The organism is Nonomuraea sp. NPDC050643, assembly GCF_040654715.1.
Classification (GTDB): Bacteria; Actinomycetota; Actinomycetes; order Streptosporangiales; family Streptosporangiaceae; genus Nonomuraea.
Window position 1 is genome coordinate 1 of record NZ_JBFAIM010000001.1, and the last position, 228,591, is coordinate 228,591.

Here is a 228,591-nt window from a genome sequence, read left to right on the forward strand (position 1 = left end):
TTTTTGGGGGGGCGGCCGCCCCCTGGGCTCCGCCGGTCCTTGGGCCCCGGGTCAGGGTGGGGGGGGGCCCCTCCCCCGCGCCCGCGCCCCCCGCCTGTTTCTCCCCTGGTGGAGGTTCTACTTGTAGAGCTCGCCCCGCGGGCCGACGATCTTGCCGGACCAGACGTTCTTGGCCGCGTTGTAGACCGCCGCCGTCTCACCGTCGAAGTACGGGGACGTGATGTAGTCGATGCGGTCGTTGCCGTCCTGGTCGGCGAAGGTGCTCGTCACGCCGTTCACGTAGCCGAGGCGCTTGCCGTTGTTGTAGTTCAGGAGCCACGGGCCGCCGTCGTAGCCGGGGGTCACGGCGCACTTGAGGCCGATGTGCTCCTCGATCTTGAGCCACGGGGCGCCGACCGCCTTGGCGGTGGTCTTGCCGTAGCAGTGCTTCGGGGTCACGCCGCTGTACGGCTTGTCGCCGTCGGGGTGCGGGGCCGCCGGGTAGCCGAAGGCGCGGACCGTCTTGCCGGTGGCCTGGTTCCAGGCGAAGCCCTGGCCGCCGACGTTGTCACCGAGGCGACCGGCGTCCTTGGACAGCAGGATGTAGTGGCGGCCGCCCCACGAGCGCTTCGGGCCGGTGAAGCCCGCGTACTCGCGCGGGGTCACGCGCTTGACGCCGTTCGAGGTGATGCCGTTGTAGACGGTGACGAACGCGTAGTCGCGGTCGTAGTCCTCGTAGGTGTCGAAGTCGTAGTGGGTGAAGGCCTGCTTGCCCACGTAGATGCCCCAGGGGGCCTTGCCCTGGTAGTAGCCGGGGACGAAGACCCAGTTGTCCATGGTGGGGGAGTTGCTGTCCGTGTCGTACACGCAGTGGCCGGCCGTGGAGACCAGGTTGCGGTAGTTCGACTGGACGGCGGTGCCCGAGCACCAGCGGAACTTGCCGGAGCCGTCGACGAAGAAGACCTTGCCGACGGTCTTCGGGAGGTTGACGTTCTGGGCCCTGCCGGTGGACTTCGACTCGCCGGTGGGCGCCGTGGTGCCGGGGCGGCCGTCGGGGCTGTAGCCGCCCTTGGAGACGACCTTCCGGACTTCTTTCGCGTCCCACGTGTACTGGGTCGCGGAGCGCAGGGCGGCGCCGTTCGAGGCGAGCCAGAACGAGGCGACGGACACGGCCTGGGAGGTGTTGCGGGCCATCGGGTCGTTGGCGACGTCGCCGTCGGCCTGCGCCGTGCCGGCCAGGCCGGTGGCGAGCAGACCGGTGGCCAGGACGGCACCGCCGGCGGGAAGGAGGATTCGCTTCAAGGTAACTCCAGGTTGCGCTGACATGAGGCGCCTCGTGCACCCCCGAAACTCAGCAAACGGACAGCCCGGAACCTATAGCGTTGACCATGATCGTGTGAAATTTCGGTAGATCATGTCAGCGGTCCAAAGACGCGCCGTGATCGTACCGTGACAGAGAATCGGCTGATCACCCGCAGTGATCACCTGGTTGCTATGACTTACGTCACACTTGTGAGGGTCGAGAGCGCGGCGGCGCTTCTGTAGACCTCTCCGGTGGTGGTGTCGAAGTACGGGGACGAGACCGCGTCGTACTGGCCCTTGGCGTCGCGGTTCCAGGTCAGGCTGTTGACGCCGTTGAGGCTGCCGAGCCGGCGCGACTCGTTCCAGTTGAGCACCCACGGGCCGCCGCTGGCGCCCGGGCTGAAGTTGCAGGGCTGGAGCTCGACGCCCTTCTGCAGGTCGAGGCTGGGGGCGACGGTGTAGCGGGTGGGGTTGCCCATGCACTTCAGCAGCTTCTTGCCGTTGAACGGGGTCGAGCCGTCGGGCTGCGCCCCCGCCGGATAGCCGTACGCGGCCACCGCGTACGTCCCCGGCTTCTTGTTCAGCTCGATCCCGAGCCCGCCCACGTTGTCCTGGAGCCGGCCGATGTCCTGCATGACGTAGCCGCCGTCCTTGGCGACCCACGTGAACCCGCGGTGCACCGTGACGAACGCGTAGTCGTAGTCGTAGTCGGCCTTGCCCGACCAGTCTTCGTGCAGGCTGATCGAGGCGCCCACGTAGATGCCCTCAGGCGTCTCGCCGTTGGGGCCGTGGTTGGGGACGAAGATCCAGTAGTCGGCGGGCTTGGCCTGGCGCGAGTCGTACGCGCAGTGCCCGGCCGTGGCGACCACGCTGCGGTTCTTGGCCGCGACCGAGCTGGCGGAGCACCAGTACTCCTTGTCGCCGAACCGGAAGAAGACCTTGCCCATGGTGCTGGCCCCGGAGCCCTTGCGCGGCAGCGCGGGGGCCACGCTCTGTGCGGCGGTCGCGCGGTTGATCGTGGCGACGGGCGCACCGGCGGCCGCGGTGGCCGGCGTGTTGGAGCCGGCGGCGGCGCCGGGGGTGGCCGGGCTGTAGCTGTCGGCCTTCTTGAGGCGGTCGGGCTTCCAGTAGTCGGCGACCCGCTTGACGTCCGCGAGCGTCTTGGCCAGAGGGACGGGATACACCTTGCTGACCGGCGCGGCGTGGGCGATCCCCGTGAAGGCAGGCAGCATCAGCAGCGCGCTGCTCACGGCAGCGGCTACGAGGTGCCTGACGCGGGGGATCATGAAATGCCTTTCTTGGGGTCGTAAGGGTGGATTTTTCCAGATGTGCAGACGGTATTGCAGCTCAGATAGAGATTCGTTACCTAGTCAAGAGTGCACCGTGAACTATAAGGACATCGTCAGTCATGCACTGACGATACGTGTAAATGATCATTAGTCGGCCATGTTTCCCCAGGTAGGAGCTGGTTTCGTTGATCGCGCATGATGGATGAATTCGCTCATTCGGGTGGTCATTCGGGGCTGCTCGAGTGGCGTACGCCACGCCCGTCCCATCTCATTCCGCGATCAGGGGAAGGCCCCGGATCCCCTCGGATCCGGGGCCTGAGGGTGCCGGCCTATCAGCCCTTGTTGCCGGTCCAGCGGTTCGCCGCGGCCTTGTAGACCTTGTAGGTGTCGCCGTTGAAGTACGGCGAGGAGATGTGGTCGTAGCGGTCGTTGCCGTCGGTGTCCCACGCGACGCTGTTGACGCCGACCAGGTAGCCGGTGCGCGACGCGCTCTTGTAGTTGTAGAGCAACGGCCCGCCGCTCGCGCCCGCGGTGAAGGAGCACTTGAAGCCGATGTGCTCCTGCAGGTTGTACTTCCCGGCCTCGGGCATCGGCTTGGTCTTGCCGTAGCAGAACTTCATCGTCCGGCCCGTGTACGGCTTGTCGCCGTCGGGGTGCTCGCCCGCCGGGTAGCCGAACGAGAACACGTTCAGCTTCGTGCTCCGGTTCCAGGTGAAGCCCTGGCCGCCGACGTTGTCGCCGAGCCGGCCGACGTTCTTGACGGTCCAGCGCCACCTGCCCTGGACCTTCTCCCAGGTGACCTTGATGCCGTTGTAGACGTTGACGAACGCGTAGTCGAAGTCGTAGTCCTCCTTCACCACGAAGTCGTCGTGCGCGTTGAAGGTCTTGGCGGCGTAGATGCCGTACGGGGCCTTGCCGGTCCAGGCCTTGTCGCCGTCCCAGTACGACGGGATGAAGATCCAGTTGTCGTAGAAGGTGTTCTTCTTCGTGTCGTAGACGCAGTGGGCGGAGGTCGCCACGAGGTTGCGGTACTTGCTCTGCACGGAACTGGCCGAGCAGTAACGCCAGTTCTTCGGGTTGCGCGGGTCGGCCTTCGGCAGCGTGAAGAACACGCGGCCGACCGTGTTCGGCAGATTGACGTGCTTGCTCTTCTTGGCCTTGGTCTTCTCCGCGCCGATCGGCGGAACGGACCCGGCCGGCCCGTCGGGGGTGTCGTTGCTGCCCTTGACGCCTTTGGAGGACAGGTCGAGGCCATCGTCGTAGTCGGTGGCCTGCTGGATGCGGTCCGGCGTCCAGAACTGGATCGCCTGCTCCGCGGGGATCGCCGCGTTCCTGGAGACGACGTCGGGGGGTGCGGTCGCGCTCGCCGCGGTGCTGCCGGCCATTCCGGCGGCCAGTCCGATGGCCACGAGGCCGGCCAGCGGGATCGCGATGCGTCTTGCTCGGGAATGCATGGGGCTCCTTCCGGCTTTCGGCGGCCCAGAGCGGGGTACTGCGCCCCGGTGGGCCAGGAAAACGTTCGGAACGTTATTGAATGGCGCGATCCGGCGGCCAGGAAACGACGTAAAAAGGCATGGCTCGGTTCCGTTCCGTTATAGAAATAGCCTTTTCGCATGTATTCGTGATTGGCATCCGCGCAGGTGGGAGCCGTGTTCTATTTTCTCGGGCAACACCGGTAACGTGAATTATCAAACGCCACTCCTTATCAACCGAACGTTGTTCTGGTTAGATGGGTTCATGGATCCTCGCACCCCCTGTCTCATTGGCATCGCGCAACGCACCGTTCGCGAGCAGCCGGGCCCGGAACCGCTCGATCTCTGGGAGGAGGTGGCGCGCGCCGCCGCGGCCGACGCGCGTCTTCCCGTCGGGCGGCTCGGCTCCGTCCAGATCGTCTACACCGACTCCTGGCAGTACGACTCGCCCGTGCGCCGCCTCGCCGAGCGCCTCGGCGCCACGCCGCGCCACCGGGCGTACTCCAAGGTCGGGGGTACGGCCCCGCAACTCCTCATCGGCGCCGCGGCGGCGGCGATCGCGGCCGGTGAGGTGGAGTCGGCCCTGGTGGTGGGGGCCGAGGCGCTGGCCACGCGGAGGGCGTACCGGGTGGCGGGGGAGCGCGTGCCGTGGAGCCACCCCGCCGTGCCCAAGCCGCCGTACGGGTGGGAGCGTGAGCCGCATCCCGCCGCGCTGGCCCATGGGCTGTTCCTGCCGGTGCACACCTATCCGATCATGGAGACCGCCAGGCGGGCGGCGCTGGGGACCTCGATCGAGGACGAGATGTCGGAGCGGGGCCGGATGATGGCGCCGATGACCGAGGTGGCGGCGGCCAACCCGCACGCGTGGCGCAGGACCGCCAGGACCGCGGACGAGTTGGTGAACGGCGACCGGTTCGTGGGCTGGCCGTACGGCCGCAACACGGTGGCCGTGCTGGAGGTGGACCAGGCGGCGGCCGTCGTCCTGGCCTCCTCGCGGCTGGCCGATCTGCTGGGGGTGCCGAAGGATCGGCGGGTGTACCTGCGGGGGTGGGCGTACGCGGAGGACACCTGGGAGGTGGCGGCGCGGCCCCGGCTCGGCTCCTCGCAGGCCGTCGCGTCGGCCGCCGAGGCCGCCTTCGAACGGGCCGGGCTGGGGCTGGGCGACATGCACGCGCTGGACGTGTACAGCTGTTTCGCGATCGCGTTGCGGCAGGCGTGCGACGCCATCGGGCTCGACCCCCTGGACCGGCGCGGGCTCACGGTCACCGGCGGGCTGCCCTACGCGGGCGGGCCGGCCAGCGACTATGTGCTGCACTCGACGGCGACCATGGCGGGGCTGCTGCGGGCCCAGTCGGGGCACGGGCTGGTGACCGGGGTGGGGATGCACCTGACCAAGCACACGTACGCGGTGTGGTCGAGCGAGCCCGGGGGGCGGCTGGGGGGCGCGGCGCCGGTGTTCGTGGCCGAGGAGGTGCCGGTGGCCGAGGGCTATGAGGGGATGGCGGTGGTGGCGGGGTACACGGTCGCGCATGGGCGGGACGGGGCGGCGGAGCGGGGGATCGCGGTGGTGGAGGTGCCCGGGGGGCGGGCTTACGCGGTGGTGGCGGAGGCGGAGCTGCTGGCCGAGGCCGAGGCGCGGGAACTGGTGGGGCGGAAGGTACGGGTGACGTCGGATGGGAAGGTCAATGTGGCTTCTTGGTGAGGTAAAGATGGGCTCATTTCTGTGACGGTGTGACTACTATCTGGTGTTGACATTTTTATGTCGGCAGCGGACGCTGGAGTCATGCGGAGGACAACGGTGCGCATCGACGAGACGCTCCTCAACGAGGCGAAGGCGTACGCGGCCAAGAACGGGCGCAGTCTCAACTCGGTCATGGAGGATGCTTTGCGACAACTCATCAACCGTTCCATAGAGGTGGCCGAGCGGCCCCGCGTGGAGCTGATCACTTCTGCCGCCGAGCCCGGGTTCCAGCCACGGGTCCAGGAGCGTTTCGACGCCGGCGAGAAGCTGGAGCACATCGCCTCCGACCTCTTCGACGAGGAGCTACGCGATGCTGCTTGCTGACGTCAACGTTCTCGTCAACGCCTTCCGCCACGAGTCCACCAGCCACGAGCGCTGCCACGCCGCCATCGACGAGATGGTGAACGGCGACTCCGGCTACGCGGTGAGCGACTTCGTGGTCAACGGCTTCATCCGCATGGTCACCAACCCGCGCATCTACAAAGACCCCGACACCCTCGAACGCGCGCTGGCCTTTGCCGACAGCTATCGCAACCAGCCCCACGCGACGGTGGTGACCGCTGAGACGAGGCACTGGGAGATCTTCACCCGCCTGAGCCGCCAAGCCGGCGCGACGGCCAAGCTCGTCCCCGACGCCTACCTCGCCGCACTCGCCATCGAGCACGGTTGTGAATTTGTGACCTGCGACAAGGATTTCTCCAGGTTCCAGGGCTTGCGCTGGCGGTCGCCGCTCAACTGAACTGAGGGCAAGGGCGCAAGCCGGCACTACTCGGCTAGGAACGTCGTGGCTGACCAGTTCGACGTCATCGAGGCAGGCGAGCGCGGCCGTCGCCGGTGGATCGGGCTGGTGGTGGTTCTGGCGCTCCTGCTGATCCCCGTTGTCGGCCTGCTCACCAGCCGGGACCCCGAGCCCGAGTCATCGCCCGCGATGCCGGGCCCCGAGCCCATCCGGTCCCTGACCACGCTCAGCAGCGCGCCCAACCTGCTCAACCCGCCCGCCACCGTCAAGGGCGGTGACGAGGTCATCCGGGTCGTGTTCCCGCACGGGGTGCGGGCCGAGGTGCGTTATCCGGCCGAGCTGGATCTCGACGACATGGGCGTGCGCCCGTTCCAGGGGGCCTACGTCGATGGGAGCTATCGGCAGTTCGTGGCCCCGTACGGTGGGGAGATCGAGATCACCCGGGGTGGCAAGCCGATCAGAAACTACGCCGCCAACGTCAGCCTCTGGCCGCGCCAGGCGGGCAGCGGGTCCCAGGGGCAGGTGCTGCTGTTCACGTTCGAGGAGTGGCGGCTGGCGATGTACGACCGGGGCGTGGGGTTGACCTTCGAACAGCGGCGGGATCTGGCCGAGAACCTCAAGGGCCGGGTGACCAAGGACGGCTACCTGGTGCTGTCGGCCGGCGGGAGCACGCGGCTCACCAAGCCGGGCGACGTCGCGGATGGGGAGGCGGTCGGGCCGCAGCTCTGGTTCGGTGGTGGGGCGAGGGAGATGGTGGCGCTCGTGCCCACCCTCGACTGCAAGAAGTACACCGGGACGCCCCGCGTGGTCCAAGGGCGAGGGCGGCCCGTCGACTCGGTGTGCCGGGGGGACGTGCTGGTCGCCGTCACCGGGCCGGAGCCGTTCAGGAGACAGGCGATCAAAGGCATCCGGGTGACGCTGAAGTGATCGAGCCGGTCCTGGCCGGGCGGACGACGCTGGCGTGGTCGGGCCGGTCCTGGCCGGGCGGACGACGCTGGCGTGGTTGGGCTGATCCTGGCTGGGTGGGCGGCGCTGGAGTGCTCGGGCTGGTTCCGGTCGGGTGGGTGGCACCGGAGTAGTCGAGGTGGTCCTGGTTGGGAGAGCGGTGCCCGAGCGGTCGTTGCGGTTTCTGGTCGGGCGGTGGTGCTGGAGTGGTTGGAGTGGTTTCGGTCGGGTGTCGTGGTGGAGTCGTCGGGGCGGTGGCGGTCGGGGTGGGTGCGTTGAAGGGTTGGGTGGGCGGGGGTGAGGGGGTGGGCTGAAGTAAGGTGCGGCCATGTTCGCCGTAACCGCCACACAGACCGATCCCGACAACCCCCTCGCCGGGCTGACGCTCGGCGAGCATCCGGAGCCGAAGGTGCCGGACGGATGGACGACCGTCTCCGTGCGGGCGGCCGCGCTCAACCACCACGACCTGTGGACGCTCAAGGGCGTCGGCATCAGGCAGGACCGGCTGCCGATCGTGCTCGGCTGCGACGCCGCCGGGGTGGATGAGGACGGCAACGAGGTCATCGTGCACTCCGTGATCGGCACGGGCGCCGACGAGACGCTCGACCCCAAGCGCACGCTGCTGTCGGAGCTGTACGACGGCACGTTCGCCGAACGCGTGGCCGTGCCGCGCCGCAACCTCGTTCCCAAGCCCGCCACTCTGAGCTTCGAGCACGCGGCCTGCCTGCCGACGGCGTGGCTGACCGCGTACCGCATGCTGTTCGAAAAGGCCGGGCTGCAGCCGGGGGCGACCGTGCTGGTGCAGGGGGCGGGCGGTGGCGTCGCCACCGCGCTGATCGCGCTCGGGCGGGCCGGTGGTTACCGGGTCTGGGCCACCAGCCGCTCCGAGGCCAAGCGGGACCGCGCCCGGCAGCTCGGCGCCGACCAGGTCTTCGAGTCGGGCGCGCGGCTGCCCGAGCGGGTGGACGCGGTCATGGAGACCGTGGGACAGGCCACCTGGGACCACTCGCTCAAGTCGCTCAAGCCCGGCGGGCGCATCGTCGTCAGCGGCGCCACCAGCGGCGCGGTTCCGCCGGCGGATCTGAACCGGGTCTTCTTCCTGCAGTTGTCCGTGGTCGGCTCGACGATGGGGACGCGCGAGCAGCTCCAGCGGCTGGCCGTCTTCCTGGAGCAGACCGGGGTACGGCCCGAGATCGACCGGGCGCTGCCCCTGACGGACGCACGCGACGGCTTCGCCGCCATGGCCGAGGGGGAGATCTTCGGAAAGATCGTCTTTACCCGCTGAATAAGTGCGGGGTTATTTCTGAGCCTTCCGGGTGATACAAGAGGAGTGGGGTTGTATCACCCGGGAGGTCATCATGGACGTTGAGCCCTTCGGCCCAGGTTCGATGCACTGGGACACCGCCGGCGAATACCGCAACCTGCTCGTGGCCGGCAGCGCGCTGGTCCTGCAGACGATGCACCCGGCGGTGGGCGCGGCCGTCGCGGAGCACTCCACGTACAAGGCCGACCCCTGGGGGCGGCTCAACCGCACGCTCGCGTCCGTGCAGAAGTGGGTGTACGGCGGCGAGGAGGGTCTGGCCGAGGGCGAGCGGCTCAGGCGGCTGCACCAGTCGATCAGCGGGATCGACGAGCAGGGCAGGTCCTACCACGCGCTGAACGGTGAGGCGTGGGCGTGGGTGCACCTGTCGTTGTTCGAGCGCTTCATCGCGCTCAACCGCTATTTCGGCACCCCGTTCACCCGCCCACAGGAGCGGCGGCTCTACGCCGAGTCACGGCAACTCGGCGCGATCCTGCGAGTGCCGGAGCGGGAGATGCCGGACGATCTGGAGGCGTTCTGGCGGTATTTCGACCACATGGTGGCCGACCGGCTCGAGGCGCATCCGACCGCGCTCGACGTGCTGACGGTCATGCGCGGCACCCCGGCCCCACCCGGGTTGCCGGGGCCGCTGCGCCGCTTGTGGACGCCGGTGGGGGTCGGGTCGGGGGAGTTCAACCACTTCGTCACGGTCGGCACCCTGCCGTCCGCCGTCCGGAGAAAGCTGGGCCTGCGCTGGACGGCGCGGGACGAGCGGCGGCTGCGGCACCTCGGGCATGCGGTGGCGATGCTGATGCCGCGCCTGCCCGAGCGCCTGCGATACATGCCGATCGCCTACCACGCCCGCAAGGCCGCGCGCAGCGCCCGCCGCCTGGAGCGGCAACTCCGCTCCGCATAGCCCTCCACGGGCCGTCCGACGCCGTCAACGCCCGGCCCTCATCCCGGCGGGTCGCCGAAGCCGGTGTCCGGCCGTGGCTCGGTGGCGGTCCGCCGGAGTTGGTGTCCGGCCGTGGCTCGGGCGGACGGTCGGAGCTGGTGTCCGGTCGTAGCTTGGGCGGCTCGCCGGAGTTGGTGTCCGGCCGTGACTAAGGTGGCTCGCCGGAGACAGGGGCGGGCCGTGACCTCGGCAGGCCGGGGGAGTCGGGGTTCGGCCAGGGAGGCGGGTCAGCGTTCGAGGATGTCGCGGATGCGGTCGCCGGCCTCGTCGAGCGCTGTACGCAGTTCGGTCAGCTTCTCCGGTGTCAGCCGCGCCTCCGAGGCCTCCTGGCGGGCCTGGGCGACGAAGTCGGCCAGGAGTTCGCCGAGTTCGGCGTCGAGCTCGGGCCGGTTGGGCGGCGAGGCTCCGAGCGTGGCCCAGACCTCCGACCAGATCCGGCGCCACTCCTTGCTGAACCGCTCGCCCTCGTCCTGCCAGTGGTAGGCGTGCTCCATCCACTGCCGCTTCTGCTGTTCCCTGAGCCGCTTGAGGTCTTCCTTCTGCTGCTGCCGGAACCGCTTGGAGTCGTCGCCGGTCTCCGTACGGACGTCCTTGGCCATCCGCGTCAGCTCGTCGCGCAGCGACTTGACCGTGTCGCGTACGTCCTCCTTGACCTCCCGCGCGATGTCGCGCACCGAGGCGGAGATCTCCTGCTCCAGGTCGGCGAGCTCGTCGAGGCGGGCGTTCAGCTCGTCGCGGCCCTTGTCGGTGATCGAGAAGACCTTCTTGCCCTCGACCACCTCGTGCGTCACCAGGCCCTCCTCCTCCAGGCGGGCCAGGCGCGGATAGATCGTGCCGGGGGAGGGCGAGTAGACGCCGAGGAAGCGGTCCTGGAGCAGCCGGATGACCTCGTAGCCGTGGCGCGGGCTCTCGTCCAGCAGCTTGAGCAGGTACAGCCGGAGCCGGCCATGACCGAAGACAGGACTCATTCCTTCTCTCCCTTGAGCAGCGTGACCTCACCGGAGACCGTGATGGCCGACAGCGAGGCCATGCCGCCCCCCAGCCGCCCCGACAGTGACTTCATGCCGGGGCCGCTCGCGTTGGACAGTTTCTCGAAACCGCTGACCAGCCTGCCGGAGGTGGACCTGAGACTCACGTCCGTCTCCACGTTCTCGGGCAGCCTGACCAGGATGGAGCCGGACACGCTGTTGAACGTCACGTGCCCCGTCGGCCGCAGCGTGAGATCCGCGGTGATGCGGCCGGAGATGGTGTTGGCCCGCAGCCTGCGCGGGGTGCCGCCGGCCACGGTCAGGTCGCCCGAGACGCTCTTGAACGACAGGTCGCCGTCGAGCGCCCGGCTCTCGACCGGGGCGGAGACGGTCGAGGCGCTCACGTCGCCGCTGACGCCGTCGAGCACGATCTCCCCGGACACGCTTCTGACCTGTGTCTCCTTCTCGAACCCGGCCACGACGGCGGGTGCGGAGACCACGCCGGCGTTGACGCTGCAGCCCTTGGGCACGGTGATCGTCAGCACCGTGCTGCGCCGGTCGCGCCGCAGCCAGCCGAGCAGGCCGTCCCAGGTGAGGTCCTTGTAGGAGACGCTGAGCTCGCCGGCGTCCTCGTCGTACGTCACGATCAGCGGCGAGGCGGACTCGATCTCGGCGACCTCCAGCGTGGGTGGTCCGTCGCTGGCCAGCACGTCGAGGCGACCCGAGACGATGCGTACGTCAAGCGATCGCACTTCCTCGAACGTGAGTTGCCGAGGCTCCTCGATCGTCCACTGTTGCATGCTTCCCCGCCCTCCTGGCGACACGTCCCTATGACAAACACGATATGTCGCGATAACCCAAAACTCAAGATGTATCGCGTTATGTCAGGGTAGCGGCGGGGGTTCTAGTCGTCCTCGTCGTCCAGGCGCGCCAGCCAGGTGGCCAGCCGCTCGACCGGGGTCTCGAACTCGGGGTTGAGATCGACGAACTCACGCAGCCGCTCGCCCAGCCACAGCAGGCTGACCTCTTCCTCGCCCCGCCGTTGGACAAGCTCCTCGATCCCCCGATCGGTGAAGTACATCGCTCTCCGTTCCTCCCTGAGGCCCCTCGGCCTCGCCTGACTTTAGCCTGGTTGAGACAGCAATGAGCCCCCGGCCGCACGGCCGGGGGCTCACTCGCGATCGGCTCAGCCGAAGATCTGGTGCAGGATCTCCTCGAGCTCGGTGTCGTGCGAGTTGTGCGACCCCGTCGCCGGGGAACTGTTGGGCGTGCGCGACACGCGCCGCACCGACCGGCCACCCAGCGTCTGCGGGTCTTCGGCCAGCTTGAGCGTCAAGTAGGGCCACGGCCCCATGTTGACCGGCTCGTCCTGGGCCCAGATCAGCTCCGCCTGCCCGTCGAAACGGGCCAGCTCGGCCGCCAGCTCCTCACCCGGGAACGGGTAGAGCCGCTCGAGCCGCACGATGGCGACGTCGACCCGGCCGTTCTTGTCGCGGTGCGCGGCCAGGTCGTAGTAGAGCCTGCCCGAGGTGAGCACGACCTTGGTGACCTTGCCCGCCTCGGCGCCCGTGTCGCCCAGTACCGGCTGGAAGGCTCCCGAGATGAAGTCGGCCGACTTGGACGTGGCCGCCTTGTGCCGCAGCAGCGACTTGGGCGTGAAGACCACCAGCGGCTTGTGCCGCTCCGACTCCACCTGCCAGCGCAGCAGGTGGAAGTAGTTGGCCGGGGTGGTGGGCTGCGCGACCGTCATGTTGTCGAGCGCGCAGACCTGTAGGAACCGCTCGATCCGGGCCGAGGAGTGGTCGGGGCCCTGGCCCTCGTAGCCGTGCGGCAGCAGCATCACGACGGAGGACTTCTGGCCCCACTTCTGCTCGCCCGACGAGATGAACTCGTCGATGATCGTCTGGGCGCCGTTGACGAAGTCGCCGAACTGCGCCTCCCACGCGACCAGGGCGTCGGGCCGGACCACGCTGTAGCCGTATTCGAAGCCGAGCGCCGCGAACTCGCTGAGCAGCGAGTCGTAGACGTAGAACTTCGTGGTGCCCTGGTTGAAGGTCTTCAGCGGCGTGTGGTCGGCGCCGGTCATCCGGTCCACCAGGACGGCGTGGCGCTGGGTGAAGGTGCCGCGCCGGGAGTCCTGGCCGACCAGACGGACCGGGTGGCCGTCCATCAGCAGGGACCCGAACGCCAGCGTCTCGCCCATCGCCCAGTCGATCGCGTCCTGCTCGACCATCTGACCGCGGCGCTGCAGCACCGGCGCCAGGCGCGGGTGCGGCGTGAAGCCCTCGGGCAGGTTGAGCTGGGTGTCCACGATGCGCTTGAGCGTCTCGTGGCTGATCGCGGTCGGCGTGTCGTCGTGCGACCACTTGACGACCTCGGTGTGCGGCACCCGCATCGCGCCCGCCTCGAGCGGCTTCTTGGAGGCCTCGCGGGTCTCCGTGAACGCCTGCTCCAGTTTGGCCTGGTAGTCGCGCAGCGCCTGCTCGGCCTCTTCGACCGTGATGTCGCCGCGGCCGATCAGCGCCTCGGTGTAGAGCTTGCGGGTCGAGCGCTTGGCGTCGATGAGGTCGTACATCAGTGGCTGGGTGAAGGCCGGGTTGTCGCCCTCGTTGTGCCCGCGGCGGCGGTAGCAGATGAGGTCGATGACGACGTCCTTGCGGAACGCCTGGCGGTATTCGTAGGCCAGCTCGCCCACGCGCACCACGGCCTCGGGGTCGTCGCCGTTGACGTGGAAGATCGGCGCCTGGATCATCCGCGCCACGTCGGTCGCGTAGACCGACGAGCGGGACGAGGCGGGCGAGGTCGTGAAGCCGACCTGGTTGTTGACCACCACGTGCACGGTGCCGCCGGTGCGGTAGCCGCGCAACTGCGACAGGTTGAGCGTCTCGGCCACGACGCCCTGGCCGGCGAAGGCCGCGTCGCCGTGGATGAGGACGGGCAGGACCGTGAAGCCCTCCTCGCCGCGCTCCAGGAGGTCCTGCTTGGCGCGGACGACGCCCTCCAGCACCGGGTTGACCGCCTCCAGGTGGGAGGGGTTGGCGACCACGGAGGCGCTGATCGTCTTGCCGCTCGGCGCGGTGAACGTGCCCGACGCGCCAAGGTGGTATTTCACGTCGCCCGAGCCGTGCGCCGTGCGCGGGTCGATGTTGCCCTCGAACTCGCCGAAGATCTGGGCGTAGGACTTGCCCACGATGTTGGCCAGCACGTTGAGGCGGCCGCGGTGGGCCATGCCGATGACGACCTCGTCGAGGTCCTCGTCGGCGGCGTCGCTGATCACCGAGTCGAGCAGCGGGATCAGGGACTCGCCGCCCTCCAGCGAGAAGCGCTTCTGGCCGACGAACTTCGTCTGCAGGAACGTCTCGAACGCCTCGGCGGTGTTGAGCCGCGACAGGATGTTGAGCTGCTCGTCGCGCTCGGGCGACTTGTGCGGCTTCTCCACCCGTGCCTGGATCCAGGCCCGCTCTTCGGGGTTCTGGATGTGCATGTACTCGATGCCGACGGTGCGGCAGTAGGAGTCACGCAGCACGCCCAGGATCTCGCGCAGCTTCATCAGCGGCCGGCCGCCGAAACCGCCGGTGGCGAACTCGCGCTCCAGGTCCCACAGCGTCAGGCCGTGCGACTGGATGTCGAGGTCGGGGTGCTTGCGCTGCTTGTATTCGAGCGGATCGGTCTCGGCCATCAGGTGGCCGCGCACGCGGTAGGCGTGGATCAGCTCGATGACGCGCGCGGACTTGGCCACGTCGTCGTCGTGCGACGCCGAGATGTCCTGGACCCAGCGGACCGGCTCGTACGGGATCCGCAGCGCCTCGAAGATCTCGTCGTAGAAGCCGTCCTCGCCGAGCAGCAGCCGGTGGATCTGGCGCAGGAAGTCGCCCGACTGGGCACCCTGAATGATCCGGTGGTCGTAGGTGCTGGTCAGCGTCATGACCTTGGAGACGGCCAGGCGCGAGAGCGTGTCGGGGGAGGCCCCCTGGTATTCGGCCGGGTATTCCATCGCGCCGACACCGATGATCGTGCCCTGACCGGGCATGAGACGCGGCACCGAGTGGACGGTGCCGATCGTGCCGGGGTTGGTCAGCGAGATCGTGGTGGCGGAGAAGTCGTCGACGCCGAGCTTGCCCGCCCGCGCCTTGCGTACGACTTCCTCGTAGGCGATCCAGAACTGCCGGAAGTCCATCTCTTCCGCGCCCTTGATGGAGGGCACGAGGAGCTGGCGCTCGCCGTTGCTCTTCTGGACGTCGATGGCCAGGCCCAAGCCCACGTGCTCGGGCTTGACCAGGGTCGGCTTTCCGTCGACCTCGGTGTAGGAGTAGTTCATCTCCGGCATCGCCCGCAGCGCCTTGACGATCGCGAAACCGATCAGGTGCGTGAAGGAGATCTTGCCGCCCCGACCCCGCTTGAGGTGATTGTTGATCACGATGCGGTTGTCGATGAGCAGTTTGGCCGGGATGGCCCGGACGCTCGTCGCCGTCGGGACCGTCAGTGACAGGTCCATGTTGGCGGCCGTGCGTGCCGCGGCACCGCGCAGCTTGACCTCTTCGGCGCCCTTGGGCACCGGAGTGGCCGGTTGCTTCGGCTTCTCGGCGGCTGGAGGCGCCTTGGGGGGCGCCTGTGGAGGAGCGGGGGCGGTCGCAGTGCCGTTCGCCGCCTCCCTGACCGGGGTTCGGCCCGGCCCATAATCAGGGTTGTAGTCAGCGAAGAAGTTCCACCAGGCCTTGTCGACAGACTCGGGATCTTGGAGGTACTTCTGGTACAGCTCGTCGACAAGCCACTCGTTCTGACCAAAGCTTGCCAGCGGGTTTGTCCGCGACGACTCAGACGACACGGCGGAAATCGCCCTCTTCCGCAGATCGGCGTTGATGTTAGAGAACCTGTCCAAGGCTACTCGCCCGGACCGGCAGCGCGCGCCGAAGGGCTCGCCCTGCCTCGAACGATCCTCTCAGGACCGCGCAAAGAGGTCACGCCCCCCTAGTCAATCCGGGTGGTGCGGCAATTATTACTCTTTGGTATCAACAGCTAGGGGAGAGGTTTATTTCCCGCTGGACACCAGCCGGCTGGCGATCCGCACCTCTGGGGACAACTCGGACAGAAGGTCCGCCAGCTCCTCGCCCGCCTGCTTGAGCTCCTCCATCGACATCGGCTCCAGCCGCTCCAGGAGGAAGAACGCGTTGGTCGTCTCCTCGGTGAGGCGGGTGCGGGCCACCTGGCGCCAGTTCCACCTACGGCAGGTGACGCCGAGGTCGTCGCGCCAGATCACCTCGCCGGGCTCCGGCTGACCGAGCGCCTCCTCCGACGCCTCGTCGCCGGTGGCCCTGACCAGCCGCGCGACGCCCGCGTAATGGTCGAGGTCCTCGCCGCCGATGGGCAGCAGGTGCTTGACGCTGATCGAGTTGTACGCGTCGACCGCCCGGTTGATCTCCGGCAACGGCAGCCTGCGGGTGAGCGCGTCGACCGAGGGCCTGGTGCGCTGCGGCTTGGCCCCGAACGCGCGGTAGGCCTCCTTCCAGGCGTCGATCCTGTCCGCCTGGATCTCCCGCTCCGAGGCCTCGGCCAGCCAGGCGCGTGATCGGTCGTCGGTGGGCCCGTTGCGCAGGCCGTACGCGGTCATGATCAGCACCGCGAAGTCGGGTCGCAGCGCGAAGACGGAGTCGTCCACCCAGATGTCGTCAAGCATCCCCACAGTTTAGGAGCGGACAGACCGCAAAATTCACTTTGCAAAATTGTCTTTGCGGTCTACCGTGGGGCGTATGGAGGAGCGATACAAGATCAGCGACCCGCGCGTGCTGAAGGCGGTCGCCCACCCGCTGCGGGTGCGCCTGCTCGGCCTGCTGCGCAGCGACGGCCCGGCCACCGCCAGCGAGCTGGGCCGCCGGCTGGGTGAGAGCTCCGGCTCGACCAGCTATCACCTGCGCGAGCTGTTCAAGTACGGCTTCGTCGAGGAGGACCCGGAGCAGCGCGACGGCCGCGAGCGCCGCTGGCGGTCCCGCCGCCGCTACACCTCGTGGGACTCCGGCGAGCTGTCGGTCACCGCCGAGGGGCGCGAGGCCGTCAGGATCATGCACATGCGGCAGGCCGAGATGGTCGGGCGGGTGCTGGAGGAGTTCGACCTCGACGACTGGTCCCGTGAGTGGGTGGAGGTCTCCGGCATGAGCGACGACCTGCTCGTGCTGCCGCCGGCCGCCCTGAAGGAGTACGAGGAGCGGGCCGCCGAGCTCCTGCGCGACCTCACCGCCCGTTACGCCGGCCATCCCGACGCCAGGAAGGTGCACCTCTGGTTCGGCGCCGTCCCGCGTTCGCCCCGGCAGGAGGAGGACCGATGACCGCCCGCTCCGCGTTACGCCGCTATCTGCTCGTCAGCTTCCTGACCTGGCTGCCCCTCGGGCTCATGATGGCCTCCATGGTGCTGCTGATGACCGGGCGAGGTCTCAGCCTGGCCCAGGTCGGCCTGTCGGTGACCGTGTTCTCCATCGTCACCGTGGGCCTGGAGCTGCCCACCGGCGGGCTGGCCGACGTCGTGGGGCGGCGCGTGGTGCTGGCCGCCTCCGCCGCGTTCCTCACCGCGGGGCTCGCGCTGATGGCCGTGTCCACGACGTTCTGGATGTTCCTGCTGAGCGGCGTGCTCAAGGGCGTGGCCAGGGCGCTGTCCAGCGGCCCCGCCACCTCCTGGTACGTCGACACCCTGCACCGCGTCGAGGGCCACGACGCGGACCTCAAGCCGGGGCTGGCCCGCGGCGGCGCCATGGAGTCGGTGTCCCTGTGCCTGGGCGTGCTCGCGGGCGGCGGGTTGCCGCTGGTGGTGCCGTCCGGCCTGATGTTCCCGCTGGCGGCCCCCGTGCTGCTCGGCGCGGCGACGGCGGCGATCCTGCTCGTCGTGGTGCTGCTGGCGCTGCCCGAGCCGCCCCACCCGCGCCGGTCCCTGGCGAGCGTGCTGCGCGAGGTGCCCGCCACTGTCGCCGGTGGTGTGCGGCTGGCGGCCGGCACGTCCGTGCTGCGCCGCCTGATGCTCGCCGCCGCGAGCTCCGGCGTGGTGCTGATGTCCATCGAGCTGCTCACCCCCGGCCGGCTGGCCGAGCTGGCGGGCACGGCCGAGCAGGGCAGCCTGGCCTACGCCGTGGTCGCGGCGCTCGGGTTCGCCGGCAGCGCGGCGGGCAGCGCGCTCGCGCCCCGGGCGGCGCGGCTGGCGGGCGGCTCGGCCAGGGGCGCGATCGCCGGGACGGCGCTGACCGCCCTCTCCGTCGGCGTGCTGGCCGCGACGGCGGGGCTGAGCGGCCCGGCAGGGCTGCTGAGCGCCGCGCTGGCCTATGTCGCCCTGTTCGTCGGCGGCGCGGTGACGGGCCTGCTGTGCCTGGAGATGACGCACAAGGCGGTCACCGCCGCCGAGCGCACCACCGTCTCCTCGACGAGCTCGCTCTCCCTGCAGTCCGGCGGGATCCTGGCCAACCTGACGCTCGCCACGCTGGCCGCACAGACGGGCGTGGCCGCCGCCTGGACGGTCGCGGCCGCGGTGATGTTGTCGTCGGCGCTGCTGTTCGTGCGGATGCCTACAGGCGCCAGTCGAGCTCAGGGCCTACCGGCACGATCCGGCTCGGGTTGATGTTGGTCTGGGTGAGGTAGTAATGACGCTTGATCTGGTCGAAGTCGGTGGTCTCGCGGAAGGCCGGGACGGCGTGGAGCCGCCGGGCGTACGCCCACAGCGCCGGATAGTCCGTCAGCCGCCGGACCGAGCACTTGAAGTGCGCGTAGTACACGGCGTCGAACCTGGCCAGGGTCGTGTAGAGGCGCACATCGCTGTCCGTGAGCGTGTCGAAGAGATACTCCGACCGGGCCAGGCGCACCTCGAGGGCGTCGAGGGTGGTGAAGACGCGGGCCACGGCCTCCTCGTACGCCTGCTGGTCACGGGAGAAGCCCGCCTCGTAGACCGCGTTGTTGAGGCCGTGATAGAGGCGGTCGTTCATGATGTCGATGTCGGGACGCAGGCGTTCCGGATAGAGGTCGGGGGAGGTCCCCCATGACGTCTCCAGGTCGAGGGTGATCTGGGGGAAGTCGTTGGTGACGATCCGCCCGTCCCTGGTGTCCCAGACGCACGGGACGGTGTAGCGGCCCGCGTACTCCGGGTCGGTCGCGTGATAGAGCTCCGACAGATACTCCGGGTCGCCTCCGGGGACGCGCCAGCCCTTCTCGTCGCGGATGGGATCGACGATCGTGACGTCCAGCAGGTCCTCCAGGCCGAGCAGGGCCCGGACGATCAGTACGCGCTGGGCCCAGGGGCAGGCATAGGAGGCGTAGAGCCGGTAGCGGCCCGGTTCGGGCGGGCCGAGCCGCTCCGTGAAGCGGTTCGGCTGCCGGACGAAGCGGCCATCGCCGGAGATCTCACGGCTCAGCTTCATGACCCCCAGTAGAACATGATTCTGACTCGGATCTATATTCAAGGGCGTGGCGAAATTCGCAGTGACCCCGGCCAACGTGGCACAACGTGAGGCGTGGACCGGCGGGACGATCCCCGACGTCGAGCGGGTACGCCCCGGGCTCTGGTCGATTCCGGTGCCGATCCCCATCAACCCCCTCCGATACGTGCTGGTCTACGTCCTGGAGCTGCCCGACGGCGTGGCGATCATCGACGCCGGGTGGAACACCGACGAGGCGTACGACGCGCTCGTCGCCGGCCTGGGCGTGGCCGGGTACGCGATCACCCACGTCAAGGGCGTGCTCGTCACCCACATCCACCCCGACCACTACGGGCTGGCCGGTCGCATCCGGGAGATGTCGGGCGCCTGGATCGCGCTGCACCCCGCCGACGCGCGCCTGGTCCGCGAGCGCTACGACGACGACGCCATCGACTCCCTGGTCGAGCGGGAGCGCGCGCTGCTGCGGCGCTGCGGCGTCCCGCCCCTGACGCTGGACGAGCTGGCCGGGGCCTCGATGATGATCAGGCACATGGTCTCGATGGCCAAGCCCGACCTGCTGGTCGAGGACGGTGACCGCCTCGGCCTGCCCGGCTGGGACCTGCGGGCGATCTGGACCCCCGGCCACTCGCCCGGCCACCTGTGCTTCGTCTCGCCGTCGCGCAGGGTGCTGTTCTCCGGCGACCACGTGCTGGCCAGGATCACGCCCATCGTGGCCGTGCATCCCCAGTCGGGGCCGAACCCGCTGGCCGACTACCTCGACTCGCTGGCCGCCGTGCGCAAGCTGGAGGTGGACGAGGTGCTGCCCGCGCACGAATACCGGTTCCTGGAGCTGGCCGAGCGGGTGGACACCGTGATGGCCCACCACGACGAGCGGCTGGCGGAGATCGAGCGGGTCGTCGGCGAGCTCGACGGGGTCGACTGCTGGACCGTGGCCACCCGGCTGACCTGGTCGCGGCCGTGGGAGACGATCCAGCCGTTCATGCGCCGCTCGGCCAACAACGAGACGCTCGCCCATCTGGCCTGGCTGGAGGCGAAGGGCCGGGTACGCCGCGTCGTGGGGGAGCCCGACCTCTGGTATCCCGCCTGACGGCCGTCAGGCCAGGCGTACGGCGCCGCGGGCGGTCGCCAGGGGCAGGTCGAGCAGGGTGCGGATGCCCGGCTCGGCGGCGCACACGGAGGGGATGGCGTTGACCGCGTGCGCCGCCGCGGCGGCCAGCCCGTGGGAGACCTCGTCGACCCGCACCGTCATCTGCGGCACCCCTTCGATGTGGATGCTGAACCCGGGGTCGGGCCAGCGGCGGACCCGGGTGGCGTCGGCCTTGTAGACCACCTCGACCGTCATGAACGGCCGCTCGCGCACCAGCCCGGAGAACACCCACCGGGACGCGCACACCGTCCCCTTGCGCACCCGCCCCGCCACGATCTCGTACTCCTCGGTGGACAGCTCGTACTCGTCCTGTTCCTCGATCTCGTCGAGCCGCACGCCGAGCGCGTCGGCGACGAGCTGCACGCTCTCGGCGAAGATCGAGCGCTGGAACGTCCGGTACGGCCGCACCGAGGCGATGTAGTCCTTCTCCGGCCGCGTGAACCCCACCAGGTCCACCACCACCCGCCGCGACGGATGCCCGCGGAAGTCGGAGGACTCGCGCACGTAGACGTGATCGACCCGGTTCGACAGCCCGGTGAGCGCCAGTGGCAGGAAGTCGCTCATGAAGCCCGGGTTGACGCCGGTGCCGTGCAGCGTGGTGCCGCCGCGGGCGCAGGCGGTCTCGATGCGCTCGACGACGGCGGCGCCGTGGGTCTTGGGGTAGACGAAGCCGGTGGTCGTGATGACGTTCTTGCCCGAGGCGAGCAGGGCGCAGATGGTCTCGAGGTCGGCGGCGTGGTCGGGGCCGAAGTAGGAGGAGGGCAGCGGCATGTGCAGCACGCAGTCGGCCTCCATGGCCAGCACGCGGTCGCGGTCGGTGGTGCAGGCCACACCCGCGGGGGGCAGGCCGACCAGCTCGCCCGCGTCCCAGCCGACCTTGGCGCGGTCGTGGACGAGCACACCCGCGAGCTCCAGCCACGGCCTGCTGAGCACCCCGCGGAGGGCGAAGCGGCCGACGGCCCCGGTGGCCCACTGGATCACACGAATGCGCATGCCCGCCCCTGGTGAGAGGGCGGCCGGGTGGTGGGGCGCCGCCCGTTGAGGAGCCCCGAACTCTAGCAGAGAACGAACCGTCTGATCACTATCCGCGACGATCAGTCACGGTTGCCCCGGGCCGGGTTATCGTACTCGTACTAGAATGTTGTTCTCCTGCGTGGGAGGTTCGATGCTTCGGTTCGATGACAGGGTCGCGATCATCACGGGGGCGGGGCACGGCCTCGGCAGGTCGCACGCGCTCCTGCTGGCCGAGCGGGGCGCCAAGGTCGTCGTCAACGACCTCGGGGGCGCGCTCGACGGCACGGGCGCCTCGACGGGGCCCGCCGCCGAGGTGGTCGACATCATCACGAAGAACGGCGGCCAGGCCATCGCCAACGCCGACAACGTCGCCACGCCCGAGGGCGCCAGGGCCATCGTGCGGGCCGCCGCCGACGCGTTCGGCAGGGTCGACATCGTCGTCAACAACGCGGGCATCCTGCGCGACAAGTCGTTCGGGAAGATGACGGTCGAGGACTTCGACGGGGTGCTGGCCGTCCACGTACGCGGCTCCTACCTGGTCAGCCAGGCCGCCTATCCGCTGATGAAGGAGGCCGGCCACGGGCGGATCGTCAACACCTCCAGCCCGGCGGGCCTGTTCGGCAACTTCGGCCAGGCCAACTACTCCACCGCCAAGATGGGCCTGGTCGGCCTGACCAAGACGCTCGGCATCGAGGGCGCGCGCAACGGCATCAAGGCCAACGCGATCGCGCCCATCGCCTGGACCCGGATGACGGAGGCGCTGCTGCCGGCCGAGTTCGAGGCCAAGTTCACGCCGGAGCGGGTGAGCGCGCTGGTGGCCTACCTCGCGCACGACTCGTGCGAGGCCAGTGGTGAGGTCTTCACCGTCGGCGGCGGCCGGGTGGCGCGGGTGTTCGTGGCCGAGGGGCCGGGCTGGAAGACCGACGACCTCACGCCGGAGGGGATCGCCGACAACTGGGGATCGGTGATGGCCGAGCAGCCCTACGTCCTGACGGCGTCCGACTCGATGAAGGCGATGCTCTAGCACCCGCCTCTTCCCGCTCTTCCCGCCGCCGGGGCTCACGGCCTCGGCGGCGGGAGCTTTGCGTCCAGCGGGCGCCTCTTCGCGGCCGGGGTCGGTGACGCTGCCGGCGCCGGCAGCGTCACCTCCGACCCCGGAGCAGCCTTCTGAGGGCGTTTTTGGTAACGAAAGTGCAGAAATTTAAGTACAAACCGGTCTTTGTTCGATCTTCGGCGGAAGTTGGGGGAGTTTGGTCGATAATCACTCTTGATTTGCCGCATCGGTGATCTTATTGTCTCGGCATGACCCCCCTGCCGGGCTCGGCCGGAGACGTGCTGACGCTGATCAGCGCGGGCTCGGCGACCACCCGTTCCGATCTGGCGAGGCTCACGGGCCTGGCCAGGTCAACGATCTCGCAGCGCGTGGACGCGCTCATCGAGCGCGGCCTGGTCGAGGAGACCGAGAGCGGCGAGTCCACCGGTGGCCGCCCGCCGCGCCAGCTCCGCCTGCACACCGAGGAGCACGCGTTCGCGGGGGTCGATCTCGGCGCCACCCACTGCCGGGTCGCGCTCATGGACATCTCCGGCAACGTGCTGGACGAGTGCGAGGACCCGCTGCTGATCGGCGAGGGACCAGAGAAGGTGCTCGCGCACGTCGACCAGCGGCTCGACAAACTGCTCGGCCAGGTGGGCCGCCCCCGGGCGGCGCTGCGCGCGGTGGGGATCGGGGTGCCGGGGCCGGTGGAGTTCGCCACCGGACGGCCGAACAACCCGCCGATCATGCCCGGCTGGAACGACTACCCCATCCCCGAATACTTCGGCGGCGTCGAGGTCCTGGTGGACAACGACGTCAACGTCATGGCGCTGGGCGAGCACCGCAACGCCTTCCCCGGCGCGGGTCACCTGCTGTTCGTCAAGGTCGGCACCGGCATCGGCTGCGGGATCATGGCCGAGGGCAAGCTGCACAGGGGCGCCCAGGGCTCGGCCGGCGACATCGGGCACATCCGGGTCAGCGGCCACGAGGACGCGGGCTGCCGGTGCGGCAACAGCGCCTGCCTCGAGGCCGTGGCCGGCGGCGCCGCGATCGCGCGGCGGCTGACCGAGCTGGGCCTGCCCGCCGAGTCGGGCGCCGACGTCGTGGCGCTCGTACAGTCGGGCAACACCCAGGCGCTGCGGCTGGTCAGGGAGGCGGGCCGGCTCATCGGCGAGGTGCTGGCCAGCCTGGTCAACTTCTTCAACCCCGAGGTCATCGTCATCGGCGGCGCGCTGTCGCGGGTGCACGAGCATCTGCTGGCCGGGATCAGGGAGACGGTCTACCGCCGCTCGCTGCCGCTGGCCACCCACCACCTGTCGATCACGCCGAGCCGTACCGGCATCAACGCCGCCGCGCTCGGCGCCGGAATCCTGGCCATCGAGCACTATCTGTCACCCGACAACATCAACCGCATCGTCAACGCCTGAGAGAACGCCTGGAAGGGACGTCCCGATGCTGGTCATGAAGGGCATCGTCAAGCAGTTCCCCGGCGTGCGCGCGCTGGACGGCGTCGATCTGGACGTACGGGCCGGCGAGGTGCACTGCCTGCTCGGCCAGAACGGCGCCGGCAAGTCGACCCTGATCAAGGTGCTGGCCGGAGTGCACCAGCCGGACGAGGGCACGATCGTCTTCAACGAGGCGGAAGTGCGCCCGAGCAGCCCCATCGACGCCATCAAGCTCGGCTTCGCCACCATCTACCAAGAGCTGGACCTGGTCGACGGGCTCAGCGTGGCCGAGAACATCTTCCTCGGCCACGAGCACACCCGCTTCGGCTTCGTCAACAGGCCCGCCGCCAGGCGCGCCGCCCGCGAGGTGCTCGAACGCCTCGGCCACCCGGAGATCCGCCCGTCGGTCGAGGTCGGGCGGCTGTCGCCGGCCGCCAAGCAGGTGGTCTCGATGGCCCGCGCGCTCTCCCACGACGCCCGCCTGATCATCATGGACGAGCCGTCGGCCGCCCTCGCCCACGACGAGGTCGCCAACCTCTTCCGCATCATCCGCGAGCTCACCGCCCAGGGCGTGGCCGTGGTCTACATCTCGCACCGGCTGGAGGAGATCCGCGAGATCGGCGACCGGGTCACCGTGCTGAAGGACGGCCGCACGGTCGCCGTCGGCCTGCCCGCGCGCGACACCCCCACGACCCAGATCGTCTCCCTCATGACGGGCCGGAACGTCGAATACGTCTTCCCGCCCAGAGGCGGGCGCGACCTCGGCGAACAGGTGCTCCAAGTGGAGAACCTGACCGCGCCGGGGGTGTTCGGGAACGTCTCGTTCTCCGTGCGGGCGGGCGAGATCGTGGGCCTGGCCGGGCTCGTCGGCTCGGGCCGCTCGGAGATCCTCGAAGCCGTGTACGGCGCCCGCCCCGCCTCCGGCCGCGTCCTGCTCGACGGCAAGCCGGTACGCCGTGGCGTCGTCGGTACCGTCAGGAACGGCATGGGCCTGGCCCCCGAGGAACGCAAGGCCCAGGCTCTGCTCCTCGACCAGAGCGTCACCGCCAACATCACGCTGGGCACCCTGTCCGGGTTCGCCAAGTACGGCTGGCTCGACCGCAAACGCGAACGGAGCGAGGCCAGGCGCCTGTCGGAGATGCTGGACATCCGCCCGCCCGACACCGAACGCCCGATCAGAACCCTTTCCGGCGGCAACCAGCAGAAGGCCGTACTCGCCCGCTGGCTGCTCGGCGGCCTCAAGCTGCTCCTGCTCGACGAGCCGACCCGGGGCGTGGACGTGGGCGCGAGGGCCGAGCTGTACGCGGTCATCCACGACCTGGCGCAGAAGGGCATCGGGGTGCTGCTGGTCTCCAGCGAGGTGCCGGAGGTGCTGGGCCTGGCCGACCGGGTGCTGGTGCTGCGCGAGGGGTCGGTCATCCATGAGGGCGACGCCGCCGAGCTGGACGAGCACCGCGTACTGGACATGATCATGAATGGGAGGGCGGCGTGATGAGCGAGCCCACAACGGACCGTGCCGCGGGGAAGACGACGGCGCCCGCGCTGTCGTCCATCCGCGGCGTGAGCGAGATGCGACATCTCGGCCTGCTGGGGGCCCTGGCGCTGCTCATCGTCGTCGGGCTGGTCACCCGGCCGGAGAACTTCGCCACCACCTCCAACCTGGTCAGCATCCTGTCCCTGGCCGCCACGATCGGCGTGATCACGGTCGGGGCCACGTTCGTGATCATCGGCGGCGGCATCGACCTGTCGGTGGGCGCGGTCATGGCGCTGGCCTCGGTCTGGGCGACGACGCTGGCCACGCAGTCGTACGGGCCGGTGGTGATGGTGATCTGCGCGGTCCTCGTCGGCACCGGGGCGGGGCTGGTCAACGGGTTACTCATCTCCTACGGGCGGCTGGTGCCGTTCATCGCCACGCTGGCCATGCTCGTCGCCGCCCGCGGCCTCGCGCAGCGCATGTCCGACCGCAAGACGCAGCTCATCCAGAGCGAGAACTCGGTCCTGGTGGAGCTGTCGACCACCCGGTTGCTCGGCATCCCGCTGCTGGTCTACATCTTCGCCCTGGTCGTGATCCTCGGGTGGATCGTGCTCAACCGCACGACGTTCGGGCGGCGCACGTACGCGGTCGGCGGCAACCCCGAGGCGGCCCGGCTGGCCGGCATCGACGTGCGCAGGCACACGATGCTCCTCTACGCCCTGTCGGGGCTGTGCTGCGGCATCGCGGCCGTCATCATCATGGCCCGCACCACGACGGGCTCGTCCACGCACGGAGACCTGTACGAGCTCGACGCCATCGCCGCCGTGATCATCGGCGGCACGCTGCTGACCGGGGGCCGGGGCACGATCGTGGGCTCGATCCTGGGTCTGCTGATCTTCACGCTCATCACGAACCTGTTCATCCTCAACGGGCTCAACACCAGCGACCAGCTGATCGCCAAGGGCCTGATCATTGTCGTCGCCGTCCTTCTCCAGCGGCGGAACCTGAAGGAGAGAGCACCATGAGTGACAACGTCGCGCGCCGGGGATTCCTTGTCGGCGGAGCCGTACTTTTAGCGGCGGGCTGCACCAGCAACGAGCCGGCGGCAGCGCCGTCGACCGCGGCGGCCGCGCCCGCCCCGGCGGCCAGTGGCAATGACCAGCCGGGCACGAAGGTCACGATCGGCTTCTCGGCGCCGGCCGCCGACCACGGCTGGATCGCGGCCATCGCCAAGAACGCGGAAAGCGCCGCGAAACAGTATTCCGACATCGATTTCAAGCCCGTCGAACCCACGAACGACATCAACCAGCAGATCTCCGCGGTCGAGTCGCTCATCGCGGCCAAGGTGAGCGCGCTGGTGATCCTGCCCAACGACGGCCAGCAGCTCAACCAGGTCGCGCTGCAGGCCACCGAGGCGGGGATCCCGGTCATCAACCTCGACCGGATCTTCCCCGACAAGCTGGCGTACCGGACCTGGATCGGCGGCGACAACTACGGCATGGGAGTGGCCGCCGGGCACTACATCGGCAAGCAGCTCAAGGACAAGGGCGTGGCCAACCCGGTGATCGTCGAGATCCAGGGCATCGCCACGCTGCCGCTGACGCAGGACCGCAGCAAGGGTTTCGCCGACGCGCTGAAGAAGTACGGGTTCAGCGTCACGGCCAAGCAGGACGCCAAGTTCACGGTCGAGACCGGGAACCAGGTCGCCACGTCGCTGCTCCAGGCGCACAAGAAGATCGACGCGCTCTGGAACCACGACGACGACCAGGGTGTCGGCGTGCTGGCCGCGATCAAGGAGGCCAACCGGAACGAGTTCATCATGGTCGGCGGGGCCGGCTCGCTGAACGCGATGAAGGAGATCCAGTCCGGTTCCTCGGTGCTCAAGGCCACGGTCACCTACAGTCCGACGATGGCCTCCTCAGCGATCAAGCTCGCGCGTCTGATAGCACAGGGGAAGGGCATGAGTGATCTGGTGGAAAACCAGGTTCCCCAGTCGATCACGCTCGCGTCCGAGACCATTACCGCGGAGAACGTCGAGAAGTACCTGGCGCTCGGCTTCGAATCCTGATCCTGATCGGGGGTTGCATGTCAGACAGAACCACCATCGGCGTGGGCATGGTCGGCTACGCCTTCATGGGCCGTGTCCACTCCCAAGCCTGGCGGAGTGTGGGGGCCTTCTTCGATCTGCCGGTGACACCGCGGATGGCGGTGCTCTCCGGCAGGTCGAAGGAGCGCACCGAAGCCGCCGCCGCGCAGCTCGGCTGGGCCGACATCGAGACGGACTGGAGAGAGCTGGTCAAACGCGACGACGTGCAGATCGTCGACATCTGCACCCCCGGTGACTCCCACGCCGAGATCGCCATCGCCGCGCTGCGGGCCGGCAAGCATGTGCTCTGCGAGAAGCCGCTGGCCAACACCGTCGCCGAGGCCGAGGCCATGGTGGCGGCGGCGGCCGCGGCGCCGGGCAAGAGCATGGTGGCCTTCAACTACCGGCGGGTGCCCGCGGTCGCGCTCGCCCGCCGGTACGTCGAGGAGGGACGGCTCGGCGAGATCCGGCACGTACGCGCCCAGTACCTGCAGGACTGGATCGTCGACCCCGAGTTCCCGCTGGTCTGGCGGCTGCAGAAGGACAAGGCCGGGGCGGGCGCGCTGGGCGACATCGGCTCGCACATCGTGGACGCCTCCGAGTTCATCACCGGGCAGCACGTGGTGGGCGTCTCCGCGCTGACGGAGACGTTCATCAAGGAACGCCCGCTGGCGTCCGCGTCGGCCGGCCTGGGCGCGACCGGCTCGGCCGAGAAGGGCACGGTCACCGTCGACGACGCGGCCCTGTTCATCGGCCGCATGTCGGGCGGCGCGGTGGCCTCGTTCGAGGCCACCCGCTTCGCCAACGGGCGCAAGAACGCGATGCGCATCGAGATCAACGGCTCGCTCGGCAGCCTGGCCTTCGACTTCGAGGCCATGAACGAGCTGTGGTTCAGCGCGAACGGCGGCGGCTTCGAGCGGATCCTGGTCACCGAGCCCGACCACCCGTACGTCGGCGCCTGGTGGCCGCCCGGCCACGGCCTCGGCTACGAGCACACTTTCACCCACGAGATCAAGGACTTCCTGGAAGCGGTCGCCACCGGAGCCGACCCCACACCGTCGTTCGCCGACGGGCTGCGGGTGCAGCGGGTGCTGGAGGCGGTCGAGCGCAGCGCGGCTGACGACAGCCGCTACACGAACGTGGAGGACTGATGCGACCAGTCACGCTGTTCACGGGACAGTGGGCGGACCTGCCTTTCGAGGAGGTGTGCCGGCTGGCGGCCGAATGGGGCTACGACGGCCTGGAGATCGCCTGCTCGGGTGATCACTTCGACGTGGCCCAGGCCGTGTCCGACTCCTCGTACGTGGAGCAGAAGCGCGCCCAGCTCGACAAGCACGGCCTGAAGGTGTGGACCATCTCCAACCACCTCGTCGGCCAGGCGGTCTGCGACCACCCCATCGACGAGCGCCACAAGGCCATCCTCCCCGCGCGCATCTGGGGCTCGGGCGACCCCGAGTCGGTACGCCAGGCCGCCGCCGAGGACATGAAGAACACCGCCCGCGCCGCCGCCCTCCTGGGCGTCGACACCGTGGTGGGCTTCACGGGCTCGTCGATCTGGCACACGGTGGCCATGTTCCCGCCGGTGCCGGCGTCGATGGTGGAGGCCGGCTACCAGGACTTCGCGGACCGGTGGAACCCGATCCTCGACGTCTTCGACGAGGTCGGCGTCCGCTTCGCCCACGAGATCCACCCGAGCGAGATCGCCTACGACTACCACACCACCGTCCGCACCCTTGAGGCCATCGGCCACCGTCCCGCGTTCGGCCTGAACTGGGACCCGTCCCACATGGTCTGGCAGGACCTCGACCCGGTGGCGTTCATCCTGGACTTCAAGGACCGGATCTACCACGTGGACTGCAAGGACACGCGGGTCCGCGTCGGCGACGGCCGCAAGGGCCGCCTGTCGTCGCACCTGCCGTGGGCGGACATGCGCAGGGGCTGGGACTTCGTCTCGACCGGCCGGGGCGACGTGCCCTGGGAGGACTGCTTCCGCGCCCTGAACTCGATCGGGTACGAGGGCCCGATCTCGATCGAGTGGGAGGACGCGGGCATGGACCGGCTGGACGGGGCGAAGGAGGCGCTGGGCTACATCCGCAAGCTCAACTCCATCACCCCACCCACGACGGCCTTCGACGCCGCCTTCTCCACCACCTGACAGGAGCCTGCACGGCGGATCAGCGCTCCGCGCACGAAGTTCCAGACAGCGCCTCCCAGGGGGCTCCGCCCCCCTCGCCCCCCGAAGGGCGAGGTCCTCGTGACGGGGGGCGCTGCGCGCCCACGAGCCTCGGGCTGCGCTTTGTGGGGGCACGCCCCCACACCCCCGGCGAGGGGCTTCCGCCCCTCGCGCTCCCCGTTGTGGGCTGGTGTCCAGAGAGCGCCTGGAGAGGCTGTCATGGTCGTGGGCTGTCCTTATGTCGACACCGTGACCGTGAAAGGACACGGATTATCCTTTCGCCGAGGAAGACCGCATAACGACTGACGTCGCTTTTCTCATGTCCTGCCGTCCGGATTTCGAGGAGCCCCCGGGCGTCCTGTGACGGTTGCGATCAGTTCTCGGAGGCGTCCCGGTCGTGAGCTCGGGTGGCCAGGATGACCAGGGTGAACGTGGCCAGGGCCGTGAGGGTGCGCAGGGTGTGGAAGGTCTCCCAGCGTTGCAGGATGTCCTCGTACCCGGTCGTGGGTGGGGTGGTGGCCCAGCGTCTGATGTGGGCGTGCAGGGGGATGTTGCCGAAGACCGTGATCAGGAGGGTGGTCAGGGCCGATGAGGCCGCCGTGGCCGCCAGGCGGCGGGTCGTTCCCCGGGAGGCGAGGGTCAGGGCGATCGTGGTCAGGATGGCCAGGGCCATCGCCGTCTGCATGACCGGCTCGTTGACCCGCATCATCGCCGTGTGGAACGTCAGGCGCACGTCGAGAGGGACGACGCCGAAGGTCGGTACGACGTTCGCCGCGCCGTACCCGAACGCGCCCGCGAGCAGGCCGGTGACGAGCGTCGTGAAGGCCGGGAGTGTGCTCCGAATGACTGCCATGGCCTGAGATGGTCTCTCCCGGCGGCCGGTGCGGTCGTCATGCCGGGGGAGACAGTTCGGCCTACGCCCTCGGGATCAGGACGTCGGTGAGCTCGGGGGAGGGGCGTAGGGGCGTAGGGGCGCCGGTGGCCCGGCGCCCCTACGCGGCCCTGGTTCGCTCGCGGGTGTCCGGCGGGGCAGGGAGAGGTTGAGCGCCGCGCAGGCGTGCTCTCCGGTTCGGGCAGGGACCCCTGACGGTTCGGTCAGTCCATGATGACGATCTGGCGGAGGACCTCGCCGCCGCGCAGCGCCGCCACGGCGTCGTTGAGGTCGCCCAGGCGGATCCGGGAGCTGATCATGGACTCGAGGTCCAGCTTGCCGGCCTTGTGGAGCTTGGCGAAGTAGGGGAAGTCGTGGCGTACGTCCGCTTCGCCGTACAGGCTGGAGAGCAGGTTCTTGCCCTCGAACAGCAGGCTGAAGGCGGAGATCGAGACCATGTCGTCCATGGCGCCCGCCCCGACCACGATGACGTCGCCGCCCGCCCGGGTGACCTGCCAGGCGCTCTGGATCGTGGCGGCCTTGCCGACCACCTCGAAGCCGTAGTCGAAGCCGGCGCCGCCGGTGAGCTCGTTGAGCGCCTCGGGGACCTGCTCGGGCGTCACCGCGTGGGTGGCACCGACCTGCTTGGCCAGCTCGTGCTTGGACGCCAGCGGGTCGACCGCGAGGATCATTCGGGCGCCGGAGACGCGGGCGCCCTGGATGACCGACAGGCCCACGCCGCCGCAGCCGATCACCGCGACCGTGGAGCCGGGGCGTACTTTGGCGGTGTTGATCGCCGCGCCGACGCCGGTCGTGATGCCGCAGCCGATCAGGGCCGCCGCCTCCCATGAGACGTCGTCGTCGATCTTGATCGCACCCTGCCAGGGCACGATGATCTCCTCCGCCCAGGTGCCGCACCCCGCCATCCCGAAGACCGTCGCCCCGTCGCCGCCCATCCGGAAGTTGCCCTTGGTGAAGGACTCGATGACGTACTTCATGCACAGGTACGGCTGGCCGCCCACGCACAGCTCGCACTCCTGGCAGGCCGGGCGCCAGTTGATCACCACGTGGTCGCCCGGCTTGAGTGAGGTGACGTGCTCGCCCACCTCGACCACCTCGCCCGCGCCTTCGTGGCCGACGACGAGCGGCACGGGTTGCGGCAGCACGCCGGACATGGCCGACAGGTCCGAGTGGCACACACCCGTCGCCTTGATCCGCACGCGTACGTCCCCCGGGCCGACGGGAGCCAGGGTGATGTCGTCGCGGATGTCGAGCTTGTCGTTGCCTACTGCGTGCAGGATCGCGGCGCGCATGGGGTTCCTCCTCGTGCCTGGGGGCTATTCCTCGAGGGAAAGGGCGGCTTTGGGGCAGGACCTGACCGCGTGGCGGACGCGGTCCTGTACCTCGGGGGGTGGTTCGGGAAGCAGAATGTGGAGCTGGTCGTCGTCGTCCAGTTCGAACACCTCGGGCGCGAGCCCCATGCACACGGCGTTGGCTTCGCAGACCAGCTCGTCCAGCTTGACCTTCATGTGAGCCTCCTGTGATCCCATGAGACCACTTTGGTGCGCTCGACAACGTACGCAACCCGCTTGAGGCCGGTTTTCTCAACGTATGGGCTGAGCAACTCGTCCGGTACGCCCGGGGTCATCCTGCGGGCGATCATCAGACCGATGGCCATGACCCGTTCGCGTTCGTCCACCCGCTGGGCCTTGCCGTAGACCAGGACGCCACGAAGCTCGCCGTAGTCGTCGCCGGCCTCGATCAGGCAGCTCACGCGGGGGTCGCGGTCGAGGTTGCGGGTCTTCTGCGCCTTGCCGTAGGTCCAGAAGGCGATGCGCCCCTTGTCGAGCCCGTAGAACATCGTGACCAGGTGCGGCGTACCGTCGGGGTTGATGGTCGCCAGCTGCAGCTTGCGTGAGCCCTCCAGGAACGCCGTGACCTCGTCGTCCGACATCGCTATGCGAGCGCGCTGATTCACGCTGCCAAGTAGAACAGGTTCCAGAACGGCCCTGCAAGAGCCCGCTGGAATGTTATTCGGTTCGGCTAGGGTGCTGCCCTATGACGATGCCGTCACAGCTGCTCTACGCGGCTAAGCACGCCAAGGGATTCATGCCGCCCGACGAGGGCCTGGCCCTGTTCGAGACGGCCTGCCGGTACGGCAAGCTCGGCCCGATCTGCGAGATCGGCACCTACTGCGGCAAGTCCGCCATCTACCTCGGCGCCGCCGCCAGGCAGGCGGGGTCCGTGGTCGTCACCGTGGACCATCACCGCGGTTCCGAGGAGATCCAGCCGGGGTGGGCCCACCACGACCCGACGCTGGTGGACCCCCGGTTCGGCAAGATGGACTCGCTGCCGACGTTCCGGGCCACCATCGCGGCGGCGGGGCTGGAGGAGGAGGTGATCGCGATCGTCGGGAGGTCGGAGCGGGTGGCCGGGCTCTGGAACAGGCCGCTGGGCATGCTGTTCATCGACGGCGGTCACTCCGAGGAGCCGGTCACCCGCGACTACGAGGGCTGGGCGCCGCACGTCATGACGGGCGGGGCGCTGGTCTTCCACGACGTCTACCCGGATCCGGCCGACGGGGGGCAGGCGCCGTACCGGGTCTATCAGCGGGCGCTGGAGTCGGGCGCCTTCGAGGAGGCGGCCGTTCAGGGCTCGCTGCGCGTGCTGGAGCGCGTGGGACCGGGCATTTAGCGAGGGCCCGGCATTTAAAGGGCGCCGAGCTTTGGAGGGGGCCTGGTACCTAGAGGAGGCCGGGCGCCTAGAACCGGTCGCGGCGGGTCCAGGAGCGGCGGGTCTGCGACTGCCAGCGCTGGAAGTCCTCGTGCGTGTGCGCCTCGTGCCCGAGCGCGATGAGCGCCTGGTCCGTCCACGAGGCCGCCTCCTCCGGCTCGGCCCCCGCCAGGATCGGCACGGCCTGCGCCACCTGGTCCGGCAGCGCCCCCGACCGCAGCCGGGCCGCCACGGCGAACGCGCACCCCTGCGCCAGGTGCGCCCGGAACCCGTCGGCCCCGGCGTGCTCGGTCAGCCACCACAACTCGTCGGCCTCGGCCCCGCCCGTGTACGTCGCCGCGAACCCGACCCCGCTCCACAGGTCGGCCCGCCGCCCGGCCGGATATCCACAGATGCGGGCGGCGACGTCGTCGGGCGAGGCGCAGTCGTGATACCAGAGCAGCCGGCCCAGCCCTTGGTCGAACACCGCGCAGTGGGCCCTGGTGAGCAGATCGGGCATCGTCCGCTCACCCACCATGCGATCGGCCCTGGACAGGCTCCATTGGAATCCGAAGCCGTCCACCGCGAGCCACCGCAGCAGCGGGTGCGCCCGCCGCGCGCCCCAGACCGGGCGCAGGCGCAGCAGCGCGTACCCGCGACCGGCCCCGAGGTAGGCGGCGTGGCGGTGATGCTGGGCGGGGCCGGCCAGTAGCTCATGAAGGCGCCGGCCCCGAGTCAGTGTGAGCAGGTCGAGTACGGTGCAGGCGGCCGCCGCTCCCTCGTAGCCGAAGGGGCGCTGCTCGTCCGGAAGCTCCTCGATCTTCTCTGTCTCTTGTGACATCACCGCGTTGTAACCGAAGACGTAGGACTTCTCGGCGTTCGCGAACGCCGTCCGAGAAGCTCCGCCCCTGAGCCGGAATCTCCGCCGGCCCAGATCGGACTCCAGCGGATCCTTGGCCAGGAACCGCCGCAGCCCTCTGGCCGGGGACAGTGTCGGCTCGGTCCTGACCTGGTCCAAGAACGAAGTTGTGCCCGTGTCGCCCACGCTTCCCCCGAAGACGCCTCGTACGTCACTCAGAAGCTAGTAAGCGCCATGCGCCGGTCATCGGCGGCGCACCGGATTTCCCGGCAAAGAACCCGCAAAAGCCCTTGTGCCGGGATCAGGGACCCTCGTCGGGCACGCGCACGCCCGCGCATCCGCACGCGTCAGGGTCGAACACGGCGGTCCCGTCGATGTCCCTGAACAGCCCGGACCCTGGTGAGAGCCCGAGCAGCGCGTCGGCCGCCAGGATCGTGGCCGCGGCGGTGTAGCCGGAGCGCTCGTGGGGGAAGTGCTTGCGGTTGGCGTACTGCCAGCCGGTCCAGTAGGAGCCGTCGTCGTGCCGCAGGTGCTGCATGTCGGCGAACAACGTGACCGCCCGCTCCCGATCGCCGAGCGCGTCCAGGGCAAGGACCAGCTCGCACGTCTCGGCCCCGGTCACCCACGGCTGGTCGGACACGCAGCGGATGCCGAGCCCCGGCACCACGAACGTGGCCCAATCGCGTTCGAGCAGCTCGAACGCCTGCCGGCCGCGTACGGCGCCGCCGAGCACGGGGTAGTACCAGTCCATGGAGTAGCGGCTCTTGTCCGCGAACGCCTCGGGGTGGGAGGTCAGCACGTGCGCCAGCCGGTCGGCGGCCAGCTCCCAGTGCGGCTGGGGGTCACGCAGGTGCTCGGCCAGCTTCACGCCGCAGCGCAGCCCCTGGTGGATGGAGGAGCAGCCGGTGAGCAACGCGTACGTCGAAGCCCGGCCCCGCGCGTCACGCTCCCAGACGATCTCGCCGCGCTCGGTCTGCAGCCCCGCCACGTAGTCGAGCGCGGCCTTGACCATCGGCCAGCTCTCCTCGGTGAAGCGCTGGTCGCCGGTGACGAGGTGGTGGTGCCAGATGCCGGCCGCGACGTAGGCGGCGTGGTTGGTCTCGCCGCCGAGCTCCGTGGGCACGTCGCCGACCAGCTTCATCGGCCAGGAGCCGTCGGCGCGCTGGTGGCGGGCCAGCCAGGCGTAGCCGCGGCGTACCGGCTCCTCCAGGCCCGCCACGGACATCGCCATCAGGCACTCGATGTGGTTCCACGCGTCGATGTGGCCCTCGGGCCAGGGCACACCTCCGTCGTCCTGCTGGATCGCCGCGATGCTCTCGGCCGTCCGCACGACCTCCTCACGGGAGATCATGGCTTCTTGACGTACAGGACCACGCTCTTGCCGATCAGCGGGTTGAGCACGGCCTCGGCGATCCTGGTCGCGGCGGGGCGCTTCATGATGTCCCAGACCAGCAGCTCGTGGTACGCCTTCGCGAGCGGGTGCTCGTCGTTGTTGACGCCCACCGCGCACTTGATCCACCAGTAGGGCGCGTGCAGGCCGTGAGCATGGTGGTGCGGGCCGATCTCGAACCCGACGGACTTCAGCTTGGCCGACAGCTCGGCGAGCGTGTAGATGCGGACGTGCCCGCCGGGGGCCGTGTGGTAGTCCTCGTCGAGCGCCCAGCAGATGCGCTCGGGCAGGAAGCTGGGCACGGTCACCGCCGCCGTGCCGCCGGGCCTGAGCACGCGGAAGATCTCGCGCATGGCCGCCATGTCGTCGGGGATGTGCTCCAGGACCTCGGCCGCGATGACCCGGTCGAAGGCGCCGTCCTCGAACGGCATGTCCAGCGCCGTGCCCTGGACGGTGTCACCGGCGGCGTCCGGCGGCACCTCGCCCGCCTTGTCCATCGCCGCGAACATGGCCGCGACGCTGTCCAGCTCCGCCTGGTCCATGTCGAACGCGGTCACGTCGCCACCCCTGCGCAGCACCTCGAAGGCGTGCCGGCCGCCGCCGCACCCCAGGTCGAGGACGCGCACCCCGGGGCCCACGGGAAGCCGGGCGAAGTCCACGGTCAGCACTTGTCAGCCTCTCCTCATGTGATTCTCGATGGCCTCGTGGTACGCCTCGACGGTCTTCTTGGCCACGACGTGCCAGGTGTAGCGCTCCATGACGCGGTCGTATCCGGCCTTGCCCACCCGCTCGCGCTCCTCGGGTGAGTCGTGCAGGCGGAGCAGCGCGGCGGCCAGCTCCTCGGCGTCGCCCGGCGGGACCTGGACGGCGGCGTCGCCCACGACCTCGGGCAGCGCGCCCGTACGGCTGGCGATCAGAGGCGTGCCGCAGGCCATGTGCTCGACGGCGGGCAGCGAGAAGCCTTCGTAGAGGGAGGGCACGACCGAGATCTCGGAGGTGGCGATCAGCTCGCCGAGCTCGTCGTCGGAGATGCCGTGCACGAAACGTACGCGCTCCTGGAGGGACAGTTCCTGGACGAGCTGCTCGGTCGGGCCGCCCGGGGTGGGGCGGCTGACGACGGTGAGGTGCACGTCGCGCTCGGTGGCCAGCTTGGCCACGGCGCGCAGCAGCGTCGCGACACCCTTCATGGGCGAGTCGGCGCTGGCCACGGCCACGATCGAGCCCCGACGCCGCGGCTTGTCCGGACGCGGGTGGAAGTAGCGGGTGTCCACGCCGAGCGGGATCAGGCGCATGTTGGCCTGGGGGACGTTGAAGTCGCGGTGGATGTCGGCCAGCGACGACTCGCTGACGGTCAGGATCGGGCTCAGCTTGGGCGCGACGCGGGACTGCATCTTCACGAACCCGTACCAGCGGCGCATGCTCAGCCTCTTGCCGCCCTTGGCGGCCTCCAGCTCGATGCGGCGGTCCACGCTGATGGGGTGGTGGATGGTGCCGACCACGGGGAACAGCTTCTGGATGCCGAGCAGCCCGTAGCCCAGGGTCTGGTTGTCCTGGACGACGTCGAAGTCGCCGACCCGCTTCTTGAGCTCGCGGTGGGCCCGCAGCGTGAAGGTCAGCGGCTCGGGGAAACCAGCGGTCCACATGGTGCCGACCTCGAGCCAGTCGATCCAGTCGCGGTATTCGTGCAGCTTGGGCGTTCTGAACGGGTCCTCGTCGCGGTAGAGGTCGAGGCTGGGCACCTCGCGCAGGATGACGCCCTCGTCGAGCTCGGGATAGGGCTGGCCGGAGAACACCTCGACGTGGTGCCCGAGTGCGATCAGTTCACGGCTCAAGTGGCGGAGATAGACACCCTGGCCACCACAGGTGGGCTTGCTGCGGTACGACAGCAGCGCGATCCGCAGCGGTTGCTCACGCCCGGACACCCGCAGCGTTGGCTCCTGCACGGACACCCCTTTCTCCGCCGGTAGGGCCCTGAGTCGGGCGTGTACCGTGAAAGATGACCTTAGTCCGAGAAGGCTACCATTCGGTAGGTCGGCTGGAATTGTTCACATCTGCGGCTAAAGGCCGTGCGAACTGCGACGTTGCTGTAACCGAGCGTGGTTCGGTGGAACGTGTTCTATCTGGCTTGATGCCCTATCGAGGCGCTTAGCTGTACATTCCCGTCTCAAAGGGATGGGGTAGTCGATCCTTGGAGGACCCCTTGGCCAGGCGCGCTCTGATCACCGGCATCACCGGCCAGGACGGTTCCTATTTGGCGGAGCACCTGCTCGAGCAGGGGTACGAGGTGTGGGGGCTGGCCCGCGGCCAGGCGAACCCGCGCGTGTCCCGGATGCGCAAGCTGCTCACCGAGGTGCAGGTGGTGCGCGGCGACCTGCTGGACCAGGGGTCGCTGATCTCGGCCGTCGAGCGGGTGCGGCCGGATGAGGTCTACAACCTGGGGGCGATCTCGTTCGTGCCCATGTCCTGGGAGCAGGCCGAGCTCACGGCCGAGGTGACCGGGATGGGGGTGTTGCGGATGCTTGAGGCGATTCGGGTGTGCTCGGGCGTGTCGCGGGGTGGGGGCTCGGGGGCGTCCGGCGGACAGATCCGCTTTTATCAGGCTTCGTCCTCCGAGATGTTCGGCCAGGTCAGCGAGACGCCGCAGACGGAGCGCACCGCGTTCCACCCGCGCTCGCCGTACGGGGTGGCCAAGGCGTACGGGCACTTTCTCACGCAGAACTACCGGGAGTCGTACGGGATGTTCGCGGTGTCCGGAATCCTGTTCAACCACGAGTCGCCGCGCAGAGGCGCCGAGTTCGTCACCAGGAAGGTGTCGCTCGGGGTGGCCCGGATCAAGCTGGGGCTGGCCACGGAGCTGCGGCTGGGCAACCTGGAGGCGCGGCGCGACTGGGGCTTCGCGGGCGACTACGTCAAGGCCATGCACCTGATGCTGCAGGCGGCCAACCCCGAGGACTACGTGATCGGGACCGGGCGCATGAAGTCGGTCAGGGAGCTGGTGGAGGCGGCGTTCACGGCGGCGGGGCTGGACTGGGAGCGGTACGTCGTGACCGACCAGGCACTGCACCGGCCGGCGGAGGTCGACCTGCTGTGCGCCGACCCGAAGAAGGCGCGGACGCAGCTCGCGTGGGAGCCGAAGGTGCCGTTCGACGAGCTGGTGGCGATGATGGTCGAAAGCGACCTGCGCCTCCTGTCGGCCGGCGGCGACGCCGACCAGGACAGCTCCTGGCCGTAACCGCTCGCTGCGCGTCTTCTTGCAGGCGCTGTTACGCGCCGCCGTGGTCCGCCAGACGCCGTAGTGGGCTCGCGCCTGTCCAGGGAAACGGCCTCTGACCGTTCAGTGGCGCGCCGCCGTTACGGTGCGTGAAGTTGACCTTGTTCCGTGGCTTTGCCGTGCCCCATTGACAAGTCAGATTTTTATGTAAAAGATTGTTTTTGCAATGAGAGATGTCCTGTACCTGGAAGAGATCGAGCAGGCCGAGGCGCTGCTCAAGCCGCAGCGCGTGGAGGTGCTGCGGCAGTTGGCCGAGCCGCGGACGTGCTCCGAGGTCGCCGAGCGGCTCGGGCAGACGCCGCAGCGGGTCTACTACCACGTCAAGCGGCTGGTGGACGCGGGGCTGGTGGACCTGGTGTCCGAGCGCAAGGTGCGCGGGATCCATGAGGGCATCTACCAGGCGGGGGCGCGGTCGTACTGGCTGTCGCCGCGGCTGGTGGGGCGGATCGGGCTGCGCAGGGCCCGTGACGAGCTCAGCCTCGGTTACCTGCTCGACCTCATGGAGGACGTTCAGGCCGACATCGCGGCGCTCGACAGGGCGGCGCCCGAGTTGCCCTCCATCGGGTTGTCCGGGGAGATCCGCGTCCGTCCTGAGCAACGCCAGGAGTTCCTGAACGAGCTTCAGGGCATGCTTCAGGGCCTTTTCACGCGGTATGGCGGGGCTGACGGGGACGCCTTCAAGCTGGCCGTCGCCTGCTACCCCCACGTCGTCCCGCCCACCGCCCCCGAAACCGACCCCCACGTTGATCCCGGAGCCGTCCCCCCAACCGGCCCCCATGCCGATTCCTGAGCCGGCCTTTCATCCGATTCCTGAGCCGATCTTCGAGCCGATCTTCGAGCCGAGCTTCGAGTTGCCGATGAGTCCAGAGGAGAACGAGACGATGACTGAGCCCATGATCCTTCGAGCCCGTGTGGCGGCGCCCGTGGCGGAGGTGCGTCACGCGCTGACCGATCCGGCCGCCATGCGCGTCTGGCTGGCCGAGCATGCCGAGGTGGAGGCGCCGGACCGGTTCGGGTTCTGGGGGCGTACGACGCCGGAGGGGGACGCCCCGCACCAGCGGCTGTTGCACGCGGACGAGCGTACGGTGCGGTTCGCGTGGCTGCTCGACGGCGAGGAGACCACCGCCGAACTGGCCCTGGAGGAGGACGAGGACGGCACGACCATCGTGACCCTGTCGCAGTCCCACTTCGACTTCCAGGACCTGATCACGGGGAAGAGCATCCGGGGGGTGCTGCAGACGTACTGGTGCCAGGCGCTGACGAACCTGGCCGAGCACTTCGAGGGGCGGGAGCTGACGCCGCAGGTCGACTACACCACGGCGGAGATGCGGGTCGAGGTCGTGATCGGCGCGCCGCCGTCGGAGGTCTTCGAGTCGCTGACCTCTTCGGAGGCGGTGGCACGGTGGTGGGGGTATCCGGTGGAGGTGGAGCCGTACGTGGGGGGCCGCTGGGCCATGGGCAGCCTCGCCGACGACCCGAACCCGGCCAAGGTCCTGGAACTGGACCCCGCCCGGCGCTTCTCCCTGGACTGGGGCGACTCGGGGGTCGGGGTGTGGGAGCTGGAAGGGTCGGAGGGCAAGACGCGGCTGACGGTGATGCAGAGCGGCTTCGACGAGACCCGGCCCCCGTACGCGGCGTGGGGCGGCTTCCTGGCCGGAGTCGCAGAACTCCGCCGCTACCTCGAACTCCCCAACTGGCGCCCAGTCCTCCTCCCATAGCCACCTCACCTGGCAGGGCCCTCACCACGACGCTCTGGCCCTCACCACGACGCTCTGGCAGTCACCACGACGCTCTGGCCGCGGCCCTCAGGCGTACCCCGGCCTCACCTCACCCATGACCACTGCACTTGCCTGAGTCATGCCTGTGGACAACTGCCACCGATCCACAGAACCCCGTTCGGCGCGCCCTCGCCCCACCTCGCCGCGACACCCTTGGCCGCATGCCTCACCCTCACCCCACCCGAGCCCTTCCCACCACCCAGGCGGCCGGCAGTAAGGCGGTCAAAGACGTGCCGCCGGCCACCACCGCACCACCGGTTTCCTTGGCCGAACGCACCAGACGAGTCACCCAATCAGTCCCCCAGGTCGTCGCCTGCGGCCAAACGGCGGCCCACACCTGGGGGCTGAAGATCCTTGGCACTTCAGAGCCCGACTGGCCGATAGAGCTCACCGCCCCCGCCCACCTGACCCTCCCGGGTTGCGTCACCTACACGGCCCCGCTCCCCAGAGAGGACATCACCCATCACAAGGGCGTCCGCCTGACCACGGTGGAACGTACAGCCCTCGACTGCGCCCGCAGGTTGCCACGCATGGAGGCGGTGGCCATCCTCGACCAGTTCGCCCGCCGTGGCCTCGACCTCGAGGCCCTGTGGCGCCGCCCGCTCAACTCCTGGCACCTGCGCGACACCCTCAGCCTCGCCGACAGAGGCGCCGCCTCCCCAAGGGAAAGCTGGCTCCGGGTCATCCTCGTGGAGGGCGGCCTACCCAGACCCACCACCCAGATCCGGGTCGAGCTGGACGAGGATCGCCACGCCTACCTCGATCTGGGCTGGGAGGAGTTCAAGGTCGCAGTCGAGTACGACGGCCAGGAGCACCACACCTCAGCCGCCGACCAACGACACGACGCGGACCGCCGCGACGAGCTCCGAAGGCGCGGCTGGCGAGTGATCGCCGTCCGACGAGACGTCATCCCCGCCCAGGTCGCCGACCTTCTCGAACACGTCGCCAACGCCTTGATCGAGCGCGGCTGGCAACCAGGCCCGGAACGCACAAAACGCATCCTCACCCGCATCCGCGCCGCCCGCCGCAAAACCCGCCACCGCTTACCCACCCACCGCAGCGTTCCCTGAGGCCCTGGCACCCGAGCCCATCGAGCGCCAAGCCCACCGCGCACCCGACACCACACAGCCATTGGGCACCTCGCTTACCGCAAACCCGGCACAGCACGTGCAGCCCGGCCGCCGCAACGATGTGTCGTCCGGCCAGCCGCAACCCACACACAGCACCACCCGACCCCGACCCCGACTCGTACACGGGCCTCGAACTCAGACCCGCACCCGAACCCGAACCCGAACCAAGGCCCACAACCAGAGCCGCATCCAGACCCGAACCTAAGCCCAAACCCAGGCCCGAACCCGAACCCGAACCAAGGGCCGAACCCGAACCAAGGGCCGAACGCGGACCCAGACCCGAACCTGGGCTCAGCCGATGGTGACCGGCAGTTCCTTGATTCCGTTGATGAAGTTCGAGCGCAGTCTCCGGGCCGGTCCCGTCTGGTGGAGGCGGGGGTGGCGGCGGGCCAGTTGCTCGAAGAGGATGCGGAGCTCCAGTTTGGCCAGGTGGTTCCCGAGGCAGAAGTGAGCGCCGCCGCCCCCGAAGCCGATGTGCGGGTTCGGGTCGCGGCCGATGTCGAAGGTCCCGCCGTCCGGGAAGACCGTGGCGTCGCGGTTGGCCGAGGCGTAGAAGACCACGACCTTGTCGTCGGCCTTGATCGGCTGTCCACCCAGCACCTGGTCGGTCGTCGAGGTACGGCGGAAGAGGTTGACCGGGGAGACCCAGCGGACGATCTCGTCGGCGGCCGTCTTCGCCATGGTCGGGTCGGCCACGAGGCGGTCCCACTGGTCCGGGTGCTCGAAGAGGGCGAGCATGCCGCCGGAGGCCGCGTTGCGCGTGGTCTCGTTGCCGGCCACCACCAGAAGGAGGACGAACAGGTCGAACTCGTTCTCGTCGAGGGTCTCGCCGTGCTCGTTCGGCTGCAGGAGCTTGGTGACGATGTCGTTCTTCGGGCTGGCCTTGCGCTGGGCGGCGAGCTGGTTGGCGTAGGCGTAGACCTCCATGGCGGCTCCGGAACCCTCTTCGGGGTTGGCGGAGTAGTCGGGGTCCTGGGCGCCGATCATGCGGTTCGACCAGTTGAACAGCTTGTCGCGGTCCGACACGGGCGCGCCGAGCAGCTCGCAGATGACGTAGAGGGGGAGGGGCGCGGCGACTTCGGTGACGAAGTCGATCTCGCCGGTCAGCTTGTCGAGGAGATCGTCGCAGATGTCGCGGATGTGCTGTTCGAGGGCGCCGATCGTGCGCGGCGTGAAGCCCCGGTTGACCAGCGCCCGCCGCCTCGTGTGCTCCGGCGGGTCCTGGTTGAGCATCATGAGGCGCTGGAGCGCGATCTGATCCTCGGCCAGATCGTCGAAGAGGGCGAGCTTCTTGTGGGAGGAGAACAGGTCGGAGTGCCGCGATACGTGAACGACGTCCTCGTACCGGGTGACGGCCCAGAAGCCGGGCTCGCCCTCGTGCCAGTGGACGGGGCTGTTCGCGCGCAACCAGGCGAGCTGTTCGTGGGGTGGTCCAGCGGTCGCGTATAGGTCCCTGTCGACAAGGTCGATGTGCACGCGGGTCACCTCTTGATCAAGCGCTTGGTTATGCAGTACTGAAACGTGTTCTATTACGTCCCTGTACGGTCGTCAAGGACGGCGATGGATCGTTCCTGATCGTTGCCGGTTAAATGTAAGGGGGTCATAAGCGCGAGGCGAGCTGTATCCGGTGGTAGACGGCAGAAATCGGCCGGCTGTGTTCACGGGTGGCTTGGTTGGAGGCACTCAGGGTGACGGGTGCGCGCCGGGGCGGTCGAGTACGCACAGAGGGCCGGCTAAGGGTCTGGGATCAGCTACGGGTCTGGAGGTTCGCTACGGGTCGGGGGGTCGGGTGTCGGCGGAGTCGGTCGGGATGAGGGTTGCGGGTCGGCTGGAGGCGGGGTCGGCCGGTTAAGAACCAGGGGTTGGTTACAGGCCGGGTTGGCCGAGGTGAGGGCTGCGGGTCGGTTGAGGGCCGGGTTGCTCGGGGTTGGGGCTGCGGGTTGATTGTGCGCCGGGTTGGTCGAGGTTGGGGCTGCGGGCCGGAGGTTGGTTGCGGGTCGGAGGTTGGAGTTGCGGGCCGGAGGTTGTTGTGGGCCGGGTCGGATGGTTGTGGGCCAGGGGTTGGTGTGGGCCAGGTTGGTTGGTTGAGGGCCGAGGGTTTGGTTGCGGGCCAGGCTGGTTGGTTGGTTGGGGGCCGAGGGTTGGCTGTGGTGGGAGTGGTCAGGTGAGGGTCCGGGGCTTGGGTGCGGGCCGGGTGGCTAGGTGAAGGCCGGGAGTCGGGTTGGCGGGGTGGTTGCGCGCGGGGCGCGCGGCACATGGTCGGGTGGGGTGACTGCATGTTCGGGTGGGTATGGCACAAGTCCCCATCGCAGCGCTTCGGCGCTCGTGCCAGTGCCAGTGCCAGTGCCAGTGCCAGCGCTCGTGCCAGTGCCAGTGCCAGCGCTCGTGCCAGTGCCAGTGCCAGCGCTCGTGCCCGTGCCAGTGCCAGCGCTCGTGCCAGTGCCAGTGCCAGCGCTCGTGCCCGTGCCAGTGCCAGCGCTCGTGCCCGTGCCAGCGCCAGCGCTCGTGCCCGTGCCAGCGCCAGCGCTCGTGCCCGTGCCCGTGCCAGTGTCAGTGCTCGTGCCCGTCTCTGTCCCATGGACGGCGCCCATTCCAGGCGGTCTCGTCCCGTCCTGAGCCCCGTTCGCCCCGTTGGTCCGTTGCCGTTCGTACCCGTTCGTTGTCGCGGGTGTCGGTGGTCATTCCGGGTTTGCCGGTGGGGTTTGTGGGCTCGGATGTGCCGCGTTCGACGGCTTTCACCAGCCCAACGTTTACGTCCGATGTATGTGCGGGAGAAATTTCGATCATGTGGTAAAGCCGTCGGACCGGTTAACTCGGTTCACAGACAATCAACTTCTCGAAGAGGTGTATTTCGAGGTCGCAGATCGGAGGTATCCCTGCTCGCGGCCTTGACACACTCCGCCCGCGCGCACGAGCATCGGGAGATAAGACATCCGATGTATAGATGAAGGATGCGGTGTGAAGCTGCTGCGAGTAGGACCTGTCGGCCAGGAACGACCGGTGGTGCTGGATGATGCCGGAAACCTGCGCGACATCGGGGAGCCCGAGATTGACGGTGCTTTCCTCGCCTCTGGGGGAGTGGCGCGTGTCCGCGACGCGCTCGGGCGAGGCGACTTGCCCGTCGTCGAGGCCGAAGGGCTGCGGGTCGGGGCGCCGATCGTGCGTCCGGGGAAGATCGTCTGCATCGGCCTGAACTACAGCGACCACGCCGCCGAGTCCGGCGCCGAGGTGCCGGCCGAGCCCGTCGTCTTCATGAAGGCCGCCAACACCATGGTCGGCCCGTACGACGAGGTGCTGGTGCCCCGAGGCAGTGTGAAGACGGACTGGGAAGTGGAGCTGGCCGTCGTCATCGGCCAGGAGGCCCGCTATCTGGGCAGCCGGGAGGAGGCGCTCGGGGTGATCGCCGGGTACGCCATCTCCAACGACGTCTCCGAGCGGGAGTTCCAGCTTGAGCGCGGCGGGCAGTGGGACAAGGGCAAGTCCTGTGAGACGTTCAACCCGATCGGCCCGTGGCTCGTGACGGCCGACGAGGTGGGCGATCCGCAGAACCTGTCTCTGAGGCTCTGGGTCAACGGGGAGCTGCGCCAGGACGGTGACACCAAGAACATGATCTTCGATGTGGCGGAGATCGTCCGGTATCTGAGCCAGTTCATGGTGCTCGAACCCGGCGACGTGATCAACACCGGCACCCCGGCCGGAGTCGCGATGGGCATGCCGGGCCAGCCGTACCTGCGTGCGGGTGACGTGGTGGAGCTCGAGATCGAGGGGCTGGGGCGGCAGAAGCAGACAGTGGGGCAGGCATGACGGGAACGGGAGCGCCGGCGTACCGGATCATCGGGATGGAGACGCGCGACGTGCGGTTTCCGACCTCGCGCGAGCTCGACGGCTCCGACGCGATGAACCCCGACCCCGACTACTCCGCCGCGTACGTCGTGCTCAAGACCGACGACGGCCACGAGGGGCACGGGTTCGCGTTCACGATCGGGCGCGGGAACGACATCCAGACCACGGCCATCAGCGCGCTGGAGTCGTACGTGGTCGGCAAGGACGTCGAAGACCTCGGCGCCCTCTACCGGGACATGGTCAACGACTCGCAGTTGCGGTGGCTGGGGCCGGAGAAGGGCGTCATGCACATGGCGATCTCCGCCGTGGTCAACGCCCTGTGGGATCTCAAGGCCAAGCGGGCGGGCCTGCCGTTGTGGCGGTTGCTGTCGGAGATGTCGCCCGAGGAGATCGTCGACCTCATCGACTTCCGCTATCTGAGTGACGCCCTGACGAAGGACGAGGCGCTCGAGATCCTGAAGGCCGCAGAAGAGGGCAAGGCGGAGCGGATCGCGTATCTGATCGAGAACGGCTACCCCGCCTACACGACCTCTCCGGGCTGGCTCGGCTACGACGACGAAAAGTTGCGGCGGCTCTGCAAGGAGGCGCTCGACCAGGGGTTCGGGCAGATCAAGCTCAAGGTCGGCGCCGATCTCGAGGACGACAAGCGCCGGTTCAGGGTGGCCCGCGAGGTGTGCGGGGCCGACTTCCCGATCGCGATCGACGCCAACCAGCGCTGGGACGTCGGCTCGGGCATCGAGTGGATCAACGCGCTGCGCGAGTTCAACCCGCACTGGGTCGAGGAGCCGACCAGCCCGGACGACGTGCTGGGCCACGCCGCCATCGCCCGGGGGATTCATCCCATTCCGGTGGCCACGGGCGAGCACGTACAGAACCGGATCGTGTTCAAGCAGCTTCTGCAGGCCGAGGCCATCTCCTACGTGCAGATCGACTCGGCGCGCGTCGGCGGGGTCAACGAGAACCTGGCGATCCTGCTGCTCGCGGCCAAGTTCGGTCTCCCGGTCTGCCCGCACGCGGGCGGCGTCGGGCTGTGCGAGCTGGTGCAGCACCTGTCGATGTTCGACTACGTGGCGGTCACCGGCTCGATGGACAACCGCGTGATCGAGTACGTGGACCACCTCCACGAGCACTTCGTCGACCCGGTCGTCATCAGCAACGGCCGTTACGTCGCCCCGTCCGTGCCGGGGTTCAGCGCGGAGATGCACGCGGAGTCGATCGCCGCCCACACCTTCCCCGGCGGCGAGGCATGGAAGGACGAGGCATGAGCCTGAAAGCGGTCGTGACCGGCGGAGGTTCCGGTATCGGGCTGGCGGCGGCCACCGCGCTGGCCGCGCGGGGCATGACGGTCGCCTGCCTCGACCTCAACCCGCCCGGCGAGCCCTTCGTCGGGATCAAGGCCGACGTCACCGACGACGCCGGGGTGCGGGCCGCGGTGGCCGAGGCCGCCGAGCGGCTGGGCGGCATCGATGTGCTGGTCAACAACGCGGGCATCGGGGCGCAGGGCACCATCGAGGACAACCCGGACAGTGAGTGGCACAAGGTGTTCGACGTCAACGTGCTCGGCATGGTCCGGGTGGCGCGGGCGGCGCTGCCGTACCTGAGGAGGTCCGAGCACGCGGCGATCGTCAACACCTGCTCGATCGCCGCCACCGCCGGGCTGCCGCAGCGGGCGCTCTACAGCGCCACCAAGGGTGCGGTGCTGTCGCTGACGCTCGCCATGGCCGCCGATCACATTCGCGAGGGCATCCGGGTCAACTGCGTCAACCCGGGCACCGCGGACACCCCGTGGGTGGCGCGGCTGCTCGACTCGGCCGGCGACCCCGAGGCCGAGCGGGCGGCGCTCAACGCCAGGCAGCCGATGGGCCGCCTGGTCAGCGCGGAGGAGGTCGCCGCGGCGATCGCCTACCTCGCCTCCCCGGAGGCCGGTGCGACCACCGGGACCGCGCTCGCGGTCGACGGAGGGATGCAGGGGCTCCGGCTCCGGCCAACCAACTAAGGAAGGTTACCCCCCCATGATGTTCGGACGGGCGGTCGCGGGAGCGGCCCTCTTAGCGGTCGTCACCGCGTGTGGCTCAGGAACGACCGGCTCAGGAACGACGGCGGAGGGAGGAGGCGGCGGCGGAAAGGTCGGCATCGACCACCCCCGGGCCGACTCCGACTTCTGGAACTCCTACATCAAGTACGTCCCTCAGATGGCCGGCGAGCTCAAGGTGGACCTCATGCCCGCCACGAACTCGCAGAACGACGTGGCCAAGCTGGTCAACAACGTGCAGGCGCTGATCGGCCAGGGCGCCAAGGTGGTCGTCATGGCCCCGCAGGACACCGGCGCCATCGCCAACACGTTGCAGCAGCTCGAGAACAAGAAGATCCCCGTCGTGACCGTCGACACCCGTCCGGACAAGGGCAAGGTCTACATGGTCGTACGCGCGGACAACCGCGCGTACGGCACCAAGGCGTGCGAGTTCCTCGGTGAGAAACTCGGTGGCAAGGGCAAGGTCGTGCAGCTCCAGGGCGCGCTCAGCTCGATCAACGGCCGTGACAGGTCGGAGGCGTTCCTGGAGTGCATGCAGAGCAAGTTCCCCGGCATCACGGTGTTCAGCGAGCCGACCGAGTGGGAGGGCAGCAAGGCGGCCTCCATGCTGCAGACCCGCCTGGAGCAGAACCCGGACATCAAGGGCATCTATCTGCACGCCGGAGGCGTCCACCTGGCCCCGACGCTGCAGGTGCTCAAGCAGAAGGGCCTGCTGGTCCCGCCGGAGGACCCCAAGCACGTCTTCGTGATCTCGAACGACGGCATCCCGCAGGAGTTCGAGTCGATCCGCAAGGGCGACATCGACGCCACGGTGTCGCAGCCCGCCGACCTGTACGCCAAGTACGCCCTCTACTACGCCAAGGCCGCGGCCGAGGGCAAGTCGTTCAAGGCGGGCCCCACAGACCACGGCAGCACGATCATCCAGCTCCCGAACGGCCTGGAGGACCAGCTCCCCGCGCCGCTCGTGACCAAGGAGAACGTGGATGACAAGAGTCTCTGGGGCAACCAGGTCAAGTAATGAACATTCACGTTGAAGCCCGAAACGTGGTGAAACGCTTCGGCCCGACCACCGCGCTCAACGGCGCGGAGATCGCGATAGCCGAGGGCGAGACCCACGCCCTGGTCGGCAGGAACGGCGCGGGGAAGTCCACCCTCGTGTCGATCCTCACCGGGCTCCAGCGGCCGGACGAGGGCGAGGTGCGGTTCTCGGGACAGGCCGCGCCCGCACTCGCCGACCGCGACGCCTGGCGGCAGCGCGTCGCCTGCGTCTACCAGAAGTCCACGATCATCCCGGCGCTGACGGTGGCCGAGAACCTGTTCCTCAACCGCCAGTCGGCCGGGGGCACGATCAACTGGCGGGCGCTGCGGGGCCGGGCACGTGAGGTGCTGGACACGTACGAGGTGGACGTGGACGCGCGGGCACTGGCCGGAGACCTGAGCGTCGAGCAGCGGCAGCTCGTGGAGATCGCCAGAGCACTGTCGTTCGGCGCCAGGTTCATCATCCTCGACGAGCCCACCGCCCGGCTCGACGGCCCGGCCATCGAGCGGCTGTTCGCCCGTATGCGCTCGCTGCGCGAGCAGGGTGTCACCATGATGTACATCTCCCACCACCTCGACGAGGTCTACGAGATCTGCCAGAGCGTCACGGTCTTCCGCGACGCCCGCCACATCGCCACCAGGGCGGTCGCCGACCTCCCGCACGACGAGCTGGTCGCCGCGATGACGGGGGAGGCCACGCAGGCGTACGAGTCCCGCTCCCGCACCCCCGGTGACGCGGTCGTGCTGGCAGGCGAGGGCCTCACGCTGACCGGCCGCTACGCGAATGTCGATATTTCCGTTAAATCGGGCGAAGTCGTCGGCCTGGCGGGCTCCGCCAGCAGCGGCAAGGTCGGCCTGGCCGAGACCCTCGTCGGCCTGCGCAGGGCCGACACGGGCACGGTCACGGTCAACGGCGCCAGGGTCAGGCCCGGCGACGTGCCCGCCGCCCTGCGGGCCGGGCTCGGCTTCGTCCCCGAGGACCGCCACCACGAGGGCTTCGTGCCGATGCTCTCGGTCGGGGAGAACGCCACGTTCCCGATCGCCCGCAAGCTGGGCCGGTACGGCCTGGTCTTCCCGGCCAGGCGCCGGGCCAAGGCCCAGGAAATGATCGCAAATCTGGACATCAAGACGGAAGGGCCTGATCAGCCGGTCGGTGACCTGTCCGGAGGCAACGCGCAGAAGGTGGTGTTCGCCAGGGCGCTCGTGGACGACCCGACCGTCCTGGTCGTCATCAACCCGACGGCGGGCATCGACGTCAAGGCCAAGCAGGCCCTGCTCGGCGCCGTGGAGGACGCGGTCGGGCGGGGAGCGGGGGCCGTGGTGGTCTCCGACGAGCTCGACGACCTGCGGATCTGCGACCGGGTGCTGGTGATGTTCCACGGCAGGGTCGTGAAGGACATGCCACGTGGGTGGACCGACCACGAGCTCGTGGCCGTGATGGAAGGCATGGAAGATTGACCACTTTGACGGCGTCCGCCCCCCGGATGCGGCTGGCCAGGTTCCGTGATCTGACGCTGGTGCCGGTGATCGTGATCCTGCTGGTCGTGGGCGCGTTCCTGGACCCGACCTTCCTGACGCCGGGCAACCTGACGAACGTGCTGCAGCAGCAGGCGGCGATCTCGCTCCTCGTGCTGGCCGAGGCGATGATCCTGATCGCCGGCAAGTTCGACCTGTCGCTGGAGTCCACGGTCGGCACCGCGCCCGCGATCGCGGTGATGCTGGTGGTCCCGGTGGCGGCGGGCGGGTTCGGCATCGGGCTGCCCGGAGCGCTGGTGATCCCGTTCGCCCTGCTCATCGGGGCGGCCATCGGCGCGTTCAACGGCTTCCTGATCATCAGGTTCCAGCTCTCGGCGTTCATCGTCACGCTGGCCATGCTGATCATCGTGCACGGCTTCCTCCAGGGGCCGACCGAGGGCAAGACCCTCTTCCAGCTCCCCGACTCGATCCTCTACCTGGGCAGCGCCATGTGGCTCGGCCTCCCGGCGGCCATCTGGATCGCCGGCGTGCTGTTCGCGGTCGGCATCTTCGGCCTCGGCTACCTCAGGATCGGCCGCGCCCTCTACGCGATCGGCGGCAACACCGACGCCGCCCGCGCCGCCGGCATCCGGGTGGACCGGGTGCTCTACGGCGTGTTCATCCTGGGTGGGACGCTCGCGGCGCTGGCCGGTATCCTCGAAACCGGGCGTCTCGGGGCAATCGGCAACAACCAGGGCGTCGGCTGGATCTTCATGGTGTTCGCGGCGGCCGTCATCGGCGGCGTCAGCATGGACGGCGGGAAAGGCACGATCCTGGGCGCACTCACCGGAGTCCTGGTCATCGGCCTGGTGCAGAACATCCTCACGCTCATCGGCGTCTCGGGCTTCTGGCAGCCGGTCATCTACGGCGCGATCATCCTCATCGCCCTCATGATCAGCCGAATAGCCGGCGGAAAGGCTCAAGATTGATGGAACGCATCGAACTACCCCGTCGCGGATTCGGCGGCGCGCCGATCGGCAACCTGTTCGAGGAGGTCCCGGAGGAGCAGGCGCGCGCCACGATCGACGCCGCCTGGGACCAAGGGGTCCGCCTGTACGACACCGCGCCCCACTACGGCCTCGGCCTGTCGGAACGCCGCCTGGGCGCCGCCCTCGCCGGCCGCTCCGGCTACGTGCTGTCCACGAAGGTCGGCCGCCTGCTGGTGCCCGCCTCCTCGGGTGGCCGCCGGGACGGCGAGGGCTTCGACGTGCCCGCCGACCTCGAGCGGGTGTGGGACTTCTCCCGCGACGGCGTACGCAGGTCGCTGGCGGAGTCGCTGGCCAGGCTCGGGCTGCCGGCCATCGACATCGCGCTCATCCACGACCCCGACGACCATGTGGAGCAGGCGATCGAGCAGGCGTACCCGGCGCTGGCCGAGGCGCGGGCCGAAGGCTCCGTACGCGCGATCGGCGTCGGGATGAACCAGTGGCAGGCGCCGCTGCGCTTCGTCCAGGAGACCGACATCGACGTCGTCATGCTCGCGGGCCGCTACACCCTGCTCGACCAGTCGGGCCTGCCGCTCCTGGAGGAGTGCGTCAAGCGCGGGGTGCGGGTGCTGGCGGCCGGGGTCTTCAACAGCGGCCTGCTGGCCACGGGCGAACCCGCGGGGACCTACAACTACCAGCCCGCGCCGGAGCCGATGGTGGAGCGGGCGCGGCGGATCGCGGCGGTGTGCGAGCGGCACGGCGTCACGCTGCCGCAGGCCGCCATGGCCTTCCCGCTGCGCCACCCGGCGATCGCCACGGTCGTGCTGGGCGCCCGCGCGCCCCAGGAGGTCGTCGCCAACGCCGCCCTGTGGTCGCGGCCGGTGCCCGACGCGCTGTGGGCGGAACTGGAGGCGGAGGAGCTGCTGCAGGCCCTGGGGTAGGCGGCTGTCTCAGGCCCCGGGGTAGGTGTAGTTCGCCAGCCACAGCCCCGGGATCACCTCGACCTCGCCGGCGGCCACGAACCCGAGCCGCTCGTAGAGCCTGCGCGCGGGCGCGTTGTCCCGCCCGGTGGACACCACCACCCGCCGCCCGGCGGCCCTGGCCATGACCTCCTTGACCAGGGCCCGCCCGATGCCCTGCCGCAGCGCCGACGGATGCACGACCAGCCGGTTGAGATCCACCTCACCGGCCGTCTCCTCCCATGCCACGGCCCCCACCAGCCGGTCGTCCTCGTCCGTCGCGCCGAGCCACAGGAGCGGCTGTGCCCGCAGCTCTTCGAGGCTCTCGTGCAGCGGCGGGATCCGGTCGTCGTCGATGATCTCGGCCTCGACCGTGTAGGAGGCGTGTTGCAGGGCGAGCAGCTCGGCGCCGAGGGGGTCGGTGTCGGGGGAGATTCCGGTGATCAGCACGGCACGAGTATCCCTCAGCCGATCTCCCCGGTGCACCGCATGGCCGGTCACGCCGGGATGAACAGCCAGGACTTGGACGGCCCCGGCTCGTACGGCGAGTCCAGCCGTTTGGCCACCACCCCCGGCAGCCCCTGCTCCCTGGCCGCCTGGCGCACCGGCTCCGCCTCCCCGGGCCACGAGGGCGCCGTCTGCCAGTGGGCGCCGCCCAGCTCCAGCGCCTCCAGCGCCGCCCGCCGCACCGTGTACGGCTCCCCGGTCAGCGAGCGCCCGTCGTCGTACAGCAGGTCGTAGAAGAGGAGGATCTCCGCGCCGCCCAGGGTGGCCAGCTCGCCGTCCAGCACCGCCGTACGGCTGCCGAACGACTCGGCCAGCCCCCGCAGCCACGGATGCTCCCTGGCGGCCTCCGTACGGCCTCCGTCGATGGGCACCACCAGGCGCCGGCCGCCCCACGCGAACTCGAAGGCGTAGGCCGGGACGTCCTTCGGCGGCCGGGCGCGCTCGGTCGGCAGCATGGGCTCCAGCGCCGGGAACGGGTCGCGGACCGCGCCGCCCATGCGGTGGATCATCCAGTTCTTGCCCCGCGTCCGGAAGAGCACGAACCGGCCCGTGGCCCGCTCGCCGCGCAGGACGAACTTGACCTCGCGATCCGACCACTTCTCCGTCTCGTACGTGCCGGAGTCCCAGATGGTCATGGTGCCGCCGCCGTACTCGCCCCGCGGGATCTCGCCGTGGAAGGTGAGGTATTCCATCGGATGGTCCTCGGTGTGCACGGCCAGGTGGTTGGTGCCGGGGTCGGCCGGCAGGCCCTTGGGGACGGCCCAGGAGACCAGGACGCCGTCGCGTTCGAGGCGCAGGTCCCAGTGCAGCGACCGCGCGTGGTGCTCCTGGATGACGAACGCGTCGCCGCCGGGGGAGGAGGAGGGGGCGTCGGGGACGGGCTCAGGGGTACGTTCTGGGTCGCGTTTGCTCCGATATCGCTCTAGTTTGTCGGACACAGAACCCGTACTACCCGTTCGTGCTCTCCCGGATCACCAGCTTGTACGGCACATAGATCTCCCTGGCCCCGGCCTGCGACCCCTTCGCCATGCGGTCCACCAGCAGGTCCACGGCCTGGCTCGCGATCGCCTGCTTGTCGGGGGAGACCGTGGTGAGGGTCGGCGTGCTGTATCTGCCGTCCTCGATGTCGTCGAAGCCCGCCAGCGCCACGTCGCCGGGCACCGTGTGGCCCCGCTCCAGCAGGGTCCGCAGGGCGCCCAGGGCCAGCGGGTCGTTGAAGCAGAAGACCGCGTCGGGGCGCTGCCCGGCGTCCAGCAGCGTGGCCATCGCCCGCGCCCCGTCGGCCCGGTGGTAGGCCTCCACGTAGACCACCAGCCGGTCGTCCGCGGGCAGCCCGGCCTCCTCCAGGGCCCGGTGGTAGCCCGCCAGGCGCAGCCGGGACGTCTCCGCCGCGACGTCGTCCTGCGCCCCGATCGCCGCGATGCGGCGGCGGCCGAGCGAGGCCAGGTGCAGCGTCGCCTCCCTGGCGGCGGCCACGTTGTCCACCACGATGTGGTCGGCGGGCCCCTCGGACACCCGCTCGCCCAGCAGCACCATCGGCGTGTCGTCCATGCGGGCCGCCAGGTCCTCGGCGGTGAGCGCGAGCGGGCTGAAGATCAGGCCGTCGATCAGGTGGGCGCGGAAACCCTCGGCGACGAGCTGCTCGCGCTCGCGCGAGGCTCCGGTCTGGTCGATCAGCACGGTCAGCCCCCGCTCCTCCGCGCACGCCACCACGAAATGGGCCAGCTCGGCGAAGTAGGGGATGTCCAGCTCGGGCACCGCCAGCGCGATGATCCCGGTCCGGCCCTGCCGCAGGTTCCTGGCCGACAGGTTGGGCCGGTAGTTGAGCTCCTGGATGGCCGCCTGGACCCGGGTGCGCGTGGCCGGGGTGACGTGGACGTAGCCGTTGACGACGTTGGAGACGGTCTTCACCGAGACGCCGGCCAGACGGGCCACGTCCTTCAGGCCGACGCGAGGTTTGTCCATGGAGACAAAGTGTATTAGCTGCTTTACAACGTTGAATACAACGATGTATAGATGATCAGGGCCAACAAAGGAGGACTGTCCATGGGATCCGCCAAGCTCACGCTCGATCCGGCGTTCGAGGTGGGGCCGGTCGAACGGCGGCTGTTCGGATCGTTCGTCGAGCACATGGGGCGCTGCGTCTACACGGGCGTGTTCGAGCCCGGCCACCCCGAGGCGGACGGCGACGGGCTGCGCCGCGACGTCGTCGAGCTGACGCGGGAGATGGGCGTCAGCGCCGTGCGCTACCCGGGCGGCAACTTCGTCTCCAACTACGACTGGGAGGACGGCGTCGGCCCGGTCGCCGAGCGGCCCACCCGGCTCGACCTCGCCTGGCGGCAGATCGAGACGAACGCGTTCGGGCTCGCCGAGTTCATGACCTGGCTGCGCGAGGTGGACGCCGAGCCCGTGATGGCGGTCAACCTGGGCACCCGCGGCGTACGCGAGGCGCGTGACCTGCTCGAATACACCAACTACCCGGGCGGCACACGCTGGTCCGACCTGCGGATCAAGCACGGGATGCGCGAGCCGTACGGGATCAAGGTCTGGTGCCTGGGCAACGAGATGGACGGCCCCTGGCAGATCGGCGGGAAGACCGCGGAGGAGTACGGCAGGCTGGCGTTCGAGACCGCCAAGGCCATGCGCCGCGTCGACCCCGGCATCGAGCTCGTGGCCTGCGGCAGCTCCAACCCGCGGATGCCCACGTTCGGCTCCTGGGAGGCGACGGTCCTCGAGCACTGCTACGACCAGGTCGACTACATCTCCACGCACGCCTACTACGACGCCGTGGCCGGCGACCGGGCGAGCTACCTGGCCTCGGCCGTGGAGATGGAGCGGCAGATCCACGACGTGATCTCCACCGCCGACCACGTGGCCGCCAAGCTCGGCAGCCGCAAGCGGCTCAAGGTCTCCTTCGACGAGTGGAACGTCTGGTCACAGAGCCTGTTCCACGGCGAGGCCAGCCTCGACTGGGCGCACGCGCCGCGCATCATCGAGGAGGAGTACGACGTGGCCGGCGCGGCCGTCGTCGGCAGCCTGCTCATCACCCTGCTCAACCACGCCGACCGGGTCGGCATCGCCTGCCAGGCGCAGCTCGCCAACGTGATCGCCCCGATCCGCACCGAGGCCGGCGGCCCCGCCTGGCGCCAGACGATCTTCCACCCGTTCGCCCTCACCGCCGCCCACGCCCGCGGCCGGGTGCTGCGCGTCCAGGCCACGGCCCCGGCCATGGCGACCGAGCGGTTCGGCGAGGTGCCCGTCCTGGCCGCCGCCGCGACGCTCGACGACGAGCGGCGGTTGTCGGTCTTCGCGGTGAACCGCGGCGACGAGCCGCTGCCCCTGGAGATCGACCTGCGCGGTCTGCCGAAGGCGGCGGACATCTCCCACGTCACGGTCGCCGACGCCGACCCCACCGCCCGCAACACCGAGCGGGAGCCCCGGCGGGTCGAGCCGCGCGCCCTCGACGGGGCCGTGATCGAGGGCGACCGGCTCAAGGCCGTGCTCCCGCCGATCTCGTTCAACCTGCTCAAGGCCGCGCTGGGGTAGTCGTCCGACGTGTGTGTCAGAGGTCGCCGCGCCCTCTCGGGATCGTGGCGCGGCGGGGTCGGGGAGGCGCCGGATGAGGTTCCGCTCGTCCGGCGTCCTCCTCAGCGGGCGGGGCGGCGCCCGCCCCTGGTGATCAGTCCAGCTCCAGCGCCTTGCGCAGCCACGACTCCACGCCCGCCACGTGCACGGTCGCCCAGGAGCGGGCCACGTCGGCCTGCCGGGCGGCGATGGCGTCGTAGATCGCGGTGTGCTGCTCGCGCGTCTTCTCCATCGCCCCCTCCTGCGTGAGCCCCCGCCAGATGCGGGCCCGGGTGGTCGGCCCCGACAGGCTCTCGATGAACGAGCACAGCACACTGTTGCCCGAACCCTGTGCGATCCGCTGGTGGAACTGCAGGTCGTTGGCCACCAGCTCCTCCACCGTGGGCCGCTCGGGCAGCGAGTCGAGGATCACCCGCAGCTCCGCGATGTCCGCGTCGCTCATCAGCTCGGTGGCCATGGCGGTGGCGGCCGGTTCGAGGATGCGCCGGACCTCGAAGAACTGCAGCACCGTGTCGTCACGGTGCAGGTCGAGCACGAACGACATGGTGTCCAGCAGCAGGCGGGGCTCCAGGCTGGTGACATACGTGCCGTCGCCCTGGCGGACGTCGAGCACGTTGATCAGCGACAGCGCACGGACGGCCTCGCGCAGCGAGTTGCGGGACAGGCCCAGGCGTTCGGCCAGGTCAGCCTCCTTCGGCAGCCGGTCTCCTGGGGCCAGCTCGCCGGAGACGATCATCTGCTTGATCTTGTCAATGGCCGCGTCAGTGACCGCCACGCTTCTCTCCCTAGACATCGGATGTCTAGGAGTCTATGGCCTGGAAGCGGACGGGATCGACACCTGCGAGGCGATGAACCAGACCTCTGGCCTCCAGGGCGCGCAGGTGGGCCGCCGCCTCGCCCGCCGCCATGCCTCTCAGCACGGGGGACAGCTCGTCCCACGGCCTGTTCCACGTCATCATCGCGGCGACCTCCCAAATGGTCAGCGGTTGCGGCCGCTGGACCAGGAGGGCGCGCAGCCGTACGAGTTTCTCCTCGTGATGGTGGCGGATCTGGGCCGCGCGTGCGGCAACATCGGGAAATATCCATTCATGGGCGGGCAAGGCGTCCAGTGGTCCCAGCTCCTCGACGCGCTCCAGCGACTCCAGGAACTCGCCCAGCGGATCGACGTCGACCCGGTCATAGGGGTAGATGCCGACGTGCGGGGTGATGTCGGGCAGCACGTGGTCGCCGGTGAACAGCCGGTCGGCGTCCTCCAGGTGCAGGCAGATGTGGCCGGGCGTGTGGCCGGGGGTGTGCACGGCGCGCAGCTTGCGCCCCGGCAGGTCCACCAGGTCGCCGTCGCGCAGCCTGCGGTCGGGCAGGGCGGGTGGGGCGGGACGGGCGCCCAGGACCTGCCTGACCTCGCCCGGGTCGGCGCCCGCCCGCCTGAGCATGTCGGTCTGGAACTCGTCGTGCTCGCTGGCCGCGTATTCGGTCATCAGCTTGACCAGCGCCGCGTCGTTCTCGTGCATGGCGATCCAGGCGCCGGACGCCTCGCGCACCTGCCCGGCGAGCCCGGCGTGGTCGGGATGGAAATGGGTGACGACCACACCGCTCACCGCGCTCACGTCGAGCCCCAGCGCCGCCAGCCCGCCGCTGAGCGCCTCCCAGGCGTCCGGATGGTTCCAGCCGGCGTCGACCAGCACGGGGCCCCTGGGCGACTCGACGGCGTAGACGAGCGTGTATCCCAGGGGGTTGCCCGGGATCGGCACAGGCACGCTCCACACCCCGCCGCCGAGGTCCTGTGGACGCTGCTCCGCGTACGGCCTGCGCCTGCTCTTCATGTGCCCCCCGATCGAGTGACTGCCCGGCGTGTAGGAGCGGCACGGGCAGGAACCGAATACGTGCTCAACCGATGCGTTCCAGAATCGTGGCCGTGGACAGCGCCCCACCGGCGCACATCGTGACGAGCGCGGTCGCCGAGTCGGAGCGCTCCAGCTCGTGCAGCGCCGTGGTGATCAGCCGCGCGCCCGTGGCGCCCACCGGGTGGCCGAGCGCGATCGCGCCACCGTTGACGTTGACCCGGTCGAAGTCGGGCCCGTGCACGCTCGCCCACGACAGCACGACCGACGCGAACGCCTCGTTCACCTCGAACCTGTCGAGGTCGCCGATCGTCATGCCGGCCGCCGCCAGCACCTTGGCCGTCGCCTCCACGGGCCCGTCGAGGTGGTAGTACGGCTCCGCCCCGACCAGCGCCTGCGCCAGGATCCGCGCCCGGGGCCGCAACCCGTGCCGCCGCGCCGCCGCCTCGCTCATCACCAGCACGGCCGCCGCGCCGTCGGAGATCTGCGACGAGGTGCCGGCCGTGTGCAGCCCGCCCTCCACCACCGGCTTCAGCCCGGCCAGGCCCTCGGCGGTGGTCTCGCGCAACCCCTGGTCCCTGTGCACGTCACCGATGGGCACGATCTCCCGTTCGAACCGCTCGTCGGCCCACGCCTTGGCCGCCAGCCGCTGGGACCGCGCCCCGAACCAGTCGAGCCGCTCCCGCGTCAGCCCGCGCCGCCGCGCGATCCGCTCGGCGGCGGTGAACTGGTCGGGCAGGTCGATGCTCCAGTCGTCCGGCTTCGGCCTGGCGGGCAGCACGTTGCTGCCCAGCGGCGCCCGGCTCATGACCTCGACCCCGCACCCGACGCCGGCCTCGATCACCCCCGCCGCGATCATCGCCGCCGCCAGGTGCACCGCCTGCTGCGACGACCCGCACTGGGCGTCGACGGTGGTGACCCCGGTCTGGTACGGCAGCCCGGCGTACAGCCACGAGTGGCGCCCGACGTGCCCGCCCTGCTCGCCCGCCTGGGTCACGCACCCGGCGAACACCTGATCCACCACCGCCGGATCGAGCTCCGCCCGATCGACGAGGCCGTTCAAGGCCGCCGCCAGAACCTGTTGCGGTTTCAGGGCGGACAGCCAGCCCGCCCGCTTGCCGATCGGGGTGCGTACGGCCTCGACGATCACCGGTGTGCCCATGGTCGCCTCCAGAACGATGCTCTGGCGCGACTGTAACGCGTTCTACTTTGTCGCGGAACCCTCCAGCGTCGACGGCAGCCCGAACGTCTCGAACAGACTCGGCTCGAAGAACATGCCGACATGGCTGATCCGGTCGCCGCCGAACGTCAGCACCATGAGCGCGAACTGGTGGTAGACCCCGTCCTCGCGGAAGTAGACGGCGAAGGCCGGCTGCCCGTTCGCCGCCGTGGGCACCAGCTTGAGATCGCCGGCGGCCTGGGCCGGGCACTGCGTCCTGGTGAGCTCGGCGATCGTCTCCGGCCCCTGGTACCAGCCCACGAACGGCGGCATCTCCCAGACCGCGTCCTTGGTGAACAGGTCGACCAGAGCGTCGACGTCGTAGTTCTCGAACGCCGCCACGTAGCGGTCGAGCTGGGCCCGCTGCTCGGACGACAGCGGCTCGACCGGGTCGTCGAGGCTCGGCGACACCTCGTCGAGCTGGGCGCGGGCCCGCTGGAGGGCGCTGTTGACGGCCGCCGTGGAGGTGCCGACCGCCTCGGCCACCTCGGAGGCCTTCCACTTGAGCACGTCGCGCAGGATCAGCACCGCCCGCTGCCGGGGCGGCAGGTGCTGCAGCGCGGCGATGAGCGCGAGCCTGATGCTCTCGCGCGAGGCCACGATCGAGGCCGGATCGTCGGCCCCCACGCCCGCCAGGGCGTCGGGGACCGGCTCCAGCCACGGTACCTCGTTGTTCTGCACCAGAGGAGCGCTCGCCTCGATGCTGGGCGCGCCCAGCCCGGTCGGCAGCGGGCGCTTGTTACGGCTGTCGAGCGCGGTCAGGCACGTGGTGGTGGCGATGCGGTAGAGCCACGTACGCAGTGAGGAGCGCCCTTCGAAGCCGTCGTAGGCCCGCCACGCGCGGAGGTATGTCTCCTGGACGAGGTCCTCGGCGTCGTGCACGGAGCCCATCATGCGATAGCAGTGCGCGAGCAGCTCGCGTCGCATCGGATCAGCCAGCCGGAGGAAGTCCTCATTTGTCGGCTTGTCGGTCATACCCCTTGTATAGACGCCGCCACCGACAGATCGATGAGTTTTTGACCTCCCGCAGGTCAATTAAGGCGATCCCGTTGACGAACGGGCCCTGTCCGGTGCCGCGGGGGCGTCCCGGACAGGGCCCGGCGCGGGCCCAACACGGCCTCAGTGCGGGACGGTGAGGACGATCTTGCCGGTGGTGCGGTTCGTCTCGCCCAGCTCGTGCGCCTTGACGGCCTCGGCGAGCGGCAGCGCGGCGGCGATCTCCACCCGCAGCCGGCCCGCCTCCGCGAGGGCCGCCAGCGCCCGCATCGCGGCGTGGTCCGGCTCGACCAGCATGGTCTCCGAGCGCAGGCCCAGCTCCGCCGCACAGGCGTGCAGGTCCGGGTCGACCAGGCTCAGGGCGAGCGAGACGATCGTCCCGCCGGGGCGCAGGGTGCGCAGCGAGCGCCGGCCGTAGTCGCCGCCGATGCTCTCGAGCACCACGTCCACGTCGCGTACGGTCTCGGCGAAATCCACGCTGCGATAGTCGACCAGCTCGTCGGCGCCCAGGCCGCGCAGGAAGTCGTGCTTGGCGGCGCCGGCCGTGCCGATCACGTACGCGCCGCGCGCCTTGGCGATCTGCACCGCCAGGTGGCCCACCCCGCCGGCGGCGGCGTGGACGAGCACGCGCTGCCCCGCCTTCAGCCCGGCCACGTCCACGAGGGCCTGCCAGGCGGTCAGCCCGGCGAGCGGGATCGCGGCCGCCCGCACGTGGTCCAGGGCGGCCGGCTTGCGGACGAAGTGCCGGGACGGCGCGGTCACGTACTCGGCGAAGGCCCCGTGCCCCTGCGGGTACTTCAGCATGCCGAACACCTCGTCGCCCGGCCGGTAGAGCGCCTGGCCGACGCCCGCGTCCTCGACCACGCCCGAGACGTCGTATCCCAGGACGAACGGCGGCGTCATCCGCTCGAGCCCGCCGCTCGCGCGGGTCTTCCAGTCCGTCGGGTTGAGCCCGGCCGCCTCGACCCGCACGAGCACCTCGGTCGGACCGGGGACCGGCCTGTCCACCTCGACCATCCGCAACACCTCAGGACCGCCCAGCGTGTCCTGGCTGATCGCCTTCATCTTCATACGCCTCAGCCTGCTGGCCGGGCACCCGTCGCCGCGAGTGGCCCGAAGGCCAACATGCGTAAAGATTGGGCCGCGGCGGCCGGCGCCGCACGTTTCGGGTCGGCGCCTAGATGTCGGCGAGCAGCCGCGCGGCGGCCGTCTCGATGCGCCGCTGGATCTGGTCGTAGGTGCGCCGCCCCCGCAGCATCTCCAGCAGCTCCTGAACCCACACGCTGGCCAGCGACCCCGCGAGGTCCAGTTGCTCCTCGCTGGCCTGCTCCAGCGTCAGCCCCTCGGCCGAGACGCGCAGCAGCAGCCCCGTCATGCGGTCGCCGAACGGGGTCTGGACCTCGGCCATGATCAGCGACCGGATGAGGGCGTCGGCCAGCTCCGGCTCGCGCATCAGCCCCCGGGTGGCCCGCATGAGCACGTCGACCGCGCGGCTGGAGGCGGTGGCGGCACCGGGCGGGCGGCGCTCGATGCTGCTCTCCAGCAGGTCGATCTCCTCGCCGACCACCGCCACGACGAGGTCCATCTTGGACGGGAAGTAGCGGTAGAGCGTGCCGAGCGCCACGCCCGCGCGCTCGGCCACCGTGCGCATCTGCATGGCCTCGACCCCGCCGCGTGAGGCCAGCGCCGCCGCGGCCTGGACGATGCGCTTGCGGCGTTGGTGCTGGCTGCGCGTACGGACGCTGTGCCCGCCCGGCGTGGGGTGGCTCTCCATGGTCCCCTCGGAGTCGCTGGACGGCGCGGCGATGGAGCCGTGCGTGGTACGCATAAGAACACGTTATCTGATTTCTCGATAACGCGGCTTGTTACTCGCGAGTCACAAACGAGCCGTATAGGCCCATGTCTCCGGTGTTACACGCATATGTCGCGACTTATCCACTGGAATGCCCACTGGACAGATATTAGAATCTGTTCTAGTTTGCGATTCGGCTGACCTAGCGCTTGCTGGAGGAGCGATGACCGCGGACACGCTCGCGTCCCTGCTTCTCGCGCGGGCCGAGGACGATCGGCCCGGGCTGCTGTTCGAGGACGCGGTGTGGTCATGGCGCGAGCACGTCGCCGCCTGCCTGTCCGCCGGGGCCTGGCTCTCCGGACGTGGTATGGGGTCACACGTCGGGGTGCTCAGCGAGAACGTGCCCGAGCTGGTCTTCCTCCTGGGCGGCGCGGCGCTGACCGGCCACGTGGTCGTCGCCCTCAACCCCACGCGCTCGGTCGACGAGCTGATCCGCGACGCCCGCGCCACCGACGTGGACCTGCTCCTGGCGGACGGCGCGTACGCCGGGCTCGCGGCGGCGGTGGCCGAGGGGCTGGGCGTGGAGGCGCTGCCGCTCGCCCTGGAGAAGACGGCCGCCGCGGAGCCCGACCCCGCGGACCTGGTGATGCTGATCTTCACCTCGGGCACCTCCGGCCGCCCCCGCGCCGTGCGGATCACGCAGCGCAAGCTCGCCGTCCCCGGGGTGAGCCTGGCGGCCCTGCTCACACCCGCCGACGTCGTCTACTGCTCGATGCCGCTGTTCCACTCCGGCGCCCTCATGGCCGCCTACGCCCCGGCCGTGGCCTCCGGGGCGGCGCTGGTGCTGCGGCGCCGCTTCTCGGCCTCCGGCCTGCTGCCCGACCTCAGACGGTACGGCTGCACGTACCTCCACTACGTCGGCAAGGCCCTGTCGTACGTCCTGGCCACCCCCGAACACCCCGGCGACGCCGGCAACCCGCTCAAGATCGCCTTCGGCAACGAGGGGAGCGCGGTCGCGACCAGGAGGTTCGGGGAGCGGTTCGGCTGCCACGTGATCGACGCCTTCGGCTCCACGGAGACCGCCATCTCGCTCACCCCCGACCCCTCCGGGCCGCCGGGCTGCCTGGGCCGCATGCCGGAGGGCGTGCGGATCCTCGACCCCTTCACCGGCCTGCCCTGCCCGCCCGGCGTGATCGAGGACGGCCGGCTGCTGAACGCCGAGGAGGCGGTCGGCGAACTGGTCAACACGGCCGGGCTCGGGCTGTTCGACGGCTACTACAACGACCCCGAGGCGGACGCCGAGCGGATCAGGGAGGGCGCGTTCTGGTCCGGCGACCTGGCCTACGCCGACGCCGACGGGTACGTCTTCTTCGCCGGGCGCGGCACCGAGCGCCTGCGCGTGGACGGCGAGAACCTGGCCGTCGCCCCCATCGAGGCCGCGCTGCGGGAGTTCGGCGGGGTGGTGGAGGCGGCGGTGTACCCGGTGCCCGACCCGGCGGCCGGTGACCAGGTCATGGCGGCGCTCGTGCTGGAGGGGGACTTCGACCCCGTCGCGTTCACGGCGTTCCTGGCGTCCCGCCGTGATCTGGGCGCCAAAGCCTTACCCCGCTATATCCGCCTTTCCAAGGAACTGCCCCAGACGGCTTCGCACAAGGTCATCAAACGGCGGCTGGCCCGCGAGGCGTGGCGCGGCGCCGACCCGGTCTGGTGGCGCACCCCGGACGGGCTCCGGCCGCTGACCGGCGAGGACGTCAAGGGGATCGAGGAGGAGTTCGTACGGCACGGCAGGCACCACCTCTTGGAGACGTGAGATGGATTTCAACCTGGACGAAACCCAGCAGGATCTGAAGAAGCTGGCGGCCGAGGTCCTGGCCCGGGAGGGGGACGACGAGCGGTTCCGGCAGGCCGGCCTCATGAGCGTGTGCGTGCCCGAGGAGGCGGGCGGGGCCGGGCTCGGGCCGGTGGAGATGGCCGTGGTGCTGCGGGAGGTGGGGGCGCGGGCCGCGCCGGTGCCGGCCCTGGCGACGCTGGTGAGCACGCTGACCCTGGCCCGCTATGGCACACCTGACCAGCAGCGCCTCGAATGCGCGCTCGCGCTCCGCGAGCCCGGCCGCGGCCTGGCCGAACCTCCCCTGACCGCCGCCCGGCCCGACGGGGACGGATGGACCCTGACGGGCCGCAAGGTCTCCGTGCTCAACCCCGGGGCCGCGGTGCTGGTCACCGCCGCCGAGGGCCTGTTCCTGGCCGGGAATGTGGACTCGGCCCCCGAGTTCACCTCGACCGGCGAGCCCGCCGCGACCATCGTCCTCGACGGGACCCCGGCCGAGCGGGTGGCGGGGCCCGAAGGGGTCGCCGAGGCGCGGCGGCTGTTCACGGCCGGGGTCGCGGCCCAGGCGAGCGGCGTGCTGGCGGGCGCGCTGGAGCTGACCACCTCCTACATCAAGACCAGGCGGCAGTTCGGGCGGGCGCTGGCCGAGTTCCAGGCGGTGACCATGCAGATCGCCGACGTCTACATCGCCGGTCGGGCACTGGACGTGGCCATGTGGTCGGGGGCCTGGCGGCTGGCCGAGGGGCTGCCGGCCGAGGAGGACCTGGCGCTGGCGGCGTACCACGTGGGTGAGGCCGTCAAGGCGCTCTACACGTGCCAGCACCTGCACGGCGGGCTCGGGCTCGACGTGACGTACCCGCTGCATCGCTACTTCGCGCAGGCCAAGCACCTGTCCCACCTGCTCGGTGGCGCCGACGCCCAGCTCGACCTGATCGGAGCGCTCGTCTGATGCTGATCGACCTCACCCCCGACCAGCGCGGGCTCCGCGACGAGCTGCGCGAGTACTTCCAGGGCTGCCTCACCGACGAGGACCGCAGGAAGATCGCCGAGGACCCGTTCGGCGGGGCGTACATGGAGCACTGCCGCCGTCTCGGCCGCGACGGCAAGCTGGGGCTCGGCTGGCCCAAGGAGTACGGCGGGGGCGGCTACGGCCCCCTGGAGCAGCAGATCTTCGCCAACGAGATCGCCCGGGCCGGCGTCCCGTACCCGATCATCACGGTGCAGACCGTCGGGCCCACGCTCATGCAGTACGGCAGCCCCGCGCAGAAGGACCTCTTCCTGCCGCGCATCCTGGCCGGCGAGTGCCACTTCGCGATCGGTTACAGCGAGCCCGAGGCGGGCACCGACCTGGCCTCCCTGCGGACCACGGCGGTGCTGGACGGCGACCATTACGTGGTGAACGGCCAGAAGATCTTCACCAGCGGCGCCCACTACGCCCAGTACATCTGGCTGGCCGCGCGGACCAACCCGACGGCCAAGAAGCACAAGGGCATCACCATGATGATCGCCTCCACGGAGGACCCCGGCTTCTCCTGGACCCCGATCGTCACCATGGACGGCCGCCACCACACGAACTCCACCTACTACTCCGACGTCCGCGTCCCCGTGGACATGGTGGTCGGCGAGGTGGACCGAGGCTGGGACCTGATCGTCAACCAGCTCAACCACGAACGCGTCACGCTCGGCCCGGCCGGCAACCTCGGCGGGACCTACGACCGCTTCCTCGCCTGGGCCCGCCGCACCGGCCAGGCGGACAACCCGGACGTACGGCGTGCGCTGGCCAAGGTGTGGGCGGCCTTCCGCACCAACGAACTGCTGAACTGGCAGGTCGCGGCCAACATGGACCTCGGCTGGCTGGGCGCCCCCGACGCGTCGGCCACCAAGATCTACGGCTCGGAGCGCATGCAGGAGGCCGGCCGGATCGTCGGCGACACCCTGGCCAGATACGGCGACCCGGCGGACCCCCAGACCGCCGAGCTGCTCGAACGCGTGGACCACGGGGCCAAGGGCGCGGTGGTGCTGACGTTCGGCGGCGGGGTGAACGAGGTGCAGCGGGAGCTGATCGCCATGCTCGGCCTGAGCCTGCCGAGGCCGCCGCGATGACCGACGGCGCGACGAGGGACACCGCGATGACCGACGAGGAGCTGCACGAGCTGGCGGGCAAGCAGACGGCCCTGGGCGAGCTCCGCGGCGCCCCGGCCGCCGACCCCGTGAACGTCCCCATGATCAGGCACTGGTTGGACGCCATGGGCGACACCAACCCGGCCTACCTGGAGCAAGGCGTGGCCCCGCCCGCGATGGCGCAGGTGTGGACCATGCAGGGCCCGCGCGCCCGGGCCAAGGACCGCTCGCCGGTGGACGACATCCTGGTCGCGCTCGACGACAACGGCTACACCGGCGTGGTGGCGACCAACTGCGAGCAGACCTACCACCGGTACGCGCGCCTCGGCGAAAGCCTCACCCCCGCCACCCGCTTCAGCGGCCTGACCGGCCCGAAGCGCACGGCGCTCGGCGTGGGCTTCTTCGCCACCTGGAACGTCACCTGGTACGACGAGGACGACGAGCCGGTGGCCGAGATGCTCTTCCGGGTGCTCAAGTTCCGTCCGCCGGACAAACGCGAGGCGCTCCCGCCGTACCCGCTGCGGCCCGCGATCAACCAGGACACGGCCTTCTTCTGGGAGGGCGTCGAGCAGGGTGAGCTGCGTATCCAGTCCTGCGCCGACTGCGGCGAGCTGCGGCACCCGCCGGGCCCGCTGTGCCCCCGCTGCCGCTCGGCCAACCGCGCGCACACGGTCGCGAGCGGCGAGGGGACCCTGTTCAGTTACGTCGTGCACCACCACCCGCCGGTGCCGGGCCGCGAGACCCCGTTCGTGGTGGGCGTGGTGGAGCTGCCGGAAGGTGTGCGGATCGTGGGCAACATCGTGGACTGTCCGCCTGAGGAGGTGGGTATCGGTATGGCATTGCGCGTGACCTATCGCCCCATGGACGACCAGCTCGTCCTGCCGATGTGGACGCCCCGGGAGCCGTGATGCGGGAAGACGAGGTCCACATAGGTTCCGTGCTGCCGGAGCTGTCCATCGACCTGACGCCCACCGTGGTCGTCTCCACGGCCCTGGCCACCATGGACTTCACGCCGGTGCACCATGACACGCAGCTCGCCCGCGCCCAGGGCTCGAAGGACATCTTCCTCAACATCCTGACCACGATGGGCCTGGTCGAGCGCTACGTGACCGACTGGGCGGGCCCCCAGGCCGTCATCAAGCGCATCAACGTCAAGCTGGGCGTCCCGGCGTACGCGGGCGACCGCCTGAGCTTCAACGGGACCGTCGTGTCGCACGAGGACGGCCGGTTCGCGGTCGAGGTACGCGGCAAGGTGAGCCTGGGCGACCACGCCACCGGCACCGTGCTCCTGACACTTCCCCCGGCTCACTGAGAAGGAGAGCAAGGCGTTGTCGCACTCCCGCACGGCCATCGCCGGCATCGGCGCCACCGAGTTCAGCAAGAAGTCAGGACGCTCCGAGCTGCGGCTGGCCGCCGAGGCCGTGCTGGCGGCCCTGGACGACGCCGGGCTGTCGCCCGGTGACGTCGACGGCATGGTCACCTACAGCCAGGACTCCAACCAGGAGATCGCCGTGGCCAGGGAGGTGGGCGTCGGAGACCTGACGTTCTTCTCCAGGGTCGAGTACGGCGGCGGCGCGGCCTGCGGCACCGTCGCCCACGCGGCCATGGCCGTGGCCACGGGCATGGCGGAGACGGTGGTCTGCTACCGCGCCTTCAACGAGCGGTCGGGCCGCCGCTTCGGCCAGCCGAACGCCCGGCTCACCGGCGAGCCCACCTCGCAGGGGCTGGAGATGAGCTGGCACGTGCCGTACGGGCTGATGACGCCCGCGGCCTGGGTCGCCATGTTCGCCCGGCGCTACATGCACGTCTACGGCGCCACCTCCGAAGACTTCGGCCGGGTCGCGGTCGCCATGCGCAGGCACGCGGCCACCAACCCGGCCGCCTGGTTCCACGGGCGGCCCATCACGCTGGAGGAGCACCAGGCCTCCCGCTGGATCGTGGAGCCGCTGCACCTGCTCGACTGCTGCCAGGAGAGCGACGGCGCGGTGGCCCTGGTCGTGACCTCCGCCGAACGGGCTCGCGACCTGCGCAGATCGCCCGCGTACATCGCGGCGGCGGCTCAGGGCTCGGCCTCCGGCCAGATGATGATGACCAGCTACTACCGCGACGACATGAGCGGCCTTCCGGAGATGTCCGTCGTGGGCCGCCGCCTCTACGAGCGGTCAGGGCTGACCCCCGCCGACATCCGGACCGCCATCCTGTACGACCACTTCACCCCGTTCGTCCTGGCCCAGCTCGAGGAGCTCGGCTTCTGCGGCCGGGGCGAGGCGCCCGGCTTCCTCAAGGACGGCGGCATCGAGCTGGACGGCCGTCTCCCCGTCAACCCGCACGGAGGCCAGCTCGGAGAGGCCTACATCCATGGCATGAACGGCATCGCCGAAGCCGTCCGCCAGATCAGGGGCACGGCCGCCAACCAGCTCGGTGACGTCACGAACGTCCTGGTCACCGCCGGCACCGGCGTGCCGACGAGCGGGCTGATCCTGTCGGCGGGCTGATCAGCCGGTCCAGGCGCCGGCCACCTGGTGGGTGGCGGCGTTCAGGCGGTTCCACAGGTTGATGACGCCGATGCCCACGAGCAGCGCGGCCAGCTCGGTCTCGTTGAAGTGGTCGGCCGCCTGGCTCCACACCTCGTCGGAGACCGCCTCGGGCCGGTCGCTCAGCCGGGTGAGGGCCTCGGTGAGGGCGAGCGCCGCGCGCTCCTCGTCGGTGAAGTACGGCGCGTCGCGCCAGCCCGCCACCGACCAGAGCCGCTCGTCGCTCTCGCCGCTCTTCTTCAGGTCGCGGGCGTGCATGTCCATGCACACGCTGCAGCCGTTGATCTGGCTCGCCCGCAGGTAGACGAGGTCGAGCAGAGGCTTGGGCAGCCCGGCGCCGTCGATGTTCCCGCCGAGCGCGTGCAGGGACTGCATGGCTCCGGGCAGTACGACGGCGGGCTGTCCCATCCGTGCTTCCATCATTCGCTCCACTGGGGTGCCGGGGCCGGCGTCACACCGGCCCGCTTTCATTGGTCACAGCAATGACGCGCGCCGACGAAGGAATGTGACAGATGGACGACAAGGAATCGCTGACCGGCCTCTTCGAGGCCAACCGCGGCCACCTGAGGGCCGTCGCCTACCGGATGCTGGGCTCGGTGAGCGAGGCCGACGACGCGGTGCAGGAGGCGTGGATCAGGCTCGACCGCACCGACACGGGCGACGTGCGGAACCTGGGCGCCTGGCTCACCACGGTCGTGGCCCGGGTCTGCCTGAACATGCTGCGCTCGCGCGAGACCCGCCGCGAGGAGCCGTTGGAGATCCGCATGCCCGACCCGGTCGTGAGCCTGGGCGACGGCGCCGACCCGGAGAGCGAGGCGCTCATGGCCGACTCGGTGGGGCTGGCGCTGCTGGTGGTGCTGCAGGCGCTGGAGCCGACGGAGCGGCTGGCGTTCGTGCTGCACGACATGTTCGCCGTCCCGTTCGACGAGATCGCCCCCATCATCGACCGCACGCCGGCGGCCACCCGGCAGATCGCCAGCAGGGCCCGCCGCCGGGTGCGCGAGGCGGCCGTGGAGCCGGACCCGGACATCTCGCGGCAGCGGGAGGTGGTGGAGGCGTTCATGGCGGCCTCGCGGGACGGTGACTTCGACGCGCTCGTGTCGCTGCTGCATCCCGACGTGGTGCTGCGGACCGACTCCGGTCCTGTGGTCGCCAAGGCGTGGAGCGAGCTGCGCGGGGCGCTCACGGTGGCCAAGGAGGCGTTCCTGTTCCGGGGCATGGCCGCGGACGGCTATCCGGTGCTGGTCAACGGCACCGCGGGCATGCTCGTCGTACGGCACGGCCGGGCGGCGGCGATCGGGGCCGTGACGGTCGCCGGGGGCAGGATCGTGGCCCTCGACATCCTCGCCGACCCGGTCCGGCTGGCGGACTTCGACGTGACGCCCTTCACCGGCCGGTCATAGGGACCGACCGGATGGGTCACGGGTGGACGAAGATGGGCATGGAGAAGAAGACGATCATCGCGATCGCCACGCAGATCAGGAACCCGACGAGCTCCCAGGCCCAGTCGTAGTGGCGGTTCCTGCGGCGGCGGATCTTCTGGGGGCGGGCCGTGACCTCCGGGCGCCGCTTGGGCACGGGCCGCGCCCGAATGGGGCGCGGCGCCAGGACCGAGGACTCCCGGGCGGCCCTGCTCACCGGCTCCTCCCGCGAGGGCGCCTCCGCCGGTGAGGTCTCCCGCAGGTCCTCGGGCAGCAGGTAGACGGGCTCGACGGACTTGGCGGCCTTCGCCGGCCTGCCGGGTTTGGCGGGCTTGGCCGGCTTGGCCGCCTTGGACCGCGGCCGGAACAGCGGCGCCGCGGACTCGCGGGTCTGCCGCGCCGACGGCTGGGCCGACGGCTGGGCTGACGGCTGGGCGCGGAACCCCGACGACTGCTGCCGGGGCTCCGACCGGAACGGGGACCGCGACCGCTGCGGCTCCGGCTGGAAGATGGGCGACCGCTTCGGCTCGGGCTGGACGGCGGGTGACCGCCGCGGCTCGGGCCGGAAGGACGGCGATCGCTGGTAGTCCGGCTGGACGGCGGGCGACCGCTGCGGCTCGGGTTGGAAGGCGGAGGGCGATCGCCGGGGCTCCGGCTGGAACGCCGCGGACGGTGACCGTCGCGGCTCCGGCTGGAAGGCGGACTGCGATCGCTGGGGGTCGGCGCGGAACACCCACTGCGCCTGCCGGGGGTCCGGCTGGAAGGCGGACGGCGGCTGCTCCAGGGGAGGCTCCGACGACTGCTGCTGGCGGCGCTCGGAGCGGGACGGCCGGGGGAGCGGGCGGGCCGGGCCTCGGTGGACCAGGACGTCGCCCGTCATGTACGGGTCCGGCGCGTCCTTGGGCAGGATCACATCACCTGTCGCGAACGGCTCGGCCCCGTTGGGGTCCGGCTCCGCCAGGAAGAACGGGCGCTCCTGGGGCGGAAGCCCGGAATCTCGCTGCTCTTCGAACGGCGTAGGCGCGCTCAATGGGTCCTTTCGAAGGAGGGCACGCCGCGGTGAATCCGAGCCCAGAAGGTCTCTCAGCGGCGTCGGGGAGTCGAGCACGTCCCCCAGGGGATAGGCCGAATCCGGAGCGTCGCGATATTTCGGCATCGGAGCCGTGGTCGCCTCGTGTTCGGCGACCCGCGACGTGGACGGCGGGGTCATGAGCTCGGCGGGGAAGATGACCGTGCTGGTCGCCGGATCGGCGTCGGCCAGCGGTTGCGGCCATACAGGAGGGCTGGGCCAGCGGGGTTTGACGAACATCGGCGCGGGCGGCCGCGTACGGGAGCCCGCGAAGTGGATGCGCAGCGCGCCCGGCGGCTGCGGCCAGGGCAGGCGGCCGAGCACGTCACGCAGTGGGGCGATGCCCAGGGCGCCGTAGATGTCGGCCACCGGCTTGGGCACCCGGACACCGGTCGAGGCGAGCGCCTGGCCCAGCGACTGCCGGAACCGGTGTCCCGCCCCCACCGTCAGCTCTTCGGCGGTGTCGGGCGCGACGTCCAGCACCCAGGCCAGCTCGGCCCGGCCCAGCCCGCACACCGCGCACAGCATGAGCACTTCGCGCTGGTGCGGGCGTAGCTCGCGCAGGGAGCGCTCGACGAGGGCGGTGGCGGGGTCGATGAGCGGATCGACGGCGGGGGGAGAGTAGACGATGTCCCGCCGGTGGATCTCGCGGCGGGCGAAGGCGTAGAGCGCGGCGCGCGGCGGCGGGGCGTCGGGAACGCCGCTGAGCACGGACACCAGGACGTCGGACGCTGAGCCGAGGTCGCCGAGCTGGTCGGCGACGTACGCGAACAGCCCTGCGGCGTGGCGGTCGTAGAGCTCTGCGATCACTTCCGTGCGCTGGCGCTGATCGATGAGCGGCTGGGACACGGGGCCGGTTCCTCTTGCTCTGTGCGGACGCTGAGGGGGTGCGGGTGGGGGGTGCGCGTCAGGAGATTGTGGAGTATTACGTCAGATGTTCGTGGGGGTAATCATGCCAACTCACCTCGGTCCGGCGCACTACCAGATCCAGATTCATCTGAATCTCCCAGGTCAAGTGAAGCGTTTAAGACAATCCCAGGAGGACAGGGCAGGACGAATCCCCGTAGTGTGTGCTCCACCGAGATCATGCGGCGGTCGTGGCACGGGGGCTGCGGCCCTGCCAGAAAAGCCCGAAGCGAGAGTTCGCGCGTGATCACATTCGACGCTGTCACCAAACGTTACCCAGACGGAACGGTCGCGGTGGACCACCTCAGCCTTGAGGCTCCCACCGGCGAGATCACCGTGTTCGTCGGGCCGTCCGGATGCGGGAAGACGACCTCCCTCCGGATGATCAATCGCATGATCGACGCCACGGAGGGCCAGATCCTGCTCGACGGTAAGCCGGTGCAGGGCATCGACCCGCCGACGCTACGGCGCGGCATCGGCTACGTCATCCAGCAGGCCGGGCTCTTCCCGCACCGGAAGATCATCGACAACATCGCCACCGTCCCCTACCTGCTCGGCTGGGACAAGAAGAAGGCCCGCGACCGGGCCATGGAACTGCTCGAAAGGGTGGGGCTCGACCCGGCCTTCGCCGGGCGCTACCCCTTCCAGCTCTCCGGCGGGCAGCAGCAGCGTGTGGGCGTGGCCAGGGCGCTGGCCGCCGACCCGCCGGTGCTGCTCATGGACGAGCCGTTCAGCGCGGTCGACCCGATCGTCCGCACGAGCCTGCAGGACGAACTGCTCAGACTGCAGAACGACCTGAACAAGACCATCGTGTTCGTCACCCACGACATCGACGAGGCCATCAAGCTGGGCGACCGGGTGGCGGTCCTGCGGGTGGGCGGTGAGCTGGCGCAGCTCGCCGACCCCAGAACGCTGCTGGCCGACCCGGCCGACGACTTCGTCAGGGAGTTCCTCGGGCACGACCGGGGGATCCGGCGCCTGCAGTTCGTCTCCACGGAGGGGCTGCGGCTGCGTACGGACCTGGCCGTTCAGGAGGGCTCCGACGGCGCCGGCTCGGCCGAGCCGTGGCTGCTCGTCGTGGACGACGGCGACCGGCCGGTCGGCTGGCTGGCCCCGGCGCGGCCGGGGAAGCTGGAGGCGTACGGCACGTTCCTGCTCGGTCACGACTCGATGCGCTCCGCCCTCGACGCGGCGCTGCTGTCGCCGTCCGGCTGCGCGGTGGCCGTGGACGGCGAGGGCAAGGTCGTCGGTGTGGCGACCAGGGAGGCGCTGGACGAGGCGCTGGCGGAGGCCGCAGATGGGTGATGGTCCTCCTTCTCTATGGGAGTGGATCGGGCGTAACTGGGACACCGGCCGGGTCGACAGCATCAGGAACCTGCTCACCGACCACCTGACGATGTCCATCGTGCCGATCGTGGTCTCGCTCCTGATCGCGCTGCCCCTCGGCCTGGCCTGCGTCCGCTTCCGCTGGCTCTACCAGCCCACCTCGGGCCTGATGAACGTCGTGTACGCGCTGCCGTCGCTGCCGGTCTTCATGCTGCTGATCTCGGTGACCGGGCTGTCGCAGACCACCGTGATCATCCCGCTGACCTTCTACGGCATGGCCGTGCTGATCCCGGCCGTGGTCGACGGGCTCGGATCGGTGCCCGACCACGTCCGGCAGTCGGCCGTGGCCATGGGGTTCACGCCGCTGCGCCGGCTGCTGCAGGTCGAGCTGCCGATCGCCGTGCCGGTGGTGCTGGCCGGGCTGCGCGTGGTCGCGGTCTCCAGCATCAGCCTGGTCAGCGTGGGCGCGCTGATCGGGCAGGGCGGGCTCGGCGGGCTGTTCACGCGGGCGTACCAGAATCCGTTCATGCCGCCGGTGATCGTCGGCATCGTGCTGATCGTGGCGCTGGCGCTGATCGCCGACGGGCTGCTGGTCCTGGCGCAGCGCCTGCTCACCCCCTGGGTGCGGGCGCGGAGGGGAACGGCTTCATGATCGCGTACTACCGCAGGGAGGGTGTGTCGTGGGCTGGCTGACCTCGTTCCTGGCGTGGATCGGCGAGTTCTTCGGCAACGGCGAGAACTGGTCGGGTCCCGGCGGCATCCCCGCGCGCCTGCTGGAACACCTGGAGTTCTCGGCGCTGGCGCTGCTGCTGGCCGTGCTGATCGCCGTGCCGCTGGGGCTGCTGATCGGGCACACCGGCCGCGGCGAGGTGGTCGTCGTGGTCTCCGCGAACCTGGCCAGGGCGCTGCCCACGCTGGGGCTGCTGGTGATGTTCGTGCTGCTGCTGGGCGCGGCGTCGATCTGGCCGGTGATCATTCCGCTGGTGCTGCTGTCGGTGCCGCCGATCCTGGTGAACACGTTCGAGGGCATCAAGGGGGTCGATCCGGAGTTGCGCGACGCCGCGTACGGGATGGGCCTGCGCGGCGGGCAGGTGCTCGGGCGGGTGCTGGTGCCGGTCGCGCTGCCGCTCATCCTGCTCGGGTGCCGGTTGTCGGCGATCCAGGTCGTGGCCACGACCACGGTGGCCGCGTACACCGGGCTGGGCGGGCTCGGCCGGTACGTGATCGACGGTTTCGCCACGAAGGATTACGCGAGCGTCGTCGGGGGTTCTGTACTGATTGTGCTGTTCGCGCTGGTGGTGCAGATCCTGTTCACCCTCGTCCAGAGGGTGACGGTCTCTCCGGGGGTGAGCCAGCGACTCAAAGTCCGCTAATCTCCTGTATTACCTCCCGCTTGAGAAGGGAAAAGCAAGATGAGACGCAAGTACGGCATCGCGGGGGCCTTCCTCACGGCGATGCTCGCGCTGGCCGCCTGCGGTGGCGGCGGCGGCACCACGGGGGGCAACCCGCTCGAATCGACGAGCGCGGCTCCCACCGGTTCGGCCTCGGGCGGGGGCAAGGCCGTCATCGGCTCCTTCGACTTCGACGAGAGCGTGCTGCTCGCCTCGATCTACGCCCAGGCCCTGGAGGCCAAGGGTGTGCAGGTCGAGGAGAAGCCGCGCATCGGCAGCCGCGAGGCGGTCTATGACCAGGTCAAGAGTGGCGGCCTGACGATCGTGCCGGAGTACAACGGCAACCTGCTCGCCTTCATCGACCTCAAGGCCACCGCCGCGACCACCGACGAGGTCAACACGGCGCTGAAGGAGAAGCTGCCCGCGGAGCTGGAGGTGCTCGACTCCTCGCCCGCCGAGGACAAGGACAGCCTGTCGATCTCCAAGGACACGCAGACCAAGCAGTCGCTGACCACGATCGAAGACCTGGCCAAGGTCTCCAAGACCATGGTCGTCGGCGGCCCGCCCGAGTTCAAGAAGCGGTGGGAGACGCGGTTCAAGGAGGTCTACGGGCTCGAGTTCAAGGAGTGGAAGCCCACCGGACCGACCACCGCGGACGCGCTGAAGGACGGCACGATCCAGGTCGGCAACGTGTTCACCACCGACCCCAAGATGACGGCCAACAACCTCGTGCCGCTCGAGGACCCCAAGAACATCTTCCCCGCCCAGAACGTGGTCCCGCTGCTGCACAAGGCGTCGGCGAACGACACGATCAAGACGACGCTGAACGGTGTCTCGGCGAAGCTGACCACCGAGTCCCTACTGGAGATGATGCAGAAGATCTCCGTCAACAAGGACGAGCCCGCGACCGTGGCCAAGGAATGGCTGACCACCAACGGCCTGGGCTGACGCTTCCCGCGAGGGCTCCGCTGGGGCCCTCGCGGTGAGCGAGTTCACGGAGGCCATGGCCCAGCTCGCGGCCGGGGTCGCGGTGGTCACCGTACGCGACGGCCGCGACGACGTCGGCACCACGGTGTCGGCGCTGATGTCCGTCTCCCTGGAGCCCCCGCTCGTGCTGGTCAGCCTGGCCAGCCGCGGCTATCTCAACGAGGTCCTGCTCCGGCAGGACCGCTGGGCCGCCTCCCTGCTCTCCGCCGGCCAGGCCGCCGTCGCCAGCCGGTTCGCGACCCCGGGCCGGCCGAGCGCCCGCCTGCTGGTCGCGGGGACGCCGCACCACCGGGGCGAGCAGAGCGGCGCGCTGGTGGTGGAGGGCGGCGTGGCCGCGATCGAGGCCGAGACCACCAGGGTGGTCCCGGCGGGCGACCACACGCTTTTCGTCGCGACGGTCCTCGCCGTCGCCTACGTCGACTCCGCCCTCCAGCCCCTGGTACGCCTCAGGGCCCGCTACCGCCCGATGGGCACCTGACCACTGACCGGCGTGAGCCGCCTGATCAGCGGATCGTGTACCACTCCGGCAGGATGAGCGGCCCGGCGGCCGGCAGGCCCAGCTCGGCCGACAGGCGGGCGAGCGGTCCCCAGGCGTCCAGCCGGATCCTGGCCAGGGCGGCGGACTTGTCCTCGCTCGACTCCGGGCCGCGCAGGCGCTCCAGCGGGTTGAGCCGCGGGTAGGTGCGCACGGGAGCGTCGTCCGCGAGCCCGGCCCGCTTCCTGGCCAGCGCCAGCGCGTCCTCCAGACCGCCCAGCTCGTCGACCAGGCCGTTGGCGTGGGCGTCGGCGCCGGTCCAGACGCGGCCGCGGGCCAGCTCGTGGGCGCGTTCGCGGGTCAGGTCGCGGCTCTTGGCGACCTTGCCCACGAAGTCGTCGTAGATGCGGTCGAGCCAGGCGTTGATGCGCTCCCATTGCTCGGGGGAGAAGCCGCGGGACGTGGAGAACATCCCGGCGTTGACCCCCTCGGCCACCAATTCCGAATTTATCCCCATTTTGGTGAGCAATTCGGAGAAGACGGGCTTGCCGCCGTACACGCCGATGGAGCCGGTCAGCGTGCCGGGCTGGGCCACGATCACGTCGGCGGCCATCGAGATGAAGTAACCGCCGGAGGCGGCCAGGTCGCCCATCGAGACGATCACCGGCTTGACCTTGCGGGTCAGCGTCACCTCACGCCAGACGGTGTCGGAGGCCACGTACGAGCCGCCGGGGCTGTCCACCCGGAAGACGACGGCCTTGACGTGCTCGTCGCGCCTGGCCGCCCTGAGCGCGGCGCTGATCGTGTCGGAGCCCATCGCGCCGCCCCCGCCGAGCGGGCTCCGGCCGCTGCGACCGGCCTTGATCATGCCGGTGCCGTGGACGAGCGCGACGCCGTCGGTCATGGGGTGGGGGAGCTTGCGCACGCTCGCGGCGCGGGCGTACCTGGAGATGAACTGCAGGTGGGCGTCGGCGCCCGCGGCCCGCTTGATCTCGTCGTACACCTCGTCCCGGTAGGCCAGCCCGTCGACCAGCCCGGACTCCTGCGCCTCGGCGGCCGTGAACGGACCCCGGTCGATCAGCTCGCGCACCTTGTCCGGATCGAGCCGGCGGCCGTCGGCGATGCCGGCGACCATCGTCTCGGTGACCGACTCCACGATGCGGGCCATCGACTCGCGGTGCGGCTCGGTCATGTGGTCCTGGGTGAAGGTGTTGACGGCGGTCTTGTACTCGTGCCGCTGCCCGGCCTCGAACTCCACGCCCAGCTTCGTCAGCGCCCCCTTGAGGAAGCGCTGCTCCAGGGCCACCCCGGTCAGCCCGACGTCGCCGCTCGGCTGCAGGTAGAGGCGCTCGAAGGCGGTGGCCAGGTAGTAGGGCACCGTCCCGCCGCCGAACTCCCCGAACGTCTCGGCGAACGCCACGGTCAGCTTGCCCGAGGCCCGGAAGTGGACCACCGCCTGCCGCAGCTCCTGCACCATGGCCAGCCCGAGCGGCTGCCCCCCGAGCTTCACGACGAGCGCCTTGACCCGCGGGTCCTGCCTGGCGCGCTTGAGCCCGGACAGGACGTCGGACAGGCGCGTCTTGCGCATGGACAGCACCGCGGCGAGCGGGTCCGTCGGGGGGCCTTCGGTGAGGCCCTCGGTGAGATCGAGCTCGAGCACCAGCGGGGCGGTGCGCCGCTGGCGAAGCTTGTCGACGGTTTCGAAGATCGCCTTGCCTGCGTCCATAAAAGCCACCCTAAGCGACACAAATCGAAATGGGCTCAGAGATCTACGGTGGCCGATCCGCACGACCGGACGCAGATCTGGGTGGACGTGGCGGTGCCGGCGCGGGAGGAGCACGGCCGCCGGGTTCCAGGCGGACGTCCCCGGGGACGTCCGGCTGGCCGGGGTCGAGGGGCTCTACGGCGGGTGCGGCGGTCAGATCGTGACGACGACCTTGCCGGGCGCGTGGCCCTCCTCCTGATACCTCACCGCGGCGGGGATCTGATCGAAGGAGAACACCCGGTCGATGACCGGGGTCACCTTGCCGGCCTCGATGAGCTCGGTCAGGGCCGTCAGGTTGCGCTTGTTCTGCCTGCAGTGGATCACGTCGGCCAGCAGCACCCTCTGTGACACGAACGGCGCCTTGGCGAACGTCGAGAACACCCGGCCCGCGGGCTGGAACCAGCGGCCGGCCGAGCCGCCGACCATGACGTGGGCGCCCTTGCGCTTCAGCGCCCGGCGGCAGTCGGAGAACGGGCGGTCGCCGGCCACGTAGAGCAGGACGTCGTAGCGGTGGCCGTCGCGGGTGAAGTCCTCCTTGGTGTAGTCGATGACCTCGTCCGCGCCGAGCGAGCGGACCAGGTCCAGGTTGCGGGTGCTGCAGACGCCGGTCACGTGGGCGCCGTACGCCTTGGCGAGCTGGACGGCGAACGTGCCCACCCCGCCCGAGGCGCCGTTGACCAGCACGTCGTGGCCGGGGCCGACGCGGGCCTGGTCGCGCAGGCCGATCAGCGCCGTGTTGGCGGCCAGCGGGACCGACGCGGCCTCCTCGAACGTCAGGTTGGCGGGCTTGAGCACCAGCTCGCTCTCCGGTACGCAGGCGTATTCGGCGAAGCCGCCACCCTTGGGCATGGCGTACACCTCGTCGCCCGGCGCGAACTCCGTCACGCCCGCGCCGATCGCCTCGACCTCGCCGGCCAGGTCGGCGCCCAGCACGGTGATCTTGGGTTTACGCAGGCCGGGGCCGCCGCCCATGAAGCGGGCGACGTACGGCTCGCCGCGCATGAGGTGCCAGTCCCAGGGCTGGACGGAGGTGGCCCGTACCCGGACCAGCACCTCGCCGGGGCCGGGCCGGGGCTTGTCGAGCTCGGTCAGCTCGAGGGCGTCGGGTGAGCCGAACGAGCGTAGGACGAACGCCTTCATCGCTTCTCCTCGTGGAGCGCCGGGGGTGTGGGCTTCAGTGTGAGCGGGCGTCGCGCGGCTGCTCAACGGCCGAAAGTACGACCTCTTGACCGGCCGATCGGCCCTCTCGGGCAGGCCGCCGGGGCGATGTGCCGCCGCCGTGCCGGGCGTCACGATCGGGGCATGACCGAGGTGAAGAGCAGGGCGGGATGGCTCGTGCCCGCCGGATTGATCGCGCTCAGTGCCGTGCCCCTGCTGGCCGGCGGCCTCCGGCTGGGCGAGCTGGCCGGTGGCGCGGACGTCACGCCGGCGAACGCGCGGTTCTTCGCGGCGCCCCTGCCGGTGGTCGCGCACATCGTGGCCGTCTCGCTGTACACCGTGCTGGGCGCCTTCCAGTTCGCGCCCCGCTTCCGCCGCCGCAGGCCGGGCTGGCATCGGGGCGCCGGACGGCTGCTGGTCGTGTGCGGGCTGGCCACGGCGCTGTCCGGGATCTGGATGACGCTGTTCTACGCGCTGCCCGCCGGTGACGAAGGGCTGCTGTCGGTGTTCCGGCTCGGGTTCGGGTCGGCCATGGCGGTCTGCGTCGGGCTCGGGGTCGCCGCGATCCGCCGCCAGGACGTGCGCCGCCATCGGGCGTGGATGACGCGGGCGTACGCGATCGGGCTCGGCGCGGGGTCGCAGTTCGTCGTCCTGCTCGGCTGGTCCCTGTTCGCGGGCACGCCGGGGGAGCAGACCAGGGCGCTGCTCCTGGGGGCCGCGTGGGCGGTCAACGTGGTGGTGGCTGAATGGATCATCCGCCGGCGGGGATCAGGTTTTTAGGCGCTTGGTCTCGTAGGCCCACATGGCGATCTCGACGCGGTTGCGGACGCCGAGCTTGGTCATCAGGCTCGCGACGTGGCTTTTGACGGTGCTGAGCGAGATGTGCAGCTCGGCGGCGATCTCGCTGTTCGTCCGGCCACGCGCCACGGTCGCGAGGATCTGCTCCTCCCGGTAGGTGAGGGCCTCGATGGGCTGCGCCGGGGGCGCCGACGGGCCCGCGCCGGCGAAGGCCGAGAGCAGGCGGGCGGTGATGCTCGGGGCGATCAGCGCGTCGCCGTTGGCCGCCGCGCGTACCGCCTGGGACAGCAGGTCGGGGCCCGCGTCCTTGAGCAGGAAGCCACGGGCGCCGGCCCGGAGGGCGGCATAGACGTATTCGTCGAGGTCGAACGTGGTGATGACGACGACGGCCATCGGCTGGTCGACGTCCGGCCCGGCGAGCAGGCGGGTGGCCTCGATGCCGTCGCAGCGGGGCATGCGGATGTCGAATAGGCACACGTCGGGGCGCAGGCGGCGGGCGAGCTCGACGGCCCGCCGGCCGTCGGCGGCCTCGGCGACGACCTCGATGCCCGGCTGCGCGTCGAGGATCATCCGGAGGCCGGTCCTGGCGATCTCCTGGTCGTCGGCGACGATCACCCGGATGTTCGGGTCGGTCATGTGGGGGCTCCTGTACGGGGCAGTTCGGCGGTCACGGTCCAGCCTCGGCCGGGGTTGGGGCCGGCCTCGCAGGTGCCGCCCAGCAGGCCGGCGCGTTCGATCATGCCCATGAGGCCGTACCCGGGGGCCGGGGCCGGGCGGCCGGAGCTGCTGTCGCCGTCGTCGCTCACCCGCAGGCGCACCGTGGTGTCGTCGGCCGCCACGCTGACCTCGATGCGGGTGGCGTGCCGCGCGTGCCGCCTGGCGTTGGTGACCGACTCCTGGGCGATGCGGTAGATCGCGGAGCCCACCGTCGGGGGCAGGTCGTCGAGGTCGCCGGCCAGCTCGACGTTGACGGACGGGCCGACGCGGGCGTGGCCGGCCAGGTGTTCCAGGTCGGCGATGTGCGGGTTGGGGGCCAGCTCGGGCGGCTCGTCGCGGCGCAGGACGCGGACCATGGCCCGCATCTCGGCGAGCGTGCGGGAGGCCTCGGCCTCGATCACGCGCAGCGCCTCGACCGCGGCCTCGACCGCGCCGTCGGGGCGCGCCGCCGCCGTGGCGATGCCCGCCTGGGCGCGGATGGCCATCGCCGAGACGTGGTGGGCGACGGTGTCGTGCAGGTCGCGGGCGAGTTGCTCGCGTTCGAGCAGTTTGACCTGGTCGAGCTCGCGCATCCGGGCCCTGGCCCGGTAGCGGAAGGTGCCGCCCAGGGCGATCGCCGCGAACACCACGGTGAAGGCGCCGACGATGTCGGCGGCGACGAGACGGTGGGCGGCCACCGCGGCGAGCACCGCGGCGGTGATCAGCGCCATCCCGCTGAGCGCCTCCCGGCCGGACCCCCAGCGGGACAGCGAGTAGAGCAGGAGCAGCAGGTACGCCATCGCGGACATCTCCGCGGGGTCGGCGCCCGTCAGGAGCTGGATCAGGCTCGTGAGGACGACGGGGATCGCCAGCATGAGCAGCGGCCTGGTACGGCGCCATAACAGCGTGGGCAGCATCACGAGAGCGAAGACCATCGAGAGCGGCCGCCACTCGAGGTCCTGGCGCAGGAGCCCCTCGAGCACGATGGCCGGCGCGAGCACCCCTACGAGCACCCAGTCCCGCCACACCCGGCGTGGGGGGTTCGGGGGACCGGGCTCGTCCCACACAGAGCGGAGAAGGCCGTGCACACGCTCATCGTACGAGGACAGGCAGGGCAAAAGGAGCGGGCCCGCCCGGCGCGTGAAGCGCTGGACGGGCCCGGACCCGGAAGGGGTCAGATCCTGCGGAACGCCGCACGGACGTCGATGCGCGGCGTCGTGATGTTGACGCCCCCGCTCGCGTACGTGATCGGCTTGCCCGTGGCCTTCAGCGCGGCCAGCACCGTGTCCACCGTGGCGGCGGGACGACGCTGGTGCAGCAGGGCGAAGGCGCCCGCGACGTGCGGGGCGGCCATCGAGGTGCCGTTCAGCGCCGCGTACGTGTCGCCCGTGATCGCGGCGGTGATCGCCACGCCCGGCGCGTACACGTCGATCAGCGTGCCACGGTTGGAGAAGGACGCCACCGCGTCAGCCTTGTCCGTGGCGCCCACGGCCACCGTGGTCGACACGCAGGCCGGCCACGACACACCGGCGGCGAAGCCGTTGTTGCCCGAGGCCACCACGGTCGCGGTGCCCTTGGCGAGGAGGCTGTCGACGCCGGCCTTGAAGTCGGCCCCGTCGGTCGTGTCACAGCTCGCGGTGTACGCGCCGCCGCCCAGGCTCAGGTTCACCGAGGCGATGTTGAGCGAGTCGGCCAGCGAGTCCGCGTAGGCCATGCCGGCCAGGATCGAGGAGTCGTAGGCCAGGATGCACACCGGACGGCCGGCGCAGTACGGCGAGTTGTCGAAGCGGCTGAACACCTGCACCGGCACGATCTTGGCCTTCGGCGCGACGCCGTTGGCCGCGAAGTCGGCCGTGGCCTGGCCGGCCGTGATGCCCGCCACGTGCGTGCCGTGGTAGCACAGGCCGTACTGCGGCTGCGGCGCGCCCGTCGTGCAGGCCGCCGTGGAGGCGCTGGCGGCGCCGACGCCGATCTCGCTCTGGGTGCCGTTCGGGCACAGCGGCGTGGAGTTGTCCACCGGGTCGGCGGCCGAGAAGCAGGCCTCGGACACGATGCGGTCACCGAAGGCCGGGTGGTCGTTGTCGATGCCCGTGTCGAGGATCGCCACCGACGTGCCCTCGCCGGTGTAGCCCAGCCCCTGCACGGAGTCCGCCCCGATGAGCTTCACACTGTCGACCAGCGTCGGCTCGTTGAGCTTGTCCCTGCGGATCGAGACGACGTCCGATTCCTCGGCGATCTTCTCGAGCTCCGCGCGGGTGCCGCGGTAGACGAAGAAGTCCAGCTTGTCCGCCAGCTCGGCGGGCGCCTGCGCGTATACGTTCCTGCCCTGCTTGATCTCCTCCGCGCTCGTCTGCACGGACTTGACCTGGGCGGCCTCCTTCACACTGACGATCGCGCGGTGCTCGCCGGTCGCCGTGATCGCGGGGTCGATCTTGGAGTCGGGTTCGGCGAGAGCGGGTGTGGCGACCAGCGTGACCGAGGTGGCGGCTAACGCGATGGCGCCGGTCAGCAGAGACGACAGTCTCAACCTGTTCCTCCGGGGTTCCAGGGGTTGATGTCAGCAGAAGTGTAGTTATCGGACAACAGATGTCAGAGGGGGCAGGAGGGACCGTTATAGCTTCTTGTTGTGGTAGGCGTCGTTGTCGTTTCACCATGCGAAAAGGCCAGGCCACAGAGGGCCTGGCCGTTTCGCGAGTTCCGTCAGGCGCGGGGATCCGCGGCGGCGCGCGTGGCGGTGGTGGCACGTTCCATGTCGATACGCGCCGTGATCACCGGCGTGCCGCCGGCGTCGAACTGGATGGGCGCGCCGGTGTCCCGCAGCCGCTGCAGGCTCTGCGCCACCGTGAAGTCCGGGTAGGCCTGCCGCATCAGCGCGAACGCCCCCGCCACGTGCGGCGCGGACATCGAGGTGCCGCTCTTCTCGTCGTACGCGTCGTCGGGCACCGAGGAGTTGATGCTCACCCCCGGCGCGAACAGGTCGAGCAGCGGCCCGCGGTTGGTGAACTGGGCCAGGGAGTCACGGTCGTCCGTGGCACCCACCGTGACGGCCGTGGAGATGCAGGCGGGGGCGGAGACGCCGTTCGAGAAGCCGTTGTTGCCGGCCGCGACCACCGGCGCGACCCCGAGCCCGGCCAGCGCGTCGAACTCGGGCTTGACCGCCGCCGCGCTGGCGTTGCCGTCGCACGCCTCGGTGAACGGGCCGCCCCCGCCGAGGCTCATGTTCACCGCCGCCACGTTGTGGGTCCTGACCGCGCGCGTCACGTACTCGAGCGCCAGCTTCTGGTCGGAGGTGTAGCTGAGGAAGCACGGCGCCCTGGTGCCGCCGAGCGCGCACGTGAGCGGGTTGTCGATGCGGCTGAAGACCTGGATCGGGAGGAGGCGGGCCTCGGGGGCGACGCCGTTGGCCGGCGCGCCCGTGGCCATCCGGCCGGCCGCGATGCCGGCCACGTGCGAGCCGTGGGAGCAGGCGTTGGCGCCGTTGACGATGCACTGCGTGGTCTCGGCGTCGGCCGCGCCGGCGCCCGTCTGGGTGGGCTGGTTGTTCGGGCAGAGCGAGACGCTGCCGTCGCTGGCGTCGGAGGAGGAGAAGCACGCCTCGTCCACGATCCGGCCGGTGAAGAACGGGTGGTCGCGGTCGATCCCCGTGTCGAGCACGGCGATCGTGGCGCCCGTGCCGGTCCAGCCGGCCTGGTTGGCCTGGGTCGAGCGGATGAGGGCGGTGCTGGCGTCGAGAAAGGGCATGCTCAGCTCGTCCTTGTAGACGGACTGGACACGCACGTCCTTCTTGATCTTCTCCAGCGTCGGGCGGTCGACCTCGGCGACGAAGAAGTGGGGCGACTGCGCGGATTCCAGCACCCGGGCGCTGTCGGAGGCCTGTTCGAGGTCGGCCGCCACGGCCTGGGCGTCCTGGCCCGGTTTGAGCTGGATGATGGACCGCACCCGGTTCTTCGCCTGGATCTCCGAGACGAGCGCCGGGCTGATGATCGGATCGGCGGTGTCGGTGGTATCGGCTTGTAGCGCCGGAGCCGCGCAGAGCACGGCCGATGTCACGGCCAGCGACATGGCGCAGGCCAGCAGGGACCGTAGCCTCACTTGTTCCTCCCGAGGCATGGAGCCGTGAAGCGGTCGCTCCCGGCTTGCGTACAGCCGCATACATCCCCAGCCGTGACAACTGTGATGTCAGTGACGTATGTGGCCCAGGGAAACGTTGGAGTCTTTTTTGCATTTAGGCGGCACAAAGGAAAAGGCCGGTCATTGACTGACCGGCCTTTTCGGATATTTCGTTATTTGACGGTTTTGAGGATGTTCTTCGTGGCCTTCTTCAGCGCCGACGTGGATGGCTTGCTGCTCATCCGCACCTTCTCGGCGGCGGTGAGCGCCGTGGTGCCGTTCGTGCCGTGCGCCCAGTTGAGCCAGGCCGTCAGCAGCGCGCCGTCGAGCTTGGCCTTACCGGTCTTGGTGCCCTTCAGCACCCGGTACGCCTTGCCCAGCGACGACGCCTTCGTCAGCTCGGGGAACACCTTGCTCGACTTGCTGACCAGCTTCAGGTAACAGGTGAGCGTGGCGTCCGGGATCGTGCCGCTGCCGCGGTGGATCTCCACGGCCCACTTCTTGGCCGACAGCTTCTTGGCCGCCGTGCCGCGCGTGCAGACCGCGGCCGCGGTCGACGGGGAGGGCGACGGGGTCGGCGTCACGGTCACCGTGACCGTCACCGTGAGCGTGGGCAGCGGCACCGGGCTGGTCGACGGCTCGGGCTCGGCCTCCGTCGGGTCGGGCTCGGGGGTGGGGCCGCTGCTGTCGGTGGGGTCGGGCACCGGGTCCGAGCCCCCCGGGTCGGGGTTCGGGGTCTGCGTGATGGGCGGCTGCGGCTCGGCCCCGGCCAGGGCCGCCGCAAGGTCCAGGCGCGGCGTGGTGACCTGGGCGCCGCCCGCCTCGTACACGTACGGGCGGCCCTTGGCCTTCAGCGTGTTGATCAGGTCGGCCATCGGGGTGTCCGGCGCGGCCGCCTTCATCAGGGCCAGCGCGCCGGCCACGTGCGGCGTCGCCATCGAGGTGCCGCTGTAGACGGCCGTGGCGTTGTCCGGCACCGACGACTCGACGTCCACGCCCGGCGCGAACACGTCCACCAGCACCCCGCGGTTGGAGAAGTCGGCGAGCGCGTCGGCGTTGTCGTTCGCGCCGACGGCCACCGCCGTGGAGATGCAGGCCGGGTACGACACCCCGTCGAAGAACTCGTTCCCCGCGGCCACCACGGTCGCCGTGCCCTTGGCCAGCAGGGCGTCGATCTTCGGCTTGAGGACCGCCGCGTCGGGGAGGGTGTCGCAGTCGTCCTCGAACAGCAGGCCGCCCAGGCTCAGGTTCACCGCCGCGACCGGCTGCGCCAGCCCCGCCACGTAGTCCATGGCCTGCCGCAGCGACGACTCGTACGCCAGCAGGCACGTCGGCTCGCCGCAGGTGTCCTCGTCGTTGACCCGGCTGAACACCTGCACCGCCACGATGTTCGCGCCCGGCGCCACTCCTCCGGTGCCGGCCGCGATGCCCGCGACGTGGCTGCCGTGGTCGCACAGGTTCACGCCGCCGGCCTGGCACTTGGCCGTGGCGGCGCTCGCCGCGTTGTCGCCGATCTGCTGCGGCTGGCCGTTGTCGCAGAGCGACTCGACACCGGTCTCCACGGCCGAGAAGCACGCCTGGGCCACGATCCGGCCGGCGAACCACGGGTGGTCGGAGTCGATGCCGGTGTCCAGCACGGCCACGGCCTGGCCGGTCCCGGTGTGGCCGGCCGCGTGCGCCTTGTCGGCGCCGATCAGGGCGAGGTTGGCGCTGACGTCCAGGGGCGCGTAGGTCCTGTCACGGTGGATGGAGGAGACCCGCGGGTCCTCGGCGAGCTTGGCCAGCTCCTCCGCGGTGCCCTCCACGACCATGAACGACTGGCTCTGCGGCTGCAGCACCACGTCCACGCTCTCGGCCGCCGCCCGGCCCGCCACGGGGGCGCTCTGCGCCGGGTCGGTCAGCTCGACGATGGCCCTCTCGGTGCCACCGTCGACGCCTAAGCCCTCCTCCACCTTCTCCTCGGGCGCCCCCGTCGCCGGAGGAGTCTCCGGCGAGGTCTGGGAGACGCTGGGAGAGGGGCTGGGGGTGGGGTCGTCCGCGTAGGCCGGGGCCGACAGCGGCAGCAGGGCCAGCGCGATCGAACTCACGATCAGGGGGCGAAATCGCACGCGTCCTCCGAGGGGGATGATCTCGGAGTTTAGGGTGATTTGCCCGACACGCACAGGCCCCTTGGGCGTTTCTCACCGAACTTTCAGCGGGCACACCTCAATCGTTCAGCGAATTCCCCTCATGGGTGAGCCACACCGCACCGAGCGGCGGCACCCGGAGCGTGGTCGAATGCGGCAGCCCGTGCCACGGCTCGCCGCCGGCCTCCACGGTGCCCATGTTGCCGACGCCGCTGCCCCAGTAGTCGTAGGCGTCGGTGTTGACGGCCTCGGTCCAGCGGCCCCCGTACGGCAGGCCCAGCCGGTAGTTCTCGTGCGGCCCGCCGCTGAAGTTGACCACGCAGGCCACCGCGGACCCGTCGTCGGCGTAGCGGACGAACGAGAACGTGTTACCGGAGGCGTCGTCGGCGTCGATCCACCGGAAGCCCTCGGGCTTGGCGTCCTGCTCCCACAGGGCGGGGGTCTCGCGGTAGATGCGGTTGAGGTCGCGTACGAGCCGCTGCACGCCCTGGTGGCCGTCGAACTCCAGCACCCACCAGTCCAGCCCGCGCTCCTCCGACCACTCCGAGCCCTGGCCGAACTCGCCGCCCATGAACAGCAACTGCTTGCCCGGATGCGCCCACATGAACGCCAGCAACGCCCTGAGCTGCGCGAACCGCTGCCATTCGTCGCCCGGCATCTTGCCGAGCAGCGAGCCCTTGCCGTGCACGACCTCGTCGTGGGACAGGGGCAGCACGTAGTGCTCCGAATAGGCGTAGAGCAGCGAGAACGTCATCTGATGGTGGTGGTACTGCCGGAAGACCGGCTCGTGGCGCAGGTATTCGAGCGTGTCGTGCATCCACCCCATGTTCCACTTGAACCCGAACCCGAGCCCGCCCAGGTGCACCGGGCGCGAGACCCCCGGCCAGGCGGTCGACTCCTCGGCCACGGTCGAGATGCCGGGCGCCTCCCGGTAGCAGACGGAGTTCATCTCCTTGAGGAACTCGACCGCGTCGAGGTTCTCCCTGCCGCCGTAGACGTTGGGCGTCCACTCGCCCTCGCGCCGCGAGTAGTCGAGGTAGAGCATCGAGGCCACCGCGTCCACGCGCAGCCCGTCGATGTGGAACTCCTTCAGCCAGTAGAGCGCGTTGGCGACCAGGAAGTTGCGCACCTCCCTGCGGCCGAAGTCGAAGACGTAGGTGCCCCAGTCGGGGTGCTCGCCCCTGGCCGGGTCGGCGTGCTCGTAGAGGGGCGTGCCGTCGAAGCGCGCCAGCGCCCAGTCGTCCATCGGGAAGTGGGCCGGCACCCAGTCCAGCATCACGCCGATGCCGCGCTGGTGCATGCGGTCCACGAAGTGGCGGAACTCGTCGGGCGTGCCGAACCTGGCCGTCGGCGCGTAGTAGGAGGTCACCTGGTAGCCCCACGAGCCGCCGAACGGGTGCTCGGCCACCGGGAGCAGCTCGACGTGCGTGAAGCCCATGTCGGCGACGTACTCGGAGAGCTGTTCGGCCAGCTCCAGGTAGGACAGGCCGGGCCGCCACGACCCGAGGTGCACCTCGTAGGTGCTCATCGGCCCGCTCTGCGGCTGCCGCTCCGGCCGGGCGGCCATCCAGGCGTCGTCCTCCCACGTGTAGTCGGACTTATCCACCACGGAGGCCGTCATCGGCGGCACCTCGGTGCGCCTGGCCATCGGGTCGGCCTTGTCACGCCACACGCCGTCGGCGCCGAGGATCTGGTACTTGTACCGCTCGCCCGTCTCCAGCCCCGGCACGAACAGCTCCCACACGCCGGAACGGCCCAGCGACCGCATCGGGTAGGCGGTGCCGTCCCAGTGGTTGAAGTCGCCGACGACCCGGATGCCGCGCGCGTTGGGGGCCCAGACGGCGAAGGCCGTGCCCTCGACGTCCTGATGTTCCATCACGCGGGCGCCGAGCGCCTCCCACAGCCGCTCGTGCCGTCCTTCGCCGATGAGGTGCAGGTCCACCTCGCCGAGCGTGGGCCAGTGCCGGTAGGGGTCGCGCACGTCGTACGGGGCCGCTCCGGCGTATTTGACGCTCAGCGTGTAGTCGGGCACCTTGTCCAGGCCGGGGACGGTCACCTCGAAAACCCCGTGGGCCTGGTGTTTCATGTCGTGGGCCGTACCGTCATCCAGCACCACCCGGACCCGCTCGGCGAGCGGGCGCAGCGCGCGGAAGGTCACCCCGCCCGAGACGGGGTGCGCTCCGAGCACGGAGTGCGGATCATGGTGTGCCCCGCCCGCGAGGCGGTCGAGCTCTGTCCTCATCGGCATGCTCCCAACCCTGCCCTATGGTGACCGTCCATCCCAGGCACTGCCCGCTTTCACCGAGACAATCACAGAAAGTGCAAAATCCCAGGTTCATCCTGAGACAACGCCGGGCCGGATGGCCGAACCTTTCGCGGTTCTTGGCCCGCTCCGGTGGTTGTGTGGTCAGACTTCCGAAAATGGCCCCACCGCGGACAGGAGATCGTCCAGGGGGAGGGCCGCGCCGCGGGACACGGCCGCCGCCAGCGCGTCGGGTCCCAGCGCGGTCGACAGCGCGGTCGTGATCCGGTCCACGTCGCCGCGCTCGGCCGGCGGCAGGGGCGCGCCCGCCGACCGCCTGAGCGCGGCGGCTTGGCCCAGCAGCAGCCCCGCCGCCTCGTGCCGCCCGTCCAGGGCCAGCGCGCCCGCCAGCCCTTCCAGCGCCAGCGCGGTCGCCCGCGGGTCGCCGACCTTGCGGGCCGCCGCCAGCCCTTCGAGCTGGAGTTCCGTCGCCTGCGCGGCGTCGCCGCGCTGCTCGGCCACGAAGCCCAGCTCGGCCAGGATCAGCGCGGCGCCCGGCTCGCCCGCCACGTCCCTGACCCAGTCGAGCCAGGTCCGCAGCCGGCGCTCGGCCTCCTCCAGCCGGCCCTGCCGCCGCGCCCCGAGGGCCAGGCCCAGCTCGGCGAACTCCTCGGCGGGACGGTTCGACTGCGCGATCGCGAGCCGCCTGGCCCGCTCGTGGTAGTCCTCGGCCCGCGCGTGGTCGCCGGTCAGCATGGCGATCCGGCCCAGGCGGGACAGCGCGTCGGACACCGAGCTCCACAGCCCGAGCTCCTCGGCCATCGCCAGCCCCTCGCCGCGCAGGGCGGCGGCCCGCTCGTAGTCGCCGGTGATCTCGGCCAGCGTGCCGAGGTTCTCCGTGGCCCGCATCTCGCCCCACCGGTCGCCGAGCTCCCTGAACAGGGTCAGCCCCCGCTCGCCGTCCCGCCGCAGCGCCGCCAGGTCGCCGCGCATGGCCGCGTACCTGGCCAGGACGTTCAGCGCGGCGGCCGTGCCCCATCGGTCGCCCAGGTCGCGGAACGTGGCCAGCGCCGTCTCGATCAGCGCCCGGCTGACCGAGAGGTCGTCGTAGCCGAACAGGGTGAACCCGACGAACCACCGCGCCCTGGCCCTGTCGAGGGGGTCGTCGATGGCGTCGTACAGGGTGGGGTCGGGCACCTGCGGCCGCCCGGCCAGCATCCGCAGGCCGGCCAGCCACGCCGTGGCCCGCGCGGCGTCCGAGCCCGGCGCGCCCTCGCCGAAGTCCCGGTCCGGCGCGCCCTCGTCGGACCCCTGAGGGCGCTTCGGGACGGACAGTGCCGCCTCCAGCGCGCGCTGACCCTCGCCGAGCCGGCCGCGCAGCACCCAGTACCAGGCCATCGCGTTCACCACCCGCAGCGCCTCGCCCGCCGCCCCCGCGCGCACCGCCGTCTCCAGCGCCGCCCGCAGGTTGGCGGTCTCGGCGTCGAGCAGGGCGAGCGCGCCGCCCTGCGCGGCCCCGCGCAGCGCCGGCTCGGCCCGCTCGGCCAGGTCCGCGTAGTAACGCACGTGCCGGAGCCGTACGCCGTCCAACTCGCCCGCCTCCACCAGCCGCTCCTGACAGTAGGCCGCCACCGACTCCAGCAGCCGATACCGCGGCCCGGACTCCGGGCTCGCGCCGTGGGCGCGGACGACCAGGGAGCGGTCCACCAGGCGGGCCAGCGTGTCGAGCACGTCCACGCCCGCCTCCGCGCAGACCTCCTCGGCCGCCTCCAGCGTGCAGCCGTCGGCGTGTACGGCCAGCCGCCGCAGCACCACCCGCTCGCCCGCGCCGAGCAGCTCCCAGCTCCAGTCGATCATCGCCCGCAACGTCTGCTGCCTGGCCGGAGCCCCGCGCAGCCCGGAGGCCAGCAGCCGGAACCGGTCGTCGAGGCGGTCGGCGAGCTGGCGCGGGGTCAGCGCCCGCATCCGCGTGGCGGCCAGCTCCAGCGCCAGCGGCAGGCCGTCGAGCCGGGCACAGATCTCCGCCACGTCGGCGTCCGGCTCGACCCCCGCCCGCGCCGAGAAAAGCTCCACGGCCGCCTCCCGCCCGAGCGGCGGCACGCTCCACAGCCTCTCGCCCTCGATCCGCAGCGGCTCCTGGGCGGTGGCCAGCACGCGCAGCTCCGGGGCGGCCCGCAGCAACCGCCCCGACAGGTCGGCGACCTGCTCCACCACGTGCTCGCAGTTGTCCAGCACGAGCAGGGTGCGCCTGGCCGCCAGCGCGGCGGGCAGCCGCTCCATCATGCAGGAGGGCACGTCGTCACGCAGGCCCAGCACGCCCGCGATCGCCTCGGCCACCTCCACCACCGTCGCCCCGGCCCGCAGCGCGGCCAGCTCCACCAGCCACACTCCGCCGTCGAACCCCTCCAGGCCCGCCGCCGCGGCCAGGGCCAGCCGGGTCTTGCCCACCCCGCCCGGCCCGGTGAGCGTGACGAGCCGGTGGGCGCGCAGCAGCGCGCGTAGCTCGGTCACCGCCGCGTCCCGCCCCACCAGGCTCGTCAGCGGCGCGGGCAGGTTGGTACGAGGCCGCGCCGGCGCGTCCAGGACCGGATCCTGCTCCAGGATCGCCTGGTGCAGCGCCACCAGCTCGGGCCCGGGATCCAGCCCGAGCTCCTCGGCCAGCCGCCGCCGCAGGTCCCCGTAGCCGGCCAGCGCCTCGCTCTGCCGCCCGGACCGGTAGAGAGCGCGCACGTGGACGGCCCGCAGCCGCTCCCGCAGCGGATGCCCGGCCACCAGGTCGGTCAGCTCGGCCGCGAGCAGCCCGTGCTCGCCCAGTCCCAGCCGCGCCTCGGCCAGTTCCTCCATCGCCACCAGCCGCTGCTCCTCCAGCCGGGCCACCGCCGCCCGCGCGAACGGCTCGTCGGCGAACTCCGCGTAGGCGGCCCCCCGCCACAGCCCGAGCGCCTCCCGCAGCAGGGCCGCCCGCTCCCCGGGATCGTCGCCGCCCTGGGCCCGCCCGAGCAACTCCTCGAACCGGGACGCGTCCAGAGAGCCGGGCTCGACCCGCAGCACGTACCCGGGAGCCCGGTAGGCCACCAGCTCCCGCCCGCCCAGGACCTTGCGCAGTTGCGAGACCTTCACCCGCAGCGCCCCCAGCGCGTTCGCGGGCGGCCTGCCGCCCCAGAGGTCCTCGATCAGCCGGTCCGCGGACACCGGCCGCCCGGCGTGGATCAGCAGGTCGGCGAGCAGCGCCCGGACCTTGACCTCGAGCACCTGGACCGGCTCCCCATCCGGCCCCCACACAGCCAGCGGGCCCAGCACCCCGAACCGCATCCGTCCCCCATAACCGCATCCGAATCAGACCATAACCACCGACCAGCAGGGTGAACGCATCACCTCATTGAGTCTCATCAACAAGGAACACTGAAATGTCAGAAAATATCTCCGTTCTTGGCCTCGGACTCATGGGCGCCGCCCTCGCCGAGAGCCTCCTCGCCGCCGGGCACCACGTCACCGTCTGGAACCGCTCGCCCGCCAAGGCCGATCCCCTGGTCGCCCAGGGCGCCACCCGCGCCGCCACTCCGGCCCAGGCCGTCGAGGCGAGCCCGCTGGTGATCGTCTGCCTGCTCGACTACGCGTCCGTCAAGGAGGTGCTGGAGGGGGCGCCGCTGGCGGGCAAGGTCGTCGCGAACCTCACCACCGGCCGCCCCGCCGAGGCCCGCGACCTCGCGCCCTGGGTGGCCGGGCGCGGCGCCGAGTACCTGGCCGGCGGCATCATGGCCGTGCCCCAGATGATCGCCCGGCCGGGCGCCCTCATCCTCTACAGCGGCTCCGAGCAGGCCTTCGACCGGTACGCGCCGGCGCTCGCCGCCATGGCCGAGCCCCGTTTCACCGGCGACGACCCGGGGATGGCGCCGCTGCTGGACCTGGCCATGCTGACCGGCATGTACGGCCAGATCGCCGGCTTCCTGGAGGCCGCGGCCCTGGTCGGGTCGGCCAAGTACCCGCTCGGGGAGTTCACCTCGTCGCTGCTGGTCCCCTGGCTGACCGCGATGGCCGCGCAGCAGCCCGCCTGGGCCGAGAAGATCGAGTCCGGCGACCACAGCACCGTGGTCTCCAACCTGGAGATCAACAGGTCGGGCCTGGAGACCCTGGTCCGCACCTTCAGGGAGCAGGGCGTCAAGCCCGACCTGCTGCTGCCCATGAAGACCGTGGTCGACCAGCGCACTGCCCGTGGTCTCGGCCACGAAGGGCTGTCAAGCCTGATCGAAGAGCTCTAGACGCGCTCTAGACGGCGCGCGGGCGGAACGCCGACAGCGGGATCGTGATCCAGGTCGGCCGGTTGCGGGCCTCGTAGACGACCTCGTAGACGGCCTTCGACAGCTCGAACGCCCGCAGCAGCGCCGCGTCCGTCCGCGTGATGACGCCGCCGCCCTCGGCGTACCCGTCGAGGAAGGCGGCCCGGTTGCGGTCGGCCCACTCCGTGGCGCGCGGCTCCAGCTCCTGGGCCCTGGGGTTGCCGGCCAGCAGGTGCCTGGCCGCGTAGTCGAACGAGCGCAGCATGCCCGCCACGTCGCGCAGCGGTGACGACAGCGCCTTGCGTTCGGCCAGCGGCTGGCCCGGCTCGCCCTCGAAGTCGAGCACCACCCAGTCGGTCGTCGTGCGCATGACCTGGCCGAGGTGGTAGTCGCCGTGAACGCGCTGCACAGGCACCTCGTTGGTGAGCAGCTCCACCTGGTGGTAGGCGTCCTCGACGGCGCTCACGTACGCCCGCAGCTCGGACACCTCCGCCACGGCCCGGCCCAGCCGGCGTCTGAAGCCCTCGGCCATCCGCTTGAGCTCGTGGGTCTCGATGACGTCGGTGGGGAAGGCGGCGGCCAGCTCCTGGTGCACCCGCGCGGTGGCGGCGCCCAGCCGCAGCGACTCGGCCGCGAAGTCCCCGCCCGCCTCGGCGGCCGGCACCTCGGGCATCAGCGCGTACAGGTCGCGGACGCTGGCCAGTGCCAGGTCCCAGCCGTCGTTGGAGTTGGACAGGAACTCCTGCATGATCGCGAGCGTGGTGTCCGTGCCGTCGAGATCCGTCTCGATCCACCCGTACGGCTGCGCGATGTGCGGGGCGTTCCTGGCGGCCAGGGCGGTGACGATCTCCAGCTCGGGGTTGACCCCGGGGATGAGACGGCGGAAGAGCTTGCAGATGTAGGCGTCCCCGTACACGAGGGAGGTGTTGGACTGCTCGGCGCCGAGCACGAGGCTGCGCGGGGAGGTGTCGATCTCCGCGCCGGGCACGCGGCGCATGCGCAGGCCGCTGCGGGTCTCGTCCCGCGCCATGCCGTCGAGCAGCCAGCCCGTACGGTCGGGGTCGTGCGCGGCGTCGTAGAGGTGGCGGTCGTCCACGGTGCCGATGAGAGCGTGTTTGAGCCGGTCGGGCAGGTCTGTCCGCTCGCCCAGCAGGAGCTGGTACCGCTCGCGCGAGCCCTCCTGCCAGACGGCGACGATCAGGTGTCGTAGTCCGGACGTCAGTTCGACGTCCGCGTCGATCGACAGCTCGTCGATCGGGCGCCCCTTGCCGCCGAACCAACGCTGGCGGCCGATCCATGCGGCAAGGAGCTCATCAAGCACGTCCTACTCCTCCTGGGTGATGGCCGGCGGGAGTGTGAACCAGTAGAACCCATGCCCTGGAAGCGTCAAAAGATACGGAAGTTCGCCAATTGCCGGAAATGGTACGCCTCCCATGGTCTCCACGGGAGAGACCCCGACGAACCTCCGCAGGTCGAGCTCCACCGGTTGCGGAAAACGTGACAGGTTGTTCACGCAGAGCATCCGGTCGTCGCCCAGTTCCCTGACGAACGCGAGCACGCTGGGGTTGGAGGAGTTGAGCTCGGCGTAGCCTCCCAGGCCGAACACCGGGTGGCGCTTGCGGATCTCGATCATGCGCCTGGTCCAGTGCAGCAGCGAGCCGCCGTTCTTCTGCTGGGCCTCGACGTTGATGCCCTGGTAGCCGTAGATCGGGTCCATGATGACCGGCAGGTAGAGCCGGCCCGGGTCGCAGTCGGAGAACCCGGCGTTGCGGTCGGGGTCCCACTGCATGGGCGTGCGGACGCCGTCGCGGTCGCCGAGCCAGATGTTGTCGCCCATGCCGATCTCGTCGCCGTAGTAGAGCACGGGCGAGCCGGGCAGCGACAGGAGCAGGGCGGTGAACAGCTCGATCTGGTTCCGGTCGTTCTCCAGCAGGGGCGCCAGGCGGCGGCGGATGCCGACGTTGGCGCGCATGCGGGGATCCTTGGCGTACTCGGTGTACATGTAGTCGCGTTCCTCGTCCGTGACCATCTCGAGCGTCAGCTCGTCGTGGTTACGGAGGAAGATCCCCCACTGGCAGTTTTCCGGAATTTTCGGCGTTTGCGCCAAAATTTCGGAAATGGGGTAGCGCGATTCCCGGCGTACGGCCATGAAGATGCGGGGCATAAGCGGGAAATGGAATGCCATGTGGCATTCGTCCCCACCACCTACCGGATCGCCGAAATACTCCACCACGTCCGACGGCCACTGGTTCGCCTCGGCGAGCAGCACCCGGTCGGGGAAGAGCCGGTCGACCTCGGTCCTGATCCGCTTGAGGTATTCGTGCGTCCTCGGCAGGTTCTCGCAGTTGGTGCCCTCTTCCTCGAAGAGGTACGGCACCGCGTCCAGCCGGAACCCGTCGATGCCCAGGTCGAGCCAGAACCGCAGCACCTCGAGCATCGCCTTCTGCACGTCCGGGTTCTCGTAGTTGAGGTCCGGCTGGTGGTGGAAGAAGCGGTGCCAGTAGTACTGGCCGCGCACGGGGTCGTAGGTCCAGTTGGACGTCTCGGTGTCGATGAAGATGATCCGGGCGTCCTGGTATTTCTCATCGGAGTCGGACCACACGTAGAAGTCGCCGAAGGGGCCCTCCGGATCGTGCCGCGACGCCTGGAACCAGGGGTGAGCGTCGCTGGTGTGGTTCATGACGAGGTCGGCGATGACGCGCATGCCGCGTTTGTGTGCCTCGTCCACCAGTTTCACGAAGTCGCCGAGGTCTCCGAACTCGGGCAGGATCTTCATGAAGTCCGCGATGTCGTAGCCGCCGTCACGCAGGGGCGACTCGAACAGCGGCAGCAGCCAGAGGCAGTCCACCCCGAGCCACTGCAGGTAGTCGAGCTTGCTGATGAGGCCCTTGATGTCGCCGGTGCCGTCGCCGTTGGAGTCGGCGAAGCCCCTGATGAGGACCTCGTAGAAGACCGCGCGCTTGTACCAGTAAGGATCGCGCGGCTTTTCCTCGTCAAAGGTGTTGGGAATGGGTGTGGAGCTCATGAGCCGCCCCGCAGAGGGCTCATGAGGGAGGCGCTATCACACACGTTGAAGACTCCCCGCTGAATTCAGTTCTACCGTGGCGCGGCTCGTACGGTGAGAATATGGGCAGGCTGGATATGGGGGTCGAGGCGTACATAGTTGCTCTGTTTCCAGCGGTAGGACTCGCCTGACAATTCGTCGTCGACGACGAACTCGGCGTTCCAGTCGAGACCGATGGCGGGCAGGTCGAGATCTACGGTCGCCTCGTGGGTGTGGTGTGGATCCAGATTGATGACCGCCAGAACGACGTCGCCCAGCCCGTGCCTTCGTGTGGCCGTGTCATAGGCGCCCGGGAGCCGTTTCGAGAAGCAAACGATGTCCGGTTGGTCGACCCTGTGGAACCGTAGGTTACGCAATTCCTGTAGTGCCGGATGCGCTCTTCGGAACAAATTCAGATGGGTGATGAAGGGAGCGAGACTCCGTCCGTCGCGTTCGGCGGCTATCCAATCGCGCGGTCTGTACTGATATTTCTCGCTATCCAGGTATTCCTCGCTGCCCGGACGCACCGGTACGTTTTCCGCGAGCTCGTACCCGGAGTAGACGCCCCAGCTCGGCGAGGCGAGCGCGGCGAGCACCGCCCTGATCTTGAACGCGGGGACGCCGCCTTGCTGCAGGTAGTCGTGCAGGATGTCGGGCGTGTTCACGAACAGGTTGGGCCGCAGGTAGCACGAGGTCTCGTGGGAGAGCTCCGTGAGGTAGGTCTCCACGTCGTACTTGGAGTTCTTCCACGTGAAGTACGTGTAGGACTGGTGGAAGCCGACCTTGGCCAGCGTCCGCATCATGGCGGGCCGGGTGAACGCCTCCGACAGGAAGATCACGTCGGGGTCGGTCCGATGGATGTCGGCCAGCATGCGCTCCCAGAACGCGACCGGCTTGGTGTGCGGGTTGTCCACGCGGAAGATCCGCACCCCGTGGTCCATCCAGTGTCGCAGCACCCGCCTGACCTCGGCGTAGACCCCCTCGGGATCCCTGTCGAAGTTGACCGGGTAGATGTCCTGGTATTTCTTGGGCGGGTTCTCGGCGTACGCGATCGAGCCGTCGGCCCTGATCGTGAACCACTCGGGGTGCTCCTTGACCCACGGGTGGTCGGGCGAGCACTGGAGCGCGAAGTCGAGCGCGACCTCCATGCCCAGCTCCCTGGTGCGGCCGACGAACTCCTCGAAGTCTGCGAGTGTGCCCAGGTCGGGATGGACGGCGTCATGGCCGCCGTCCTCCGAGCCGATCGCCCACGGTGAGCCGGGCTCGTCCGGTTCGGGGCTCAGCGTGTTGTTGCGGCCCTTCCTGAACGTGGCGCCGATCGGGTGGATGGGCGGCAGGTAGACGACGTCGAAGCCCATCTTGGCGATGGCGGGGAGCCGTTTGGCGGCAGTCTGGAAATTTCCGGACTTGCTGATGCCGAGCTCGTTGACGATCGCGCCTTCGGACCTGGGGAAGAACTCGTACCAGGAGCCGTAGAGGGCCCTGCGCCGGTCCACCCGGATCTTGTACGACTTCGACCTGGTGACCAGCTCGCGGAACGGGTGGGCCTCCAGCAGCGCGGCGGTGTCGGGAAGCTGGGCGATCGACAGCCGGGCCCTCGGGTCCAGCTCCTCGTCACGCAATGTGGCCGAGACCGACAGCAGCGCCGCCCGATGCCCGCAGGCGCCGTCGCCGTTCTTCTTCGCGTTCCCGTTCTGCTTGGGCTGCCCGTTGGGGCAGTCGGCCGCGCGCACGGCCTTGGCCGCCCGCTCGAACAGCCGGGCGCCCTCCTCGCACATGAGATCGACGTCCATGCCTCGGGGGATCTTGATCTCGGCGTCGTGCAGCCACGTGCTGATCGGGTCGCTCCATGCCTCCACGCGGAACAGCCAGTCGCCCTCGGCGGGCAGACTCACGTCCACGCCCCAGCGATCGGTGCCGGGCGCGAGCTCGCGCATAGGTCTCAGGCGGCCACGCTGCCCGTCGGGCGAGGTCAGCACCACGCCCGCGGCCACGGCGTCGTGGCCCTCTCGGAAGACGGTCGCCGAGACCACGAAGGTCTCGCCGGCGACCGCTTTGGCGGGCCACGGCCCGCAGTCGACGACGGGGGAGATGTCCGTGATGGGAATTCGTCCGATCATCGCAATCAAGGGTTTGCGGCGGCACTCCCGGTGCCGCCGGAGGCTTTCCCTGGCAGGAACGATCCTTGCATGTAAATTGTGGACAGCAGCGGATAGACCTCCCGAGAGTGTCTTCGGGAGAGCCCAACAATGAGGAAAGTTGCCCCAATAGTCCCTCTTCATGCTTGTTCCCGGAAGGGGTTTGAACGGCCTTCATGGGGGTGAAGGACTCAGAGGTCCCTCCTAGCCCGTAGGGTGCAGAAACGTGAGAGCTATCCGCCGTTTTACCGTCCGCACCGTCCTGCCCGCGGAGCTGGCCGCCCTCGGCGAGCTTGTCCACAATCTCCGCTGGTCATGGCATCCGGAGACGATGGACCTCTTCGCGGAGGTCGACGCAGAGCTTTGGGAACAGGTCGGGCACGATCCCGTGGCCCTTCTCGGCGCCGTCACACCGGCCCGGCTGAGCGAGCTGGCCGCCGACCGCCGCTTCCTGCGCCGCCTCGCCGACGCCGCCGACGACCTGCGCGAATACATGACGTCGCCGCGCTGGTACCAGACTTTGCCCGACGGGGCGCGCGCCATCGCCTACTTCTCCCCCGAATACGGCATCGCGGCCGCGCTGCCCCAGTATTCGGGCGGTCTGGGCATCCTGGCCGGAGACCACCTCAAGGCCGCCAGCGACCTCGGCGTGCCGATCCTCGCGGTGGGGCTGCTCTACCGGCACGGTTACTTCACTCAGTCGCTGTCGCCAGAGGGCTGGCAGCTCGAGCACTACCCCTCGCTCGACGCGGGCGGGCTGCCGCTGACCCTGCTGAAGGACGCCGAGGGCACGCCGGTCAAGATCCGGCTGGCCCTGCCCGACGACCGTGAGCTGTACGCCCAGGTGTGGGTGGCGCAGGTCGGCCGAGTGCCGCTGCTGCTGCTCGACTCCGACGTGGCCGAGAACGACGCCGCCGCCAGAGACATCACCGACCGCCTCTACGGCGGCGGCACCGACCACCGGCTGCTGCAGGAGCTGCTGCTGGGGGTCGGCGGCGTACGCGCGATCAGGGCCTACTGCAAGATCACCGGCCACGCCGACCCCGAGGTCTTCCACACCAACGAGGGGCACGCCGGTTTCCTCGGCCTGGAGCGCATCCGAGAGCTGACCGAGGCGCGGCTGTCGTTCGACGAGGCCCTCGAGGCCGTGCGCGCGGGCACCGTGTTCACCACCCACACGCCCGTCCCCGCCGGGATCGACCGCTTCCCGGTGGACATGATCGAGCGCCAGTTCGGCGGCGCGCGCGCCTGGCCGACCGTGCCCGTGGAGCGCATCCTCGCGCTGGGCGCGGAGTCCGACCCCGGGCGGTTCAACATGGCCGTCATGGGCATGCGGCTGGCCCAGCGGGTCAACGGCGTGTCCCAGCTCCACGGCGAGGTCAGCCGGGACATGTTCAAGAATCTTTGGCCCGGATTCGACCTCGACGAGATCCCGATCGGGTCGATCACCAACGGCGTGCACGCGCCCACCTGGGTCGGCAGGGAGCTCATGGAGCTGGCGGGGCGCGAGCTGCCCTCGCTGATCGAGCGGGCCCGCGGCTGGGAGGGCATCCAGAAGATCTCCGACGCCGACCTCTGGCAGATCCGCGGCACGCTGCGCAAACGGCTGGTCGAGGGCGCCCGGGTGCGGCTGCGCAAGGCGTGGCGCGAGCGCGGGGCCTCCGACGCCGAGCTCGGCTGGATCGACGACACGCTCGACCCCGACGTGCTGACGATCGGGTTCGCCCGGCGGGTGCCGTCGTACAAGCGGCTCACGCTCATGCTGCGCGACCCGAAGCGGCTCACCGAGCTGCTGCTCGACCCCGACAAGCCCGTCCAGATCGTGATCGCCGGCAAGGCCCACCCCGCCGACGAGGGCGGCAAGAAGCTGATCCAGCAGATCGTCAAGTTCGCCGACCAGCAGAAGGTCCGGCACCGGATCGTGTTCCTGCCCGACTACGACATGTCGCTCGGGCAGCTCATGACCCAGGGCTGCGACGTCTGGCTGAACAACCCGCTGCGCCCGCTGGAGGCGTCCGGCACGTCGGGGATGAAGTCCGCGCTCAACGGCGGGCTCAACCTGTCGATCCGCGACGGCTGGTGGGACGAGTGGTACGACGGCACCAACGGCTGGGCCATCCCCACCGCCGACGGGGTGAGCGACGTCGACCGGCGCGACGAGCTCGAGGCCGCCGCCCTCTACGACCTGATCGAGCACGAGGTGTCCGACCGGTTCTACGACCGTCCCATCGATGGCCTGCCGCGGCGCTGGCTGGAGATGGTCAAGCACACGCTGGCCTCGCTCGGGCCGAAGGTGCTGGCCGGGCGCATGCTGCGCGACTACGTGGTCGGCCTCTACAGCCCGGCCGCCGCCTCGGCCCGCGCGCTGTCGGCCGACGGCCACGCGGGGGCCAAGGCGTTCGCCGCCTGGCGGGTGCGGGTGGCCCAGGCCTGGCCCGGGGTCCGCGTCGAGCACGTCGAGGCGACGGGGGTGGGCGACACCCCCGAGGTCGGGGCCGCCATCGAGCTGCACGCCACGATCGCGCTCGGCGACCTGGAGCCCGGCGACGTGCTGGCCGAGGCCGCGTACGGCAAGGTCGGGCCGCACGACGAGCTGGTGCACCCGCAGTACGCGAAGCTGACCCCGGGGTCGCTCGACGACGACGGGCGCGCCCACTACACGGGGGTGGTCCCGCTCGACCGCACCGGGGCGTTCGGCTACACCGTGCGGGTCGTCCCCAACCACGCGCTGGTCGCCACACCGGCGGAGCTCGGACTGATCGCCGTGCCGGAAGAACCGGCCGGCATGACGAACGGCACTTTGCGTTAGCTACCGGGCCCTGCTCGGACGAGGGAGACAGGCGGCATAATCAGGACCGTGGACGACAGCGGGAACGGCCTGCGGGCAGACACTCTGGTGGCCACGGTCCGAGGTGTGCTGCCGTCCCTGACGCCTGCCGCCCAGACCGTCGCCCGCCTCATTCTCGAGGACCCCGCGACGGTGGCCAGGAGCACCATCACCGAGCTCTCCGCCGCCTCCGGCACCAGCGAGGCCACGATCGTGCGCACGGCCCGGCTGCTCGGGTTCGCCGGATATCCGCAGCTCAGGCTGGCTTTAGCAGCGGCCGCCGCGCAGCCCGACCGGCTGGTGCCCGGCGACCTGGCCCCCGACGACCCACTGTCGGAGGTCATCCAGAAGGTGGCGCGGGCCGAGTCGGAGGCGATCAACGACACCGTCGCCCAGCTCACCTCCGAGCGGCTCGGCCTGGTGATCGACGCGATCGTCGGGGCCCGGCGGATCGACGCCTACGGGGTCGGCGCCTCCGGGCTCGTCGCCGAGGACGTCGCCCAGAAGCTGCTGCGCATCGGGCTGTCCAGCCACGCCTTCCAGGACGCGCACCTGGCGCTCACCAGCGCGGTGCTGCTGAAGGAGGGCGACGTGGCCATCGGCATCAGCACATCGGGGGAGACCCCCGACGTGATCGAGCCGCTGAGCCGCGCCAAGGAGGCGGGGGCCACCACGGTCGCCATCACCAACAACCCCCGCTCGTCCATCGCGGAGCTGGCCGAACACGTGCTGATCTCGGCCGGGCGCGAGACGGAGTTCCGCCCCGGCGCCCTGGCCAGCAGAATCAGCCAGCTCCTCGTCGTCGACTGCGTCTTCGTCGGCGTCGCCCAGCGCACGTTCGACTCCTCCCAGGAGGCGCTCGCGAGCACCAGGCGCGCCGTCAAAGAGTTCACACGTCGGACGTCACCAGCACGTCGTCAGCCTTGACGAACATGATCCGGTGGCCGAACTGGATCTGCAGATAGTCGGTCTGGCCGCGCACCACCTTGTGGTCCTCCAGGTTGAAGGTGACCGCGCGGTAGTACTCGGTGTCCGCCTCGCCGGCCAGCGTGTACTTCTCGCCTGCCGAGAACGTGTACTGCAGCGGGGTCACCGCCTGGTACGGGACGCCCGGCGGGTAGGCTTCCTGCTCCGGGTAGGCCCTGCCGAACACCGGGACGGTCGCCTTGCCCGGCTTCGGCGTCACCACGAGGCCCTTGGAGGGCACGGCCGTCGGCGCGCTCGCCGGGTTGTGGAACCAGGCCTTCTGCCCGAGGTACCAGATGGCCGTCCAGTCGCCCTGGCGGCCGGCCACGGCGAAGCGCTGGCCGGTGCTGGCGCGGGCGCTGTGGTCGTACACGCTGTAGAGGGACCCGCCCGTCGGGTGCTTGCCGATGTCCTTGACCAGCGGGGCGTCGGGGCGCGGCTCGGTGCGGAGCCAGACGGTGTGGGCGGGCAGCGGCGGGCAGGCGGCCTCCGGATTCTTGCGGTCGCAGCCATAGAAGTACGGCTTGTTCGTGGCGAAGTCCGGCCTGATCATGACCGAGCCCGCCCTGGCCCCGCCGGACGACTGCAGCGGCGCGCCCATGAGCTGGAAGTAGTGCGCCCAGTCCCAGAACGGGCCCGGGTCCTCGTGCATGCCGCGCACGGTCGTCGGCAGCGTGCCGGGGACGTTGTCGTGGCCCAGGATGTGGGCGCGGTCCAGCGGCACGCCGTGCCTGAGCGCCAGGTAGCGGACGAGGCGGGCCGAGGAGCGGTACATCGCCTCGGTGTACCAGGTGCCGCCCTCGGCCAGGAAGCCCTCATGCTCGAGACCGATGGACTTGGCGTTGATGTACCAGTTCCCGGCCTGCCAGCCGACGTCCTTGGTCTTGATGTGCTGGGCAATGTGGCCGTCGGAGGAGCGAATGGAGTAGTGCCAGCTCGCGGGGTAGTTGGGGTCCTGGTTGAGGCGGATGGAGGGCAGGAAATATCCCTCCATGTCGTGAATGATGATGTAGTCGACCTTCTGGCTGGACGGCCGGTTCGCCAGGTCGTAGTGGCCGTAGTCGTCAGGAGGCAGCTCCTGGTAGGCGGCCGGGATCCACTCGCACGAGATCGAGGCCGGGCACTCCACCCCGTCGGGGCGGGCCGGCGGGCGCAGGCCGAGCTTGTCGAGCCACGTCTCGACCGTGTCGAGGCCGGGCACCGGCGGCAGCGTGAGCCGCTGCCCGTCGTCGGTGGTCCGCTCGGCGCCCGTCTTGATCGTGGCGAAGACCTCGTCGGCGAAGAACCGGGCCGCGCCGGCCTCCTCGGCGCCCGAGTATTTGGCAACGGCTCCGTACCACTGGCCCGGGTCGTCGCTCAGGGGGGCGCCCAGGCTCTTCTGGTAGTCGGCCAGCAGCGCCGCGCCACCGCGGATGTTGGCGGTGTCGTCGGTACGCAGCCGCTCGTGGCTCTCCCCGGTCAGCGCGGCGGCCCGCTCCATGGTGCGGAGCGAGGCGGGGGGCGTGGCCGGGGACGGCTGGGCGGTGGGCGCGGGCAGGGGCCGGCCGTCGTCGCCCCGCGCGTCCTCCGCGTCCTCGCTGTGGTGGTTGGAGGAGGTGAAGGCGGCGGCGTCGGTCAGGTGCATCGGCCCGAACCCGGCGTCGCTGGAGGGCTGCCCGGCGTGGGCGTCCCAGCGCGACTCCAGGTAGGAGACGCCGAGCAGCACGCTCTCGGGCACCCGGAACTCTCTCGCGGCCGCGGCGAACGCCTGCTGCCGGTCGGCGGGTCGCTGAGCGTGGGCTGCGCTTATATTGCTTAAGGGCAACAGGGCGACGAAGGAGATCGCCAGTAGTCTGCGCATGAACCACTCCTCGGGGCTGGGGGGCGCGTAGTGCAGTTCAGCGTCTCAACATTTTCCTTCGCAGGCGAGATCTTTGCGAAGATATTTTTCACTCCTTGACGCCGTGCCAGGTGTGCCAGAGCGCGGCGTACGCGCCTCCGCCCGCGACCAGGTCCGCGTGCGTCCCCAGCTCCGTGAGCCGACCGTCCCGCATGACCGCCACCCGGTCCGCGTCGTGGGCCGTCTGGAGGCGGTGCGCGATCGCGACCACGGTACGGCCCTCCAGCACGGCCGCCAATGCGCGCTCGGTATGGCGGGCCGTGGCCGGGTCGAGAAGCGCGGTGGCCTCGTCGAGGATCAGCGTGTGGGGGTCGGCCAGCACCACGCGGGCCAGGGCGAGCTGCTGGGCCTGCGCGCCGTCCGGCCGGTGGGCCCCGTGGCCGAGGTCGGTGTCCAGGCCGCCGGGCAGGTCGCCGATCCAGTCTGCGCCCACGGCTTCCAGGGCCTTGAGCAGCTCGGCGTCGGTGGCGGCGGGGGCCGCGATGCGCAGGTTGTCGCCCACCGTGCCGAGGAACACGTGGTGCTCCTGGGTGACGAGGACGACGCGCTCCCGCAGCCGGTCGGGGTCGAGGCCGGCCACGGGCACCCCGCCGACGGTGACGGAGCCGCTTCTGGGAGCGTCCATGCCCGCCAGGAGCCGGCCCAGCGTCGTCTTGCCCGCGCCCGAGGGGCCGACGACGGCCAGGCGCTCGCCGGGCCGGATGGACAGGTCCACGCCGTGCAGCACGTCGGGGCCGCCGTCGTAGGCGTAACGCACACCGGCGACCTCCAGCCGGTCGTCCACCGGTGCGGGGGACACGGCGGCCGGCCCCGGCGGCGGCGCGAGGGCCAGGCCCTCCACGCGGGCGAAGGAGGCGGTGCTGCTCTGCAGGCGCTCGAGCTGCTCGAGGATGGTGTCCAGGGGCTGGGAGAGCTGGCGCAGGTAGAGCGCGGCGGCGACGACCGTGCCCAGCGTCATGGAGCCAGGGTCCCGCATCATGAGCGCGCCCCCGGCCAGCAGTACGGCGGCCACCGGGACGGAGTACGACACGTCCACGATCGGGAAGAGCACACTGCGCAGGAACAGGGTCCGCAGCCGGCTGCGCCGGCACTCCTCGATCGTGCGCCGGCAACTGCTGAGCCGGCGGTGCTCGAGCCGCAGCGCCGCCACCGTCCGCGCGCCGCCGGTCGTGGCCGCGAGCTCCTCGGCCAGGGCGGAGTTGGCCGCGCCCTCGGCCAGGTACGCCGTGACCGCCCGCCGCAGGTACCACCGGGAGGCGAACCAGATGCCGACGAGGCCGAGCAGCCCGCAGGCGCCGAGCAGCGGGTCGAGCACGAAGACCGCGCCCAGGATGAACAGCGCCTGCACGGCGGCGATGAGCACGTCGGGCCCGGCGTCGCGCAGCGTGGCCCCGACCGCCGCCACGTCGGTGGTGCCCCGGGTGATCAGGTCGCCGGTGCCCGCCCGTTCGACCGCCGAGACGGGCATGGCGAGGGCTCGCTCGGTGAACTGCTCGCGGATGCGGGCCAGCGTGCGCTCGCCGAAACGGTGGCCGACGTAGCTCGCGTACCGGGACAGCAGGAGCTGGGCCAGCGCGAAGCCGAGCAGCGCCAGGGCCAGCCGGTCCACGGCGGCGACGCCCGCGCCCGATTTGACCGTGTCGATGATGCGGCCGAGCAGCCAGGGACCGGCCAGCCCCGCTCCGGCGGCCAGGGCGTTGAGGGCGATCATGACGGCGAACGCCCGGCCGTCCGCGCGGATCAACCGCAGCGCGGCACGCCGGGTCACGGCGGGCTGAGCAACGGGCAACCCGGTCGGGCTGGTCGGGCTGGTCGCGTTGGTTGGGTCTTTTGCGTCGGTCGCGTCGGTCATCGGGCGGCCTCCGCGAGTGGGACGTCGTCGTCGTCGTTCGTGCCCCGGGACACCAGCGAGCGGTAGCCCGGGTGCTCGCGGAGCAGGTCGTGGTGCGTGCCCGAGGCCGCGACCCGGCCGCCGACCAGGAAGTGCACCGTGTCCGCCCGGTCCAGGACGAGGGGCGAGGTGGTGGTGACGGCCGTGGTGCGGCCCGCCCGCGCGGCCCGCAGGCGGCTCGCGATGTTCGCCTCGGTGTGGGCGTCCACGGCCGAGGTGGGCTCGGCGGCCAGCAGGATCTCGGGCTCGGCCAGCAGGGCGCGGGCCAGGCGTACGCGCTGGCGCTGGCCACCGGACAGGTTGCGCCCCTGCGGCGCGACGTCCGAGTCGAGCCCGTCGGGGAGCGCCTGGACGATGTCGTCGGCCAGGGCGTCGTGGACGGCCCGTTCGATGGCCGCGTCGTCCGGGTCCCGGCTGCCCGCGACGACTTCGCGCAGCGGTCCGGCGAACAGGTCCGCCTCGTTGTCCGCCACCAGGATCCGCTCGCGCAGCCGCACCGGGTCGATGTCGTCCAGGCGGATCCCGCCCCAGGTCGCGGCCGAGGCGGTGAAGGCGCCCAACCGGTCCAGCACCGCCGCGGACTCCGCCGGGCGGGCGCTGACCAGCGCCGTGAGCGTCCCTGGCGCGATCTCCACACCGGACTCGGGGTCGTGCAGAGGGGACGGCTCCGCGGGCGGCTCCGTGGGCGGCTCCGCGCCGCCGTCCTCGGTGTCGGGCCGCAGGTTCAGCAGGTGGATCACCCTGCGGGCGGCGACCAGGCCGCGGCTGAGGTCGTAGCCGCCCTCGACGAAGAACGAGACCGGCACCACCAGCACGGCGGCGTACCCGTACACGGCGACCAGTTCGCCGGTGGTGATGTCGCCCTGCGCGGCCATCCGGGCCGCCAGCCACGTCACCGCGCCCAGGAACAGCGTGGGCAGGCCGACCCCCACCGCCTGGATCCAGCTCGTCACCGCGCCGACCCGGTAACCCTTCTCCCGCAGCTCCTGGGAGCCCTGGCGGTAGCGGCCGGCGTACACGTCCTTGCCGCCGATGCCGTTCAGCACCCGCAGCCCGCCCGCGATGTCGCTGAACCGCTCGGCGAGGTCGCCCTGCATCATCCGGTACGCCGTCTCGGCGCCGCGCAGGCGCCCCAGCAGCGGGCCGACCACGGCGACGAGCAGCGGCACGCCGAGCAGGACCACTACGGCGAGCAGCGGCGAGACCGACAGCAGCAGCGCGGCCACGACGATGTACGACAGGACCGCGCCGACGCCAGGGCCGGTGATCGTGAGCGTCTGGGCCATCACGGCGGCGTCGGTGAACCCGATCGTGACCACCTCCCCGGCCGTGACCTTGCGCGGCAGCGCGGCGCCGAGGCGGGTGGCGTGCAGGATCACGACCTGGACGGTACGGAAGGTGGCGTCCATGCGAACCCGCGTCATCGTCCGGTGCCGCATGATGGCCAGCCACGCGTTCAGCCCTCCGACGCCCAGCACCGCGGCGACCCAGCCCACCAGCGCGGTCATGTTCCCGGGGGTCAGGCCGTCGTCGATCGCGCGGGACAGGAAGTACGGCGGCAACGTCAGGCACACCATCCACGCCGTCCCGAGGAACGCCCCGGCGAGGACCCGGCCGCGCTGACTCGTGACCAGCCACCACAGGTACCGTCCAGCACTCCGGCCATCGGGAACCCCGGGGTCCATGATCCGTTCCGTCATGTATTGCACCCTAATGAGCAAAGCGTCCCCTAACCGAAGGCGGGGTCCCCCACCCAGGTCACCCACGACGCCGCGGATCGCTTCGGCTCGGGCGGATCTGGGAGTGGACCGGGGGTGCGGTGCTCAGGCGGTGTCGGAGGGGTGGACCGGGTGGGGTGGGCGTGTGATGCTCGGGCGGTGCCGGACTACTATCGCGACCTGGCCGCCGACTACCACTGGATCTTCCCCGACGAGGTCGTGGACTTCCCCGGCGTCATCGGCGGCACCTCCTCCGAGAACCTCGAGCTGATCGAGGCGACCGTACGCACCCTGCCACGCGGCGCCACGGTGCTCGACTGTGCGTGCGGCATCGGCACGGACGCCATGGCGCTGAACCACGCGGGCTTCCAGGTGACCGCCACCGACGGCAGCCCCGCCATGGCGGCCGAGGCCAGGCGCCGGCTGCCCGCCGAGGTGCAGGTGCTCGTCGCCCGCTGGGAACGCCTGCCCGCCGCCGTGTCCGCGGCCGGCTCGTACGAACTGGTCCTGTGCCTGGGCAACTCCCTGGTGCACGCCGGCTCGCACGAGGCCATGGTGGCCGCGCTGACGGGGATGCGCGAGGTGCTCTCGCCCACGGGCACGCTGATCGTGGACTCCCGCAACTGGGAGCTGCTCTACCGGGAGCGCCCCCGCATCGTGCCCGCCGACCGCGTACGCGAGCGGGACGGCGTCCGCTCCTGGTGCCTGTACGTCTGGAACATCCCCGACCAGTTCGGCGAGCCGTGCCTGGCCGAGGTCCTGTTCCTGCGGGAGAACCCGGACGGAACCCTGGAGCACCAGCGGCACCCCATCGACTTCCAGCCGTTCACGCCCGCCGACCTGGAGGCCAGGCTCGCCGAGGCCGGCCTCGTGGTGACCGGCTCGTCCTACCGCCCTGACCGGCAGCGGTACGCGTTCACCTGCCGGGCTACGGCACGAGAATGACCTTGCCCGTGGTCTGCCGGGTCTCGAGGGCGGCATGCGCCTGCGCGGCCTGCGCCAGCGGGAACGTCTGCACGGCCGGCACCAGCCGGCCCTCGGCCGCCGCCTCCAGAGCCTTGGCCTCGTACGCGGGGCGTTCCTCCGGCCGGCCGAGCAGAATCATCAGGGCGTTGGTGGCGGTCAGGTCCCGCTCCTTGAGCGTCTCGGGGTCGGGCTCGTAGAGCTCCGCGGAGGCGGTGCCGATGGTGACGTACCGGCCGCCGTCGGCGAGCAGTTCGAACGCCGCCCGCGCCTTGTCACCGCCCACCCCGTCGAGCAGGGCGGTGACCGTACGGCCGCCCAGCCGCTCGGCCACGCCGTCCTGCCAGCCGGGCTCGTCGTAGTCCACGGCCAGGTCGGCGCCCAGCTCGCGGACGTCCGCCACCTTGGCCGGGCCGCCGGCCGCGCCGATCACCGTGGCGCCGAGGGAGCGCGCGTACTGGACGAGCAGGCGGCCGATCCCGCCCGCCGCGGACGTCACCAGGACGACGTCGGACGGGGTGAGCTTGGCCACGTCCAGGAACTCGAGGGCGGTGCAGCCGGTGACGATCATGGCCACCGCCGTCTCGTAGCTCAGTCCGCCGGGCAGCCGGTGCAGGGCCGTCACATCGGCGACCGCCAGCTCGGCGTACCCGCCCGGCCGGCCACCGGAGGTCACGACATCGCGCCCGATCCAGGCGGAGTCCACACCGGGGCCCACGGCGTCCACCCGGCCGGCCACCTCCCCGCCGAAGATGGCGGGAAGCTCGGGCAGCGGCGGCATCAGACCGCCGGCTCCGCCCGCGCGCATCTTGGTCTCCACCAGGTGCACACCCGCCGCCTTGACGACGACCCGCACCTGCCCAGGGCCGGGCTCGGGGTCGGGGACGGTCTCGTAGCGCAGGTTCTCGGCGGGGCCGAAGGAGTGCAGAACGACGGCATGCATGGGGTTCTCCTGGAGGTCGTGAACAAGTGCGTCACTCCGAGCCTGCAATCTCAACCAAGCTTGAGGTCAAGTCACCACCCATACCGCAACGCCACGTCCAGGACGAGCCTTGCCATGCAGGCGGCATTCACACCGTGGGATCACGTCGCGGGCGGCTCCACCGTGTAGACAACACTCGGCCCATCAGTCCACATCCGGGGCCGTCTTGCCGCCGTACGGGCGGTGTGCGCGGCCGGGTCATGTCCGGGGTGGGCTTGCCGTGCGGGTGGTGTGGGCGCGGTCAGGTTACGTCCAGGACGGCCTTGCCGTGTAGGCGGCGTTCGCGCAAAGCGTGTACGGCCTCGTCCGCCTGGTTCCAGTCGCCGCGCCAGGAGATCCCCGCGTCGAGGTCGCCCGCCGCGACGCGCTCGGCGAGCCAGGTCAGGTCGGGGACGAGGTCGGCGCCGTCCAGCAGGAAGAAGGTGACGAGGGAGCGGTCATGCCGCCCGCTGTCGCCGAACAGTGCCCCGAACGGGAACGTCTCCGGCTCTCCAGTCCCGTGCCCGACGGCGACCAGCGTGCCGTGCGGCGCCAGCTTGCCGAACGCCGCCACGAGCTGGCCCCCGCCGACGTTGTCCACCACGCCGTCCACCGGCAGGTCCGCCTGGTCGGGGTGGGCGATCACCTCGTGGGCGCCCAGGGCACGCAGCGCGTCGCCGTGCCGCGCCGGGTCCCCGGTGGAGGCCAGCACGTGGGCGCCGCCGCGACGGGCGAGCTGTACGGCGTACCGGCCCACGCCCCCGGTGGCGCCCGTCACCAGGACGCGCTTGCCCAGCACGGGCCCCATCCTGCGGAGCGCGCGCAGCGCACTGGCGCCCGCGACCGGGATCGTACTGATCGCTCCGAGGTCGGCGCCCGCCGGGACGAGGCCGAGCTTGGTGGTGTCCACCGCCCGCAGCTCCGCCCATGCGCCGTCCCAGCCGATGGTGATCACGGGGGTTCCGGCGGCCGGGCCCGAGCCGTCGGCGGCGGCGCGTTCGACCACGCCCGCCGCGTCCCAGCCCGGCACGGTGCCGTCAGGGGCCTCGGCGATCAGGTGGCCGACCTCGCCGTAGTTGAGCGAGGTGGCGCTCACCCTGACGAGGGCCTGGTGCGGCGCGGGCTCAGGGTCCGGGGTCGCGCCGAGGCGCAGACCGGCTGCGGTGGAGTGGTCGACAAGGAGGGCACGCATGAGGTGACGCCTTTCACGGAGATGGTGACACCTCATTTATGCCACTCAGTGGCACAAGCCTGCAAGTGGCGTTTGCTCCTGCGGTACGCTGACGCCATGACCCCAGGCTCCCCGCTGCGCGAACGCAAGAAGCAGCGGACCCGTCAGGCGCTGATCGACACGGCCCTCACCCTGTTCGGCGAACGTGGCTTCGGCGGCGTCACCCTGGACGAGCTCTGCGAGGAGGTGGAGGTGTCCAAGCGCACGTTCTTCCGCTACTTCGGCGGCAAGGAGGACGTCGCGATGGCGCCGCTCGAGGACATGTGGCGCGCCTTCCTCGAAGAACTGGAGACGGCCGCGCCCGAAGGCGGGCCGCTGCTGGCGCTGATGGAGGATAGCCTGCTGGCCGCGCTGGACCGGGTGGCGGACGAGGCGTGGGCGAGCCGGGCCCTGACGAGCTACCGCCTGTCCCAGGACACCCCTTCGGTCAACGCGCACAGCCTGCACTTCTGTGAGAGCACCATGCGTACGGTGCTGGAGGTCCTCAACGGCAGGCTCGACCTGCCCGGCGACCCGCGCCCCCGGCTGGCCGGCGACATGCTGGTCGCGGCGTGGCACCACGCACTCGACGGCTGGGCCACCCGGCCGGGGGAGCCACCGGACAAGCGCGAGCTCATAGCCCGCGTCCGCGACGCCGTCGCCGCCCTCCCCGGCGCCCTCACCCTGACCGCAAACCCCCGATAACTACACTTCCCCGGACGTGCCGCGTCCCCGGACGTGGGGTTTCTCCGCGGCTCGTTTCTCCACGCGTGCCGCGTTCCCGGGCGTGGAGTGTCGTCGGATGTCGTGTTTCTCCGCGGTCCGCCGCTTCTCCACGTGTGCCGCTTCTCCGGGAATGCTGCTTCCCCGCGCGTCACGTTTCCCGCGCGTCACGTTTCCCCGCGCGTCACGCTTCTCCGCCCGCACGAACTTCTACGCGCGGTGCTTCTTCGGGCGTCGCGTTTCTTCGTACGGCTGCTCTCTGGACGGACGCCTCGTCGCAAGCGTCCCTTCGTCGGAGGTGAATCCGGCCTTGAGCCTCCCGCCTCGCTCCTCCTCCCGGACAGGAGATGTGCCGAAGTCGTCCATGGCTCTGTGGAGCAGACCTGGGGGTGGAATCGGGAGGAGGTGTCCGGTGTCAGGTGGCGAAGACCTGGGTGTCGTCGGCGAATGCCTTGAACTCCAGGGCGTTGCCTGCCGGGTCGAGCAGGAACATCGTCCATTGTTCGCCGGTCTCGCCCTGGAAACGTACGTAGGGCTCGATGACGAACGTGGTGCCCGCTTTGCGGAGGCGGTCGGCGAGCGTGTGGAAGTTGGGGACGGTCAGGATGAGGCCGAAGTGTGGCACCGGGACGTCGTGGCCGTCGACCGGGTTGTGGACGCGCTGGGGGCGGGCCGGTGCGAGGTGGGTGACGAACTGGTGGCCGTGGAGGTTCCAGTCGACCCAGGTGTCGGCGCTCCGGCCCTGCTCCAGGCCCAGCACCTCGCCGTAGAAGTGCCGGGCGGCGGCCAGGTCGTCGACCGGCATGGCCAGGTGGAACCGCGGGATGGGGAGATCGGTGGAGGGCATGGGTGTGGCTTTCCTTCCTGCGCGCGGCGGCCTTCCTGAGCCACCGGGTCTGATGGGCGGGGGAGACGATCAGACAGGTCAGAGGCTGGGCCGGCCGGTCGCTAGCGCGGCGACCGCGTCGGCCACGGGCGTCCGTCCGGAGGTGAGTTCGACGATGGTGCGGCTGAGGGCAGGCTCGTGCAGCGCGGCGGCGATGAACGCGGCGACGTCGTCTCGGGGCACCTCGCCGTACTCGATCGCCGGTCCGGCCGTGACGTGGCCGGTGCCCGGGGTGTCGAGGAGGGTGCCGGGCCGGACGATCAGCCAGTCCAGGCCGGTACGGGTGAGGTGGACGTCCGCGCTCTTCTTGACCCTGATGTAGTGCTCGAAGCCCTCGCTACGCGCGCCGTCGCGCAGGGCGTCCGGGAACGCCGAGACGAGGACGAACCGTGACGCCCCGGCGCGTACGGCCGCGTCGGCGGCCTTCTCCAGGCCCTTGCCGTCGATCAGGGTGGTCTTGTCCCGGCCGGTGCCGTGCGCGCCGGCGGAGAACACCACCGCGTCATGCCCGGTGAGCTTGGCCGCCAGTTCCTCCGCCGAGTCGCCGATGAGATCCCCGGCGAGCGGGATCGCGCCGGAGGCGCGGACGGTGTCGGCCTGAGCGGGGTCGCGGTACATGCCCGTGACCTGGTCGCCCCGGTCGGCCAGCAGTCGGGCGAGCCTGCGCCCGACGCCGCCGGCGGCGCCGATCTGGAACACCTTCATGTCGATCACCCTGGATTGTCGTAATGTAAACATTAGGACAATAACGCGCTGATGTTAACATTGACACATCGAGGAGGTAAAGCCATGGACGATCGCGGCGCTGTGGCTCCCGCACGCCGCCGGGGCCTGTCCGAGGAGGTCGCAGACCGGATCCGGGAGGCCATCTTCGGAGGGGTCTACGCCCCCGGCGCGCAGCTTCGGGAGGTGGAGCTCTCCGGTGCGATGGACGTCAGCCGCGGCCCCGTCCGCGAGGCGCTGCGGCTGCTGGAACGTGAGGGCCTGGTCCACTGCGCGTGGCACCGCGGCACCACGGTGACCACGCTGTCGCCCGGGGACGTCGCCGAGCTCGACAGCCTGCGCGGAGCCCTCGAAGACCTGGCCGTCCGGCAGGTCATCAGGCATGCCTCCGTGGAGGAACTCGCCTCCATCGAGAAGACGGCCGGTTTGATGGACCGCGCCGCGGACGTGCACGAGATGGTGCGGCTCGACATCGCCTTCCACGACGCCGTCTTCGAGGCCGCCCGGCACCAGCGCCTCGCCGAGGCGTGGCAGGCCATCCGCTGTCAGGTCCACCTCTTCCTGCTGACCCGGATCAACCTCAGCGCGCAGGACTATCTTGAGCGCATCCCGGGTGAGCACCGCGAACTGGTCGCCGCACTGCGCGTCCGCGACGCCGAGACCGCCGTAGCGCTCTTCGCCGCCCACCGCCGCCTCGCCTTCGAGGTCCTCACCGCGACGCCTACGACTGCTGCTGCCGCTGCTGACGTGAGCTGACCCGGCCGCGCGCCAGGGCGTAGGTCGCGAGTGCGCAGGCCGCCGCACGCCCTGCTCCCGCCGCACCCCGGTCTCGCCTTCGAGGTCCCCTCACCGCGACTACTGCTGACTTGAGTCCGGCCCCCGCCCGCCGCTGTACCGGTTGCGCTTCGGGGTGCGCGCCATGACGGCCGGCCCGTGACGGCTCGACCGGACGCCGCCGCCGCGCCGGTCGCGCCTTTCTCGCGCCGCGTCTCAAAACCTTCGCCGTGTCTCGAACGTCCCCCGCATCCTGAGCGTCCTCGCCGTGACTTGAGCCTCTCGTCGTGGCTCGGCCTGTTGTGCCTTGAATGACGTGCTCTTGTCGAGCTTGAATTCTTGTATAACAATATTGCGCGTCTGGCAACAACCCTGTCGAGAGGTGTGTCACGATGCGAACATCCGACTGGCCCCGTACGGCGACCCGCTGGACGCAGTTGACGCTGGCCGAGGACGACCCGGCACATCTCGATGTCGACTTCTGGACCGAGGTCATGCGGGACAGCAGGTCCAACGCGGCCTGCATCAGCGCCGGGGGCTACATCGCCTACTACCCCACCCGCATCCCCTTCCACCACCGCAGCGTCCACCTCGGTGACACCGACCCGTTCGGCGCGCTGACCGAGGCCGCCCGGGGGCTGGGAATGCACGTCATGGCCCGGGTGGACCCGCACGCCGTGCACGCCGACGCCGCGCAGGCGCATCCCGAGTGGCTGGCGTGCGATCCGGAGGGGGCGCCCATCGAGCACTGGGCCCATCCCGGCATCTGGCTCACCTGCGCCTTCACCGGCTACCACCGCGAGTTCATCACGGAGGTGGCGCGCGAGATCGTCCGTGACTACGACGTGGACGCCATCTTCGCCAACCGCTGGGAGGGGTACGGCGGCATCTCCTACAGCGAGGCCGCGCGCCGCTCGTTCCACGACGACACCGGGTTCGAGCTGCCCAAGGGCGAGCACGACCCCGCCTGGCCCGCCTATGTGGCCTGGCGGCGGCGCAGGCTCAGCGAGCTGGTCGCGATCTGGGACGCGGCCGTCAAGGACCTGCGGCCGCACGCCCGTTTCATCCCCAACCTGGGCGCCTTCGCCGCCCGCGACCTGGAGCCGGAGCTGGTGCGGCGCGTCTACCCGATGTTCGTGGTGGACAAGCAGGGCCGCTCCGGGATCGAGGCGCCGTGGGCGGCCGGGCGGGTGGCCAAGCGCAGCCGCGGCCTGTTCCCCGACCGGCCGATCGGGCTGATCACCTCCGTCGGCCCCGAGCACCACCAGCACCGGTGGAAGGACTCGGTGGCGCCGCCCGAGGAGGTGCGGACCTGGATCGTGGACGGGTTCGCGCAGGGCGCGTTCCCGTGGTTCACCAAGTTCAACGCGACCGTCTCCGACCCGCGCTGGGTGCCCGCCGTGGTGGAGGCGTTCGGGCTGCACGCGCGGCTGGAGCCGGTGTTGTCGGCGATGCCGGTCTGCGCCGAGGTCGCGCTGCTCGACCCCACCAGGGCCGGGCAGCTCAGAACCGGGGCGGCGCACACCTTTCCCGACGAGGACGGGTTCTACCAGGCGCTGGTGGAGGCGCGGATCCCGTTCGAGCTGCTCGCCGACCAGGTGTTGTCGGCCGAGCGGCTGCGGCCGTACAAGGTGCTGGTGCTGGCGGACGCCGAGCAGTTGAGCGACGCGCAGTGCCAGGTGATCCGCGAGTACGTCGCCGCCGGCGGCGGGCTGGTGGCCGCGCACCAGTCCTCCCTGTACGACGAGCACGGCGACCCGCGCGAGAACTTCGGCCTGGCCGACGTCTTCGGCGCCGAACTGCGCGAACCCGTCAGAGGCCCGGTGAAGAACAACTACATCGCGCTGACCGGCGAGCACCCGGTGAGCGGCGGTTTCGGCGGCGCGAAACGGATCATCGGCGGCACCCGGGTGCTGCGGGTCGAGGCCAGGCAGGGCGCGGACGTGCCGTTCCGCTTCGTCCCGGACTTTCCCGACCTGCCCATGGAGGAGCTGTACGCCAGGCAGGCCCCCGACGCTCCCGCCGTGATCACCAGAGAGGGGCCGGGGCGCGTCGTCTACATCCCGTTCGACCTCGGGGCCGTCTTCTGGGAGGCGCTGCAGGCCGACCACGGTCTCCTGATCGCCAACGCGGTGCGGTGGGCGCTCGGCGGCGAGCCCGAGGCCACCGTGCGCGGCCCCGGCCTGGCCGACCTCGCCGTACGCAAGGACGAGCACGGCGTCACGGTCACCGTCGTGAACCTCACCAACCCGATGGCCATGCGCGGCGCCATCAGGGAGACCCTCCCCCTGCCCCCGCAGACCGTGAGCGTCGCGTTGCCACCGGGCGTCCGAGGGGCCACGGCCCGGTTGCTGGTCGCCGACGCCGAGGCCGCCACGGCGGTTCGCGACGGCCGGGCCGAGGTGGAGCTGACCGGGGCGGGGCTCATCGAGGTCGTGCACCTGACCTGGGCGCGCTCATGAGCCGGCCGTGGTGGCGCGAGCCGTTCCGGATGTTCCAGACCAATCTTCGCGAGGTGGACGCGGGGCTCGACGTCGAGCGGGTGCTCGACCACCTGGAGGAGTTCGGGGCCGACGCCTGGCTGATCAGCGTCGGCGGCATCCTGTCCAACTACCCGACCGGCCTGGACTTCCAGACGCGTAACCCGTGGCTGGCCGAGCGCCCGTCCGGGGACCTGGTCGGGGACGCGGTGACGGCGGCCCGCCGCCGGGGCGTGCGCGTCCTGGCCCGCATGGACTTCTCCAAGATCGACCACCGGCGGGCCGAGGATCATCCGGAGTGGTGCTTCGTCTCGCCCTCCGGCGAGCCGCAGGTCTACAACGGGCTGACCAGCGTCTGCCCGAGCGGCGACTACTACCAGGTCAAGCTGTTCGAGATCATCGGCGAGGTCCTCGACCGGTACGAGATCGACGGCTTCTTCCTCAACTGGATGTCGTTCAACGAGATCGACTACAGCCGCCGGTACTGGGGGGTCTGCCACTGCCTGGCCTGCGTCCGCCGGTTCGGGGAGGATCCGCCGGAAGGGCCGGACTCGCCCGGCTACGCGCGCTGGCGGCGGTTCGCGCACGACACACTCGAAGACCTCAACGCCCGGATCAGGGCCGAGATCGCCGGCCGGCGGCCGGAGGCGGCGCTGATCCTGGGCGAGCACGCCGACATCGTCTTCCACGAGGCCAACAACGCCGTCGGCCGGCCCCTGTGGCACCACCGCACCAGCGAGCACGTCAGCGCGGCGAAGTCGTACCGGCCGGACGTGCCGGTGCTGGTCAACTCGGTGGGGTTCGTGGACATGCCGTACCGGATGGCGGGGGAGGAGCCGTACCACTTCGCCCAGTATCTGCTGCAGGCGATCTCGCGGGGGGCGATCCCGTCCACGTACATCATGGGGACGCCCGACGACAGCCCGTACGAGTGCCTGGAGATCGCGGGCGAGATCACCCGTTTCCACCGCGACCACGCCGGCGTCTACCGGGACCTGGTCTCCGAGGCGGGCACGCTGCTGGTCCGCCCGGATGGGGACCAGGGCGAGTTCCAGGGGCTGTACCTGTCGCTGCTGGAGCGGCACATCCCCTTCGACGTGCTGCCCGAGGACAAGCTGCCGGTGAGCGACCTGTCCCGGTACCGGCTGGTCGTGCTGCCGGACCTGGGCGTGCTGCGTTGCCCCGAGGTGCTGGACGCGTACGCCGAGGCGGGCGGGACCGTGCTGGCGACCGGTTCGAGCGGGTTCGACGTGGACCGGCCCCAGCTCGCCTGCCTGCCCGCCGCCCGCCGCCTGGCGAGCCACGCCACCGAGGAGGCCGTGCGCTCGCTCCACCTGCGCGGCGAGCGCGGCATGGTGCCCGTGGTCGGGGCCTTCCACGTGGTCGAACCCGCGGAGCAGGCAGAAACGGGCCTGTTCGCCCTGTCCAGGGCCCGGTACGGCCCGCCGGAGAAATGTCACGGCCATCACGAGAGCGCCCACCCGGGCCTGCTGAGCGCCCCCTACGGCCGGGGGCGGGGCGTGCTGATGCCGTGGACGGTCGGCCGCGGCTACCGCGTGACCGGGCTGAGCGCGCACCGCGACCTGTTCGCCGCCCAGGCGGGCCCCGGCCTGCGGACCGGCCTGCCGGAGCAGGTCGAGATCGTGCCCGCCCGGTCGGGGACGGCGAAGGTGATCCACCTGCTCAACCGCTCGGGCGACGCCGACCAGCGCTTCCGCCGCCCGCTGCCGATCGGCGAGTCGTGGCTGGAGCCGCCGTGGCCGGGCGAGTGGCGGGTCGACGCCCTGCGCGCGGGCCGCGAGCTGGAGCTCCGTGACGGCCGGGTACGGCTGCCCGAGATCGGCCTCTTCGAAGTCCTCAAATTGTCAAACAAGTATGCATGACCTATTGACGGTCTCGTAAGACAAAACAACACTAAGTCAATCACCGGGATAGCCGGTCCCCTGTGAGGACGACGGGAGAAGAAGTGATGAGCGGACTCGATCGGCGGGGATTCCTGAAGCTGGCCGCGGCCGGGGCGCTGGGCGCCGGCCTCACGGCGTGCGGCGGCGGCGCCGAGAGCGGCGGCGGCACCGCGCTGAGATACGCCTGGTGGGGCAACAACATCCGGCAGCAGAACTACACGAAGGCCCTCAAGGAGTTCGCCGCCAAGAACCCGGGCATCCAGGTCGAGCCCGAGTTCGCCGAGTACACCGCCTTCCAGGAGCGCATGACCACGCAGATGGCCGCCCGCGACGTGGCCGACATCTTCTGGGTGGCCTCACCGCAGGTGATGACCTACCACAAGAACAAGCTCTACCGCCGCCTCGACGACATCCCGACGCTCGACCTGGCCGACTACTCCAAGGAGGAGCTGGAGACGTTCAAGCTGGGCGGGCAGCTCAACACCATGCCGTTCGGCATCTTCGTCCCGGTCATCCGCTACAACGAGACGTTCGCCGAGGAGGACGACGTCGAGCTCCCGCCCGCCGACGCCGACTGGGACGCCTGGTCGGCCTTCCTCATCGCCTACGCCAAGGACAACCCGAACAAGCGCAAGGGCATGCCGTACGAGGCCGACGCCGACCTGCCGTTCGAGTCGTGGCTGCGCCAGCGCGGCGAGCAGCTCTGGACCGAGGACGGCAAGCCCGGCTTCACCGCCGACAGCGTGGCGGCCTGGTTCGACTGGTGGGACCGGCTGCAGAAGGCCGGCGCCGTGATGACGCTCAGCGAGCAGGAGGGCATCGGACCCGACTGGGCGCTGGTCGGCAAGAAGGTGCTGGCCAAGGTGGGCAACTCCAACCACCTCATCGACGACGCCAAGATGTTCCCCGACCACCGCTTCAAGCTGCGCGCCATGCCCGTCGCCAAGGACGCGCAGGCCGGGTACCCGTTCCTCTACTTCCCCCGGATGGCGATATATCAGGGCATCGACGATGACAAGGTCGAGGCCGCGGGCAAGCTCGTCGGCTACAACACCAACGACCCCGCGATGACCAGGACCGTCGGCCTCACCATGGGGGCACCGGTCAATCCCAAGGTGTTCCAGCAGTACCTGGGCAGCGCGAGCGGGGACGAGAAGGAGATGCTCACCGCCGTACAGGCCGGTCGCGAGGCCGAGCGCCGCCCCCGCTTCGAGGCGCCCCCGGGCAGCAGCACCTGGCGTACGGCCATGGCCAGGGTCGCCGAGGAGATCTCGCTCGGCCGGCTCAGCACCGCCGACGGCGCGAAACGGCTGCTCGACGAGATCACCGCCGGCATCACCCGGGCCCGGTAGGCGGCCGCCGTGGCGAGACGCAGCCTCCACAGTCAGGGCGGAGCCGCGCACGTCTTCCTCATCCCCTGGTGGCTGGGGCTCGTGCTGGTGACGGCCGTGCCGTTGCTGGCCTCGCTCTACCTGGCCTTCACCGACTACAACATCCTCAGCTCGCCGGAGTTCAACGGCCTGGAGAACTTCCACCGCATGTTCCAGGACGACTACTTCTGGGCCGCCGTCCGGGTGACGCTGGTCTACGTCCTGGTCTCCATCCCGCTGCAGCTCGGCTTCGCGCTGCTGCTGGCGCTCATCCTCGACCGCGGGCTGCGCGGGCTGGCCTTCTACCGCAGCGCCTTCTACCTGCCCTCGCTGCTGGGCACCAGCGTCGCCGTGGCGATCCTGTGGCGGCAGATCTTCGGCGACGACGGCCTCGTCGACCGGGCGCTGTCGCTGGTCGGCCTGGAGCTCGGAAGCTGGCTGCAGAACCCGAGCCTGTCGCTGTCGACGCTCATCGTCCTCAACGTGTGGACGTTCGGCTCGCCGATGGTCATCTTCCTGGCCGGGCTCCGCCAGATCCCCGAGGAGCTGTACGAGGCCGCCAAGGTGGACGGCGCCGGAGTCGTGCGCCAGTTCACCCGCGTCACGATCCCGCTGCTCACCCCGATCATCTTCTTCAACCTCATCCTGCAGACGATCGGCGCGTTCCAGACCTTCACCCAGGCCCACGTCGTCAGCGGCGGCACCGGAGGCCCCGCCAACTCGACGCTGTTCTACACGCTCTACATCTACCAGCAGGGATTCACGAACTTCGACATGGGCTACGCCTCCGCGCTGGCCTGGGTGCTCATGGCCGCGATCGGCCTGGTGACGGCCGTGCACTTCGTCCTGTCGAAGTACTGGGTCTTCTACGGAGACGACTGATGACGACCGCGACCACCTCGCTCGAGTCCACGCGCGCCGGCTCACGGGCGGCCCTGCGGCGGCGTGGCCGCCGCGACCTGCTCAAACACCTCGGTCTCGGTGCTTTCGTGCTGCTGATGCTCTATCCGCTGATCTGGATGATCGCCGGCTCGCTCAAGCCCGACCACCTGATCCTCACCGAGCCCGGCCTCATACCCAGCGAGATCACCTTCGACAACTTCGTCGAGGGCTGGCACGCGCTGAACCGCCCGTTCACGGTCTTCTTCGTCAACTCGCTGATCGTCACCGTCGGCTCGATCGCCGGCAACCTGTTCTCCTGCTCGCTGACCGCGTTCGCGCTGGCCAGGCTGGAGTTCAGGATGCGCGGGCTCTATCTGGCGATCACGCTGGTGTCGGTGATGCTGCCGATGCACGTCCTGGTGATCCCGCAGTACATCTTCTTCTCGCAGCTCGACCTGGTGAACACCTATTATCCGCTGCTCATCCCCAAGTTCCTGGCCACCGACGCGTTCTTCGTCTACCTGATGGTGCAGTTCATCAGGACCATCCCGCGGGACCTGGACCGCGCGGCCTGGATCGACGGCTCGGGACCCTTCCGTACGTTCTGGTACGTGATCCTGCCGCTCATGCGGCCGGCCCTGGTGACCACCACGATCTTCACCTTCATCTGGACCTGGAACGACTTCTTCGTCCCGCTGATCTACCTGACCTCGCCCAAGATGTTCACGGTGCCGGTGGCGCTCAACTCCATGGTCGACTCCGAGACGCAGGGCGGCGTGGGCATGCTGTTCGCGATGTCGCTGGTGTCGCTGCTGCCCGTACTGATCTTCTTCGCCGTCGCCCAGAAGCAGCTCATCCGCGGCATCGCCACCACGGGGCTCAAATGAGGATCACCGTCACCGGCGAGCACGACGAGATCACGCGCCGGCGGATCGCCGGGGCGGCGGGGGACGCGTACGTCGCGTTCGCGGCCGACCCGGCGGACGGCATCGAGCTCGCCGACGCCGTCGTCGGGCACGTGCCGGAGCCGCTGCTGGCCAGGGCGCCGCGGCTCCGCTGGGTGCACAGCCCGGCGGCCGGCGTGGACGCCGTCCTGTCGGACGGGCTGCTCGACAGCGACGTGGTCCTCACCTCGGCCACCGGCAACGGCGCGATCCCGCTGGCCGAGCAGGCGATGCTGCTGGTGCTCATGCTCGACCGGGACGCGCCGCGCTGGCTGCGCGCCCAGTCCGAGCGCCGCTGGGACCGCTACGTCCACGGCGAGCTGGCCGGCAGGACCATCGGCCTGTACGGCCTGGGCCACGCGGGCCTCGACCTGGCCGCCAAGGCGAAGGCGTTCCACATGCGCGTGCTCGGCGTGCGCCGATCGCCGGACCGGCCCGCGCCCGGCGTGGACGAGCTGTTCGGCCAGGAGGACCTCGGGCGCTTCCTGGCCGAGTCCGACTTCGTGGTGGTCACCGCGCCGCTCACGGCGGCCACCCGGGGCCGGTTCGGCCGGTCGGAGTTCGCGGCGATGCGGCGTACCGCGTGCTTCGTCTGCGTCTCGCGCGGCGGGATCGCCGACGACGGCGCCCTGCTCGACGCGCTGCGCCGGGGTGAGATCGCCGGCGCCGGACTCGACGCGCACGGCGTGGAACCCCTCCCGCCGGACAGCCCGTTCTGGTCGCTGCCCAACGTCATCGTCACCCCGCACAACGGCGCCACCACGCACGAGACCGCCCGCCGCGGCCTGGAGATCCTGCTGGACAACGTGGGCCGCTTCACGCGAGGCGAGCCGCTGCGTAACGTCGTCGACAAGGCCGCCGGATATTGAGAGGACCAGTATACTTGTCTGACGATTCGGGGTGATCTAGGGGAGGCATCACGTGGACGGCCAGACCAGCTTTCCTCTCGGGCCGTCATCGCTGACGGAAGCACTCTACGAGTCGGTCCGCAAGCGCATCGTCAACGGCGAGATCGCCCCGGGGGAGAAGCTCACCGAGGTCCGCATCGCCGGCGAATACAGTGTCGCGCGCCCGACCGCCAAGGCCTGCCTCGAGCGGCTCACCGCGTTGGGGCTGCTGCGCCGCACCACGCACAAGACCGCCGTCGTCCCGAAGCTGAACGAGGAGGACATCCGTGACCTCTACTTCAGCCGCGAGACCGTCGAGCGCGCGGCCGTCGCCGCGCTCGCCCGCACGGCCACCGTGCCGCCCGCGGCCGTCCGCGCGCAGGCGGCGATGAAGGCGGCGGCCGGTGACATGGCGTTCGCCAGCCAGGTCGAGGCGGACATCGCCTTCCACTCCGCGCTGGTCGCCGCGGTCGGGAGCCGCCGGCTGTCGCGGATGCACGAGGTGATCCTCGGCGAGGTGCACCTCACGATGGGCCAGTTCCAGGCCCATCGCACCACGCATCCGATGAACGTGGTGCACGAGCACGACGACATCCTCAAGGCCATCGGCGACGGCGACCCCGAACGGGCCCAGCAGCGCCTGGCCCACCATCTCGACCAGGCCCAGGGCCGCCTGCTCGGCCGGCTCCGCCGCGAAGAATCGGAAGAGGCTCCCGCGTGACCCAGTGGACCGTCAACTGCTCGATCCTCTACACCGGCCTGCCGCTGCTCGAACGCCCGGCCGCCGCGGCGGCCGACGGGTTCGGCGCGGTCGAGTTCTGGTGGCCGTGGCCGGTGGCGGTCCCCGCCGATCGCGACGTGGACGCGTTCGTCCGCGCGGTCGAGGAGGCCGGGGTGCGCCTCACCGGGCTCAACTTCTTCGCCGGCGACATGCCCGGCGGTGACCGCGGCCTGGTGTCGTGGCCGGCGCGGGCGAGTGAACTGCTCGACAACATCCCCGTGGTGGCCGCCATCGGCGAGCGCCTCGGCTGCCGGGCGTTCAACGCCCTCTACGGCAACCGGGTCGACGGCGCCGACCCCAAGGAGCAGGACGACCTGGCCGCCGAGATGCTGGCGGCCTGCGCCCGGGGCGTGGCGGGCACCGTGCTGCTCGAACCGGTCAGCGGCGCGCCGCGCTATCCGCTGCTGACCGCCGACGACGCCGTGGCCGTGCTCGACCGGCTCGGCCACGTGCCCAACGTGGGGCTGCTGGCCGACTTCTACCACCTGGCGGTCAACGGCGACGACGTACCCGCCGCCATCGAGCGGCACGCCGGCCGGATCGCCCACGTGCAGATCGCCGACGCCCCCGGCAGGGGCGCGCCCGGCACGGGCACGCTGCCGATCCGGCGGTGGATCGGCGACGTGCGCGCCGCCGGATACGACGGGCCCATCGGCCTCGAATACCGCGCTGAGGGCTCCGGCGACTTCGACTGGCTGCCCCGCGCCGACAGAGGAGGAACATCCGCGTGAGCACCATCGCCTTCATCGGCCTGGGCATCATGGGCGGCCCCATGGCCGTGCACCTGGTCAAGGCCGGGCACACCGTGGCCGGCTACAACCGCACCCCCGAGAAGGCCGAACCGCTGGCGGCGGCTGGGGGACGGGCCGCCGCGTCGATCGCCGACGCCGTGGCGGGCGCCGAGGTCGTGGCCCTCATGGTGCCCGACTCTCCCGACGTCCAGGCCGTGCTGACCGGCGAGGACGGCGTGTTCGCGCACGCCGGGCCCGGCACGCTGATCATCGACTTCTCCTCGATCCGTCCCGACGTGACCCGCGAGCTGGCCCAGGAGGCCGGGCGCCGCGGCCTGCGCTACCTCGACGCACCCGTCTCGGGTGGCGAGGCCGGGGCCAGGAACGCGGCCCTGTCGATCATGGTGGGCGGCGACGGCGACGCCTTCGAGGCGGCCAGGCCGATCTTCGACGCGGTCGGCAAGACCGTGGTCCACGTCGGGCCGAGCGGCTCCGGGCAGACCGTCAAGGCCGCCAACCAGCTCATCGTCGCGGCCAACATCCAGGCGCTGGCCGAGGCGGTGGTGTTCCTGCGGGCGTACGGGGTGGACCTGGAGGCGGCGCTGGAGGTGCTGGGCGCCGGCCTGGCCGGCTCCGCCGTGCTGACGCAGAAGCGCGCCAACATGCTCGATCACACCTTCGAGCCCGGCTTCCGGATCGAGCTGCACCACAAGGACATGGGCATCGTCACGTCGGCGGCCCGCGAGGCCGGCGTCGTGGTGCCGCTCGGCGCGCTGGTGGCCCAGCTCGTCGCGGCGGCGAACGCGGCCGGCGACGGCACGCTCGACCACTCGGCGCTGCTGCGCGGTGTGGAGCGCCTTTCGGGCACCGCGTAAATGGAGCTCCAAATCTGTCACTCTAAGTGACAGGCGGTGGCGGGGAGTGATTACGGAGTGTGATCGCCGCTGTTAGTCGTGGGCCATGCTCCCACTACGACCATGGCCCTCGCTCACGGCGACCGCCGCGACGGTCTCCTTCCTGGCCCTGATCCCGTCCGCGGACGCGACCACCGCCACCCCCGCCGAACTCCCACCGGCCATGTCCGCCCCGGCCGCGCACGCGCAACTGCACCAGCTCGTCGTCGCCGACCCACGCCCGATGGCCGGCTACAGCCGCGCCCGCTTCCCGCACTGGTCCCAGCGGGGCAACTCCTGCGACACCCGCGAGCTCGTGCTGGAGCGCGACGGCACGGACGTCAAGATGGACGCGCAGTGCCGCGCCCTGTCGGGCGTCTGGCACAGCGAGTACGACGGCAAGGACTTCACCGACCCCTCCGCCCTCGACATCGACCACATGGTCCCGCTGGCCCAGGCCTGGCGCTCCGGCGCCAGCTCGTGGACCGACGCCCGGCGCAAGGAGTTCGCCAACGACCTGGAGGGGCCGCAGCTCATCGCCGTCTCCGCCGGTTCGAACAGGTCCAAGGGCGACCAGTCGCCCGACCAGTGGCGGCCGCCGAGGCGCGCGTACTGGTGCACCTACAGCCGGGCCTGGATCGACATCAAGTCCCGCTACCAGCTCACCATCACCGATGCGGAGCGGGACGCCCTGGAGGAGATGGTGGGGACCTGCCACGGTGGCGGCGGGTGACCGAGAGCTACGAGAGCAGCGTCGTCGCCGGTCCTGGCGGCGTGATGACGGACGAGGTCGGCGTCATCACCGGTGAGGTTACGGTGCGTACCGAGGTCGCGCCCGGCCAGGTCACCGTCCGTATCCAATATCTGGACGCGGACGAGTGGTACGAGATCGAAGGCAGCCCGATGGGCTCCGCCGCCGGCCCCGGCCCACGACTCCACGAGGCCGTCGTCCAGGCCGTCCGGCAGGGCATGCCCAACGGACTGCCCGGCCGCCTGTGAAACGCCGAAGGCCCCGGTGACGAGAACCGTCGCCGGGGCCTTCGGCCTCTCAGCCGGGCAGGCGGCTGATCAGCTCCCCGCCGGTCAGCGCCGTGCCCGGCGGCTCCGGCGCCGGATGGGCGCGCATGCCGGCCAGCACGAGGCGGGCCGTCCGCTCGCCGAGCTCCCCGGCCAGGCCGGCGGGGAGCGTGGGCAGCCCCCTGACCAGCAGGCCGACGGCTCCCAGCACATCGCCCGCGCCGACGTCGCCCCGTAGCGCGCCCTCGTGGTGGGCGGCGTCCACGATCCCGTCGAGGGCTTTCAGCAATCGGGCGCGGTCGGCGTCGCCCTCGGGGGCGGGGGCCGGTCCGAGGGGGTCCAGCCCCAGCGCCGCGCAGGCGCGTACGAACCGGCTGAGCGCGTCCCACGCCCACGTCTCCTCCGACCGCGCCTCTTCGGCCAGCGCGGTCATGCGGTCCAGGCCGCTCATGCGGTCAGCCGCCTCTCCTTCGACGTCAGTTCCTTGTGCAGCCTAACCCCGCACATCATCATCCCTGGTCAAAGAAGGTGAGAACGGACGGCACCCGCCGGGCGGGGGCTCGCGCACGCGCTCGGAACTGTCGGTCGGGCCGCGTCGCGCGGCCGTCAAGGGTGGGAGGCGGCCGCCGGGTGAGCGCATCGCGGCCGTCGCGCTCGACCCGCGCGAGGTGCCGACGCGCCACCCGGCGGCTGTCCCCTCCATCCCGGGCGCCGCCTTCAGGTCGCGGGCCTGGCCTAGGGTTTCTGCCCCGCGTGCGCCCCCGCGAGGCGGCCCAGCGCCACGGCTCCCACCAGGAGGCCGAAGTCGCGCAGCGCCACGTCGTAGTAGCCGGGCAGCGTCAGCAGGTTGACGATGATCCCGGCCAGCCAGAGGGCGACGACGTACGCGCCGATCCGGGGCGCGATCGCGACCAGCACGCCGGCCAGGATCTCGATCACGCCCACGATCCGCATCGCGGTCACGGCGTCGCCCGGGATCAGGTTGTTGATCCACGGCGCGAGGTAGACCGTCCAATCGATCATGAGATTGGTGAACTTGTCGAGCCCGAACAGGATCGGCGCGACCGTGAACGCGGTGCGGAGCAGCGCGAACGCCTGATAGGAGGGGTTCTTCAGCCGGGTGGAGAGATCGGTGCTCATGGGGGGCTCCTAACGGATGTTATTTTGTACGTTAGAAAGCCGCCCCTGTAACGTCAATACTTTTCTCCGTTAGAAGGGCCGACCGTGCGCGGACTCGACCAGAACCTCACCGGCATCGGCGCCCTGGCCGACCCCGTACGCCTGGAGCTGTACCTGTTCGTGTGCGCCCAGCCCACCCCCGTGAGCCGCGACCAGGCCGCCGAGGCGATCGGCGTCGCCCGCCACAAGGCCAAGTTCCACCTCGACAAACTGGAGGCGGAGGGGCTGCTCGAGGCCGTCTACGCCCGGCTCACCGGCAGGAGGGGCCCCGGCGCCGGCCGGAGCTCCAAGCTCTACCGGCGCGCCACCCGCGAGTTCGCCGTCTCTCTCCCCACCCGCGACTACCTGCTGGCCGGGCGGCTCATGGCCGCGGCCATCGCCGAGTCGGCCGCCTCGGGCGTCCCCGTCATGGAGGTCCTGCACCGGGCGGCCGCCGAGCACGGCGCCGCCATGGGCGAGGCCGCGATCGCCGCCGAGGGCAGCCCCGACACCCCCGGCGCGGCCCTGGAGCTGGCCGTGGGAGCGCTGCGGGAGCACGGCTACGAGCCGCGACCGGAGGGGGAGCGCACGATCATGGCCAACTGCCCCTTCCATGCCCTGGCCGAGGCCCAGACCGAGCTGGTCTGCCACATGAACCACGCCCTGATCTCCGGGCTGGTCGAGCGCCTGGCCCCGCCGAAGCTGGAGGCCAGGCTCGAACCCGGCGACAACCGCTGCTGCGTGAGCCTCGCCCTGCCCTAGCGGGCCGGGCGTTCCGGACGAGGTCTAACCCTGCCGGTCGAGGCGGAACGTGGGCTGTCCCTGCGTGCCGGTAGCGGCGTCCAGCGACTTGTCGTCGAGGACCGGCACCGCGTCCTCCGCGACGAAGACGCGCACGTCCGCCTTCTCCACCACCTGGTCACCCGCCTGCGGCGTGTTGGCCAGGGTGACCTCCAGGGTGCCCGCCTGGTCGGCCTTCGGGGCGATCCGCAGGCCCGCGTCGGCGGGGACGTCCTCGCCGACCAGCAGGTCGCGGATGGCGTCAACGGCGTTATCGGTCAATGTCAGCACGACAGCTCCTTCTGACTGTTTGTCATGAACCGGTCGCCTCCCCTGTGCCCTGCGCCCCAAACACCCGGGCCGCTGTTAGGTTCGGGCCATGGGTGAGTTCGTAAGCGTCGAGGTGGCCGACCAGATCGCCACGATCCGTCTTGACCGTCCGAAGATGAACGCCATCAACGGCCAGGTCCAGCGGGAGATCGCCGAGGCGGCCGGCCTGGTCGACGCCGATCCGCACGCGCAGGCCGTGATCCTCTACGGCGGCCAGCGCGTCTTCGCCGCCGGCGCCGACATCAAGGAGATGGCCGGCAAGTCGTACGCCGACATGACCGCCCACTCCGCCGAGCTCCAGAACGCCCTGACCGCCGTCGCCAGGATCGGCAAGCCCGTCATCGCCGCCATCACCGGCTACGCCCTGGGCGGCGGCTGCGAGCTGGCCCTCTGCGCCGACTTCAGGGTCGCGGGAGAGTCGGCCAAGCTCGGCCAGCCGGAGATCCTGCTCGGCATCATCCCGGGCGCGGGCGGCACCCAGCGCCTGCCCCGCCTGATCGGCCCGGCCCGCGCCAAGGACCTCATCTTCAGCGGCCGTCACGTCGACGCCGCCGAGGCGCTCGCCCTGGGCCTGGTGGACCGGGTGGTGCCCGACGCGCAGGTCTACACGGCCGCGCTGGAATGGGCGGCCACGTTCGTCGGCGGTCCCTCGGTCGCCGTGCGCGCCGCCAAGCAGGCCGTGGACCAGGGCCTGGAGACCGACCTCGACACCGGGCTGGAGATCGAGCGCCTGCACTTCGCGGGCCTGTTCGCCACCGAGGACGCCAAGATCGGACTGCGCGCGTTCGCGGAGAAATCCAAGGCCAAGTTCACCGGCCGTTAGCGCCTGCAAAGTGAAGTCAACCCATTCGGTAAGGACCGTCCTTACCGATATGGGTTTGCCGCTATGGTGGCGTTTCATGATGCGCGTCCTGGTCCCCGCGCGGCTCAGAAAGGCCGTGCGTACGTGGTTCGACTCTCGCTACATCTCGATCGCCGATCACCGCCAGGACATCAGGGACGCGCTCTGGGAAGTCCAGACCCTGAGGCGGGAGATGGCGACCCTCCAAGGCGAGATGGAGCGGCTCAGGAACGCCCGTTCGCAGGCGGCCGACAGCAGGGCCGACAGCAGGGCTGACCGGGCGAAGATCGACGACGCCCACCGGCTCGCCCAGGAGACGGCCAAGGCCCTCGACGGGGTGCTCCAGAACGAGGTCCTGGTCTGGCAGGCCATCGACGACCTGCGCGCCGGACGCCCCGGCCAGGAGCAGTCGTGCGCGTGACCTGGACCGGCGCGGACCTGACCTTCCGCCTCGACCCCGAGGACGAGATCACCGGCAGGGCCTCCGACGAGCATCCGGTCAAACTGGCCATCAACTCCTGCTCCATCGGCGGAGTGCCGGACGACGCCCATCCCGACCTGTTCGCCGTGGCCGCCTGGACGATCGTGGCCCCCTGGACCCGGCGGCGGATCACCTTCGACCGCGCCGTCTCGGCGGAGGTGGCCCAGGCCCTGCACGCCGGCTGGGGCGTCGAGGCCGGGCCGGTCGGGGCAGAGCCGCGCCGTCCCGGCGACAGGCTCGCGATCTCGTACAGCGGTGGTGCCGACTCGGTGGCGGCGGCCACGATCTACCCCGAAGCCCCGTTCGTCCACTTCCGCCGGACGGCTCACCCGCGCGTGCCCAACCGCTGGCCGCACTACCGCTCCGACGTGCTGGCCAAGCTGGCCGCCAGGACCGGCCGGGAGCTGAGCACGGTCACCTCCGACCTCGAGTTCACCCTCGCCGAGCCGCGCCCCGGCTACCCGGAGCACCACGCGGTGGCGGTCGGCGCCCTGCTGCTCGCCGACCGGCTCGACCTCGGCGGTCTGGGCTTCGGCTACGAGCTGGGCTCGCGCTGGCTCGGCGGTGGCCGCTACCTGTGGCGTTACACCCCCGACAACCCCATGTGGTCGCCGCACGGCAGGTGGGGCAGGCTCTTCGCGGCGGCGGGCGTGCACATCGTGCTCCCCGTCGGCGGCGTGAGCGAGGCCGTCACCATGCGCCTGGCCCTCGGTTCCGACCTCAAGGAGCAGGTCCGCTGGTGCCTGCGCGGCACCGACGGCCCCTGCCGCACCTGCGGCAAGTGCCTGTACAAGGAGCTCATCCAGGCCGCCGTCGAGCGCCGCCCGCTCGACACCCCCATCACCGCCGACCGCCCCGTCGCCCGCAAGTGGCTCAGGAAGCCGCCGTACGGTGGCCAGGAGATGATCCAGTACGGCCTGGCCCGCGTCCCCGGCATCGAGAACACGCTGTTCGGCCCGGTGCTCGACCACTTCGACGTCACCGAGGAGTCCACCGGCTGGCTGGAGCGCTGCTACCCCCCTGCCCTCGAGGAGATCCCCGGCCGGTGGCGGGCCGAGGCGGCCGCGTTCATCGAGGCGAACGTCGGGCTCATGACGCCGGACGAGGTACGGCGGGTGGAAACATGGGGCGCCTGAGGAGGTCGTCATGAAGGTCTATTTGTCGGTGGACATGGAGGGCGTGACGGGGTTGACCGACCCCGAGGAGATGCACGCGGGCAAACGCGGCTACGAGCGCGGCTGCGAGCTGATGACCGCCGACGCCAACGCCGCCGTCGAGGGCGCGTTCGCGGCGGGGGCGAGCGGCGTGCTGGTCAACGACGCCCACGGGTCCACCAAGAACCTGCGGATCGACCTGCTCGACCCCCGGGCCACCCTGATCAGGGGGCCGGGCAAGGCGCAGCGCATGGCCCAGGGGCTCGACGGGTCGTTCCAGGCCGCGTGCTTCGTCGGCTACCACGCCCGCGCGGGCGTGCCGCACGGCGTGCTCAACCACACCTGGATGGGCAAGGAGATCCAGAACGTCCACCTCAACGGCGAGCTGTGCGGGGAGACCCGGCTGGTCGCCGCCTGCGCCGGGTTCCACGGGGTGCCGGTCGCGGTGGTGACCGGGGACGAGGCCGTGGGCGACGAGGCGCGCGAGCTGCTCGGCGACGTCGAGACCGTGGCGGTGAAGAAGGGGATCGACAAGTTCTCGGCCGAACTGCTGCCGCCGAGCGTGGCCCAGGATCGGATCCGTGAGGCGACCACGCGGGCCCTTGGCCGGTTGAGCGACTTCACGCCCTATCGGGTGCCGGCGCCGTACACGCTGGGGGTGGAGTGGAACTCCACCGCGATCGCCGCCGCCGTGGCGCTGGTTCCCGGCGTGAAGACGGCCGGGGCGCGGCACACCGAGTTCACCACGGACGACTTCACCCAGATCATGGCCCTGTTCGGCATCTTCGCCACCATCGGCGGCCAGATCGCCTGCGGCAGCGGTCCGTACGGCTGAGCAGAGGAGCGAAGGTGGACGGCGCGGCGCTGACCCGGCGGGGGCTGCTCGTCGGGATCGGGGCGGCAGGTGGCGCGGGGGCCATGTACGCCGCCATGGGCGCACTCGGCCTGGCCCCCGAGGCCCAGGACAAGGAGTTCTCGGCCCCCAGGGCGGGCGACTTCACCCTGCGCGGCAAGGCGTCGGCCTCGGTGGTGATCCTCGGGGCGGGCGTCGCCGGGCTGACGGCCGCGTACGAGCTGGGCAAGGCCGGCTACGACTGCACGCTCCTCGAGGCCAGGCCGAAGGCCGGCGGCCGGAACCTGACGCTGCGCGGCGGCGACCGCCTGACCGAACTGAACGGCCCCGCCCAGAACGTGACGTTCGGCGAGGGCGTCTACTTCAACGCGGGCCCCGGCCGCATCGCCCCCTGGATGGTGACCCTCGACTACTGCCGTGAGCTGGGCGTCCCCATCGAGACCTTCATCAACAACAACGCCGCCGCGTACGTCCACACCAACGGGCAGACCACGCGCGCCCGCACGGCCCGCGCCGACATGTACGGCTACGTCGCCGAACTCCTCGCCAAGGCCACGAACCTCGGCGCGCTCGACAAGACCCTCACCCAGGACGACCAGGACCGGCTCCTGGAGTTCCTGAGAAGGTTCGGCGACCTCGGCCCCAAGCTCGGCTACGAGGGCTCCCAGCGGCGCGGTTTCACGAAGTTCCCGGCGCTCGGCGCCGGCACCCCCGTCCCCGACCCCGGCACCCTCCACCAGGTCCTCGCCGCCGGCACCGGCCGCGCCATCACCAACGACTTCGGCTACGAGCAGGCCACCCCCATGTTCCAGCCGGTCGGCGGCATGGACGCGATCGTCACCAGGCTCGTGGAGGCCGTCGGCGCGGACCGGATCAGGACCGGCGCCAAGGTCACCAAGATCACCACCCTGGACGACGGCGTCGAGGTCGTCTGGACCGGCGGCAGCGTCAAGGCCGACTACTGCGTCGCCGCCCTCCCGCCCCACCTGCTCGCCAGGATCCCGCACAACCTCGGCGCCCCGGTCACCGCCGCGCTCAGGACCCCGGTCCCGGCGGCCGCCGGCAAGATCGGCTTAGAGTACGGCAGGCGCTGGTGGGAGCTGGAAGACCGCATCTACGGCGGCGTCACCGAGACCGACCTCGACATCACGCACATCTGGTACCCCTCGCACGGCTACCACTCCGAACGCGGCCTCCTCGTCGGCTACTACAACACCGAGCGCGACGCCGAACTCTACGGAGCCCTCACCCCCGAGGACAGAAGGCGCCGGGCGCTCACCCAGGGCAAGAAGATCCACGGCGAGAAGTACCGCCAGAACCTCCTGTCCAGCACCTCGATCGCCTGGGAACGCCAGGAGCACGTCCAGGGGGCCTGGGTGCGCTGGCCGTCCTTTGATTCGTCCTTCACTCTTCTGCAACGCCCGGCCGGAAGGGTCTACTTCGCGGGCGACTGGCTCACCCATCTGATCGCCTGGCAGGCGGGCGCCATGGAGTCCGCCCGCGGCGCCGTCACACAACTGCACCAGCGAGTGCTGCAGTCTCCGTGACGCCGCCCGCTACTCCCGTGACCGCAATAGGCTCGTGGGGGAAGCGATCGAGGAGACGGGATGACGTTGCACTGGGTGTCCGCGACCGAGCGGATCGACCTGCTGGCTGATCCGGTGGTGCGTGCCGTGACGAATATGGAGGGCGTCGAGGTGACCGAGATCGACCCCGGCCTGGCCGACACGGCGGCGTTCTGCGAGCGCTACGGCGTGACTCTCGAAGAGTCCGCCAACTGCGTGGTCGTGGCGGCCAAACGGGGCGGCGAGACGCGCTACGCCGCGTGCATGGTGCTCGCGACGATGCGGGTCGATGTCAACGGCGTGGTGCGCAGGCACCTCGACGCCCGCAAGACGAGCTTCGCGCCCATGGCGGACGCGGTCGAGCTGACCGGCATGGAATACGGCGGCATCACGCCGCTGGGCCTGCCCGACGACTGGCCGGTCCTCGTGGACACCCACGTCGCGGAGCACCCGCGGGTGGTGATCGGAAGCGGCGTGCGCAGGTCCAAGCTCGCCCTCTCCGGGGCCACACTGGCCGGGCTGAAGAGCGCAGAGGTGCTCTCCTTGGCCGGCTGACGCGAAACTGAAGCCGATTCGAGACCGTTGGATGGGAAACCGATGGGGCCGTTCTGGACGTTGTACGAGTGGGAATGTGGCCTCATGGTTCATCTCGTGGGCGGGGATTAAGCCGGTATGGTGCTTCATGCCATGAACGATGACCGACTAGGCCCTTACCGGCTGCTCAGGCGGCTCGGTGAAGGCGGAATGGGCGTTGTCCACCTCGCTGTCGACCCCCAGGGGCGGCAGGTGGCGGTCAAAGTCCTGCGCGGCGAGGTCGCCGGTGACGAGGTCGCCAGGCGGCGGCTTTCGCGCGAGGTCGAGACCATGCGCCGCGTCCGGAGCAAATACATCGCCGAGGTGCTCGACGCCGATGTGACCGGACATCGGCCGTACATCGTCACGCGTTACGTGCCCGGCCGTCCGCTCGACGAGATCGTCAAGGACGACGGGCCCCTCGACCTGCCGGCGCTGATCAAGGTCGCGCACGGGGTGGCCTCGGCGCTGGCCGTCGTGCACTCGGTGGGCGTGATCCACCGCGACCTCAAGCCCGGCAACGTGCTCATCCTCGACGGCGAGCCCGTCCTGATCGACTTCGGCATCGCGCAGGCCGTCGACGCCACGCGGCTGACCCAGACCGGTATGTTCATCGGCACGCCCGGCTACCTCGCGCCCGAGATCATCGAGGGGCAGGAGGCGGGCCCCGAGGTCGACATCCACGCGTGGGCCGGCACCCTGCTCTACGCGGGCACCGGCCAGCCGCCCTTCGGCAAGGGCACGCTGGAGATGATCTTCTACAACATCACCGCGGGCAAGGCCGACATCAGCGGGGTCCCAGCCGAGGTGCGGCCGCTGCTCAAGGCGGCCTTCCAGCGCAACCCGTCCAAGCGTCCCAAGGCGGCCGACCTGGCCGAGCAGACGGCCAGGATGCTGCCCAGGCCGGCCGCGGGCACGCCCGACGAGATCTCGACCGTGCCGCGTCCCGACGGGCCGCCGGCCGACTTCTCGGCGCCGCCGCCCCCGCCGCCGCAGCCGGACTTCTCGACGCCGCCGCCGCGGATCACCGACAAGCCGTCCTACGACATCTCGACGCCGCCGGTGACGCCGAAGCGGCTGCTCGAGGGGCCCGACCAGCCCATCGCGCCGCCCGCCGACCAGCGGTTCGTCTCGCTCCTGCCCGACCAGGGCGACCCCTACCCGACGCGCAGGGTGACGCAGGAGGAGCTGCGGCAGATCCAGCGCGAGTCGGGCGCCTACCAGCAGCAGGCGCCGCCCCACTCCCACGGCAACGGCCCGGCCGCGCCGCGCGGCGAGACCGACGTGCCCACGAGGCGGGTGCGTCCTGATTCGCCCGACTACAACAGGCTCCACTCCTCGGCGCATCCGGCGCCGCCCCAGCAGGGGCCTCGTCCCGGGTCCGGCCCGCAGCAGGGGCCGCAGCAGGGCCCGCAGTCCGGGCCGAACCAGGGCCGGGTGGGCGGGGGGCCCGACGGGGTCGAATACGGCCGGCCCAACCCGATCCCGTTGCAGCCGCCGCCGTACATCCCGGCGCAGCCGCACCACCAGCTCGACCCGATGACCAAGCGGGAGCCGTACATCCCGAGCGTGTCGCCGGGCAAGGTGCTGCAGCGTTCCCGGGCCTACGGCGTGGCGAGCGCGATGCTGCTGGTGCTGATGATCGTGGCGGCCGTGCTGGCGCCGGTGCTCGTGGCGGTCGTGGCGGTGCCGTTCGCGGTGCTGCTGCGCGCGGCCGACATGGCCCAGCCGCAGCTCGCGACCCGCAGGGCGGCCGGGGCGGCGGCGCTCGACGTGGTCCGGGTGTTCGCCTATCCGGCGGCGCTGGCCAGGTCGGCGGGCATCACGCTGGCGCTGGTGCTCTACGCGCTCATTCTCGGGCTGCCGGTCACGCTCCTGCTGACCGTGGTGGCCGGGATGAATCCGTCATATGCCCTGTCGTGGGGCGCGGCGGTCGCGCTGTGGACCGTGTGCGCGGGTCCGGGAGTGGAGGGTCCCGGCAAACAGATGCGCAGAACGCTCTCATCGCTCGTACCCTCGAGAACAGCGGCGATGGTGATGGCGGGAGTGCTCGCGGCGGCTGCCGTGCTCTCGCTGACCCTCGCTTACGGCACGTTCGGGGTCAAGCCAAGGGGGGCCGTATGGACTCCGCTGAACGTCGATCCAGTGGTGAAGCAACTCAACGGACTTGGGGGGAATTCCGGGGGATGACGCGGGGAAGGTGGCGATGAGCACCCAAGCACCAGAACGCCTCGGCCCGTATCGGCTGGTCAGGAAGATCGGCGAGGGCGGCATGGGAGTCGTCCACCTCGGTCTCGACGGTGAGGGCCGCGAGGTCGCCATCAAGGTGCTGCACCCGCACGTGGCCGCCGACCTCAAGGCGCGCGACCGGCTCACCCGCGAGGTCGAGACCATGCGCCGCGTACGCAGCCCGCACGTCGCCGAGGTCATCGACGCCGAGCTCGTGGGCGGCCAGCCGTACGTGGTGACCCGGTTCGCGCCCGGCCGCACGCTCGAGGAGACCGTCCTGTCCGAGGGCGCCCTCGAGGCGCGCCAGATCATCAGGCTGACCCAGGGGCTCTGCCAGGCGCTGGTGGCCATCCACGCCGCCGACGTGATCCATCGTGACTTCAAGCCGTCCAACGTCATGCTGGTCGACGGCGAGCCGCTGGTCATCGACTTCGGCATCGCCCACCTGGTCAACGCCACCCGGCTGACCCAGACCGGCATGTTCGTCGGCACGCCCGGCTATCTCGCTCCCGAGATCATCCGCGACTCGGACATCACCCAGGCGGCCGACGTGCACGCGCTGGCCTCGACGGTGTTCTTCGCCGCGACCGGCGCGCCGCCGTTCGGCACGGGGACGTTCGAGGTGGTCTGCTTCAACATCATGGAAGGCCGGGCGCAGATCGACAAGGCGCCCGCGTGGCTGCGCGGGTGGCTCTCCCGGGCGCTGCAGGTCGATCCGACGGCCCGGCCCAGCGCCCACGAGCTGCTGCGGATGGCCAGGGCGCTCGACCCCGCGGTGACGACGTTCAACGAGACGTCCGGTCCCACGGGCACCAAGCGGCTGGGGAACCGGACGCGGGCGATGGAGAACTTCTCCGACCTGCTGCCGCCGGTCGAATACGGCACGCCGGCGCCGCCGGCCCGCCGCGAGGAGGCGCCGCCCCGCAGGGAGCAGCGGCGGGAGGAGCGGCGCAGGGAGGAGCGGCCGCCGCCCTACGTGCCGGCGCCGATGCCGGACCGGCCGCCGATGCCGCGCCCCGACCAGCGGGTGGCCGGCTACCCGGCGCCGCAGGCCGCCGCGCCGCCACCGGTCAGGCCCTACACTCCGCCGCCCGCCCCGCGCCAGCACACTCAGCCGGCCGAGCGCAGGAAATACCTGTTCGGCAGCCAGCTCGTCGGCCTGCTGCTGCTGGTCACGCTGGTGGCGCTGACCGTGATGATGCCGGTCATGGTGGGCGCGGTGGCCGTCGCGCTCGCGCTGGTGCTGCGCATCGGCGAATACCTCTTCGGCGACCTGGTCAAGCGGCGGCAGGTGCGCGGGAGCAGCGCGGCCGATCCGCTGCTCGCGGTGGTCGGCACGCCGTGGGCGCTGGTGAAGTCCGCGCTCGTGACCGTCGTGCACGTGCCGCTGGCGCTGCTGTTCGGCGTGTGCGTCTGGGGCGTGCTGCACTGGGCCGGGCAGATGGGCGTCAACGAGGCCGCCTCCTGGGGCGCCGGCGCCTTCGCCGCGGGCCTGTTCGTGCTGCCCGGCGGCGGCGCGCCGCGCAAGGCCGTCACCCGCACGCTCACGGGCGTGCTGCGCAGCCCGGGGGCGGCGCTGGTCGCGGTCGTGCTGGTGGGCACCGCGGCGCTGTTCGCGGTGATGTTCGCGCTGGGCCAGGACACGGTGTGGGCGCCCTGGCGGGCACCCGAATCGGTGATCGACGACCTGGCCAGCGACGCCAGGCAGAGTACGATCGGCCTGATCACCGGGTTGGTGGGCAGTCTCATGGACGGTCTCGGGCTGGGGTTCCTGAATCCCTGGGCCTGAGTGTCCACGCCGTCCCCTGGGGGGAGAGATGAAGTATGAGCGAGCACCTCGGCCCGTACGAGCTACTCTCCCGTCTCGGGGCCGGTGGGTTCGGCGAGGTGCACCTGGCACTCGACCCTGAGGGCCGCACGGTCGCCGTCAAGGTCCTGCACCCCCACGTCGCGGCCGACGGCGGCGCGCTGGCCCGGCTGGCGCGCGAGGTGGAGACCATGCGCATGGTCGGCGGGCCGCACGTGGCCGAGGTGCTCGACGCCTCGCTGGAGGGCGCCAGGCCCTACCTGGTGACCCGCTACGTGCAGGGGCGCCCGCTCAGCGCCGTCCCCGTGCCCGTCGCCGACCTCGTACGGCTGGCCGCCGGGCTGGGCGACGCGCTGATGGCCATGCACGTGTCCGGGGTGGTGCACCGCGACCTCAAACCGGCCAACGTGATGATGACCGAGGGCGATCCCGTGGTCATCGACTTCGGCATCGCCAGCGCGCTCGACTCCCTGTCCGTCACCGCCTCGGGCGCGGTGGTGGGCACGCCCGGCTATCTGGCTCCCGAGGTGCTCGAGGGGCGGGCGGCGGGCATGGAGTCCGACGTCTTCTCCTTCGGGGCCACGCTGGCGTACGCGGCCACGGGGCGCCAGCCGTACGGGCAGGGGCCCGCCTCGGCGGTGGCCTACCGGGTGGTGCACCATCCGCCCGATCTGGAGGGCGTGCCGGAGTGGCTGGAGCCGCTGTTACGCGAGTGCCTGTCGCCCGACCCGGCCGCGCGGCCCACGGCCGCCCAGATCTGCGCCAGGCTGGGCGTCGTGCCGGTCTCGCCCGTGCCTCATGCCGTCCATCCGGCCGGGGCCGCCGTACGCCCCACCGGCCGGCCCGTGGCCGACGACATGAGCACCAGGGAGTGGCGGCCGGGCAGGGAGCAGCACCGGCGCTCGGTGGAGGAGTCGAAGGCGCGGCACCGGGAGAAGGTGCGCAGGCGCTGGCTGATCGGGTCGGGGCTGTTCGTGTCGCTGCTGGCGGCGGCCGCCCGGGAGCCGCTGCCGGAGGTGTCGTTGTTCCTGCTGGCGGCGTACGCGCTGGCGGTGGTGGTGGACGCGGGGGTGGCGTTGTTCTCGCGGAGCCCCTACCGGCGCAGTCGTATGATCGCGGATCTGGCCAGTGTGACGGGGGCGGTGGGGATCTGTTTCGGGCTGGCGGCGACGTTCAGCACGTTCACGTTGGCGCTGTTCGCGGGCACGGCGCTGGTGGTGGGGGTCGTGTTCCTGCTGTCGGCGTAGCCGCGGGAGCGACCGAATAAAGTTCGGTATGGTGGTGGACGGGAGTCTGCGGTTTTGCCGTAAGCTACCCGTGGGTAACATAACCGCGAAACCACGACAGACCCTCTGTCGGGAGCCCTGCGGGCACCTGGCAGTCTGGACAGCATGCATTCGGCGCCCACCGCAACCGCGCGGGGGCGCACGCGAACTACGGGAGGTCGGCCACCGGCCATGAACATCGTCGTCTGCGTGAAGCAGGTCCCCGACACGGCGACCGAGCGCAAGCTGCGGTCCGATGACAACACGCTCGACCGCGCCGCCGCCGACGGCGTGGTCAACGAGCTTGACGAGTACGCGGTCGAAGAGGCGCTGAAGCTCAAAGAGGCCCACGGTGGCGAGGTGACCGTCCTCACCATGGGTCCGGGCAGAGCCACCGAGACGATCCGCAAGGCGCTCGCCATGGGCGCCGACAAGGCCGTCCACCTCAGTGATGACGCGCTGCACGGGTCCGACGCGCTGTCGACCTCGTACGCGATGGCGCAGGTGCTCAACAAGATCGGGTTCGACCTGGTCATCCTGGGCTCGGAGTCCACCGACGCCCGCACCGGCGTGCTGGCCGCGATGCTGGCCGAGCGCCTCGGCACCCCGCAGCTCACGCTGGCCAACAAGGTCGAGGTCGAGGGCACCTCGATCAAGGTCCAGCGCATCACCGACTACGGCTTCGACAAGGTCGAGGCCGCGCTCCCGGCCGTCGTGTCCGTGGTCGAGAAGATCAACGAGCCCCGCTACCCGTCCTTCAAGGGCATCATGGCGGCCAAGAAGAAGCCGGTCGAGACGCTCGCCATCGGCGACGCCTCCATCGACGCGAGCCAGGTGGGCCTGGCCGCGGCCTGGTCCGAGGTCGTCGACTTCGCCGCGGCCCCGCCGCGCGCGGCCGGCACGATCGTCAAGGACGAGGGCGACGGTGGCGCGAACGCCGCCGACTTCCTGGCGTCCAAGAAGTTCATCTGAGAACGGGGGTACTACGGAAATGTCGGAGATTCTCGTTCTCGTCGAGCAGGTCGAAGGCGAGGTCAAGAAGGTCACGCTCGAACTGCTGACCCTGGCCCGCTCCCTCGGCTCGCCCTCGGCCGTCTGGGCCGGCCCCGGGATCACACCCGAGGCCAAGGCCAGGCTCGCCGAATACGGCGCAGACAAGATCTACGTCGCCGGCTCGGGCGACATCGTTGACTACGTGGTCGCGCCCAAGGCCGAGCTGCTCGCCCAGCTCGTCGCCGCCGCGTCGCCGTCCGCCGTCCTCGTGGCCGCCACGGCCGAGGGCAAGGAGGTCGCCGGTCGCCTGGCCGTCAAGACCGACTCGGGCGTCATCACCGACGCGGTGGGCCTCGGCGAGGGCTTCGTGGCCGACCAGTCCATCTTCGGCGGCGGCGTCAACGTGCACTCGAAGGTCCGCAAGGGCACCCCGATCGTCGCCGTACGCCCCAACTCGACCGCCCCCGTGGCGTCGGCCGGGGCCGGTGCCGAGGAGGAGGTCTCGGTCACGCTGTCCGACGCCGCCAAGGCCGCCCGCATCGTCGAGCGCGTCAAGCAGGAGAAGGGCGCCCGCCCCGAGCTGACGGAGGCCGCCATCGTGGTCTCCGGTGGCCGCGGCGTGGGCTCGGCCGAGAACTTCGTCATCATCGAAGGCCTCGCCGACGCCCTGGGCGCGGCGGTGGGCGCCTCCCGCGCGGCGACGGACGCCGGCTGGTACCCCCACCAGTTCCAGGTGGGCCAGACCGGCAAGACGGTGTCGCCGCAGCTCTACATCGCGGCGGGCATCTCCGGGGCCATCCAGCATCGGGCGGGCATGCAGACGGCGAAGACGATCGTCGCCATCAACAAGGACCCTGAGGCCCCGATCTTCGAGCTGGCGGACTATGGCGTGGTGGGCGACCTCCACCAGGTCGTCCCCCAGCTCACGGAGGAAGTCAACAAGCGCAAGTAGCACCACCGGGTCACCCGGGGGCCCGGCTTGGGCCCCCGGGTGAAACACGTCGCGGAGAGCGGCACCGGTGGCGTATCCGCCCCAGGCCGGCAGGTTCCAGGACGGCCCATCGACGTCGCCCAGCCAGACGCGTTGCCGGCTCGGCGTGACGGTCAACCCGAAGCCGGACTGATGAGGCGACCCCGCACGCTGCCACGTCTCGATCGCGTCCTCGACCGCATCCCAGAGACGCAGGGGGCCGTGCTGCCGTACCGTCCACCCGCCGTCTTCGGCCTTGCGCGTGGTGGCCTGTGAGCCGGTGCCGACGTCCAGGGGAGGTGTCCGGCGGCTGGGTCGACCTGACGCTCCAGCGCAGGGCGAACCACCGGGACCTGGTCATGCCCGCGCCGAAGGGAACCTGATCTGGAAGGACGCGCCCCGCCCCGGAGCCGAGCGCAACTCCACCCGCCCCCCGTGCGCCGCCACGATGGAACGCACGATCGCCAGCCCGAGCCCAGCCCCGCCCGTCGCACGCGCGCGCGAGCCGTCCGGCCGGTAGAAGCGGTCGAACACCCGCTCCGCCTCCTCGGCCGTCAGCCCGGGGCCCTCGTCCGCGATGACCAGGACCGACTCGCCGCCCTCGGTGCCCACGCCGATCCTGACCGGGGTGCCGGCGGGCGTGTGGGCGATGGCGTTGCCGACGAGGTTGCTGACCACCTGACGGAGGCGCGCCTCGTCCCCGAGCATCGGCGCGGTCGCCGCGGGGCCGCCGGCGGGGCCGGTGAAGGTGATGGGGCGCGACGGATCGAGCGCGGTGAGGTCGTGGCGGGCGTCGGCGGCCAGGGTACGCAGGTCCATCGGGGTGAGGTCGAGGCCGGGGCCGTCGCTCTCGTCCAGGCCGGCGAGCAGCAGCAGGTCGTCCACCAGCTTGGCCAGGCGGGCCGACTCCTTCTCGATGCGGGCCAGCGCGGGCGCGGCCTCGGTGCCGCCCATGCGGTACAGCTCGGAGAAGCCCTTGATGCCGAACAACGGGGTGCGCAGCTCGTGGCTGACGTCGGCCACGAACCTGCGCATGCGCGCCTCGGAGTCGACCCTGGCCGCGACCCCCTGCTCGATCTGGGCCAGCATCTTGTTGAGCGACACGGCCAGCCGCCCGACCTCGGTGCCGGGGGTGGCCAGGTCGGGTACGCGCTTGGTGAGGTCGCCGTCCGCGATGGCGGCCGCCGTCTCCTCCACGCGGCGTAGCGGGGCGAGCCCGGCCCTGATCGCGAAGCCGCCCAGCAGCGCCAGCACGGCCAGCAGGATCGACCCGGCGACCAGGCAGGCCGCGCCCAGCCGGCTGATCGTCGAGTACATGCCCGCCAGCGACACCGCCGCGACCACCCCGGAGTGCGCGCGCTTGGACGGCAGCGCCACCACCCGCCACTCCTCGCCGTCCGCCCCGTCCACGGTGAACGGCCGCCCGCTGCGGGCCGCGATGGCGCCGGTGTCGAGGCGCGGCAGGCGAGGGCCCGCCGGATCGCCGAACTCGCGGGCCACCGCGCCGTCGGCACCGAGGTAGGCGGCGTATCCCTTCTGGACCAGGTCGAGCTGGCCCAGGCCGAGCGGGGTCCGGCTGCGCTGCAGCGTGGCCAGGAAGTCGGGCGGGATCGCCGCCAGCGCCGCGCCCATGGGGGCGAGCTGCGCGTCCACGCGGGTCAGGAGCTGGGTCTCGAGCTGGCGTACCAGGACCGCGCTGATCGCGACCAGGCCCGCGACGAGCAGCGCGACCGTGATGGCGAGCAGCCGGGCGCGCAGCGACAACCGGCCGATCATGGTCTCGGCCTGCGCAGCACGTAGCCGACGCCGTGGACGGTGTGGATGAGCTTGGGGTCGTCGAGCTTGCGGCGCAGGTAGCTCACGTACGTGTCCACGATGCTCGTGTCGCCGGCGAAGTCGTAGCGCCACACGTGCTCCAGGATCTGCGGCTTCGGCAGCACCCGGCCCGCGTTGAGCACCAGGTGGTGCAGGAGGCGGAACTCGGTCGGCGACAGGCGTACGGGGTGGCCGGCCCTGGTCACCTGGTGGCCGTCGGGATCGACCTCGAGATCCCCGACGACCAGCGTGTGCTCGTCGGGGATCACGCCCGTGCGGCGCAGGATCGCCCTGATGCGGGCCAGCAGCTCCTCCAGGTCGAACGGCTTGGTGACGTAGTCGTCGGCGCCGAGACTGAGCCCGTTGAGCTTGTCGGCCTTGGTGTCGCGGGCCGTCAGGAACAGCACGGGCACCGGCCCCGGCCGCCCGCCGGCCCGGGGCAGGCCGCGCAGGCGGCGGATCACCTCGAAACCATCGAGGTCGGGCAGCATCACGTCGAGCAGGACCAGGTCGGGCGGGTCGCGTCTGGCCGCCTCCAGCGCCTGGACGCCGCTGTCGGCCGAGCTCACGGTGAAGCCCGCGAAGCGCAGGGTCGCCGACAGCAGCTCCTTGACGGTGGGCTCGTCGTCGACCACCAGCAGCCGTTCGCCCAAGTGAGGCACCTCCCCGATGCGATGTCCAGCGTAGTCAGGCGTCGCGGTTCTTGAACTGGACGAACGCCGTGATCAGCATGACCGCGACGAACCCGACGAGCACCCCGAAGGCCACCACCGGGGGCAGCGGGGACGTGCCGGAGACGGCCTGGAAGGCGGCCGTGTTCGGCCAGTAGGTGTGCAGGAGATCGCGCAGGAAGCCGGGCGTGGAGGAGGCCAGGATGGGGAGCAGGAGGAAGGCCGTGCTGATGTTCACGGCGGCGGCCGTACCGCGCAGCAGGATGCCCAGCGCCAGCCCGAACAGGGCCAGCAGGGTGAACACGATGGGCCCGAGCAGCAGCAGGCGCAGCGCGGCCGGGTCGCCCGGCATGAGGGCCGGAGCCCCGTTCGCGGCCAGCGTGGTCTGGCTGGTCACGAACATCAGCCACACCGAGGCCACGCTGACCGGCAGCGCGGTCAGGGCGGTCAGCCCCGCCTTGGCGGCCAGGAGCCTTCCGCGCCGGCCCACGGCGGCCAGGGTGGCCCGCATCGTGCCCGAGCCGTACTCGGACGAGGCCACCAGCACGCCCAGCGCCGCGATCAGCAACTGGACGATGAACAGGCCGCGGGTGCCCATGTCCAGCGGCTGGAACTCCAGCCGCTCCTGGGGCGTGGCCGTGGCGTAGTCGGAGGCCGACGCGTTGCCGAACAGCCACCCGAAAAGCCCTGACACGGCGACGACGGCCAGCGACAGCACCATGGTGGCCCTGATGCTGGCGAACTTGGTCCACTCCGCCCGGAGCACTCCCGCGTCGATCATCGCGCCACTCCGTACTCGACGGCGTCACGGGTGAGCTCCATGAACGCCTCCTCCAGTGAGGCGAGCCGCGGGGCCAGCTCCTGCAGCGGCACGCCCTCCGCCCACGCCAGCCGGCCCACGTCGGTCGCGGTCATGCCCGTGACCAGCAGCTCGCCCTCGTCACCCAGCCCGACGTGGGCGCCGGACCGCTCGAGCCGCCGGGCGAAGGAGGCCGCCTCGGGCGTGCGGACGACCACCACGGCGCCGGCCCGGGTGAACTCGCCGATCTCGGCCTCGGCGATGAGCCGCCCCTTGCCGACGATCACCAGCCGGTCCGCGGTCAGCGCCATCTCGCTCATGAGGTGGCTGGAGACCAGCACCGTACGCCCCTCCGCCGCCAGCCTCCTGATGAACGTGCGGATCCACACCACGCCCTCCGGGTCCAGCCCGTTGACGGGCTCGTCCAGCACCAGCACCGGCGGGTCCCCGAGCAGGGCGGCCGCTATGCCGAGACGCTGGCTCATCCCCAGCGAGAACCCGCCCGCCTTCCGGCCCGCCGCGTCGGCCAGCCCGACCAGGCCGAGCACCTCATCGACGCGGGAGGCCGGCAGACCGTTCGTCTGGGCCAGGTAGAGCAGGTGCTTGTACGCGGTGCGTTGCCGGTGCACCGCCTGCGCCTCCAGCATCGAGCCGATCGTGCGCAGCGGGTGCGGCAGCTCGTGGTGGGCGCGGCCGCCGATCGTGGCCGTGCCCGAGGTGGGCAGGTCGAGGCCGAGGATCATGCGCATGGTCGTGCTCTTGCCGGCGCCGTTCGGGCCCAGGAAGCCGGTGACGACGCCGGGCGGCACCGTGAAGGAGAGATCGTCCACGGCGGTCCTGTCGCCGTAGCGTTTGGTCAGTCCGGTCACCTTGATCATGGGTCCAGACTGCGGTGGCTGGTTGGAGGTGTTCTGAGCGGATCTGTGAGTTCTCTGTGAGCGGGACCGCCGCGACGTGGAGCCACGCCGCGCCGGCCACGTCGATCCACAGAGAACTCTCAGATGGTCAGGCCGCGACCCTGGCCGGTTCGCGGGCGGGCGGGAGGGTGCTGACGGCGGCCGGTTCCGTACGCGGGAGCAGCCGGGCGCACAGGGCGATCAGCACGCCGAGGACCACGCCGATGCCCAGCGCCGTACGCAGGGACGTCGCGTCCGACAGGAAACCGATGGCCACCGGGCCGAGCAGCAGCCCCGCGTACCCCATGGCGCCCGCCTGGGCGATCGCCGGGCCGGGGGTGTCGGTGGCGGTGCCCGCCAGCGACAGCGTCAGCGGCGAGATCGTCGCCACGCCGAGCCCGACGAAGAACATCGCCGACACCGCCACCATCGCCGCCGGCGCCATCAGCACGACCGCGAAGAACGCCGCCGTGGCCGCGCCGGAGACGGTCAGCATGCCGCGGACCCCGAACCTGGCCCGCAGCCGGTCGCCGGTGAGCCGGGCGGCCAGCATGCCGACCTCGAACACCGGGTACCCGAGCGCCGCCACGGCCTCGGGGGCGCCGAGCTCGTCGCGCATGTAGAGGCCGTTCCAGTCGGCGACCGTGCCCTCGACCATGAAGGCGAAGAACATGATCGCGCCGAGCAGGTAGACGATCGGGGGCATGCGCCGCTTGACCGCCGCCACCGTGCCGGTCACCGGGGGCTCGGGCAGGTACGTACGGCCCAGCAGCACCATGACCGGCAGCGAGACCAGGCCGATCAGCGCCACGTTGGCGGTGAACGGCAGGCCCACGGCGATGGCCAGGCTGCCCAGCGCGCCCGCCGAGATGGCGCCCACGCACCAGCCGGCGTGCATGCCGTTCATCAGCGGCCGCCCGTACGCCAGCTCCACCGCGGAGCCCTGGGCGTTCATGGCGACGTCCACGGCGCCGAAGGCCATGCCGAAGACCGCCACGGCCACCAGGAGCCAGGGCAGGTCGGGGGCGAAGGCCACGCCGATGAGGCCGAGCGCCGTCATGGGGCCGCCTGCCCGCAGGACCGTCCTGCTGCCCGCGCGGGCCATGACGCGCCGCATGGACTGCATGGTCACCAGAGCGCCCAGGCCCCATGCCAGCAGGATCGTCCCGACCGTGGCCTCGGACAGACCCAGTTTGTCGGTCAGGGCGGGGATGCGCACGGTCATCGTGCCCACCATCAGGCCGGCAAGGACAAAGGTGAGGACCGCCCCGTAACGGGCGCTCCTCAGCTCGCGGGTCATATGGCCACACCTTTCGTGAAATATCGGGCACGCCAATCGCCCGGCCGGCCTCAGCCGGTGGGCGGGGGAGTGCTCAGCTCAGCGCATGCTCGCGTGCGCGGCGTGACCGGAGGGATCCCGGTCATCGCCGAGTCGGGAGGGGTTGGTGAAGGGCCCGCGAGGGGTCGGCGGGCCGGAAGGGGGAAGGGACGCGGAGCCGGGGGCTCAGGCGGGGGGTTTGAGCAGCGCCCTGAGGCGGGTCTCCAGTGCCTGGAGATCGTCGTCCGAGTTCAGCTCCGGGTCGTGGCTGGCCACGTCCCACAGCCCCTCGCACGCCAGGCGCACGATCTGCGCGGCCAGCGGGTCGGGCTCGCCGGCCAGCTCATCGCGATGCCATCGGGTCATCGCCTCGCGCAGCGGCGCGAGCAGGAAGAGGTTGCCCGACGCCCCCGTGACGACCGCCCATCGTCGCAGCCTGCCCGACCGCACGGCGGCCAGCGTCGCTCCGAGATAGCGCTCGGTGTAGGTCTCTCCGGGCTGGGCGGCCATGAGCTCGTCGAAGTCGTCGATCAGACGCTCCACCATGCCCTTGATGAGGGCCTCTTTGGAGCCGTAGTGATAGAGCAGGCCACCCTTGCTGACGCCCGCCCGGTCCGCCACGGCGGCCAGGGTGAGCGCGGCCGAGCCCTGGTCGCAGAGGAGTGCCTCCGCGGCGTCCAAAAGCTCGTCCCTTCTCATGCCTCAACTGTACCGTCCGGACGGTACAGTCGCAAACGAGATACCCTGAGCACGTGACCAGACCGTCGGCCTATCTTGATCATGCGGCTACCACCCCCATGCTGCCCGAGGCGATCGAGGCCATGACGGAGCAACTCAAACGCGTCGGCAATGCTTCCTCGCTGCACGCGACCGGCCGTCAGGTCCGCAGAGTCGTCGAGGAGTCACGCGAGACGATAGCCGACTCGCTCGGCGCCAGACCCAGCGAGGTCGTGTTCACCTCGGGCGGCACCGAGGCCGACAACCTCGCGATCAAGGGCCTCTACTGGGCGCGCACGCCGCGGCGGCGCGTGCTGATCAGCTCGGTGGAGCACCACGGCGCGCTCGACCCCGCCCAGTGGCTGGCCGACAGCCAGGGCGCCGAGGTGGAGCTGCTGGAGGTCGACGAGCACGGCCGGGTGCACCCCGACACGCTGCGGGCCGCCATCGGGCGCGACCCCGGCGACGTCGCCATGATCAGCGTCATGTGGGCCAACAACGAGGTCGGCACGGTGCAGCCGGTCCACGTGCTGGCCGCCATCGCCCACGACCACGGCATCCCGTTCCACACCGACGCGGTGCAGGCGGTCGGGCAACTGCCCGTGTCGTTCGCCGGGTCGGGGGCCGACGCGCTCACGCTCTCCGGCCACAAGGTGGGCGGCCCGATGGGGGTCGGGGCGCTGTTGCTGGCCAGGGGGCTGACGCCGGTCTCCGTCCAGCATGGCGGGGGTCAGGAGCGCGACGTGCGCTCCGGCACCCTCGACGCGCCCGCCATCGCGGGGCTGGCCGCCGCGGTCAGCACCGCCGTACACGAGCAGGAGACCCTGGGCCGCCGCCTGACGGAGCTGCGCGACGAGCTCATCCAGCGCGTCCGTGAGGCCGTGCCCGACGTCGTGCTCAACGGCGACCCGGCGAACCGGCTGCCGGGCAACGCCCACTTCTCCTTCCCCGGCTGCGAGGGCGACGCGCTGCTCATGCTGCTCGACGCCAAGGGCGTGGAGTGCTCGACGGGCTCGGCCTGCTCGGCGGGCGTGTCGCAGCCGTCCCACGTGCTGCTGGCCATGGGCGCCGACGAGGCGGCCGCGCGGGGCTCGCTCCGGTTCACGCTGGGCCACACCTCGACGCGCGACGACGTCGACCGCCTGCTCGAGGTGCTCCCGGCCGCCGTCGAACGCGCCCGCCGCGCCGGCCTCAGCTGAGGAAGGGGGAGACGGCGATCCAGGCCGGGTCGGCCGACACGTCCACCCGCGGCTCGCCCTCCTCCCAGCCCACGATCAGCTCCTTGGCGTGGATCGCCGCGTCGCCGGTCGGGTCGGCGTAGACGTGGATGATCCGGTGCCCCTCCGCGCTCATGTGCGCGGCCAGCACGGCGTCGCCGCGCAGCTTGACCAGGCGGGCGGCCAGGCGCTCCTCGAAGTCGCGCAGCGCGGCCAGCGAGTCGCCGACGGGCAGGCCGTTCTCGTCGCGGTGCGCGTAGGGGAGGGTGATCGCGATGTGCTGGTCGAACAGCGGGAAGTCCACCGGCCGCAGCGGATGGCGGGCCGTGGCGACCAGCGGCGCGCCGCCGGCGGTCTGGCCCTCCAGCAGCAACCACTCCTCCTCCGCGTGACCGGAGGCGACGTCGGCGACCACGGCGGGCAGGTGCACGGCGGGCACGGCGTCGATCGGCTGGAACGTCACCGCCGTGATCTCGCCCACCCACCTGGCCACGTCGTCCTCGCCGAGCAGCCAGTCGAGGGCCAGCAGCGCGGCCTCCATCCGGGTGTCCTCGTCGAGCTCGGCGAAGATCGGATGGTAGGCGGCCACGTCGACCCTCGGCTGGTTACGCGGCACGCGCAGGCCCAGCGACAGCTTGTCGAGCGCGAACTCGAAGCCGCCCACGTCGAGTGTGAGGTCCATCGCCTGCGGGTTGGCCTGCCGCGACGGATGGAACTCCCACAGCAGGTCAGAAGGCGGCGCCGCGAGGGCCCACCGGTGCGCGAGCGAGCGCAGCTCGGCGTCGCCGGCCGCCGTCACCACCAGCGCGTGCGCCGCGTTCTTGCCGGGGGCCACCTCCCAGACCAGCCCGGGGTCGATCGCGGCGACCGCGGGGGCGAGCCACTCCTCCAGCCCCTCGGCCTCGCCGGCGGCCACCAGCGAGTCGAGTCGCGGCCTGGCCTCCTGCCACCACGTCCAGAAACCGGCGATGGCCTCGGCCGGCCCGCCGGGCTCTTCCTCTGCTTCCTTGCGCCCGAATAGTCGCATGGCCGAATACTTCCAGACCCGGGGCATGGTCGCGCACTCCCAGGCGGACAGTACGCTGGAAAGGTCATGGGACTGCGTGTGCTTGCCGCCATGTCGGGCGGCGTCGACTCAGCCGTGGCCGCTGCCCGGATCGCCGAGGCCGGCCACGACGTCACTGGTGTCCACCTTGCCCTCTCGGCCAACCCCCAATCCCACCGCACGGGAGCCAGGGGCTGCTGCACGGTCGAAGACTCGCGCGACGCGCGCCGCGCCGCCGACGTGATCGGCATCCCGTTCTACATCTGGGACATGGCCGAGCGTTTCCAGCGCGACGTGGTCGAGGACTTCGTGGCCGAATACGCCGCGGGCCGCACGCCCAATCCGTGCCTGCGCTGCAACGAGAAGATCAAGTTCGCGGCGGTGCTCGACCGGGCGCTGGCCCTGGGCTTCGACGCGGTCGCCACCGGCCACCACGCCAGGCTGGCCGACGGAGTGCTGTCCAGAAGCGTCGACCAGGGCAAGGACCAGTCCTACGTGCTCGGTGTGCTCACCCGCGAGCAGCTCGGCCACGCGATCTTCCCGCTGGGCGACTCGACCAAGGCCGAGGTGCGCGAGGAGGCCGCCAGGCGCGGCCTGACCGTCGCCGACAAGCCCGACAGCCACGACATCTGCTTCATCGCCGACGGTGACACGCGCGGCTTCCTCGCCGAGCGGCTCGGCTCTGCCCAGGGGCCCATCCTCGACCAGAGCGGCGAGGTCGTGGGCAGCCACCAGGGCGCCCACGGGTTCACCGTGGGGCAGCGCAAGGGCCTGCGCATCGACCGTCCCGCCGCCGACGGCAGGCCGCGCTACGTGCTGTCGATCGAGCCGGTGTCCAACACGGTCACGGTCGGGCCGCGCTCGGCGCTCGAGGTCACCTCGATCACCTGCGGCCGGCCGGTCTGGAACGGGCCGAAGGCCCCGGCCGACGAGCTGACCGTGCAGCTCAGGGCGCACGGCGAGGTCTACGGATGCCGGTTCGAGGAGAGCGGCGGCGGGCTGCGCGTCGAGCTCGACCGGCCGGCCACCGGTGTGGCGGCGGGTCAGGCCGCCGTGCTCTACTCCGGCTCCACCGTCATCGGCTCGGCCACGATCGTCTCCGCCGCCTGAGGCCGCTCCCGCGCGCCGGCATCGGAGGCGAGCGGGTCAGCCGAGCGTGACCGACTCGCCGACCGGGATGCGGCGGATGTCGGCGCCCTGCTTGTCGGCCTCCATCTTCAGCCAGTTGTCCACCAGCCCCAGGGCGAGGTCGCTGTAGAGGGCGTCGTGGGTGGAGTAGGCGCGGGCCGGGCGGATCGTCCGCAGATATTCCACCATCTCGCTCAGCTTCATCCACGGCGCGCCGGTCGGCACCAGCAGCGTGGGCACGTCCACCCCGGGAACCGTCAAGGCGTCACCGGGGTAGAAGATCTCGTCGTCGACGAGGAAGCCGACGTTCTGTACGACGGGCACGTCGGGGTGGTTCTTGGCATGCCACTCGCCGAACGCCTTCACCCGGAAACCGGCCGTCTCGAACTCGTCGCCGTGTCGTACCACCTGGACCTTGGCCGGCACCTCGGTCAGCTCGGCGGCGACGCCCTCGCACGTCCAGATCTCCAGGTCGGGGGAGGCGGCCTTCAGCCTGCCGACGTCGACGTGGTCGGCGTGCTCGTGGGTGATGAGGACCGCGTCGGCGCCGTCGAGCACGGGAGACCTGGTGAACACCCCCGGGTCGATGACGAGGACCTTGCCGTTCTTCTCCACGCGGACACAGGCGTGGTCATATTTGCTGAGCTCCATTCGCCAGAGCCTACGCTTGCCCCATGTCTACGTGGGAAGCCACCGGGATCGGGTCGCATCCGGGTGAGGATCATCTTGAGGCCATGAGGGTCGTGTTCGGGGAGGTGCCCGGGCTGCCCTACCTGCCCGAGCTGCCGGCCAGGGGCGTCGGCGCCGACATGGTCGGGCGCACGGCGGCGCTGCTCGTCGAGCTGCCCGTCGAGGTGCAGCCCTCCGGATGGCGGCTGAGCGACCGGCCGGGGCGCGACCACCACCGGGCCGTCGAGCATCTGCGGCGCGACCTCGACGGGCTGGAGGAGGTGGGCAACGACTACGTGGGGCCGCTCAAGCTGCAGGTCTGCGGGCCGTGGACGCTGGCGGGCTCGATCGAGCTCCGGTACGGGAACAAGATGCTCTCCGACCCGGGCGCCGTACGCGATCTGACGGCCTCGCTGGCCCAGGGGGTCGCCGACCACTGCGCCGAGGTGCGGCGGCGGTTGCCCGGCGTGACCGAGATCGTGCTGCAGCTCGACGAGCCCGGGCTGCCCGGCGTGCTGGCGGGGACCGTGCCGACGGCTTCGGGATTCGGGCGGCTGGCGGCCGTGGAGGAGTGGCGGGTCGAGGAGGTGATGCGGCTGTTCGCCGATCCCGTGGTGCACTGTTGCGCGCCCGGCGTGCCGTTCGACCTGCTGCGGCGGGCCGGGGTGCGGGGGGTGTCGGTGGACGCGTCGCTGCTGCGGCGCAGGAGCGACGACGCCTTGGGGGAGTTGTTCGAGGCGGGGATGACGCTGTTCCTGGGCGTCGTGCCAGGCCGGGACACCCGTCTGGCCGACGTGGGGGTGGTGGCCAAGCCCGCCGTGGAGCTGTGGCGGCGGCTGGGGTTCTCGCCCGACCGGCTGGCCTCGCAGGTCGTGCTGACGCCGTCCTGCGGGCTGGCGGGGGCGTCGCCGGCGTACGCGCGGGGGGCGCTGGCGGTCTGCCGCAAGGCCGCGGAGGTGCTCAGGGAAGATCCGATGAGCGGCTGAGGCGTGTCCTTGTCGGTGGTCGGCGGTAGCGTTTGCACAGGTTGTTGGACGGAAGGAGGCTTGCCGTGAGTGAGGCAGGCGCTGAGGTCGAGGGCGTGCCGGTGACCGCGCTCAAGCGGCATGCCGAGCTGAGCGAGCTGGTCGAGGACGCGCGCTGGCGCTACTACGTGCTCGATCAGCCGACGGTGAGCGACGCTCGGTTCGACGAGTGGTTCAGGGAGCTGCTCGCGCTGGAGGAGGCGCATCCTTCGCTCCAGACGCCCGACTCGCCCACGCAGAAGGTGGGCGCGCCGGTTTCGGGTGACTTCGCCAAGGTCCAGCACCTGGCCCGGATGGAGAGCCTCGACAACGCCTTCAACGCCGACGACATGGCCGCCTGGATGGCGCGGGCCGAGCGGCTGGCCGAGGGCGACCCCGGGCCCTACCTGTGCGAGCTCAAGATCGACGGGCTGGCGATCGCGCTGGTCTACCGCGACGGCAAGCTCGAGCGCGGCGCGACCCGGGGCGACGGCCGCACGGGTGACGACGTGACGGCCAACGTGCGCACGATCACGGGCGTGCCCCACCGGCTCAAGGGCGACGACGTCCCGAGCCTGGTCGAGGTGCGCGGCGAGGTCTACATCCCGGTCGAGGGCTTCAAGAAGCTCAACGAGCAGCTCGTCGAGCAGGGCAAGCCGCCGTTCGCCAACCCGCGCAACTCCGCGGCCGGGACGTTGCGCCAGAAGGATCCGCGCATCACGGCGCAGCGGCCGCTGCGGATGCTGGTGCACGGCGTCGGCGTGTGGGAGGGCTCGGCCGAGCCGCGGGCGCAGTCCGAGGTCTACGACCGGCTGCGCGAGTTCGGGCTGCCGGTCAGCGACCTCTACCAGGTGCTGCCGGGGCTCGAGGAGATCAACGGGTTCATCGAGCACTACCGCGTGCACCGGCACGACCCGGCCTACGAGATCGACGGGGTCGTGGTGAAGGTCGACGACTTCCGCACGCAGCGGGAGCTGGGCTCGACCTCGCGGGCGCCGCGGTGGGCGATGGCGTACAAATATCCGCCGGAAGAGGTCAACACCAAGCTGCTCGACATCCAGGTGGGCGTCGGGCGCACCGGGCGCGTCACTCCCTACGGGGTGATGGAGCCGATCGTGGTGTCGGGCTCGACCGTGGAGCGGGCCACGCTGCACAACGCCGCCATCGTGGTCAAGAAGGGCGTGCTCATCGGCGACACGGTGGTGCTGCGCAAGGCCGGCGACGTCATCCCCGAGATCGTGGGCCCCGTCACGGCGCTGCGCGACGGGTCCGAGCGCGAGTTCGTCATGCCCACCCACTGCCCGGAGTGCGGCACTGAGCTGGCCTACGAGAAGGAGGGCGACGCCGACCTGCGCTGCCCCAACGCGCGCGGCTGCCCCGCCCAGATCCGCGAGCGCATCTACTTCGCGGCCGGCCGGCGGGCGCTCGACATCGACGGGCTCGGCTACGTCGCCGCCACGGCGCTCACCCAGCCGCTCCCGCCGCAGCAGCCGGTGGTGCGCACCGAGGCCGACCTGTTCGGCCTGACGCTCGAGCAGCTCATCCCGATCAAGTCGGTGGTCCGCGACCAGGACACCGGCCTGCCCAAGCTCGACCCGAAGACGGGTGAGGAGAAGGTGGTCACCTTCTTCTCCAACCTCAACGGCGAGGCCAGCCAGAACGCGCTGCGCCTCATGGAGGAGCTGGAGCGGGCGAAGGAGGCCTCGCTCGCGCAGATTCTCGTGGCCCTGTCGATCCGGCACGTCGGCCCGCCCACGGCCCGCGACCTGGCCGACGCGATGCGCTCGATCGAGGCCGTCATGAACGCCTCCGAGGAGGAACTGCTCGCGGTCGAGGGCATCGGGCCCCGCGTGGCGGCCACGATCAAGGAGTGGTTCGAGGTCGACTGGCACCGGGAGATCATCGAGCGGTGGCGGGCGGCCGGGGTCCGCATGGAAGACGAGCCCGCTCCCGAGAAGGGGCCGCAGACCCTCGAGGGGATGACGTTCGTGGTGACGGGCACCCTCGACGGCTACACGCGTGACTCGGCCGCCGACGCGATCACCGGCAGGGGCGGCAAGGTGTCCGGATCGGTGTCGAAGAAGACGGCTTTCTTGATCGCGGGCGACAACGCCGGGTCGAAATATGACAAGGCGGTGAGTCTCGGCGTGCCCATCCTCGACGGTGCCGGGTTCGGGGTCCTGCTCGAGGAGGGGCCGGAGGCGGCGGCCGGAGTGGCGGTCACGCCGGAGGCCTGAGCGTCCCTTGCCGGGGCCTGTCCGTTTCGCGCGGGCGGGCCCTTCGGTGTTTTCGGGACCACTGTGTGCACGACTTGCTACTGAGGGTGCTTTTTGGGTATATGTCGGGAAGAGGAATTACGGAACGTACGCGCTTGGTTTCGCGAAGTGGGGTGAAGGTCGTACCCTCCCATAGTGACCTAATGGGGGTTCTGTTACCGATGACTGACCCAACCGACACCCGCGACACCGGCCCACGCGTCGGCACGCCACTGTGGGCGTTCCTCGCGGGCATAACCGTGATCGGCTTTACCGCTCTCGTGGTGGCCATGCTCAGGCTCGACGCGTTCGGCCTGGTGGAGCTCGCCCGCGGGCCGCTGTTCTGGGTGCTGGCGGTGCTGGTGATCCTGGGCGAGCTGAGGCCCGTGATGGTGTCCTCCGCGACCGCCGTGGGCGGCACCTATCCGTCCACCATGTTCACCTTCGCCGTGCTGCTGCACTTCGGGCTGCCCATCGCGGTGCTGATGCAGGCCGTCGCGGTGACCATGAACGGCGTGGTGACGCGCAAGTCGTGGCATCGGGTCATGTTCAATGTCGCGCAGTCCACGCTCGCGCTCACCGCGGCGGCCGTGGTGCTGGGGACGTTCGGGATCGCCCCGAGCCCGGCCGCGCCCTGGGTGCCGAGCGGCACCGATCTGCTGGCCATCGTGCTGGCCGGGGTCGCCTACTTCGCCACCAGGGCCACCCTCGTCTGCGGCGCGGTCGCGCTGCACGAGCGGCGCTCGATCACGCGCGTGATGAAGGCCACGGCGGGCCCGCAGGCCCTCGTCTACGCCGGGCTGCTGGGCCTGGCGCCCCTGGTCGTCGTGGTCATGAACCACTCACCGGGACTCGTCCCCCTCTTCGTCGCCCCGCTGGCCGCCGTCTACTTCACCGCCACGCTCTCCATGCGCCGCGACCACCAGGCCCTGCACGACGAGCTGACCGGCCTGCCCAACCGCAAGATGCTCATCGTCAGCACCGAAGAGGCGCTGGCCGAGGCACGCCAGGAGGAACGGGTCGGCCTGTTCCTGCTCGACCTCGACCGGTTCAAGGAGGTCAACGACACGATGGGCCACCCGGTGGGCGACCGGCTGCTGCAGATGGTGGCCCACCGCCTCACCCACTCCGTGCGGCCCGGCGACGTGGTGGCGCGGCTGGGCGGCGACGAGTTCGCGGTGCTGCTGCCCTCGATCAGGGACGCCCACGCGGCCAGGGAGGTGGCGGCCCGGCTGCGGGCGGCGCTGACCGAGCCGGTGCGGCTGGAGGGCATGACCTTCGACATGGACGGCTCCGTCGGGATCGCGCTCTATCCGGACCACGCGCCCGACTTCGAGCTGCTGCTGCAGCGGGCGGACGTGGCCATGTACCTGGCCAAGGAGGGGCGTACCGGGGTTGAGCTCTACCAGCCCGACAAAGACCGCAATTCCCCCGAACGCCTCAACCTTCTCGGCGACCTGCGCCGCGCCATCGACAACCGCGAGCTGCGCCTGCACTACCAGCCCAAGGTCAACCTCGGCACGGGCACCGTCCAAGGGGTCGAGGCCCTGCTGCGCTGGCGCCATCCGGTCCGCGGGCCGATCGCGCCGTCGGACTTCGTGCCGTTGGCCGAGCAGTCGTACCTGATGCGGCAGTTGACGGCGTACGTGATCGACTCGGCGCTGGAGCAGGCCGCCCTCTGGTGGCACACAGGGCTGCGGGTGCAGATCTCGGTCAACATCTCCGCCCGCGACCTGCTGGGCTCGGCGCTGCCGGAGCAACTGGAGGTGGGCCTGGCCCGCTACGGCCTGCCGCCGACGGCCATCCAGCTCGAGGTCACCGAACGCATCCTGACTGGCGACCAGGCCTACACCCAGGACACCATCAAGGCCCTGGCCACCCTGGGCGTCCCCCTGGCCCTCGACGACTTCGGCACCGGCTACTCCTCCCTCATCCGCCTGCAGCGGCTGGCGGTGTCGGAGGTCAAGATCGACGCCTCCTTCGTCCGGCGCATCGCCGAGTCGGAGGACGACGACCGCATCGTCCGCTCGATCGTGGACCTGGTGCGCTCACTGGGGCTGCGGTCGGTGGCGGAGGGCGTGGAGTCGGACGAGGTCGCGATGCGGCTGGCGCAGATGGGATGCGACGTGGGCCAGGGCTGGCTCTTCGGCCGCCCACTGCCGGCGGCGGAGGCCACGATCTGGCTGCGGGACCACTCGGAGACGGGGGCCGAGGTCGAATTCGGCTATCAGCCCGAGGTCAGCCGCTCGGCGTAGCGTGGCGCGCGGCCCGGCTCGGTGGGGACGGGCAGGCGTCACGGCTGATGTGTTGCCGCTGGGTTAACCGTTCGGGCCTGCTGCGTCAAGCCCCCTAGGATGGCAGTGTCCAAAGACTCCATCCACGAAACGGGTTCAACGACTCATGTCCGCCATAACCCGCGACGAGGTCGCGCACCTGGCCCGGTTGTCCAGGCTGGCGCTCACCGACGACGAGCTCGACCACTACGCCACCCAACTCGATGCGATCATCGAGTCGGTCGCGAAGGTGGCCGAGGTCGCCGCCGAGGACGTGCCGCCTTCGTCGCACGCGCTTCCGCTGACCAATGTCTTCCGTGCCGACGAGGTGCGACAGTCCCTGACGCCCGAGCAGGCCCTCTCCGGCGCTCCCGCCGTCGAGGACGACCGCTTCCGGGTGCCGCGCATCCTCGGGGAGGAGGCATGAGCTTGATCCGTAAGAGCGCCGCCGAGCTGGGGGCGCTGATCGCCGGTGGCGAGGTGTCGGCCGCCGAGGTGGCCGAGGCGCATCTCGACCGGATGGCCGAGGTCGAGCCCAAGGTCCAGGCGTTCCTGCACGTCGACCGGGAGACGACGCTCGAGCAGGCGCGGGCCGTCGACGCCAGGATCCGGGCGGGCGAGCGGCTCGGCCCGCTGGCCGGGGTGCCGATCGCGCACAAGGACATCTTCGCCACGCGCGACATGCCGACGACGGCCGCGTCCAAGATCCTCGAAGGCTGGCGTCCGCCCTACGACGCGACCGTCACCGCGCGGCTGCGCGAGGCCGGGCTGGTCATCCTGGGCAAGACGAACCTCGACGAGTTCGCCATGGGCTCCTCCACGGAAAACTCCGCCTACCACCCCACCCGCAACCCCTGGGACCTGACCAAGGTGCCCGGCGGCTCGTCGGGTGGCTCGAGCGCCGCCGTCGCCTCTTACGAGGCGCCGCTGTCCACGGGCACCGACACCGGCGGCTCGATCCGGCAGCCGGCCTCGGTGACCGGGATCGTGGGCATGAAGCCGACCTACGGTGGTTCGTCCCGTTACGGGCTGATCGCGTTCGCGAGCTCGCTCGACACGCCGGGGCCGTTCGCCCGCAACGTGCTCGACGCGGCGCTGCTGCACGAGGCCTTCTCCGGCTACGACCCGATGGACTCGACCTCGATCGACGCGCCCGTGCCCTCGGTGGTCGAGGCCGCCAAGCACCCCGACGTCTCCGGCATGCGGATCGGCGTCGTCAAGGAGTTCGCCGGCGAGGGCTACCAGCCGGGCGTCCTGGCCCGCTACCAGGAGGCCGTCCAGCTCCTGGAGTCGCTCGGGGCCAAGGTCGTCGAGGTCTCCTGCCCGTCGTTCACGACCGCGCTGCCGGCCTACTACCTGATCGCGCCGTCGGAGTGCTCGTCGAACCTGGCGCGCTTCGACGCCATGCGCTACGGCCTGCGCGTGGGCGACGACGGCACCCGCAGCGCCGAGGAGGTCATGGCGCTGACCCGGGCGGCCGGGTTCGGTCCCGAGGTCAAGCGGCGCATCATGCTGGGCACGTACGCGCTGTCGAGCGGCTACTACGACGCCTACTACGGCCAGGCGCAGAAGGTGCGCACGGTCATCGCCCGCGAGTTCGAGGCCGCCTACCACCAGGTGGACGTGCTGGTGTCGCCGACCACGCCGACGACGGCGTTCTCGATCGGCGAGCGGGCCGACGACCCGATGGCGATGTACCTCGCCGACCTGTGCACCATCCCGTCCAACCTGGCGGGCAACGCGGCGATCTCGGTCCCGATCGGCCTGGCCGACGAGGACGACCTGCCGGTCGGCCTGCAGGTCATGGCGCCGGTCCTGGGCGACGACCGCTGCTACCGCGTGGGCGCGGCCGTGGAGCAGGCACTGGAGAGCCGCTGGGGCGGCAGCCTGCTGTCCAAGGCGCCGGAGCTGTAGGAGAGGGGAGGGGACGGCGGCGTGCTCACGCGAATCGAGATCGACGGGTTCAAGTCCTTTCTGGGCTTCGAACTCGACGTGCCGCCGTTCCTTGCCCTGGTCGGGCCCAATTCGAGCGGAAAGTCGAATTTCCTCGACGCGCTGGCGTTCGTGCGGTCGGCGATGCTGGCAGATGATCCGGAGCTGTGGCCCTCCGAGGTCAAGCACTGGCATTTCCACGTGCCCGACCCAGCGGCCATGCGGCGACCGGCCTCGGCTCTCGACCGGAGGCCACTGACCGAGGACGCCGGAAACCTGGCCGCGGTCCTCGGGCGGATGTCTCGTGCCGGCGGGCTGGACGACCTGCTGGTGGACCTCGCGGCGCTGGTGCCCGATGTCACCGGTGTCCGGCCGGTGTTCGATGAGCGGTCGGAGGAATGGTCATTCGATCTGCTGATCGACCACGAGCCCGTCCCGTGCCGGCTCGCCTCCGATGGCACGCTGCGTGTGCTCGCGCTGTTGGCCGCCCTCTACGATCGGGCCTCCTCCGGCCTGTTGATGGTGGAGGAGATCGAGAACGGCCTCCACCCCAGCAGGCTCGGGGCCCTGTTGCAGACAATCGCCCAGCGGGCGGGTGTGGTGGGTGACTCCTGGCGGCAGGTGATCCTGACGACCCACTCGCCGGTCGCCGTGTCGTCCCTCTATCAGGCCGCCCCTGACGCTCTGGTGTTCCTCGAGCCCGTCTCGAGGGCCGGGGGCGGACGCCCGAGATCCCGGGTGTCAGTCGCCAAGCCGATGCGTCAGGCAGGGGAGCCGGGCACGTTCGTCTCCCCTCGTCAGGGTCCGTACCCATCGGAGCATGGTGGGGCAGGTGCCATGAGCCGGCCTCGTCCCCTCGGGCTCATCACCGACCAGTACGGCTCGTGTCGCATGACGAAGGGCGACGCCCGAGGCGTGGCTGCTGGTGGACCGGCGGGGCCCCTGCTGCCCGCCTACGCCGAATGGGTGGACGCGACCTCCAAGGCGCTGAGGAGTCATGGCTTCCTCTGACCGCCGAAGCGATAGCTTGAAACGCAACGATCTGAACTAAGGACCTCACCATGACTGCCGGTACGCTCATGCCGTACGACGAAGCGCTCGATCGGTTCGAGCCGGTGCTCGGCCTCGAGACGCATGTCGAGCTGGGCACCAAGTCGAAGATGTTCTGCGGCTGCAAGACGACCTTCGGCGCCCCGCCCAACACGCAGGTCTGCCCGACCTGCCTGGCCTTCCCCGGGGCGCTGCCGGTGGCCAATGCCGCGGCCATCGAGTCGACGATTCGCATCGGCCTGGCGCTGAACTGCTCCATCGCCGAATGGTGCCGCTTTGCCCGGAAGAACTACTTCTATCCGGACATGCCGAAGAACTACCAGATCTCCCAGTACGACGAGCCGCTCTGCTTCGACGGCTACGTCGACGTCGAGGTCGACGGGAAGACCGTGCGGATCGAGATCGAGCGGGTGCACCTCGAGGAGGACACCGGCAAGTCCACGCACGTGGGCGGCGCCACCGGGCGGATCCACGGCGCCGACTACTCGATCGTCGACTACAACCGCGCCGGCATCCCGCTGGTCGAGATCGTGACCAAGCCCATCCCCGGCACCGACCGGCTCGCGCCCGAGGTGGCCAAGGCCTACGTGACCGAGCTGCGCGAGATCATGCGCTCGCTGGGCGTCTCCGACGTGCGGATGGAGGAGGGGTCGCTGCGCTGCGACGTCAACGTCTCGCTCATGCCGCGCGGCTCGTCCGAGTGGGGCACCCGTACGGAGACCAAGAACGTCAACTCCCTGCGCAGCGTCGAGCGGTCCGTACGCAGTGAGATCGAGCGGCAGGCGGCCGTCCTGGCCCAGGGCGGCAAGATCACGCAGGAGACCCGCCACTTCCACGAGGACACCGGCACCACCACGTCCGGCCGGTCCAAGGAGGAGGCGCAGGACTACCGCTACTTCCCCGAGCCCGACCTGGTGCCGATCGCGCCCGACAAGGAGTGGGTGGCCTCGCTGAAGGCGGCCCTGCCCGAGCTGCCGTCGGTCAAGCGCCAGCGGCTGCAGGCCGAGTGGGGGCTGTCCGACCTCGACATGCAGGCCATGCACAACGCCGACGCGATCGACCTCGTCGAGGCCACGGTCGCGGCCGGGGCCCCGGCCGCCGACGCGCGCAAGTGGTGGATGGGTGAGCTGGCCCGGCGGGCCAACGAGACGGCCACCGCGCTGGCCGACCTGCCCATCACTCCCGGGCAGATCGCCAGGGTGACCGAGCTGGTCGCCTCGGGCGCGCTCAACGACAAGCTGGCGCGCGAGGTGCTCGAAGGCGTGCTGGCCGGTGAGGGCACGCCGGACGAGGTGGTCGAGCGGCGCGGGCTGCAGATCGTCAACGACGAGGGCGAGCTGTCGGCGATCATCGACCAGGTGCTGGCCGACAACGCCGACGCGGTCGAGAAGGTGCGGTCGGGGAAGATCGCCGCCGCCGGTGCGCTGGTGGGTGGTGTCATGCGGGCCAGCAAGGGCAAGGCCGACGCGGCGCGCGCCCGGCAGCTCATCCTGGACAAGCTCGGCGTCTCCGAGTAGAGCGGCAGGTTGTGGCCCCGCCGATCCGGACATATCGGCGGGGCTACACCAAGAACCACTGTGTTCGGTTCCCAGCGGGGACCGTGACTACTCCTCCCGGGGCGAATGTGACGAAGGCGTGACCCGCCGCCGGGCCATGAGCGTCCTGAACACGGGCGTGAGCAGGGCCAGCACCGCGAGCGCCAGCAGCGTCGCGGCGATCGGGCTGCGGACGAGCACGCTCACGTCGCCCGCCCCGATGGCCAGCGCCCTGCGGAGCTGGATCTCGGCCATCGGGCCCAGGATCATGCCGATCACCGCCGGGGCGACGGGCAGGCCGAAGCGCCGCATGGCGTAGCCGAGCAGGCCGAGCACGTACAGGACGAACAGGTCCACGATGGTGCCGTTCAGGGCGTAGACGCCCAGGGCGGCGAACAGCACGATCCCGGCGTAGAGGTACGGGCGGGGCACGCTCAGGACGCGGGCCCACAGCGGGGCCATCGGCAGGTTCAGCACCAGCAGCATCGTGTTGCCGATGAACAGTGAGGCGATCATGCCCCACACCAGCGCCGGGTTGTGGTCGAAGAGCTGGGGGCCGGGCTGCAGGCCGTACTGCTGGAAGGCGGCCAGCAGGATCGCGGCCGTCGCGGACGTGGGCAGTCCCAGCGTGAGCAGCGGGACCAGGGTGCCGGCCGCGGAGGCGTTGTTGGCCGCTTCGGGCCCCGCGACGCCCTCGATGGCGCCCTTGCCGTACTCCTCCTTGGCCACGCCGCGCGCCAGGCGCTTCTCGGCCGCGTACGACAGGAAGGTGGGGATCTCCGCCCCGCCGCCGGGCAGCGCGCCGAACGGGAAGCCCAGGGCGGTGCCGCGCAGCCAGGGACGCCAGGAGCGGCGCCAGTCCGCGCGCCCCATCCACGCCCGGCCGACGGGCACCACCTCGGGCGGTACGTGACGCAGCCGGGAGGCCACGTACAGGGCCTCGCCGAGGGCGAAGAGGCCCACCGCGACGATCACCACGTCGATGCCGTCCAGCAACTGGGGGATGCCCAGCGTCAGCCGCGCCTGGCCGGTCTGCTGGTCGATGCCGACCAGGCCGATCGCCAGGCCGAGGACGAGCGAGGCCAGGCCGCGCACGATCGAGCGGGACAGGACCGACGACACGGCCGTGAAGGCGAGGATCGCCAGCGCGAAGTAGTCCTCGGGGCCGAAGGAGATCGCGAAGCTGACCACCGCCGGCGCCGCCACCACCAGGAGCGCGGTGGCGATGGTGCCGGCCACGAACGAGCCGATGGCGGCCGTGGCCAGGGCCTGGGCGGCCCGCCCGCGCCGGGCCATCTTGTTGCCCTCGAGCGCCGTGATCATGGACGACGACTCGCCGGGCGTGTTGAGCAGGATGGAGGTGGTCGAGCCGCCGTACATGCCGCCGTAGTAGATGCCGGCGAACATGATGAACGCGCTGGCCGGCGGCACCGTGAAGGTGATCGGCAGCAGCAGCGCCACGGTCATCGCGGGCCCGATGCCGGGCAGGACGCCGACGAGGGTGCCGAGGGTGACGCCGATGAGCGCGTACAGGAGGTTGACCGGGGTGAGCGCGGCGGCGAAACCGTCGAGCAGCAACTGGAGCGAGTTCACAGCACACCCTCCAGCGGCCCGCCGGGCAGCGTCACGCCCAGACCCTTGACGAACAGCAGGTACGTCGCCACGCCCATGACCACCGCGATCCCGCCCGCGCGCAGCTTGTGCTCGGCGCCCAGCGCCACCGACAGGCCGAAGAACAGCAGGCTCGCGCCGATGATCCAGCCGAGCACGTTCAGGAGCGCCGCGAAGGCCAGGAAGATGCCGCTGACCAGGCCGACGCTGCGCCAGTCCGTGGGCGCCTCGACGTCCACGTCCTCGCTCTCCTCAGGGTCGCCGTGGCCGCCGCGTACGACGTCCACCACGTAGAACAGGCCGATGAGCACCATGGCGCCGCCCACCAGCATGGGGAAGAAGCGCGGCCCGATGCCGAGCTGGGAGGCCGCCGCGGAGACGTCGAGCGTCCCGACCACGACGAGCACGCCCAGCGCCAGCACCACGACCGCCAGCCCGAGTTCGGGCCGCCGCCAGCGGGCCATCAGGAGACGAGCCCCATCTCAGCGATGATCGCCTTGACCCGGGCCTGCTCGGAGTTCAGGTAGTCGGCGAACTGCTGTCCGGTCTGGAAGGAGTCGATCCAGCCGTTCTTGGCCACGGCGTCCTTCCACGGCTGCGAGTCGTGCATCTTGGTGACCAGGTCGGTCAGGGCCTTCTTGTCGGCGTCGGAGATCCCGCCAGGGGCCACGAAGCCGCGCCAGTTGGCCAGCTCCACGTCCAGCCCGGCCTCCTTGAGGGTGGGCGCGTCCAGGCCGGGCAGCCGCTCACCGGAGGTCACGCCGAGGGCGCGCAGCTTGCCGGACTTCACGTGCTCGGCGAACTCGCCCACACCCGAGATGCCCGCGCTGACCTTGTTGCCGAGCAGCTCGTTCAGCGCCTCGCCGCCGCCCGAGTGGGCGATGTAGTTGACCTGCTTGGGGTCCACGCCCGCGGCCTTGGCCATCAGGCCGGCCACGATGTGGTCGGTGCCGCCCGCCGAGCCGCCCGAGACGGACACCTTCGCCGGGTCGGCCTTCCAGGCCGCCACCAGGTCGGCCAGCGACTTGTACGGGGACGCGGCCGGGACCACGACGATCTCGTACTCCTCGGTCAGCTTGGCGATGGGCGTGGTCTCGGCCAGCGTGACCTTGGACTTGTTCTGCTCGATGGCGCCCACCATGACCAGGCCCATGGTCATCAGCAGGTTGCCGTTGCCCTTCTCACCGGCCAGTTGCGCCAGGCCGATCGTGCCGCCGGCGCCGGGCACGTTGAACACCTCGACCTTGCGCTTCGGGTCGGCCGCCTTGAACGCCTGCTCGGCCGTGCGGGAGGTCTGGTCCCAGCCCCCGCCGGGCGCGGCCGGCGCCATGATCCGCAGCGCGGCGTTGGCGGAATTACCCTGCTCACCGCACCCCGTCAGCGCGCCGAGGGAGAGTGCCGCGAGAGCGGCGAGTACGCGAAAGCGCATGATCACTCCAAGGGTGGATTTCACGTTTATGGAACTGGGATCGTGAAGTCCAATTTCCCCGGCGTCGAGGCTTTGCACCCTTGCCGTCATAGTGGTCGTATTGGTCGCGACCTGGTCGTGACCTGGGTTTGTTTCCATGTGCAGCGTGAGACGGGTGCGGGACGCCTCCCTCGGGACCCAGTTGTTCATGCTCCAGATGGTGATCGTGATACTCGCCGTCGGGGGCACCGGAGGCGTGTGGGCCGAGCAGATGCGCGACCAGCTCGACTCGCTGCACCAGCAGCGGGCGCTGGCCATCGCGCAGTCCGTCGCCGCGCTGCCGCAGGTGCGCGAGGCGTTCAAGCTGACGCGCCCGGAGACCGTGCTGCAGCCGCTGGCCATGAGCGTCCAGCAGGAGACCGGCGCCGACTACGTCGTGATCGCCAACACCGACCAGGAACGCTACGCCCACCCCAACACCGCGCTGATCGGCAAGCGGCTGTCCACCGACGGCACCACGGTCCTGCGGACCGGGCGGAGCTGGGTCGGCACGGAGACCGGCACGATCGGCACCACGGTCAGGGGCAAGACCCCCATCCGCGACGAATACGGCACCATCATCGGCCTCGTCTCCGTCGGCGTCCTGGAGACCACGGTCACCGGCCAGGTCGCCCACGCCCTCCCGCGGCTGATCTGGACGGCGCTGGCCGTGCTGCTGGCCGGGCTCGCGCTGGCCGCGCTGATCACCGCGCGGATCCGCAAGCAGACGTTCGGCCTGGAGCCGCGCGAGATCGCCGCGCTGCTCGAACAGCGCGAGGGCGTGCTGCACGGGGTCAAGGAGGGCGTGCTCGCGCTCGACCTGTCGGGGCGGGTCACGCTGGTCAACGACGCCGCCGGCGAGCTGCTGGGCGAGGTGGGCGAAGACCTCACCAGGATGCCGGTCTCCGAGCGCATGCGCGACGTGCTCAGCGGCGCCGACCCGGGCGAGGACCGCGTCGTGCTGCACGGCGATCGCGTGCTGGTGCTCAACCGCACCCCGGTCTCCGTACGCGGGCGCCACCGCGGCTGGGTGGTCACCCTGCGCGACCGCACCGAGCTGATCCGGCTGGCCCGCGAGCTCGACGACACCAGCAGCGCGACCGAGGCGCTGCGGGCCCAGGCGCACGAGTTCGCCAACCGCATGCACACCGTCGTCGGCCTGCTGGAGCTGGGCGAATACGAGGCCGCCGTCGGCTTCATCACCCGCACCACCTCCGGCACCTACGCCGCCGACCTGCGCGAACGCATCCAGGACCCCACCCTCGCCGCCCTGCTGCTGGCCAAGTCCGCAGAGGCGGCCGAGCGCGGGGCCAGGATCGTCCTGTCGGACGACTCCGCCGTGCCCGAGGGCCTGCTCGGCGACCCGCAGGACGCGGTCCTGGTGGTCGGCAACCTGGTCGCCAACGCCATCGACGCCCTGGACGGCAAGGAGGGCACGATCGAGGTGTCGGTCCAGGCCGACGAGCGCGGCCTGCGCGTACGCGTCGGCGACTCAGGCCCCGGCATCGCCCCCGACCTGGTGGAGGAGGTCTTCAGGGAGGGCTTCACCACCAAGGCCGCCCAGTCGGGGCCTCGCGGCCTCGGCCTGGCCCTGACCCGGCAGGCGTGCCTGCGCAGGGGCGGCTGGGTACGGGTGGGTAACGCGGGCGGCGCGGTCTTCACCGCCCTGCTGCCGGCGAGGGGGCGGTCGTGATTCGCGTGCTGGTCGTCGACGACGACTTCATGGTCGCCCGCATCCACCGGGGCTACGTGGACCGCGCGCCGGGTTTCCAGGTCGTCTCCGTGGCGCACACCGGGGCCGACGCGCTCGCCGCCGTCTCCGAGCTGCGGCCCGATCTGGTGCTGCTCGACATCTACCTGCCCGACATGTCCGGCCTGGACGTCCTCAAGGCGCTCAGCGACGTGGACGTCCTCATGATCAGTGCCGCCCGCGACGTGCCCACCGTCAGGGAGGCCATGCGCGGCGGCGCGGTCAACTACCTCATCAAGCCGTTCACCGCCGCCGCCCTCGCCGAACGCCTCCAGCAGTACGCCGACACCCGCAAACGCCTGACCGCCATCGGCCGGGAGGCCCGCCAGGACGACGTCGACCGCCTCTTCGGGACGCTCAAGACCACCGCCCCCATGCCGAAAGGGTTGTCCGCGGCAACCTGCGCGCTGGTCGCCGATACCCTGCGGGAGGCCGGCCGCGACCTGTCGGCCGCCGAGGCGGCCGAGCTCACGGGCCTGTCGCGGGTGAGTGCCCGCCGCTATCTGGAATATCTGTGCGCGGCGGGTCAGGCCGAGTTCCGGCCCCGCTACGGCACGGCCGGTCGTCCAGAACATCGCTACAGGTGGCTAGGTTGACACACTTCCGTAGCCATTTCCCGTGACATATGCGGATGCGCGTGCCTTACTGTTGCCTGAGACTTGGCTGCGGACCGGGAGGAGATTGAGGCGTGCGAAACGCCGGACCGATCGAATCACCGACCGACCCGTTCGCCTCGGTGCCATTACCCACGTCGGGTGTCTCCAGGAAGCCGCGGATCGAAGGGCTCCCCCCGGGCGTCTCCCGGGACATCTTCGGCCCTCCGGACCGGCAGGAGCCTCGGCAGGCCCAAGGCCCGAGCGCTGCGGGCGGTCCATCAGGCAATGGCGCGCTGCCTCCGGTCGCGCCGCCGGCGCAGCCGTGGCCGATGACCGGCAAGGATCCGTCGGTCCCGCCCGCCCCGGTGTTCGGCCTGAACGGTTCCGCGGAACGCCCGCCCGCCTACGAGCCCGAGCCGCCCCGGCGCCGCCGGCTGCTGCCCGGCCTGCTCGCGTTCATCCTGCTGCTCGCGGCCCTCGCGTACGTGGTGCCGGCCGTGTTCATGTCCGGATCGGTGCTGCGCGGCACGCACGTGGGCGGGGTCGACATCGGCGGCCTGACCGTGACCCAGGCGGCCGACAAACTGCGCGCCGAACTCGGCACCAGGCTCGGCAAGCCGGTCATCGCCGACATCGGCGGTACCAAGGAGACCGTGCAGGCCGACGAGGCCGGGCTCGAGCTGGACGTGGTCGGCACCATCGGCCAGGCGTCCAGCGGGTTCCCCAGCCCGCAGGAGGTGTGGCGGGGACTGACCGGCACCACCGAGCTCCAGCCGAAGATCAGCGTCGACTCCTCCCAGCTCACCAGGACCGTCGAGGGCATGGCCGAGGCCGCCGACAAGCCGGCGCACGAGGGCCGGGTGACCTTCACCGGCCTGCAGCCCAAGGCCCGCCAGCCGGAGGACGGCGTCCTGCTCGACCGCGAGGACGCCGTACGCCGGATCAGCGACGCCTTCCTACAGGGCGGCGGGCGCACGGTCGTGCTCGCGGTCCGGCCCGCCAAGCCCGTCACCACCACGGAGGGGGTCGAGGCGGCGCTGGCCAAGGCCAAGCAGGCGGTCTCCGGGCCCATCACGCTGACCCTCGGCACCAAGCAGGCCCAGGTCACCCCGGCGCTGATCGCGGCGAACCTGTCGTTCAACTCCAGCGGCGACGGCGGGCTCGTGCCCGAGTTCAACGCCAAGGCGGTGCTCGCCGGGCTGGAGAGCGGCCTGGTGGACGCGGCCCAGCAGCCGCGCGACGCCACGTACGAGATCGTGGACGGCAAGCCGGTCCTCGTGCCCGCCCGCACCGGGCGGGGGGTCAACGACAAGCTGCTGGCCCGGGACATGGAGAAGGTGTTCGACGGGGGCGGGAGCCGGACGATCCCGGTCCGCCTGGGCACCGTCGCGCCCGTCGTCGAGACCGCGCAGATCCAGGGGCTCGGCATCAAGGAGCTCGTGGCCAGCTTCAACACGACCTTCGACTGCTGCCAGGCCCGGGTGAAGAACATCCAGCGGATGGCGCAGGAGCTCGACGGATACGTGGTCAAGCCCGGTGAGACGTTCTCGCTCAACGACGTCCTGGGCGAGCGGACGATCGAGGACGGGTACGTCGAGGCGGGGCAGATCGTCGGCGGCCGGATGGTGAACATCATCGGCGGCGGGGGCTCCCAGTTCGCGACGACCATGTACAACGCCGCGTTCTTCGGCGGGTTCGAGGACGTGGAGCACCAGCCGATGGACTACTACGCCCCCCGCTATCCGGCCGGGCGTGACGTGGCGCTGCTCTATCCGGACCTGGACCTGAAGTGGCGCAACGACTCCGAGACCGGGGTGCTGATCAAGACCGCCTTCACGGAGACCTCGGTGTCGGTGGCGCTGTGGAGCACCAAGCGGTTCGACAAGATCGAGCCGATCGAGTCGGAGCGGCGGGACCTCACCCCGTTCCGGCGTGAGAGCAGCTCGGCCGCCGGCTGCCTGCCGACCGTGGGGGAGCAGGGGTTCACGATCGATGTGACCCGGGTGTTCCACAAGGACGGCAAGGTGCTCAAGAAGGACAAGAAGCTCACCACCAAGTACCGGCCCCAGGCCCAGATCACCTGCACCGCCACAACCCGCTGAGCTCCTGCGAAGGACTCTTGAGCGGGGTTGCGGGTCAGGATGGGGTGACGGTCATGATGCGGTCGTCGCCGTTGCGGGGGGAGCCGCGGCCGTCCTGGTTGCTGGTGCCGACCCACAGGGCGCCGTCGGGGGTCGTGGTGACCGCGCGGATGCGGCCGTAGCGGTCGGTGTAGTGGGCGACCGGGCGGCCCGCCGAGCCGTCGTCCCCGAGCGGCACCTGCCACAGCCGGGCCCCGCGCAGCGCGCCCACCCACAGCGAGCCGGCCGCGTACGCCATCCCCGACGGTGACGCCTCGCCCGTGGACCAGGTGAGGATCGGGTTGACGTACCGCTGGTCGTCGCCGCGCCCCTCGACCTCGGGCCAGCCGTAGTTGGCCCCGGGCTTGATCAGGTTGACCTCGTCGTAGGTGTTGGCGCCGAACTCGGAGGCGTACAGGCGGCCGGCGGTGTCCCAGGCCAGGCCCTGGACGTTGCGGTGGCCGTAGCTGTAGACCAGCGTGCCGAACGGGTTGCCGGGCGCGGGGGCGCCGTCGGCGGTCATGCGCAGGATCTTGCCCCCGAGCGAGTCGCGCTGCTGGGCCAGGCTCCGGTCGCCGATCTCGCCGGTGGTGGCGTACAGGAAGCCGTCGGGGCCGAACGCGAGCCGGCCGCCGTTGTGGATGCCGCCCTTCGGGATGCCCTCGACGATGAGGCGCCGATCGGTGAGGCCGTCGCCGGCGTGCCGGTAGCGGACGATCCGGTTGTCCTGTTCGGCGGTGTAGTAAAGGAAGATTTGTTCGCCTTTGACCGCAACCCCCATCAGCCCGCCCTCACCGTCCGGGGTCACGCCCTCGATCGTGCCGAGCTCTCGCGCCTGACCGGCCGGGGTCACCCGCAGCAGCCGCGCCGAGTCCCGCTCGGTCACCAGCGCGTCGCCGCCGGGCAGGAACGCGATCGCCCACGGCACGGACAGTCCCGTCACCACGTCCTTCGGGTCGCCGGGGGCGGCCCCGGCCGGCACGGCGGCCGTCGGGAGCACCTCTCCGCCGGTGGAGCACGCGGTGAGGGCGGCCATCAGCATGATCGTCCAGAGCTTCCTCATGTGTTCCATACTGACCCTTGAGTCGTAAGGTTCTCGGCATGAAGACCTGGGTTCCGTCCGATTCTGTGGCTGATGTACTGTCCGACCTTCCTGGAGTCGAATGCACCGTCTATGACGGCACGTCCTCGATGCCGGATGGAGTCGAGGACGTGGAGGTGTGGATCCCCCCGTTGATCACCGTGCCCGACGTGGCGGGCACCCTGGGCCGGATGACCTCGTTGCGGCTGGTGCAGACCGTGACGGCCGGGGTGGAGCCGTACCGGCCGCACATGCCCGAGGGCGCGGTGCTGTGCAACGCGCGTGGTGTGCACGACGCGGGGACGGCCGAGTGGGCGGTTGGGGCGATGATCGCGGTGCTGCGGGAGTTCCCCGGGTTCACCGACGCGCAGCGCAGGGGTGACTGGACCTATCACCACACCGGCGTGCTGGCCGACTCGACCGTGCTGATCGTCGGCTACGGCTCCATCGGCGCGGCGCTGGAGAGGCGGCTCGAGGGGTTCGAGGTGGACGTCGTACGCGTGGCCAGGAGCGCCCGCGACGGCGTGCACGCCATGGACGAGCTGCCCACACTGCTGTCCGAGGCGGACGTCGTCGTGCTGCTCGTGCCCGCGACCGCCGCCACCGCCGGGATGGCGGACGCCGCGTTCCTCGCGCGGATGAAGGACGGCGCCGTGCTCGTCAACGCCGCCCGGGGCGGGATCGTCGACACCGACGCACTGATCGCGGAGCTCAAAACCGGTAGGCTACGCGCCGCGCTGGATGTGACCGCGCCCGAGCCGCTGCCCGAGGGCCACCCCCTCTGGAGCGCGCCGGGCGTCCTGATCACCCCACACGTCGCGGGCAGCACCCCCGCGTCGGAGCGGCGCATGCTGCGCCTCATGCGGGCCCAGTTGGAGCGTTACCTCGCAGGTGGAGAGCTGGTCAACGTTATTACCGACTCATACTGAGAGGATCCCGGAACGTGGCTGGTCCGTGACCTTCGGTGCGTACGGTTGCGTTTGCAGGGAGTTCCTGACTCACTGTCAAGGAACTCTTGGCGGCAATTGGTCTGTGTGGTTATCAGATCGGTGACGACATCGGCGTTGTCACCACCCGCGCACCCACGACCGCACACACTGGCGAAGTGATCGACCGGGCTTCGGCGGTCGCTGGTGCAGAGTTCGAGACGGGATGGGCAACGACTGTGATCCGCTGGCGTGATCCACGGGTGCCGCCGGCCGCCGCGGCGGCGGCCGGCGCGGTTGTGTTCACCGCCGCCCTCCTCGCGGGCGGTCCGGCCCTGCTCACCGGTGCGATCGCCGGAGGGCTCGCGGCGCTGATCGCCGCCACCTCCCTGATGATCGCCTCGGTTCGGAAGGCCGGGCACCGCCCGATGGCGATGGCCGCTCGCTGGATGGGCGGCGGCGCCGTCATCTGGGCCGCGGGTGTGGCGCTGAGGCCGTTCGCCGAGGGCTTCGTGGTCAGCTTCGCCGACATGTTCGTGCTGCTCGGCACGGTCGTCACGGCCGGTGGCGCGTTGATCGCCGCCGACCGGAAGCTCCCGGCCGGCGTCGCCTTACGGCATATCACCGACGCCTATCTGTGCGCCGCCTCGCTCTTCCTCATCGGCTGGGTGGTGGCGCTTCGTCACGTCTACGCCGAGAGCGCCGACCCGGCCGGGTTCACGCTCGTCATGCTGCCGCCGATGATCGCGCTGCTGGTGACCTGCGCCGTGATCCCGTCGGTGCTCACCAGCCGGGCCTCCTCCTGGCTGCTCGGCCTGGTGGGCGTGGGCGCGCTGGCCACCATGACCGTGGCCGGGCTGGGCGCGGCGGTGGCGCGGCTCGACGGCGGAGACCCGCAGGTGTGGAGCGTCATGCTCGCTCCCGTCGCGTTCCTGCTGCTCGCCGCCGTCCCCTGGGGCCCGCGGGTCAAGGAGGCGGGCCACCCGGCCGTCGGCCACGTGGTCGCGCTGGTGCCGCTCGCGCTGGTCGCCGTCGCCGCCTTCACGCTGCTGTTCCGCATGGCGGGCGGCCCCCACAGCCAGCCGGTGACCGGCGTGGTCGTGGTCGCGGTCTCCGTGGTGCTGCTCCTGCTCGTGCGCCTGTTCGTGGTCTCGGCGCTCAACGTGCGCCTGCGCGGCCTGGTCAAGCTGGGCCGGCGGCAGCTCAGAGAGCTGGCCGAGAGCAGCGGCGACGTGGTGTTCACCTGCGACTACGAGGGCGTCGTACGCGAGATCGGCGCCGGCGTCGAGGTCACGTACGGCTACGCCCCCGACGAGCTGGTCGGCGGGTCGATCTTCGACTACATCCACCCGGAGGACGTGCCGGGCATCCAGGTCGCCATGCGCGCCATGCACCTCGACGAGGAGAACGCCGCGCCCGGCGCCTGCCTGATCGCCTGCCGCGTACGCGCGGCCGACGGCACCTGGCGTCCCACCGAGTCCGTCGCCACCCGCCAGGTCGGTGGCGACGAGCTGATGCTGGTGACGACCAGAGACGTCAGCGACGAGGAGGCGCTGCGCAACCAGGTCGCCCACCTGACCTTCCACGACGGCGTCACCGGGCTGCCCAACCGCGCCTACTTCGAGGAGCGCACCCGTGAGGTGCTCTCGGGCCGTACGTCGGGCAACGTCGCGGTCATCTTCCTCGACCTCGACGGCTTCACCTCGGTCAACGACTCGGTCGGACACGCCAGCGGCGACTACCTGCTCGGGCAGGCGGCCCGCCGGCTGCGCGGCGCCGTACGCGCCGACGACACGCTCGCCCGCTGGGGCGGCGACGAGTTCGCGGTGCTCGTGGAGACCGGCGGCGAGGCGCAGGTCGCGGTGGATCTGGCCGAGCGGCTGGTCCGCGCGGTCTCGCAGGAGCCGTTCCGGGTGGCCGACCGCGACGTGGCGCTGACCGCCAGCGTGGGCGTGGCCTTCACCGAGGACGACATGCCCGCGGGCGACCTCATGCGCAACGCGGATGTGGCGATGGCGCGCTCCAAGGAGCTGGGCGGGCGGCGGGTGGAGGTGTTCGCCGCGCAGATGCACGCCGACGTGGTGCGCCGCCTGGAGCTGGCCGCCGACCTGCAGCGGGCGCTCATCGAGCAGCAGTTCGCGATCGAGTACCAGCCGGTGGTGGACCTGGCCACGTCGCGGGTGACCGCGGTCGAGGCGCTGGTGCGGTGGTGGCGCGGGTCGGTGTTCGTGCCGCCGGAGCAGTTCCTGGGCCCGGCCGAGGACACCGGGCTCATCGTGCCGCTGAGCGAGTGGATACTGCGCGAGTCGTGCCGCGAGGTGGCCGCCTGGCGGGCCTCGTCCTGGGACATCGGGCTGTCGCTCAACCTGTCGGCGCGCCAGATCACCGCGCCGCGGTTCGTCGAGACCGTCGAGGAGGCGCTGTCCGAGAGCGGGCTGCCCGCCTCCGCGCTCACCCTCGAGGTCATCGAGGAGATGCTGGTCGAGGACGCCGAGGAGACCATCAAGCGCCTGTCGGAGCTGCGCGCCCTCGGGGTGCGCCTGGCGATCGACGACTTCGGCACCGGCTACGCGTCGCTGGCCTTCCTGCGGCAGCTTCCCGTCGACATGATCAAGATCGACCCCTCCTTCGTGTCGGGGCTCGGCATGGACGACACGCTGACCCTGCTCACGCGCACGATCGTGCGGCTGGGGCACGACCTCGGGCTTATCGTGGTGGCCGAGGGGATAGAGCGTCCCGAGCAGCTCGAACTGCTGAAGCAGATGGGCTGCACGAGGGGGCAGGGATTCCTGGTGGCGCGGCCGATGGCGGCGCGCGGCGTCGACTCCTTGATGCGTACGAGTCTCACTGTTTGAGACTTGTGTCCACCAAGTTGACACTGGGGCGTTCGGAGCGGCTATGGTGTAAGCCATGCTTCGCAGTGAGATTCTCGTAGTACTTCGCCGGCGCGCAGGCCGATAGCGAAGCACGACGACCTGCGCGCCGCCCCAGACCCGCCGCCTGGTGGGAAGGGGCATTTTTTATGTCCTTAAGCGAGTAGTCACGCAAGGAACGAGCCGATGACCGAACGGATGACAGGTGCACAGGCCCTGGTGAGGGCGCTGGAGCATGTTGGAGTCGACACAGTGTTCGGGATCCCGGGCGGTGCCATTCTGCCGGCCTACGATCCTCTCTACGACTCGACCAAGGTCCGGCACGTGCTCGTACGGCACGAGCAGGGTGCGGGTCACGCGGCCGAGGGCTACGCGCAGGCCACGGGCAAGGTCGGGGTGTGCATGGCGACCAGCGGCCCCGGTGCCACGAACCTGGTGACGCCGATCGCCGACGCGTACATGGACTCGGTGCCGATCGTGGCGATCACCGGGCAGGTGGCCAGCGCGGCCATCGGCACCGACGCTTTCCAGGAAGCCGACATCTCCGGCATCACCATGCCGATCACGAAGCACAACTTCCTGGTCACCGATCCCGCGGACATCGCCCGTACGATCATGGAGGCCTTCCACATCGCCTCCACCGGCCGTCCCGGCCCGGTCCTCGTGGACATCTCCAAGGACGCGCTCCAGGCCGAGACCACCTTCTCCTGGCCGCCGACCATGCAGCTCCCGGGCTACCGCCCGGTCACCAGGCCGCACAGCAAGCAGATCCGCGAGGCCGCCAAACTCATCGCCGAGGCCAAGCGCCCGGTCCTGTACGTCGGCGGCGGCGTCCACAAGGCGGGCGCGTCGCCCGAGCTGCTGCAGCTCGCCGAGCTGACGAACATCCCGGTCATCACCACCCTGATGGCCCGCGGCACGTTCCCCGACAGTCACCCCCAGCACATGGGCATGCCGGGCATGCACGGCAGTGTGACGGCCGTGGGCGCGCTGCAGAAGTCGGATCTGATCATCGGCCTGGGCGTGCGCTTCGATGATCGGGTCACGGGTAATTTGTCATCCTTCGCGCCCTACGCGAAGGTCGTGCACGCCGACATCGACCCGGCGGAGATCTCGAAGAACCGCCACGCCGACGTGCCGATCGTGGGCGACTGCAAGGAGGTCATCACCGACCTCATCACCGCCATCCAGGCGTCGGCCCAGAAGGGCGACTACGCCGACTGGTGGACGGCGCTCAACAGCTACAAGAGCACCTACCCGCTGGGCTACGAGGAGTTCGAGGACGGCTCGCTGGCCCCCCAGTACGTCATGCAGCGGCTGAGCGCGATCGCCGGCCCCGAGACCTACTACGTGGCCGGCGTCGGGCAGCACCAGATGTGGGCCTCGCAGTTCATCGGCTACGAGAACCCCGGCACGTTCATCAACTCCGGCGGCCTGGGCACCATGGGCTTCGCCGTCCCGGCCGCGATGGGCGCGAAGATGGGCCGCCCCGATTCCACCGTGTGGGCCATCGACGGCGACGGCTGCTTCCAGATGACCAACCAGGAGCTGGCCACCTGCGCGCTGGAAGGCGTGCCGATCAAGATCGCCGTCATCAACAACGGCAACCTCGGCATGGTCCGCCAGTGGCAGACGCTGTTCTACCAGGAGCGATACTCCAACACCGACCTGCAGACGACGCGCCGCATCCCGGACTTCGTCAAACTGGCCGAGGCCTATGGTTGTGTGGGTCTGCGATGCGAACGTTCGGAAGACGTGGACGCCGTCATCAAGAAGGCCATGGAGATCAACGATGTGCCTGTCGTGATCGACTTCGTCGTCCACCAGGACGCCATGGTCTGGCCCATGGTCGCGGCGGGCACCAGCAACGACGACATCAAGATCGCCCGTGACATGGCGCCGAAGTGGGAGAACGAGGATGAGTAGGCACACGCTGTCGGTGCTTGTCGAGAACAAGCCCGGTGTCCTGGCGCGCGTGTCGGCGCTGTTCAGCCGCCGGGGGTTCAACATCGACTCCCTCGCAGTCGGGCCGACCGAGCACGACGACATCTCGCGCATGACCATCGTGGTCAGCGTCGAGGAGTTGCCGCTGGAGCAGGTCACCAAGCAGCTCAACAAACTGGTGAACGTGCTCAAGATCGTCGAGCTCGACCCGTCCCAGTCCGTTCAGCGCGAACTGATGCTGATCAAGGTCAAGGCCGACTCCGAGAGCCGCTCCCACGTGCTGGAGCTCGTCCAGCTCTTCCGCGCCCGCTGCATCGACGTGGCGGCCGACGCCGTGACCATCGAGGTCACCGGCACTCCCGACAAGCTCGAGGCGTTCGTCAAGGTCCTCGAGCCGTTCGGGATCAAAGAACTCGTCCAATCGGGCATGGTGGCCATCGGCCGCGGCGCCCGCTCCATCACCGACCGGTCCCTCAGGGCACTGGACCGTACCGCCTGAAAGGTTTTGAGCAAGTGACCGAGATTTACTACGACGACCAGGCCGACCTGTCGATCATTCAGGGACGCCACGTGGCCGTGCTGGGGTACGGCAGCCAGGGCCACGCCCACGCGCTCTCCCTGCGTGACTCCGGCGTGGACGTGCGCGTCGGCCTGCCCGAGGGCTCCAAGAGCCGGGAGAAGGCCGAGAACGACGGCCTGCGCGTCGTGACCCCGGCCGAGGCCGTCGAGGAGGCCAACCTCACGATGATCCTGGCGCCGGACCACATCCAGCGCCACCTGTACGCCGACCACGTGGCCCCCAACCTGGTCGAGGGCGACGCGCTGTTCTTCGGCCACGGCCTCAACATCCGCTACGGCCTCATCGAGGCCCCGGAGGGTGTGGACGTGTGCATGGTGGCCCCCAAGGGCCCCGGCCACCTCGTCCGCCGCCAGTTCGAGGCCGGCCGTGGTGTGCCGTGTCTCGTGGCCGTCGAGAAGGACGCCTCCGGCAAGGGCCTGGACCTGGCCCTCTCCTACGCCAAGGGCATCGGCGGCACCCGCGCCGGCGCGCTGCGCACCACGTTCAAGGAGGAGACGGAGACCGACCTGTTCGGTGAGCAGGCCGTGCTCTGCGGCGGTGTCTCCGAGCTCATCAAGGCGGGCTTCGACACGCTCATCGAGGCGGGCTACCAGCCCGAGGTCGCCTACTTCGAGTGCCTCCACGAGATGAAGCTCATCGTCGACCTCATGTACGAGGGCGGCATCTCGAAGATGTACTGGTCGGTCTCCGACACGGCCGAGTACGGCGGCTACACCCGCGGCCCGCGCATCATCAACGACGAGGCCCGTGCGGAGATGCGCCGCGTGCTGGCCGAGGTCCAGGACGGCACCTTCGCCCGGCAGCTCGTCGAGGAGTTCGACGGCGGCCAGAAGGAGTTCACGCGCTACCGCGAGGAGCTGGCCGAGAACGCGATCGAGAAGACGGGCGCCAAGCTGCGCCCGATGATGAGCTGGCTCAAGGCCTAGCGACCGCGCGACGGGCGGGGGATCTTCCCGCCCGTCGCGTTTTTCTGTCACCAGCTAGTCAAAGTTGATTAGGAGCGGAACGTGTCGGCGATCCGGTTGCTGGTCCTGGGCGCGGTACGACGGCACGGTCGGGCCCACGGCTACCAGGTGCGCAACGACCTGGAGTTCTGGGGCGCGGACGAGTGGTCGAACACCAGGCCGGGCTCGATCTACCACGCGCTCAAGCAGATGGCCAAGCAGGGGCTGCTGCACGTGTACGAGACCGGGCCGAGCACGGCCGGCGGCCCGCCGCGCACCGAGTACGAGCTCACGGACCGGGGCACCGCCGAGTACTTCTCGCTCCTGCGCGGGGCGCTGACCACGCACGACAAGCTGGACCTGCTGTCGGCCGGGCTCGGCTTCATCGCCGACCTGCCGAGGGAGGAGGCCCTCGCGCTGCTGCGGCAGCGGGTCGGCAACCTCCGGGCGTGGCGCGAGTCCGTCACGACCTATCCCGGGCAGGGCGAGCTCGGCCACATCGGGGAGATCACGAACCTGTGGGCGCACTCGGCGGAGGCCGGCGTGGAGTGGACACGAGGGCTGATCGAGCGGATCGAGGGCGGCGCGTACGCGTTCGCGGGTGAGGGCGGCGATCCCTTCGCGGGAGTACTCGCCGACTAGGCCGGATGCTACTCTTTTCATATGTCAGGAATTTCTTTCATGTGTCAAGGGAGGCAACTCGATCATGAAGGCCATCCGCTACCACGCTTACGGGCCGCCTGAGGTCATCCGGCTCGAAGAGACCGGCAAGCCCGACGTGGGCGACGACGACGTGCTGATCCGGGTGCGCGCGGCCTGCGTCAACCCCGGCGACCTGCACTTCCTGCGCGGCACGCCGTACATCTTCCGGCTCATGGCGGGGCTGACCCGGCCCAAGTCGCCCCGGCTCGGCAACGACCTGGCGGGGGAGGTCGAGGCGGTGGGCAAGAACGTCACGAGGTTCCAGCCGGGGGACGGGGTCTACGGCTGTGCACCGGGCGCGTTCGCCGAATACGTCGTCGTGCGTGAGGACGGGCCGGTGGCCAGGAAGCCGGGCGGGCTGACGTACGAGCAGGCGGCGGCCGTACCGACCTCGGGGCTGACCGCTCTGCAGGCGCTGCGTGACAAGGGCGGGCTGAAGGCCGGGCAGAGGATCCTGGTCAACGGGGCGGCGGGCGGGGTCGGCACGTTCGCGGTGCAGCTCGCCAAGGCGTACGGGGCCGAGGTGAGCGGAGTGTGCAGCACGGCGAACGTGGAGCTGGTCCGCTCGCTGGGAGCCGATCACGTCGTCGACTACACCAAGGAGGACTTCACCCGTTCCGGGCGGAGCTACGATCTCTTTCTCGACAATGTGGGCAATCGCTCGTTACCGGACTGCAGGCGAGTGCTCACCCCCCAAGGCGCCTTCATCCCCAACAGCGGGTCCGGCGGCGGCAAGGTGATGGGCGTGGTGGGCCGGCTCGTCAAGCTCATGGTGATGACGAGGTTCGTCCGGCACCGGTTCGTCAACTTCATGACGAAGGAGAACGCGGACGATCTCGACGCCCTGCGGGAGCTGATCGAGGCCGGGAAGGTCACTCCGGTCATCGACCGGTCCCATCCTCTGGCGGAGGCCGCCGAGGCCATCGGCTATGCCGAGCGCGGACACGCCAGGGGCAAGGTCATCCTCACCGTCTGAGCCGGACGGCCGAACCTGATCGACCGACGCGCGGGCCGGTTGTGATCATGCTGTCATGCCGCGCCACTCCTTCGTCTCCTTCACCCGAGGACGCAGATGAGCTGCGTCTTCTGCCGCATCGTCCAAGGCGCCGAGCCCGCGCGGAGTGTCCACGAGGACGAGCACACGGTCGCCTTCCTCGACCTCGCCCAGGCCACCAGGGGTCATACCCTGGTCGTCCCGCGTGTGCACCACCGCGATCTGGGGGACATCCCGCTCGACACTGCCGAGCGGGTCATGCGCGCCGCCGTCGAGGTGTCCAGGCGCCTGACCGGCGCGCTGGGGGCGGCGGGCGTCAACCTCTGGCACGCGAGCGGCGAGACCGCCTGGCAGAGCGCGTTCCACTTCCACTTCCACGTCGTCCCCCGATACGCGGACGGCGACCGCACGCCCCCGTGGACCGAGGTCGAGCAGCCCGTCGAGTTTCTCGCCGGCATGGCCCGATCCATCCGCGCGTGGCGTATCGAGATGTGACGTGTTTACTTCGTTATATCGTTCGATATAACATCCGACCCATGATGAACGCGCGTCGCAGTACGGGCGCGGGCGGTCTGGGCCCCACGGGACGCTTCTTCGGTCCCGGTGAGCTGCGCCTGGCCATCCTCGCCCTCGTCGCCGAGCAACCGGGCCACGGCTACCAGATCATGAGCCGCCTCGCCGAGCGTTTCAACGGCACCTACGAGCCCAGCGCCGGCTCCATCTACCCCACCCTCCAACTGCTGGAGGACGAGGGCCTCGTCCGCGTCGAGCAGGAAGAGGGCCGCAAGGTCCACCACGCCACCGCCGAGGGCCGCCGGGCGGTGGACGAGCAGGCCGAGGAGATCGAGCGGCTGTGGAGCCGCGCGGCCAGCAGGGGTGAGTGGGGGATGTTCCGCGAGCCCGAGGCCGCCGAGATCATCGGCCCCGCGCTGCGCATGGTCAAGGCGGCCGTGAAGACGCTCGCCCACGCCCATGGCGACCCGAGGGTGGTCGAGCGGATCCAGGAGATCTTCGTGGCCGCCCGTCGTGAGATCGAGGACCTCGACCCCAGGAGGCGGCGATGACCCGGCCGACGATCGCCCGCAGGCTGCTCGACCGGATGTTCGTCACCGGGGAGGTCGTCGAGGTCGAGACGGTGGCCGCCCGCATGCGGCGGATCAGGATCGGGGGAGCGGCCCTGGCGGGCCTGAGGTGGACGCCCGGCCAGCACGTACGGCTGCTGATCGGCGCGGGCGGCCTGCTCGGCGGCGTCCTGCGCACCTACTCGGTCTGGCACCACGACCCGGCCTGGGAGGCCGTCGATCTCATCGGGTACGACCACGGCGGCGACTCGCCCGGCGCGTCCTGGGTCAGGAACGCCGAGCCCGGTCAGGGGGTCGCCTTTACCCGCCCTGAGGGAGGCTTCGTGGTGCGGCCGGAGGCGGCGTACCACCTGTTCGCCGGGGAGGAAACGGCCTCGGTGGCGTTCGGCGCGATGCTGCGGGCGTTGCCGGAGGGCGCGAGCGCGTTCGGCGCGGTGGAGGCCGACGGGCCCGACGGCCATCTCGACCTGCCCGGAGACCTGGTCAGGGTGTGCCGGGACGGCGCGCCGGCGGCGCGTTCGCAGGTGCTGGTGAACGCGGTCAGGGAGCTGGACCTGCCCGCCGGGCCGGGCGTGGCCTACCTCGCGGGGGAGGCCCGCACGATCCAGGCCGTACGCGCCCACCTGGTCGATGAGCGCGGCTGGCAGCGCCGCGACGTGCGGACGAAGCCCTTCTGGACGCCGGGACGGAAGGGGATGGACTGAGCGGGGCAGAGGGGCCTCCTCAGTCGACACGGCTGTGATCCGTGATAATAATACCGGTATAGTTATCGACTAGGAGGGGCCGTGATCGAGCTCAAGTCAGCCGGTGAGATAGCCGCGATGCGGGAGGCCGGCAAGGTCGTGGCCGCCGTCCAGGCCGCGGTGGAGGATCGAGCCGCAGTGGGCGTGTCGTTGCAGCAACTCGACGAGGTGGCCAGGGCGGTCATCGAGGAGGCGAAGGCGGGGGCGTCGTTCCTCGGCTACCACCCGTCGTTCGGGGCGATGCCGTACCCGGGGGTGATCTGCACCTCGGTGAACGGGGTCATGCTGCACGGGCTGCCGTCGCCGTACCGGCTGCGGGACGGTGACCTGCTCAGCGTGGACTGCGGCGCGTACGTCGACGGCTGGCACGCCGACGGCACCGTCAGCTTCGCCGTCGGGCAGGCCCGCGAGGAGGACCTCAAGCTGATCCGGGCCGCGGAGGAGACGCTCGCCGCAGGCATCGAGGCGGCCCGGCCCGGCGGCAGGATGGGCGACATCGGCCACGCGATGTCCACGGTCGGGCGCGGCGCCGGTTACGGCATGCAGAACGACTTCGGCGGCCACGGCATCGGCCGGGCCATGCACGAGTCGCCGTTCGTGCCCAACGAGGCCAGCAGGGGACGCGGGCTGCGGCTGCGCCCCGGACTGGTGATCGCCATCGAGCCCAGCCTGATGGCCGGCGGGGGCGACGGCTACTACATGTCCTCCGACGGCTGGTCGGTGTGCTCGGCGGACGGGAGCAGGAGCGTGCACGTCGAGCACACGGTGGCCATCACCGCCGACGGCCCGGTCATCCTCACCCTGCCGTAGGCTCGCGCATCCCGAACAGGAACCTCGTCACCCTGGTCCGCCGTACCAGGATGTCGTAGACGCCGACGGTCAGGACGAGCGAGAGCGCCACGATCACCAGGTACTCCACCAGGATCGGCGCGTGCAGGCCGACCACGAGGTAGGCCACGGCCACGACGATCGGCTGGTGCAGGATGTAGAGCGGGAGCACGGCCGAGGCCAGGTAGGCGTACAGCCGCCGGGGCGGCCGGCTCTCCGATGACGGCGACGGTGACGGTTTCGGCGACGGCGACGGCGACGGCGAGGCGGGGCGCGGGCGGTCGAGGGCGCCGAGTATCGCCACCAGCCAGCACCATCCGGCCATGCCGTACAGGGCCCGTACCCCGGCCGCGAGCGGGGTCAGGTCCGTGAACGCGTCCGCGCCGGGCGCGTCGCCCGCGATGACGAAGCCGGGCACCCCCACCGCCATCAGCGCGATCCCCGCGATGGCCGCGGGCACCCAGTCCCGCCGCATCGCCGTACGGAAGCCCCGGTCGGTCACGAACAGGAACCCGTACAGGAAGAAGACCAGGTACGCCCACCGGCTCCAGCCGCCGAACGCCTCCTCCAGCCCCACCAGCGCGCAGACCAGCGCGACCGGCAGCCCGAGCAGCAGCAGTGCCCCGCGCGGCCGGGAGATCGCGAGGAGCCGGTCGCGTGTGCGCCGCGCCCAGCCGTGCGGAACCCAGCGCACCAGCGGCGAGAGCAGGAGCGAGAACGTGAGCAGCAGCACCACGAACCACAGGTGCCCGGTCTCGAAATACTCCCCCTCCAGGACGAACGGGAAGTCGCCCGGCTCCAGCCGCACCGAGAAGAACCTTGGCAGGAACTCCAGGTAGGACTCGGTGTAGGCCGGATCGGCCCGTAGCCGCAGCCACTGGGGGACCGGGATGATCGTGAGCGTGGCGAACACCAGCGGCACTCCGAGCCGCGTCAACCGCTCCACGGCGAACCCGCCCGCCCCGCGCCGGCGCATCGAATGCCACGACCCGAGCCCGGCGATGAGGAACAGCAGCGGCATCGCCCAGATCACGCAGAGCGCGGCGATGATGAACGTGATGTCGGTCGTCTCCGCGTTCTTGACGTAGAAGTCGTCACGCGAGTCGAACACCATCGACGAGTGGAAGAACACCAGCCCGACGACCACGAGGGCCCGCATCGCGTCGAGTTCGGGGCGCCGTTCGGAAGCCGCCTGGGCGGAATGTCCGGTATGTGTGGTCATGATCCCTCCCGCGACACGCTCCAGTCTGGGGCCACGGGAGGTCCCGGCGCCATGGTCATGAATCGGCCAGTACGAGGGCGACCGCTCTTCAGGCTACGCACAGCGATTAACCATGGAGAACGGTCTCCGTCGCCTATTCCGCCAACTGCCATGTTTGCCCAGGTCAAGAGCAAAAATCGGAGTGTTTGTCGAAAGAGGGCATAGGGCAGATCTCCTGCCGATAGCTACGGAGAGTAGTCGTCGTTAGGCTCCAGAGGAGATTCGATATGTACAGACAAGGGCTCATCCTGGCCGGGCTCGTCGGTGGCCTGCTCGTGTCCGGCGGCTCCGCGCTCGCGGCGACGCCCGGCGACTTCGCCGCGAAGACGGCCGCCTGGCCGCGGGCGAACGAGGACGGGGAGAGGCACCTCCTCATCTGTGGTAACGAGAACATCCTGGCTGACGGAGAGGTCAACAACAGCACGAGCGGCGTGCTCGTCCTCGAGACCGGCGACATCCTGAGCCAGATCCTCGGCATCAAGAGCACCGACACCAAGTGCGCCATCAGCTAGTGTCCATCCTCGGCAGCTGAGAAGCGTGCTTCAGGGGCCCGCCCGAAGGTGGGCCCCTCCGCCGTGCTCGGCCCTCGTCCGGCCGTGCTCAGCCCTCGTACGCGAAAGAGGCCTCGAAGGAATTACGGGCGATCCGATCGAGTTGCTCGCCGGTCATCCCGAGCTCGCGCCGCAACGCTTCGTAGTTGTCCTCGACGTAGCCGCCGAAATATGCGGGATCGTCGGAGTTGACCGTCACGACCAGCCCCTCGTCCAGCATCGCGGGCAGAATGTGGTCCCGCAGGGACGGCACCGCCCGCAGCCGTACGTTCGACAGCGGGCACACGGTCAGCGGGATCCGCTCGGCCCGCAGCCTGGCCACGAGCTGCGGATCCTCCATCGCCCTGATGCCGTGGTCCACGCGCTCGACGCGCAGGATGTCCAGCGCCTCCCACACGTAGTCGGGCCCGCCCTCCTCGCCCGCGTGCGCCACCCGGCGCAGCCCCTCCGCCGCGGCCATGTCGAAGACCCGCCGGAACAACGACGGCGGATAACCCACCTCCGCCGAGTCCAGCCCCACCCCGATGAACCGCTCCCGGTACGGCAGCGCCGCCCGCAGCACCCGCTCGGCCTCCTCCGCGCCCCGGTCCCGCAGGAAGCAGAGGATCAGCGCGGTGGACACCTCACTGTCCTTCAGCGCCGCCGACAGCCCTCCGAACACCACCTCGAGAGGAACGCCCCTGCTCAGATGGGCCTGCGGGTCGAAGAAGATCTCCGCGTGCCGCACCCCCTGCCCGGCCGCCCGGCGCAGGTAGGCGGCGGCCAGATCGTAGAAGTCCTCCTCGGCGCGCAGGACCGCCATGTTCTCGTAGTAGACGTCCAGGAACGACCGCAGATCGGTGAAGGAGTAGCGCGCCCGGATCGCGTCCACGTCGAAGGTCGGCAGGTCGATCCGGTTACGCCTGGCCAGCTCGACGACGAGCTCGGGTTCCAGGGTGCCTTCGATGTGCAGGTGGAGTTCCGCTTTGGGACGCATGACAACGAGTAAACCGGACCCTGATAGTGCGAGGTATCGTGCGAACCTCTGAACTTGGGGTCATTGACCTGGCATAACATCAGATCTCATGAGGCTGGCGGACCTGCTCGCGCGCGAGGACCTACGGCTGACGGCGGTGACCGGCACCGAGGGGCTCAAGCGTGAGATCCGCCGCGCCTACCCGACCGACCTGCCCGACCCCCGGCGCTATCTGCGGTCCGGCGACCTCGTCCTCACCAGCGGCGTCTGGTACACCGAGCCGGCCGACTGCGAGCGCTTCGCCGACGCGCTGTGGGCCAGCGACGTCGCCGGCCTGGTCGTGGGCCTGATCGTGCTGGGCGAGCTGCCCGCGGAGTTGGTCGAGGCGTGCGAGCGCAGGCGCCTGCCGCTGCTGCTGGCCGCCCCCGACCAGTCGTTCGGCGCGATCACCGAGGTCGTGACCGTCGAGGGCTTCGCCACCGAGCAGCGCAGGGCCGAGCGGGTCCGGGCGCAGACCCTGCTCGACGTGCTGGGCCACATCCCGCCCGGCGAGGTGTCGGCGCACCTGCGGCTGCTCGGCGCCGATCCCGGCCTGCCGACCGCGGCGATGGCGGTCACCCGGACCGGCGGCCCCGAGCACGACCTGCCCGAGCTGCTGCACGAGGGCCTGGCCAGGAAGGGCCGGCACCTGATCGTGGGCGGCACGCCGGGCGAGGCGATCGTGCTGGTCAACGGCCGGGCCTCCCGCAAGAGCCTGGCCGACGAGCTGCGCGGCCTGATCGCGGAGCGGCCGGGGACGAGCATCGCGGCCGGGATCAGCGAGATGGCGGCCAGCGTCTCGCAGCTCGGCGAGGCCCTGGAGACGGCCAGGCGCGGCATGGAGTCCGCGCGCAGCGGCCCAGGGCCCGTGTCGATCATGTCGGTGGCCGACATCGACAGCTTCGACCTGCTGCTGGCCGCACTGCCGGCCAGCGTGCGCAGGTCCTTCCGCGACCACCTGCTCGGGCCCGTGCTCGACTACGACGCGCGGCACGGCTCCGAGCTGCTGCGCACGCTCGACATCTTCCTGGAGACCTGCGGGTCCTGGCAGCGCACGGCCGACGAGCTGTACGTGCACGTCAACACCCTGCGCTACCGGATGCAGCGCATCGAGGAGCTCACCGGGCGGCGGATGTCGTCGATGCGCGACCGTACCGACCTCTATCTGGCGCTGCGGTCAGGGCAGGCGGCCCGCGACGACACGGCCCCGTGAGACCACGGCCACGATGTTCTCGGCGGCCAGGTCCTCGATGCGCTCCCACGGCCGGCCGCGCAGCACCACCAGGTCGGCGCCGAGCCCGGGCGCGATCCTGCCCACGGGCACGCCGATCGAGTCGGCCGCGTCGGAGGTGGCCGCGCGCAGCGCCGACTCCGCGTCCATGCCGAGGATGCGCGTCATGTGCACGACCTCGGCGAACTGGTCGCCGAACTGCACGTGGTGGCCGTTGGCGTCGGTGCCGAGCACGAACCGCACCCCCAGCGCGGCGGCCTGGGCCAGCAGCACGTCACGGGTGGCGACCAGCTCGGCGGCCTTGGCCATGGCCTCCGGCGTGACCGGGACACGGCCGGCGGCGATGGCCTCGTTGATCAGCAGCGTCGGCGCGACCGGGGTGCCGCGGGCGGCCAGCGTCTCGGCCAGGTCCCTGCTCATGAGCGTGCCGTGCTCGATGGAGTCGACGCCCTCCTCGACGGCCACGCGGATGCCGTCCTCGGAGTGGGCGTGCGAGGCCACCAGCATGCCGAGCGCGTGCGCCTCGTCGACGACCGCCCTGATCTCGTCGCGGGTGTAGTTGCGCCAGGCGTTCTTGTCGCCGATCGAGAGCACGCCGCCGCTGGTGGTGAGCTTGATGCCGTCCATGCCGGCGCGGGCCCAGGTGCGTACGAGCTTGCGGCACTCGTCGGGCCCGTCGGCCGTCGGCTTCCGGCCCGGGAACGCCGGCGGCACGAACAGGTCGTTGTGCCCGGCGGTCATCCCGACCACGCCGTGCACCTGGATGCGCGGCCCCGGCAGCACCCCGGAGTCGAAGACCCGGCGCAGCGCGATCTGGGCCTCGTCGCCCGCCAGGTCGCGCAGCGTGGTGACGCCGTGCCGCATGGCCCGCTGGGCGTGGGCGGCGCCGTGCAGCACCTGCTCGTCCCTGGTGGTGACCAGCGGCCAGGTCGCGAAGTCCGGCGGGTCGCCGGGGCCCGCGTGCCCGACGAGGTGCACGTGCGTGTCGACCAGGCCGGGGAGCACGCACAGGTCGGCGCGGAGCTGCGGTGCGGAGTCCACGCCGGTGATCCGGTCGGGCTCCCAGCTCAGGTCGACCGGGCCGCGATATTCGGTACCGTCCCAAAGGGGGATTCCGTCGAGTCTCATTTCACGCTCGACGCTACCGGAGCCCTGGGGCGGCTGGAGGGATCTACGGTCCTCACGCGGCCCTCTCGTAGGGACCTACAGGGCCCGCCAGCGCTTTTCCGGCGTTCCCGCTCACGGCCGCATCCCTGGTCATGTTGTCCCAAACCATCGTCACACGATGGTAATAATCGATAGATACCGTCCTGACCTGCATGTTCACGGCCGTTCAAGGAGAATTATGGCTACCCTCGACCGTCGCGCGTTCCTGCGGACAACAGGTCTGGCCGGTCTGGCGCTCGGTCTGGCCGCCTGCGGCGACACCGGCACCACCTCCACGTCGTCGTCGTCCGGCGGCGGGTTCGGGTCGGTCAAGCTCCAGCTCTCCTGGAAGAAGAACGTCGAGTTCGCCGGTGAATACTTCGCCGACAGCAAGGGCTACTTCAAGGCCGCCGGTTTCACGCAGGTCGAGCTCCTGTCAGGCGGCGGCTCCGGCACCTCGGTCGAGTCGGGCCTGGCCACGGGCCGCTGCTGGGCAGGCCTGTCCGCGCCCACCATCACCGCCCCGGCCATCCTCCAGGGCGCCCCGCTGAAGATCGTCGGCGCGACGTTCCAGAAGAACCCGTTCGCGATCATCTCCCTGAACAAGAACCCGATCAAGGACGCCAAGGACCTGGTCGGCAAGAAGATCGGCGTCCAGGACTCCAACGAACTGGTCTGGAACGCGCTGCTCAAGGCCAACGGGCTCGACGCGTCGAGCGTGACGCGGGTGCCGTTCCAGTCCGACCCCTCGATGCTCACCTCCGGCCAGCTCGACGGGTACGTCGGCTTCGTCACCAGCGGCCCCGTACGGCTGCGGATGGGCGGCCACGACCCGGCGTACCTGTTGCTCGCCGACGCCGGCCTGCCGCTGGTCGCCGAGACGTTCACGGTCACGCAGGAGACCATCGACAAGGAGCGCGACAAGCTCAAGGCGTTCCTGACCGCCGAGATCAAGGGCTGGAAGGACGCCATCGCCGACCCGGCCAAGTCCGCCGAGCTGGCCGCCACCGTCTACGGCAAAGACCAGAACCTCGACGTCAAGGAGCAGACGGAGGAGGCCAAGATGCAGAACGACCTCGTCGTCACCCCTGACGCCAAGGCCAACGGCCTGTTCACCATGACGCCCGAGCTGGTCGCACAGAACATCGAGTCGCTGGCCAAGGCCGGGCTGGCCATCAAGGCCGAGCAGCTCTTCGACCTGACGATCCTGGACGAGATCTACAAGGCCGACCCGAGCCTGAAGCTGTCATGACCGGCATCGCCATCACCGGGCTGAGCAAGACCTTCGGCAAGGGCCTGACCGCCGTCCAGGGCGTCGACCTCCAGACGCCGAAGGGCTCGTTCCTGTCACTGCTCGGCCCGTCCGGCTGCGGCAAGTCCACGGTGCTGCGCATCCTCGCCGGCCTCGAGCGGCCCACGACGGGCGAGATCCTGGTGAACGGCGAGACCCCCGAAGAGCTGCGCAGGAGCCACCACCTCGGCATCGCCTTCCAGGACTCGGCCCTGCTGGCCTGGCGCAGCGTCGCGGCCAACATCCGGCTGCCGCTGGAGGTGGCCGGGATCAGGCCGGAGCCGGGCGTGATCGAGGACCTGATCAAGCTGGTCGGCCTGGAGGGCTTCGAGAAGGCCCGGCCGGCCGAGCTGTCCGGCGGCATGCGCCAGCGCGTGTCCATCGCCCGCGCCCTGGTGGTCAAGCCCAGCGTGCTGCTGCTCGACGAGCCGTTCGGCGCCCTGGACGACATGACCCGCCAGCGGCTCAACCTCGAACTGCTGCGCATCTGGACCGAGAAGCCCGCCACGACGCTGATGGTCACGCACGGCATCAGCGAGGCGATCTTCCTGTCGGACGTGGTCGCCGTCATGAGCCCGCGTCCCGGCCGGGTCGTCGAGATGGTGGAGATCGGCCTGCCACGCCCGCGTACGCCCGAGATGATGCGCACGCCCGAGTTCCACGCCATCCACGACCACCTCAGCGACCTGCTGTTCGGGCACGGCTCATGAGACGTGTCCAGGGGCTGCTCGGCGTCGTCGCCCTGATCGGGCTCTGGTGGCTGCTGGCCGTGACGGTGTTCGCCGGCGGCGGCGCGGTGCCCACTCCCTGGGCGGTGCTCGAATCCATGGGCGCGGACGGCTGGGCCTTCTACGGCCCGAACCTGTCCGCCACCCTGTCCGCCGGCGTCCAGGGCTTCCTGTGGGGCAACGGCCTGGCCATCGGCGTGGCGCTGCTGGTGCTGCTCGTGCCCAGGCTCGAGGCCGTCGCCACCCAGCTCGCGGTGATCAGCTACTGTGTCCCGCTGCTCGCGATCGGCCCGATCGTGCTGGTGGTCTTCGGCGGCGAGGCCACCGTGGTGTTCCTCGCGGCCATCTCGGTCTTCTTCACCACGCTCATCGGGGCCCTGCTCGGGCTGCGCTCCGCCGACCGTGCCAGCCTCGACCTCGTCACCGTGTACGGTGGCGGCCGCCTGGCCAGGCTCCGCTACGTACAGATCATCTCCGCCCTGCCCGGCACCTTCGCGGGCCTGAAGATCTCCGCCCCGTCCGCGCTGCTCGGCGCCATCATCGGCGAATACCTCGGCAGCAACGACCAGGGGCTCGGCGTCTCCCTGATGATCTCCCAGCAGCAGTTCCAGGTGCCGCGCACCTGGGGGCTCGCGCTCGTGGCCGGCCTGGTCGCCGGAGCCGGGTACGCGGTCGTCGCCCTCGTCGCCCGCCTGGTCACCCCCTGGTCGAGAGGCGAAACACAGTGATCGGCCGTACCATCCTGCGGGTCGTCGGGCCGCTCGTCCCCTCCGTGCTCATCGTCGTGGCCGCGTGGTGGCTGGCGCTGGAGGCGTTCGGGATCAGCCCGCTCGTGGGCAAGCGCCCGCCGCAGGTCTGGGCATACCTGACCGCGTCGGAGGCCCACCGCGAGGCCGTGTTCGGCGCGCTGGGCATCACGGTCAGGGACGCCGCCATCGGCTTCGCCACCGGCATGGCCGGCGCGATGGCCGTCGCCTTCGCGTTCGTGCTGTTCAGGACCGTCGAGCAGACGTTCATGCCGGTCGCCATGCTGCTGCGGTCGGTGCCGCTCGTGGTGATGACGCCGCTCATCACGCTCGTCTTCGGCAGGGACCTGCTGGGCGTGGCCGTCATCGGCGGCATCGTGGTCTTCTTCCCCGCCCTGGTCAACATCGCCTTCGGGCTGAGGTCCGCCTCGCCGCAGGCCACCGACCTGATCATGGCGTACGGCGGCACCCGGCTGACCGTCCTGCGCAAGGTGGCGATGCCGACGGCGATGCCCGCGGTCTTCGCCTCGGCCAGGATCTCCGTGCCCGCCTCGATCATCGGCGCGCTGATCGCCGAATGGCTGGCCACCGGGCAGGGCATCGGCGCCGAGATCCTGCGGGCGATCGGCGGGTTCCGCTACGACGAGGTGTGGGCGGACATCGTGGTGGTCACGGGGGTGTCCATCCTCGCGTACGCGGTCGTCGGCGTCGTCGAGTCGCTCGTGCTGGCCCGCTTCTCGGACCGCCCCACCGGGTGAGTTGCGTCTGACACCGTGTCAGGGCCTTCACTGGGGCGCATGTTCCCTTATGTCGGTTCAGGGCCGTACTGTTACGCGAACTCTCTGGCCATGATGCTCGGCCCCGCCGCCCCGCCGGCCGGGGTGATCGAGACGCTGACCGGGTCGCCGTTCGGCATGCAGCTCATCGGCGGCGCCAGGCCGTTCTTCGACCCCTACGGCTGGGACCCCGAGATCGGGCTCGACGCCGCCATCGACCTGCTCGGCCAGGAGTGCGACCGGAGCGACGCGGGCACCCCCGAGCAGGCGCTGGAGCGGCTGCGGGCCGCCGTGGCGCGCGGTCCCGCGCTGGCCGGGCCGGTGGACATGGCGCTGCTGCCCTACACGCCCGGCGGTGGCGGCGACCACTACGTCGTGGTCCTCGCCGTGGAGGGCGAGAGCGTCGTCGTGCACGATCCGCACGGTCATCCCTTCGCCACGCTGCCCGTCCCGGACTTCCTGGCCGCCTGGCGGGCCGAGGCGGTGGAGTATCTCGGCACCTCCTACGTGCTGCGGACCCGCTTCGCGCGCGTACGGGACGTCTCCGTCCCCGACGCGCTGCGCCGGTCGCTGCCCGCCGCCGCGCGCTGGCTGGACGGGCGCGACGATCTGCCGGTGCCGCCGGGGACGCTGGGCGGTGCCGCCGCCGCGCTGCGGCTGGCCGACCTGGTCGAGGCCGGGCTCGACGCCGAGGTGCGGGGGCTGCTCGTGCACTTCGGCGTGCGCGTGGGCGCCCGGCGGGCGGCCGACGCGGCCTCGTGCCTGGAGTCGATCGGCCTGGTGGAGGCGGCCTCGGCCGCCGCGGGTCAGGCCCGGGTGCTCGGGGCGGTGCAACATCCGCTGGTCACGGGCGATGACGCCGCCGTGGCGGCGGCCCTGCGGCGGCTCGCTCCCGGCTACGACCGGCTGCGCGCCGCGCTCGGCTGACCTCGGTGTTCCGGGGGTTGACTGCGGCGCGGCTGGGCTGGTCGTCGCTGTTCGAGGGTTGTGCGGGTGGTGATGCGGACCCGGCCGCGGTCCTGTGTGCGGGGGGAGGCGCGGCCGGGTCCGCCCGGAGGGGAGCGCGTGGGCGTGCGGTGGGAAACCGGCTCGGGGTGTGGCCGGTGAAAGCCCGACGCTCCCTTGGTTCGGGGGAGTGCGCTAACTGGTGGCGAAGTCCTGGGTCCAGGTGGGGCCCTTGGTGTGGTGCCCGACGCCGATGCGGGTGAAGGAGCAGTTCATGATGTTGGCCCGGTGGCCGGGGCTGTCGAGCCAGGCCCGCACCACGGCGGCGGCCGTGGGCTGGCCCTTGGCTATGTTCTCGCCGGCCAGGCGGAAGGCGAAGCCGGTCGCTTTGATGCGCTGGTCGAAGGAGCGGCCGTCACGCGAGTCGTGCGCGAAGTAGTTGTTGACCGCCATGTCCGTCGAGTGACGTTCGGCGGCGAGGTGCAGCTTGGGGTCGTGGACGAGGGCACGGCAGCCGCTCTTGGCCCTGGCCTGGTTGGTCAGCCTGACGACCGCCGTCTCGGGCGCCGAGGCGAAGCCGCCGGCCGACGCCGCGCGCCCGCCGCACGACAGCCTGGCCGAGCGGGACTGGTCGACGCGGCCCTGGGAGTCGAGCGCGACCACGTAGTAGCGGCGCTGGGTGCCGGTGCAGCGCACCTTCGCGGTGACGCGGCCGTTGCCGACGACCTGGGAGCCGCTCTTGACGACGGGATCGGCGCCCGACGCGGCGACCTTGATGCGCACCCGGAGCCGGGCCTCGTCCGCGCAGCCCGCCCTGGTGACCGTGCCGCGCACGAGGCCCGAAGAGACGACCGGCTTGGCGGCGAGCACCCGGCACGCCTGCGCGGCGGTCGCCACGGTGGCGGGTGCGGCGGACGCCTGGGCGGCGGGCGCCGGGAAGCTCAGAGCCAGAAGGCATCCGAGACAGGCCCATGCCTTGAGCTGTCCGCGCATCCTGTCCTCCGGTTGGGGGCTCGACACTGCGTCGAACCCGCATTCTGGCCCTCCTAAGTCGGCTATGTCCTGAAAAGCCAACCTCTACCTGGAGCTCCAAGTAGCTGAATCGTAATATGGCCCAGCTCGAACCGGGGTAAACCCCAGCGGCTCCTGCGATAGATCTCCGCGCGTGCGAGGAGCGGGGACAGGCTCCTTCGACCCGGATCGAGATCACTGGGCCAGAATGGCCCGCATGCCCACCACGCCCGAAGATCACATTGAGACCGCGCATCCCTCCCCGTTCAACGACTACGACCGTCTCGCCGAGGGGTACGCGGCCGAGAACGAGGTCAGCGTCCTGAACGCGTACTACGAACGGCCCGCGATGCTGGAGCTCGCCGGGGACGTGACCGGCCGGCGAATCCTCGACGCCGGCTGCGGCTCGGGTCCCCTGTTCTCCGCGCTACGCGATCGAGGCGCCGTCGTGACCGGCATCGACGCGAGTGCCGGGATGCTGGAGCTGGCCCGGCGGCGGCTGGGTGACGACGCGGATCTGCGGGTCGCCGACCTGGCGAGCCCGCTGCCCTTTCCCGACGACGCGTTCGACGACGTCATCGCGTCCCTGGTGCTGCACTACCTGGAGGACTGGGGACCGACACTGGCCGAGCTGCGCCGCGTGCTGAGGCCCGGCGGCCGGCTCCTCGTCTCGGTCGAGCATCCTTTCGTGATCCCCCTCATGCGTCACAGGGCCGGGGAGAAGGCCGGCTATTTCGGAACCCGTAACCGGATCGAAGAATGGACCATGGGTGGGCAGACCGCCCAGATGAGCTTCTGGGACCGGCCGCTGCACGCGATGACCGAGTCCTTCACCGCGGCCGGCTTCCGCATCAGCGTCATCAGCGAACCGCCGTTCGTGCCGGAAGCCCGCGAACTGTTCCCCGAGGAGTTCCGCGAGATCACCGGCCCGAGGTTCCTGGGCTTCCTGTTCTTCGTTCTGGAAGCCGGCTGACGGCGCCTGATAACGATCAATTGCGGTGACCGAGCGTTTCGGTGGGCGGGAGTCGCCCACCGAAACGCTCGGTCACCAGAGGGCCGCTGGAGGTGTCAGCCGGGTGCTAGCACTCGACGGGCTTGAGCCACGAGCACTCCAGGTCGCCCGCGGGAGCCTGGTCCGTGGCGCGGAGCGGAGCGGCGTCGCCGGCCGCCGCGGTCCTGGAGAACTGGGCGAGGCGAACGGCGATCTTGTCCTCGATGTCCTTCGGGGAGGCCGAAAGATACTGGTTCAGCATGATCGAGAAGATCAGCGGCTCGCCGTCGGCGCTGTTGACGTAGCCGGACAGCGAGGTGACGCCGGTCAGCGACCCGGTCTTGGCGTGGACGTTGTTCGCGGCCGGGGTGCCCCGCATCCGGTTGCGCAGGGTGCCGCCCACGAAACGGTCGGCGTTGCCGGCGATGGGGAGGGACTCGTACCAGGTGGCGTACCAGGGCCTGGTCCGTACGGCCGACAGGAGCTGCACGATCGAGCCCGGCGAGAAGCCGTCGCGGCGCGACAGCCCGGAGCCGTCCCGCATGTTGATCACCTGCACGCCGTTGGCCTTGGCGAAGTCGGTGCTGACCTTGAGCCCGGCCGACCACGTGCCCTGGTTCGCGACCTTGCGGCCCATGGCCTTGGTGAGGATCTCGGCGTGGATGTTGTTGCTCAGCTTCATGAACGGCACCAGCAGCTCGCCCAGCGTCATCGACTCATGGACGGCCAGCTCCTTGGCCGTCGAGGGCGTGGCCCCGGTGGTGCTCTGCCCGAGCACCTTGACGCCGTGCTTGGTCAGCGACCTGCGGAACAGCGACGACACGTACGCCGTCGGGTCGTCCACGGCCACCCACTCCTGGTACGGGTCCGCGACCGTACCGGTGATGACCACCGTGCGCGTGCCGTGCTGCCGCTCGATGAGCACGTCGGTCTCCGTGCCCACCGTGGCCCGATTGACGATCTTCAGATAGTCGGTCTCCGGCGTCGTGGACACCTTGACCTTGTCCCCGTCGGCCGCCACGGCCACGATCACCGAGCCCGCGTCGTAGTCCCGGTCGGGCGAGGCGGTCAGGGCCGAGATCGGGGCGGCGTAGTAGGCGGTCTCGTCGTCCCAGGTCCAGTCGTTGCCGAGGCGCTGGGAGTCGAACCAGGTGTCGTCGGCCACCAGCTTGCCGGTGACGACCTTGATACCCGCGGCGGCCACCTTCGCGGCCAGGGCGTCGTAGTCCTCGGCCAGCATGGTCGGGTCGCCGGTGCCGCGCAGCACCAGGTCGCCGGTCAGCACCGAGCCGACCTTGCGGCCGGCGTTCAGCACGGTGGTGGGGAAGCGGTAGCCGAGGCCGAGCGTCTCGGCCGCCGCCGCCGAGGTGAACAGCTTGGTGTTGGAGGCGGGGATGAGGAGCTTGCCGGCGTCGGTGGCGTACAGTTCCTCGCCGGTCTGGGCGCTCTTGACCACGACGCCCGCCCTGGCGATCGTGAGGCGTGAGTCGCTGAGGATCTGGTTGATGTCCTGGGTCAGGTCGGCCGCGCCCGCCGAGGGGTCGAGGGCGATGGCCGGGGAGGAGGGTCCGGACGCCCACGCGAGGGCCGCGACGAGCGCGCCCGCGACGAGGGAGGCTGAGGTGCGCCGCATGGGGTCTCCAAAGTGACTGGGGGATCGCTTGAGAGCATGGAACAGCGCAGTGAGCCTGTAATCCGCAAATATCCGTATTTATCGGGTACGCGTCAGGACGGCAGCGCCGACGTCACCATGAACCCGCAGTCCCCGAACGAGATCTCGTCCCCCGACTTCACCCGGGCCGGCCCGACCAGCCGCCACCCGTTGAGCCTGGTGCCGTTGAGCGAGCCGAGATCGACCAGCATCCACCCGCCGTCGCCCTCGCGCCGCAGCTCGGCGTGCACGCGCGACACCGTCAGGTCCGACAGCACCAGGTCGCAGGCGGACCCGCGGCCCACCACGTAACGCAGCCGGTCGTCGTCGGGCAGGGCCAGCCGGGGCAGCCGCGGACGCCGCCACGCGGACTGCACCCTGGTGGTGAACTCCGACACCGACGACACCGCGTCGGTCAGCCGCTGCCGGAACGTCTGCCGTCGCGGCAGGTCGGCCACCAGTTCGTCGAGCTCGTGCCGGCTGCGGGCGCGCAAGGCCTGGTCCACGCGGCCGACGAAGGTGTCGTGGGAGATCCGGCCCTCTACGGCGCGATCTCTGAGCTCGTCGATCGCACGGTCACGTTCCCCATCTGAGGCGCGAAAGGGCGGATGCGTGGAGCTCATGTAGCGAGTATCGGCCCGAACCTCGCTCCGTGTCCAGAAAAGGCGGATCAGTTGCCATAAGCATACTGAGTATGCATACTCAGTATCCATGTCGATCAGACACGGACTGCTCGCGTTGCTGAGCAGCGGACCGCGTTACGGCTATCAGCTACGGGTGGAATTCGAGGCGTCGACGGGGGCGACCTGGCCGCTGAACATCGGCCAGGTCTACACGACGCTTTCCCGCCTGGAGCGAGACGGCCTTGTCGCGCCCGATGGGGAGGACGATCAGGGCCGCGCGGTCTACACGATCACCGAGGCCGGTCGGGAGGAGCTGGGGCGATGGTTCAGCACCCCCGTCGCCCAGACCGACCGGCCTCGGGACGAGCTGGCCATCAAGATCGCGATGGCGGTGGCGGGCGGCGTGGACGTCGCCCGGGTGATCCAGACCCAGCGCGCGGCCACCATGCGCGCCCTTCAGGAGCTGACCAGGACCAAACGGGCCGCCTCCGGCGAGCTGGCCCACCGGCTGGTCCTCGATTCGTTGATCTTCAAGGCCGAGGCGGAACAGCGCTGGCTGGACCACTGCGAGGCCGTTTCCAAGGAGAAGAACTCATGACAGTGGTGGAGTTGCGGGAGGTCACCCGCGAACACGGCCAGGTGCACGCGCTGCGCGGCGTGAGCCTGCGGGTCGCGGCGGGTGAGCTGGTCGCGGTCATGGGACCGTCGGGCTCGGGCAAGTCCACGCTGCTCAACCTGGCGGGCGGGCTCGACCGGCCCACGTCGGGCAGCGTGACGATCGGGGACACCGACCTCGCCGGCGTCAAGGACCTGGCCGCGCTCAGGCGCACCAGCGTCGGATACGTCTTCCAGGACCTCAACCTGATCCCGTCCCTGACGGCCGCCGAGAACGTGATGCTGCCCAGGGAGCTCGACGGCGTACGCGCCGGCCGGGCGCGCTCCGAGGCGCTGGCCGTCCTGGCGGAGGTCGGCGTCGAGGACATCGCCGGCCGCTTCCCCGAGGAGCTGTCAGGCGGCCAGCGCCAGCGGGTGGCCATCGCCAGGGCCCTGGTCGGCGAGCGGCGGCTGCTGCTCGCCGACGAGCCGACCGGCGCCCTCGACACGGTCACCGGCGACGAGATCCTGCAGTTGCTGCGCACCCGCTGCGACGCCGGAGTGGCCGTGCTGCTCGTCACCCACGAGCCGCGCTACGCGGGCTGGGCCGACCGGGTGGTCTACCTGCGCGACGGCCGGATCGCCGACTCGGGCGACGTGCGCCTGGAGAGCGCCAGATGAGCGCGCTGGGCGCCGCGCTGCGCATCTCCCGCAGGGACAGCCTGCGCTTCAAGGGCCGCAGCGCGCTGATCATGGTCATGATCGGCCTGCCCGTCCTGGTGATCACGGCCGTGCTCACGCTGAGCGCCAGCACCGACCTGACGGTACGCGAGCAACTGCCCGGGCGCCTGGGCTCGGTGGCCGACGCGGCCGTCATGCCGCACGCGAAAGGGCTCCGGGTGCAGCAGGACCCCGCGGGCAGGTTCGGGAACCAGCGCGACACCAAGGGCACGGAGCAGCCGGCCCCGTGGACGGCGGCCGAGGTCGTGCGGCTGACCGGCGGCCGGCTCATCCCGTTCTACGACTACTCCGTCGAGGCCCTGCTCCCGGACGGCTTCGACGCGGTGGACCTGATGGAGATCGACCTGCGCGACCCGCTCGGCAGAGGCGTCAGGACGCTGGTCGAGGGCAGGTTCCCGGCCACGCCGCAGGAGATCGCGGTCACTCCCGCACTGCTCGACCAGGGCGTGCGCCTCGGCGGCGAGCTGAAGACGACCCTGCGCGCCGTGCCGAAGCGCGTGGTGGGCGTCGTCGAGCACCCCGACAGGCCGGGCATCAGCGAGGTGGTGGGCCTGTACGGCTCGGTGCTGGCGACCAAGGCCGACCCCCAGGGCAGCGGCTGGCTCCTCGACTCCGCGGCCCCGGTCACCTGGGACGACGTGCGCCGGCTCAACCAGGCGGGACTCCGCGTGGCCTCCCGCGCCGTCATCGAGAGCCCGCGAGCCGGCACGTACGGGTACGGCGCCCCCACCACCGGCCAGTGGCGCTGGACGGCCATCGGCGTGTTGCTCGTCGTCACCGAGACGGCCCTGCTGGCAGGCCCCGCGTTCGCCGTCGGGCTGCGGCGGCGCAGGCGTGAGCTGGCCATGATCTCCGCGCAGGGCGGCTCGCCACGCCACCTCCGCGCGATCGTGCTGGCCGACGGCCTCGTCCTCGGCGGCATCGCGGCCCTGCTCGGCGCCGCGCTGGGCATCGGCGCCGGCCTGGCGGTGGAGTCGGCCCTGGCGCGGGCGCTGGACTGGACGAGCAGCCTGGACGTGCCCTGGCCGGAGGTGCTCGGCGTTGCCGGGCTGGGCCTGCTCAGCGCGCTGGTGGCGGCCGTGGTGCCGGCGATCCAGGCGGCCGGGCAGAGCCCGGCCCGGGTGCTCGCCGGGCGCCCCGACGAGGTGCGCGACCGCGCCGGCCGCCCGGTGCTGGGCATCGTGCTGGTGCTGCTCGGGGTGGGCGCGACGCTCACGGTCGCGGTCAGGAGCGAGCTGGCCGTCGTGGCGGCGTCCACGGTGACGCTGTTCGGGCTGATCGTGCTGACGCCGTGGCTGGTCAGCCGCACCGCCCGCCCGGCCGCTCGCCTGCCCTTGCCGGCCCGCCTGTCCGTCCGCGACGGAGCCCGTCACCGGGTCCGCACGGCCTCCGCGGTGGCGGCCGTCATGGCGGCCACGATGGTCGCGATCACCGTCGGCATCGCCTACAACAGCGTGTTCGCCGACCGCGCCCGTACCTTTCGGAGCGCCGCCCCCGACGGCACCCTGGACGTCCACGTCGCCGACGCCGACGACCGGACCTGGTCGAAGGTCCGCGCCAAGGCCCAGGAGCAGTTGCCGGGGGTGAGCCTGATCACCGCTCAGGAGGCCGTCGACGGCCAGGGCAAGAGCCTGGTGACGACGGCCACGCGGGCCGTGAACTGCCCACCGGCCCCATGCACGCCCTTCTACTACTACGACCTGCCGATCGGTGACGACCGGTTGCTCGCGCTGTTCCAGGGCCGGCGTGACCCGCAGGCCGCGGCCGCTCTCGCGGCGGGCAAGGCCGTGGTGTTCGATCCGCGGCTGATCGAGGACGGCATGGTCAGGGTGGGGCTGCAGAGGAACGACGGTGGGGAGGCCCGCCCCGGCGGGCCGATCCGGATACCGGCGGTGGCGGCCAGGGGTGTCCACGACAGGCAGGGCGGCGCCGTGCTGCCCGCCTCGGCCCTGACGGCGGCCGGGCTCAAGCTGGCCGAGCGGCGGCTCTACGCCATGACGATCCCGGACGACGTGCTGCGCCTCCAGCGCGCACTGCAGTATGCGTCGCGCGGCACGTTTGTCCAGCTCCACGAGGACGGCATTGAGCAGCGGCGCACCCTTCTGCTGACGGGGGTCCTGGCCGGAGCACTGATCCTCGTCCTCGGCGGCACGTTCGCCGCCACCGGGCTCGCCGTCGCGGACATGCGCCGGGATCTCGACACCCTGTCGGCGGTGGGCGGCCGGCCGCTCACCCGCAGGCTGGTGGTGGCGGCCCAGGCCGCCTACATCGCGGGGCTCGGCACGGTGACGGGCCTGGCCGGAGGCGTGGTCGCGGGGTCCGCCCTGGCCCAGCCCATGAAGGAGGCGTCGTTGGACGCCACGGTCACCGTGCCGTGGTCGTTCCTGGCCGCGATCGTGCTGGGCCTGCCCCTGCTGGCGGCCCTGCTCGCGGGGCTGTTCACGCGGACGCGTCTCGTTCTGGCGCGCCGGGTGGCGTGAGGCGGTACCTCAGCGTCATCAGCACCGAGGCGAAGATGATCAGCGCGGGGATCGTGGTCTGCCCGATGAGGACCGCGGTCACCGCGCTGTCCGGCTGCTCGACCGGCCTGCTCGGCTCGGATTCGATGAAGCCGCCCAGCGACAGGATGACCCCGAAGATCAGCGCGCCGAACGAGCTGACCCCGCTCTCGATGGCCGTCCACAGCCCGGTCAGCACGCCGGCCCGCCGCTTGCCCGTCTTGGCCGCGTCCACCGCGATCACGTCGGCCAGCATCGAGAACAGCAGGAGCTGAACGCCCGCGATGCCCACGCCGACCAGCAGGATCGTCACGTGGGCGTAGACGGCGCCGAAGACCGGGGTGGCCATGGCCGCCGCGGTGCCGCCCCCGAACAGCAGGGCGGCCAGCATCATCGCGCCGCGTTTGTCGAACCGCTTGGACAGCCGCACCCACAGCGGCATCGTCAGCAGCATCGGCCCGACCAGCGCGGCGAACAGCGTCTGCGTGGCTCTGGGCGTGCCGATCGTGTAGGCGGCGAAGTACGGCGCCGCGGCCAGCATCATGCTGACCGCCAGCATCTGCGTGCAGGCCAGCGCGGTGATCCAGATGAACGCCGAGTTCCCCTTGATCGCGGCGAACTGCTCGCGCCACCCACCCCGGTCGGGCTCGGGGGCGCCGGTCATCGGGGCGCGGGCGGTGCCGAAGAACGAGCCGAGCATGGAGACCAGCAGGATGACCGCGATCGTCGCCGCCATCAGCCGGTAGCTGCCGAGCGTGCCGTCCTCGCCCTGGCTGGTGACGATGGCCGGCGCGAGCACGCCGCTGATCGCGGTGGCCGCGCCGATGAAGATCATCCGCCACTGCAGCAACGACGTGCGCTCGTGGTAGTCATGGGTCATCTCGCCCGGCATCGCCTTGTACGGCACCTCGAACAGCGCGTACGCGGTCGCCGTGGCCATGAAGCAGAGCCCCACGTAAAGCGCCGCGGGCACCCCCGTCAGCGGCGGCCCCGCGAACACCAGGAAGAACGCGATCGGCAACGTGCAGGCCCCGGCCAGCAGCCATGGCCGCCGTGGTCCGAGGCGCGAGCGGGTCCGGTCCGACCAGCGCCCGACCAGGGGGTTGATGATCAGGTCCCAGATCTTCGGCGCGGTCACCACGACTCCGGCCAGCCACGCGGGCACGGCCAGGAAGTTGGTCATGTAGTACAGCAGGAGCAGCCCGGGCACGGCACTGACCGTCGCCGTGCAGAACGAGCCCACGCCGTAGCCGACGCGCACGCTTCTCGGGACCGTGGTCGGGGTCACCGCCGGTGCGATCATGCCCCTCATTGAAGCCGAGCGAGGGCTTGTTCGGTAGGGCCCACTTTCGCGGGCCCACCGTTACGGAGGTCGCGTCAGTCGCTCACGTCGGCGCACACCACGTGAGCACCGATCTCGATCATCCGTTGCTCGCTGCGCGTGTCGGCGACCCTGGCCATGAGGATCGGCGCACCGGAGGCCGCGAACTGCGGCAGCCGGGCGCGTACCAGCCGGTGCAGGTCGCGTACGACGTCCTCGGCCGCCGACATGTGCACCTTCACGTGCAGCATGATCCCCGGCGCCCCGGAAGCCGTGCGGGCCTCGGAGATCCAGACATGGTGCACGAGCGGGAAGTCCATGAGCAGGTACGAGATCGCCTGCCGCAGCGCGGGCAGGATCGGATGCGTGCACCGCCGGTATCCGGGGTCCACCTGCTGCATGGGCCCCGACAGGTGCGGCCGGGGCGCGGGCACCCACGGCAGCGAGGGCGCCTCCGGACTCGGTGGGGCCACCTGGGCCAGCGCGGCACCGCGCGACACGGTGGCCATGGCGCCCGTCGCGTAGGCGGCCGGCACCGCCCCTGACAGAACAGGCGTCGGCCCCGTGCGCGTCGTGGTGATGAAGCGCTGGAGATCGCCGATCGGCACAGCCGCAGCGGCTGGTCCGGCCGCGTCGATCACGATCTCCCGCACTCCGGTGACGCGCTGGATGTCCAGGATGGTGTCGGCGTCGCACGCCGATAGGGAATGACTGCCGCGGTGCCTGGCATAGGTGGCAGGACTGGTGTACCCGAGCAGAACCCGGTCACCAGCCTGCGTCGTCCCCAGGACGACGGAACGGTCGGTTCTCACCGCCACCAGGACTCCACCGTCGGCGAGAGCGCCCAGCAGGCGATGCGGAGCGCCATGCTGAGCGAGCACGTCGGCAAGCGCAGGATTCCCGATGCTCATATGACGAACCATAGGTAGTCGGCCACGGCTTATCAGGCTAATGGCGAATAAATCTCCCGATCAAGACAAAGATGCGTACGACCTGAATGAGTTTCGGAGCCGTGGGGTACGGGAGACCCGTCTCACATCGTGGGTCTCTCGTGAACGCGTTCACAAGCGGCGGATAGACTCTGTGGGACCGCCGGGGGGATTCGTGGACGTGTCCCCCCAAGAGCCCGCCGTGCCCTAAGGATCCACACCAGTGAACAAGCCCGTCGTTCTGGTCGCAGAGGAGCTGTCCGAGGCTGGCCTCGCCGTACTCGGCGCTGATTTCGAGGTCCGCCACACCGACGGCGCCGACCGTTCCAAGTTCCTGCCCGCTCTCGCCGACGTGGACGCGCTGATCGTGCGCTCCGCCACGCAGGTCGACGCCGAGGCCATCGCCGCCGCGCCCAAGCTGCGCGTGGTCGCCCGCGCCGGTGTCGGCCTCGACAACGTCGACGTCGAGGCGGCCACCAAGGCCGGTGTCATGGTCGTCAACGCGCCGACCTCCAACATCACCAGCGCCGCCGAGCAGACCGTCGCCCTCATCCTGGCCAGCGCCCGCAACACGGCCCAGGCCCACTCCGCGCTGAAGAACGGGGAGTGGAAGCGCTCGAAGTACACCGGCGTCGAGCTCGACGAGAAGACCGTCGCCATCCTCGGCCTGGGCAAGATCGGGCAGCTCGTGGCCCAGCGGCTGCAGCCGTTCGGGGTCGAGCTGATCGCGTACGACCCCTACCTGCCGCCGGCTCGCGCCGCGCAGATGGGCGTCAAGTTGCTCAGCCTCGAAGAGGTGCTCAAGCAGGCCGACTTCATCACCGTGCATCTGCCCAAGTCCAAGGAGACGCTGGGGCTCATCGGTGACAAGGAGCTGCACCAGGTCAAGCCGAGCGTCCGCATCATCAACGTGGCCCGCGGCGGCATCGTGGACGAGGGCGCCCTCTACTCGGCGATCAAGGAGGGGCGGGTCGCGGGAGCCGGCCTGGACGTGTTCGCCAAGGAGCCGTGCACCGACAGCCCGCTGTTCGAGCTCGACCAGGTCGTCGTCACCCCGCACCTCGGCGCCTCCACGCACGAGGCCCAGGAGAAGGCCGGCACCCAGGTCGCGCGGAGCGTGAAGCTGGCGCTCGCCGGTGAGTTCGTGCCGGACGCCGTCAACGTCCAGGGCGGCTCGGTGGCCGAGGACGTCAAGCCGGGCCTGCCGCTGGCCGAGAAGCTGGGCCGGGTGTTCACCGCGCTGGCCGGCGAGGTCGCCACCAAGCTCGACGTCGAGGTACGCGGCGAGATCGCCGCCCAGGACGTGCGCGTGATCGAGCTGGCCGCGCTCAAAGGCGTGTTCGCCGACGTGGTCGAGGAGCAGGTCACCTACGTCAACGCCCCGCTGCTGGCCAAGGACCGCGGCATCACCGTCGAGCTGATCACCAGCTCGGAGAGCCCCGACTGGCGCAACGTGGTGACCGTGCGCGGCGTGCTCGCCGACGGCCGTACGGTCTCGGTCTCGGGCACGCTGTCCGGGCCCCGCCAGATCACGAAGATCGTCGAGGTCAACGGCTACGAGATGGAGATCGAGCCGACGGCTCACCTCTGCTTCTTCACCTACGCCGACCGTCCCGGCATCGTCGGCGTGGTCGGCCGCCTCCTCGGCGAGCACCGCATCAACATCGCCTCGATGCAGGTGGCCCGTGACACCAAGGGCGGCAAGGCGCTCATCGCGCTGACCGTCGACTCCGCGATCCCGGCCGAGGTGGTCGAGCAGATCGCGGCGGAGATCGGCGCCGAGAGCGGCCGCACGGTCGACCTGGAGGACTGACCTCTCCTCGCGGCATCGCGACAAGGGGGCCGTCACCGGAAAGGGTGGCGGCCCCTTCGCGTCTCACCATGCGAGATACTAGGACATCCAACGAGATGCCTCAGGTACTGTTATCGGTAATGCGCCAGGTTCTCGTACTTATTACCTGCCGCGGCGGGGCCTGTTAGGGCAGGTCGACGACTCGCCGCGGTGTGCGGCGTCGCGTCGGCCGTCAAGTCCCTTCGTCCGGTCCGTGACCCGGACCACGAGATCAGGCCCGGTCGGATTCGCGACCGGAGTCCGGCTTCCCACTGAGACACGCCCGCGAAATGAGATGAGTCACATGTACGAGATGTATGCCTGGAACCGTGCCGAAGACCAGCAGGACGAGGCCGCCGAGGCCGTGCAGATCGCGCTGGACCGCCGCGACAACGGCGGCGCCCCGCAGAACTCCGGCCGGTAGCCCTTCAGGGCTCCAGCCGACAGTCCTTCAGAACTCCAGCCGGTAGAAGGCGGCCGACCGCCTCATCCCCGGCAGGGCCTTGACGATCCAGGCCGAGACGCGGTGGGTCTTCGACAGGTCCTCGAACCCGTCGATCTCGAACGCGCTCACCGCCGACACGCACCGCAGCCTCGGATGGATCGCCTCCAGAACGGCCGGGCCGTCGATGCCCCAGTGGACCGCGGCCCCGGCGTTCTGGACGGGCTTGTTGAGCTTCTGCAGCCGCAGGCCGAGCCGGCTCAGGGCGTCGAAGATCAACTGGCCGCCGGGGAAGCGCTCCACGATCGCCCGCAGGAGCTCCGGCCCTCCGGCCGGATCGAGGTAGTAGAGCAGGCCCTCGGCCACGACCAGCACCGGAGCGTCGCGGGGGACCTGCTCCAGCCAGGCCAGCTCGGTGGCCGACGAGCCGATCATGGTGTAACCGGGCCGCTCGGGGAACAGCCGCTCGCGCAGCTCGATGACCTCGGGATAGTCGAGGTCGTACCAGCGGACCGAGGGCGGCGGGTCCATCCGGAAGACGCGCGTGTCGAGACCGCAGCCCGGCTGCAGCACGATGGCCTCCGGATGCCGGGCCAGGAACTCGCCCGCCCACCTGTCCATGAACCGGGCCCTGAGGGCGACGGCCTCGGCGGTGCTGGGGGTGATGCCCGTCTTGGTGAAGTCGTGGTCGATCCGGCCGATCACTTCGTCGGCCATCCGGTCGCCCAGGATCGGGTTGGGGGAGCGCGCGTCGAGCGCCTTGCCGTACAGGGTGGCGAGGAGGGTCGCCTTCTCCTCGGTCAGATGCACCTTCTCGGGTGACATGCCTCCCACGGTACGTCCGTGACTGAGGTTACGGACACCTCTCCTCGCGGACACGGAGAGTACTGATAGCGTCGCGCTGCGTATCCGTTCGCTGAGGAGGTCCCCCATGCACGCTTCCCTGACCGCGATCCGTCGCGTCGCCGCCGTGGCCCTGCCCGCCGTGGCCGCCGCGGCCCTGCTCGCCGCGCCCGCCCACGCGCAGGCGGGAGAGCTGAGTATCACGAAGTACCACCAGGGCGCGGCGCAGCGCTGGTTCCTGACCTGTGACCCGGACGACGGCAGCCACCCCGACCCGGGCGCCGCCTGCGACATGCTCCGCAGGAGCGGCGGTGATCTGGAGCGGCTCAGGTTCCGCCCGGACGTGGCCTGCCCGCGCATCTACGACCCGGTCCACGTCAAGATCCGCGGTGTGTTCTACGGCGAGCCGAAGAACTTCGAGGAGACCTACCCGAACCCGTGCTTCGCGGACAACCTGGCCGCCCCGATCGTGCCCTGATCGCCCGGCGCGACCGGCGAGCGGCCCCGCGCCAGGCGGGGCCGCTCGCGGCTTTCTCGGAGCGGTGTTCTCAGTGCGGTGTTCTCAGTGCGGTGTTCTCGGGGCGGTGCTCTCAGGGTGGTGTTCCCGGAGCGGTGTTCTGAGGGTGGTGTTCTGGGGGTGTGTTCTCATCTGGGGGGTGTGTTCTCAGAGGGTGGCGGTGGGCATGTCCGGAGCCGGGGCCCGGCGTTTCTCCAGCACCTTGGACCAGCGGCGCACACCCGCGGGGTCGGGCCGGACCGCCCCCACGAAGGCGTCCCTGCGCCAGCTCGAAAGCTTCTCCTCCTTGACCACGTCACCGCTGCGCGGCGCGTGCACCATGAACCCGGGCTTGGAGATCATCCCCACGTGTCCCAGGTTGCTGAAGAAGACGAGGTCGCCGGGCTTGAGGTTCTCCCAGCCGATCTTCCGGGAGAACGCCCCGTACTGTTCGCGGGCGGTGCGGGGCAGTTCGATCCCCGCCGACTCGTACGCCCGGAGCATGAGCCCCGAGCAGTCGTATCCCCGGTCGCTGGTGCCGCCCCAGACGTACGGGATGCCGCGTTTGGTCATCGCGTAGTGGAGAGCGGCCTTCCAGGGCGGCGTGGGGACGCGCTTGGCCTGGATGCGCCGGATCTCGGCGCCGGTCAGGGTGGTGACGTCTTTGTCGGGGGTCGCCTGTTTGTCAGGGGCCGCCTGTGCGGCTGGGCTGGCCAGGATGAGCCCGGCGACGCCCGCCGCCAGGCCGATGGCGATGCGAGACAGAACACTGTCCTTCCACGAGGCCGGCCGGGTTAGCTGACGGGCTCGGGCCTGGAAGACGGCCCTACGGCGGTTGCCGATTCGCCCCAGGGGAAAGTGGGTCCCCGGCTCCACGCAAGGGCTGCGTGGATTAGGCCCGATGGACTCTAACGAAACGGTCAAAAGGTCGCAATAGGGACAAAACCGGGCGTCCGAAAAATGAGATGGTGTGTTCGTCAGTCGAGACGAGCCGGTAAGGTACCGCCCATGGAGTCGCGTAACATCCGCCTGGCCGTCATCCCTGGGGATGGCATCGGCACCGAGGTCGTAGCCGAAGGACTCAAGGTCCTGGAAGCGGTCGGCACGAAGATCGAGCCCACGCACTATGACCTGGGCGCCGCCCGCTATCACCGTACCGGGGAGACGCTGCCCGACGCGGTGCTCGAGGAGTTGCGCGGCTTCGACGCGATCCTGCTGGGCGCCGTCGGCGACCCGAGCGTGCCGCCCGGCATCCTGGAGCGCGACCTGCTGCTCCGCCTCCGGTTCGAGTTCGACCACTACGTCAACCTGCGGCCGGTCAAGCTGTTCCCCGGCGTCGAGACCCCGCTGGCCGACACGCCGCCCGAGGACATCGACATGATCGTCGTCCGCGAGGGCACCGAGGGCCTCTACGCGGGCACCGGTGGCGCCATGCGGCGCGGCACGCCGTACGAGATCGCCACCCAGGAGTCGCTCAACACCGCCTACGGCGTCGAGCGCGTGGTGCGTTACGCGTTCGAGAAGGCCAAGTCGCGCCCGCGCAAGAAGCTGACCCTCGTCCACAAGACGAACGTCCTCGCCTACGCCGGCGACCTGTGGCAGCGCACGGTCAACCGCGTGGCCGAGGAATACCCCGAGGTCACGACCGACTACAGCCACATCGACGCGGCCTCGATGTTCTTCGTCAGCCAGCCTGAGCGCTTCGACGTGGTCGTCACCGACAACCTGTTCGGCGACATCATCACCGACCTCGGGGCGGCCATCGCCGGCGGCATCGGCCTGGCGGCCAGCGGCAACATCAACCCCGAGCGGACCACGCCGAGCATGTTCGAGCCGGTCCACGGCAGCGCGCCCGACATCGCGGGCCAGGGCAAGGCCGACCCCACCGCGACCATCCTGTCCGTCGCCATGCTCCTCGACCACCTCGGCCTGCACGCCGAGTCGGCCAAGGTGGAGCAGGCGGTCGCCGACGACCTCGTGGAGCGCCTGACCGGCTGGGCCGGTCGCACCACCCACGAGATCGGCGACGACATCACCGCGCGAGTATCCGGCTAGGGCCGCCTAGCTCCGAACGCGCCTGGCGGTCCGACGAGGACTGCCAGGCGCTTTTTCGCGTCCAAAAGGACCAACCACCCCATCGGCCACTTGCCATCCCATATAGCGAGACAATAGGAAGTACGGGACTGCCTCCCGGGCACGACTGCTCCGCGCAGCAGATCCGCGGACAGTGGGCAGGTTCCGGTAGATTTCGGTAGATCGCAGAGAGAAGGACCGCCGTCATGACCATCGCTCAGAAGCTCAGCTTCGACGTGCAGCTATCCGACCACGCTCGCACCGCGGCCGAGCGGGAGCAGGTACTGGCGAACCCCGGCTTCGGGCAGACCTTCACGGATCACATGATCTCGGTCGACTACACCGAAGGTCAGGGCTGGCACGACGCCAGGCTGATGCCGTACGGGCCGCTCTCGCTGGACCCGGCGACCTCGGTCTTCCACTACGCGCAGGAGCTGTTCGAGGGCCTGAAGGCCTACCGCCAGACGAGCGGCTCGATCGTGACGTTCCGCCCGTACGCGAACGCCGGCCGCTTCAACCGCTCGGCCCAGCGCATGGCCATGCCGGAGCTGCCCGAGGAGACGTTCGTCGACTCGCTCGAGCTCCTCGTCGAGACCGACAAGGACTGGGTGCCCACGACTGAGGGCCACAGCCTCTACCTGCGCCCTTTCATGATCGCCACCCAGGCGGGGCTGGGGGTCAACTACCCGTCCAGGACGTACAAGTACATGGTCATCGCCTCCCCGGCGGCCTCGTACTTCACCGGTGGCATCAAGCCGGTCTCGGTCTGGCTGTCCACCGAGTACACCCGGGCGGCCCCCGGCGGCACCGGCTTCGCCAAGTGCGGCGGCAACTACGCCGCGGCGTTCGTCGCGCAGCGCCAGGCCGTGGAGAACGGCTGTGACCAGGTGGTCTGGCTCGACGCGGGTGAGCACAAGTACGTCGAGGAGATGGGCGGGATGAACCTGTTCTTCGTCTTCGGCAACAAGCTCGTCACCCCCGAGCTGACCGGCACGCTGCTGCCCGGCATCACCAGGGAGTCGATCCTGGAGCTGGCCGGCGACCTGGGCCTGGAGACCGAGGAGCGCCTCGTCTCGGTCGATGAGTGGCAGTCGGCGAGCGAGGCGGGCGAGCTGACGGAGGTCTTCGCGTGCGGCACGGCGGCCGTGGTGACGCCGGTGGGCACGGTCAAGGGCGCCGACCGCTCCTGGACCGTCGCCGACGGCACCCCCGGCCCGGTGACGATGCGGGTGCGCGAGGAACTGGTGGGCATCCAGTACGGCGCCCGCCCCGACGCCCACAACTGGATCCACAAGATCGTCTGATCCGGCCGAACCCTCGGGCCCGCTCCCGAGGGTTCACCACCATTCCCCGGGCTCCAGGGAGGTTCCCCACGGCGCGGGCAGAAACAACGGCTCACACCCGGCCGCCACCGTTTCCCGGCCATATTCGCGGGGGCCGGGTTCGCTGAAGAGTTTCACCGCGTTCCGAAAGGGATCGACCACCAGATAAAGCGGCACCCCGGCCGGCGCGTAACCGCCCGGCTTGACGTGGTAATCGTCATAGCTGCTGCCCGCGGAAACGACGTCCACGAGCAGCAGCGTCGAATCCCCTTGAACGGCGTGATCCAGGTGCATCCGCGGCGTCCCCGGCACCACGGCCAGGTCGGGAACGTAACGATCGGCCTGTTTTCCCAGGTAGACCGTGATATTGGGCCAGATCTCCCAGCCCCGCTCCACCACCGTGCCGATGAGCCGGCACCAGATCCGGAAAAGAAGCGTGTTGTGCTGCCAGGTGCCGGACTCATTCACCAGGAGCCGGCCCCGCGTGGTCTCCACCCGATATTCGGGAAGCAAATCGCGCACCAGGCGGAATCGCTCTTCGAGTGGCGCGGCCATGCCACCGTCCTCACGTCGTCGGAGTGACCGAGCGTAGAAGCGGAAGGGGGCGTGATCACAGGGTGTGCGGTCGAATGATGCGCTGCCGATATCGGCCCGCGGCCGCCCATGTCTCCGGCGCCGGTCCGTGGTCAGGTGGATCCGGTCGCTCCGCCGGCATCGGCGCCGGGCCGGGCGAGGAGGTATGCCGTCATACGGCCGTTGTTTCGGTTTCGGGTAAGGTCTGCGCGATCAATGAGGTGAGAGTGGGCTGATGAAGAAGCGGTTGTTGGCGGTCGCGCTGGCGTGCGTGGCGATCGCCGTGCTCGGGGTGCTGGCGTTCTCCGAGCCGGGCGTGTCGTCCGAGGGAGTGCGGCTGGCCCGTCAGACGGACGGCTCGATGGTGCTGGCCGACCGGGGGAGCGACGCTCCCGTGCTGGACGTGTACGAGGACTTCGACTGTCCCATCTGCAAGGACATGCACGCCAAGGTCGACGCCACGATCCAGCGCCTGGCCAGGGAGGGCAGGGTCAAGGTCGTCTTCCACACCGTGACGATCTTCCGGGACGAGCCCATGCGCTCCAACTCCGTCCGCGCCGCCGCGGCCGCCCGCTGCGTGCCGGAGGCGAACTGGCTGGCCTTCCGGGACGAGGTGTACGCCATGCAGCCCGCGCCGCACGGCACCGCCTCGGGGTTCACCGTCGAGGAGCTGGTCCAGGCGGCCAGGAAGGCCGGTGCCGCGGTGGACGAGTGCGTCACGTCGCAGTCGTACGCGAAGGCGCACCTGGAGGAGACGGCCAAGGTGCCGCTCGAGGGCACGCCGACCGTGCTGCTCGACGGGCAGATGCTCGGCAACGAGGCGTTCGACCCGCGGGCGCTCGAGAGCATCATCACGGGAGGCGACGGCGTGGCGGTTTAGGAGGCCGGGTAGAAGGCCAGGTGCAGGGCTTGGGGCAAGGGCCGGTGTCCACGGGATGAGACCGGTGTGCCAGCTGGTGAATCCTTGTGGCAGACTGGGCGACATCATGTTCTACAGTCTGCTCATTATCGGCAGGCGCGCTGGCTGACAAGGGACACCGCCAGCGCGCAGACCTCTCACGTCCGTGAGGGGTCTTTTTGTTTTCCCGAACTCGACAACCTTCTTCCAGAGAAGAGAAATCCATGGCCGACGACCGCTTCCACGTATACGACACGACGCTGCGTGACGGAGCACAGCAAGAGGGGCTCAACCTCTCCGTCACGGACAAGCTCGCTGTCGCACGCCACCTGGACGGCCTGGGCGTCGGTTTCATCGAAGGGGGCTGGCCGGGCGCCAACCCCAAGGACACAGAGTTCTTCAGGCGCGCTCGAACAGAGCTCGACCTGAAGCACGCGCAACTAGCCGCGTTCGGCGCGACCCGCCGGGCCGGTGTGAAGGCAGCCGACGACCCATTGGTGGCCGCTTTGCGCGAATCCGGCGCGCCGGTCGTGACCCTTGTCGCCAAGAGTCACGACCGGCACGTGGAGCTGGCCCTCCGCACGACTCTCCAGGAGAACCTCGCGATGATCCGCGATACGGTCTCTCATCTTCGTGCGGGGGGACAGCGGGTCTTCCTCGACGCCGAGCACTTCTTCGACGGTTACAAGTCCAACCCAGCCTACGCGCTCGAGGTTCTCAGGACCGCGGCGGAGGCCGGGGCCGACGTCATCGCCCTGTGCGACACGAACGGCGGCATGCTCCCCGACGAGCTGGCCGAGATCGTCCAGGACGCCGTACGCACCAGCGCCCGCGTCGGCATCCACTGCCACGACGACACGGGCTGCGCCGTGGCCAACACGCTGGCGGCGGTCAAGGCCGGGGCCACGCACGTCCAGGGCTGCGCCAACGGCTACGGCGAGCGCTCGGGCAACGCCAACCTCTTCACCGTCGTGGCGAACCTGCAGCTCAAGCGGGGCTTCGACCTCGTGCCCCGCGAAGCGCTCGCCGACATGACCCGCATCGCGCACGCGATCACCGAGGTCACCAACGTCACCCCCAACTCCCACGCGCCCTACGTCGGCATGTCCGCCTTCGCCCACAAGGCCGGCCTGCACGCCAGCGCCATCAAGGTCGACCCCAACCTCTACCAGCACATCGACCCGGCGCAGGTGGGCAACGACATGCGCATGCTGGTCTCCGACATGGCCGGCCGCGCCTCGGTCGAGCTCAAGGGCCGCGAGCTGGGCTACGAGCTGACGCCCGAGCACACCAAGACGCTGGTGGAGCGGGTCAAGGACCTGGAGTCCAAGGGCTACACCTTCGAGGCCGCCGACGCCTCCTTCGAGCTGCTGCTGCGCGACACGGTGCACGGCGAGCGCAAGCGCCACTTCGAGGTCGAGTCCTGGCGGGTCATCGTCGAGCGGACCAAGGGCGGCGAGCTGGTCAGCGAGGCCACGGTCAAGCTGCACGCCAAGGGCGAGCGCATCGTGGCCACCGGCGAGGGCAACGGCCCCGTCAACGCCCTCGACCGGGCCGTGCGGCTGGCGCTCGAACAGCTCTACCCGGAGCTGGCCAAGCTGGAGCTGGTCGACTACAAGGTCCGCATACTCGAGGGCACCCACGGCACCGACGCCATCACCCGGGTCCTCATCACCTCCAGCGACGACAACACGGAGTGGTCCACGGTCGGGGTCGCCGAGAACATCATCGACGCCTCCTGGCAGGCGCTGGAGCAGGCGGTGACGTACGGGCTGCTGCGCGCGGGCCGCGACTGCTGACGGATGGCACGGCGCGGGCCGCGACCGTCTGACGCTCAGTGCGGGCCGCGACCGTTTGACGCTCAGCCCGCGTTCGGTGCGCCGCTCACGGCGACGTTGCCGCCCGTCAGGACGGCCACCACCGGGCCGGGCGGCAGCGCCGAGCCGTGGGCGAGGTAGGCCGCCGTCGTCACGGCGCCGCTGGGCTCGGCGCGTTCCCCCAGGCTCGTCCACAGCAGGTCGGCGGCGGCGGCGATGCCCTCCTCGCTCACCGTGAGCATGTCGTCCACGTACCGGCGGATGTGCTCCCAGGCCAGCTCGCCCAGGGCCGGGGCACGCAGGCCGTCGGCACTGGTCCGGTAGGTCTCGTGCACCGGCCAGGCGGTACGCCGGCCGGAGCGGAAGCTGGCCGCGCCGTCGGCGGCCAGCTCCGGTTCGACCCCGATCACGGTGATCGCCGGGTCCGCGGACTTGGCCGCGACCGCGACCCCGGCCAGCAGACCGCCGTTGCAGACCGGCACCAGGATCGTGACGGGGCCGGCCATCTGGTCCGCGATGTCGATGCCGACGCCGCCATGGCCGGCGATGACGTCGAACGCGTCGGAGCGGATCAGCGCCGCCCCGAGCCGTTCGGCCAGGGCCACGCAGGTGTCCTCGCGCAGGGCGGGCGGCGTGATCACCACTTCGGCGCCGAGCCGGCGGGCGGCGGCCACTTTCAGCTCCGGCGCCGTGTCGGGCAGGACCACGGTGGCCCGGAGGCCGCGCCGGCCCGCGGCGTACGCGACGGCCTGGGCGTGGTTGCCGGACGACTGCGCGATGACGTGCTCGACGCCTCTCTCGGCCAGCAGCCCCACGGCGTTCATCGCCCCCCGCACCTTGAACGAGCCGGTGGGCTGGCGGTTCTCGGGCTTGATCCAGAGCCGCTCGCCGGGCAGGGGCAGCAGCGGCGTGCCGCGCAGGAAAGGGGCGATGCGGGCGGCGGCCGCGCTCACGTCGGCCGCCGTCACCAGAGCCGTCTCCGGGGCGCCCGTTTCCTGGGTGCCCGTCTCCTGGGTGAGGGTCATGCGGCCAGCACCCGTTCCTGGACGGCGTTCAGGTCGGCCGCGGCCTCGGGCGGCGGCGCGGCGTCGGGGACCAGGTCCTCCAGATAGTGCAGCGTCCGGTAGCGCAGCCCGAGCACGGCCCAGATCACCAGCAGGACCCCGCTGACCAGCAGCACCAGCGCGGCGCCCCGGCCCGATCCGCCCGAGGTGTACGGCTGCGCCACCTCCGCCAGCGGCCCGGCCGACAGGAAGCCGAGCGGCTGCATGGCCGTGGCCAGCATGACGTTGACGGCCAGCACCCGGCCCTGCAGCTCCGGCCCCACCTTCACCTGGATGATGGACAGCCAGTGCGCGTTGGTGATGCTCATGCACGCCAGCCGGAAGAACAGCCCGGCGGCGACCACCCACAGCGTCGGCCAGGCGCCCATCAGGATCATGCTGAGCCCGGAGCCGATCACGAAGCCGACCATGCCGGTGGCCCGACGCCGGGTTCCGCCCCACACCAGCACCAGCCCGGTGCCCGCGGCGGCGCCGAGGCCGCCGAGCGCGGTCACCAGCCCCAGATCCGCCGAGGAGCCGAGACCGAGCACGACCGGGGTGATGAGCACCCACATCAGCGCGGTGCCGAAGTTGACCACCGCGAAGTAGAGGGCCATCACCAGCAGCGGTCGGCGCCTGCGCAGGAAGTGCCAGCCACCGGTCAGCGCGGCACGGAACGTCTCCTCCTGCCGGTGGAAGAGCCGGTCGGGGAAGCGCACGGCGAGCAGCGTCACCACCCCGATCCCGAACGTGACCACGTCGATGGCCACCACCGCCGACAGGCCCAGCGTGCCGATCAGCGCGCCGCCGGCCAGCGGTGCCACCACGTTGCCGATCCCGAACCCCAGGTTCGCCAGGGCGTTGGCCTGCGGCAGGTAGGGCTTGGGCACCAGTTGCGCGATCGCGGCCAGGTAGGCGGGCTGCTGGAACGCGGTGACCACGGAGGTGACGCCGACGATGAGGCACACGCTCAGCAGGTCGAGCCCGCCGGTGACCAGCAGCAGCACCATCGCGGCCATGGCGAGCCCGGAGACGGCGTCGCAGGCCAGCATGATCCGCCGCCGGTCCACCCGGTCGGCCAGCGCGCCGCCCAGCGGGGTGAGCAGCACGGCCGGGATCTGGGAGAGCATCACGACCAGGGCCAGGTCGAGGATCCTGCCGCTGTGCTGGAAGGCCCAGACGCCGAGGGCGAACGAGCTCAGCGCCGAGCCCACCGTCGAGACGAGCTGCCCGACGGCGACCGTGTAGAAGGGGCGCAGGCCGGTGCGCTCGGGCGGGGGCATGGCAGCGGGCAGGTCGCCGGCCGCCCAGCGCGCCAGGTGCTCCAGCACCAGGGCGGCCAGCGGCTCGGCCTGGTGCCGCAGGAAGTAGTGGCCGGCGCGGGGCAGCACGGCCAGGTCCACCCTGGGCCCGAAGACCGCCCATTCGGCGTACCGCTCCTGGTGGAGCTCGGTGAGCCGGTCCCGCTCGCCGACCACGCACAGGATCGGGGCGCGCAGCGGCGCGCCGCCGCCGGCCAGCTCGCGGCCGAACCATTCCCGGGCCTGGGTGGCGTCGTGGCGCATCGCGCGTACGGAGGCTTGCTTGGCGGCCTCGTCCATGTCGTCGAGCAGCCCGCCGGTGGCCCGCAGCGCGTCGTGGAACATCCGGTCGGAGACCCAGCGGTCGCCTCGGAAGAGCCGCTGGGCCAGGCCGGGCAGCCGGGCCGTGGGGAAGCTGCCGGCCGCGATCACGCCGGCCACCTGGACGCCGTCCGCCTCCAGCCGGCGAGCCAGGGCCACCGCGGGCGCCGAGCCCACACAGTGACCGTAGATCGCGATGGGCCCCGACGCGGCGGCGGCCACCTCGGGGGCGAGCAGCTCCACCAGCTCGTCCAGCGGCAGCGGCGGTTCGTCGGGGCGGGCCGGGTCGTGGCCGGGCAGCTCGACCGAGAGCACCTCGACCCGCTCGCCGAGCGCCCAGGCCAGCGGCTGGTAGACCGCCGCCGAGCCGCCGCCGTACGGGAGGCACACCAGGGTGAACTCACTGGTACGGCCACCGCCCAGCCGGTGCAGCAGCCCTCCGCCGTCCTCGCGGTCCAGGAACGCGGCCAGCTCGGCCACCGTCGGCCGGGTGAACAGGTCGATCACCCGCAGACCGCGGCCGATCTCCTTGACCGCGCGCACGGCGGCGAAGGAGTCCCCGCCCAGGGCGAAGAAGTCGTCGCTCGCCCCGACCTCGGCCACGCCGAGCACCTGGGCCCAGGCTCGGGCGACCAGTTCCTCGTTCGCCGTGGCCGGCGCCACGTACTCCGCCTGCTCGGGCTGCGGCTCGGGCAGGGCGGCCCGGTCCACCTTCCCGTTCGGGTTGAGCGGGAGCCGGTCGAGCGCGACGATGTGGGCCGGCACCATGTAGTCGGGCAGCCGCTCGCGCAACGCGGAGCGGACCGCCGTGGCCTCCACGCCGGCGGGCGTCACCCAGGCGGCCAGTTGCCTGGCCTTGCCCTCGCCCACCGGCAGCACCACGGCCTCGGCGACCTGGAGCAGGGCCCGCAGCGCGGTGATGACCTCGCCCAGCTCGACGCGGTAGCCGCGGACCTTGACCTGGTCGTCCACCCGGCCGCGGAACTCGATCCGCCCGTCGGCGCCGACCCGCAGCAGGTCGCCGCTGCGGTAGCAGCGTCCCCGCCCGGTCAGCGGGTCGGGGACGAACCGCTCGGCGGTCAGCTCCGGCAGGCCGATGTAGCCCCGGGTGACCCCGGGACCGCCGACGACCAGCTCGCCCGGCACCCCGGCGGGCACCGGCCGCAGGCTCGCGTCCACCAGGTGCCCGTACACGCCCGGCAGCGGACGGCCCAGCGGCACGATCCCGGTCCGCTGTTCGGCCGGGATCTCCTCGGTGTCGCAGACCAGGCAGATCATCGTCGATTCGGTGTGCCCGTAGTGGCTCTGGATGCGCAGCCCCGGCCGGGCCGCCCTGGCCCGCTCGACCAGGTCCCACGGGCACGCCTCGCCGGCCAGGATCAGCAGCCGGTCCGGCAGCACCGAGGGCAGGTCGCCGCCCGAGGCCAGCAGCTCCAGGTGGCTGGGCACGCATTTGACGACGTCCACGCGGTGCGCGCTCAGGTACTCGGCGAACGCGGCGGGGTCCATCGCCGTCTCCCGCGGCACCAGGTGGACGGTCCCGCCCGTGGTCAGCGCGCCGAAGACGCAGGTGAGACCGAAGTCGGCGGCGGGCGTGGAGACCACCGCGTACGAGCCGCCGGGCACGCCGATGCGCGGCAGCATGCCGTTCAGGTAGCCCATGACGCCCTGGTGCTCGGCGGCCACGGCCTTGGGAGTGCCGGTGGAGCCGGAGGTGAAGATCACATGGTGCAAGTGCTCAGGCCGTACGTCGACCGCCGGCCTGGTCGAGGCCAGCGACGGGAGCCGGTCCAGCGTCAGCACCCGGCGGCCGGGTCCGATCAGCCCGGCGAACTCGGCCGTGGTGACCACGGCGCGCACCTCGGCGGCGTCCAGCATGGCGGCGATCCGCGCGGCCGGGTAGGCCGGGTCCATGGGCAGGTAGCCGCCGCCCGACTTCTGGATCCCGAACAGGGCGCAGGCCAGGTCGGCGCCCGGCTCCAGCAGGACGCCGACCGGCTCGTCCGCGCGTACGCCGGACTCCAGCAGCCAATGGGCGATGCGGTTGGCGGACTCCTCCAGCTCCCCGTAGGTAAGGCTGCGGTCGGCGCCCACCACGGCGGGCGCGTCCGGGGTCTCGTCCACCCAGCGCTCGATCAGGTGGTGCACCGCGGCGCCGGACGGGGCCGGCAGCGCTTCGCCGGCGATGACGGGGCCGGTGACCGGCTCCAGCGGCACTGCGCCGACGGGCGTGTCCAGGTCGGCCAGCATCCCGTCCAGCAGGGTCAGGTACCAGCGGGTGAAACGGGCCGCGGTGGCCGGGTCGAACAGGTCGGTGCGGTAGCCGAGCCCGCCGCGCAGCGGGCTGTCCGGCCCGCCGTCGATGACGTACCAGTTCAGGTCGAACTTCGCGGTCTGCTCCTCCAGGTGGAGCTCGCTCACGTCCAGGCCGGCCAGCTCCGGCCGGCCCGGGTCGGGGTAGTAGTTCAGCATCACCTGGAACAGCGGGGTCGCGGCCAGGTTCCGCTCCGGCCGGAGCCGGTCCACCACGCGGTCGAACGGGGCGGCCGCGTGCGCGAAGGCGCCCAGTGCGTCCTCGCGGACCCGGGTCAGCAGGTCGCGGCCGGTCGGGTCGCCGCCGGCGTCGGTGCGTACCACGACGGTGTTGAGGAAGCAGCCGACCACGCCCTCGGTCTCCGGACGGTCCCGGCCCGCGACCGGCACGCCGACCGCGAGGTCGGTGCTCGCCGACAGCCGCGCCAGCAGGGCCTGCAGCCCGGCCAGCAGGACGATGAACGGCGTCGCCCGGTACGCGGCGGCCACCGCCCGCACCCGCTCGCTCAGCTCCGCGGAGAGCTCGAGCTCCACCTCCCCGCCGCCGGGGTCGGCCACCGCGGGCCGGGGCCGGTCGGCGGGCAGGTCCAGCACCGGCGGCAGGCCGCGCAGCCGCTCGGCCCACCAGTCCAGGTCGGCCAGGTCGGGGAGCGGGGCAACCTCGGCGTACTGGGCGGGCGGTGGCTCCGGTGCCGGGCGCCGTCCGAGGCGGGCGGCGTACAGGGCCGACAGCTCCGACAGCAGCAGGCCCTTGGTCCAGGCGTCGGTGGCGATGTGGTGGAAGGTGATCGACAGCACGTGCTCCTGCTCGCCGACGGCGAACAGCACGGCCCGCATCGGCGGCTCCCGGTCCAGCGCGAAGGGCGTGGCCAGTTGCTCGTCCAGCGCGGCCGCGACGCCGGACGGCTCCACCCGCCGGGTGGCGACCGGCACCTCGGAGGCCGGCCGCAGGACCAGCACCGGCTCGGCGCCGGAGTCGTCGATCGCGCCGCGCAGCACGTGGTGCCGCTCGGCCAGGTCGCGCACCGCGCCCAGCAGCGCCTCCGCCCGCAGCGGGCCGCGCAGCCGCAGCGCCACCGGCACGTTGTACGCCGTGCTCTCCGGTTCGAGCTGCGCCAGGAACCAGAGCCTCGCCTGCGCCCCCGACAACGGGGCCGGGCCGTCCACCGGCTCCCGCCGCGCCACGACCGCCGACGACGGCCGGGGAAGGGAGGCGGCCAGGTCGGCGAGCACCGGGTGCTCGAACAGCAGCCGCACGGGGACCGGCGCGCCGAGCCGCTCCCGCAACCGGCCGGTCACCCGGGTGGCGGCGAACGAGTGCCCGCCCAGGACGAAGAAGTCGTCGTCGGCCCACACCCGCCGCAGGTCGAGCACCTCGGCCCAGACCTCGGCGACCAGGCATTCCGCCGGGGTGCGGAGGGGCGCCCGCGCCGCCGGCGCGGCCTCGGGGAGCGGCAGCGCCGCCCGGTCCACCTTGCCGTTCGGGGTGAGCGGCAAGGACTCCAGCGTGCCGATCGCGGCCGGGACCATGTAGTCGGGCAGCCGCTCCCGCAGCGCGGCGCGGATCGCGGCCGTGTCCAGGCCCGCGGGCGTGACCCAGGCGGCCAGCCGTCGCAGCGCCCCCGTGCCGACCGGCTGGACGAAGGCCTCGCCCACCTGCGGCAGGGCCCGCAGCGCGGCGGTGACCTCACCCGGCTCGACCCGGAACCCGCGCACCTTGACCTGGTCGTCGACGCGGCCCAGGAACTCCACCAGCCCGTCCGGGCCGATCCGCACCCGGTCGCCCGTGCGGTACCAGCCGTCCGTGAAGCGCTGTCCGGTCAGGTCGGGCCGGTTGAGGTAGCCGCGGGCCACGCCGGGCCCGCCGATCCACAGCTCTCCCGGCACGCCGTGCGGCAGCGGCCGTCCCGCGGCGTCCACCACCCGGCAGACCACGTTCGCCAGCGGCCGTCCGAGCGGCGCCAGGCCCGGCCTGGACTCGGCCGCGTCGCAGGCCAGCGCGGTCACCGTGGTCTCGCTGGGCCCGTAGTAGATCTTCACCGTCAGGTCGGGGCGCGCCGCGCGTACCCGTTCGACCAGGTCCGCCGGCACCGCCTCGCCGGCCAGGACCAGCAGCTTCCGGGGCAGCGCGGTCAGGCCCAGCAGTTCGAGCTGGCTGGGGACCATCTTCACCGCGTCCACCGGGTGCGCGGCCAGGTGGGCGGCGTAGGCGTCCGGGTCGGTGGCCGTCTCGTGGTCGATCAGGTGCAGGGTGGCGCCGGTGGTCAGCGTCCACAGGACGTTGGTCAGGCCCAGGTCCGCGGCGGTGGTGGACACCAGGGCGAACGAGGCGACGTCGCCGGGGATCTGCTCGGCGATGGCCCCCAGGTAGTGGGTGATCTGCCGGTGCTCGACCGCGACCCCCTTGGGTTCGCCGGTGGAGCCGGAGGTGTAGATCACGTACGCCAGGTGGTCGGGCGGCACGGGCACGTCCGGGCGGTCACCGGGCCGGTCCGCGGCGGCGGCGATCTCGGCCTCGGTCAGGACGATGCGCACGCCGGCGGCGGCCACCACGGACTCGGTCCGCCGCGCCGGGTAGACCGGGTCCAGCGGCAGGTAGGCGGCGCCGGCCTTGAGCACCCCCAGCATGGCGACGACCAGCTCCGGCCGCCGCTCCAGCAGCACCCCGACCGGCTCCTGCGGCCGTACCCCCTGAGCCAGCAGCCAGTGCGCCACCTGGTTGGCCCGCCGCTCCAGCTCCGCGTAGCCGAGCCGGTCCGCCTCGGCGTCGCCGGGCGAGGCGAGCACCGCGAGCGCGTCCGGGACGGCGTCGGCCATCCGCTCGAAGAACCCGTGCAGCGGCACGCCGGCCGGCCAGTCCAGGGCCGGGCCACGCAGGTCGGGGCCGGACGGCAGCCGGACCGGCGCGTCCGGTTCGGTGAGCATCCCGTCGAGCAGCGCCAGGTACCAGTCCACGAGCTGCCGCGCGTCGGACTCCCCGAACAGGTCGGTCCGGTAGCGCAGCTCGCCGGCGAACCGCGTCCCGTCGTCGCCGAGCTGCAGGTTCAGGTCGAACTTGGCGGTGGCCGAGGGCAGCGGCTCGGCCCGTACGTCGACGCCCGGCAGGCTCACCGGCGGGTCGGCGTCGTACACGTTCAGCATCACCTGGAACAGCGGGGTGACCGACAGGTTACGCTCCGGCTGGAGCCGCTCCACGATCCGCTCGAACGGCGTGGCGGCGTGGGTGAACGCGTCGAGCGCGGTGGCGCGGGCCCGGCCCAGCAGCTCGGCCCCGGTCGGGTCGCCGGAGGTGTCGGTCCGCATCACCAGCGTGTTGATGAAGCAGCCCACCACCTGCTCGGCGTCCGGGTGGTGGCGTCCGGCGTGCGGCACCCCGACGGCGATGTCGTCGCCGCCGGACAGGCGGGCCAGCAGCGTCTGCAAGCCGGCCAGGAACACCATGAACGGCGTCACGCCCGCCGCCGCGCGCACCTTGGCGGACAGGGCCTCGGGCACCTCCACCCTGACCGCGGCACCCTGCCAGGCGGAGACGGCCGGGCGGGGCCGGGCGGCGGGCAGGTCCAGCACCGGCGGCAGCCCGGCCAGACGCTCCGTCCACCAGTCCAGGCCGGTCTCGGGCTGCTCGGCCTCCCACGCGGCCACGTCGGCGTACTGCAGGGCCGGGGGTTCCGGCTGCGGGGCCAGGCCGAGGCGAGCCGTGTACAGGGCCGCGAGGTCGCGCAGCAGCAGCCGCTCCGACCACGCGTCGGTGGCGATGTGGTGCAGGGTCAGCGCGAGCACGCACTCGTCCCCGCCGAGCCGGAACACCGTGGCCCGCATGGGCGGCTCCGCGTCCAGCCGGAACGGGCGCCAGGCCTGCTCGGACAGCGCCCGCTCCAGCTCCGCGGGCTCCACGTCCACCACGGACACGGGCACACCGCCGGCCGGCCGCACCCTCGCGTCCTCGATGACGCCGCGCAGGACCCAGTGCCGCTCGGCCAGGTCGGTCACCGCGTCGGTGAGGGCGGCGACGTCCACCGGCCCGCTCAGCCGCAGCGCCAGCGGCACGTTGTAGGCGGGGGCGTCCGGCTCCAGTTGGGCCAGGAACCACAGCCGCTCCTGGGCCGGCGACAGCGGCATGTCCGCCGCGGACAGCGCCGGGATCCCCAGGCTTCCAGAGGTCTCGGCCGCGGCCTGGGCAGCGGCGAACCGGGATCGGAGTAACTCGGCGATCCGATCCGGACGAACCTCGGTCATGCGTCGCTCCCGTCCATCAGTTCGGCGATCAAAAGTTCTTCCATTCCGGCGGCGAAGTCGGCGAGCAACGGTCGTTCGAACAGCAACCGCACGGGAACGGCCAGCTCCAGCGTCTCCCGGAGCCGGCTCACCACGCGGGTCGCGGCGAAGGAGTGCCCGCCCAGGGCGAAGAAGTCGTCGTCGGCCCAGATGGCGGGCCGCTCGAGCACGGCGGCCCAGACGGTGGCCACCAGGCGTTCGGAGTCGGTGCCCGGCGCGACCCGCTCGGTCTCCGGGCCGTCGGCCGGCTCGGGCAGGGCCGCCCGGTCGATCTTCCCGTTGGGCAGGGTGGGCAGGGCGGGCAGCGCGACCCACCGCCGGGGGACCATGTGGCCGGGCAGCCGCGAGCGGAGGTGCCGCTCGGCCGCGGCCAGGTCGGCGCTCTCCGGCGCGACATGGCCGACCAGGTGCGCCTGCGCTCCCGAGCCGGCCACGGTGACCACCCCGTCGGCCACCTCGCGCAGCACGGCCTCGATCTCGCCCAGCTCGATCCGGTACCCGCGCACCTTCACCTGGTGGTCGCGGCGGCCGTGGAACTCCAGCGTCCCGTCCGGCCGCCACCGTGCCAGGTCCCCGGTCCGGTAGCACCGGCCACCGGGCACGAACGGGTCCTCGACGTACGCGGCCGCGGTCAGATCGGGCCGGCCCCGGTAACCCAGGGCCACACCGGCGCCGCCCAGCAGCAGCTCGCCGATCGCGCCCGGCGGCGCCAGCCGCAGCTCGGAGTCGACCACGTAGGCCCGCTCGCCCGGCATCGGCAGCCCGATCGGCACCCCGGTCAGCGCCGGGCCCGTCGTGCGGGGGTCGAGCCGGTGCTGGATCGAGGCGACCGTGGCCTCGGTGGGCCCGTAGGTGTTCCACAGTTCGCGGACCCGGGGGAGGATCTGCCCGGCCAGGGCCGGATCCAGGCTCTCCCCGCCGGCGATGGCGATCAGGCCCGGATCGCCGGCCCAGCCCGCGGCCAGCAGCATCCGGTACGTGGTGGGTACCAGGTCGATCACCGTGGCCCCGGCAGAGGCGATCCGGGCGGCGAGCGCGTGCCCGTCCACGGCCGTGGCCCGGTCCACCACCACACAGGTGCCGCCGACGCTGAGGGGGACCCACAGCTCGGACGCGGAGGTGTCGAAGGTCAGCGGCGCCACGGCCGGCTGGACGTCGTGCGGGCCCAGCCGCAGCTCGGTCACCAGCCCGGCGACGTAGGCGGCGAGGTTCCCGTGGGTGACCTCGACGCCCTTGGGCGTGCCGGTCGAGCCCGAGGTGTGGAGCACGTACGCCAGGTCCGCGGCCTCCACCGCGTACGGCTCCGCCCGTACGTCATGGGCGGCCGCCAGGTGATCCGCGTCCAGGGTGGTGACGTCCGGGACGGCGGGCACGCCGCCTCGGGTGAGGACCACCCGCACCCCGGCGTCCCGCGCCAGCCAGCGCAGCCGCTCGGCCGGGTGCTCCGGGTCCAGCGGCAGATAGGCCGCGCCCGCCCACCACACCGCCAGCAGGACGGCGGGCAGCAGGTGGTCGCGCGGCAGGCAGACCCCGACCACCTCACCCGGCCGCACCCCGTGCTCCACCAGCGCCGCCGCCACCCTGCCGGACCAGTCCCTCAGCTCGGCATAGCCCAGCGAGGCGCCGTCCGGGCCGACCACGGCGGCCGGGCCGGTGTGAGCCGCCAGCGCCAGCGGCACCGTCTCGGGGAACTTCGGCAGTTCCGGCCCGGCCCCGAGGGCCAGCAGCGCGGTGCGCTCGTCCGGGGTGACGAGGTCGACCGCCGAAAGTGGCCGGTCCGGGTCGGCCGGCGCGCGCCGCAGCAGCCACATCAGCCGGTCCAGGTACGCCTCGGCCCGGTCCGGGTCGAGGCGGGCGGTGGCGTACTCCAGGTGCAGTTCGGCGCCGGTCGCGCTCTGGTTGACGAGCACGCTCAGTTCGTGGCCCGTGGCGCCCGAGCCCAGGTCGGTGAGCAGCTCCAGGTCGCCCAGGCGCACCGGGACGCCGGTGTGCTGCATGGCCAGCAGCACCGGGGCGCGGGGGAGGCCGGCCGGCGGGACCTCCTGGTGGAGCAGCGCCCGCGTGGTCGCGGCGGCGGCCTGCCGCACCAGGTCACGGAAGGTGGGGGCGTCGTTCGGCCGCAGCCGCACCGGCAGCGTGTCCACCAGCGGGCCGATCACCTCGGTCAGCTCCGGCCGGGCCCGCCGCGCCGTGACCATCCCGACCAGGGTGTCGGGCTCGCCGCTCGCCAGGGAGAGAGCGGCCAGGTAGACCGCGAACGGGGTGGCGCCGCAGTCCCGGGCCAGCGCGTCCACGCCCGCCACGATCTCCCCGGGTAGCGGCCGGATCACCCTGCCCGCCGTCAGGTCCTCGGGAGGCGGGCCCGCGATCGGCGCGCCGGCCAGCTCGTCCCGCCAGAACTCCCGCGACCGGGCCGGATCCGGCCGCTCCCGCTCATGCACGGCCACGTCGCCGACCTGGACCGCGGGCGGGGGAACCGGGCTGCCGGCCAGCTCGGCGGCCAGCTCGGCCATCAGCACCCCGACCGAGGCGCCGTCGAAGGCGAGGTGGTCCACCACGACCACCAGCTCCGCCTCCGTCCCGGATCCCGGCTCGCCCACCGGGCACAGGTGGGCCCGCAGCAGCGGCACCTCGCTCGTCACGTCGAACACGTGCGCCGCCGCGGCCCTGGCCACCCTCTCCGGATCCTCGCCCGCCGCGTGCTCGATGAGGGTCACGGGGGCCGGTGGGCGCACCTCGGCGTACGGGACGCCGTCCTCGCCGACGCCGGCCTTGCTGCGCAGCACCTCGTGCCGGCGGACGACGGCGTCCAGCGCCGATCTCAAGGGGGCGGAGCCGTGCCCGCGCACGCGTAGCCGGATCGCCAGCGTGGTGACGGGGGTGTGCGGGTGGAGCTGCTTGAGGGTCCAGAACTCGCGCTGCATGCCGGTGAGCGGGTACCGGGTCCGGCCGTTCCACCGCACCAGCTCCGGCTCATCCCGTGGTCCGGCGCCCGCCAAGCGGACGGCCAGGCCCGCCGCGGTCGGTTCGGTCAGGAAGGCGGCGAGGGGCACCGTGCGCCCGAGCCGGCGCGAGAGCTCGGTGACCACCCGGGCCGCGGCCAGGGAATGCCCGCCCAGTTCGGCGAAGCGGTCGTGCACCCCGACCTCGGGCAGGCCGAGCACATCGGCGATCACCTCGGCCACCAGGCGCTCGTCGTCGTCCCGAGGGGCGACGGGCGCCGTGCCCGCCGATCTTCCGGCGCGCAGCTCGGGCAGGGCCGCGCGGTCCACCTTGCCGTTGGGGCCGAGCGGGAGCTCCTCGGCCACGCCGATCCTGGTCGGCACCAGATGCCCGGGTAAGCGGGCCAGCAGCCACTCGCGCAGCTCGGGCTCGCCGACGCCGGAGGCCGCCACGTGGCCGACGAGGTAGGCGCCGTCATCGTCGTACGCGGCCAGCACGGTGGCCCTGCGCACCGCGGGATGGCCGGACAGCGCGGCCTCCACCTCGCCCGGCTCCACCCGGTAGCCGCGGATCTTGACCTGGTCGTCGGCCCGGCCGGCGAAGCGCAGCTCGCCCGCCACCCGGCGGACCACGTCGCCGCTGCGGTAGACCCGGGTGCCGTCCGGTTCCGTGCGGAACGCGGCCGATTCGTGCCCCAGGTAGCCCCGGGTCACCACCGGCCCGCCGATCCACAGCTCACCCGGCTCCCCCTCGGGAACGGGTTTGCCGTGCGCGTCGCGTACCGAGAACACCGCCCCGGCGATCGGCTCGCCCAGGGACGGCTCGTCCTCCCGATCCCGGCCCACCTCGGCGACGGCGCAGGTGGTGGTGCACTCGGTCGGCCCGTACAGGTTGAGCACCCGGCGTACCCCGGGGTTGGCGTAGATCCGCCGCACCAGCGCGCCCGTCAGCGGCTCGCCGCCGGAGAACACCGCGCGCACACCGGCGGGCAGCCGGTCGCGCAGCAGTACCGACAGCGCCGAGGGCACCCCGTAGACCGTGCGCACCTCGTCCCTGGCCGGCAGGGTCGGCAGCGCGAGCAGGTTGTCGGCCAGGATCACCGTCCCGCCGGCCACCAGCGGCAGGAAGAGCTGGCTGATCGAGGGGTCGAAGCACACCGAGGCGCCGGCCAGCATGCCGCCCAGCTCTTCGGCGGTGTAGGCGGCGGCCTCCCAGCGCAGCAGGTTCATGGTGTTGCGGTGCTCCACCACCACGCCCTTGGGGGTCCCGGTGGAGCCGGAGGTGTAGATCACGTACGCCGGGTCGCCCGGATCGCCGGGCACGTGGAACGGCCCGGCCCCGGGCTTCACGTCCTCGATGAGGATGGGCTCGGCCCCGGCCGGGAGGGCGGTGGAGCGCAGCGCGGCCGACGTCAGCAGCGCGGTCACCGCCGCGTCCTCGATCATGAACCGCAGCCGCCCGGCCGGGTAGGCGGGGTCCAGCGGCACGTAGGCCGCCCCCGCCTTCCACACGCCCACCAGCGCGGGGATCAGCCATTCGTCGCGTTCGAGGCAGACGCCCACCAGCCCGCCCGGGCCGACGCCCCGCTCGGACAGGGCGTGTGCGACATCGTCGGCCCTGCGGTTCAGCTCCGCGTAGCCGAGCCTGGTGGTGCCGGCCACGACGGCGGTGCGCTCCGGGGTACGCCGGCTCTGCGCTTCGATCGCCTCGTGGACGCGGCACGGTGTGTCGAACGTTTCGGTCGCCATGGACCGTTCCGTACTCGCCATCAGCGGTTCTGCCTTAGCTGCTCGCGCTTGTAGTGCAAGATTTAATGGCTTGTAACGGTTTTGCGTGACATGCCGGGAAGACCTTACCTATTGAGTCCCCCCACGGCAGTGCCTTTTTGCGCACTAATGTGATGGATGAGACAAGAAGCGACAGCTTCCTCAGAAGAGGCTTGAGCGGAACGAAACGCCCTCCACCGTGATCTTCCCCGCGGAGCACGACACCTTGGGCGAGTCGGTCCCCGGCACGATCACCGTCAGCAGAGATTTCGCCGCAGGCGACACGACGACGTTGGTCGCCTGCTTCGACAGGTACGTGGGCGACACCCAGCCCAGCTTCCCGCCCCGCTCCACCTTCTGCCCGCCGACCCGGTCGCACGACGACAGTTGCAGCAGGGTGACCCTGAACTTGCCGTCCCCGAGCACCACCTTGCCGCCGCTCTTGGAGACCAGCTTGAGCGAGGGGGCGAAGCGCCACACGTTCCTGACCTTCTTGCCGCCCGACGCCGTGTCCAGCACCGCCATCAGGTCCTCGCCATGGTCGACCAGCACCGACCTGGTCCGGCTCACCCCGTACGCCTTGTCCGTGACCTGGAAGGACTGCCGGTCCTTGCCGTAGTCCGTCCTGACGAGGCTGCTGGCGGTCTTCGGCCTGAACCGCGCGCCCACCACCGTCGGCACGTTGTGCGCCTCCGGCGAGAGCGTCCAGTAGCGGTAGGAGCTCTTCTCGTAGGAGTGGAACCCGCCGTCCACCAGGATGTCGCGCCCCTGCGCGTAGTACGTCACGCCCAGGTGGTCCTCGTGGCCGTGGAACTTCGTCCCGGGACCGTACCTGATCGAGTAGTAGGCCGACTCCGGCTTGCCCCACGCCGTGCGCCCGAACACGTAGCCCGCCCGGTACGCCTTGACCTCCTGCTTCGGCGTGCCGGCCTCCATCTTGGGCTCGGTGTCGGCGCTGCCGTCGCCGATGGGCACCATGTAGCCGTTGGGCATGGTCGCGTGGGCGATGAAGTCCTTGAGGGCCTCGGTCCGCTCCGCGATCGCTCCGGGCACCTTGCGGCCGCACGCCTTCATATTGGTCATCGCGACCTGCAGCCGGCCGTACACGTAGACCGCGTACCTGGGGGCCTGCTCCATCAGCGCGCCCTGCGCGTCCACGTCGAGCTTCACGGTGCCGGTCAGGCGGCTGGAGGCCAGGCTCGCCCAGTCCTTGCGGCCGTACCTGCAGCCGATGCCCATGAGCGCGATGTCCTGGTCGATGCCGTGGTTGTGGCCCTTCTTGTACAGCCGCGCGTCCGACAGGAGGCGGGCGTGCACGGCCAGGCTGTCCTTGAGCCAGCCCGCGTTGACGTGCCTGCTCAGGCAGAGCAGCGGCTGCGTGCGCAGCGAGACCGGGTGGTCCTTCCAGACGTAGGACTGCGTGCCGCGGGCGCCGTACTTGTTGTTCGCCACCCAGTCCTGGGCGATCTCCGTGGCGCGGTCGAGGTAGTGCTGCTCGCCGCTGTTCTCGTACTCGACGACCAGCGTGCCCATCCAGCGCAGCGACTGGAACACGAACTCCCACGAACGGTTCCGGTACGGGCTCGCGTCCCAGTTGATCTTCTTGCCCAGCTTGTACGCCGGCAGCCCCACCAGCTCGAGCTCGCCCTTCATGACGTCCGAGGCCGTCGGCGTGCCGGGCAGCCAGTCGCCCTGGCACTCCGCCGTGCGGGTCACCTTGTCGGCGTGCGCGGTACCCGCGAGAGGGCTCAGCAGAGGGCTCACGGAGGCGCCGAGTGCGAGCGTGAGGCATAGGGGTATCGCGAGCCGGCGCACGCCAGTTCCTTTCGGGACAAAAGTTGAAGGCGGGACATGCTTTCGGAATCACGATCAAGCGGTCAAGCCGAGTTCCCGATTCGTTAGCCGCCCGATGCGGCGCCGGCATCCCGGCTGGCGGCGCCCGTACCTGCCGCGACATGCTGGGGTACGTGAGAATCGACGACCTCGTCATCCCTGACACGCCCGCCTGCCGTGGCGCGCTCGAAGTGGCGGCCCGCTACCACTCGCCGTCGCTGCTGAACCACTCGATCCGCGCCTACCTGTGGGCGGCGGCGTACGCGAGGGTGCACGGCATCGCCTTCGACGCGGAGCTGCTCTACGTGTCGTCCCTGCTGCACGACCTCGGGCTGGCGGCGGAGTTCGACAGCCACACGGTGCCGTACGAGGAGGCGGGCGGCCACGTGGCCTGGGCCTTCACCGCCGGGGCCGGCTGGTCGCCGGAGCGGCGCCTGCGCGCCTGCGAGGTGATCATCCGCCACATGTGGGAGGAGGTCCCGCTGGAGGAGGATCCGGAGGGGCACCTGCTCGAACTCTCCACCGGCATGGACATCTCGGGCCGCGCGACGGACGAGATCCCCGCCGGGGTACGCCAGGAGGTCCTGGAGCGCCACCCCCGGCTGGAGATAGCCAAAGAGTTCGCCGCGTGCATCACGGACCAGGGCGCGCGCAAGCCGTCGAGCTTCGCGGGTCAGTTCGTCCGCGGCGGCATCCTCGACCGCATCGCGGCGAACCCGCTGGACGCGTCCTGAGGCGGCCGAGGGGAGCGGCCTGAGACAGCCGCCTGGACCGGCTCAAGGGCGGCCGCCTGGAACGGCGCGCCTTCAGGACTTGGGACCCGCGGACTCCGCGACCTCGAAGGACCACACCTCGGAACCCGTCGCCGCGGGTCCCTGCCCGTGCCCGTGACCCTGCCCCTGGGCGGCCTGGGCGGCCTGCGCGTGCCCGCGCTGGAACGCCTGGCCCTGCTGCCACGTCTGGAAGTCCTCCTCGCTGCGCCAGCGCGTGTAGACGAGGTACCGCTCCGTGCCCTCGACCGGCCTGAGCAGCTCGAACCACTCGAACCCGTCGGCCGACTCCACCATCCCGGCCCGGTTGGCGAAGCGCCGTTCGAGCTCCTCGCGCATCTCGGCGGGCACATCGAGCACATTGATCTTCACGACGGACAACACAGGCCCCTCTCGTCAGCGCACGGATCGGTGCGGCGAAGGTGAGGGCTCCAGGCTAACGCGGGCGATCGCCGGCACCCGATCCCGGCCCGTGGCATGAACACGGCCGGCGGCATAAATGGGCCGACCCTTCCGGCGGCGGCGATAGCCTGGGCGGGTGCGTATTGCGAGGTTCTCCACAGGCGAAGGCGTCACGTTCGGCGTGGTCGAGGGCGGTCCGGGTGAG

193 protein-coding genes and 1 riboswitch (1 of these 194 only partly in view) are annotated in these 228,591 nt (G+C 70.8%); of the genes, 113 read left to right on the forward strand and 80 right to left on the reverse strand.

Annotated elements, in window-relative coordinates; genetic code table 11:
* Positions 1–117: 117 nt before the first annotated feature.
* From AB0I15_RS00005 to AB0I15_RS00015, 3 genes are all read right to left on the reverse strand, one after another.
* The gene (locus AB0I15_RS00005) at positions 118–1,281 is read right to left on the reverse strand and encodes a hypothetical protein (RefSeq protein WP_358087565.1); all 1,164 of its coding nucleotides are present in this window, start codon (positions 1,279–1,281) and stop codon (positions 118–120) included.
* 197 nt (positions 1,282–1,478) lie between these two features.
* Positions 1,479–2,567, reverse strand: a complete 1,089-nt coding sequence (locus tag AB0I15_RS00010; RefSeq protein ID WP_358087568.1) for a trypsin-like serine protease — start codon at positions 2,565–2,567, stop codon at positions 1,479–1,481.
* Between the two features lie 335 nt (positions 2,568–2,902).
* A complete protein-coding gene (locus tag AB0I15_RS00015; RefSeq protein WP_358087570.1) occupies positions 2,903–4,024 on the reverse strand; it encodes a serine protease in 1,122 nt (373 codons plus the stop codon).
* 283 nt (positions 4,025–4,307) lie between these two features.
* Here AB0I15_RS00015 and AB0I15_RS00020 point away from each other — a divergent pair, with 283 nt between their 5' ends.
* The 6 genes from AB0I15_RS00020 to AB0I15_RS00045 all read left to right on the forward strand — a co-directional run bounded on the left by AB0I15_RS00020 (position 4,308) and on the right by AB0I15_RS00045 (position 9,683).
* Positions 4,308–5,744, forward strand: a complete 1,437-nt coding sequence (locus tag AB0I15_RS00020; protein WP_358087572.1) for an acetyl-CoA synthetase — start codon at positions 4,308–4,310, stop codon at positions 5,742–5,744.
* A 96-nt stretch (positions 5,745–5,840) separates the two neighbouring features.
* The gene (locus AB0I15_RS00025; RefSeq protein ID WP_358087575.1) at positions 5,841–6,107 is read left to right on the forward strand and encodes a hypothetical protein; all 267 of its coding nucleotides are present in this window, start codon (positions 5,841–5,843) and stop codon (positions 6,105–6,107) included.
* The gene (locus AB0I15_RS00030; RefSeq protein WP_358087577.1) at positions 6,094–6,522 is read left to right on the forward strand and encodes a type II toxin-antitoxin system VapC family toxin; all 429 of its coding nucleotides are present in this window, start codon (positions 6,094–6,096) and stop codon (positions 6,520–6,522) included. Before AB0I15_RS00025 ends, AB0I15_RS00030 begins: the two co-directional genes overlap by 14 nt.
* Before the next feature lie 45 nt (positions 6,523–6,567).
* Positions 6,568–7,449 carry a hypothetical protein gene (locus AB0I15_RS00035; RefSeq protein WP_358087580.1) on the forward strand — a complete coding sequence of 294 codons (882 nt, stop codon included), beginning with the start codon at positions 6,568–6,570 and terminating at the stop codon, positions 7,447–7,449.
* A gap of 346 nt (positions 7,450–7,795) precedes the next feature.
* Positions 7,796–8,752 carry a zinc-binding dehydrogenase gene (locus AB0I15_RS00040; RefSeq protein WP_358087583.1) on the forward strand — a complete coding sequence of 319 codons (957 nt, stop codon included), beginning with the start codon at positions 7,796–7,798 and terminating at the stop codon, positions 8,750–8,752.
* Positions 8,753–8,825: 73 nt separating this feature from the next.
* The gene (locus AB0I15_RS00045) at positions 8,826–9,683 is read left to right on the forward strand and encodes an oxygenase MpaB family protein (RefSeq protein ID WP_358087586.1); all 858 of its coding nucleotides are present in this window, start codon (positions 8,826–8,828) and stop codon (positions 9,681–9,683) included.
* A 266-nt stretch (positions 9,684–9,949) separates the two neighbouring features.
* On the opposite strand, the gene AB0I15_RS00050 is transcribed toward AB0I15_RS00045, so the two are convergent.
* The 5 genes from AB0I15_RS00050 to AB0I15_RS00070 all read right to left on the reverse strand — a co-directional run bounded on the left by AB0I15_RS00050 (position 9,950) and on the right by AB0I15_RS00070 (position 16,364).
* Positions 9,950–10,690 carry a PadR family transcriptional regulator gene (locus AB0I15_RS00050; RefSeq protein WP_358087588.1) on the reverse strand — a complete coding sequence of 247 codons (741 nt, stop codon included), beginning with the start codon at positions 10,688–10,690 and terminating at the stop codon, positions 9,950–9,952.
* Positions 10,687–11,442 (reverse strand): DUF4097 family beta strand repeat-containing protein, encoded by a 756-nt coding sequence (locus AB0I15_RS00055; RefSeq protein ID WP_358087590.1) that lies wholly within the window; start codon positions 11,440–11,442, stop codon positions 10,687–10,689. Before AB0I15_RS00055 ends, AB0I15_RS00050 begins: the two co-directional genes overlap by 4 nt.
* A 152-nt stretch (positions 11,443–11,594) precedes the next feature.
* Positions 11,595–11,771, reverse strand: coding sequence for a DUF6104 family protein (locus tag AB0I15_RS00060; RefSeq protein WP_358087593.1), 177 nt, complete (start codon positions 11,769–11,771; stop codon positions 11,595–11,597).
* 105 nt (positions 11,772–11,876) lie between these two features.
* Positions 11,877–15,515, reverse strand: coding sequence for a multifunctional oxoglutarate decarboxylase/oxoglutarate dehydrogenase thiamine pyrophosphate-binding subunit/dihydrolipoyllysine-residue succinyltransferase subunit (locus AB0I15_RS00065; protein WP_358087596.1), 3,639 nt, complete (start codon positions 15,513–15,515; stop codon positions 11,877–11,879).
* A gap of 204 nt (positions 15,516–15,719) precedes the next feature.
* Positions 15,720–16,364 carry a phenylalanine--tRNA ligase beta subunit-related protein gene (locus tag AB0I15_RS00070; RefSeq protein WP_358087599.1) on the reverse strand — a complete coding sequence of 215 codons (645 nt, stop codon included), beginning with the start codon at positions 16,362–16,364 and terminating at the stop codon, positions 15,720–15,722.
* A gap of 73 nt (positions 16,365–16,437) precedes the next feature.
* Between AB0I15_RS00070 and AB0I15_RS00075 the strand changes: the two genes are divergently transcribed.
* On the forward strand, positions 16,438–17,010 hold the full coding sequence (locus AB0I15_RS00075; RefSeq protein ID WP_358087602.1) for a helix-turn-helix domain-containing protein: 573 nt from the start codon (positions 16,438–16,440) through the stop codon (positions 17,008–17,010).
* Complete coding sequence (locus tag AB0I15_RS00080) at positions 17,007–18,284, forward strand: MFS transporter (protein WP_358087604.1); 1,278 nt, start codon at positions 17,007–17,009, stop codon at positions 18,282–18,284. Before AB0I15_RS00075 ends, AB0I15_RS00080 begins: the two co-directional genes overlap by 4 nt.
* Here the strand turns inward: AB0I15_RS00080 and AB0I15_RS00085 are convergent.
* A complete protein-coding gene (locus AB0I15_RS00085) occupies positions 18,232–19,077 on the reverse strand; it encodes a glutathione S-transferase C-terminal domain-containing protein (protein WP_358087606.1) in 846 nt (281 codons plus the stop codon). The two genes, AB0I15_RS00080 and AB0I15_RS00085, sit on opposite strands and share 53 nt — an antisense overlap.
* Before the next feature lie 46 nt (positions 19,078–19,123).
* On the opposite strand from AB0I15_RS00085, the gene AB0I15_RS00090 reads away from it, so the two are divergent.
* Positions 19,124–20,182, forward strand: a complete 1,059-nt coding sequence (locus AB0I15_RS00090; RefSeq protein WP_358087608.1) for an MBL fold metallo-hydrolase — start codon at positions 19,124–19,126, stop codon at positions 20,180–20,182.
* 6 nt (positions 20,183–20,188) lie between these two features.
* Here the strand turns inward: AB0I15_RS00090 and AB0I15_RS00095 are convergent, their stop codons facing one another.
* Positions 20,189–21,235 carry a dihydrodipicolinate reductase gene (locus AB0I15_RS00095; protein WP_358087611.1) on the reverse strand — a complete coding sequence of 349 codons (1,047 nt, stop codon included), beginning with the start codon at positions 21,233–21,235 and terminating at the stop codon, positions 20,189–20,191.
* Between the two features lie 172 nt (positions 21,236–21,407).
* Here AB0I15_RS00095 and AB0I15_RS00100 point away from each other — a divergent pair, with 172 nt between their 5' ends.
* The 7 genes from AB0I15_RS00100 (at position 21,408) to AB0I15_RS00130 (ending at position 29,449) form a co-directional block, all read left to right on the forward strand.
* Positions 21,408–22,280, forward strand: a complete 873-nt coding sequence (locus AB0I15_RS00100; protein ID WP_358087613.1) for an SDR family oxidoreductase — start codon at positions 21,408–21,410, stop codon at positions 22,278–22,280.
* 278 nt (positions 22,281–22,558) lie between these two features.
* Positions 22,559–23,716 carry an ROK family transcriptional regulator gene (locus tag AB0I15_RS00105; protein WP_358087616.1) on the forward strand — a complete coding sequence of 386 codons (1,158 nt, stop codon included), beginning with the start codon at positions 22,559–22,561 and terminating at the stop codon, positions 23,714–23,716.
* A gap of 25 nt (positions 23,717–23,741) precedes the next feature.
* On the forward strand, positions 23,742–25,226 hold the full coding sequence (locus AB0I15_RS00110) for a sugar ABC transporter ATP-binding protein (RefSeq protein ID WP_358087619.1): 1,485 nt from the start codon (positions 23,742–23,744) through the stop codon (positions 25,224–25,226).
* Entirely contained in the window at positions 25,226–26,233 is a 1,008-nt protein-coding gene (locus AB0I15_RS00115; RefSeq protein WP_358087622.1) for an ABC transporter permease, read from the forward strand. The genes AB0I15_RS00110 and AB0I15_RS00115 overlap by 1 nt, the downstream gene beginning before the upstream one ends.
* Positions 26,230–27,276 carry an ABC transporter substrate-binding protein gene (locus AB0I15_RS00120; protein ID WP_358087625.1) on the forward strand — a complete coding sequence of 349 codons (1,047 nt, stop codon included), beginning with the start codon at positions 26,230–26,232 and terminating at the stop codon, positions 27,274–27,276. Before AB0I15_RS00115 ends, AB0I15_RS00120 begins: the two co-directional genes overlap by 4 nt.
* A 17-nt stretch (positions 27,277–27,293) precedes the next feature.
* Complete coding sequence (locus AB0I15_RS00125; RefSeq protein ID WP_358087628.1) at positions 27,294–28,445, forward strand: Gfo/Idh/MocA family oxidoreductase; 1,152 nt, start codon at positions 27,294–27,296, stop codon at positions 28,443–28,445.
* Positions 28,442–29,449 carry a sugar phosphate isomerase/epimerase family protein gene (locus AB0I15_RS00130; protein ID WP_358088737.1) on the forward strand — a complete coding sequence of 336 codons (1,008 nt, stop codon included), beginning with the start codon at positions 28,442–28,444 and terminating at the stop codon, positions 29,447–29,449. The genes AB0I15_RS00125 and AB0I15_RS00130 overlap by 4 nt, the downstream gene beginning before the upstream one ends.
* 391 nt (positions 29,450–29,840) lie before the next feature.
* Here the strand turns inward: AB0I15_RS00130 and AB0I15_RS00135 are convergent, their stop codons facing one another.
* The 4 genes from AB0I15_RS00135 to AB0I15_RS00150 form a co-directional block, all read right to left on the reverse strand.
* Positions 29,841–30,320: an anthrone oxygenase family protein gene (locus AB0I15_RS00135; protein WP_358087630.1), complete on the reverse strand. Its 480-nt coding sequence runs from the start codon at positions 30,318–30,320 to the stop codon at positions 29,841–29,843.
* A 242-nt stretch (positions 30,321–30,562) separates the two neighbouring features.
* The gene (locus tag AB0I15_RS00140; protein ID WP_358087632.1) at positions 30,563–31,651 is read right to left on the reverse strand and encodes a Zn-dependent alcohol dehydrogenase; all 1,089 of its coding nucleotides are present in this window, start codon (positions 31,649–31,651) and stop codon (positions 30,563–30,565) included.
* A 24-nt stretch (positions 31,652–31,675) separates the two neighbouring features.
* A complete protein-coding gene (locus AB0I15_RS00145) occupies positions 31,676–31,867 on the reverse strand; it encodes a ferredoxin (protein WP_358087634.1) in 192 nt (63 codons plus the stop codon).
* Positions 31,864–32,316 (reverse strand): pyridoxamine 5'-phosphate oxidase family protein, encoded by a 453-nt coding sequence (locus tag AB0I15_RS00150; protein WP_358087637.1) that lies wholly within the window; start codon positions 32,314–32,316, stop codon positions 31,864–31,866. Before AB0I15_RS00150 ends, AB0I15_RS00145 begins: the two co-directional genes overlap by 4 nt.
* An 86-nt stretch (positions 32,317–32,402) precedes the next feature.
* On the opposite strand from AB0I15_RS00150, the gene AB0I15_RS00155 reads away from it, so the two are divergent.
* Positions 32,403–33,032, forward strand: a complete 630-nt coding sequence (locus AB0I15_RS00155; protein WP_358087640.1) for a class I SAM-dependent methyltransferase — start codon at positions 32,403–32,405, stop codon at positions 33,030–33,032.
* 67 nt (positions 33,033–33,099) lie between these two features.
* Here AB0I15_RS00155 and AB0I15_RS00160 read toward each other — a convergent pair whose 3' ends face one another.
* The 4 genes from AB0I15_RS00160 to AB0I15_RS00175 form a co-directional block, all read right to left on the reverse strand.
* Positions 33,100–34,068, reverse strand: coding sequence for a DUF1702 family protein (locus AB0I15_RS00160; protein WP_358087643.1), 969 nt, complete (start codon positions 34,066–34,068; stop codon positions 33,100–33,102).
* A 142-nt stretch (positions 34,069–34,210) separates the two neighbouring features.
* On the reverse strand, positions 34,211–35,260 hold the full coding sequence (locus tag AB0I15_RS00165) for a prenyltransferase (protein ID WP_358087646.1): 1,050 nt from the start codon (positions 35,258–35,260) through the stop codon (positions 34,211–34,213).
* A complete protein-coding gene (locus AB0I15_RS00170) occupies positions 35,257–35,967 on the reverse strand; it encodes a methyltransferase domain-containing protein (protein WP_358087648.1) in 711 nt (236 codons plus the stop codon). Before AB0I15_RS00170 ends, AB0I15_RS00165 begins: the two co-directional genes overlap by 4 nt.
* Before the next feature lie 3 nt (positions 35,968–35,970).
* Positions 35,971–37,242 (reverse strand): glycosyltransferase family 4 protein, encoded by a 1,272-nt coding sequence (locus AB0I15_RS00175; protein ID WP_358087651.1) that lies wholly within the window; start codon positions 37,240–37,242, stop codon positions 35,971–35,973.
* A gap of 257 nt (positions 37,243–37,499) precedes the next feature.
* Between AB0I15_RS00175 and AB0I15_RS00180 the strand changes: the two genes are divergently transcribed.
* The 4 genes from AB0I15_RS00180 to AB0I15_RS00195 all read left to right on the forward strand — a co-directional run bounded on the left by AB0I15_RS00180 (position 37,500) and on the right by AB0I15_RS00195 (position 41,418).
* A complete protein-coding gene (locus AB0I15_RS00180) occupies positions 37,500–38,531 on the forward strand; it encodes a GDP-mannose 4,6-dehydratase (RefSeq protein ID WP_358087654.1) in 1,032 nt (343 codons plus the stop codon).
* Between the two features lie 205 nt (positions 38,532–38,736).
* On the forward strand, positions 38,737–39,360 hold the full coding sequence (locus tag AB0I15_RS00185; protein ID WP_358087657.1) for a helix-turn-helix domain-containing protein: 624 nt from the start codon (positions 38,737–38,739) through the stop codon (positions 39,358–39,360).
* Positions 39,361–39,451: 91 nt separating this feature from the next.
* The gene (locus AB0I15_RS00190; protein ID WP_358087660.1) at positions 39,452–40,288 is read left to right on the forward strand and encodes an SRPBCC family protein; all 837 of its coding nucleotides are present in this window, start codon (positions 39,452–39,454) and stop codon (positions 40,286–40,288) included.
* Between the two features lie 221 nt (positions 40,289–40,509).
* The gene (locus AB0I15_RS00195; RefSeq protein WP_358087663.1) at positions 40,510–41,418 is read left to right on the forward strand and encodes a DUF559 domain-containing protein; all 909 of its coding nucleotides are present in this window, start codon (positions 40,510–40,512) and stop codon (positions 41,416–41,418) included.
* A gap of 351 nt (positions 41,419–41,769) precedes the next feature.
* Here the strand turns inward: AB0I15_RS00195 and AB0I15_RS00200 are convergent, their stop codons facing one another.
* Complete coding sequence (locus AB0I15_RS00200) at positions 41,770–42,954, reverse strand: cytochrome P450 (RefSeq protein ID WP_358087665.1); 1,185 nt, start codon at positions 42,952–42,954, stop codon at positions 41,770–41,772.
* A gap of 1,482 nt (positions 42,955–44,436) precedes the next feature.
* On the opposite strand from AB0I15_RS00200, the gene AB0I15_RS00205 reads away from it, so the two are divergent.
* Genes AB0I15_RS00205 through AB0I15_RS00235 form a run of 7 tightly spaced genes read left to right on the forward strand, consistent with a single transcriptional unit; the run spans position 44,437 to position 51,773 of the window.
* A complete protein-coding gene (locus AB0I15_RS00205) occupies positions 44,437–45,282 on the forward strand; it encodes a fumarylacetoacetate hydrolase family protein (protein ID WP_358087666.1) in 846 nt (281 codons plus the stop codon).
* Positions 45,279–46,586: an L-fuconate dehydratase gene (locus AB0I15_RS00210; RefSeq protein ID WP_358087669.1), complete on the forward strand. Its 1,308-nt coding sequence runs from the start codon at positions 45,279–45,281 to the stop codon at positions 46,584–46,586. The genes AB0I15_RS00205 and AB0I15_RS00210 overlap by 4 nt, the downstream gene beginning before the upstream one ends.
* Complete coding sequence (locus AB0I15_RS00215) at positions 46,583–47,317, forward strand: SDR family oxidoreductase (protein ID WP_358087671.1); 735 nt, start codon at positions 46,583–46,585, stop codon at positions 47,315–47,317. The genes AB0I15_RS00210 and AB0I15_RS00215 overlap by 4 nt, the downstream gene beginning before the upstream one ends.
* A gap of 16 nt (positions 47,318–47,333) precedes the next feature.
* Positions 47,334–48,371 (forward strand): sugar ABC transporter substrate-binding protein, encoded by a 1,038-nt coding sequence (locus AB0I15_RS00220; RefSeq protein WP_358087673.1) that lies wholly within the window; start codon positions 47,334–47,336, stop codon positions 48,369–48,371.
* Between the two features lie 26 nt (positions 48,372–48,397).
* A complete protein-coding gene (locus AB0I15_RS00225; protein ID WP_358087676.1) occupies positions 48,398–49,849 on the forward strand; it encodes a sugar ABC transporter ATP-binding protein in 1,452 nt (483 codons plus the stop codon).
* 5 nt (positions 49,850–49,854) lie between these two features.
* Positions 49,855–50,835 (forward strand): ABC transporter permease, encoded by a 981-nt coding sequence (locus tag AB0I15_RS00230; protein WP_358087678.1) that lies wholly within the window; start codon positions 49,855–49,857, stop codon positions 50,833–50,835.
* A complete protein-coding gene (locus tag AB0I15_RS00235) occupies positions 50,835–51,773 on the forward strand; it encodes an aldo/keto reductase (protein WP_358087680.1) in 939 nt (312 codons plus the stop codon). The genes AB0I15_RS00230 and AB0I15_RS00235 overlap by 1 nt, the downstream gene beginning before the upstream one ends.
* Before the next feature lie 9 nt (positions 51,774–51,782).
* On the opposite strand, the gene AB0I15_RS00240 is transcribed toward AB0I15_RS00235, so the two are convergent.
* From AB0I15_RS00240 to AB0I15_RS00250, 3 genes are read right to left on the reverse strand one after another with little or no spacing between them, the layout of a single operon-like run.
* Positions 51,783–52,241 (reverse strand): GNAT family N-acetyltransferase, encoded by a 459-nt coding sequence (locus tag AB0I15_RS00240; protein WP_358087683.1) that lies wholly within the window; start codon positions 52,239–52,241, stop codon positions 51,783–51,785.
* A gap of 47 nt (positions 52,242–52,288) precedes the next feature.
* Positions 52,289–53,236 (reverse strand): DNA polymerase ligase N-terminal domain-containing protein, encoded by a 948-nt coding sequence (locus tag AB0I15_RS00245; RefSeq protein WP_358087685.1) that lies wholly within the window; start codon positions 53,234–53,236, stop codon positions 52,289–52,291.
* 10 nt (positions 53,237–53,246) lie between these two features.
* On the reverse strand, positions 53,247–54,263 hold the full coding sequence (locus tag AB0I15_RS00250; RefSeq protein WP_358087687.1) for a LacI family DNA-binding transcriptional regulator: 1,017 nt from the start codon (positions 54,261–54,263) through the stop codon (positions 53,247–53,249).
* 81 nt (positions 54,264–54,344) lie between these two features.
* Between AB0I15_RS00250 and AB0I15_RS00255 the strand changes: the two genes are divergently transcribed.
* Positions 54,345–55,844 (forward strand): alpha-N-arabinofuranosidase, encoded by a 1,500-nt coding sequence (locus tag AB0I15_RS00255; RefSeq protein ID WP_358087691.1) that lies wholly within the window; start codon positions 54,345–54,347, stop codon positions 55,842–55,844.
* A gap of 133 nt (positions 55,845–55,977) precedes the next feature.
* Here the strand turns inward: AB0I15_RS00255 and AB0I15_RS00260 are convergent, their stop codons facing one another.
* The 6 genes from AB0I15_RS00260 to AB0I15_RS00285 all read right to left on the reverse strand — a co-directional run bounded on the left by AB0I15_RS00260 (position 55,978) and on the right by AB0I15_RS00285 (position 61,713).
* Positions 55,978–56,658: a FadR/GntR family transcriptional regulator gene (locus tag AB0I15_RS00260; RefSeq protein ID WP_358087693.1), complete on the reverse strand. Its 681-nt coding sequence runs from the start codon at positions 56,656–56,658 to the stop codon at positions 55,978–55,980.
* A gap of 25 nt (positions 56,659–56,683) precedes the next feature.
* Positions 56,684–57,706: an MBL fold metallo-hydrolase gene (locus tag AB0I15_RS00265; protein WP_358087696.1), complete on the reverse strand. Its 1,023-nt coding sequence runs from the start codon at positions 57,704–57,706 to the stop codon at positions 56,684–56,686.
* A gap of 64 nt (positions 57,707–57,770) precedes the next feature.
* Complete coding sequence (locus tag AB0I15_RS00270; RefSeq protein ID WP_358087699.1) at positions 57,771–58,886, reverse strand: steroid 3-ketoacyl-CoA thiolase; 1,116 nt, start codon at positions 58,884–58,886, stop codon at positions 57,771–57,773.
* Between the two features lie 42 nt (positions 58,887–58,928).
* The gene (locus AB0I15_RS00275) at positions 58,929–59,918 is read right to left on the reverse strand and encodes a sigma-70 family RNA polymerase sigma factor (protein WP_358087702.1); all 990 of its coding nucleotides are present in this window, start codon (positions 59,916–59,918) and stop codon (positions 58,929–58,931) included.
* A gap of 144 nt (positions 59,919–60,062) precedes the next feature.
* Positions 60,063–61,004, reverse strand: a complete 942-nt coding sequence (locus AB0I15_RS00280) for an NADP-dependent oxidoreductase (RefSeq protein ID WP_358088740.1) — start codon at positions 61,002–61,004, stop codon at positions 60,063–60,065.
* A gap of 112 nt (positions 61,005–61,116) precedes the next feature.
* On the reverse strand, positions 61,117–61,713 hold the full coding sequence (locus AB0I15_RS00285; RefSeq protein WP_358088743.1) for a TetR family transcriptional regulator: 597 nt from the start codon (positions 61,711–61,713) through the stop codon (positions 61,117–61,119).
* 241 nt (positions 61,714–61,954) lie between these two features.
* On the opposite strand from AB0I15_RS00285, the gene AB0I15_RS00290 reads away from it, so the two are divergent.
* Genes AB0I15_RS00290 through AB0I15_RS00315 form a run of 6 tightly spaced genes read left to right on the forward strand, consistent with a single transcriptional unit; the run spans position 61,955 to position 68,175 of the window.
* Positions 61,955–63,541 carry an AMP-binding protein gene (locus AB0I15_RS00290; RefSeq protein ID WP_358087705.1) on the forward strand — a complete coding sequence of 529 codons (1,587 nt, stop codon included), beginning with the start codon at positions 61,955–61,957 and terminating at the stop codon, positions 63,539–63,541.
* 1 nt (position 63,542) lies between these two features.
* Positions 63,543–64,508 carry an acyl-CoA dehydrogenase family protein gene (locus tag AB0I15_RS00295; RefSeq protein WP_358087708.1) on the forward strand — a complete coding sequence of 322 codons (966 nt, stop codon included), beginning with the start codon at positions 63,543–63,545 and terminating at the stop codon, positions 64,506–64,508.
* The gene (locus AB0I15_RS00300; protein WP_358087710.1) at positions 64,508–65,662 is read left to right on the forward strand and encodes an acyl-CoA dehydrogenase family protein; all 1,155 of its coding nucleotides are present in this window, start codon (positions 64,508–64,510) and stop codon (positions 65,660–65,662) included. The genes AB0I15_RS00295 and AB0I15_RS00300 overlap by 1 nt, the downstream gene beginning before the upstream one ends.
* 26 nt (positions 65,663–65,688) lie before the next feature.
* A complete protein-coding gene (locus AB0I15_RS00305) occupies positions 65,689–66,588 on the forward strand; it encodes a bifunctional MaoC family dehydratase N-terminal/OB-fold nucleic acid binding domain-containing protein (protein ID WP_358087713.1) in 900 nt (299 codons plus the stop codon).
* Positions 66,588–66,992 carry a MaoC/PaaZ C-terminal domain-containing protein gene (locus AB0I15_RS00310; protein WP_358087715.1) on the forward strand — a complete coding sequence of 135 codons (405 nt, stop codon included), beginning with the start codon at positions 66,588–66,590 and terminating at the stop codon, positions 66,990–66,992. The genes AB0I15_RS00305 and AB0I15_RS00310 overlap by 1 nt, the downstream gene beginning before the upstream one ends.
* Before the next feature lie 16 nt (positions 66,993–67,008).
* A complete protein-coding gene (locus AB0I15_RS00315; protein ID WP_358087717.1) occupies positions 67,009–68,175 on the forward strand; it encodes a lipid-transfer protein in 1,167 nt (388 codons plus the stop codon).
* Here the strand turns inward: AB0I15_RS00315 and AB0I15_RS00320 are convergent, their stop codons facing one another.
* Positions 68,176–68,622: a carboxymuconolactone decarboxylase family protein gene (locus AB0I15_RS00320; protein WP_358087719.1), complete on the reverse strand. Its 447-nt coding sequence runs from the start codon at positions 68,620–68,622 to the stop codon at positions 68,176–68,178.
* Between the two features lie 104 nt (positions 68,623–68,726).
* On the opposite strand from AB0I15_RS00320, the gene AB0I15_RS00325 reads away from it, so the two are divergent.
* On the forward strand, positions 68,727–69,617 hold the full coding sequence (locus AB0I15_RS00325) for a sigma-70 family RNA polymerase sigma factor (protein ID WP_358087721.1): 891 nt from the start codon (positions 68,727–68,729) through the stop codon (positions 69,615–69,617).
* Positions 69,618–69,633: 16 nt separating this feature from the next.
* Here AB0I15_RS00325 and AB0I15_RS00330 read toward each other — a convergent pair whose 3' ends face one another.
* Positions 69,634–71,553: a hypothetical protein gene (locus tag AB0I15_RS00330; protein ID WP_358087724.1), complete on the reverse strand. Its 1,920-nt coding sequence runs from the start codon at positions 71,551–71,553 to the stop codon at positions 69,634–69,636.
* Positions 71,554–71,853: 300 nt separating this feature from the next.
* Here AB0I15_RS00330 and AB0I15_RS00335 point away from each other — a divergent pair, with 300 nt between their 5' ends.
* Genes AB0I15_RS00335 through AB0I15_RS00355 form a run of 5 tightly spaced genes read left to right on the forward strand, consistent with a single transcriptional unit; the run spans position 71,854 to position 75,792 of the window.
* Entirely contained in the window at positions 71,854–72,915 is a 1,062-nt protein-coding gene (locus AB0I15_RS00335; RefSeq protein ID WP_358087726.1) for an ATP-binding cassette domain-containing protein, read from the forward strand.
* Positions 72,908–73,588, forward strand: coding sequence for an ABC transporter permease subunit (locus tag AB0I15_RS00340; protein WP_358087729.1), 681 nt, complete (start codon positions 72,908–72,910; stop codon positions 73,586–73,588). The genes AB0I15_RS00335 and AB0I15_RS00340 overlap by 8 nt, the downstream gene beginning before the upstream one ends.
* 28 nt (positions 73,589–73,616) lie before the next feature.
* Complete coding sequence (locus AB0I15_RS00345; protein ID WP_358087732.1) at positions 73,617–74,309, forward strand: ABC transporter permease; 693 nt, start codon at positions 73,617–73,619, stop codon at positions 74,307–74,309.
* Positions 74,310–74,348: 39 nt separating this feature from the next.
* Positions 74,349–75,275 (forward strand): ABC transporter substrate-binding protein, encoded by a 927-nt coding sequence (locus AB0I15_RS00350; RefSeq protein ID WP_358087735.1) that lies wholly within the window; start codon positions 74,349–74,351, stop codon positions 75,273–75,275.
* Between the two features lie 34 nt (positions 75,276–75,309).
* Positions 75,310–75,792, forward strand: coding sequence for a flavin reductase family protein (locus AB0I15_RS00355; RefSeq protein WP_358087738.1), 483 nt, complete (start codon positions 75,310–75,312; stop codon positions 75,790–75,792).
* Between the two features lie 25 nt (positions 75,793–75,817).
* On the opposite strand, the gene sppA is transcribed toward AB0I15_RS00355, so the two are convergent.
* Together sppA and AB0I15_RS00365 are read right to left on the reverse strand one after the other, a co-directional pair.
* Positions 75,818–77,515 carry a signal peptide peptidase SppA gene (sppA, locus tag AB0I15_RS00360; protein WP_358087741.1) on the reverse strand — a complete coding sequence of 566 codons (1,698 nt, stop codon included), beginning with the start codon at positions 77,513–77,515 and terminating at the stop codon, positions 75,818–75,820.
* 192 nt (positions 77,516–77,707) lie between these two features.
* Positions 77,708–78,694 carry an NAD(P)-dependent alcohol dehydrogenase gene (locus AB0I15_RS00365; protein ID WP_358087744.1) on the reverse strand — a complete coding sequence of 329 codons (987 nt, stop codon included), beginning with the start codon at positions 78,692–78,694 and terminating at the stop codon, positions 77,708–77,710.
* A gap of 162 nt (positions 78,695–78,856) precedes the next feature.
* On the opposite strand from AB0I15_RS00365, the gene AB0I15_RS00370 reads away from it, so the two are divergent.
* Entirely contained in the window at positions 78,857–79,492 is a 636-nt protein-coding gene (locus AB0I15_RS00370; protein ID WP_358087747.1) for a DUF2306 domain-containing protein, read from the forward strand.
* On the opposite strand, the gene AB0I15_RS00375 is transcribed toward AB0I15_RS00370, so the two are convergent.
* From AB0I15_RS00375 to AB0I15_RS00405, 7 genes are all read right to left on the reverse strand, one after another.
* The gene (locus AB0I15_RS00375; RefSeq protein ID WP_358087751.1) at positions 79,481–80,146 is read right to left on the reverse strand and encodes a response regulator transcription factor; all 666 of its coding nucleotides are present in this window, start codon (positions 80,144–80,146) and stop codon (positions 79,481–79,483) included. The genes AB0I15_RS00370 and AB0I15_RS00375 overlap by 12 nt on opposite strands.
* Positions 80,143–81,294: a histidine kinase gene (locus AB0I15_RS00380; RefSeq protein WP_358087754.1), complete on the reverse strand. Its 1,152-nt coding sequence runs from the start codon at positions 81,292–81,294 to the stop codon at positions 80,143–80,145. Before AB0I15_RS00380 ends, AB0I15_RS00375 begins: the two co-directional genes overlap by 4 nt.
* A gap of 86 nt (positions 81,295–81,380) precedes the next feature.
* Positions 81,381–82,733 (reverse strand): S8 family serine peptidase, encoded by a 1,353-nt coding sequence (locus AB0I15_RS00385; protein ID WP_358087757.1) that lies wholly within the window; start codon positions 82,731–82,733, stop codon positions 81,381–81,383.
* Positions 82,734–82,906: 173 nt separating this feature from the next.
* Positions 82,907–84,298 (reverse strand): S8 family serine peptidase, encoded by a 1,392-nt coding sequence (locus tag AB0I15_RS00390; RefSeq protein WP_358087760.1) that lies wholly within the window; start codon positions 84,296–84,298, stop codon positions 82,907–82,909.
* 191 nt (positions 84,299–84,489) lie between these two features.
* Positions 84,490–86,424 (reverse strand): S8 family serine peptidase, encoded by a 1,935-nt coding sequence (locus tag AB0I15_RS00395; protein ID WP_358087763.1) that lies wholly within the window; start codon positions 86,422–86,424, stop codon positions 84,490–84,492.
* A 97-nt stretch (positions 86,425–86,521) separates the two neighbouring features.
* Positions 86,522–88,684: a 1,4-alpha-glucan branching protein GlgB gene (gene glgB, locus AB0I15_RS00400; protein WP_358087766.1), complete on the reverse strand. Its 2,163-nt coding sequence runs from the start codon at positions 88,682–88,684 to the stop codon at positions 86,522–86,524.
* Between the two features lie 165 nt (positions 88,685–88,849).
* Complete coding sequence (locus tag AB0I15_RS00405) at positions 88,850–91,996, reverse strand: BTAD domain-containing putative transcriptional regulator (protein WP_358087769.1); 3,147 nt, start codon at positions 91,994–91,996, stop codon at positions 88,850–88,852.
* A gap of 95 nt (positions 91,997–92,091) precedes the next feature.
* Between AB0I15_RS00405 and AB0I15_RS00410 the strand changes: the two genes are divergently transcribed.
* Positions 92,092–92,943 (forward strand): NAD(P)-binding domain-containing protein, encoded by an 852-nt coding sequence (locus AB0I15_RS00410; protein WP_358087772.1) that lies wholly within the window; start codon positions 92,092–92,094, stop codon positions 92,941–92,943.
* A 7-nt stretch (positions 92,944–92,950) separates the two neighbouring features.
* Here the strand turns inward: AB0I15_RS00410 and AB0I15_RS00415 are convergent, their stop codons facing one another.
* From AB0I15_RS00415 to AB0I15_RS00425, 3 genes are all read right to left on the reverse strand, one after another.
* A complete protein-coding gene (locus tag AB0I15_RS00415; protein WP_358087775.1) occupies positions 92,951–94,282 on the reverse strand; it encodes a phosphotransferase in 1,332 nt (443 codons plus the stop codon).
* Positions 94,283–94,285: 3 nt separating this feature from the next.
* The gene (treS, locus tag AB0I15_RS00420) at positions 94,286–95,986 is read right to left on the reverse strand and encodes a maltose alpha-D-glucosyltransferase (protein ID WP_358087778.1); all 1,701 of its coding nucleotides are present in this window, start codon (positions 95,984–95,986) and stop codon (positions 94,286–94,288) included.
* A gap of 71 nt (positions 95,987–96,057) precedes the next feature.
* Positions 96,058–98,124 carry an alpha-1,4-glucan--maltose-1-phosphate maltosyltransferase gene (locus AB0I15_RS00425; RefSeq protein WP_358087781.1) on the reverse strand — a complete coding sequence of 689 codons (2,067 nt, stop codon included), beginning with the start codon at positions 98,122–98,124 and terminating at the stop codon, positions 96,058–96,060.
* Positions 98,125–98,368: 244 nt separating this feature from the next.
* Between AB0I15_RS00425 and glgP the strand changes: the two genes are divergently transcribed.
* Positions 98,369–100,951 (forward strand): alpha-glucan family phosphorylase, encoded by a 2,583-nt coding sequence (gene glgP / locus AB0I15_RS00430; RefSeq protein ID WP_358087784.1) that lies wholly within the window; start codon positions 98,369–98,371, stop codon positions 100,949–100,951.
* A gap of 48 nt (positions 100,952–100,999) precedes the next feature.
* Positions 101,000–101,896, forward strand: coding sequence for a MurR/RpiR family transcriptional regulator (locus AB0I15_RS00435; RefSeq protein ID WP_358087786.1), 897 nt, complete (start codon positions 101,000–101,002; stop codon positions 101,894–101,896).
* On the opposite strand, the gene AB0I15_RS00440 is transcribed toward AB0I15_RS00435, so the two are convergent.
* From AB0I15_RS00440 to AB0I15_RS00450, 3 genes are all read right to left on the reverse strand, one after another.
* Entirely contained in the window at positions 101,859–103,652 is a 1,794-nt protein-coding gene (locus AB0I15_RS00440; protein WP_358087789.1) for an N-acetylmuramoyl-L-alanine amidase, read from the reverse strand. The genes AB0I15_RS00435 and AB0I15_RS00440 overlap by 38 nt on opposite strands.
* A gap of 211 nt (positions 103,653–103,863) precedes the next feature.
* On the reverse strand, positions 103,864–105,666 hold the full coding sequence (locus AB0I15_RS00445; RefSeq protein WP_358087792.1) for an ABC transporter ATP-binding protein: 1,803 nt from the start codon (positions 105,664–105,666) through the stop codon (positions 103,864–103,866).
* Positions 105,663–107,405, reverse strand: coding sequence for an ABC transporter ATP-binding protein (locus tag AB0I15_RS00450; RefSeq protein WP_358087795.1), 1,743 nt, complete (start codon positions 107,403–107,405; stop codon positions 105,663–105,665). Before AB0I15_RS00450 ends, AB0I15_RS00445 begins: the two co-directional genes overlap by 4 nt.
* 177 nt (positions 107,406–107,582) lie before the next feature.
* Between AB0I15_RS00450 and AB0I15_RS00455 the strand changes: the two genes are divergently transcribed.
* On the forward strand, positions 107,583–108,368 hold the full coding sequence (locus AB0I15_RS00455; RefSeq protein WP_358087798.1) for a methyltransferase domain-containing protein: 786 nt from the start codon (positions 107,583–107,585) through the stop codon (positions 108,366–108,368).
* On the opposite strand, the gene AB0I15_RS00460 is transcribed toward AB0I15_RS00455, so the two are convergent.
* Positions 108,352–109,329, reverse strand: a complete 978-nt coding sequence (locus tag AB0I15_RS00460) for a zinc-binding dehydrogenase (protein ID WP_358087800.1) — start codon at positions 109,327–109,329, stop codon at positions 108,352–108,354. The genes AB0I15_RS00455 and AB0I15_RS00460 overlap by 17 nt on opposite strands.
* Positions 109,330–109,609: 280 nt before the next feature.
* Positions 109,610–110,539, reverse strand: coding sequence for a zinc-binding dehydrogenase (locus AB0I15_RS00465; RefSeq protein WP_358087803.1), 930 nt, complete (start codon positions 110,537–110,539; stop codon positions 109,610–109,612).
* 96 nt (positions 110,540–110,635) lie between these two features.
* Here AB0I15_RS00465 and AB0I15_RS00470 point away from each other — a divergent pair, with 96 nt between their 5' ends.
* Positions 110,636–111,262, forward strand: coding sequence for a TetR/AcrR family transcriptional regulator (locus AB0I15_RS00470; protein WP_358087806.1), 627 nt, complete (start codon positions 110,636–110,638; stop codon positions 111,260–111,262).
* A 433-nt stretch (positions 111,263–111,695) separates the two neighbouring features.
* Here AB0I15_RS00470 and AB0I15_RS00475 read toward each other — a convergent pair whose 3' ends face one another.
* The gene (locus tag AB0I15_RS00475; RefSeq protein ID WP_358087808.1) at positions 111,696–112,127 is read right to left on the reverse strand and encodes a VOC family protein; all 432 of its coding nucleotides are present in this window, start codon (positions 112,125–112,127) and stop codon (positions 111,696–111,698) included.
* 78 nt (positions 112,128–112,205) lie between these two features.
* Complete coding sequence (locus AB0I15_RS00480) at positions 112,206–112,871, reverse strand: NAD(P)H-binding protein (RefSeq protein ID WP_358087810.1); 666 nt, start codon at positions 112,869–112,871, stop codon at positions 112,206–112,208.
* Positions 112,872–112,955: 84 nt separating this feature from the next.
* Between AB0I15_RS00480 and AB0I15_RS00485 the strand changes: the two genes are divergently transcribed.
* The 12 genes from AB0I15_RS00485 (at position 112,956) to AB0I15_RS00540 (ending at position 125,534) form a co-directional block, all read left to right on the forward strand.
* Positions 112,956–113,645 carry a GntR family transcriptional regulator gene (locus AB0I15_RS00485; RefSeq protein ID WP_358087813.1) on the forward strand — a complete coding sequence of 230 codons (690 nt, stop codon included), beginning with the start codon at positions 112,956–112,958 and terminating at the stop codon, positions 113,643–113,645.
* A 410-nt stretch (positions 113,646–114,055) separates the two neighbouring features.
* Positions 114,056–116,125, forward strand: coding sequence for a family 10 glycosylhydrolase (locus tag AB0I15_RS00490; RefSeq protein ID WP_358087817.1), 2,070 nt, complete (start codon positions 114,056–114,058; stop codon positions 116,123–116,125).
* Positions 116,122–118,026: a beta-galactosidase trimerization domain-containing protein gene (locus AB0I15_RS00495; protein ID WP_358087820.1), complete on the forward strand. Its 1,905-nt coding sequence runs from the start codon at positions 116,122–116,124 to the stop codon at positions 118,024–118,026. The genes AB0I15_RS00490 and AB0I15_RS00495 overlap by 4 nt, the downstream gene beginning before the upstream one ends.
* Before the next feature lie 86 nt (positions 118,027–118,112).
* Positions 118,113–119,399 (forward strand): ABC transporter substrate-binding protein, encoded by a 1,287-nt coding sequence (locus tag AB0I15_RS00500; protein WP_358087823.1) that lies wholly within the window; start codon positions 118,113–118,115, stop codon positions 119,397–119,399.
* Positions 119,400–119,408: 9 nt separating this feature from the next.
* Complete coding sequence (locus tag AB0I15_RS00505) at positions 119,409–120,299, forward strand: sugar ABC transporter permease (RefSeq protein ID WP_358087826.1); 891 nt, start codon at positions 119,409–119,411, stop codon at positions 120,297–120,299.
* Positions 120,299–121,186 (forward strand): carbohydrate ABC transporter permease, encoded by an 888-nt coding sequence (locus AB0I15_RS00510; protein ID WP_358087828.1) that lies wholly within the window; start codon positions 120,299–120,301, stop codon positions 121,184–121,186. Before AB0I15_RS00505 ends, AB0I15_RS00510 begins: the two co-directional genes overlap by 1 nt.
* On the forward strand, positions 121,183–122,112 hold the full coding sequence (locus AB0I15_RS00515) for a D-2-hydroxyacid dehydrogenase (protein WP_358087832.1): 930 nt from the start codon (positions 121,183–121,185) through the stop codon (positions 122,110–122,112). The genes AB0I15_RS00510 and AB0I15_RS00515 overlap by 4 nt, the downstream gene beginning before the upstream one ends.
* Before the next feature lie 52 nt (positions 122,113–122,164).
* Entirely contained in the window at positions 122,165–122,851 is a 687-nt protein-coding gene (locus AB0I15_RS00520; protein ID WP_358087835.1) for a GntR family transcriptional regulator, read from the forward strand.
* Positions 122,848–123,642 carry a TIM barrel protein gene (locus AB0I15_RS00525; protein ID WP_358087837.1) on the forward strand — a complete coding sequence of 265 codons (795 nt, stop codon included), beginning with the start codon at positions 122,848–122,850 and terminating at the stop codon, positions 123,640–123,642. Before AB0I15_RS00520 ends, AB0I15_RS00525 begins: the two co-directional genes overlap by 4 nt.
* Positions 123,639–124,517 carry a 2-hydroxy-3-oxopropionate reductase gene (locus AB0I15_RS00530; RefSeq protein ID WP_358087840.1) on the forward strand — a complete coding sequence of 293 codons (879 nt, stop codon included), beginning with the start codon at positions 123,639–123,641 and terminating at the stop codon, positions 124,515–124,517. Before AB0I15_RS00525 ends, AB0I15_RS00530 begins: the two co-directional genes overlap by 4 nt.
* Before the next feature lie 85 nt (positions 124,518–124,602).
* Entirely contained in the window at positions 124,603–125,268 is a 666-nt protein-coding gene (locus AB0I15_RS00535) for an HNH endonuclease family protein (RefSeq protein WP_358087843.1), read from the forward strand.
* Positions 125,265–125,534 (forward strand): hypothetical protein, encoded by a 270-nt coding sequence (locus AB0I15_RS00540; RefSeq protein ID WP_358087845.1) that lies wholly within the window; start codon positions 125,265–125,267, stop codon positions 125,532–125,534. Before AB0I15_RS00535 ends, AB0I15_RS00540 begins: the two co-directional genes overlap by 4 nt.
* Before the next feature lie 49 nt (positions 125,535–125,583).
* On the opposite strand, the gene AB0I15_RS00545 is transcribed toward AB0I15_RS00540, so the two are convergent.
* On the reverse strand, positions 125,584–126,003 hold the full coding sequence (locus AB0I15_RS00545) for a hypothetical protein (protein WP_358087848.1): 420 nt from the start codon (positions 126,001–126,003) through the stop codon (positions 125,584–125,586).
* Positions 126,004–126,287: 284 nt separating this feature from the next.
* The gene (locus tag AB0I15_RS00550) at positions 126,288–126,692 is read right to left on the reverse strand and encodes a hypothetical protein (RefSeq protein WP_358087851.1); all 405 of its coding nucleotides are present in this window, start codon (positions 126,690–126,692) and stop codon (positions 126,288–126,290) included.
* A gap of 84 nt (positions 126,693–126,776) precedes the next feature.
* On the opposite strand from AB0I15_RS00550, the gene AB0I15_RS00555 reads away from it, so the two are divergent.
* On the forward strand, positions 126,777–127,472 hold the full coding sequence (locus AB0I15_RS00555) for a helix-turn-helix domain-containing protein (protein ID WP_358087854.1): 696 nt from the start codon (positions 126,777–126,779) through the stop codon (positions 127,470–127,472).
* Between the two features lie 24 nt (positions 127,473–127,496).
* Here AB0I15_RS00555 and AB0I15_RS00560 read toward each other — a convergent pair whose 3' ends face one another.
* Positions 127,497–127,781, reverse strand: a complete 285-nt coding sequence (locus AB0I15_RS00560; RefSeq protein ID WP_358087857.1) for a Fe-S cluster assembly protein HesB — start codon at positions 127,779–127,781, stop codon at positions 127,497–127,499.
* An 88-nt stretch (positions 127,782–127,869) separates the two neighbouring features.
* On the opposite strand from AB0I15_RS00560, the gene AB0I15_RS00565 reads away from it, so the two are divergent.
* The 11 genes from AB0I15_RS00565 (at position 127,870) to AB0I15_RS00615 (ending at position 140,533) form a co-directional block, all read left to right on the forward strand.
* Positions 127,870–128,643, forward strand: a complete 774-nt coding sequence (locus AB0I15_RS00565; RefSeq protein WP_358087860.1) for an enoyl-CoA hydratase-related protein — start codon at positions 127,870–127,872, stop codon at positions 128,641–128,643.
* A gap of 76 nt (positions 128,644–128,719) precedes the next feature.
* The gene (locus AB0I15_RS00570) at positions 128,720–129,082 is read left to right on the forward strand and encodes a hypothetical protein (protein ID WP_358087862.1); all 363 of its coding nucleotides are present in this window, start codon (positions 128,720–128,722) and stop codon (positions 129,080–129,082) included.
* The gene (locus tag AB0I15_RS00575; RefSeq protein ID WP_358087865.1) at positions 129,073–130,278 is read left to right on the forward strand and encodes a DUF6395 domain-containing protein; all 1,206 of its coding nucleotides are present in this window, start codon (positions 129,073–129,075) and stop codon (positions 130,276–130,278) included. Before AB0I15_RS00570 ends, AB0I15_RS00575 begins: the two co-directional genes overlap by 10 nt.
* A gap of 10 nt (positions 130,279–130,288) precedes the next feature.
* Positions 130,289–131,131, forward strand: a complete 843-nt coding sequence (locus AB0I15_RS00580; RefSeq protein WP_358087867.1) for a M55 family metallopeptidase — start codon at positions 130,289–130,291, stop codon at positions 131,129–131,131.
* 14 nt (positions 131,132–131,145) lie between these two features.
* The gene (locus AB0I15_RS00585; RefSeq protein WP_358087870.1) at positions 131,146–132,696 is read left to right on the forward strand and encodes a flavin monoamine oxidase family protein; all 1,551 of its coding nucleotides are present in this window, start codon (positions 131,146–131,148) and stop codon (positions 132,694–132,696) included.
* Between the two features lie 60 nt (positions 132,697–132,756).
* Complete coding sequence (locus AB0I15_RS00590) at positions 132,757–133,269, forward strand: YbaK/EbsC family protein (protein ID WP_358087873.1); 513 nt, start codon at positions 132,757–132,759, stop codon at positions 133,267–133,269.
* 132 nt (positions 133,270–133,401) lie between these two features.
* The gene (locus AB0I15_RS00595; RefSeq protein ID WP_358087876.1) at positions 133,402–135,477 is read left to right on the forward strand and encodes a serine/threonine-protein kinase; all 2,076 of its coding nucleotides are present in this window, start codon (positions 133,402–133,404) and stop codon (positions 135,475–135,477) included.
* A gap of 16 nt (positions 135,478–135,493) precedes the next feature.
* Positions 135,494–137,305 carry a serine/threonine-protein kinase gene (locus AB0I15_RS00600; protein ID WP_358087878.1) on the forward strand — a complete coding sequence of 604 codons (1,812 nt, stop codon included), beginning with the start codon at positions 135,494–135,496 and terminating at the stop codon, positions 137,303–137,305.
* Positions 137,306–137,340: 35 nt separating this feature from the next.
* A complete protein-coding gene (locus AB0I15_RS00605; RefSeq protein WP_358087880.1) occupies positions 137,341–138,570 on the forward strand; it encodes a serine/threonine-protein kinase in 1,230 nt (409 codons plus the stop codon).
* 210 nt (positions 138,571–138,780) lie between these two features.
* Positions 138,781–139,560: an electron transfer flavoprotein subunit beta/FixA family protein gene (locus AB0I15_RS00610; RefSeq protein ID WP_358087883.1), complete on the forward strand. Its 780-nt coding sequence runs from the start codon at positions 138,781–138,783 to the stop codon at positions 139,558–139,560.
* Positions 139,561–139,579: 19 nt separating this feature from the next.
* Entirely contained in the window at positions 139,580–140,533 is a 954-nt protein-coding gene (locus AB0I15_RS00615; protein WP_358087887.1) for an electron transfer flavoprotein subunit alpha/FixB family protein, read from the forward strand.
* A 375-nt stretch (positions 140,534–140,908) separates the two neighbouring features.
* Here AB0I15_RS00615 and AB0I15_RS00620 read toward each other — a convergent pair whose 3' ends face one another.
* The 6 genes from AB0I15_RS00620 to AB0I15_RS00645 all read right to left on the reverse strand — a co-directional run bounded on the left by AB0I15_RS00620 (position 140,909) and on the right by AB0I15_RS00645 (position 146,749).
* On the reverse strand, positions 140,909–142,327 hold the full coding sequence (locus tag AB0I15_RS00620) for a HAMP domain-containing sensor histidine kinase (protein ID WP_358087890.1): 1,419 nt from the start codon (positions 142,325–142,327) through the stop codon (positions 140,909–140,911).
* The gene (locus tag AB0I15_RS00625; RefSeq protein WP_358087893.1) at positions 142,324–143,019 is read right to left on the reverse strand and encodes a response regulator transcription factor; all 696 of its coding nucleotides are present in this window, start codon (positions 143,017–143,019) and stop codon (positions 142,324–142,326) included. The genes AB0I15_RS00620 and AB0I15_RS00625 overlap by 4 nt, the downstream gene beginning before the upstream one ends.
* Before the next feature lie 34 nt (positions 143,020–143,053).
* Positions 143,054–143,818 carry a hypothetical protein gene (locus AB0I15_RS00630; protein ID WP_358087896.1) on the reverse strand — a complete coding sequence of 255 codons (765 nt, stop codon included), beginning with the start codon at positions 143,816–143,818 and terminating at the stop codon, positions 143,054–143,056.
* Entirely contained in the window at positions 143,815–144,714 is a 900-nt protein-coding gene (locus AB0I15_RS00635) for an ABC transporter ATP-binding protein (protein ID WP_358087899.1), read from the reverse strand. The genes AB0I15_RS00630 and AB0I15_RS00635 overlap by 4 nt, the downstream gene beginning before the upstream one ends.
* 127 nt (positions 144,715–144,841) lie before the next feature.
* Positions 144,842–146,032, reverse strand: coding sequence for an MFS transporter (locus tag AB0I15_RS00640; protein WP_358087902.1), 1,191 nt, complete (start codon positions 146,030–146,032; stop codon positions 144,842–144,844).
* Between the two features lie 204 nt (positions 146,033–146,236).
* Positions 146,237–146,749 carry a TetR/AcrR family transcriptional regulator gene (locus AB0I15_RS00645; protein ID WP_358087905.1) on the reverse strand — a complete coding sequence of 171 codons (513 nt, stop codon included), beginning with the start codon at positions 146,747–146,749 and terminating at the stop codon, positions 146,237–146,239.
* A gap of 53 nt (positions 146,750–146,802) precedes the next feature.
* Here AB0I15_RS00645 and AB0I15_RS00650 point away from each other — a divergent pair, with 53 nt between their 5' ends.
* A complete protein-coding gene (locus tag AB0I15_RS00650; RefSeq protein ID WP_358087909.1) occupies positions 146,803–147,966 on the forward strand; it encodes a cysteine desulfurase family protein in 1,164 nt (387 codons plus the stop codon).
* Here the strand turns inward: AB0I15_RS00650 and AB0I15_RS00655 are convergent.
* Positions 147,959–149,011 carry a DUF695 domain-containing protein gene (locus AB0I15_RS00655; RefSeq protein ID WP_358087912.1) on the reverse strand — a complete coding sequence of 351 codons (1,053 nt, stop codon included), beginning with the start codon at positions 149,009–149,011 and terminating at the stop codon, positions 147,959–147,961. The genes AB0I15_RS00650 and AB0I15_RS00655 overlap by 8 nt on opposite strands.
* A 66-nt stretch (positions 149,012–149,077) precedes the next feature.
* On the opposite strand from AB0I15_RS00655, the gene mnmA reads away from it, so the two are divergent.
* Positions 149,078–150,139, forward strand: coding sequence for a tRNA 2-thiouridine(34) synthase MnmA (mnmA, locus tag AB0I15_RS00660; RefSeq protein WP_358087915.1), 1,062 nt, complete (start codon positions 149,078–149,080; stop codon positions 150,137–150,139).
* Between the two features lie 36 nt (positions 150,140–150,175).
* On the opposite strand, the gene AB0I15_RS00665 is transcribed toward mnmA, so the two are convergent.
* The gene (locus AB0I15_RS00665) at positions 150,176–150,808 is read right to left on the reverse strand and encodes an MBL fold metallo-hydrolase (RefSeq protein ID WP_358087918.1); all 633 of its coding nucleotides are present in this window, start codon (positions 150,806–150,808) and stop codon (positions 150,176–150,178) included.
* A gap of 23 nt (positions 150,809–150,831) precedes the next feature.
* Here AB0I15_RS00665 and AB0I15_RS00670 point away from each other — a divergent pair, with 23 nt between their 5' ends.
* The 7 genes from AB0I15_RS00670 to gatB all read left to right on the forward strand — a co-directional run bounded on the left by AB0I15_RS00670 (position 150,832) and on the right by gatB (position 160,857).
* A complete protein-coding gene (locus tag AB0I15_RS00670) occupies positions 150,832–151,812 on the forward strand; it encodes a methionine synthase (RefSeq protein WP_358087921.1) in 981 nt (326 codons plus the stop codon).
* Between the two features lie 65 nt (positions 151,813–151,877).
* A complete protein-coding gene (gene ligA, locus AB0I15_RS00675; protein WP_358087924.1) occupies positions 151,878–154,067 on the forward strand; it encodes an NAD-dependent DNA ligase LigA in 2,190 nt (729 codons plus the stop codon).
* Between the two features lie 200 nt (positions 154,068–154,267).
* Entirely contained in the window at positions 154,268–156,340 is a 2,073-nt protein-coding gene (locus tag AB0I15_RS00680; protein ID WP_358087927.1) for an EAL domain-containing protein, read from the forward strand.
* A gap of 145 nt (positions 156,341–156,485) precedes the next feature.
* Positions 156,486–156,785 carry an Asp-tRNA(Asn)/Glu-tRNA(Gln) amidotransferase subunit GatC gene (gatC, locus tag AB0I15_RS00685; RefSeq protein ID WP_101787882.1) on the forward strand — a complete coding sequence of 100 codons (300 nt, stop codon included), beginning with the start codon at positions 156,486–156,488 and terminating at the stop codon, positions 156,783–156,785.
* A complete protein-coding gene (gene gatA / locus AB0I15_RS00690) occupies positions 156,782–158,272 on the forward strand; it encodes an Asp-tRNA(Asn)/Glu-tRNA(Gln) amidotransferase subunit GatA (RefSeq protein ID WP_358087929.1) in 1,491 nt (496 codons plus the stop codon). The genes gatC and gatA overlap by 4 nt, the downstream gene beginning before the upstream one ends.
* Positions 158,273–158,293: 21 nt before the next feature.
* Entirely contained in the window at positions 158,294–159,301 is a 1,008-nt protein-coding gene (locus AB0I15_RS00695) for an AAA family ATPase (RefSeq protein ID WP_358087932.1), read from the forward strand.
* A 50-nt stretch (positions 159,302–159,351) separates the two neighbouring features.
* Complete coding sequence (gatB, locus tag AB0I15_RS00700; protein ID WP_358087935.1) at positions 159,352–160,857, forward strand: Asp-tRNA(Asn)/Glu-tRNA(Gln) amidotransferase subunit GatB; 1,506 nt, start codon at positions 159,352–159,354, stop codon at positions 160,855–160,857.
* A gap of 87 nt (positions 160,858–160,944) precedes the next feature.
* On the opposite strand, the gene AB0I15_RS00705 is transcribed toward gatB, so the two are convergent.
* From AB0I15_RS00705 to AB0I15_RS00715, 3 genes are read right to left on the reverse strand one after another with little or no spacing between them, the layout of a single operon-like run.
* Positions 160,945–162,468 carry a tripartite tricarboxylate transporter permease gene (locus AB0I15_RS00705; RefSeq protein ID WP_358087938.1) on the reverse strand — a complete coding sequence of 508 codons (1,524 nt, stop codon included), beginning with the start codon at positions 162,466–162,468 and terminating at the stop codon, positions 160,945–160,947.
* Positions 162,465–162,950, reverse strand: coding sequence for a tripartite tricarboxylate transporter TctB family protein (locus tag AB0I15_RS00710; protein WP_358087941.1), 486 nt, complete (start codon positions 162,948–162,950; stop codon positions 162,465–162,467). The genes AB0I15_RS00705 and AB0I15_RS00710 overlap by 4 nt, the downstream gene beginning before the upstream one ends.
* Positions 162,950–163,915, reverse strand: coding sequence for a tripartite tricarboxylate transporter substrate binding protein (locus tag AB0I15_RS00715; RefSeq protein ID WP_358087944.1), 966 nt, complete (start codon positions 163,913–163,915; stop codon positions 162,950–162,952). Before AB0I15_RS00715 ends, AB0I15_RS00710 begins: the two co-directional genes overlap by 1 nt.
* Positions 163,916–164,051: 136 nt before the next feature.
* On the opposite strand from AB0I15_RS00715, the gene AB0I15_RS00720 reads away from it, so the two are divergent.
* The 3 genes from AB0I15_RS00720 to AB0I15_RS00730 all read left to right on the forward strand — a co-directional run bounded on the left by AB0I15_RS00720 (position 164,052) and on the right by AB0I15_RS00730 (position 168,381).
* The gene (locus AB0I15_RS00720) at positions 164,052–165,626 is read left to right on the forward strand and encodes a sensor histidine kinase (protein WP_358087947.1); all 1,575 of its coding nucleotides are present in this window, start codon (positions 164,052–164,054) and stop codon (positions 165,624–165,626) included.
* Positions 165,623–166,279 (forward strand): response regulator, encoded by a 657-nt coding sequence (locus AB0I15_RS00725; RefSeq protein ID WP_358087950.1) that lies wholly within the window; start codon positions 165,623–165,625, stop codon positions 166,277–166,279. Before AB0I15_RS00720 ends, AB0I15_RS00725 begins: the two co-directional genes overlap by 4 nt.
* Positions 166,280–166,608: 329 nt before the next feature.
* On the forward strand, positions 166,609–168,381 hold the full coding sequence (locus AB0I15_RS00730) for a VanW family protein (RefSeq protein ID WP_358087953.1): 1,773 nt from the start codon (positions 166,609–166,611) through the stop codon (positions 168,379–168,381).
* Between the two features lie 34 nt (positions 168,382–168,415).
* On the opposite strand, the gene AB0I15_RS00735 is transcribed toward AB0I15_RS00730, so the two are convergent.
* Complete coding sequence (locus AB0I15_RS00735) at positions 168,416–169,462, reverse strand: PQQ-dependent sugar dehydrogenase (protein ID WP_358087956.1); 1,047 nt, start codon at positions 169,460–169,462, stop codon at positions 168,416–168,418.
* Positions 169,463–169,500: 38 nt separating this feature from the next.
* Between AB0I15_RS00735 and AB0I15_RS00740 the strand changes: the two genes are divergently transcribed.
* From AB0I15_RS00740 to map, 11 genes are all read left to right on the forward strand, one after another.
* On the forward strand, positions 169,501–170,409 hold the full coding sequence (locus AB0I15_RS00740) for a 2-hydroxyacid dehydrogenase (RefSeq protein ID WP_358087959.1): 909 nt from the start codon (positions 169,501–169,503) through the stop codon (positions 170,407–170,409).
* 236 nt (positions 170,410–170,645) lie between these two features.
* The gene (locus AB0I15_RS00745) at positions 170,646–173,261 is read left to right on the forward strand and encodes an EAL domain-containing protein (RefSeq protein WP_358087962.1); all 2,616 of its coding nucleotides are present in this window, start codon (positions 170,646–170,648) and stop codon (positions 173,259–173,261) included.
* 204 nt (positions 173,262–173,465) lie between these two features.
* Positions 173,466–175,205, forward strand: a complete 1,740-nt coding sequence (locus tag AB0I15_RS00750) for an acetolactate synthase large subunit (RefSeq protein ID WP_358087965.1) — start codon at positions 173,466–173,468, stop codon at positions 175,203–175,205.
* Complete coding sequence (gene ilvN, locus AB0I15_RS00755) at positions 175,198–175,722, forward strand: acetolactate synthase small subunit (protein ID WP_103959106.1); 525 nt, start codon at positions 175,198–175,200, stop codon at positions 175,720–175,722. Before AB0I15_RS00750 ends, ilvN begins: the two co-directional genes overlap by 8 nt.
* Positions 175,723–175,745: 23 nt before the next feature.
* Positions 175,746–176,729 (forward strand): ketol-acid reductoisomerase, encoded by a 984-nt coding sequence (gene ilvC, locus AB0I15_RS00760; protein ID WP_358088746.1) that lies wholly within the window; start codon positions 175,746–175,748, stop codon positions 176,727–176,729.
* Positions 176,730–176,810: 81 nt separating this feature from the next.
* Positions 176,811–177,389, forward strand: coding sequence for a PadR family transcriptional regulator (locus tag AB0I15_RS00765; protein WP_358087969.1), 579 nt, complete (start codon positions 176,811–176,813; stop codon positions 177,387–177,389).
* A 64-nt stretch (positions 177,390–177,453) separates the two neighbouring features.
* Positions 177,454–178,425, forward strand: a complete 972-nt coding sequence (locus tag AB0I15_RS00770) for an NAD(P)-dependent alcohol dehydrogenase (RefSeq protein WP_358087972.1) — start codon at positions 177,454–177,456, stop codon at positions 178,423–178,425.
* Positions 178,426–178,521: 96 nt separating this feature from the next.
* Positions 178,522–178,938, forward strand: coding sequence for an HIT domain-containing protein (locus AB0I15_RS00775; RefSeq protein WP_358087975.1), 417 nt, complete (start codon positions 178,522–178,524; stop codon positions 178,936–178,938).
* A gap of 41 nt (positions 178,939–178,979) precedes the next feature.
* Positions 178,980–179,507: a PadR family transcriptional regulator gene (locus AB0I15_RS00780; RefSeq protein WP_358087978.1), complete on the forward strand. Its 528-nt coding sequence runs from the start codon at positions 178,980–178,982 to the stop codon at positions 179,505–179,507.
* On the forward strand, positions 179,504–180,229 hold the full coding sequence (locus tag AB0I15_RS00785; RefSeq protein ID WP_358087981.1) for a siderophore-interacting protein: 726 nt from the start codon (positions 179,504–179,506) through the stop codon (positions 180,227–180,229). Before AB0I15_RS00780 ends, AB0I15_RS00785 begins: the two co-directional genes overlap by 4 nt.
* Before the next feature lie 81 nt (positions 180,230–180,310).
* The gene (gene map / locus AB0I15_RS00790; protein ID WP_358087984.1) at positions 180,311–181,078 is read left to right on the forward strand and encodes a type I methionyl aminopeptidase; all 768 of its coding nucleotides are present in this window, start codon (positions 180,311–180,313) and stop codon (positions 181,076–181,078) included.
* On the opposite strand, the gene AB0I15_RS00795 is transcribed toward map, so the two are convergent.
* Positions 181,065–182,318, reverse strand: coding sequence for an acyltransferase (locus tag AB0I15_RS00795; protein WP_358087987.1), 1,254 nt, complete (start codon positions 182,316–182,318; stop codon positions 181,065–181,067). The genes map and AB0I15_RS00795 overlap by 14 nt on opposite strands.
* A gap of 266 nt (positions 182,319–182,584) precedes the next feature.
* Between AB0I15_RS00795 and AB0I15_RS00800 the strand changes: the two genes are divergently transcribed.
* On the forward strand, positions 182,585–182,869 hold the full coding sequence (locus tag AB0I15_RS00800; RefSeq protein WP_358087990.1) for a hypothetical protein: 285 nt from the start codon (positions 182,585–182,587) through the stop codon (positions 182,867–182,869).
* Positions 182,870–182,957: 88 nt separating this feature from the next.
* Here AB0I15_RS00800 and AB0I15_RS00805 read toward each other — a convergent pair whose 3' ends face one another.
* A complete protein-coding gene (locus tag AB0I15_RS00805; protein ID WP_358087993.1) occupies positions 182,958–183,884 on the reverse strand; it encodes an adenosine deaminase in 927 nt (308 codons plus the stop codon).
* A gap of 88 nt (positions 183,885–183,972) precedes the next feature.
* On the opposite strand from AB0I15_RS00805, the gene AB0I15_RS00810 reads away from it, so the two are divergent.
* The gene (locus AB0I15_RS00810; RefSeq protein ID WP_358087997.1) at positions 183,973–185,115 is read left to right on the forward strand and encodes a helix-turn-helix domain-containing protein; all 1,143 of its coding nucleotides are present in this window, start codon (positions 183,973–183,975) and stop codon (positions 185,113–185,115) included.
* Here AB0I15_RS00810 and AB0I15_RS00815 read toward each other — a convergent pair.
* The gene (locus AB0I15_RS00815) at positions 185,080–186,261 is read right to left on the reverse strand and encodes an amidohydrolase family protein (protein ID WP_358087999.1); all 1,182 of its coding nucleotides are present in this window, start codon (positions 186,259–186,261) and stop codon (positions 185,080–185,082) included. The two genes, AB0I15_RS00810 and AB0I15_RS00815, sit on opposite strands and share 36 nt — an antisense overlap.
* 217 nt (positions 186,262–186,478) lie before the next feature.
* Between AB0I15_RS00815 and AB0I15_RS00820 the strand changes: the two genes are divergently transcribed.
* The 5 genes from AB0I15_RS00820 (at position 186,479) to AB0I15_RS00840 (ending at position 190,747) form a co-directional block, all read left to right on the forward strand.
* Positions 186,479–187,531 (forward strand): ABC transporter substrate-binding protein, encoded by a 1,053-nt coding sequence (locus AB0I15_RS00820; RefSeq protein WP_358088002.1) that lies wholly within the window; start codon positions 186,479–186,481, stop codon positions 187,529–187,531.
* On the forward strand, positions 187,528–188,280 hold the full coding sequence (locus tag AB0I15_RS00825; protein ID WP_358088005.1) for an ABC transporter ATP-binding protein: 753 nt from the start codon (positions 187,528–187,530) through the stop codon (positions 188,278–188,280). The genes AB0I15_RS00820 and AB0I15_RS00825 overlap by 4 nt, the downstream gene beginning before the upstream one ends.
* Complete coding sequence (locus AB0I15_RS00830; protein WP_358088007.1) at positions 188,277–189,026, forward strand: ABC transporter permease subunit; 750 nt, start codon at positions 188,277–188,279, stop codon at positions 189,024–189,026. The genes AB0I15_RS00825 and AB0I15_RS00830 overlap by 4 nt, the downstream gene beginning before the upstream one ends.
* Positions 189,023–189,802, forward strand: a complete 780-nt coding sequence (locus AB0I15_RS00835) for an ABC transporter permease subunit (protein WP_358088010.1) — start codon at positions 189,023–189,025, stop codon at positions 189,800–189,802. The genes AB0I15_RS00830 and AB0I15_RS00835 overlap by 4 nt, the downstream gene beginning before the upstream one ends.
* Positions 189,803–189,892: 90 nt before the next feature.
* Entirely contained in the window at positions 189,893–190,747 is an 855-nt protein-coding gene (locus AB0I15_RS00840) for a hypothetical protein (protein ID WP_358088013.1), read from the forward strand.
* Between the two features lie 213 nt (positions 190,748–190,960).
* On the opposite strand, the gene AB0I15_RS00845 is transcribed toward AB0I15_RS00840, so the two are convergent.
* Complete coding sequence (locus AB0I15_RS00845) at positions 190,961–191,758, reverse strand: CAP domain-containing protein (protein ID WP_358088015.1); 798 nt, start codon at positions 191,756–191,758, stop codon at positions 190,961–190,963.
* Positions 191,759–191,984: 226 nt separating this feature from the next.
* Between AB0I15_RS00845 and AB0I15_RS00850 the strand changes: the two genes are divergently transcribed.
* A complete protein-coding gene (locus AB0I15_RS00850) occupies positions 191,985–192,749 on the forward strand; it encodes a class I SAM-dependent methyltransferase (RefSeq protein WP_358088018.1) in 765 nt (254 codons plus the stop codon).
* 106 nt (positions 192,750–192,855) lie between these two features.
* Here AB0I15_RS00850 and dacB read toward each other — a convergent pair whose 3' ends face one another.
* A complete protein-coding gene (dacB, locus tag AB0I15_RS00855) occupies positions 192,856–194,400 on the reverse strand; it encodes a D-alanyl-D-alanine carboxypeptidase/D-alanyl-D-alanine-endopeptidase (protein WP_358088021.1) in 1,545 nt (514 codons plus the stop codon).
* Between the two features lie 92 nt (positions 194,401–194,492).
* Positions 194,493–195,041 (reverse strand): DUF1707 and FHA domain-containing protein, encoded by a 549-nt coding sequence (locus AB0I15_RS00860; protein ID WP_358088024.1) that lies wholly within the window; start codon positions 195,039–195,041, stop codon positions 194,493–194,495.
* A gap of 88 nt (positions 195,042–195,129) precedes the next feature.
* On the opposite strand from AB0I15_RS00860, the gene AB0I15_RS00865 reads away from it, so the two are divergent.
* Genes AB0I15_RS00865 through AB0I15_RS00875 form a run of 3 tightly spaced genes read left to right on the forward strand, consistent with a single transcriptional unit; the run spans position 195,130 to position 198,856 of the window.
* Complete coding sequence (locus AB0I15_RS00865) at positions 195,130–195,639, forward strand: PadR family transcriptional regulator (protein ID WP_358088027.1); 510 nt, start codon at positions 195,130–195,132, stop codon at positions 195,637–195,639.
* The gene (locus AB0I15_RS00870; protein ID WP_358088030.1) at positions 195,636–196,316 is read left to right on the forward strand and encodes an ABC transporter ATP-binding protein; all 681 of its coding nucleotides are present in this window, start codon (positions 195,636–195,638) and stop codon (positions 196,314–196,316) included. The genes AB0I15_RS00865 and AB0I15_RS00870 overlap by 4 nt, the downstream gene beginning before the upstream one ends.
* On the forward strand, positions 196,313–198,856 hold the full coding sequence (locus AB0I15_RS00875; protein ID WP_358088033.1) for an FtsX-like permease family protein: 2,544 nt from the start codon (positions 196,313–196,315) through the stop codon (positions 198,854–198,856). The genes AB0I15_RS00870 and AB0I15_RS00875 overlap by 4 nt, the downstream gene beginning before the upstream one ends.
* Here AB0I15_RS00875 and AB0I15_RS00880 read toward each other — a convergent pair.
* Complete coding sequence (locus AB0I15_RS00880; RefSeq protein WP_358088035.1) at positions 198,816–200,177, reverse strand: MFS transporter; 1,362 nt, start codon at positions 200,175–200,177, stop codon at positions 198,816–198,818. The genes AB0I15_RS00875 and AB0I15_RS00880 overlap by 41 nt on opposite strands.
* A 74-nt stretch (positions 200,178–200,251) precedes the next feature.
* Positions 200,252–201,013 (reverse strand): hypothetical protein, encoded by a 762-nt coding sequence (locus AB0I15_RS00885; protein ID WP_358088038.1) that lies wholly within the window; start codon positions 201,011–201,013, stop codon positions 200,252–200,254.
* Positions 201,014–201,347: 334 nt separating this feature from the next.
* Between AB0I15_RS00885 and serA the strand changes: the two genes are divergently transcribed.
* Complete coding sequence (gene serA, locus AB0I15_RS00890) at positions 201,348–202,937, forward strand: phosphoglycerate dehydrogenase (protein ID WP_358088041.1); 1,590 nt, start codon at positions 201,348–201,350, stop codon at positions 202,935–202,937.
* Between the two features lie 469 nt (positions 202,938–203,406).
* On the opposite strand, the gene AB0I15_RS00895 is transcribed toward serA, so the two are convergent.
* The gene (locus tag AB0I15_RS00895) at positions 203,407–204,222 is read right to left on the reverse strand and encodes a class I SAM-dependent methyltransferase (RefSeq protein WP_358088043.1); all 816 of its coding nucleotides are present in this window, start codon (positions 204,220–204,222) and stop codon (positions 203,407–203,409) included.
* 106 nt (positions 204,223–204,328) lie between these two features.
* Between AB0I15_RS00895 and AB0I15_RS00900 the strand changes: the two genes are divergently transcribed.
* Positions 204,329–204,718, forward strand: a complete 390-nt coding sequence (locus AB0I15_RS00900; protein ID WP_358088045.1) for an SSI family serine proteinase inhibitor — start codon at positions 204,329–204,331, stop codon at positions 204,716–204,718.
* 186 nt (positions 204,719–204,904) lie between these two features.
* Here the strand turns inward: AB0I15_RS00900 and AB0I15_RS00905 are convergent, their stop codons facing one another.
* Entirely contained in the window at positions 204,905–205,309 is a 405-nt protein-coding gene (locus AB0I15_RS00905) for a C40 family peptidase (RefSeq protein WP_358088048.1), read from the reverse strand.
* Between the two features lie 195 nt (positions 205,310–205,504).
* Positions 205,505–205,645: riboswitch (cyclic di-AMP (ydaO/yuaA leader) on the reverse strand.
* Between the two features lie 99 nt (positions 205,646–205,744).
* On the opposite strand from AB0I15_RS00905, the gene AB0I15_RS00910 reads away from it, so the two are divergent.
* Together AB0I15_RS00910 and AB0I15_RS00915 are read left to right on the forward strand one after the other, a co-directional pair.
* Positions 205,745–206,791 carry a 3-isopropylmalate dehydrogenase gene (locus tag AB0I15_RS00910; RefSeq protein WP_358088051.1) on the forward strand — a complete coding sequence of 349 codons (1,047 nt, stop codon included), beginning with the start codon at positions 205,745–205,747 and terminating at the stop codon, positions 206,789–206,791.
* A 224-nt stretch (positions 206,792–207,015) separates the two neighbouring features.
* On the forward strand, positions 207,016–208,113 hold the full coding sequence (locus AB0I15_RS00915; protein WP_358088054.1) for a branched-chain amino acid aminotransferase: 1,098 nt from the start codon (positions 207,016–207,018) through the stop codon (positions 208,111–208,113).
* Positions 208,114–208,146: 33 nt separating this feature from the next.
* On the opposite strand, the gene AB0I15_RS00920 is transcribed toward AB0I15_RS00915, so the two are convergent.
* The gene (locus AB0I15_RS00920) at positions 208,147–208,686 is read right to left on the reverse strand and encodes a Uma2 family endonuclease (protein WP_358088057.1); all 540 of its coding nucleotides are present in this window, start codon (positions 208,684–208,686) and stop codon (positions 208,147–208,149) included.
* Between the two features lie 253 nt (positions 208,687–208,939).
* On the opposite strand from AB0I15_RS00920, the gene AB0I15_RS00925 reads away from it, so the two are divergent.
* On the forward strand, positions 208,940–209,584 hold the full coding sequence (locus tag AB0I15_RS00925; RefSeq protein WP_358088060.1) for a thioredoxin domain-containing protein: 645 nt from the start codon (positions 208,940–208,942) through the stop codon (positions 209,582–209,584).
* 242 nt (positions 209,585–209,826) lie between these two features.
* Positions 209,827–211,401: a citramalate synthase gene (gene cimA, locus AB0I15_RS00930; RefSeq protein WP_358088063.1), complete on the forward strand. Its 1,575-nt coding sequence runs from the start codon at positions 209,827–209,829 to the stop codon at positions 211,399–211,401.
* Positions 211,402–211,463: 62 nt separating this feature from the next.
* On the opposite strand, the gene AB0I15_RS00935 is transcribed toward cimA, so the two are convergent.
* The 4 genes from AB0I15_RS00935 to AB0I15_RS00950 form a co-directional block, all read right to left on the reverse strand.
* On the reverse strand, positions 211,464–212,444 hold the full coding sequence (locus tag AB0I15_RS00935) for a threonine/serine dehydratase (protein ID WP_358088066.1): 981 nt from the start codon (positions 212,442–212,444) through the stop codon (positions 211,464–211,466).
* Entirely contained in the window at positions 212,441–220,633 is an 8,193-nt protein-coding gene (locus AB0I15_RS00940; protein WP_358088069.1) for an amino acid adenylation domain-containing protein, read from the reverse strand. The genes AB0I15_RS00935 and AB0I15_RS00940 overlap by 4 nt, the downstream gene beginning before the upstream one ends.
* The gene (locus tag AB0I15_RS00945) at positions 220,630–225,363 is read right to left on the reverse strand and encodes an amino acid adenylation domain-containing protein (RefSeq protein ID WP_358088072.1); all 4,734 of its coding nucleotides are present in this window, start codon (positions 225,361–225,363) and stop codon (positions 220,630–220,632) included. Before AB0I15_RS00945 ends, AB0I15_RS00940 begins: the two co-directional genes overlap by 4 nt.
* A 180-nt stretch (positions 225,364–225,543) precedes the next feature.
* Positions 225,544–227,145: a heparinase II/III family protein gene (locus AB0I15_RS00950; protein ID WP_358088075.1), complete on the reverse strand. Its 1,602-nt coding sequence runs from the start codon at positions 227,143–227,145 to the stop codon at positions 225,544–225,546.
* A 203-nt stretch (positions 227,146–227,348) separates the two neighbouring features.
* Between AB0I15_RS00950 and AB0I15_RS00955 the strand changes: the two genes are divergently transcribed.
* Complete coding sequence (locus AB0I15_RS00955; RefSeq protein WP_358088078.1) at positions 227,349–227,948, forward strand: HD domain-containing protein; 600 nt, start codon at positions 227,349–227,351, stop codon at positions 227,946–227,948.
* A 72-nt stretch (positions 227,949–228,020) separates the two neighbouring features.
* On the opposite strand, the gene AB0I15_RS00960 is transcribed toward AB0I15_RS00955, so the two are convergent.
* On the reverse strand, positions 228,021–228,365 hold the full coding sequence (locus AB0I15_RS00960) for an antibiotic biosynthesis monooxygenase (RefSeq protein ID WP_358088080.1): 345 nt from the start codon (positions 228,363–228,365) through the stop codon (positions 228,021–228,023).
* A gap of 157 nt (positions 228,366–228,522) precedes the next feature.
* Here AB0I15_RS00960 and AB0I15_RS00965 point away from each other — a divergent pair, with 157 nt between their 5' ends.
* Positions 228,523–228,591, forward strand: partial view of a fumarylacetoacetate hydrolase family protein gene (locus AB0I15_RS00965; protein WP_358088083.1) — the 5' end (the start) only. The gene runs 708 nt beyond the window's last position; the window shows 69 of its 777 coding nt (coding positions 1–69); its start codon is at positions 228,523–228,525; its stop codon lies off the right edge, out of view.

What these genes read in the sequence shown, in the direction of transcription:
- AB0I15_RS00935 (WP_358088066.1), bottom strand. Translation starts at nt 212,444, where the DNA reads ATGACCCTCACCCAGGAGACGGGCACCCAGGAAACGGGCGCCCCGGAG.
- AB0I15_RS00545 (WP_358087848.1), bottom strand. Translation starts at nt 126,003, where the DNA reads ATGAGCGGCCTGGACCGCATGACCGCGCTGGCCGAAGAGGCGCGGTCG.
- AB0I15_RS00255 (WP_358087691.1), top strand. Translation starts at nt 54,345, where the DNA reads ATGGGATCCGCCAAGCTCACGCTCGATCCGGCGTTCGAGGTGGGGCCG.
- AB0I15_RS00275 (WP_358087702.1), bottom strand. Translation starts at nt 59,918, where the DNA reads ATGACCGACAAGCCGACAAATGAGGACTTCCTCCGGCTGGCTGATCCG.
- AB0I15_RS00630 (WP_358087896.1), bottom strand. Translation starts at nt 143,818, where the DNA reads ATGATCGACGCGGGAGTGCTCCGGGCGGAGTGGACCAAGTTCGCCAGC.
- AB0I15_RS00880 (WP_358088035.1), bottom strand. Translation starts at nt 200,177, where the DNA reads ATGATCGCACCGGCGGTGACCCCGACCACGGTCCCGAGAAGCGTGCGC.
- AB0I15_RS00820 (WP_358088002.1), top strand. Translation starts at nt 186,479, where the DNA reads ATGGCTACCCTCGACCGTCGCGCGTTCCTGCGGACAACAGGTCTGGCC.
- AB0I15_RS00480 (WP_358087810.1), bottom strand. Translation starts at nt 112,871, where the DNA reads ATGAAGGTGTTCCAGATCGGCGCCGCCGGCGGCGTCGGGCGCAGGCTC.
- AB0I15_RS00490 (WP_358087817.1), top strand. Translation starts at nt 114,056, where the DNA reads ATGCGAACATCCGACTGGCCCCGTACGGCGACCCGCTGGACGCAGTTG.
- AB0I15_RS00465 (WP_358087803.1), bottom strand. Translation starts at nt 110,539, where the DNA reads ATGCGTGCCCTCCTTGTCGACCACTCCACCGCAGCCGGTCTGCGCCTC.
- AB0I15_RS00670 (WP_358087921.1), top strand. Translation starts at nt 150,832, where the DNA reads ATGTCTACGTGGGAAGCCACCGGGATCGGGTCGCATCCGGGTGAGGAT.
- AB0I15_RS00515 (WP_358087832.1), top strand. Translation starts at nt 121,183, where the DNA reads ATGAGGATCACCGTCACCGGCGAGCACGACGAGATCACGCGCCGGCGG.
- AB0I15_RS00785 (WP_358087981.1), top strand. Translation starts at nt 179,504, where the DNA reads ATGACCCGGCCGACGATCGCCCGCAGGCTGCTCGACCGGATGTTCGTC.
- AB0I15_RS00895 (WP_358088043.1), bottom strand. Translation starts at nt 204,222, where the DNA reads ATGTCACCCGAGAAGGTGCATCTGACCGAGGAGAAGGCGACCCTCCTC.
- AB0I15_RS00600 (WP_358087878.1), top strand. Translation starts at nt 135,494, where the DNA reads ATGAGCACCCAAGCACCAGAACGCCTCGGCCCGTATCGGCTGGTCAGG.
- AB0I15_RS00915 (WP_358088054.1), top strand. Translation starts at nt 207,016, where the DNA reads ATGACCATCGCTCAGAAGCTCAGCTTCGACGTGCAGCTATCCGACCAC.
- AB0I15_RS00875 (WP_358088033.1), top strand. Translation starts at nt 196,313, where the DNA reads ATGAGCGCGCTGGGCGCCGCGCTGCGCATCTCCCGCAGGGACAGCCTG.
- AB0I15_RS00425 (WP_358087781.1), bottom strand. Translation starts at nt 98,124, where the DNA reads ATGATCGGACGAATTCCCATCACGGACATCTCCCCCGTCGTCGACTGC.
- AB0I15_RS00825 (WP_358088005.1), top strand. Translation starts at nt 187,528, where the DNA reads ATGACCGGCATCGCCATCACCGGGCTGAGCAAGACCTTCGGCAAGGGC.
- AB0I15_RS00500 (WP_358087823.1), top strand. Translation starts at nt 118,113, where the DNA reads ATGAGCGGACTCGATCGGCGGGGATTCCTGAAGCTGGCCGCGGCCGGG.
- AB0I15_RS00115 (WP_358087622.1), top strand. Translation starts at nt 25,226, where the DNA reads ATGAGCGAGCCCACAACGGACCGTGCCGCGGGGAAGACGACGGCGCCC.
- AB0I15_RS00510 (WP_358087828.1), top strand. Translation starts at nt 120,299, where the DNA reads ATGACGACCGCGACCACCTCGCTCGAGTCCACGCGCGCCGGCTCACGG.
- AB0I15_RS00900 (WP_358088045.1), top strand. Translation starts at nt 204,329, where the DNA reads ATGCACGCTTCCCTGACCGCGATCCGTCGCGTCGCCGCCGTGGCCCTG.
- AB0I15_RS00145 (WP_358087634.1), bottom strand. Translation starts at nt 31,867, where the DNA reads ATGAAGGTCAAGCTGGACGAGCTGGTCTGCGAAGCCAACGCCGTGTGC.
- AB0I15_RS00905 (WP_358088048.1), bottom strand. Translation starts at nt 205,309, where the DNA reads ATGACCAAACGCGGCATCCCGTACGTCTGGGGCGGCACCAGCGACCGG.
- AB0I15_RS00405 (WP_358087769.1), bottom strand. Translation starts at nt 91,996, where the DNA reads ATGCGGTTCGGGGTGCTGGGCCCGCTGGCTGTGTGGGGGCCGGATGGG.
- AB0I15_RS00640 (WP_358087902.1), bottom strand. Translation starts at nt 146,032, where the DNA reads ATGACCCGCGAGCTGAGGAGCGCCCGTTACGGGGCGGTCCTCACCTTT.
- AB0I15_RS00550 (WP_358087851.1), bottom strand. Translation starts at nt 126,692, where the DNA reads ATGAGCACCGATCTCTCCACCCGGCTGAAGAACCCCTCCTATCAGGCG.
- gatB (WP_358087935.1), top strand. Translation starts at nt 159,352, where the DNA reads ATGACTGCCGGTACGCTCATGCCGTACGACGAAGCGCTCGATCGGTTC.
- AB0I15_RS00340 (WP_358087729.1), top strand. Translation starts at nt 72,908, where the DNA reads ATGGGTGATGGTCCTCCTTCTCTATGGGAGTGGATCGGGCGTAACTGG.
- AB0I15_RS00730 (WP_358087953.1), top strand. Translation starts at nt 166,609, where the DNA reads ATGACCGGCAAGGATCCGTCGGTCCCGCCCGCCCCGGTGTTCGGCCTG.
- AB0I15_RS00015 (WP_358087570.1), bottom strand. Translation starts at nt 4,024, where the DNA reads ATGCATTCCCGAGCAAGACGCATCGCGATCCCGCTGGCCGGCCTCGTG.
- AB0I15_RS00830 (WP_358088007.1), top strand. Translation starts at nt 188,277, where the DNA reads ATGAGACGTGTCCAGGGGCTGCTCGGCGTCGTCGCCCTGATCGGGCTC.
- AB0I15_RS00845 (WP_358088015.1), bottom strand. Translation starts at nt 191,758, where the DNA reads ATGCGCGGACAGCTCAAGGCATGGGCCTGTCTCGGATGCCTTCTGGCT.
- AB0I15_RS00840 (WP_358088013.1), top strand. Translation starts at nt 189,893, where the DNA reads ATGATGCTCGGCCCCGCCGCCCCGCCGGCCGGGGTGATCGAGACGCTG.
- AB0I15_RS00610 (WP_358087883.1), top strand. Translation starts at nt 138,781, where the DNA reads ATGAACATCGTCGTCTGCGTGAAGCAGGTCCCCGACACGGCGACCGAG.
- AB0I15_RS00815 (WP_358087999.1), bottom strand. Translation starts at nt 186,261, where the DNA reads ATGAGACTCGACGGAATCCCCCTTTGGGACGGTACCGAATATCGCGGC.
- AB0I15_RS00780 (WP_358087978.1), top strand. Translation starts at nt 178,980, where the DNA reads ATGATGAACGCGCGTCGCAGTACGGGCGCGGGCGGTCTGGGCCCCACG.
- AB0I15_RS00795 (WP_358087987.1), bottom strand. Translation starts at nt 182,318, where the DNA reads ATGACCACACATACCGGACATTCCGCCCAGGCGGCTTCCGAACGGCGC.
- AB0I15_RS00320 (WP_358087719.1), bottom strand. Translation starts at nt 68,622, where the DNA reads ATGGGACAGCCCGCCGTCGTACTGCCCGGAGCCATGCAGTCCCTGCAC.
- dacB (WP_358088021.1), bottom strand. Translation starts at nt 194,400, where the DNA reads ATGCGGCGCACCTCAGCCTCCCTCGTCGCGGGCGCGCTCGTCGCGGCC.
- AB0I15_RS00140 (WP_358087632.1), bottom strand. Translation starts at nt 31,651, where the DNA reads ATGCGCGCCGCGATCCTGCACGCAGTAGGCAACGACAAGCTCGACATC.
- gatA (WP_358087929.1), top strand. Translation starts at nt 156,782, where the DNA reads ATGAGCTTGATCCGTAAGAGCGCCGCCGAGCTGGGGGCGCTGATCGCC.
- AB0I15_RS00655 (WP_358087912.1), bottom strand. Translation starts at nt 149,011, where the DNA reads ATGCGACTATTCGGGCGCAAGGAAGCAGAGGAAGAGCCCGGCGGGCCG.
- AB0I15_RS00595 (WP_358087876.1), top strand. Translation starts at nt 133,402, where the DNA reads ATGAACGATGACCGACTAGGCCCTTACCGGCTGCTCAGGCGGCTCGGT.
- AB0I15_RS00350 (WP_358087735.1), top strand. Translation starts at nt 74,349, where the DNA reads ATGAGACGCAAGTACGGCATCGCGGGGGCCTTCCTCACGGCGATGCTC.
- AB0I15_RS00325 (WP_358087721.1), top strand. Translation starts at nt 68,727, where the DNA reads ATGGACGACAAGGAATCGCTGACCGGCCTCTTCGAGGCCAACCGCGGC.
- AB0I15_RS00535 (WP_358087843.1), top strand. Translation starts at nt 124,603, where the DNA reads ATGCTCCCACTACGACCATGGCCCTCGCTCACGGCGACCGCCGCGACG.
- AB0I15_RS00295 (WP_358087708.1), top strand. Translation starts at nt 63,543, where the DNA reads ATGGATTTCAACCTGGACGAAACCCAGCAGGATCTGAAGAAGCTGGCG.
- AB0I15_RS00305 (WP_358087713.1), top strand. Translation starts at nt 65,689, where the DNA reads ATGACCGACGAGGAGCTGCACGAGCTGGCGGGCAAGCAGACGGCCCTG.
- AB0I15_RS00050 (WP_358087588.1), bottom strand. Translation starts at nt 10,690, where the DNA reads ATGAGTCCTGTCTTCGGTCATGGCCGGCTCCGGCTGTACCTGCTCAAG.
- AB0I15_RS00410 (WP_358087772.1), top strand. Translation starts at nt 92,092, where the DNA reads ATGTCAGAAAATATCTCCGTTCTTGGCCTCGGACTCATGGGCGCCGCC.
- AB0I15_RS00220 (WP_358087673.1), top strand. Translation starts at nt 47,334, where the DNA reads ATGATGTTCGGACGGGCGGTCGCGGGAGCGGCCCTCTTAGCGGTCGTC.
- AB0I15_RS00125 (WP_358087628.1), top strand. Translation starts at nt 27,294, where the DNA reads ATGTCAGACAGAACCACCATCGGCGTGGGCATGGTCGGCTACGCCTTC.
- AB0I15_RS00195 (WP_358087663.1), top strand. Translation starts at nt 40,510, where the DNA reads ATGCCTCACCCTCACCCCACCCGAGCCCTTCCCACCACCCAGGCGGCC.
- AB0I15_RS00445 (WP_358087792.1), bottom strand. Translation starts at nt 105,666, where the DNA reads ATGACCGACGCGACCGACGCAAAAGACCCAACCAACGCGACCAGCCCG.
- AB0I15_RS00570 (WP_358087862.1), top strand. Translation starts at nt 128,720, where the DNA reads ATGATGCGCGTCCTGGTCCCCGCGCGGCTCAGAAAGGCCGTGCGTACG.
- AB0I15_RS00365 (WP_358087744.1), bottom strand. Translation starts at nt 78,694, where the DNA reads ATGAAGGCGTTCGTCCTACGCTCGTTCGGCTCACCCGACGCCCTCGAG.
- AB0I15_RS00280 (WP_358088740.1), bottom strand. Translation starts at nt 61,004, where the DNA reads ATGAAGGCGATCAGCCAGGACACGCTGGGCGGTCCTGAGGTGTTGCGG.
- AB0I15_RS00485 (WP_358087813.1), top strand. Translation starts at nt 112,956, where the DNA reads ATGGACGATCGCGGCGCTGTGGCTCCCGCACGCCGCCGGGGCCTGTCC.
- AB0I15_RS00565 (WP_358087860.1), top strand. Translation starts at nt 127,870, where the DNA reads ATGGGTGAGTTCGTAAGCGTCGAGGTGGCCGACCAGATCGCCACGATC.
- AB0I15_RS00800 (WP_358087990.1), top strand. Translation starts at nt 182,585, where the DNA reads ATGTACAGACAAGGGCTCATCCTGGCCGGGCTCGTCGGTGGCCTGCTC.
- AB0I15_RS00590 (WP_358087873.1), top strand. Translation starts at nt 132,757, where the DNA reads ATGACGTTGCACTGGGTGTCCGCGACCGAGCGGATCGACCTGCTGGCT.
- AB0I15_RS00265 (WP_358087696.1), bottom strand. Translation starts at nt 57,706, where the DNA reads ATGAAGAGCAGGCGCAGGCCGTACGCGGAGCAGCGTCCACAGGACCTC.
- AB0I15_RS00155 (WP_358087640.1), top strand. Translation starts at nt 32,403, where the DNA reads ATGCCGTCACAGCTGCTCTACGCGGCTAAGCACGCCAAGGGATTCATG.
- AB0I15_RS00495 (WP_358087820.1), top strand. Translation starts at nt 116,122, where the DNA reads ATGAGCCGGCCGTGGTGGCGCGAGCCGTTCCGGATGTTCCAGACCAAT.
- AB0I15_RS00865 (WP_358088027.1), top strand. Translation starts at nt 195,130, where the DNA reads ATGTCGATCAGACACGGACTGCTCGCGTTGCTGAGCAGCGGACCGCGT.
- AB0I15_RS00805 (WP_358087993.1), bottom strand. Translation starts at nt 183,884, where the DNA reads ATGCGTCCCAAAGCGGAACTCCACCTGCACATCGAAGGCACCCTGGAA.
- AB0I15_RS00310 (WP_358087715.1), top strand. Translation starts at nt 66,588, where the DNA reads ATGCGGGAAGACGAGGTCCACATAGGTTCCGTGCTGCCGGAGCTGTCC.
- glgB (WP_358087766.1), bottom strand. Translation starts at nt 88,684, where the DNA reads ATGAGGACAGAGCTCGACCGCCTCGCGGGCGGGGCACACCATGATCCG.
- AB0I15_RS00210 (WP_358087669.1), top strand. Translation starts at nt 45,279, where the DNA reads ATGACGGGAACGGGAGCGCCGGCGTACCGGATCATCGGGATGGAGACG.
- AB0I15_RS00215 (WP_358087671.1), top strand. Translation starts at nt 46,583, where the DNA reads ATGAGCCTGAAAGCGGTCGTGACCGGCGGAGGTTCCGGTATCGGGCTG.
- AB0I15_RS00945 (WP_358088072.1), bottom strand. Translation starts at nt 225,363, where the DNA reads ATGGCGACCGAAACGTTCGACACACCGTGCCGCGTCCACGAGGCGATC.
- AB0I15_RS00720 (WP_358087947.1), top strand. Translation starts at nt 164,052, where the DNA reads ATGTGCAGCGTGAGACGGGTGCGGGACGCCTCCCTCGGGACCCAGTTG.
- AB0I15_RS00040 (WP_358087583.1), top strand. Translation starts at nt 7,796, where the DNA reads ATGTTCGCCGTAACCGCCACACAGACCGATCCCGACAACCCCCTCGCC.
- AB0I15_RS00580 (WP_358087867.1), top strand. Translation starts at nt 130,289, where the DNA reads ATGAAGGTCTATTTGTCGGTGGACATGGAGGGCGTGACGGGGTTGACC.
- AB0I15_RS00715 (WP_358087944.1), bottom strand. Translation starts at nt 163,915, where the DNA reads ATGCGCTTTCGCGTACTCGCCGCTCTCGCGGCACTCTCCCTCGGCGCG.
- AB0I15_RS00010 (WP_358087568.1), bottom strand. Translation starts at nt 2,567, where the DNA reads ATGATCCCCCGCGTCAGGCACCTCGTAGCCGCTGCCGTGAGCAGCGCG.
- AB0I15_RS00080 (WP_358087604.1), top strand. Translation starts at nt 17,007, where the DNA reads ATGACCGCCCGCTCCGCGTTACGCCGCTATCTGCTCGTCAGCTTCCTG.
- AB0I15_RS00645 (WP_358087905.1), bottom strand. Translation starts at nt 146,749, where the DNA reads ATGAGAAGGGACGAGCTTTTGGACGCCGCGGAGGCACTCCTCTGCGAC.
- AB0I15_RS00370 (WP_358087747.1), top strand. Translation starts at nt 78,857, where the DNA reads ATGACCGAGGTGAAGAGCAGGGCGGGATGGCTCGTGCCCGCCGGATTG.
- AB0I15_RS00070 (WP_358087599.1), bottom strand. Translation starts at nt 16,364, where the DNA reads ATGCTTGACGACATCTGGGTGGACGACTCCGTCTTCGCGCTGCGACCC.
- ilvN (WP_103959106.1), top strand. Translation starts at nt 175,198, where the DNA reads ATGAGTAGGCACACGCTGTCGGTGCTTGTCGAGAACAAGCCCGGTGTC.
- AB0I15_RS00270 (WP_358087699.1), bottom strand. Translation starts at nt 58,886, where the DNA reads ATGGGCACACCGGTGATCGTCGAGGCCGTACGCACCCCGATCGGCAAG.
- AB0I15_RS00185 (WP_358087657.1), top strand. Translation starts at nt 38,737, where the DNA reads ATGAGAGATGTCCTGTACCTGGAAGAGATCGAGCAGGCCGAGGCGCTG.
- AB0I15_RS00045 (WP_358087586.1), top strand. Translation starts at nt 8,826, where the DNA reads ATGGACGTTGAGCCCTTCGGCCCAGGTTCGATGCACTGGGACACCGCC.
- AB0I15_RS00775 (WP_358087975.1), top strand. Translation starts at nt 178,522, where the DNA reads ATGAGCTGCGTCTTCTGCCGCATCGTCCAAGGCGCCGAGCCCGCGCGG.
- AB0I15_RS00235 (WP_358087680.1), top strand. Translation starts at nt 50,835, where the DNA reads ATGGAACGCATCGAACTACCCCGTCGCGGATTCGGCGGCGCGCCGATC.
- AB0I15_RS00860 (WP_358088024.1), bottom strand. Translation starts at nt 195,041, where the DNA reads ATGAGCTCCACGCATCCGCCCTTTCGCGCCTCAGATGGGGAACGTGAC.
- AB0I15_RS00120 (WP_358087625.1), top strand. Translation starts at nt 26,230, where the DNA reads ATGAGTGACAACGTCGCGCGCCGGGGATTCCTTGTCGGCGGAGCCGTA.
- treS (WP_358087778.1), bottom strand. Translation starts at nt 95,986, where the DNA reads ATGAGCTCCACACCCATTCCCAACACCTTTGACGAGGAAAAGCCGCGC.
- AB0I15_RS00375 (WP_358087751.1), bottom strand. Translation starts at nt 80,146, where the DNA reads ATGACCGACCCGAACATCCGGGTGATCGTCGCCGACGACCAGGAGATC.
- AB0I15_RS00475 (WP_358087808.1), bottom strand. Translation starts at nt 112,127, where the DNA reads ATGCCCTCCACCGATCTCCCCATCCCGCGGTTCCACCTGGCCATGCCG.
- mnmA (WP_358087915.1), top strand. Translation starts at nt 149,078, where the DNA reads ATGGGACTGCGTGTGCTTGCCGCCATGTCGGGCGGCGTCGACTCAGCC.
- AB0I15_RS00635 (WP_358087899.1), bottom strand. Translation starts at nt 144,714, where the DNA reads ATGATCAAGGTGACCGGACTGACCAAACGCTACGGCGACAGGACCGCC.
- AB0I15_RS00940 (WP_358088069.1), bottom strand. Translation starts at nt 220,633, where the DNA reads ATGACCGAGGTTCGTCCGGATCGGATCGCCGAGTTACTCCGATCCCGG.
- AB0I15_RS00925 (WP_358088060.1), top strand. Translation starts at nt 208,940, where the DNA reads ATGAAGAAGCGGTTGTTGGCGGTCGCGCTGGCGTGCGTGGCGATCGCC.
- AB0I15_RS00300 (WP_358087710.1), top strand. Translation starts at nt 64,508, where the DNA reads ATGCTGATCGACCTCACCCCCGACCAGCGCGGGCTCCGCGACGAGCTG.
- AB0I15_RS00470 (WP_358087806.1), top strand. Translation starts at nt 110,636, where the DNA reads ATGACCCCAGGCTCCCCGCTGCGCGAACGCAAGAAGCAGCGGACCCGT.
- AB0I15_RS00735 (WP_358087956.1), bottom strand. Translation starts at nt 169,462, where the DNA reads ATGAGGAAGCTCTGGACGATCATGCTGATGGCCGCCCTCACCGCGTGC.
- AB0I15_RS00680 (WP_358087927.1), top strand. Translation starts at nt 154,268, where the DNA reads ATGACTGACCCAACCGACACCCGCGACACCGGCCCACGCGTCGGCACG.
- AB0I15_RS00770 (WP_358087972.1), top strand. Translation starts at nt 177,454, where the DNA reads ATGAAGGCCATCCGCTACCACGCTTACGGGCCGCCTGAGGTCATCCGG.
- AB0I15_RS00450 (WP_358087795.1), bottom strand. Translation starts at nt 107,405, where the DNA reads ATGACGGAACGGATCATGGACCCCGGGGTTCCCGATGGCCGGAGTGCT.
- gatC (WP_101787882.1), top strand. Translation starts at nt 156,486, where the DNA reads ATGTCCGCCATAACCCGCGACGAGGTCGCGCACCTGGCCCGGTTGTCC.
- AB0I15_RS00665 (WP_358087918.1), bottom strand. Translation starts at nt 150,808, where the DNA reads ATGGAGCTCAGCAAATATGACCACGCCTGTGTCCGCGTGGAGAAGAAC.
- AB0I15_RS00810 (WP_358087997.1), top strand. Translation starts at nt 183,973, where the DNA reads ATGAGGCTGGCGGACCTGCTCGCGCGCGAGGACCTACGGCTGACGGCG.
- AB0I15_RS00740 (WP_358087959.1), top strand. Translation starts at nt 169,501, where the DNA reads ATGAAGACCTGGGTTCCGTCCGATTCTGTGGCTGATGTACTGTCCGAC.
- AB0I15_RS00250 (WP_358087687.1), bottom strand. Translation starts at nt 54,263, where the DNA reads ATGGACAAACCTCGCGTCGGCCTGAAGGACGTGGCCCGTCTGGCCGGC.
- AB0I15_RS00910 (WP_358088051.1), top strand. Translation starts at nt 205,745, where the DNA reads ATGGAGTCGCGTAACATCCGCCTGGCCGTCATCCCTGGGGATGGCATC.
- AB0I15_RS00020 (WP_358087572.1), top strand. Translation starts at nt 4,308, where the DNA reads ATGGATCCTCGCACCCCCTGTCTCATTGGCATCGCGCAACGCACCGTT.
- AB0I15_RS00750 (WP_358087965.1), top strand. Translation starts at nt 173,466, where the DNA reads ATGACCGAACGGATGACAGGTGCACAGGCCCTGGTGAGGGCGCTGGAG.
- AB0I15_RS00615 (WP_358087887.1), top strand. Translation starts at nt 139,580, where the DNA reads ATGTCGGAGATTCTCGTTCTCGTCGAGCAGGTCGAAGGCGAGGTCAAG.
- AB0I15_RS00290 (WP_358087705.1), top strand. Translation starts at nt 61,955, where the DNA reads ATGACCGCGGACACGCTCGCGTCCCTGCTTCTCGCGCGGGCCGAGGAC.
- AB0I15_RS00605 (WP_358087880.1), top strand. Translation starts at nt 137,341, where the DNA reads ATGAGCGAGCACCTCGGCCCGTACGAGCTACTCTCCCGTCTCGGGGCC.
- AB0I15_RS00870 (WP_358088030.1), top strand. Translation starts at nt 195,636, where the DNA reads ATGACAGTGGTGGAGTTGCGGGAGGTCACCCGCGAACACGGCCAGGTG.
- AB0I15_RS00190 (WP_358087660.1), top strand. Translation starts at nt 39,452, where the DNA reads ATGACTGAGCCCATGATCCTTCGAGCCCGTGTGGCGGCGCCCGTGGCG.
- AB0I15_RS00060 (WP_358087593.1), bottom strand. Translation starts at nt 11,771, where the DNA reads ATGTACTTCACCGATCGGGGGATCGAGGAGCTTGTCCAACGGCGGGGC.
- AB0I15_RS00075 (WP_358087602.1), top strand. Translation starts at nt 16,438, where the DNA reads ATGGAGGAGCGATACAAGATCAGCGACCCGCGCGTGCTGAAGGCGGTC.
- AB0I15_RS00110 (WP_358087619.1), top strand. Translation starts at nt 23,742, where the DNA reads ATGCTGGTCATGAAGGGCATCGTCAAGCAGTTCCCCGGCGTGCGCGCG.
- AB0I15_RS00165 (WP_358087646.1), bottom strand. Translation starts at nt 35,260, where the DNA reads ATGATCTCCCGTGAGGAGGTCGTGCGGACGGCCGAGAGCATCGCGGCG.
- sppA (WP_358087741.1), bottom strand. Translation starts at nt 77,515, where the DNA reads ATGGACGCAGGCAAGGCGATCTTCGAAACCGTCGACAAGCTTCGCCAG.
- AB0I15_RS00460 (WP_358087800.1), bottom strand. Translation starts at nt 109,329, where the DNA reads ATGCATGCCGTCGTTCTGCACTCCTTCGGCCCCGCCGAGAACCTGCGC.
- AB0I15_RS00850 (WP_358088018.1), top strand. Translation starts at nt 191,985, where the DNA reads ATGGCCCGCATGCCCACCACGCCCGAAGATCACATTGAGACCGCGCAT.
- AB0I15_RS00100 (WP_358087613.1), top strand. Translation starts at nt 21,408, where the DNA reads ATGCTTCGGTTCGATGACAGGGTCGCGATCATCACGGGGGCGGGGCAC.
- AB0I15_RS00105 (WP_358087616.1), top strand. Translation starts at nt 22,559, where the DNA reads ATGACCCCCCTGCCGGGCTCGGCCGGAGACGTGCTGACGCTGATCAGC.
- AB0I15_RS00135 (WP_358087630.1), bottom strand. Translation starts at nt 30,320, where the DNA reads ATGGCAGTCATTCGGAGCACACTCCCGGCCTTCACGACGCTCGTCACC.
- cimA (WP_358088063.1), top strand. Translation starts at nt 209,827, where the DNA reads ATGGCCGACGACCGCTTCCACGTATACGACACGACGCTGCGTGACGGA.
- AB0I15_RS00285 (WP_358088743.1), bottom strand. Translation starts at nt 61,713, where the DNA reads ATGGAGAGCCACCCCACGCCGGGCGGGCACAGCGTCCGTACGCGCAGC.
- AB0I15_RS00710 (WP_358087941.1), bottom strand. Translation starts at nt 162,950, where the DNA reads ATGGCCCGCTGGCGGCGGCCCGAACTCGGGCTGGCGGTCGTGGTGCTG.
- AB0I15_RS00085 (WP_358087606.1), bottom strand. Translation starts at nt 19,077, where the DNA reads ATGAAGCTGAGCCGTGAGATCTCCGGCGATGGCCGCTTCGTCCGGCAG.
- AB0I15_RS00095 (WP_358087611.1), bottom strand. Translation starts at nt 21,235, where the DNA reads ATGCGCATTCGTGTGATCCAGTGGGCCACCGGGGCCGTCGGCCGCTTC.
- AB0I15_RS00920 (WP_358088057.1), bottom strand. Translation starts at nt 208,686, where the DNA reads ATGGCCGCGCCACTCGAAGAGCGATTCCGCCTGGTGCGCGATTTGCTT.
- AB0I15_RS00620 (WP_358087890.1), bottom strand. Translation starts at nt 142,327, where the DNA reads ATGATCGGCCGGTTGTCGCTGCGCGCCCGGCTGCTCGCCATCACGGTC.
- AB0I15_RS00030 (WP_358087577.1), top strand. Translation starts at nt 6,094, where the DNA reads ATGCTGCTTGCTGACGTCAACGTTCTCGTCAACGCCTTCCGCCACGAG.